The organism is Paenibacillus sp. J22R3, assembly GCF_056269305.1.
Map to the genome: position 1 here is coordinate 173,014 of NZ_JBWDNS010000005.1, position 230,686 is coordinate 403,699.

Below are 230,686 nucleotides of genomic sequence, written 5' to 3' on the forward strand. Positions count from 1 at the left end.
TCCAGCGTCCGGTTGCTGACACGGTCCAGGAAATACCGATCATGCGTAATCATAAGCAGCGCGCCTTTGCGCTTCTGCAGCATGCCTTCCAACCACGCGACAGACTCGTTGTCGATGTGGTTGGTAGGCTCATCGAGCAGCAGCACGTCGGCCGGCTGAATCAGCGCCGCAGCCATCGCGACACGCTTGCGCTGACCGCCCGAGAGCGTGCCCAGCTTGGCGCCATAGCTTGCGATGCCGAGCTTCGAGAGCGCGATCTTCGCTTCGCTCTCGATGCCCCAAGCATCCAGCTCCGCCATCCGCTGATTGGCGCGAACCAGCCGCTCCTGCAGCGCAGCGTCGCCGGGCAGCAGCTCCAGTGCTTGCAGCGCCTCTTCATAGGCGCGCACGGCAACCATCTGCGGCGAATCGCCGCCAAGCACATGCTCGAGCACAGTCTGCTCGGGATCGAACTGCGGATCCTGCGAGAGCATCCGCACCGTTACGCCCCCGGCAATAAGAATAGAGCCCGAATCAGGGGGCTCTATTCCTGCAACAACTTGAAGAAACGTCGATTTACCGGTGCCGTTGACGCCGATAATTCCGATTTTGTCGCCCGTTTCCACGCCGAACGACACGTCTTGAAACAATATTTTTTCACCGTAGGTCTTTGAAATATGATCAACCGTTAATACGTGCATCTTATTATTCCCGCCCAACGTTAGTAAATCGCCAAACGCACTGCGCTACGCGTGAATGGTTCGAACATAGCGACAGCCGTTAATCCGTATCTACTCACTTTAAACGATCTACTAAGCTTCAATCAAATCTTTCTTCGCAAAATCGCCTGCCGCTTGCTCCGCCTTGATCGCAATAGCTACCATCGTACGAACCGCTTCAACCGGATAGTTACCCGAAGCTGTCTCGCCGGAGAGCATAACTGCATCTGTGCCATCCCATACCGCATTGGCAACATCGCATGCTTCTGCGCGCGTCGGACGCGGATTGCTTTGCATCGAATCCAGCATTTGCGTAGCGGTAATAACGAATTTGCCTGCGCGGTTGCATGCTGCAATCATGCGCTTCTGTGCCATTGGCACGTCTTCAATCGGAATTTCCACACCAAGATCGCCGCGAGCAACCATGATGCCTTCAGACGCTTCCACGATTGCAGCAAGCTCATCCAGACCTTCTTGGTTTTCGATTTTCGAAATAATTTGGATATGGCTTGCGCCCTTCTCTGCCAGCAGACGCTTCACTTCAAGGACATCCTCTGCGCGGCGGACGAACGACATTGCGATCATATCCACGCCTGTTTCGATACCGAAGGCGATATGCAGCTTGTCTTTTTCCGTTACGCCCGGAAGGCTTGTTTGAATACCCGGCAAGTTAACGCCTTTGCGAGATTTAATGATGCCGCCGTTTAGAATCACGCAAACGACATCGCTGCCTTCAATGCGCACAACTTGCAGTTCGATCAAACCGTCATCGATCATAATGCGCGAGCCGACCGTAACATCTTTGGCCAAGTCATAGGAGACCGAAATGCGCGTAGCCGTACCAGCGATCTGCTCGGTTGTCAGCGTTAGGAACTCTCCGCTTCTAAGCATATAAGAAGATTCTTGAAGGACCCCCGTCCGAATTTCCGGTCCTTTAATATCAAGCATAATGGAAACAGGTACGTTCAATTTGCTTGCTGCTGCCCGAACCGATAGAATCCGTCCGCGGTGGTCATCCAGCTCGCCATGTGCCAAATTCAGTCTTGCTATATTCATGCCTGCTTTCAGCATTTCTTCCAACATGTCAGCCGACATACAAGCAGGTCCCATAGTACATACAATCGCCGTCTTCTTCATGTCGATCACTCCCAAGTCTAATTTCGTTCTGTTGCCTTTATTGTAAAAGAACAATTGCACGAGTAGATAGGACTATAGTACAGTGGTTGTAAAATAGTACGATCATTGTCTGAAAGTGAGCGTTGCCCCATGTTTCATATCTTCGATATCCGGCAAGAGTGCGGCATTCTGCAAGGGGAGCGGCGCGCCCTCGGTATGGACAGCTATACGCTGGTCTGGGTCCGTTTCGGCCAAACGAGCTACACCTACTCCGGGCAAACCATCAGCTGTCGCAAAAACGAGCTGCTGCTTATCCCCGCCGGCGTTCCCGCTGCGGAGCTGCATGGCGCCGGGAGCATCCGCGAGAGCGTCACGGTACGCTTCAGCCCGGCCGATATTTCGGCGATGCAGCTGCTGCCTATTCTGGCGAGAAGAACACCGCTGCGCTGGGTTACTCATATGCCTGAGCTGCTGCTAGAGAAGCTGCTCTATATCGTGGAGCAATGGAGCGCCCGCGACCGTTACTTCTCCGTCATGTGTTCGGCACTGCTGACCGAGCTGATCGTGACGATCAGCCGGGAGTACGACGAAGGCGAGAAGGCCCCGTCCTCCATCCAGCACATTGAGCGGATGAAGCGCTACGTCGAAGACAATTACCGCAGCAAAATCACGAAGCTCGAGCTCGGCACCTGCATCAACGTCAGTCCGAACTACGCGGCATCGCTTTTTCGCAAAGTAACCGGCCTCACCATCAGTGAATACGTGCACCGCAGACGGATGAAGACGGCCCACTATATGCTGCGCCACTCCCAACTAACTGCGCAGGATATCTCCGAGCATCTCGGTTATAGCGATCCCTCGTATTTCAATCGTATCTTCAAACGCATCATCGGCAAGCTGCCCTCGGATTTGATCGCAGAGCGCACGGCGCGGGAGTGAGGTCGGCTCAGGCGAGAGAGAGTAATCGGTGACGCGGTGCGGGATGGTGCAGGATTGCGGGGGATGGCGCAGGATTGCGGGGGATGGCGCAGGAATGGCGCGGCAGGCGCGGAAATGGCGCGGGAGATATTGCTCCCTTTTTTGGGTCGTATCGTTCTTGTTCGATGAGAGCGGATATGCCTCTTATAGCATGCAAATGTGGCAGTTCGGCGCGGGATTGGCTCCGAAAAAAATCTAACGAACCGTGGAGGTCTTATTTGGCGGTGGATGGGCATTTGGGGGCGATTAACACCATAATAGCGCCTCTACGATCCGTTAGAAGTTCAAACCGTGGGAAATCGCACCAATAAGGCCTCTACGATCCGTTAGATTTTCAAACCGCAGAAAATCGCTCCAAAAACGCTTCTACGATCTGTTAGATTTAAAATTCACTCCAATCACTAGTCTCCATAGGTCGCCAGAACCACCAACCACCTCAATTTACTAGATGTTTTGGTAAATATGCCAATAAAAAAGTAAACGTAATGGATATTCATCCAACTAATAATGAGGTCACAGCACCGAATTACAGCACAAATCCACCAGTCTTGACCGGATCGCATCATGCAAGCGTCATACAACGCGCGCTAGGAGCCTCGCGCGTTGCGAAAACATACTCTTCTCCCCCACAAACCAACAAAAAAAGCCGCCAACATAACCTTGGCGGCCTTGCAAAACGTCAACCCATTCCTCTACCCCACTCCGTGCGCGGTGACTCGAAATCAACCATATCGTCGATGCTCGGAGACAGCGGAATGGCAACCATACGCAGCGCATCCATCGGGCGAAGCATCGAACGCAATTCGTACGGCGTCCGCTGCCCGCGTATCAGCCAATCGCTGATGTCCTCTTGCTCTAGGATCGCCGGCATCAGCGGCTGATACGGAGACACATGCGAGTTAGCCGGTGTCATCAACATTGTGCAAGTGCGCATCTCTTCCCCGGAAGCCGGACGAAACACATCATACAGCCCAGCAATAGCAAATGTCCCGCTTCGCATCGTAAGCTTCATCCGATGCACTTCCTTGCCAATCGTGCGCGTCACATAGAACCCCGTGCACGGAATGATGCAGCGCTGCTTATTCGCGATACGCTCATAAATGGGTTTATCAAACAATTCCGAGCTGTCCATCCGCACCGAATCGCGTGCCCAGTAAGGCACCATTCCCCACCTGAACTCATCCAATATCCTTCCGTTCTTCGTCTCAATAATCGCCGAAACCGAATCCGTTGGATTCACTTCATACCGGTTAGAAATATAGAACAGTACATTGTCGAGCTCGAACCGCTCCGTCAGCTCAGAAGCTTGAGCCGTTATCGATATTGACTGACACATGGTAAACACCTCCATCTATTTCGGCTATTATTTCCGGTTTAGCCAAAATCATGTGCGCCCATGGACAGTTCCGCTATAATATTACTCATCACACTCAACGAGAGGAGGGTATACGCGGCTAATGACCGATAACTCCATTCCACATTTCTCCAAAGGAGAACGGTTGCTGCCGTACGCCTCCCTATTCGAGACGGATCACGAATCGCAGCAGCTGCCTATTTTCGTCAACCGCGTCCAGGAGTCTTTCGACCTCGTCATGCATGCGCATGATTTTATCGAAATCTGCATGGTGACCGAAGGCGCCGGCTTCCACTATATCGGTGAAGACCAAATGCCTGTTTCTCGCGGCGATCTGTTCTTCATTCCGGTCGGCATCTCGCATGTATTCCGTCCCAGCTCCACGGCCAAAGGCCGCTCGCTCATTATGTACAACTGCATCTTCACCACGGAGCAGCTGGACAAGCTATTGCAAGCCGTCTACGCAGAACCCCAAATAACGAAATCGCTGAGCGAGCTGAATCATGCCGGGCAATGGCTACATGTCCGAGATCGCAACGAAGAAGGTCAGCAGCTCTTTCATAAGCTGCATGACGAGTTTACGTCTCGCAAACCAGGGTTCACCGCCAATCTATGCGCCGCAACCATCGAGCTGCTCATCATGGTCTATCGCAGATGGCTCGAGCAGTCGCAGCCACATACCACGCAGCAACAGCAGCCCAAGACCACAACCTCCGCTTCCATGCAGCAGATCGTGGAGCAGATTGACGCTAACTGCACCTCAGAGCTGCATGTCGCCGATATGGCGGCGCAGCTTGGAATCAGCGAGCGGCATTTTCAGCGCGGCTTTAAGAAAGCGACAGGCATGACGTTTCTGGACTATGTACAGAGTGCGCGAATTGATCTCAGCTGCAAGCTGCTGCTGCGAACAGATGCCAGGATCAGCGAAATTGCCGCCCAAGCCGGCTACCAGGACATGAAGTTTTTTAACGAGCTGTTTAAGAAGAAAACAGGCGTAACGCCGCGCCAATACCGACTCGCTCCCAAGTAACTGCGGGTAGCAGTTTCAAACTAAACCTGGGAGTCCGCCGACCGGGCGAACTCCCTCTTCCTCTACTAGCTCGTCAATATAAAAGCTTCTCCGTCCGTAATCGCCACCGTATGCTCATATTGCGCGCCAATTGACCCATCGAAGGTCCGAGCTGTCCAGCCGTCCTGATCAATAGAAATGTACGGCTTCCCCGTAACAAAGATCGGCTCGATGGTGATGACCATACCTTTGGCGAGTTTTTTGCCTGTCCCCGCTTTCCCCTTGTGATGGACCTGCGGCTCCTCATGGATGCTGCGCCCGATGCCGTGTCCAATGAACGCATCGACGATGGAATACCCCTCCGATTCTGCCACACGCTGCACCGCATGCCCGATATCACCCAAACGTTTGCCCACAATCGCCTGAGCAATCCCTTGATAGAGCGCATGTTTCGTCACATTCATCAGTCGCTGCAGATCCGGACTTACTTGGCCAACCGCATACGTCCATGCCGAATCCGCCATCCAGCCATCAAGCTCCGCGACCATATCGATGGTCACGATCTCCCCTTCGCGAAGCGGCACATCCTTCGGAAAACCATGGCAAACGACCTCACCGACAGAAGCACATGTCGCGTACGGATAACCTTTGTAGCCCTTCTGAGCAGGACGTGCACCATTTTGGCGCATATAGGCATCGACGAACCGGTCGATTTCAAGCGTGGTGACACCGGGCCGAAGCCGCTTGGCAATTTCGGCGTGACAGCCCGAAACAATTCGGCCTGCTTTGCGAATCAGGAGCAGCTGTTCATCAGTCTTGTAATGAATCATACGGCATCCCTCCAGAAGCATTAGCTGAGGTGCAGGAAGCAGAACACGACGTATAACAAAAAAACCTTGTCCCTATCGTGCCGGGCAAGGTTAATGGTTCAACGTATTTAGCTTACTGATGACCGAAGTCGTCCCATCTCATGTTCAACGAGCATCGTCAATTCTTCCTCATACCCGCCCATAATCCGATATTTGCGGATATAATCTCGGACAAACTTCCGTGAATCCTTCGGCTGAAAAATCCTTGTTAGTTCCTTGAGGCTTTCTTTGACTTCATTATGGCTGCGTTTCGCCATGAAATCCCCTCCTAGCATCGGCTTAGTGGTCCTAACAATAACTGCACGAGAACGCACACGGCGGAACTTGAACCGCGGCTGGTACTCCTCATAGGTGTCGAACGATCGGCTTAAATGAAGGTGGGTTAGGAGTTTAGGGAAATTGTTTCATTTATCAATCAATTATAACATTTTAAACTTAGATATAAAAGCGAACAGAATTAATTTTACAATTCCTTCAGATTTTGTCGTCTTCTATGGGTTCATCTCTGGTCGCAGCTGACTCTTCCGCGGACGGAATGAGATTGTCGCTTGGTTGATCGGTTCGGCGAGAGTTTGACGATGATGCGGCTGACCAGGCACTATTCTTATAGACCCGCAAATAGGCCACTACACCTACGATTGCGACAATGATGCCAAACAAGATAACTACGTTCGTCATCCATGGACTAACCACGATCATTCTCCCCTCTCCCCAGTTTGTTTTCCAGATATGCTAATTATAGGGGAAAGGGATAACGCTTTCAATGTCACGAACAACCCTCTGCGAAAATGTAACATGTTACAATTAAGTTACTCTGCGAAACGTTCCGCTCCCCCATGCAAGCAGCTCTTCATTATTATCGACAATACGCCCTTGCATTGTGAGTGTTCGTCGTGATTTATGAATAAGCAAAGCCTCACAACGGATAATCCCAATGCCTGCGCTCTGCAAATAATGGACATTCAGCTGCGTCGTCACCGTCTTCTCGCCCGGACACTCCAAGATCACGACAAGCCCCATTGCGTTATCCAGCAAGGAAGCCAGCACGCCGCCATGCACGATGCGGGCGAGATTGAGATGCTCCGGGCGCACATTCAGCGACACGACCGCCTTCCCTGGTTCTGCATGATCCAGCTCACAGCCAAGGTGTCCCCAGAAAGTCGGTTTGGCCGCCTCTGCCAACGCATCAAGCGAAGCTCTTGCATCATGGGGGCGTATCTGCTCCGATCCCTTTTCCTTCTCGCTCATTCGCTTCCTCCTCCTGCAGCTTGCGCCGCAGCACCTTCCCAATCATCGTCATGGGAAGCTCGGTTCGAAATTCATACAGATGCGGCACCTTAAACACAGCCAACCGGTCTCGGCACCACCGATCAAGCTGCATCGATGAGATGTTCACATCTTTGCGCAGTACGATAAACGCCTTCACCGTCTCCCCCCGATAAGGGTCCTTTACACCAATAACGGCAGCATCACGAACGCCCGGATGCTCGTAGAGCACTTCTTCCACCTCGCGCGGGTAGATATTAAAACCGCCTGCGATAATGATATCTTTGATCCGGTCCACGATAGCAAAGAAACCGTCACTGTCCATTTGGGCCAAGTCTCCGGTACGCAGCCAGCCGTCCTTGAATGTCGCAGCGGTAGCCTCCGGCCTCCCCCAATAACCGAGCATAACCTGGGGTCCACGTACGAGCAGCTCGCCTACTTCACCTTGCGGGAGATCTTCGCCTGTCGTCATATCGACGATTTTGGCATCTGTATTGGGGAAGGGCAGGCCGACAGTACCGATTTTGCGCTTCGTCCAGATTGGATTGACATGCGTCACCGGCGACGCTTCCGTGAGTCCGTAACCTTCGATAATTTTGCCGCCGGTCAGCGCTTCGAACTGCGTCTGTACCTCCAGCGGCAACGGCGACGACCCGCTGACACATACTCGAATAGAGGATAAATCATACTTCTTCACATCGGGATGGTTTAAGAGGGCGATGTACATCGTAGGGGCACCCGGAAAAAGCGTTGGTTTCAGCTTCTTAATCGTCTCCAGTACCACACCAACCTCGAAGCGGGGAAGCAATATAATAGTGCCGCCGATCATCACGGACAAATTCATAATGACCGTCAATCCAAAAACATGAAAGAGCGGCAGCGCTGCAAGTAAACGTTCCTTGCCCTCCTCCATCCGGTAAAACCACGCCACGGACTGCTTGGCATTCGCGATTAAGTTTCGGTTTGTGAGCATGACGCCTTTCGCAATTCCCGTTGTACCGCCGGTGTATTGAATCAGCGCAACATCGTTGGCGGGATCAACGGCTACCTCAGACGGCAATTTAGGTGCCTTTGACATAAAGGAGGTATATCGTTTGACGCCGTGCTTCCCATACGTGACTTGTGGATTATTTCCGGAGCGTCTTTGTTTGATGGGGAAGAGCAGGTTCTTCGGAAAAGGGAGCGCGTCTTGGATGGAGGTGACAATTACAGTGTGCAGCTGAGGTACGGGGCCATCCTCAGGCGTCTTGCCCCGCACCCGCTCCAGACGGGGATACAACAAATCCAAGGTCACAATCGCTACCGCGCCGCTATCCTTGAGTTGGTGCTCAAGCTCCCGCTCTACATAGAGCGGGTTCGTCATGACGACAACAGCACCGGCAAGCATCACGCCGAAGTATGCAATGATCGTCTGCGGGCAGTTCGGCAGCATAATGGCGACACGGTCGCCTCTGACGATGCCGGCAGCCTGCAGCCCTGCAGCCATCCGCTGGGAAGCGGACAGCAGCTCGCGGTAGGTTGTTTTCTTGCCGTAGAAATGCAGCGCTTCATGGGTGGGGTATTTGGCGGTTGTTTGAAGCAGCATATCGCTTATGCTTATATTCGGAATTTCCACATCAGGCGCAATTTCACCGGGATAGCAGCGAAGCCAGGGCCTCTCTTGCGGTTCTTCCATCTCCAAAAGCCTCCCCCTACAACGTGTATTGCTGGCTGCGGATGACGCGCGCGGCTATGCCGCGTTTAAGCGAGATTGTATCGACAAGCGGGGAGCGAGTGAGCTTCTTCATGACGGCCAGCTGGGTTTGGAGCGCATCCCCTTCTTCCAGCGCGGCGAGCGTTGTTTTGGCGTACCGCTCGATCCGCTCCATCGCCTCTTGAACGAAGACGACGGTCATGTCGATTGCATTTTGCGTGGCTGCAGCTGATGCGCTGTCGCCGCGAAGCAGCATTTTGCGTGTACGCAGATTGGCGCTTTCCATGGCGAACACTTGAATCATCATGTCAGCCAACAGGCATAACACCTCTTGCTGCTGCTCCAGTGCAAGTCCGTACTTCTGTACCGCCATGCCGCCGACCGCGAGGAAGATTTTCTTCCCCTGCTGAATGCGGAACGTTTCCTTGCTAAGCGGCTCATCGAATGGTGGAAGCGGCATGGGCTGCAGCAGCTCCGCCTGCAAAGCGCGCGCTTTACGAAGGAGAGGCAGCTCGCCCTTGAGCGCTTTCTTCATCAAGGTGCCGGGGATGAGCATCCGATTGATCTCGTTCGTACCTTCGAAAATACGGTTGATTCGAGAATCGCGGTAGATTCGCTCTACCTTGTAATCCTTGATATAGCCGTAGCCCCCGTGGATTTGGACGCCTTCGTCCGCCACATAATCGAGCACTTCCGTTGCAAAAACCTTGTTAATGGAGCATTCCAGCGCATACTCGGAAATGGCTTTTGCCGCAATCGCCCCGGCGTCTGCACTATTATCTGAGCCTGCGGCTTCGCTCTCCTTGAGCATTTCGTCGATCCAGCCTGCTGTCCGGTAGACCATGCTCTCCAGCACATAGGTGGCAATGTTCATATCCGCCAGCTTCGCGCCAATCAGAGGGAACGACGCAATTGCCCGGCCGAACTGTTTGCGCGTATTCGCGTATTTGACGGCAAGCCCGATCGTTTCCTTCGCCCCTCCGACGCAGGCTGCCGCCAGCTTGAAGCGACCGATGTTCAGGATGTTAAAGGCGATGATATGTCCTTTGCCGACCTCGCCGAGCACATTTCCGGCCGGAACCGGCGTATCGTCGAAGAAGATTGGGCAGGTCGAGGAGCCTTTAATGCCCATCTTGTGCTCCTCCGGTCCAATGCTGAAGCCAGGCAAGCCGCGCTCCACGATAAAGGCGGTGAAGTGGTCCCCGTTCACCTTCGCGTATACGATGAATAAATCCGCAAAACCGGAGTTCGTAATATATAATTTCGATCCGTTTAGAATGTAGTGCTTCCCATCCGGCGTCAGCCTCGCCGTTGTGCGCGCACCAAGCGCGTCGGAACCTGAAGCAGGCTCTGTCAGGCAGTAAGCGGCAATTTTCTTGCCTATGGCCAGGTCAGGCAGATACTTTTCCTTCTGCGCCTGCGAGCCGAAGAAGACAATCGGCAATGTGCCGATGCCGACATGTGCCCCGACGGAGAGCGCGAAGGACGAAGCTTCGGCGAGCGTTTCGGCGAGAAGCGTCGAGCTCACCTTGTCGAGCCCGAGTCCGCCGTATGCCTCGGGTACGTCAGCGCCGAGCAAGCCGAGCTCGCCCGCCTTCTGCATCAGCTCCACCGTCAGCTTATAGTCGAGCGCCTCGATTTGGGCATCGCGGGGGCGAATTTCGCCCACCAGAAAAGCGCGCGCCGCATCAGCAATCATCCGCTGCTCATCGGTAAAATCCTCCGGGGTGACGATTGCGCTCGGCGACATATCCTCCACGACAAACCGGCCGCCCCATCGATTGTTTTGCGCCATCTGACGTTCACTCCTTTCTATCTGCTTGCGATCAAGACGCAGCCTGCTTGCTGCGATCGACTTGAGATCAAGCAACGTGCGCCTTAGCGGCGCATTGTGCTCGAATTCGTGGTGCGATTTCGCGCGGGGAGAGGGAGAGAAGGAAGAGGGAGGAAATTTTGCAAATACTGCAGCATTTCTCGTCTCCCGGTGAGAAAACGAGGGAAATGTTGCTGTTTATGCAACATTTTTGCCCGTTTTCAGCTAGATAGGCCTCTTGGCGGATCAAATGTTGCATTCCATGCAACATTCGATCATACCCGGCGGTAATTCAGCGGAAATGTTGTATTTTCAGCAACATTTCTAAAGAAAGACTCGGTTAGTTAGGCAGCTGGGAAGAGCATGGCGGATTTTAGTGCGTGTTGGTGAGTTTGGTTAGTATGGTGTGGTGTGTGTGGTGTGTGTGATGTGTGTGATGTGTGGTGTGTGTGTGTGTGTGGTGTGTGTGATGTGTGTGGTGTGTGAAAGTTGAAATCTTTAAGGTGACACCTCGAGCACGCCTGCTGCACCCATGCCGCCGCCGATGCACATCGAGACGACACCGATTCCGCCGCCGCGGCGCCGCAGCTCGTGGATGAGCGAGACGGTCAGCTTCGTTCCCGTACAGCCAAGCGGGTGACCAAGCGCGATGGCGCCGCCGTTTACATTGACGCGTTCCGGATCCAGGCCGAGCTGCTCAATAATAGGCAAGCACTGCGCGGCAAACGCCTCATTCAGCTCGAACACATCCACCTGCTCTTTCGTAATACCGGCGCGGTCCAGCACCTTCGGAATGGCTTCAATCGGGCCGATCCCCATCACCTCAGGAGCGACGCCCGCTACACTGTAGGCGCGGAAGACGGCAAGCGGCTTCGTAATCCCCAGTTTCTCGGCGCGCGCGCGGCTCATCACGATAACGGCCGCGGCACCGTCACTCATCTGCGAGGTATTGCCCGCCGTGACCGTCCCTTCGCGCGCGAAGGAAGGCTTCAGCTTCGCCAGCACCTCTGGGGTCGTATCTGCCCTGACCCCTTCATCTCGATCAAAGAGCAAGCTGCGCGCCCATGGCCGGCCGTTATCGTCTACCCCTTCCCGCTGCACTTGAAGGGGGACGATCTCGTCACTGAACCGGCCTTCCACTTGCGCCCTCGCCGCCTTGCGGTGGCTCTCCGCAGCGAAAGCATCCTGCGCCTCGCGGCTAACGCCATAGCGCCGGGCCACCTCCTCGGCGGTATGGCCCATGCCCATGTACACCTCCGGCATCGCATCGGCAATGCCGGGATGCGGCGAAAGCTTGAAGCCGGTCATCGGGACATGGCTCATGCTTTCAACCCCTCCGGCGAGCACGACCTCTGCCTCGCCGAGACGAATTCGCTCCGCCGCGTAAGCAATCGCCTGCAAGCCGGAGGCGCAGAAGCGATTCACGGTAACAGCCGGCGTCGTGACCGGATAGCCCGCATACAACGTCATAATGCGGGCGAAGTTCAGCCCCTGCTCGCCCTCGGGCATGGCGCACCCGATAATAACATCCTGCACATCGCCGTACGTCAGTCCGGGCACGCGATCAACCGCAGCACGGAGCACCGCACGCCCCAGATCCTCGGCTCTCGTATCCGCCAGACTGCCTTTCTTCGCTTTGCCTACAGCCGTCCGTACCGCCGACACAATGACAGCGTCGAGCGGATGGTTTGCTTTCAACATTGGCGGTCACCTCCTTGAGCTTATCGCTTCATGCTTTTTGCTAATCGCTCGCTAATTCCGCAGCGGCTTACCCGTTGCAAGCATATGCCGCATCCTCGCCTGCGTCAGCGGCTCGCCGCACAAGCTGAGGAACGCTTCGCGTTCCAAATCGAGCAAATACTGCTCGCTCACTTCCGCGCCAGGCGCGGCATCGCCTCCGGCGAGCACATGCGCGAGCTTGCGGCCGATGCGCACGTCATGCTCGCTCACTTGCCCGCCAAGGCGCATCGCGTCGACGGCCAGCTGCAGCACGGCACGGCCTTCGCGCCCCGCTACGCGGATGCGGCCTCCCGCAGGCTGCGGCGTGTAGCCCGCTTGATCAAGCTCAAGCACGCGCCGCTTCGCCTCGGCCACGCGACTCTCGCCGCGGATAATGACGCGATCCTGCGGCCGCATCAGGCCGATGCGCTGCACGTCATAGCCGCTGCCGGATGTCTTCGCCATCGCGATCGTCTCGAACAGCGCATTCACATGCGGCTGCAGATCGCCTCCCGCTCCGGCGCGCGAAGCCGCCATAGCCGCCGCTTCCTTACAGCCGCCTCCGGCAGGAATAAGCCCTACGCCGGTCTCGACGAGACCATAATACGTCTCTGCGGAGTAGATGATTTCATCTGCCGGCAAGCAGGCTTCCACGCCCCCGCCAAGCGTCATCCGATGAGGCGCAGCAACGACAGGACGATCAAGCCGTTTGAGCAGCAGCATGCTGTCCTGGAATAAGCGGATGATATCGTCCACCTCGTCGAAGTCACCGTTCTGCGCTTCCATCAGCAGCATCATCAGGTTAGCACCGACACAGAAGTGACGACCCTCATTCGCGACGACAAGTCCGCGCCAATTGCGGCTGACCTCGTCTGCGCTCTGGCGAATCGCCGTCAGAATATCTCCGCCAATCGCATTGTTCGGCGAGTGGAACGCCAAGCAAGCGACTTCATCGCCCAGATCGAGCAGCGATGCGCCGGAATTGCCCATGATCACTTTGCCCGCCCGTTTAAGGCCGGCCAGCGAAATAACATCCGTTTCTTCCGGCTGCAGCCGATATTCCTCGCGATTCACATAGAACCTTCGCTGTCCCTCTTCCTTGTAAAAGCTCGTGTTCCCCGAAGCCAGCCACTCGGAGAGCCACGTCGGAATATCATCGCCCTCGGCGCGCATCCGCTGTACCGACCGTTCGAGCCCAATGGCATCCCACAACTCAAAAGGTCCAAGTTCCCAGTTGAATCCCCAAACGAGCGCGCGATCCACATCATGAACCGTATCCGCCACAACGCCGATCTGCCTTGCCGCATAGAGCAGCACCGTCTTGATCGACTGCCAAGCAAACTGCGCGTAGCGGTCATTCGTATCCGTGAAGAGCAGCGCTTTCACCTTACCGGCTGCGCCTTTGGCCGACTTCGACGCTTCAATAATCGGCGAATTCACGCTCTTCTTCGGGGCGTACGTCATCGTATCCAGCTGCAAGGTTTCAATATCGCTGCCTCCGCCGGGCCGTTTGATTTTGCGATAGAATCCGGCTCCCGCCTTCTCCCCAATCCATCCGCGCGCAACCAGCGCTTCAAGCTCCGCAGGCCTCGTGAACGCTTCTTGATCAATCGCATCCTCACTGCGCTCCCGCACATTATCGACAACATGGAGCAGCGTATCGAGTCCGACCAAATCAAGCATGCGGAACGTCGCCGTCTTCGGCCTCCCCATAGCAGGACCTGTCAGGGCATCCACCTCATCGACGCTCAGGCCGAATTGCTTCATGGCCGCAATCGTAGTCAGCATGCCATACGTTCCGATCCGATTGGCGATGAAGTTCGGCGTGTCCTTCGCGATCACGACACCTTTGCCAAGCTGTAGTTCGCAGATGCGGGTCAGCCGACTCATCACAACAGCATCCGTATCCGGTCCCGCCACAAGCTCAACCAACTTCATATGCCGAGGTGGATTGAAGAAATGTGCTGCTGCAAAATAATTCCGAAACGCTTCGCTCCGCCCCTCCGACATCGCGGCAACCGACAGCCCGGAGGTGTTCGTCGTAATGAGCGTCCCCGGCTTCAGCACCTTTTCCACTCGGGCAAACACATTGCGTTTCACGTCGAGCCGCTCCACTACAGCTTCAACAATCCACTCCACGCCGGCCAGCTTGGCGAGATCATCCTCCAGATTGCCTGCCGTAATCCGCTGTGCGAATGCCAAATCATACAGAGCAGGCGGCTGCTGGCCCGCCAGCTTTGCAATGCTTGCCGCCGCCAGCCTATTGCGGACACTTCGATCCTCCAGCGTCAATCCGGCACGGCTTTCCTGTTCGGTCAACGCGGCAGGCGGCACGTCGAGCAGCAGCACGCTAATGCCAGCATTGGCAAGATGAGCGGCGATGCCGGCTCCCATAACCCCCGACCCAATTACAGCCGCGCGGCGAATTGGTGTCGACCGTGAAGCTCGTACTCCCACATAGCTCCCCCCTTTTAAGTAACAGTGCTTGCTTGCGATTTGCCGAAAACACTCTCGGCGAGCAGTTCCGCGACATCCCTTGCTCGTACCTTCTCCTCCACGCCAAGCTGCTTGATGCCATCCTCCATCATCGTGAGACAATACGGGCAAGCCGAACCGATGACCGTTGGCGAGGTTTCCAGTGCCTGTGAGGTTCTGGCCTCGTTAACCCGCAGACCGGTGCGTTCTTCCATCCACATCAGGCCTCCGCCGGCTCCGCAGCACATCCCGTTCTGCCGGCTTCGCTCCATCTCCACCAGGTTGACGCCGGGTATCGCGCTGAGCACCTGACGCGGCGCATCGTAGATGCCGTTATACCGACCCAAATAACAAGAATCGTGATACACAATCCGTTCCTTCACTTGATGTAGAGGCCGCAGCTTACCTTGTGCAACAAGCCGGGCAAGCATCGTAGTATGATGCTCGACGACGACCGAAGTGCTTAGGCCAAAGTCGGTATACTCATTTTTCAGAGAGTTAAAGGTATGCGGGCAAATCGTCACGATCCGCCGAATGCCATATCGCTGCAGCGTCTCGACATTATCGCGGCAAAGCGTCTGGAACAGCAGCTCGTTGCCCATCCGCCGCGCAGTATCCCCGGAATTTTTCTCTTCGCCGCCTAGCACGGCGAACGGGATACCAGCCTCCTGCAACAGACGGACGAAAGCAAAAAGCACCTTACGGCTTCGCTGATCATAAGCCCCCATCGTGCCGGCCCACAGCAACAGCTCCGGCTGCTCGCCCTGCCGAACGGCTTCCTGCATCGTGCGTACGGGCTTTGCCGTTTGACTGCCATTCCCGCCGGCACCTCCACCGCTTAGAACAGCTGCTTCTGCGTCGTATGCCTTCAGCCATGCTGAGCGTTCGCCGCGCGGAAGCCCCCACGGATTGCCCTGCCGCTCGATATTGTTCATCGCGCGCTGGCCTTCTGCCGGAATGCGGCCTTCCATGAGGACGAGGTAGCGCCGCATGTCGATGATTTTGTCCACGTGCTCATTGCCTACGGGGCACTGTTCCTCGCAGCTGCGACACGTGGTGCAGGCCCACAGCTCCGACTCCGTCATCACCTCGCCGATCAGCGCCACTTCCGAAACCGTTGTGTCCTCGTGCACGTTCCATGCTTGCTGCTGCACGGTCATCGTGGGCTCGATCGTAGTCATCGTTGCCGCCGAATGGTGGACGTTGCTGCTGCGCTGCACCCATATCGGCGTTGCGCTTGTCATCACATGCGCACTCGTTTGCAGCTTATTCACTTGCCCGCCGAATGAAGGTACCCAAGGGGACTTGGAAGTAATCGCCGCCCCTTTCTCGGTCAAGTGGTCACGCAGCTTCACGATGAGATGCATCGGTGACAGCAGCTTGCCGGTGTTTGAAGCGGGACAAACGTTGGTACAGCGCCCGCATTCGACGCATGCGTAGAGATCCAGCAGCTGTTTGGACGTGAATTGCTCCACCGTGCCGACGCCGAAGGACTCCGCTTCCTCATCCTCCAGATCGAGCGGCACCAGTTTGCCTGGGGGCGTTTTGCGGTGAAGCCACAGATTAATTGGCGCTGTCATGATGTGAAAATGCTTCGACTGCGGCACATACACCAGAAATGCCAGGAGCACCGCATAGTGCAGCCACCAGAACAGCTCATAGAAAACCCTTCCCACAGCAGCCGTCATGCCGATATCTCGCAGCGCTTCCGCTATGGTGGAGGAAACGGGAGCATGGCTCGTGTAAAGGGAATTCGCTTGGAGCTGCAGTTGCCCCGCCGCATGCAGTCTGTCAAACGATTGCGTGAGGAGAACCGTAACCATCAGTCCGCCAATAAACCAAAGCACGAGGGAAGGTTTCCAGCCCCTCTTGAGACGTCTAATCCGCTCCACGTAACGTCGAAAACCGCCGTACAGAATAGCCAGAAGGACGAGCAGCACGGTTATTTCCTGAGACTGGACAAAAGCATCATAAGCCGGCAGCGGCAGCGGTTTCCCGCTAATTCCTTTCCAGATAATATCGATCGCACCGAATTGCAGCATGATAAACCCGTAGAAGATGACGACATGCATAAGTCCGCTGCGAATATCCTTCAGCAGCTTCCGATGGCCGAACACCTGAAGCACCCAATCCCAGCCTCTGCGCGTACTTTCGTTTCCCGTTGCCGCCGATGCGAGCGCTGCGTTCGCCGCGAAGGAAGAGGTATGCAGCATCTCCTCGCGGTTATCATTTTCGGGATCGGACGTATCGTGGGAGGTAGTGGACGGCCGATTGGGACCGCCGCTGCGGCCCATCCTAATGTAGCCGATCCGCCGCATCACAACGGTGTAGAAGCACCAGAGCGCCGTTCCCGTCATCCCTGCAAAAAGCAGCCATCGCAACAACGCCGCAAGCAGATGCGTACTTAAAAACCCCACAAGGATCCCTCCTTTTCTGGAATCGCGGAGTGATTCAGTATATGTCCTCTTAAGCGGTAACATGCGGAAAGGGCTCCATTGAAGGCGCCCGCTGCGGTCTATTTTAAGGGCCAAGTTCATAAGGTAACACTGGGCGAAGCATGTATAGATGGCTTAGTTTAACGTATTCGGACACGGCGCGGCCGTATGACTGATACGAACGATCGGGAGGTGTTTGGTACCGATGCAAGTAGTGGTTTTGATAAAGCAAACCTTTGATACGGAGGAAAAAATCGAGCTCGTTGGCGGGGCTGTATCCGAGCATAGCGTGAAATACATCATTAATCCGTATGACGAATACGCGCTGGAGGAAGCGCTTCGGCTGCGCGAAACCCATGGCGGCAGCGTCACTGTCGTCAGCTGCGGACCGGAGCGCACCATTGAAGCGCTTCGCACCGGCCTTGCGATGGGCGCCGATGAAGCGGTGCATGTGAGCGAAGAGGGGCTGCAAGGAAACGACCGCGCCATTGCGGCGGCACTAGCCGCAGCCGTGAAGTCGCTGCAGCCAGACCTGCTGCTGGCCGGGCTGTTTGCCGTTGACCGCGGAGCGGGAAGCATCGCCCTGCAGGCCGCGGAGCTGCTGGGTCTGCCGCATGCGTCTGCGGCGCTGAAGATCGAGGTGCGGGACGGCGGCGGTGGCGGTGGTGGACTGACTGCAGTAGTAGAAAGGGATACTGAGTGGGGCTTGGAAACGGTGGAAATCCCCCTCCCCGCGCTCATTACAGCGCAACAAGGGCTGAACGAGCCGCGCTACCCTTCGCTGCCGGGCATCATGAAAGCGAAGCGCAAGCCGCTTCGGCAAGTGACCGCAGCGGAGCTCGGACTCACCGCCGATGACCTGGCGCCGCGGACGGAGCGGGTCGCGCTGCTCGCGCCGCCGGTGCGCGCCGCAGGTCGCAAGCTCGCCGGCACGCCTGGCGAGCAAGCAGCCTCTCTAGCTGATTTGCTGCAGCGTGAAGCGAAGCTGTTCTGAGCACCACTATTTATTCTGTGGAGGTATACGAGCGATGAGCGATCAATTGAAACGAACGGCACTCGTGTATGCCGAGTGCGCGGAGGGCAAGCTGCGGCGCGTGGCGCTTGAAGCGCTTGGCGCCGCCAGGCTGCTGGCCGGAGACGGCGGCAGCGTGCATGCCGTCTTGGCCGGCGGCGGTTCGGCGGCAAGCTCGGCGGCGCTCGCTGCAGCTGCCGCCGAGCTTGCCGCCCGGGGGGCAGAGGTCGTCCATGTCGTTGACGACCCCGCCCTGGCGGGCTTTGCGCCCGAGGCGTTCGCCGCCGCCATCGGCGCAGCCGTTGCTGCGGTGCAGCCGAGCATCATTCTGCTCGGCCACACCGCGGCGGGGCGCGAGCTCGCGCCCCGCGTGGCCGCCGCCGTGCAAGGCGGCCACATCGCGGATGTGACTGCCGTCACCGTGCCGGAGGACGGCGATGTCGCAGACGCGATCTTCACTCGTCCGCTCTACGCCGGCAAGGCGTTCGAGCAGCGGCGAATCGAGCGAGGCGCACCGTGCGTCATCACGGTGCGTCCGAACAACCTGCCCGTCGCGGAGCCGGTCGACGCCGGCAGCGAGGGCACAATAGCGGCGCTGCCTTACACCGCGCCACCTTTATGGACCATTGTCCGCGACGTCGTTCGCAAAGCCAGCGGACGGGTCGATCTTGCCGAGGCGGATATCATCATCGCCGGCGGCAGAGGTGTGCGCAGCGCGGACGGCTTCGCGCCTCTCGAAGCGCTGGCACAGGTGCTCGGCGGCGCAGTCGGCGCCTCGCGCGGTGCCTGCGATGCCGGCTACTGTGATTACGCGCTGCAGATCGGCCAGACCGGCAAAACGGTCACGCCAAAGCTCTACATCGCCTGCGGAATAAGCGGTGCCATTCAGCATCTCGCCGGCATGAGCCAATCCCGCGTCATCGTTGCGATCAACAAAGACCCCGACGCCCCCATCTTCGGCGTAGCCGATTACGGCATCGTCGGCGACTTGTTCGAGGTCGTACCGCTCCTCACCGCGGAGTTCGAGCGGATCCTATCGAATTCGAGCAACTAAATATGTGTAGCACCCAGAACCACACATCCACTCAAATCCGACGAATCTAGCCCATGTGTAACACCCAGAAGCACACATCCACTCAAATCCAACGAATCTAGCCCATGTGTAACACCCAGAACCACACTTCCACTCAAATCCAACGAATCTAGCCCATGTGTAGCACCCAGAACCACACATCCCCCGATGAGCTCAATAAATAAGCTAATAGCTGCTCAAGTCCATCAGCCTGAACGGTACCCATTACCGCACGTTGGTCAGAAATGAGCATTTCTGCTCAAAGAGCGGTCCACCATACCGCTCACACAGCGAAAACAACATTTTTAGCTTAAGAAAGGTACCTGTTACCTCTCTTATACAAATCAAAGGGGTTGCCCTCCATCCGCGAAACCCGGATGACGTGGCAACCCCTTTATCAACATACTAACCAAGCAACTTCCTCATCACATACCAGCTGTCCGTGCCCTCTGAGTAGAAGAGATGCTCCCTCACCTCATACTGCAATCCCGCGTAGAAGTTTACGTTCCCCGGAATCGAAAGCCTAACACCAACTTCGGTTTCCGAGTAGCCGCGTTCGCCTGCAAAAGCCTCCAAGTACGACATGATCTCGCGCCCAATGCCTTTGCCGCGCCAAGCCGGCTTCACGGAAACTCTGCCGATGTACATGTATGTATCCTTGAACGAGTAGACCGCCGTCCCAATCGGTTCAGCACCTTCCCAGACGATTACCGCGCCGCCGCCTGCCTCGATTTCACGGCGAATGCTCTCTTCCGTCTCCCTTAGCGCACCTGATTGCGGTAACAGCTTTCCTTCATACTCCATAAAAGATTCCCGTATCGTACGATGCACGATGCCAAGCTCATGCGGTTCAGCTTGTTTGATTATACGAGTCAATAGCACCACCGCTCCCACAGCCTTGTATCTGGTTCGAAAACCGATGTACAATCTCGTACTCCGCTCTGCCTCGAATGCTGCCTCGAATGCTGCCTCGCATTGCTACTTGAACAGCTTCCTCACGAACCAATATCCCCAGACAACGATCGTAAACAGAAGCATCGCAAGCACCGCACAAGCCAGATAGCCGCCCCATCCCACATGCATCACCAGAAAATAGCTGTCATGGTAGGCAAAGTCCTGTTCAGCCCTATTTTTCAACGCAACAATAGCATACAGGATGACATATACAAGGCCCGGGAAAACCAATGATAGGATGGCGCCAACAGCCTGTCTCCTTGTCATTCCAGTATCCCCTTCCTCCCAATGCGGCTATAACCTATAGTTTCTTAAAATCAATCTCCAGGAATCGGTCAACCTCCGGAATCCATCTGTTCTCTACAAAATCAACATGGACCGGATGCGCGTTATACGTCTCGTAATCCTCCTGGCTGCTGAACACCATGGAGAAGCCATAGTCGTAGTCGTTCTTGACGCTGACTTGCTTAAACACGCTGAACTCCTGCACAACCGGAATCGAGTTCAAGAGACGCTCCCCATCCTTCAAGAACTGCTCCGCCGCAGCCGATCCTTGCTCGTGCTTCAAATTAAAAATAACCATGTGCTGAATGCTTGTTTGATTCATATTGTTGTGCCTCCCAATGTTTAGTGTGATTTATATTGGCCTTGCTTCAAACTACACTCGCCAATGCCGCCCCTAAGTATCCATCGAAAACAACGCAATACCCGATCGTCTAGTCCAGCCCGATCGCGCCCAGAAGCGATTGCCAATCTCGTTGTTCTCCTGGACGAACAGATGACATTTCTGAATACCGGCTTCACGCAGCTTGTCCAGACTCCGCTTCACCAGCTGCCCGCCAATTCCCTTACCACGTTGATCCCGCGACACGGCCACATGATAGATAAAGCCGCGCCTGCCATCATGCCCACCTAATATTGTACCAACCAATTGCCCGCCGCTATCCTCACAGACGAAGCTGCAGCCCTGATTACGCGCTAAGTAGCCTTCGATTTCTTCGCAGGAATCGGCTTCGCTCAGCACCATTCCTTCTGTCTTCAGCCACAATGCGTGAGATTCATCGTAGTCGGCTATTAACATTTCTCTGTAAGTCAGCTCCATAAACGCTCCACTCCAATCAGCTCATCCAGTCGAAACTCCAGTCGGTACACGTCCGGCATCGAGGTACTCTTCCAGAACTCCCAACCATAACGAGCATCAAACGCATGTAAAATCATACTCATCACATTGCCATGCGTACCGACAGCAATGGATCGACCTTGATAATCACGAAGCAGCTTTTTAATAACCGGCACCGCCCGTTGCTGCGCCTGCCTGAAGGATTCCCCGCCGGGAAGCACCGCGTCATGATCTGCGAAGGATCGCTTAATCGCCGCCTGAAACTCGCCCTCTGATAGTGGATAGTCGATGCCATGAAGCTGCCGTTCTCGCAGCTCTTCAAACGAAACAATCGGCAAGCCGCGCTGCTCGGCGATACCCTGCACGGTTAGTGATGCTCTGGCATACGGACTGGAAACGACTGCATCGATAGGTAGGTCTCGCAGAAGCGCCGTTACTCGGTGAACATCCTCTTGGCCTCGTGCGGACAAGCCCCTCGTACGATCTTCCCTGAGCGAATAGGAGGATTCCGCATGTCTAACCATATAAAGCCGCGTATGCAACACGCACCACTTCCCATCTGCTTCTCATACCCATGTCATCCATTATAATCCAAGCTGCCTGCCGGAAACACCCTCTTTTGCATACAAAAATAAGGCGCCACGCTCTCACTAGCCGGACACCGCTCTCGCCGATTCTATAGACAGAACTGTAGTTTCACTCTCATAAACATAGACAATAATAAAAATACGTCTATTATATTCTAAATACCCTCGTGTTTGTACCTATAAATCCACACCCAAAGCATCGTAATTATCGCGCCGTAAAGTGTAACCTCCATATCGTGCTGAGCATCCCACTTGTCCCCCTGGGCACCAAGAAATAAGTTCCCTTTCTCCGGAGGCGCCACAAATACGACCCACATCTCACCAATTTCGTAAATCGCAGCAAAACCAAGAAGCAGCCACGGAACGAGCAGGTAGGACCAGCCTCTGCGCAAACCCGTGACGCCGGTTAATAACTCGACTGCCGGATAAGCAAGCAATAAGCCAAAAGCAAAATGAACTACACGGTCATACTGGTTCCGCTTGAAATCAAACACCTTATGCATGAAGCGATCCAAAGGAGTTACCCCGTATGCGTAATGCGCACCAACTGTATGCAGCAATAGGAAGACCATGATCAGCGTATAGGCGATGTTGTTGAATTTGAAATAGCGATATCCGATTACTAGTGTGATTACCGTCAGGAAGTTCAAAATATTTTCCATCCACCAATCAAAAATATTAACGGGGTAGAGCGCCAGCAGCCCCCACAGAATGACAAACACGATGATGTCGACTTGGAGCCACCGATTGCTTCGAAAAGGCATGTTCATTCCCTCCTCACTGGCATGTTCCCTCATCATTACCGAGCTGCTGGCGAAATATCCTAGGCAAATGCCCGTTGACAATTACCCGGCTTGGGAGTATAACAAGGATAATCGAAATGTTCAAATTCGTTGATGGGAACACGCACATCGCTATGGACAATCCTCAGAGAGTCGGCGCATCGCTGAAAGCCGACGTTTGCCGAGCTATGCTGCATCCTCCCGAAGAAGCCCTGCAGAACACGCCCGCTTCAAGCACGCTTGAAGTTTGGCAAGTAAGCATGGACGGTATCCGCCGTTACACGGAGCGCGTATGGTAGTACGTGACAAAGAGCCGTTTCAGCCTTCGATGATGAAGGTTTTAGCGGAAGTAGGGTGGTAACGCGAGATCAATCTCGTCCCTTGTGGGACGGGATTTTTTTGTTGTTTATACGTATCCGGGGAGGAATGGGCTGTCATGGGAAATGAATGGAATGTTAGCGCGACGATCTCAGTTGGCTTGACCGAAATTGCACAAGCGCAAATGCACGTAAAGGAAGTGGCGGCACGTACACCGCTGCAGCATAACCGAGTGCTGTCCGAGCGCTACGGCTGCAATGTTTATCTGAAACGGGAGGATCTGCAGGTCGTCCGTTCGTTCAAGCTGCGAGGCGCGTATCACTTGATCAAGTCGCTTCCCGAAGAGCGTGTAATGCGCGGCGTCGTATGCGCCAGTGCCGGCAATCACGCCCAAGGCGTCGCTTATTCCTGCCATACGCTCGGTATCCCCGGCAAAATCTATATGCCAAGCACAACGCCTAGGCAGAAGGTCAATCAAGTCGCTTTCTTCGGCGGCGCCGATGTCGAAATTATTCTAACCGGCGATACGTTCGACGATGCATTCAACGAGGCAATCGCAGCGAGCCGCAAGGACGATCTCGCCTTCATTCATCCCTTCGACGATCCGAAGATCATTGCAGGCAACGGAACGATTGGCAAAGAGATCATGGAAGCCATCGAATCTGCACCTGACTTCGTGTTCGTTACGATCGGCGGCGGCGGCCTCGCTGCGGGCGTTGGCGCTTATGTCAAAGCCGTCTCGCCTAGTACGAAGCTGATCGGGATTGAGCCGGAAGGCGCCGCATCCATGCGCGCCTCGCTCGATGCGGGCGAAGTACAGACGATGGATACGATCGATAAATTCGTCGACGGCGCTGCCGTTAAACGCGTAGGCGAACTCACCTTCCGCATGTGCCGGGATATGATCGACGATATTATTCTCGTACCGGAAGGCAAAGCTTGCACAGCGATGCTGGATCTGTACAACGAGAATGCCATCGTCGTCGAGCCGGCAGGTTCACTGCCGATTGCGGCACTCGATCTGTACCGGGATCAAATCGCCGGCAAAACAGTCGTTTGCGTCGTCAGCGGCGGCAATAACGATGTCGACCGTATGCAGGAAATCAAGGAGCGCTCGCTCGTATTTGAAGGGCTGAAGCATTACTTCATGGTTAACTTCCCGCAGCGGGCAGGCGCTTTGCGCGAATTCCTCGATGAGGTGCTCGGACCCGATGATGATATCACTCGGTTTGAATACACGAAGAAGCATAACAAAGACAACGGTCCTGCGCTTGTCGGCATCGAGCTCAAGAACCGTAACGATTATGAACCGCTCGTTGCGCGCATGCACAAGAAGGGACTTAATTTCCTGGAACTGAACAAGGACCCGGTGTTGTTCAATCTCCTAATTTAATGTTTTTGTAAAGCCTGGCCAGCTCCTCCCTTGGAGCGGTCAGGCTTTTTTACTATCTCCCGTTACAACAAGCAATGATCCGCAATTTTCTGGGGAATCCTATAGCGTACCTGCTGTGGGGGCGTCACTTGGATTTTTGTTCCAGCTTGCATATAATGAAGAAGACGTCTGCCCACCGGTGATTGAACTTATGATTAATCTGCCTAAAGGGGATGTGACCTCATGACTACTCGTCTATTCGGCCGTGAAATTGTATTGTTCTCGGTCATTTTATTTCTGGTTGAATTTATCCGCGGCGCTGCTTTAATCAGCTTCCTTCCGATCTTCGGCGAGAAGACGCTCGGCTTGTCTCTGGACATTATTGGCATTGCCATTACCGCTCACTACTTAACCGACACCGCACTCAAAATGGCCATCGGCTATTTGCTCGATCGCTTCTCCATCCGGTTTGTCGTACATACCGGCCTGTTTGCTTCGCTCGTCGGCATTTTCCTCCTGCAATTCGCTCAGCAGCCATGGCTGTTTATTACTGCTGCCGCCTTATATGGCGTTGGCATATCGCCGATTTGGATCGTTTGTCTGACGAAGGTTTCCGAGGATCGCCGCGCCATGCAGATGGGCTTTCTCTACACGATCTGGTTCATCGGCATCGGCTCCGGACCGATCGTGACGAATATTTTGCTCGATCACAGCACGGCTTGGACCTATTATTTGCTGCTTGGGCTGGCGCTTCTCTGTTGGCTGCTCTCCTTGTTCATCAGCAACCGGAAGTCATCCGGCGCAACTTCTTCGCTACCATTACGCGAACAGCTCGTAATACTAAAGGAACGTCTTCGGCATATGCGTCTGCTGCTGCCCGGAATGGTGCTTCAAACGATGGGCGCGGGCATGCTTGTGCCTATTCTGCCGAGCTTTGCCGAGAACAAACTCGGAATGAACGGCGCGCAATATTCTCTGCTCCTACTTGCAGGCGGCGCTTGCACCGTTGCAGGCCTCATCCCCCTTGGGCGTTTATCGGACATCCTCGGCGGGAAGAAATGGTTCCTTGTCTTCGGCTTCGTTATGATCGGTGCAGCCCTTTACTTCCTATCGCTTGCTCCTCCAATGTGGCAATGCATCGTGCTGACTGCCGTTCTTGGCTTGTCGTACGCCACACTGCTGCCTGCTTGGAATGCGCTACTGGCCAATTATGTGCCGCCTAAGCAGCAGGGGCTCGGATGGGGAATCTTCTCTACCGTCGAGGGCATTGGCGGGATGATCGGTCCTGTTGTCGGCGGCACATTGGCTACATGGCAGGGACAATCCGCCGTACTTTGGTACAGCGGAATCATGTATGCATTAATCGGTTTTTTCTACATTTGGTTCCCATTCCGTGCGTTTAAAGACAGCAGCCACGGCAAAACGTGATGAAGCAAGGAGAGAACACGGAATGAATGTTTTGCAAGAATTGATTGACTCCTTTAAGAAAATGGACCTTGAACACCTGCAGCGAACGCTGGAAAGCTACAAAGCATACGGACCGCTGCCGGGTATTCTGCTGCCCTTGGCAGAATCGTTTCTGCCGATTCTGCCGCTGCTCGTATTTGTTGCCGCGAATGCGAATATTTACGGGCTGTGGCTCGGTTCCTTCTATTCCTGGCTTGGCGTTTCCGTCGGATCGATTCTTGTGTTCTGGCTCGCTCGCAAGCTAGGCGGTCATTTCAGCGGCTGGCTTCGCCGCCGTTTCCCAAGAGCCTCGAAGCTGCTCACGTTCATTGAACGCCGCGGCTTTACACCGATCTTTCTATTCGCGTGTTTTCCATTCTCGCCTTCTGCCATCATTAACATCGTATCCGGTCTTAGCGGGATTTCCTTCGGTTCCTTCGTGCTTGCCATCTTGCTCGGTAAAGCGGTTATGATTTTCAGCGTATCGCTGCTGAGCTTCAATATCGGCGATCTGCTCGAAGAACCGTGGCGCATCATCATCACTCTTGTGCTGCTTGTCGTAATGTGGTTTGGCGGCAAGAAACTGGAGTCACGTTATCATCTGAAATAATCCTGGGGAGGGTCCGCTTATGATGAATGTATTTGCGACCAGCATTGTATTGCTGATAGCAGGCGGACTTGTCGCAGCCATGGTTTTCATGATTCGTTTGTCGACGGATGATTCGGACAAACATCCGGAAATCAAACAATTCGTGACAGCCTTGTTCGGGGGTACCGCTTCCCCTGTTCAAGCTGATCCTGCCACCAGCGGGCAACAAGAGAGTGCTGCAGCTCGGGATGCCTTATCTGAAGAATCCTTCACCGAGCCTTGCCCGGCTTGCGGTGATCCCGTCACTCATCAGCATGTGGAGTGCCCTTCTTGCGGGCTTCGACTGATATAACCGCTATTCGCAAACGTTCTTCACAGTCCGATTCGCACATAGTTTCCCTCTCCCTGTGGCAAACTGTTAAGGATGCCATTCATCAGGAGGAGAGCGTTATGAGCGAAGAAAAAGGCCATTTTGAAATGGATCCCATGTCCGGTGAACCGGTTGAAGTAGACGGCGTATATAAGAATGAGTGGGGCCGGGAGGAGAAGCTGAAACGCGGCGATGTGTTCCCGGCTGATCCTGCGCTTGGCGCCACCGAATGGGAGCTCACGCAGCTCGATATCAACACGCATGAGACCGGCGAGACCGATCCCCGTCTCTACCCGCAGAAGGATGCCACCGCGCACGAGGCGCATCTTCAGCATCCGAAGCGACATCCTGCTCAACCGAATAAGCTGCAGTAATGAATAACGCCCCTGTATCCGGCGCCAAGCGCCGGTACAAGGGCGTTAAATCGTTATAGACTATCGCTGCGCTGCTGGACTTGGTCCGACACACGTTCTAATCGGCGCAAATGGTAAGCGTACTCCAGCATGGCCGATGCGACGAAGACAAGCCGCTTATGCTCGTCCGGGTCCTCGCGCATGTAATCGTTCAGCTGCTTAATGAGCCTCGCTTCACGTTCTTCCTCGGGCTCGATTGCAGCGCTCGGCTTCATTTTTCCCTCAATCTTCAGCAAGATCTGCTCGTGGTACTTGGTCAGCTCTTCAATCTGGCGATCGAATTGCTTCGCCCACGCTTCTGCTCCTGCAGCTGCAAAATAATGCTCTTCCACCACTTCCAGCAAATCGACGCCTTGATGCAGCGCCTTGATGAGATGCTTGGACAGAATCAATTGCCGTGCACGAATCTGCCTGCGCTGCGGCCTCAGTGAGCGCTCTTCTTCAAATAGCAGGTAAGCCTCATCGAGCTTGCGAAGCGTTCCTTGCAGCTTCTCTTTCTCCTTGCGATGCACGTCCTCGCGCATCTCGTTCGAAATCGCCATGCGCAGCAGCAATGATAATTGCGTATAGGCTTCCTGTACCTGGACGGTGAACAGCTTTCGCGGACGCGGGGGAATGACGAGAATGTTGACCGCGAAGGCGGCACCCATTCCTGTCAGTACCATGAGGAAACGTTCAACGGCAAACAGCCAGCCTCCCTGATTCGCTTCCATCACCGCTACTACAGTTACGAGCGTCAGCCCGATCGTATTCTCCATCCGGAGCTTAATACTGATCAGGATGACGATAATACAAACCAAGCCAACCGCAATCGGGGTATGCCCGAATAACCTGACGGCTGCGAGTGCCACTATGGCCCCCAGCACATTCGTTTGCAGCTGATCCACAATCTGCTGCCAAGAGCGTGAGATGGAGGGCTGAATCGTAAATATGGAAGCAACCGCCGCAATGATCGGGGAAGGGAACTCCAGCAGGCTGCTCAGATAGACCGCCAGCGCTACCGCGAGGCCTGTTTTCAACACGCGTGCGCCAATGGTCATTCCACTCTGCTCCCCTTCTTGAGCTCATCAACCGAACCATAGATCATGACTGCTGTTTCAGCAACGGGTTCGCCATTCACGACAAGCTCAAGCCTGTGCAGTCCCGGATAATGCTTACGTGTCGTTAAGTCTCTGAAGTCCAGCTTCTTCCCGCCGGCCAATCTTGTTCCAGGCGCTGTACGCTTGTCGCTCAGCAGGAACCGTTTCTGCGATACCTTGCCTCCAGCCTTCACATAGCAAACACCAAGCTCGATACGAAGCTTGATCGGTTCGTTTGTCGAATCGCTCAGTCGCATCGCGTAATTGACCTGAACGATACCGCCGATCTCGACATTATCCGGCATAACCTCGATTTCAGCGGCATCCACGCAGCTTTGCGCAGCCCCTTCCTCATAACCGAACAACGCCATAATCTCCGGATCGGCAGCTTTAATCAGCGTACGACAGCCATGACGAACAATCCAGTCTGTGAGTGTATGCTGTCCCTTCCAGCGCGCAGCGATTGCTTTTACCACACCAGGGTGATCTTTGGCGATATCGTTCAGATTGTTCGCGACACTCTTGCGTACATAGAGCGATGGATCGCATTTGAGCAGCTCCAGCAGCGGGAGGATCGGAGACGGATCACGCTTGAACATCGTGAGTGCCTGTCCCCACGGCAATCGCGGTCTGCAGCCTTCGCTGGCCAGACGTCGTAAATGCTCGTTATCGCTCTGTGCCCATTCCATCATTCGGGCCATCGTCCGCTCCGTCTCTTGTATTAGAAATTGCCGAATCGCAAATTCCGCCGACGATTGAATCGTAAACTTCTCCAGTGCACGCATGGAACGTTCCCAATCGGAAAGCCCATATCGCTCTACAAAATCGGGGAAGAATAAATAAGGAAATCCGGCACACCGCTCATGAATCGCAAGCAGCACATCCAGTGCCTCCGGGTAAGTTGCGGGCAATACAGCCCCTAATGATTCCGTAATGCGGCGAATTCGGCCCTTGAGCTCTAGCGCCTCCCAGCCTTCGCCTGTGACCAATGCAATGAAGCGTTCGCGCTCGAAGGCCGGCCACTCGGATGCGGTTAGCTCCGCAAATTGCCGCAGGAACGGCATGTCATACATCAATTTCAACGGTTCTGCCATCTCTCTGTTCTCGCCTCCTTTCGCTATTATACTTGAGTCTTCCGATTTTTTTGCAACACTCAAGTATTATACTTGAGTCTTCCGATTTTTTTGCAACACTCAAGTATTATAGCCGATTCTTCAGCAAAAAGAAGTTTTCAACCTGCTGATCCACCTTTATAATGAGCACATCAGAGGAGGCGTCAAGCACATGTGGATTTTTGCCGTAAATGACAAGTCCGGCGGCGGCCGGGGCAAGAAAGTATGGACGCTCGTGGAGGCTGAGCTGCAACGCCGCAAGCTCCCCTACCGAGCGATCATGGCACAAACGCCGGAAGAAGCATGCACGGAAATCCGCAAGCAGCTTGCCATATACACGGGCAGCACTACGGACTTGCCGGCCGATGTGCCTGCTTCCGCGAATAGCAACGATTCGTACGGCAGCCCCGCAGCGCGGTCGTCCGTTCAGGCCGTCATAGTGATCGGCGGAGACGGTACGATCCACAGCATATTGCCTGCTTTATATGAGAGCGGCGTGCCGCTTGGCATCATCCCTTCCGGTTCAGGCAATGACACTGCGCGCGCCTTCGAGATTCCTGCGGAGCCGATCGAAGCGCTCAATCGCATCCTCCGTTGCGAAAGCGCTTTACCGGTAGATCTCATCCTGCTGCGCAGCAGTGCTCCGGGCGAACAATCGACGATGCGCCCTGTTCTCACCGCTCTTGCCGTCGGCTTCGATGCCGCAATTGCCGCAGCCGTTAACCGTTCCGCCTATAAGAAAATATGCAACCTGTTCGGGGCCGGCTCCTTCGCCTATGTCATCGGTCTCTTTCAAATGCTAATGTCCTATCGCCCACGGCCGATTATTGTGACGGTAGACGGTGCGGCACACGAATTCGAACGCGGTTGGATGGCAGCCGTATGCAGCGTTCCGGCTTATGGCGGAGGCTTGCGCATTTGCCCGGATGCTTCGCCGACTGACGGCCTGCTGGACGTGTGCGTGATCCATACCTGCACCGCGCTGCAGATGCTGCGCGTCTTCCCTACGCTCCTAAGCGGCAAACACGTTCACCTTCCCTACGTGAAGATGCTGCGGGGCAAGGTTGTGAACGTCGCAGCCCAGCAGAGGACCGGCGAAGAGCCGATTGGGATATATGGTGACGGCGAACCTGCCGGTGCCACCCCCTTATACGCAGAAGCAGCCGGCAACCGCATTCGCTTACTGCGGTAACCGGCTGCCATTTTGCAGCTTATAGCTGGCGCATCATGACAAGTTCATGATGCGCTTTCGTCTTCTTGGCGCAGCCGGTGGATCGGCGTGACCTTATTCCAAACCTCAACGTCCGTAACCTCTGCCGGAATCTGATAAGGCAATATAATATCAAACGTTGTTCCATCACCCACAGAGCTTTTCACTTCGATGCTGCCTTGATGATTGTCTACGATTTTGTAAGTCACCATCAGCCCGAGACCCGTGCCCTTCTCCTTCGTCGTATAGAAAGGTTGACCAATCTTCGCGAGCTGATCCTGCGGAATACCGGGACCCCGATCCGCGATGCGCGCGATAATACGATTGCCTTCGCGCAAGCATGTCACTGTGATATGGCCGCCGTCCATCATGACCTCGATCGCGTTCTTGAGCACATTGATAAACACTTGCTTGAGCTGATTCTCAACGCCTCTTACCCACAGCGCTTCCTCGCCCATATTGGATTCAATCTCTATATTGTGCAGGATCGCCTGTGCTTCCAGCAGCGTAATCGTATCCGCCATAATGGAGCGGATATCCTTGTAAGCCAGTTCGTAAATCTGAGGCTTGGACAGCATCAGCAGCTCGCTCACGATCGATTCGATCCGATTCAATTCCGATTTCATAATGTCGTAGTAGTTCTTACTGTTGTTGCGCCCGGATGCGATGAGCTGCAGGAATCCCTTCAAGGAGGTGAGCGGGTTGCGGATTTCATGCGCGATCCCTGCCGCCAGCTGACCGGCTACATAGAGCTTCTCGGAATTAATGAGCAGCTCTTCGTTCTTCTTGCGCTCCGAGATGTCGCGGATAATGATTTGAAACACCGGTTTACCCGACAGCTTCGTACTCGTCTCAATGACTTCCGTATGCAGCGGTTTACCTTGCACCGTATACCAATCCAACTCTATCGGGCTCTGTCGAACCCGCTGCTTCGTCACTTGAAGCATTCTCTTCAGCACCGTATGAAACTTGGGCTGCAGAAATTGGTAGACCGGCTTGCCGAGCATATCGGCTTCGCTGTCCGCCGCGAACATTTGGAGTCCGGAACGATTAATATATTCCCATTTCTCATCATGAATGATGGCGATCATATCAATGGACGTTTCAACCAGCAGCTTATACCGTTCATTCATCGAGGTATAACGGCGGTCTACATAACGGGCTACCAAGCTGAACACAAAGATGACCAGCGTAGCCAGACCAAGTACAACAGAGAGCAACTGCATGTAATCATTCAGTCGATCTGCGGTAAGCACAACCGAATAGATCACGGTAACCGTTTCAAGCCCTAACAGCTGCATAATAATGCCGACGAATCCGAGCATCAGGCCCGCAATCAGCATGGAGCCGTTCTTCCGCTCGAAGATATAGAACGAACACGCCGTCCCGAAGAAGCTAAACAGAAACGAGAAGCATGCTAAATTGTAATGAATGCTGTAGCCTTCCACCTGCATGCTAAGCAGCGTGGAATAAATCAAAGAGCTCGTTCCGAGTGCCATCAGCAAGCTGCAGCCCAGTAAACGGACCGTATGCGGTAATCTGGAACCTAGCAGCCGGAAGGACCCGTAAGCGCTTGCCATTATGCTGAATAGTTTAACAATGATCGTCCAGTCAATGAGAATCATGGTGTCTGATGTCAATAATATGATGAAATGGCTCACCCACAACCCGAGACCATAAACAAGCGCACCGCTAAGCAGCCAATATTGCCGCATGACACGGAGCATTTGGAGGTGACCAATCATGCTGTACATCGTGATGGAGGCAAATAAATTGATTGTGAGTGCCAGCATCAACAGCATCCACTTATCGCCAATCATAAGTTCACTCATTACGATTCTCCGATAACGATAGATTTTGGGAAGTCTACTCGCTGTGGAATTCGACATTTTCCCAAATTATCCTTTTTTCTTCGCCAGGAAAGTGTAGGAATATCCTTCCTATGACATCTGGACTGTTCCTAAACTGGGAGGTGCGCTATAATATTGCAAGTAAAGGAGTGAACTTATGGTTAAAATTTTAAAAGAGTTTAGAGAGTTTGCCGTCCGCGGCAACGTGCTGGATTTAGCAGTCGGTGTTATCATCGGCGGCGCCTTCGGTAAAATCGTAACCTCACTGGTCAATGACATTATTATGCCTCCGATCAGTAAGCTGCTTGGCAATGTAAATTTGGTCGATCAGTTTTTGATCTTATCCAAGATTAAAGAGAATCAAGAGACGCCAACAACATTGGCCAACGCGCAAAAAGCATCCATTTCCGTCATTGCATACGGTAATTTCCTCAACGTAGTGCTCGACTTTACCATCGTCGCATTCTGTATCTTCCTAATGGTTAAAGGCGCTAATACCTTGCGACGAATCGGGCAGCCCGAGCCTGTAGTGGCGCCTGCTGAACCGACGGATAAGACTTGCCCTTACTGCTTGTCCAAGATCCCTATCAAAGCTACTCGCTGCGGCCATTGCACGTCTCATCTGACTGATGAGCCTGCTGAGCTGCAAGAAGGCTTGTCCTAATCCGATGACCACTCTTGGGCACTTATCTGGCTCTGAAGAGGAGCACTTCGACATTTACGACGAAGCCGGCATATGGCTCGGAACGGCGCCTCGCAGCGAAGTGCATGCGCGAGGTCTGTGGCATCACTCCATTCACTGCTGGCTGGTGCGGCGCGAAGGCACGCGCAAGCTGGTCCTGTTTCAGCAGCGGAGCTCGGACAAGGATACCTATCCGGGTTACTACGATATTACGGCGGCCGGTCATCTGGCGGCCGGCGAGTCGATGCGCGATGCTGCTCGCGAAATTGAAGAGGAGCTCGGCGCATCTATCCCGTTCGAGGCGCTAATTCCGCTTTGCGAAGCCCGTAAAGAAGCTTCGGGCTTCGCCAAGGGTGCAGCGTTTATCGACCGCGAGGTCAGCGAGGTGTTCGGTTTCGTTTATGACGCGCCGCTCGGGTCGCTGACCCTGCAAGCCGAAGAAGTGGCCGGGGTGTACGAAGCCGACCTCGAAGAGATGATTGCCCTGTTTGAAGGATCGCGGGATCTTGCAGAGGCGGCCGGTTTCCGGCTTGGCCCCGATCACCAGCAGCTCCCTTCGACGGTACAAGTGAAGGCGGCCGACTTTGTAACACGGCCTTCAAGCTATTATTCAGGCGTATTCCGCGCTTTGCTGCTCCATTTGTGAGCAGCAGGGCGGAACTGCGCCTTTTTTTGCCTCTTCTGGACGGACTCATTGTTGAGCTGACCTGCCCTCGGTTCCCTGTAGAAGCCGACTTCCGGGTCTGACTCGCCCCTCTGCCGCCTCCTACGTTCTGCCCCGCCAACTGTTCCCACCTCTTATAAAACTGATCAAGCATGCCATGTATTTGATAGAAATACGTGCTCTGAGGTGCCAGATCGAAATCATTCAGAAAGTCTTCGCCAAAAATTCTAGACGCCTCTTGATGAATGCATCCATGCAAATTCGAGCCCTCGATAAACAACCCGAGCTGATCCAGCGTGCTGAACGACTGCAAGTTATTCATAAGGCGCGCTTCGGCGTTTCTGTTGTAACAGCTGGTGTTGCGGATCGCCTCAGGCACACTTTGCCACGGCGCGACCAGCTGCGGGTCATACCCTTGTTGATAATACCACTGCAGCGCTTTATTGATAAAATAACGATGGAATTGCATAAACTTTGCACCATATCCCGCCGGCAGCTGCGAAGGATCATCGTGATGATTGGCATGGTGCCATTGCACATGCTCCTGCAGAAGTGCTGACGGAAAATTCTGAATAAACGGCATACCTGTCCCCTCCTATGCCAAACGTCCATTTCCAGTTAGTCTATGCCGGTGTCCCGGGAGGGGTTCATCACAAATAAGGGCTGCCTCACCGAAGTGAAGACAGCCCTTACAGAGGAAGACGGTTCGCCAATCAAATTTAGAAGTTGTTACAATTTCCCATCGATACGCAAATGTCGAATGTAATGCGGACGTCGCAGCAATTACCAAACACACATGAAATGCGTACACAAGCCATACGGCCTTGGTGGAAGAAACAGACAACGTTACAGTTGGAGCCGATCAACTCTTCAATGACTTTACGATTTCTGCAGCGGATAGCACGCACAAGCTTAGCAGCTGCTACCGGCGAACGAAGCTGACAGAACAAATCGGATAGATCCGCACCTGCCTCTTGGATACCTTCAACAGCGCCATCACGTTGATTACAACAATGGCTGCCGCTTCTGTTTCCCATCACTTGCTCGTTGGAAACACGCGCACCGCGAGATTTGCGGGATTTTGAAGCCACCTTTTGAACACTCTTCACTTTCAATTTAATTGACACCTGATTTCCTCCTTTCAAACGAACTACAATACACTATGAAAGGAGCGGTGTTCTAGTATAAGACAAGATTCCCGCAGCAAACGCATAACCTGAAAGCCGCTGTTTCTGCGTAGTCGATCGCCTTCCCCTCTATCAGCCTACCTCTTATAGCCGATTTGGTGTCATGACGGTATAATGGCCTGCTATTCCAAGCGATTGGATGCCTATATGAACAGCAATTCTATGACTATCCGAACATCAAAATAAGCGCAGCCTCCGAAACCTCGGAAACCACGCCCTTATTGGATTGTTATGGTGCTGGTGAAGGGAATTGAACCCCCGGCCTACGCATTACGAGTGCGTTGCTCTGCCCCTGAGCTACACCAGCTTGACCTTACTTTTGCTGCACATAACGGCTACTTTTTTCAATATACTGCAACGCTTTCTCAGCGTCAATCCTCTTAATAGCATCTATCTAGGACTGCTGCGAGTCTCCTATTGAGCAAGAATCCCCCGTGATTAATCACGGGGGATTCGCCTAATTCGCATCCACCCGTCTATTAGCTACCTAACCCCACAGCCTACTGCGACGTCAGAGGCAACTGGTTGTGAGGTTAGAGGCGGCCACCTGCGAGGTCAGAGTTAGTTTGGTCCGAGGCCAGAGGCCGCTCGCGCCACTCGTCAGGAACACGCCATCACATCACAGCGCAACGTCTACTCCTGCGCCACCGTCGGCACGCCATACGGCATAACCGGCAGCCGCAGCGTGAACTTGCTGCCCTCGCCCTTTCGACTCTCGAGCGACAACGTGCCGCCAAGCAGCCGGGCTAGCTGCAGGCTGATCGACAGGCCAAGCCCTGTCCCGCCATAATTGCGGTTAATGGAGCCGTCTTCCTGCTGGAACGCCTCAAAGATTAACTGCTGCTTCTCCGCCTCGATGCCGATGCCGGAATCGATGATGGAGAACAAAATTCGCTGCGGCGACACCATTCGCACGGCCGGGCGGCCCCACGACACCGGATTCCAGTTCCGAAGCGTCCGTTTCTTCAGCGCTGACGGCTCGATCGGCACGCCTCCCTCAACTTTGACAACGAGCTTAACAGAGCCCGATTCAGTAAATTTGAAGGCATTGACCAGCAAGTTTCGCAAGATCTGATTGACCCGCAGCGCATCGGATTGCATAGCCTCCGGTACAGCCGGGGAAATTTCGGTTTCAAAGAGCAGCTTCTTCTGTCCTGCGACTGGGAGAAACTGCTGATGCAGCGTTTGGACAAGCTCCTCGATCGACAGCGGCTCGATGTTGACGTCCATCTTCCCGGCTTCCACCTTGGAGAGATCGAGAATGTCATTGATCAGCTGCAGCAGATCGTTTCCTGCCCCGTTAATCAGCTCCGCATATCGGACATCCTCAGCACTATACCGACCCGTATCCTCTTCCTGCATTAACTGAGACAGCAGAATAATACTGTTCAGCGGCGTCTTCAACTCATGCGACATGTTTGCAAGAAACTCGGATTTGTATTTGCTCGCCAGCATCAGCTCGCGAGCCTTCTCTTCCACATCACGCTTAGCCTCCCGCAGCTCACGCGTCTGTCTGCGCAGCAGCATATTCATGGTTCGCAGCTCGTCAACGCGCTGCTGCTCCTTCTGGAAATCACGAATGATAAAGATTAGCAGCGCACATAACAAGAGCCGCAGCGGCAGCGCGTAGATGCCAAACTCCTGCCAATACGTACGCACACTCATAAGATCCAGATGGAGCAAGGTCAGGGTCACAATTAAAGCATACACGACATTTACTACAAGTAAGGTGGCTGTACTTTTCCAGATGAATCGCCACGGCTTCCATTTCAACCAATTGCTTAGCCAAGCACTGACGAGACCCACGATAACCATGTTTAAGAATCCTGCTATGGCCGCTTCATCGAAGTCGAGAAATAGCCGTCCGAAGCCGATACCCACGCCGATCAGAGCGATGACATAAGGGGATGGAAAGACGAGCACAGCAATAATGAGCGGCGCTATGCGCAGATCAAGCAGGTGCAAATCGCCCATCCGCGGCCCGAATGCCATCGCACACCAACCGCCGACTATGAACATCGCTATAGTCAGACCGTATTTGACACGATTCGACGCATATTGAAAAAGGTATCTGTACCCCAAATCAAACAAATAAGCAAGAGCGATGAGCAAACTGATATTGGCGAACAATGCTTTTGCATTAGTCAAAACGTGATCCCCCTGCCTTCCGATTGTTGGTTATTACCCTATATTTGGTGGAATGACACACGGGTGGATTAATATTGTACCACTTCGCAAATAATACCATTACCCCCCTGCTCAAATTGCCGAATTTTGTTGTAATTTGTTAGAAAAGGTTAAGTAAATCAAACAAAAGTCTCATTTCGATTTTATAAGTGACTAAAAGATTTTGTATACAATGTGGTTATTAAAGTAAACGGAGGCGCATTCCCAATGACAAAGGTCATTACCTTCAAAAATCGTTCCGTACCAGTCCACTACCCATCCGAGCAACTATCCTACATGGAGCTCCTGCACAATAAATTGTTGGAAATGGAATTCAACTTTGATTTCCGTAAGAAGTGGAAACGTATCAAGTCCGTTGAAATGATTCGTGACGTCGCTATTTTACAATACAGTGACGGTACAAAGCTATATCTGGAAGTGTGCTAACGGAATCCCCCTCCGCCTTGCATACACCGCAACGAAAAAGGCAGTCCGCAAGTTGGCGTACATTCGATGTGTCGAATGTGCGCTCGTGCAGACTGCCCTTTTATTTGATTACACGGACTGAAGCTGAAGGAGATGCGTACCGATGGCTTCTTCTTGCATCGGCATGCCGAGCAGGTACCCTTGATAGAAGTCGCAGCCCCATTGCTTCAACAGCTCCAGCTGTCCCTCGTACTCTACGCCTTCTGCGACCACCTCAAGACCAAGCTCATGCATAAGTGCGATTAATGCCTTCACAATCGCACTATCCGCGTCCTGGTCGCAAATATGCCTGATATACGAGGTTTCCAGCTTCAGCGTATGGAGCGGCAGAATCCTTAAATAAGTCAATGACGCATAACCGATACCGAAGTCATCCAGTGAAATGCGAATGCCTAAATCACTTAGCTGCTTCAGAACCGCGCACGCCTTCTCACCACAATCGATCATGCTTTTCTCGGTAATTTCGATTTCCAAGCCTTCTGCCGACGTCGCTGTTTCTTCCAGTATGCGCTGCAAAGATTGGACGAACTCCGGCAGAACAAGCTGGTTCGGCGATAGATTAACAGATATGATCATGTTCGCCAGCCCTCTGGCGCCGGTCCTGTTCAGCATCCCGCAAGCTTCACGGATGACCCACTCGCCGATTTCCACAATTTGACCGCTCTGCTCAGCAAGCGGAACAAATTCCTCCGGCAAGAGTAAGCCGAGCTGTGGGTGCTGCCAGCGCAGAAGCGCCTCAAAGCCTCTCAACCGCCCATTCACCTCGTATAGAGGTTGATAATAGAGCGACAGCTCCTCGCTCTGCAGAACGTTGCGCAGCGCGATTCTGATGGCTTCTGTCCGAAGAATCTGTGCAGCACCGTCTTCCGCATATACAACAACCTGGTTGCCGCCTGCTGCCTTCGCTTGCTGAAGTGCAGTTTCAGCATGACGAACGATCCGCTCTGCCGTCTCACCGTCTGCTGGATAGCTGCTTACACCGATACTGCATAAAGGCTGCAAATTCTGTCCGCGGACCTCCAGCCAATCCTCTGCGGTCTTCTTCAGCTCTTCGATGAGCTTGTTCGATTCTATAGGCGCATCGTCCATTTTCACAAGTCGGAATAAGAGGAATGTATTGCCGCTAAACCGGAATACCGAACCTGACCAATGCGTAAGCTCGCACAGTCGATTGGCCATCTGACGAAGTGCCTCGTCGCCGAATGCAGTTCCTCTGGTTTCATTGATGAGATAAAAGCGATCCATATCTACTAGCGCTGTAAGCACGCCTCTATTGCAGCTTCTTGCCAAGGAAACCGCTCTTGCAAGCATCGCAAACGCAGCCTTCCGCCCCGGCAAGCCTGTTAGTGAATCATATACCTGATCAGCAGGCACATTCCCACGACGCTGCGAAGCAGCCCGCTGAGAGAATGGATCCCTGACTTCCATCACCAATCACCGATCCTTTCGACCTAACCCCAACATAGCTACACTAGGTCAATTATCACATAAAAGCAGTAGGAATAAAGTAGGTATGTAAGGTTCCTGCATTAATTTTAGCTAAAAAAATGCGTAAAAAAGCTCTCTGCCGCATAAGTTTCGTGCCCCGGCACAGAGCTTCTGTTATTTCTGTCATTTTATGGTTTGTTTCATGAAAAAAGCAGCGCTTCAAAGATGCGCTGCTTTCGATCCGCTTTCATGCAAAGCAGCGCAATACTATCGCGCCGCATTTGCATGATCAATATACCGATTCCACCTCAGTAACATACTTATACCCGACTCCCCAGACGGTGCGGATATAGTGCGGCTCCTTCGGGTTCTTCTCTAGTTTGCGTCGTAGATTCACGATATGTACATCGATTGCTCGATCCGTAACAAAGGAGTCAAACCCTCGAATCGCATTAATTAGGTCTTCTCGGCTGAATACTTTACCGGGATGTGTAAGAAACAGCTTCATCAGTTCAAACTCGGAGAAGGTCGTTTCGACAAGCGTTCCGCGCACAAGCAGCAATCGCCGCTCCGAATCCAGCCTGATTGTCGTCTCGGCTTTCTCGTTGTCGTTCTCTGCTTGAAGGGCGCCTTCAGCGACCGACGTTTGCATCAGCTTCGCTCTGCGAATAAGCGCTTCTACACGGGCACTCAGCTCGTGCATGGAGAAGGGTTTGCATAAGTAATCGTCCGCGCCCGCACGCAGAGCTTGGACACGCTCAGATACTTCAGACTTCATAGATACAATCATAATGGGAACCGAGGAGTGCTGGCGTATTTGGAGGCACAGCTCTGTACCATCCCAGTCAGGTAGCATGAGATCGAGTAGAACGACATCCGGTTCGAACTGTTCCAGCAGCTTCAATCCTTGCCCGCCGGTAGCAGCCTGTTTAATTTCGTAGCCCTCTTCAGACATGTACATGGACAGCATATCGCTCATCATCACATCATCTTCGATAACCAGTATTTTGTACATGTTTCTCACCTCATGAAGGGATTCATGAATCGACTAATCTTCTTACTACTAATATACAATAGGAAGATCAACCCAACAATAGATTGTTAGAAATTTGTTAGGATATATTGTCGAATTCTGTCAACTCTGACAAATGAGAAATAAGTTCTTTCAGAACCTCATTCACTTCCGCTGCGGCTGTATACACCGCGTCAATTTCCAGCCATTCTTCCGACGCCTTTAGCAGTTGCTCCAGATCCTGCGCGGTTCTGGCCAGCTTGACTGCAGACAAATTACCCGCAACCCCTTTGAGCGTATGTGCCATCCGGCGAGCCAGTGCAAAATCCCCGTTCGTCAGCGCTTCATGCAGCCGCTCATCAAAACTTACGTAATCCTTCACAAACAGCTTTAACATATGGTTCAAAATATCTCGCTTCCCATTCACCCGCTGCAGCGCCGCTTCCAGTTGCAAGCCGGGTATCCCCTTGTGCAGCCATTCGTCATCCAGCGATTGAACAGGCACATAGACAGCGCCTACGGCATCACGTTCTCTGGACTTCGTCTTGGCCGGCTCGACACGCAGTTCCCCTCCGTAACGAATCCACTTCGATATGATCTGCAGCAGTGTACTCGGAGAAATCGGCTTCGTCAGTACATCATTCATGCCCAGCTGCATATACCGATCATGGTCCTCCTGCATAATATTCGCCGTAAGTGCCACGATAGGCAGCCGATCATACTTCGAGTCTAGGCGAATAATTCGCGCTGCCTCATCGCCGTCCATCTCCGGCATATGGATGTCCATAAGAATGAGATCATAACGTCGTGTGGTTAGTTTCCGAAGTACTTCGGTGCCGGTCTCCGCCACATCCACGGTAAAACCCCATTCGCGCAGATGTTCCACGGCAACCAATTGATTGATATCGTTATCCTCAGCAAGCAGAATAGCGCCGCTTGGCCGTTTCGGCTTCTCTATAGCGGCAACAGCCACTTCGGCATTAGCCTCCGTCACAACCCGCTCCGTACGCTCACACAACGTCAATAACGATTGATAGAGACTGACCCGAGTGGCCGGCTTCACCAGAATCGCATCCGGACGTTTCTCCTCCGGCAGCTTCAGCAGCTCCTCGCGTCCGTAGGCTGTCGTCAGCGCAATCGTTTTAACCCCGGCATCCCTCGCCGTTTCATGCATATCATGCCAGGTCTCTTCCCCGTACATATCAGACATTTCAAAGTCGAGCAGCAGCGCGAATGGCCGTACACCTATGCCAGACCGAAGCAGCCTCTCTTGGGCTGTTTTCCATGAAGTGAGCGCAATTGGCGTCAATCCACTATCTTCGAGTCCAATGCAAAGCCGCTGACTAAGCAGCTCGTAATCCTCGACGACCCAGACGGAGTACTCTTCGCCTTGTCCCAGCACGAATCGGCCCTGCTGCCGTTCCTCCGCTATTGGAAGCTCAATCGTAAAGGTAAACTGACTGCCTTTGCCGATCTCGCTCTTCACTTGAATGGTGCCGCCCATCAGTTCGACTAGTCGCTTCACAATGACCAGCCCAAGACCTGTTCCGCCGTATTTACGATTCGTGGCAGCATCCGCTTGGACAAACGGCTTAAACAGCTTGGACAGCTGCTCTTCCGTCATGCCGATTCCGGTGTCCTCCACAAGGAAAGCAAGCCGCACATTCTTCTCTAAGCGCCCTCGCGATTGCAATTGGACCTGCAGCTTGACATGCCCGTGCTCCGTAAACTTAATCGCATTCACACATAGATTCAGCAGTACCTGCTCAATTCGCAGCCAGTCTCCGATCAATTGCTCCGGCAAATCATTCGGTGTATCAATAATAAATTGGAAGCGTTCCTTGCCGCCTACGAACATACTGAGCAGCTCGGTCAGCTTATGGATCATACTGTAAGGATCAAACGGCATTTCGTTCAGCTCGATTTTACCGGCCTCGACTTTAGCAAAGTCCAAAATATCGTTAATAATCGAGAGCAGCGCTTCGGAGGAATCTCGCGTCTTATGGAGATAATCCAGCTGCAGCGAAGTCAGCTCCGTCTTCTGCATCAGCCCGGTCAGACCGATGATACCGGCCAGCGGAGTTCTGATCTCATGGCTGATTTGCGCCAAGAAGTGGCTCTTGGCCAAGTTGGCACTTTCCGCCTCGCGCCTTGCATGCTCAAGCTCGAACTGCACCCGTTTATGCTCCGAGATATCACGGGCAATACAGGAATAGAAGGTTTCGCCAGTCTCATCATCACGGTGAACGACAAGGATCTTGGAAACCGGAATAAACTCCCCTTGAACCGTCCGCAGCAGCACCTCGTCCTCTTGGTAGCCGTAGGCTTGGGCATCCTCGATTCCTTGCAGCAGCTCGCCGATGGTGCGCATCGGCATTTCATCATTGTCATTATAGGATTTATGTATGCCAAGAAGCGCTCGACCCGCCGCATTAATGTAGAGCAGACGGCCTTGATCATCGAACATCGCGATAAGGTCCTTCGCAGCCCCCATAACCTTGAACTGTCTGTTGCGCGCCTTCTCTGCTTGCTTCTGCATCGTAATATCACGGGCAATCGCAGCTACACCGATAAAACGGCCCTCTCGGTCCCTCATCCCGTTCGAGCTGTGCGCAACCGGGAAGCTCGTCCCATCCTTACGAAGATAGTTCCACTCCCGTTCATAGGAGAACCGTTCCGATCGAAGCATTTCGAATACCGTAAGATCTGCAGGAACCGGGTAGCCATGACGTATAGAAAGCCGTTCAGACTCCCGCTGAATATCCGACGGATCAATAAACAGCAGTCCCGTTGCTTTATTGATGACCTCTTCTGCTTTGTACCCCAGCATCAGCTCTGCCGCTTTACTGAAGTAAGTGACGCGATATTGATCATCCAGCACTATGAAGGCGAATTGATTCTGGTTGATCATCGCATCCATGCGGCCGAACATGCCGCTCAGCTGCACCTTCATTTCATTGACCGAATGCGACAGCTGCGAGATCTCATCGCCGCTGTCATCCAGTACGTTATTCACGTCAAATCGACCTGCAGCGGCCGCTTCCGTTACATTGATTACGCGTTTAATCCGTCTGATGATATGATCGGAGAACAAGAAGAACAGAATCGTCAGCATAGCCTCCGCAATAACAATAGAGAAAACAGAACGCCACTTAATCGCTTCCAGCGGCTGCCTAATTTCAGATAGGGATACGTTTAATCCAATATGCCAGGACGTACCTTTTACAGCGGAGAAGAACAAGATGGAGGAGCCGGATTGCCCATCCAGCTCAAAATAACCCTTATCATTAACGAGCATATCCAGCGCGGCCGGCTGGAATGGCAGCTCTTCGGACAGTATCGATTTCGAGGACAAGTCAAGCAGCCCGCTATCCTTGGGCGCTTCGATAATTTCTGCCTTATCGTTATACATGAATAATCTGTCGGTTGTCCCCACCCGAATATTCAAATGTTCGCTGTACATACGCTCGGCGAGCAAGGAGGCATAGATAATGCCGATGACCTCGTTGGTCGTGCCGTATACCGGAACTTGGATCACAATGATTTTGCTCTTCGTGCTGCCATTTGTCATCGGATCTGTCACGACGACCCGACCGCTCATAGCTATGGGAAAGGAGGGGTCATTAGCTAATTCGATGATTCTTCCGTCGCTGAGCAGCGCTTTGCCGCTTGGATCGGCATAACCGATCGTCTCAAACGGCGAACCCGTTCTGCGCGTCTCATTCCAGAAATAAGCTTCTCGCTCAAAATTCGCACCGAAACGGACTTGATCGGTTCGGCTCATCACTTCTACCTCTGCTCGGCGGGTATCGATCCATGACGACAAATTGTTTGCTGTATTTTGAACCTTCGTATTCGCCTTCTCGATTAGCGCTTCCATTATGGTATGCTGGGCTGCTGAGTAATTGCCGTAGCCGACTATCGTCAGCGCTCCTGAGGTCACAACGAGGATAAGGACAAGAACTTTGGTTCGCAATGAGAAACTTCCCAATCTAAGCCCTCCAGTAAGAAACAATGGTAGTAATTCCCCTATTATACCTTGAGAGGAAATAGCTTCATAGATCATGCTGGAGTTTCACGTTCGATATCGCCCTAGGAATTTGTTTGCATTTGCTCAACCTGCAAGCGATGAATGTAATAATGTTTGGAGCAATAGCCTTTACTGATCGACGATTTCTGGCATTTCACCCACTTGCACAGCGTGGGCTCTGCGGATTGACGGACCTTGGTCACGACCGGATCCCCGTGTCTGCGCCAGCGCTGATGATGCATGGAGCACATGCTCTTCGCCTTCACCGGTTTGTCACATTCATTAACGGTACAATTTTGCATACAAATTCGCCCTCTCGATGTAAATACAATGATGCAGCTCTATGTATTATTATGAGTGAAAATGCTTCATTTGGAAAGTTGCCAATCTTGCATTTTTGCTGGCAAATGTAGCATTGCACGATCCGCTTGGATGATAATCGGAAGACCGAATAATAAAAATATTCATAAATAATCATAATTACTTATAAATAATCAGTTGATAATTCAGTTTTGCGCTCTTATACTGTTCTATAAACGACGAATGGATTGCGTTTACATTCGATAGATTGTACATGCACTCAACAGCCAAAGCCGATTGCGAGGGATAGCCAAAGTGACACTATTGACCGCTATATTTCATACCATACGAACGCCATTAGCTGTTGTTGTAGGACGGGGTGACGACATACGGTTTAACAGAGCAAACAAGGCCTTCTCCAATCTTGTGGGCTGCTCTGAAGCAGAACTGGCAGGCTTGCCGCCAAGCAGACTGTTCTCAGCCTGGAACAATAACAATCTGCTCACCTCCATTAGTTCTGAAACTGTGCTGTTAGATCGGCCGAAACCCGATGAGCCGCAGCGACTGCTCCTCACCTGGGAAGCCGTGAAGGATACGGAAGAGCCAGCCTATCTGCTCACAGCCGAAGATATTACAGCCAAGACCTGGATCGACACGATGAGCAGCTCGAAGAAAGTGATGTTCTCCGGCATATTAAACGATCGTTATGTCATAGAGCGGTATTATCAACATGATTCTGCACCTCTGTTTGGCCGCCTCTTCCGTATTCAGCAAGAGTCTCTACATGTGTTCTTCAATAACCATGATCGCGACCGTCTGATCTATGCGCTTGAGCAAGCCTCTCTTCACAATCGAATGGACCGCATTGTCGTTCAAACCAAGCTGGCCGCCAATACCGCCCAGCTGGAGCTGCATATCACCTTCCGTCCATTCTACAGCGGCGATGGTGTACTGAAGCACTTCGGTTTCGTTGTGACCGATGTCCAGACGATTTCGGAGGCCGTCGACCCGTCGGTTACGTTAAAAGTGCTGATGGCGCGCAGTTATATGTCAGCTCAGCAGCTATCCATCGAAACCGGAATATCGCTGCAGACGATTTCGAAGCTTCGCAATGGCAAGATCGGCAAGCCGCAACGGCAGACCGCGATGCTCATTGCATCCAAGCTGAACGTGACGCCTCAAGATATTTGGCCGTAACCAAGATGCAGTTATCCTTATAATCACACAAAAGCGGAGATCCCAAGGATATCCGCTTTTCTATGTTTTGAGCTTCCGTCGTGGCACTTTAATTCCCCGATAATAGTAGGCTGAGTCGCTTCCCAACTCTAACGGTTGTGACAGTGGTTATTTGGCTTATATAGACCCATTTCATTTTCTAAGGGTTGCCAACGAGCTTATTTGAACATTTCCCACTGGGAATCGACCAATCTGGTGCAAATAACGTCTGTCACAACCGTTAGCTTTTTACAAAGGCATATTTCCACGTAATAGCCACGCTGACAACCGTTAAAGTTTTGTTCATCAAGTATAGACTACAATGAAGCAGCAGCCGAGACTTTCACGGGCAACATGAAAGAGGAGATCCCTCCTAGGATCTCCTCTTATTCGCATTATTGCGCTGCTTTATGTACGAGCTTCAAGCTGCGACTGTTCGCCGCGATCTCTTCGAAAAATTCCGCATCCGCAGCAGCCAAACGTCGCCAAGCTTTGACACAGGTAGGATCAAAGTGAGCTCCGCTGCCTTGAATGATAATATCCATCGCTTCCTCATGCGTCATCGCCTGGCGGTAAGAACGCGAAGAGGTTAGCGCATCATAGACGTCCGCGATCGCCGTTATACGAGCCAGCAGCGGAATACTCTCGCCGATCAGCCGATCCGGATACCCGGTTCCATCCCATTTCTCATGATGGGAACGGATAACCGACAGCTCGTCTTTCAGGAACCCGAGCCTCTTGCACATATCATAGCCGGAAACCGGATGACGTTCGATGACTAGCCGTTCTTCCGGCGTAAGCTTCCCTGCCTTGTTCAAGATCGCATCCGGCACCCTCAGCTTCCCGACGTCATGCACAACGCCGCCCTGCGCAATAGCGCGCAGCTGATGCTTGTTGAGTTCCATCTCCTCGCCAAGTCGAAGCGCATACAGCGCTACGCGATTGTTATGGCCTGCTGTATAGGCGTCGCGCGCCTCCGTTGCCATAATAAGCGCCTGAACGCTTGGCGTCTTGCAGGCTTCAAGCCAAGCACGCGGATCGGATTGAAACAATACTTTCAGCGAATTGCTGAAGGAGCCTTGCGAGAAGTACTGCCGAAGCAGTCCAACTAACATGATGACCATAGAGAACAATAACAATAGGTGATAGAGCCACCAGCTTAATTTCCAGGCCGTGCCCATGACGATGATATATTGAGCCGCGATAATGAGTCCGACACTATGAACAATCGCGCGCTGCAGCGGGAACCCGGCACTTCGGTACGATTGCCAATACCGATACATCGTCCACACACAGGTTATACAGGTGATCGACGCGGCGATCCATTTGTATGGGTCAATATTAAGCGGTATATTGTCTATGAGATGCGGCTGCTGCAGGGCGAGCAAGAAGACGAAGCCGAGCAGCACCAGCCAAGCCGGGATGAGCCACGTTCGCATTTTGGAAAGCTGCCTAATAATGAATCGATCGGTCGATACGGAAGACAAGAAAAGCCACACGGAGGTAACCAATACGCTAAGCTGTGCCAACACACTCGGCAAATGCCCGGCATGAATGATGAATCCGGGCGTAGTCAGTCCATGCAACACGAATATACCGGCTAGCGACACATACGCAAGCGACATGAATCCAACCTTAATATTCCGCAGACGATGTCCGGCAATACCAACAGCGATGGCAGCCACAATTGCCAGCGCAGCCACAAGCGTTACAATTTGAAAATGCCGCTCCGGCGCTTCTACAGAAATATCGAGTGTCTTCAAGGAGCGCAGCCCTTCAAACAATAAAATCGGCAGGAAGACGCCCAGAATCGGTCCGATGGCGGATTTTTCTTTCATCTGCATGGGTTTAAGCTCCTTCTCATAGTTCTGCCTCTCCAAGTAACGCAAACGCCAAATTCAGTCGCCGACTTGAATGGTCGTAAACATCCCGCCGGCAGGCAGCGTGAAATTATTCGAGGCATGATGCGGGATATGGCAATGAAACGGCCAGCGGCCCGGGTTCCATGCATCGAATTGAATATCACGTGTCTCACCCGGTGCCACGAATACGGTGCTCTTCCGAAGTCGGTTCCAAGGCGGTACCTCATTGCCGTCATAAGCGGTTTCCAGCATCTGCACGCCATGCAGATGCATGGGATGCCCTTGCATCCCCAAATTAGCCAGCCGGATTCGAACGCAGTCCCTCACCCGCACATGAAGCGGCGACGTATTCGGGAAGCAGCGTCCATTCATGGTAAAGAAATTGAATCCATCCGATAAGGGGTCAACGTGATAGATCCCCGGGTGGAGTTCACCTTTCGGAAGGCCGTTCAAATGAAACTCCTGAAGCATATAGGCAAAGTCTCTGGTGACTAATTTCTCCTGTCGATTCGCAATGATTAGCAACCCGCCAAGCCCCATCATTTCCTGCCGTATGGATTCATAATGGCTGTGATACATATGTGTGCCGGGCGGATTCACAATCTGAAATCGGTAATCTAACCCGTACCCCGGCTGAATGAGAGGTGAAGGCTCAAACGGCGGCACACCATCCATCGTATTAGGCACGTCAAGCCCATGCCAATGAACACTCGTCGGCTCCGGCAAGTTGTTGATGACTCGAATTTGAACGAAATCCCCCGGCTCCACTACGATGGTCGGCCCGGGAATCGAACCGTTATATCCATAGCCTTGCATAAATACTCCTGGCAGAAGCTCCTGCTGAACCACACCGGCGAACAATTCAAAGCATTTCACCCCACCAATCACACGATAGGGCAGCAGCGGCAAATCCGGCGATTCTACCAAACACATCTCCCCCTATTCATAAACAACGAAGTTTATGCCGGGAAGTGCTAGAATATGACTTCTTCCTGATAGGTCTAATATCCTTCTTTCAGAATATCGGTATTTCGACAATAAAATTGTAGTTTCGCAGATAATTCCCAGAGATTTCGCAGACATAAAGAAAATAGGGCTCCGCTTGCTTGAATAAGCAATAGGAACCCTATAATTGTTCTACTTGGGGCCAACCGATAAATCGCCGGATCCTGTATGAATATGCACTGGAATGGATCCATTGCCGAAGAGCAGAACGTCGCGATCATCCTTGTCCGTCGACTGCTCACCGCCATCCCAATCATTATCGAGGCTGCCAGAGCCGTGACTAAACGTTATGCGTGCCGATGTCGGCTGCTCATCTGTCTGAATCGAAACATCACCGCTGCCGGTCTCCAGATCCACAGGCTGTTCGAGTTCTTTCTGAATCAGATCGATATCGCCGCTGTTCGTTTCGATTTGAAGCTCTGCAGCACTATCCGTTAGTTCGACATCACCGCTGCCGACGTCAACCGTGAACTTCTTCGCCTTCAGGCCTTCCGTGGAAACATTACCTGAGCCTGCGTTCACCGCAATAAGATCCGTTGCCGTAACATCAGCGAAGCTTATGTTCCCGCTGCCGATCTCGGCTTCAATGGATTGCGCGTTCAACTGCTGGAGTGTCATATCCCCTGAACCGGTTTGCAGATTAATGCGGTCCACTTTCAACTGCGCCATATCAATATCTCCGCTGCCTCCATCAAACATCAGCTTCCGATACTGCTGCTCCGGCAGCTCTAACCGCAAATCCAGATTAAGAATGTTAATGCCAATCGTAAAGCCGACTCCATCCTGGACGGAAACCCGAAGGACATTGCCTTCTCTCTGAAGCTCCAGTTTTAATTTATCCCGATACTTCTTGCTGGCGCGGCCTGTCAGCTCTGCCTTCACTTCATTATTGGAGCTCGGGACGATGGTGATATCTAAGCTGCCGGTATCGATCTCAACCTCTTCAATGCCGTCACCGGCCACCGATTGCTCCTGAGTCACCTTCTCCGTTCCAAGGGAGAGCGCTCCGTCTTTGCGGAATGTGCCGAAGGCGCCGATCAAACCGACAACGAGCAGTATCAATGCGACAACGATCCAATTTCTCATCCTTTTTTCACCCTTATCACTCTGGAATTAAATTTCAAATAACTCAAGGTCATCTTGGCAAAAGCTCGTGTCAACCAATGCGCGCCTGCACCTATCAGCATCCCGAGCGCAATTAGCACCATGGAGAGGAAGGTTCCTTGCAGAAGCGTAATTCCGCCTCCAAATGCGCCTTCATAGATCGCCATTATGGAGGAGAGTCCGACTGCAATAGCTGTCGCCCATATCGCAACCAGTACGCCAAGCAGTCCGACGTAAGGGCCCAGCACGAAAACGAGATTGAAGAAACCTAAGCTGACTGCGGCGAGTACAGCTCGTGATACGAGCGTGATGCTTCCGCTCTTAATCGAAGCTTGATCGACGCGATAATTGAGCATCAGCTCCTTCGCAATCAGACGCGGATCGCCAAGCTCGTCGGCTGCTTCCGCTTCCGATCGACCATGCTCGGCTGCCATGCGAAAATGTTCTTCATAATCGTACATCCACTCCCTGCGAAGCGACTCCGGCACAGGTGACAGCAGCTCCCACAGCTGTCCCAAATACTGCTCTCTGATCATCGTTCGACACCCTCCTTAATCAATTCATCCACTGCGACGGAGAATGTCCGCCATTCACTGATTAGCCCCATGAGATGCGTATGCCCTTTAGGCGTGAGTTTGTAATATTTGCGCGGAGGACCTTCAGATGATTCTTTAAGATAGGTTGAAAAATAACCCTCCTGCGTCAAGCGGCTAAGCAGTGGATAAACACTGCCGACAGCGACCTCGAACTTCGCGGACATGGTGACCGCAAGCTCGTAACCATATCGGTCCTCCCAAGCGGTCAACGCAAGAACGCACAAATCGAGCACGCCTTTCTTAAACTGTACATTCATAGTCAACGCTCCTATACCATATCGTTAGGTATTCATTAATGTAGAATAGCTGATCAAAAAAAATGTTCCTGCTGCTATAGTATATCGTTGAGTATTCATTTATGCAATATAGCGTTTGAAAAATAGTTGTTTGCCCATGGAGAAGCTCTGTCGTTTTAGTACACCGCTGCAATATGGTATGCTTGTTCGCAAATAACCATACTTAGGAGGCTTCCACAATGAGTCAGAACCGCTATGAAGTACAATCACAACACGATGGAACATATACAATATACACGTTGACGGATTCCGTCACGAATTCTTCGGTTACGATCTGTCCTGAGCGAGGTGCGATTGCAACCAGCTGCATGCTGGGCGGCGAGGAGCTGTTCTATCTTGATAAAGCGACCTACCTTGATCCGGAGGCGAATATCCGCGGCGGTAATCCGATTCTTTTCCCGATCTGCGGTCAGCTGCCCGGCGGGCAATATGAATGGAATGGCACGGTTTATTCGATGCGTAATCACGGTGTTGCGCGGAATCGTGCTTGGGAAGTTGTTAGCGACTCCGATGCGGGCGAAGCCGCAGTGACGGTACGTTTGCGCAGCAGCGAGGCAACACTGACCGAGTATCCTTGGCAGTTTGAGCTGTTGTTCACTTATGCGCTCGTTGAAGGCGAGCTGCAAATCCGCCAGACGTACAGCAACCTGTCGGACTCTCCGATGCCGTTCTATGCGGGATTCCATCCGTACTTCCGTTCGGAGTCGAAGGATCTGGTGTATGGCACGGATGCGACGCGTTATTTGGATTATAACGACAATGAGGTTAAATCCATCGACGGCGTGATCTCACTTGATGGCTTGAAAGAATCCGTCGCTTTGCTTGATGCTGATGCGCGTTCCATTACCTTCCCCGGCCCCGATGGCCGTGGAACCGTTTCGTTAGCTTACAGTGATGCGTTCAAATACGTGGTGCTGTGGCAGGTGAACGGCTCCCCGTTCGTCTGCGTCGAGCCATGGATGGCACTGAACGGCGAGCTGGTGAGCAGAGATGAACTCCCGATGCTGGAGGCCGGCGGGAAGATGGAGCTGTTCGTGAAGATCGGGTACAGCGGGTAGGAAGCTGCTGATCTAAATCGGGTACAGCGATTAGGAACGTCATTAGCGAAGAAGGGCCAGACATCCTGCGGATGTCCGGCCCTTCTTCTTATTATTGGCTCGCCGACTGAGTGGCCCTTGCGCTGTCGGGCCATTTGGCGTAGGTGAGGCGCATGTATGAGCGGTACTGTGTACCTCTCTTCAGCCGATATCCACCATTCCCGGCGCATGAGAGGTACCACGTACCTCACTTGCCCGCAATAACCTCGATAGCTGCTCATGAGCGGTAACCGTTACCTCTCACACCCACCAAAAGTTACTCCAAACCGATCTTCAACTAATTATGCCGTATCTGCTTCATTCGTCGCTTTCCCACCATAGTGCTGCTATGAAAACAACTCTCCGGGCAGACTTCTGCACGAAAATTCGCTGCTTCCGCTTCCATGTAGACCTCTGGGTAGGCTTCTTCCTCGAAATTAGATGCTTTGGCTTCCATGTAGACCTCTGGGTATGCTTCTTATACTTAGGAGCTACTCTTGTGTTGTCCTGGGTTCTACTCTTTCGCCGAACTCACCATTTCACCACCAATGTGTTGTCCTGGGAGCCACTCTGAAAGTTAACTTCCACCACTCCGCATTATCTACTTTGCTCGACACCTCCAACCTTTGCACCGCCTGAGCTATTGCACGCGGCAGGCTATGACTTGCCGCTCGAACTTGCCCTTGCGGACGATGCAGCGGTCGGTGATGGTGAAGCCGACTTCCGCAATATCTTCGTCGATGTGCTCCGTCGTGACGATGATGACGCGCTTCGCCAAGCGGCCCGCGCTGCGGAGCATAGCCACCCGCTCCGCAGACGGCAGCTTCGAGCACAGATTGTAAGGCAGATCGATGATCGCCGAATCGAAGGCGCGTCGATTGCCGCCAGACCCTGTGCCACCTGACGCTGCGTCGCCAGCCCCCCGTGAGAGTAAATCACTCGGTTCTAGCGTCGTCATATCCGCGAGCTTGACCACGTCCGGCATGCCGAAGTGAGCCAGATTAATACGGGCTCCCTTCAACGCCAGCGGGTTATTGTCGAAGCCAACGATGGAGATGCCCATCGACAATGCCTCGATAATGACCGTGCCGATGCCGCAGCATGGGTCGACCACCTGCTCATCCGTCGTCGGCGCGGCAATATTCACGACTGCCCGTGCCACACGCGTACTAAGCGCAGTGGAATACGGCTGCGGTTTATCGTTGTACTTTAGCCACAGCGCCTCGCTTTTCTCATACTCCCCGAATAGGTAGCGTCCATCCGCGTAGGCTACGCCAAATAACCGATCGGGCCGCCGCATCTCCGCTTTGCCAACGATCTGCCAGCCGATCTCCTTCTCGATCGCCCGCTGGCGGTCGAAATCAAACGACACACGCTCATCGCCGCCCCCGACAAACACGACTTTGAACGTTCTTCCCTCAAGCCGAACGGCATCCGCAACCTGTGCTGCAATACCGGCAGAGTCGTCTGCTTCGAGCCCAATACTGAGTTTCCCGCGGATAAACGGACTTCTCCCCGGTTCTATGTTTTTATCGCTTATCACACAACCATTATCTGGATCGAAGCCGAATAACGAGCGAATTTCCATATCACATAAGTCCGACTCATCCTCATGAGACGTGACCGGATAATAAAACCGATCTCCGGGTAGCTCTTCAACCGCCCCTAAACCTTTTACCACTTTTTGCACATTTTCACCCTCATCACCTAGCTGCTAAACACCTTAATATTACTGTCCCAAACTGCGGTAGGTTCGAAATACGATCGATTGATTGTAGTTGCCGAAGCCTTCACCGTAGATGGTCAATCCGCCGACGTGCTCGGCACCTTCCGGTACAGCCAGTCGGAGCAGCCAATCATTACGCGTCATCACAATATCCTGCAGCGACACATTCGACAAGCGCTGACCATCGATGAACGTCCCGTGGTTCGTAACCCGAATCACTTTAAGCCAGCCATATTGATTGACACTCCACCAAGAAGGGGTCAAGCGGCCGCGCCCTTCGCCGGAATCGCCGGGACTGGTCCAGACGCCAAGCAGCGTATCGTTTAAATGAAAATGAATGTCTGATGGCCAGTCCACGCGGACACCCGGGTATTCCGAGCCGATCTCAACCGAGATCTCAATTTCCTCGAGTGCTTGCCCCTGCAGCACATAATTGGGGATGCGGTATTCCACATACCCTTTGCCAAACCACAAAATTTGCGCGTGCATCCGTTCCGGTTCCATGAAATAACGCGGATCATCGAATTGGCCGATGATGTGCTCGGAGGTTGCAAGACCACAGGTAGGATGCACCTCGAAAGCGGTATAGTGGCCTACCGGAATCGACACCTCATGATACTCCCGTTTCGGCTCAACAGTCTGCGGAATGGTAATTTCCACGTGGCCGGCAGCAAGCGAACAGATTTTGTGCGTACCGCCTCCTCGCCGAACAAGCTTGGTCTCGATGAGACCGCCTTTCTCCAGCTTCTTGGCGTGCATGGTCAAGATCGCGCTGCTTAAGCCGAGTGCAGCTGCAAGCTCCTTAATATTCATAGGCTGCACCGTAAGAAGCTCCAGGATGCGCAGTCGCACATCACTTGCAAGCGCTTCGTAAAGAGGGAGCCATTTGCGGTCCAGGTTCGCTTTGATCATCGTGTACGGTCCTTCCGTCTCGCTTTAGTTAACAGATATATTAATTCAATTCCTGCAAAAAGAAAAGCTTGCACGTGCCACCCGAATTGCGGTTTAATTAGCGGTAGATGGATCTATTATATATTAATTAATTAATTATTTCATTAATCCAATGCAATCCAATCCAATTCAATGATGAAGAGGTGAATCCCCGCATGTCACTGAAAGCGAAAATGATAGTCGATAAGGATTTTACGATTGGCGAGGTCGATCCACGGATATTCGGTTCGTTCGTCGAGCATCTGGGGCGCGCGGTATACGGGGGAATTTATGAGCCGGGTCATGCGACTGCGGATGAGCAAGGCTTTCGCGGCGATGTGCTGGAGCTGATCAAAGGCATCGATGTACCGGTCGTTCGGTACCCGGGAGGAAACTTCGTCTCCGGCTATAACTGGGAGGATGGCGTTGGACCGATCGAGCTGCGCCCAAGGCGCCTTGAACTCGCATGGCGGACCATTGAACCGAATTTGTTCGGGCTCAATGAGTTTGTGGACTGGTGCCGCAAAGCGAACACTGCGCCGATGATGGCCGTCAATCTGGGAACGCGCGGTCCCGATGAAGCACGTCAACTTGTCGAATATGCCAACCATCCCTCCGGTTCGCAATTAAGCGACCTGCGCATTGCACATGGTTATAAACAGCCGCACGGCATCAAAACCTGGTGTCTGGGCAACGAGATGGACGGACCTTGGCAAATCGGGGCCAAAACCGCCACAGAGTATGGCCGAATCGCCGCCGAGAGCGCGAAGGTAATGAAATGGGTGGACCCTTCCATAGAAGTGGTTGCCTGCGGCAGCTCCAACCTCGGCATGGCTACGTTCCCAGAGTGGGAGCGCACGGTGCTGGACCTTTGCTACAATGAGGTCGACTACATCTCCCTGCACCAATACTACGGCAACAGGGACAAAGATACGTCGAACTTCTTGGCCCAATCCATGGGTATGGATTCCTTCATCAATACCGTCATCTCCACCTGCGACTACGTACAAGCGACGAAACGAAGCAAGAAACGGATGAATCTCTCCTTCGATGAGTGGAACGTGTGGTATCACTCCAACGAGGCCGACTCCCGTATCGAGCCATGGTCCATTGCACCGCCGCAGCTCGAAGATGTTTATAATCACGAGGATGCGCTGCTTGTCGGAAGCATGCTGATCAGTATGTTAAAGCGAGCCGATCGCGTCAAAATGGCCTGCCTCGCGCAGCTCGTTAACGTTATCGCGCCAATTATGACGGCAAACGGCGGCGGAGCTTGGAAGCAGACCATCTATTATCCTTATATGCACGCTAGTATTTTCGGACGCGGTACGGTCCTTGTGCCCCTTACTTCTTCGCCGAAATATGATGCAAAAGATTACACCGACGTCCCGTACCTTGACGCGGTTGCCGTACACAATACGGAGGCCGGCGAAGTAACGGTGTTTGCCGTTAACCGCCACTTAAGCGAATCGCTGCCGCTCGAAATCGATCTGCGCAGCTTCGGCGAAGCTCGTATCCTTGAGCATATCGTGCTGGAAAGCGATGACTTGAAAGCCGCTAATACACTGGAAGCGCCAAACCGTGTCGCTCCTCATACCGGCGGCAATGCAGTTATTGAAGGCAGCGGCGTGGCAGCATCCCTCGGCAAAGCGTCATGGAATGTGATTCGACTTAAGCTGGCGTAAAGCGCAGCAGCAATAAACAAGAGCAGGCGGATACTTCTGACTACGAAGTACCCGTCTGCTCTTTCTTTTTCCTATAATCGACCGTCTGCAAAAGCTAAAATATACGTCCAATCCACCTCGGTCAAATCATGCTTGCCCGCGCGAATATGATAGCCGCAGCGCTCGGTATACAGCGGTGTATCCAGCTCCGGAAACGGCTCTGCCGCCAGTCCGTCAGCCTCGAACAACCGGTACGCGGGCTCTGCTTGCTGCAAGGATAGATACTCGGATGCCGGATCAGCCCACTCATCTTCCGCCGCGCTCGAAACATAGAGCAGCCGCGGTGCAATCAGCGCTAGCAGCATATGCTGATCAACCGGCAGCTCATCCTCGCGTTCATTGTAGCTTTTATAGTTCTCCGAGAACCAATGCGGGAAGTACGAGTTAATCTGATGAACGCGCTCCCCGACTTTCCCCCGCGAAATCGCCGCGCCGGTGCAGCCGGACTCATTGCTGACGACCATTGCAAAACGTTCGTCGAGCGCGCCGGCCCAGAGCGCGGTTTTGCCCCCGCGAGAATGGCCGATGACGGCAACCCGGGCCGAATCGACGTCCGGATCCGTCTCCAAATAGTCCATGGCGCGGCTAAGCCCCCACGCCCATGCGGAGATCGTGCCCCATGAATCCCCGGCGCGAGGGCGATCCTTCGGATCAAACAACCCGTGCACCCCGTTACGGAAGCCATCATGCTCGTCGGGATCGATGTCCTCGGCGGCAATCATCGCCGTGCCATACCCGCTGTCGATAATTTGCTCCACCGGCCAGAAAGGCGTGGAAGGCGATTCTCCTTCCCGCACCGCAGACAGCCTGCCGTGATCGAGCAGCAGAAACACGGGCCACCGCTTCTTCTCGGCTCCGCCAGAATCGGCAGGAACATACAAGGTTAAGCGAATGCGGCCTTGGCCGCCGCTTTCTCCTTCGCCATCCCCTACGAAATGTATATCGATGTTCTTGCGGACGGCCTTGCCATCTAAGCACGGCTCTTGCGCAGCAACGGCGAAGATCATCCATTGCGGCCGACTCACCGGCTGCCTGCCGTAAACATGCTCAGCGAATAGCTCAAGCAGCTCGGGCCTGCGCCGCTCCTTCCATTCCCCTGCCGAATCGATTTCTTTGCCATCAAGACTGACCAGAAGCTGCGGTATCGAACGTTCCACGGATTGTTCCTCCTTTGATAGCTGCATATGCCGTAATACATTCGACCCGGTGCATATTTTTCCTCCGCTTGGAAAAAAATACTTCGAGAGGTGTAGCTATGGAAGCCTATGTCGAAACGCTGCAAAAGCAAACAAAAACCCAGCACGACTTAAGAATCGATCAGCTCCAAGTGGGATCGATCACACTGTGGATGGCCGGCTACGAATCCCTTGTGAACTGGGAGGAAACCATTTCGTTTATCTCGAACTGCGGCATCGGCACGGATTCCGGCTTCGAGGAAATCTGCGCGCGCTTATTAGGGCAAGCTTGGACACCTGCTACTATGGATCTTTTGCTGCAGGGGAAGGTCGTCTTGATCGACGCGACGGCAAATCGCGCATTCAGTTTTCAAGGCAAGCTCAAGCAGCTCGAACGTGCCATTGATAAAGCGGAAAACGAGTTCCTCCCCTTCTCGTCAGCGATCGCCTTCATGGAGCCCTTAACCACCAACATGGGCATTCTGCGCAGAACGATTGATTCAACCGAGCTCCAGATCGAGATTCTTCACTTCCAAGGTGTTGCTCAGAAGCAAGCTGCCTTGGTGTATCTATCGGAAGACGTGGATCGAGATTTGCTCGAAACCGCCAAGAATGCCTTGAAGAAGGCTTCGAAGCAAGACGTCCGGAACGGACAGGACCTCATCCGCATCTTCGGCCAAAGCCGCTATCATTTGTTGTCTCCTTATCATAAAACGGAGCTGCCCGGACAAGCCGTCGCTTCCATGATGCAAGGCAGAGTCCTTCTGCTGATCGACGGCGAGCCGACCGCGTACGTGCTTCCATTGGTATTCAGTGATTTCATTGCATTGGAATGGGACAGACAATTCCCTATACCCATCATGCTGCTCCTGCGCGGCTTGCGCTTGCTCAGCATTCTGGTCGCACTGCTGATACCAGGGCTATATGTAGCTCTTGTATCCGTTAATCCCGAGACGCTGCGGATCGAGCTCGCCCTTTCAATCGCCGAAAGCCGGATCGGCATACCGCTGCCGACGTTTCTCGAGATGCTGCTGCTTCTAATAATCAGCGAAATCATCATCGAAGCGACGCAGCGTCTGCCCAAAACCATCGCATCGACGAACTGCTTGATCGGCGGCATTATTCTCGGCCAGGCCATCGTTGACGCCAAGCTCGTAAGCAACCTCGTCATCATCGTGCTTGCAGCCTCGGTGACGGCTCATTTTGCTTTTCCAAACTACTTGAATACGCTGATCGTGCGGATGCTGCGGTCAGGGGTCGTTATCCTTTCGGGCGTATTCGGGATCTTCGGCTTATTCGTCGCCTTTATCGCCATCTGCTACTACGTGTGCAGCCTGGAGCGGTTTGGCGTTCCGTTCATGGATTTTCTCTCTGCGAAAGAAGCAAGAACAATGACTCCAAGAAAGAAGTGTCGCAATTGATGCATCGATGGGTCGCCACTATGACTGCTCCTATATTCTTTATAGCCGCCCACTGCAGCATCCTGTTTGCCGCCTTTACGCGTTCGATGCTGGAAACGACCGAATACGGCCATTGGGAGCCTGTATGCTTGAGTATGGGGATCGAACTGTTACTCCTTCTGCTGCTGCTGCTGGGGTTCCGCAAAGCCGGGAACAAAGATTACGCCGACCTGTTTCTGCCCCTTGGCAAATGGATTAGCGCCGCGTTGATCGTGCCGCTGACCGGGTTCATCATGCTTATTCCGATTTTGGCGCTGCGTTATTTTGCCGAACTGATGATTATCGTTTTTATCTCGAGCTCACCGCTTCACGTCATCTTGGCTGTGCTCTGCCTGCTTATGTTCTTCGGAGCATCAATCGGACCGCAGGGCATTATGAGAGGCAGCACCCTACTCACGTTAATTAACTTTCCTGTGCTGTTATTCGCCATATTCGCATGCTTTCAAAATGCCAAATTCGTGCGCGTTTACCCGCTTATCAATCCGAGTATGGACTTTTTGTCGAATAGCACCTTTTTAATAACGCTGTTCTCGATCTGTCCGTTCCTGCTTCTAGGCATGCTGCCTCCCGTGTGCAAGGTGAAGATACGGCCAATCTTAATCAGCTTCGTCTTAATATCGTTGCTGCACGTTGTCGTCCTGTATATTCCAATCGTCATTTATGGCCTCAATGCGGCGAAGATTATGAATTTCCCGCTCATGACCAGCTTCGACTCCGTTAATATTACATGGACGGTGTTCAACCGGATTTCGCTGTTTTATGCCGTTGCGCTGCTTGCATTCGTCATGACGCTCAGTTCGTTCTCTCTGTGGTCTTCCGCGCTCCTGATTCGCAAGATGATTCCGGCTTGGCGCGAGACCTACATCCGGATTTCTCTTAGCCTCGTTGTCTTCATAATCAGCTTCGTCATTCCAAGCTGGAACGATTACATCCGGGTCTTTGCCGCCGATACGTGGTTCCGCCTGTTGATTTACGCGGTCATTCCGATCGCCGTCTTCTTACGGGGAAGATCGATTGCCGCTCAGGAGGGAAAGCGGGTTTTGACTGAATGATGCGCCGGGCACGTACAGCTGTGTTGTTGCTCCTCTGCATGCTCTCCTTAACCGCCTGCTGGGACATCAAAGATGTAAACCATCGCATGCTTCCTATCGTGATGGGCATCTCTTACGGGGAGGCAAAGAAATATCGGGTTTTTATTCAAGTTCCGCTTCCGTATGGCCGAAAGCTCATATCCAAGGTGCATTACGAGGAGGCCGACACGATCAGCAAAGCGCTGACCCAAATCGATACCAACATCGAAGCCGGCATCGACTTCATGCATCTGCAGCTGGTTTTGTTCGACCGCAAAGTCGCCGTAGACGGCATCCGGGACGAAATGGCTTATATGATACGAAGCCAGCATATGCCGACGAAAGCGCTTGTGGCCATCACCTCGCAAAATATAGAGCAATTTCTCAATCATACCGGAAAATCCATCCAGACTGACGGAAGCGCATTAATGAATTTTTTCAATAAGAACGCCGGCTGGAGCCCCGAAATCAATCTTGCCTACCTCTGGGAAACCTTCGGCGCCATCCACTCGGATACGCAGGATGTCACGATTCCGATTCTGCAATCGGGCAAATCGACCATGATGGAATTCGTTGGTTCGGCCATCATGTCGAAGGAAAAAATGGTGGGCGAAATTTCGCAGGAGCAATCGCTGCTGGTGAACTTATACGACGAGCTGTTCCAAGGCTCCGTAGTCGAAACCGCCCATCAAGCCAGCGTGTCCATCGTCAATTGCGATAATCGTCTTCGCACGTCTTGGCGGGACGGAAAGCCCGTGCTGAATATGCGCTTGAAGCTGTCGCTGCATCTGCTCGAGAACAACGGCAACATGTCCGAGCAGCAAATCGAAAGCGCGTTATCGGAGGCGATGGAGAAACGGTACAAGCAATTATTCAAGAAGCTGCAAGCCAGCAAATCGGATTCGCTGGGGACGGGCGAAATTTTCCGGAACAAGTTGGCCTTCTCCAAGCTCAAGCTATGGCGCGAAACGTATTACCCCCGGCTCATACCGGAAATCAAGGTAAAATGTGTCATTACGAATACGGGCGACATCCAGGAAAATTAGCCGCTTTATGATCGGCTCTCTTAAGTAGAAAAAATGACGGCGCTAATATCTCTGCGCCGTCATTTTTTTTATTTGGATACCGCTACTTGTTGTTAGTTCGCTGCTTTCCCGCCAATGTGGGGTACCTGGTACCCAGCCTACAGCTGATAGCCGACGGCTCTCTTCCAGCCCCCGTATACTTCACCGCGCCACGCTTCATCAAGCTCCGGTTCGAAGGTGCGATCGAGCGCCCATAATCCGCGCAGCTCATCCATGCCGCTCCAGAACCCTACGCCGAGCCCGGCCAGATATGCGGCGCCAAGCGCAGTCGTTTCAAGCAGAACCGGCCTAATGACAGATACGCCGAGCAAATCGGCTTGGAATTGCATGAGCAGCCCATTCGCAACTGCCCCACCGTCTACCCGCAGCTCCGTCAGCGGCAATCCGGACTCCTCGGTCATCGTGTTCAGCACGTCCGCCGTCTGATACGCAATTGACTCGAGCGCCGCGCGCACCAGATGAGCCGAAGTCGCGCCGCGGGTAAGACCTGTGATCATGCCGCGCGCATCCGCGTTCCAATACGGCGTGCCAAGCCCGGTAAACGCGGGCACGAAGTAGACGCCAAGCGTATCCGCGACCGACGCGGCCAGCGCTTCGCTGTCTGATGCATGCGCAATCAGACCGAGCCCGTCGCGCAGCCACTGCATGACGGAGCCTGCCGTGAACACGCTGCCTTCGAGCGCGTAGGTAGTCCGGCCGTCAATCTGCCACGCAATCGTCGTGAGCAGCCCTTTCGCCGATGCAACCGGCGCGTCGCCGGTGTTCTTGAGCAGGAAGCAGCCCGTCCCGTACGTATTCTTCGCCATGCCGGTATCGAAGCAGCCCTGCCCGAACAGCGCGGCTTGCTGATCGCCTGCCACGCCTGCGATCGGAATCCCCGCTGCTTGCGAGCTCGAACCTGCTGCATCGCCGCCTGCTCCATCGCCAAGCGAACGCGTATACCCGAATATGCCGCTGGACGGCTTCACCTCCGGCAGCATGGCAGCCGGAATACCGAGCTTCGCCAAGATGTCGGCATCCCATTCCAGCGTATGAATGTTATACAGCATCGTCCGCGACGCATTGGAAACATCCGTAGCATGCACGGCACCTTCCGTCAGCTTCCAGATCAGCCAGCTGTCTATCGTTCCGGCCAGCGCTTGCCCCTGCTCCGCTTGCTCGCGAAGCCCCGGCACGGTATCCAGCAGCCACTTCAGCTTCGTGCCGGAGAAATACGGATCGAGCAGCAGGCCGGTTCGCGCGCGCACCTCATCCTCCCAGCCATCGGCTTTCAGCGCTTCGCATAGCGCGCTCGTCCGGCGGCACTGCCATACGATCGCAGGATGAAGCGGCTCGCCGGTTTGGGCGTCCCAGACCACAAGCGTTTCACGCTGATTCGTAATCCCGATCGCGCGAATCTGCTCCACGCCAACGCCGGCCGCCGCATCCCGCATCACTTGCAGCTGCTTCTGCCAAATCTCATTTGCATCCTGTTCCACCCAACCAGCCTGCGGGAATACAGAGGCAAACTCGTGCTGCGCGGATCCGGCAGCACGCCCTTGCTCATCAAACAGGATCGCCCGGCAGGAGGTCGTTCCCTCGTCCAAAGCTAATATATAGCGCTCCATTGTCTTCGCTCCCCGTTACAAGCCTTCACCTTCAACCTATTCTTGCACCAATTCGGGAAATTCCGTAACCGCCTTGAATTCCGCCTGCACGCGGGCCAATTCCGCCTTGCCCTGTGCATCATTCCAGCCAAAGCGCTGCCCCATCAATCGAAGGACAGGCTGTACCAGCGTTTCTGCCCGTTTGCGGTCAAACAATATCATACTCGTCCGCCGCAGCAGGAAATCAACCGCGCTGCAGGTCATCTCTTCCTCAATCGCGTAATCGAGCTCCGCTCGCAAGGTGCGATCCCAATTAATAGATGCTCCTCCGAACCCGGAGGAAGCCTGCCCCGCAGCCGCAGATCCAGCCGCTCCAGTCGCGCCAACCGCCACCGTAATACGTCCAGCCACCGCTTTGGTCGCTGCCGGAGCCGGCCCTTTTGCCGAAGCTCCCGCTCCTGCGCCAGCCGAGCCGCCGGCTCCGGTCGATCCTGCCATCGCCACAACGCCGGCAGCTCCCGCAGCAACACCGGAGTCCCCGCTGTCCGCTTCCCGAAGCGCGGAATAACGCGCCAATAAATGCGCGGCATTGCTGCCATATCGCGCAATCCAGATCTTCAAATCCTCCTGCGGCACACCTAGCTTCAATCCTTGGTTCAGCAATTCCGCACGAAGCTCGTCGAACGAACGATACCCGCCATAATCGCCGCCGGAGAGCATTTCATCCCCTGTCGTGCAGCGGCCGAACTTCCGTCCGGTACCGCGTTTAATCTCATCTGCGACGAGATCCACGACCTTCTCGGCCATTTTGCGGAAGCCTGTCAGCTTGCCGCCTGCGATTGTAATAAGCCCTTTCTCCGAAATGAACATTTCGTCCTTCCGGGAAATTTCCGAGGGGCTCTTTCCATCTTCGTGAATGAGCGGCCGAACTCCTGCCCAGCATGACTCTACATCCGCTTCCGTAAGCTTCGCCGTAGGAAAAGCGGCATTCGCCGCATGTAACAGATAACCGCGGTCCGCGCGCGTCGTCACAACGGAACCGGGTTCGCCGTGATAGAACGTATCCGTCGTCCCGATATAGGTTTTGCCGTCCCGCGGAATGATGAAGATCATCCGGCCATCCGGCACATCGATATAAACCGCCTGCTGCACCGGCAGTCGCTCACCGCCTACAACCAAATGCACGCCCTTGGTCAACAGCAGCCTTTTGCCCGTCACTTCGCCGTCCAGTCTGCGCACATGATCGACCCAAGGACCTGCCGCATTCACGATCTTCCGCGCATAGACGTCATAATGCTTGCCGCTGCGCACATCCGCAATTCGAGCGCCGCACACGACGCCGTCTCGATACAGCATCTCTTCCACTTTGGCATAGTTCACGATCTCCGCGCCATGCCGATGAGCGGTCTTCATCACCTCAAGCGTCAGCCTCGCATCGTCGGTCCGGTACTCATAATAGTAGCCCGAACCGCGCAGTCCCTCCCGCTTCAGCAGCGGCTCCAGCGCTTCCGTTTGCTCACGCCGATACATTTTACGCCGCTCCGCACGCTTAACGCCTGCAAGTCTGTCATAAATATACAAGCCAATGGAAGAAGCCAAATACCCGTAGGTGCCGCCTTTATAAACCGGCATCAGCATCGGTGTCGGCGTCACGACATGCGGCGCATGCTTGTGCAGCAGCGCCCGTTCGCGACCTACCTCGGCAACCAGCTTAACTTCACCTTGCTTCAAATATCGCAGTCCGCCATGCACCAGCTTGGTCGAGCGGCTGCTCGTACCTTGCGCAAAATCGCCCATCTCCACAAGACCTGTCCGAAGACCGCGCCGCGATGCATCCCACGCGATGCCGGCCCCCGTAATGCCGCCCCCGATGATAAGCACATCGAGCAGCTCCGATGACATTCGCTCTAGACGCGCCGCCCGGTGCTCCACCGAGAAAGATTCGCCCATGCCGTTCATTCCCCCTTTACCGTACATCCGAAATAAATGGAATCATTACCCCTTAACCGCCGAACCGACCGTAAGCGCATTTTCCACTTGCTCGCTAAAGAGCATATACATCAGCAATGTCGGCAAGCTGGCAATCGTCATCGCCGCGCCCATCGCACCCCAGTCCGTCGTGAATTGACCTTGGAAGAAGAGTAAGCCAAGCGGCAATGTTTTCAAAGACTCTTTAGTTATCAGTATAAGCGCAATAGGAAATTCATTCCACGCAGCCAGAAATACGAAAATGATCATCGTCGCAACCGCAGGTCGTATAATCGGCAACATAATGCTGAAGAACGCCCGATAGATCGATGCCCCGTCGATGCAAGCCGATTCTTCGAGTTCAACCGGAATACTGCGGAAGAAACCGTAGAACACCAAGGTGGCAAAAGAAAGATTGAACGCAATATAAGGAACAATCAGCGTGGCATAGGAATTCGCCAGATGAAAGTCGCGCATCAGAATCGCGAGCGGAATCATAATGACCTGCACCGGTACAAACATCCCGATCGTCATATAGACTCTGGCTGCTCCGCTAAGCCGCCATTTCATACGAGCGACCGCATACGCGAACAGCACCGCAAGCGATAGACTTCCGACAACCGTAGCTATCGATACAATAACGCTATTCGTAAAGTACTGCGGCACATTAAAGCTTCGCCAAGCGGTCACATAATTCTCGAAACGGAAATGCGTCGGCAATCCAAACGGATTGGTGACGAAGATCTCATTATTGTCTTTGAGCGAGTACGCGATCATCCAGAACAAAGGATAAATAGAGAGCAAGGCGTACAACCAAATCATCAGATTGGACACGGGGTGCTTCAGTTTGAACATTCTCATAGGTGACATCTCCTTCCTAGTATACGATGGGATCGCGCGCGATAAGCCGGTTAATCAGCAGCGTAATCACCAAACATTCAATAACGAGAAATGCTGCCGAGGCGCTGCCATAACCAAACTCGCCTACCCGGAACGCCGAACGATACATCATGTAAGTGAGCGTATACGTTGTTGTGCCCGGACCGCCGCCAGTCATAATGAACATGTTGGCAAAAGCATTCAAGCCGCCCGTAAGCGCCAGCACCAAGCAGAACTTATAGGTTTCAGAGAGCAGAGGAATCGTAATGCGGGCATGGGCCTGCAGCTTGTTGGCTCCATCGATCCGTGCCGCTTCCATGTAATGCTCCGGCACTGATTTGACTGCCGCGAGCAGCAGCGCGAAGTGATACCCCATGTACTGCCAGGCATTAACGGCTGCAAGTGCAAAGATCGCTGTCTTCTCATTCGTCAGCCAATCCTGCCGATACGAGAGGCCAAGCGCCTCGAACAGCTTGTTCAGCAAACCATACTCACCGTTGTACATCGCAAGCCACAGCTGACACACGACCGTGATCGACAGCACGACGGGAATAAATACGCTGATCCGCACGAATTTACGGCCGCGCATCGCAATTTCCGCTACGGCGAAGGCAAGCAGCGTGCCGATAATAATCTGCACAACCGCAATAACTACCGCAAACATCGCACCGTTATACACGGATGTTCGGAATATGCGGTCATGGAACAATCGCTTATAGTTGTCGAGGAAGATGAACTTCCCTTGGGTCAAACCGTCCCAATCCAGCAAGCTTCGGTAGAAGACCTGCACGACAGGATAGAACACAACAACGGTATATAGTAAAAGGGCCGGTAAAATAAACAGTAGAATTGCCGTCTTGTTGCCCAGGTATTTTCTCATGCCGCCACTTCCTTTGTTATGAAATCATCCGTTTAGAGAAGAAAAACCCATACCGGGAAGCCGGCATGGGTTTTTCCGGTTAAAGCTTACGCGCCGCACCGCTATCGGACGGCGCTTCAAACCTCATGTTTCAAGCCGCTTCCTTACTTCGAAGCTTCAATTGCACTGTCAACGTCTTGCACGAACTGATCTGCCGTATAGTTGCCTGTCATCAAATTCTGCGAAGCATCCTCAATCGCCGCTTTAAACTTCGGATTGCTCAGACCCCATGCGAACGAGGTTGTTTTCATGTTCGGAATATCTGTAGCCAGCTGCTCCATGATCGTCGGGAATTTGTTGATGATCGCTTTATCGACCTTCGTTGCCACGAACGGCGTACCGCGCTCGGTGTATTTGTACTCCGCATACTTCTCTGCGATGAACGCTGCTACTTTCGCCGCAAGCTCTGGGTCTTTCGTTGCCGAGCTGACCGCGTAGCCGCCAGGACCGCCGCCGCCGCTGAAGTTCAATTTGGCACCATCATACGCCGCTGCATCCGCTGCCGGGATGTACATGTAGCCCAATTTGTCGCCAAGCGCTTTGGTCGAGGCATCGATTTCCCACTGACCGTTGACGAACATCGCCGCTTTTCCTTCATGGAACAGCGCTGCCGCTTGGTCGTAGTTGAGGTTCGTTGCGCCTTTCGGCAGCAAGCCTGCACGTACAAGCGTTACGATTTGCTCCGCTGCTTGCTTGAACGCCGGATCGCTTGCTTTTGCCTCGCCTTTGTCCAGCTTCGTAATGCCCGCCGGCTCCGTGCGAGTCGCGAACATATCGAACAGGGCAACGGTCGGCCATTTCTCTTTCGCAAATAGGGAGAGCGGTGTAATACCTTTCTCATTGAATGCTTTAACGGCCGTCATCAGCTCATCGTAGGTTGTCGGCACCTTCACGTTATTGGTCTCGAAGAGCTCCTTGTTGTAGAACATCAGCGCCAGCTCATTGCCGGCATACGGGAAGGCGTAGATATGGCCGTCTTCCGTGACGAGCGTATTCATGGCACTCGGCTGCATTTTGTCCTTGAAACCGAATTTGTCGGCATATTGGTCAAGCTCCAGAATGTTGCCTGATTTCTTCATCGTATTGATAATATCAAGACCCGCTTGGAAAATATCCGGCAAATTGCCTGTCGCTGCATACGTTTTGAGCTTCTGTCCATCATCTTGCGCCTGCACGTCAAGCTCCAGCTCCACATTCGGCATTTCCTTCTTCAGCTCAGCGACTGCATAATCGTAAGGCTTCTTCGTATCGTCATCCGCATATTGCGCGTAAATCCGCAGCTTAACCGGCTCTGTATTCTCGGCTGGCGCGTTTGTGCCTTCTTCTGCCGGCTTGTTGTTGCTGCCCGTATTCGTCGCATTCTTGTCTGTGTCGTTATTCGAGCCGCAGGCCGCCAAACTTGTTACCATCACAGCTGAAATAAGCATTAGTGTCCATTTTTTCATCTTTAATACCCTCCCCTAATACTGTGTGCATCCCTTACGTTTCTCATTATAAAATGCCCTTTCACCCCCGATAATGGAAAAAACGATGGCGTTTTGTATTATCCGCGCATCGTTTCATTCCCTTTTATCCGATTCTCGTATTCGCTCGGCGACCAACCGAAGAACTTCTTGAAGCTTTTGCTGAAGTAGCTGCCGTCGCTGTATCCGATACTCTCCGCGATATCCGACAGCTTGCGGTTGCCTGCTCCGAGCAGCTCCTTCGCTTTATTCATCCGAATATGCGTAATGTAATCCGTGACGGTCATCCCGTTCTCTTTCTTAAACACGGCGCGCAAGTAGCTGGCGTTGATGAACACATGCTGGGCAACCTTCTCTACGCCAAGCTCGGCATCGCCGTATTGCTCTTCGATGAAGGTTTTGGCCGCCTGGGCTATAATAGACGACCGTGTCTTCTTGTAACGCCTCGTATAGTGAACGGCCTTGGTGAACAGCTCCTTCATCCACCGCTCGGCTTCGTCTATGGAGGCCAGCTCGCGGATTTCGTGATACGGGAAGAAATGCTCACCGAAGCAATCCTCAATCGGCTGACCCGCTTCGCTGACATAACCGAGACAGACCGATACGAGGCTCATGCAGATTACGTAGGTATAGTCGATCGACAGCTTCTTCTCCCGGATCAGCCGGAACAGCTCGCTTAGCTTAGCCTCAATTCTCACATCATCTTGTGCACGCAGCAGCAGCTGCAGCTCATCGCCAAGCTCCGGCGGATATTGCACGCCTGTTCCTTCCTTCGAGATATGCTGCCCGAAGGCGATGACGCGGTCATTACCCAGCACAAACTTGTTCTGCAGCGCCGTTAGCGCCTCTTCGTAAGAGCAGCGTATGCCGCTAATTCCGCTATAGATTTGGCCAACGCCGATCGTAATCGTGAGTTTCAAATATCGCTTAATCAGCATGCACAGCTTCTCGAACGGCTCCAGCTTCGGAAGCTCCGGCTGCGGCGATTGCGAAGTAACTGCAGCAGCCCCAGCACCGTGCGCCAAGCCATACAGACAGATAATTCGCCCTTCCGGTCCATTGAAGATAACAGGCTTCCCGCCGGAATCCTCCATCGCTTCGGCAAGAATGTTGGTCACGGCATATTTCCATAGCAGCCGTTCGCTGACCTCGCCCCACTTGCGATCAATCTCATCGATCTCGATACAAGCGACCGCATAAGCTTTGGCATCCAGCCGCAGCTGATAGGAGCTGAGCTGCTGCAGAAGCACATCCTCATGTTCGGCTAATTCTCCGCTGACCAGCCGGTTCAGCACGCTCTCCTTCATCAGCTGCAAATTCTTCAGATGCGTCGACTGCTCTTCCCTCTGTTTGCGGTGATGCTCCTGCAGCTTCAGCAGCGTAAGCGTCAGCTCATCCTTGGAGAATGGCTTTAAGATATAGTCCTCGACACCGAGCTTCAGCGCACGCCTCGCATAGTCGAATTCATTATGTCCCGTGATCAGCACGATGCTGATGCCGGGGTAATCTTCCTTCAAACGCTGAGCCAGCTCCAGCCCATCCATGAATGGCATCGTAATATCGACAAGCGCGATATCCGGCGTTATCTTCCGGGCGATTTCGAGCGCTTCAAGCCCGTTCTTCGCTTCACCAATGATTCGATAGCCATATAACTCCCAGTCCAGCACCGTGCGCAAATACTCGCGGAAGATCGACTCATCATCTGCGATCAGTAAATTCAACATGTTTGCCGCCTCCCGTCTCTTCCTGCTGCTCCATTGGCAATCGTACTTGTATCTCTGTTCCCACGCCGGGTTCACTGATCAGCGTCAGTCCATACCCCTCGCCAAAATACAACTTAATCCGGCTGTCCACGCTGCGCATCCCGAACGAGCTCCCCGTATTTCCGGCAGCGGACAACGGCGCGACTGCCGATGTCTTGGCGGTATCCGCGCTTGGCTGCAGCAAGGTCTCCAGGCGGTGCTGCGGAATTCCGACTCCGTCGTCCTTCACGGTGAGCAGCAAATCCTGCCCTTCGATGCCGCCTGTCACGATGAGGTGGCCAAACTCCCCCTTCGTCTTCAGGCCATGATAGATGGCATTCTCCACGAGCGGCTGCAGCGTCAGTTTCAGCACCGTGCAGGAGAGCACTTCCGGCTGCACGTCGATTTGGTAATCAAACACATCGGCATACCGAATTCGCTGAATGGCCAAATAATCGCGCAGTCCCTGCAGCTCATCCTGAAGGGGAATCGCCTCTTTCCCCTGGCTTAAGACGATCCGGTAATAGTCGGCGAGCGATTTGGTTGTGCGCTGCACATCCTTGACCCGCCCGATCTCCGAGAGGGTATAAATGACATCGAGCGTATTGTATAAGAAATGAGGCTTTATTTGAGATTGAATCAGAGCAAGCTCATACTCCCGTTTCTTCTTCTGCTCGAACCGCACATTATCCAGTAACTGATTAATGCGAGTAAGCATCGTATTAAAGCCGGATGCGAGCAGCCCCAGCTCGTCATTCGATTTGACCGGCAGTTGGATGGTAAAATTCCCTTCTTTCACCAGCTTCATATACTTGGTCAGCAGCACGATAGGCCTGGCAATGAGTCGATTCAGAATGCCGGCACCCATCAGCGCGAACAAGAAGCAGAAGAAGCCGATCGTCATAATGAGCGCCGTGATTTTGCGATTATCTGCTGTCAACGCGTTAAACGGCTCCATGGAGATCAGCTTCCAGCCGAACTTCGGCATCTCCGAGCTGATCACAAGCAGCTTGTCCCCTTGGAACCGATCGATTGTCGAGCCGCTGTTCGTCTCATTGATCCACTGCCGCAGCGCCTGATCTTCAACGGGCTTCAGCAGCTGTTCCTTGTCTGTCGAGGAGACGATCGTTCCGGCTTGATCGGTCAGCATGTAGCTGCCGCTCTGGTCCGTACCGATGTTATTGTAAATCGCCGAGAGCGATTGTTCCTTCACATTAAGCACCAACAGACCGAGCTCCTGGCCGGTGTAGATGTTGTTGATTTTCTTACCCACCGTAAGCACCGGCTCATCTGCCCCGAGTGTAAGAAAGTTTCTCTTATCCATCGGAAACCAGATGTTCTGACCAGTCGTTTCCCGAATGCGCTTCAGCATTGCGGTTTGCAGAAGTGTCTCCGGCTGCGGCTCACCCGCGTTCTCAATCGCAGCCGAGGTGCCATAGATCGTGCCATAGGTATCAATGAATGCAGCGCTCTCGACATCCGGGAAGACGAGCAGCGCAAAACTAAGCTGATTGGTAATCAAGGTCGACAGCAGCAGCGAGCGCTCCCGGCTGATTTCCCCTTTGTTATGGTCTTGAATGACGCGGTTTAAGTTAATCGTCAAGATATTCGCGCAGCTCTCCGCATTCGTCATGATCCCATTCATTCGCGTGATGATCAGCGAGGAGTTGTCGCTCACGTTACTGATCGTCTTATCGACGATCGCATTCGTATAAATGCTGTTGGACGCAAAACCCAGCACAAGCAGCGGCACAATGATAAGCGGAATATAAATGGCGATGATTTTGTTGCGAATCACTTGATTCCGCAGCCAATTGGGATAGAACCAGTTTATCAGCACAGTTGCTTTGCTCCTTTCGCATGTTCCCAATATCCAGCAACATTATAGCACAGCCCTGTTCAAAGACACCTCTGCATGCTACACTCTAGGAAAATAACGCTGCATGCAACTGGCGAAATCAGTGGAATGAACCACGAGGGAGCATGCGGATCGAAATACACCGTTCGCCTGGGGAGAAGTATTTGCGGCTGGCTATGTCTTGCGACGAGCCTGCCCGCGAATGCTTTTTTTCGTACATGCAGGTCACTCAATTCCAATTTGAGGGAGAAGATCTCTATGGCCATTGTCTTGAAAGCGAAAGAAGCGGCAGAGCTTATGTATTCGGAAATAGCGGCCCGCGTAGAGGAATGGAAGAAGAATGGAAACCAGCCTTCTCTGGCGACACTACTAGTCGAAGGAGATCCTGCTTCAGCTTATTATGCACGCTCCAAGCAGAAGATTGCCGAGAAGCTGGGCATATCGTTTCAGCTCCATACTTTCGGAACCGATGTCTCGGAAGAGGAATTGAAGCGCGTCATCACAGCGCTGAATGCGGATGAAGACATTCACGGCATCATGCTTGAGCTCCCTCTGCCCGCGCATCTATCGGCAGCTGCCATTGAGGCTTGCATTGCCCCTGCCAAGGATATCGACGGTGTTACACCGTCGAATAAGCTGGCGGTTTACACCGGTAGTGATAAAGGGTTGCAGCCCGCAACGCCGCAGGCTTGCATCGGACTTCTTAAGCATTACGGGTACCAGTTAGAAGGACGCAACGTGGCTTTAGTAGGCAGAGGGCAGACGGTCGGGCTGCCGTTGTTCCATCTCCTTCAACGCGAGAATGCTACCGTGACCGTTTGTCATTCCAGGACGCCTGATCTAGGCGCTCATTTGAAGCATGCGGAAATCGCCATCGTTGCGGTTGGCAAGCCGGAGGTGATTACGAAGGACATGGCGCATCCGGGCTTAACGGTCATCGACGCAGGTATTAACGAGCTTGCCGATGGTACGATCACCGGTGATGCAGCTGCAGATCTGGGAGATGCGGCAGCGGCTGTCTCGCCGGTTCCCGGTGGCGTTGGCACCTTAACGACGGCGATCCTGTATCGCAATCTGATGAGAGCTATCGATATCCAGATGTCTCTGAAAGGGGATGCGTAACGATGTCTACTGTAACGTGGGATGATTCCATTCGCCGCTTCCTAGAGAAGGCGGCCAGCTCCGACCCGACGCCGGGCGGCGGAAGCGCAGCCGCACTTGCCGCAGCGCTCGGCACAGCCATGACGGCAATGGCGGCACATCTCTCGCAAGGGGAGAAATACGCGGATGCTCGTCTCGAAATCAATGCGACCTTGAACGAGATGAGCCGACTATCCACTTCATGTGAAGCTATGCTCGCCTCCGACATGGCAGCCTTTGACGGTTATATGCTTGCACTGAAGCTGCCCAAGCAAAGCGAGGCTGAGAAATCGCTTCGTCAAGAGGCGCTCCATGACGCAACCATTGCCGCCATCGAAGCCCCGCTCCGACTGATGGAGGTATGCAGCGCGGCGCTGCAGTCGACGCTAAGCATTGCTTCCTGCACGAATGCGCATGTCATCTCAGACCTGGGAATCGGTGCTGTGCTGCTTGAAGCCGCCGCGCAAGCTGCGCTCTTAACGGTAGAGATCAATTTAGCGGCGCTGAAGGATGAAGGGATTAAGGCTCATTATGCAGCGAAACGGTCCGCCCTTATCGCTGAAATTGAACAACTCAAAAACCGGACATTAGCTGTCGTTCGCGACAGAATCTAATGTCCGGTTCCTGCTTCCCTTTACACCCTCAAGCCGCTCCCTGCACCCTTACGCTGAAGCGCACTCCTTCGGCCGTATTGGCAATGCTATATTCAGCGCCATGAGCATCCAGTACTTTGCTGACAATATAGAGACCAAGTCCGCTGCCGCCGGTTGAGCGGCTGCGTGACTGCTCTGCCCGGTAGAAAGGCTCGAACAATCGAGGCAGCTTCGATTCCTCTACCTGCACACCGGTGTTCAGCACTTCAAGTCTATACCAGGTACAAGGATCACGCTGCTCATTGGCAGCAGGCACCTCTTCCGATAGTCGAACAACGACCCGCTCCGCATCCCCGGAATATTGAACGGCATTCGTAATAATGTTCGATACCGCCTTCGACATGAGCCGCTCATCGGCCGTAATCATCGCTTCCTCCGGCAGCTCAACCTCCAGCTGCATATGTTTGACATCTGCCAAGTAGCTCATACTATTCATCGATTCCCGCACCAATTCAGTTAGATCCACCTTGCGCATCAGCGGACGGAAATCCCGGCTTTCCAGCTTGGACAGCTCCAGAATCTCGTGCACAAGCTTATCCATATCCTGCATGATCGTATACGATTGGCGCAAATATCTGTCCCGATCGCGGTAGGAGCCCACATTAGCAATCATCGCCTCCAATTGACCGCTGACCGCCGTTATCGGCGTCTTGAGTTCATGGGAAATCGTCGCCACGAATTCCCGCCGTTTCGCTTCCTGCTCACGTTCCTGCTCGATATCGCTCTTGAGCTGGGCGTTCGCATCCTGCAGCTCCCCCATCGTCAGCTGCAAATTAACCGCTAATTTGCTGAGGCTAAACGACAGCTCACCCAGCTCGTCCTTCGTGTTCAGCGCAGGCTTCGTAACGGAGAAGTCGAGTTTGGCCAACCGTTTGGCCACTCGATTAAGCGAGAGAAGCGGCCGTGCGATTAGCCGGGAATAGATAAGCGCTCCGCCAACCGCAATCAATAGAATCGGGATCAGCATATACGGCAGGAATAGCAATATCACATCGGCCGCTTCCCCGATTGGCTGCAGCGGGGCATCCACTGACAGGGTGTAAGGATCGTCGCTTTCTGCGAATTTAATCGTCTTATCGACGCTCAGCATTTGCATGTTCGGGCCGCCGCCATTACCGTCGCCGGGCCCTTTCGTAATCTCACGGCCATCGATCACCCGACCCGCTTCAAGCTGCTTTCGCATACCAAGGTAACTCGCATTACGGGACAGCCAGCCGTTCATTCCCCGATAACTCGGCGGGATATAATACCCCTGCCCCTCCTTATCACGAATCATGAGCGCCGCATTATGCTCTTGACCAAACTTCGCCATCAGCGGAATGGCATCAGCCGCACTCACGCCGTCGATCTGTTTCACCAGTTCGCTGAAGCTGCTCTCCAGACGGGATTGCTTGATGTTCTTGTAATAACCCGGCAGCATGAAGTAGAGGGTTAAATAGATAAGTAAGGCCGATACGACCAGCAGCGCCGCCGTAACCATGAAGATCTTAAACCGTATTCCCTTGCGCCGGATCATCCTTCCACCAACGCCAGCTCAGACTCCAGCGAGTAGCCGACCCCTTTTACCGTACGAATGACGGAGATGCCGAGCTTCTTGCGGATATTCTTAATATGAGCATCGACGATACGGGAATCGCCGTAGAAGTCGTAGCCCCATACTTTGTCCAGCAGCATGTCACGTGTCATAATCCGTCCGGCGTTATGTACGAGCGTATGCAGAATATCGAATTCCTTCGTCGTCGTGTCTATGAGCTTGCCGTCGACGTAGATTTTGTAAGCATCGGCATCCAGCCTCAGTCTACCGTCGAACAGCTGCTCCCCGGAAAGCCCGCTGCGCGTGCGCCTAAGGACGGCCTCCACCCGTTTCATCAATACATGGAACGAGAATGGTTTCGTCACATAATCATCCGCTTCTTCCTCGAACGCGCGCAGCTGATCCTTCTCCTCGCCCAGTGCCGTCAGTACGATGACCGGCGTATCGGAACGCTCGCGAATGCTGCGGCATATCTCGTAGCCATGCATGGAAGGCAGCATCAAATCTAAGATGACGAGGTCGTACGACGATTGCTGAAATTTCTCCCAGCCTTCCAATCCGTCCCCTGCTACATCCACCTCATATTGTTGTGCCCGAAGAAACTCAGCAATGAGCTCTTGTATATAATAATCGTCTTCGATAACCAATATCGCGGCAGGCATCGTCCAATCCCCCATCCTACTTAAGCATGTTACCTCCAGCTTAACCGATGAAGATGAAAACAGTATGAATCGTTTCTGAAAAAATACTGAAAACCGTTAGTGACATGCAAAAAACCACCAGCTTCCTGCTGATGGTTTCGTTAAGCACGTTTATCATTGATGGCCTTCATTAATGTTCCGTGTTCTGGCGTGCCAGCTTCTCCTGCGCCATCCGCACCAGCTCTTTGACCATCGCTCCGCCGATCTGACCGCCGATTTGACCTGCTGATTCCGTCGATAACTGGCCGTTGTAACCGTGCTCCAGCGGAATGCCGAGCGATTTCGCCACTTCATATTTCACATCATCAGGCCTGCTCGCATTTACGACATAGCCTTCACGGCGCATCACTTCCGCCTTAAATGCACTCATCTGAGCTTCTGCGCCCGGTACCAGGTGCTTCCTCCGACTTCTTCTTGCCATTATTTCTGCCGCCTCCTTAAGGGTGAGTCGTATAACTTACCGTTCCCTAAGGATAATTTCTCTATTCAATTTCAATCATCATTGATCTATTCAATCATCATTGATCTATTCAAACCAACCCTTGAACTTAAACCAAGCAAACATGCCCAACGCAAGCAGCACCATAAACACAAGCACGATATAGTAGCCTGCATGCCAGCCGAGCTCGGGCATATTGGAGAAATTCATGCCATAAATACCGGCAATAAACGTCAGCGGCATGAAGATGACGGTAATGACCGTCAATGTTTTCATGATGGTATTCATCCGATTGGAATTAAGCGACATATAGTGATCCCGCAGATCCGAGGTCATATCGCGATTGGAATCGACCATCTCCGCCAGCTTCAGCAGATGATCGTAGATATCGGTGAAGAAGTGATGATAATGCTTTAAAGCCTCGATTCTTTGCGTATTGAGGATCCGATACAGTAAGTCTCGCATAGGGACGATTGTTTTGCGCAGCCGGAGCAGCTTGTTTCGAATTTCGAACACATGGCTGAGGTCCGTTCGGAATCCTTGATCGGAGCCGCCTAATTCCAGCAGCTGATCCTCGATTGCCTGCAGCGCCGGAAAATATTGATCCACCAGCTCATCCATCACGGTATAAGCGGCATGCAGACTGCCATGGGCTTCCGTGTGCGGTTTGCGGATGATTTTCTCCCAGGCCCGGTCGACCTCCTGTAGCTGCAGTTGATGGTAAGTCACCAAGAAATTCGGACCGACAAACAGATCCACTTCAGACGCCTCCAGCGTCTGCTCGTGAATCGCATGAAGCACGAAGAAATGTACATCGTCGTAATGGTCCATTTTGGGACGCTGCAAGTAAAGCAGACAATCCTCTATAGCCAGCGGGTGAAAATGAAAATAATCCTCCAACAGCTTCGCTTCTTCTCCTGTTGGCTCGCAGAAATCGACCCAGTACCATCTAAGATGCGTTACGCTGCTTAAGTCTTCCAGTTTGTTCAACTGCCGGATATGGTGATCGTTCGTAATGGCAAGAATTCGAATCATGGATCAAGAGACTCCGTCCGTTTTTTTGTCCTTATTGTATCATTAACGGTACTTAAACTTGAAGCTCACAACACCGCTATTATCCATCGTGTAGGAATAAGATGCGAGAACTTCGCCATAGTTCTTCAGCAGAGCTTCCCAGCCGCTTGGCCCTTGCTCGTCCTTATAGGTGCGTTTGATGGTGATGGACGACAAACGCGCTTCAACAGCGCTGCTGATTCTCGCTTCGAACTCTGCTTGATTGTTCACGGTGAGGCCGTTGATTACGTAGTAATTGAACGTATTGGCGGCAGCTTCCGGAAGATTGTCCTTCCAAGCATGATCCTCTCGAAGCGCTTCATCTGTCACGTTGAAATAGCCGTAGTTCAATCTCCCCGCCACATCCGGAACAGGATCGTCCCACGTGACATCGAGGTTGTAATACGCTCCATCAATCTTCACTTTGTTCCACGCATGGCTGCCGCCGTCTGCCGTGCCGATTACGATATGAGATTCAATTCCCGCCATGCTTAGCAGTAGATCAGCGGTTCCCGCATAACCTTGGCATACCGCGACGCCATTCACCAGCACCCCGTACACGGAGTACGATTCCGGCGGAACGGTGTCATTCTTGTAATTCTCGTAATCATAGGCGGTATGCTGCAAAATATAATCATGAATAGCCAGCTCGCGTTCATATTCGGTCATACCCGGTCGGATGATCTCTGCAAGCACCGCTCTCGCTCGGGTGTCGATTTCTTGGAGCTGCTCATCCTTGATGACGACGGGAAGCGATTGTTTGGCCGCCCCCAGCAGATCTTCCTCATCGTTCACAAAATAAGTCCCGAACCGCGAGAAAATCCGGTACACCAGCACGATGGCCTGCTCCCGTGTCGTCGTCACGCGCGGCTGAAATCGCAGCTGGTTGCCGCTCACATTGCCTTTCATGATGCCGTTACCGGACAGCATGCTGATCGCATCGCGCGACCACTTGGCGAGCTGCTTGTCGTCCGCGAACTTCGCCGGCGTTCCTTTGCCCTCTTGGAGCTTCGTTTGGAAGCCCGCTTTGGTCAGCGTGTTATAGAGCATCAGCGCGAGCTGCTCACGCGTCACATTCGCCTTGGGCGAGAAGGTGTTCGGGCTTGTCCCTTTAATAATGCCGAGCTCGTAAGCTTGGCCGATTCGATAATTCGTCGTATCCCGGAACGGATTCTGCTTCGGCTCCGCCGGTTTCGTATTCGTCAGCACTTCGTAGAGCTGAACGGCCATCTCGCAAAACTCCTGACGCGTCAATGCCAATCGATAGCTATTCGTTAACCCATAGGGGATAAGTCCGCTCGTAATCGCGTCTTGAATTTCTTGCTTCGCCCACTCGCTCGGTGATCCGGTTACTGCTGCTACTGCTGCATTCGCTCGTTTCGGCGCCGTCTCCAGCTGACTCGCTGCTGTTAGGCCGACGGCGGCAATGAGTGCGATTTTGATCCACTTCGTTCTCATGTTTCTCGTGATCCCCCTGCTATTGGCAAATCTATCCACGTAGTTCCTACTAGCTTAGCATAAAATTTGTCTATCATTTACAATTATTTGGATATTAGTCGTTTTTACTATATTAATAACCTCTGAGCGAGAGTTGTGAAACTTGGGGGGATGCTGAGTGGTGGGTGCTGAGAGTCGGGTTTTCCGTCTCTCAGGCGCTGGGGCAGCAGGTTTCCCGAGTGTGGAGTATAAGCGGATATTCCGCTTATCGAGTCGGTCTCCGATCCGAAATGAGCTCATTAGACGATATTCACGAGAAACTAAGAAAACACCTTCGGAAAGCAGCCGCAGCCGCTTTCCGAAGGTGTTTCCCCCACTATTCGTTCAAATAAATCGTTGCCCGATTCTGCAGCTGCTTCGCCGCTTCGTCCGCCGACTTTCGGCCCTCGAAGAACGCCGCTGCCTCTTCCTTCACCATATCCATTATGGCGCTGTCGTCGCCGCTGAACCGCTTGATCCGAGGAATCGTATCGACGATCGCTTTGACATCTTCCTCCGTCACCGTCGGCGGCGTAATTTCCCCCTCCGGTCCCGCTATCTTGATATTGCCGCTCTCCAGCATGTTCATCGACTCTTCCACCTGTTTCGCCGTCATATCCTTGCGCACGGAGAAGCCCATAATGCCAGGCGTTCCCTGAGCCTCGGCGGACAACAAGTATTTCATGAATGACCATGCTTCCTTCTTGGCGCCTGACTTCTCATTCAGTGCAAGCATCAGATCGCTGTCGTAGGTCATGCCTTTCGCCTCGCCGCCGGACGGCGTCTGGAATACCTGACCTTTGCCCTGGAACATCATCTCCGGAAGCATAACCAGATCCATCGGCATCATCAGATTCATATGACCGAACGACTGTTGACCGGGACCCGGCATCCCATCGCTGACCAAGCCATCGTCGTAGAGTCCCTTCAAGTTTTCCAGCATCGCCGCGAAATCACCTTGGTCAAAGCTCGCCTTCTTCGCCGCCGCATCCACATAGTGCTCATAGCTGGACTCCACCATCAACCGCAGCATCTGATCCTTCGACATCCCGCTCATCGTATACTTGTCCGGCTTGCCGTCGCCATCCTCGTCCTTCATAAGCTTATGGGCAATATCCGTAAAATCCTTCCATGTCCATTTGCCATCGTCGACAGTAACACCTGCCCCAGCCAGCTCCTCCGTATTAGCGAGCATCACATCAAGCGAGAATCGAAGCGGCAGCGCTGCCTGCTTGCCTTCGACCGTCACCCCATCCATAATGCCCTCATAGTAATCTTGAATGTTAAAATCTTTATCGTCCTTCATCAGCGACCGAAGATCCGTAAGCAGTCCTTTCTCCGCATACTTGTTGAACGGCAGATCCTGCACCGCTATAAGATCCGCGCCTTTGCCCGACATCAGCTCCGTGTTGACGGTACTCAGAAACTTCTCCTTGTCCGCCGAATTCTCGTCCCCGCCGCCCGCTCTTCTGGTCACCTTCTTGCCCATTTCCGGCGTTGCAATCGCAGCAGTGATCTGGATATCGATGTCCGGATGCGCCTTCTCGAAATTCGCTTCCGCCGTTTGCAAGAAACGGTCATTCTCCAGAACGGATACGGTGACTACCGTCTTGCCATCCTTCGTTTTGGCCGGCGGCTGCTCTCCCGTATTTGCGTTCCCGCCGTTGCCGCCTCCACTTGAGCACGCTGTTATCGCCGTCATGAGCGCCAGGCTGACACAACCGGTTGTAATCGCAGTTTTCGCTTTCTTCTTCATTCTGAACACACTCCCTGGGATCATCTAAACTATTATTTCAAACGCACGCGCTGGTCCTCGCTTAGCGGCTCGCTCATCTCATCAACGACCTTCTCATCCGGCATAATCCCGTCCACAATCTCCGTATTCGTCGCATCCGAATCACCGATCGTAACCGCTGCTTTCACTGCCGTATAGATATTGCCGAGCGGTCCTTTCTTCTCCTTCACAACCCAAACGTAGTACCCTTCGGTACCTTGCTGTACCGTATCGCTGGCTAGAATGATACCGCCGATCCGCCCGGTCTTCTTCACGGAAAGCTTCACTTGGTCGCCAAGCTGCAGCTCCTGACCGGTGAGCTTCACTGTAATTTTCTTCTGTTCGTCATCGGCATCGCCCGAGCCGCCACCGCCGAGTGCTCCGCTGTCTTCTACGTCCTCGATATCGTCGACCGCGCCTTTCACCATCTTCCGCTTATCGCCGATATAGGCCGACAACGACACCGTTTCACCGATGCGCAGCTTATCCGCATCGTCTGCGTCGTCGGTAAAGCTGAAGATAAGTCCCTCGCTTACATCCGCCAGTTCAGCCACAGCCTGCCCACGCGAGGAAGGCAGCCCCTCCGTCGCTTGCAGCTTGGTTACGATGCCGTCGAACGGCGCACGAACAGCGCTGCTGCTCACAATGTCTTCGCGCATCGTTTCGAGCTTTCGGCGCTGAATGTCCAGATCGTACTCGGCAATTTTCAAGTCACGTTTAAGATCACGCACCGACGACTCGTTGCCCTGCCGCAGCGCATCGATGATCTGTTCCCGCTGCTTCTCCATCCGCAGCTTCGCCTGCGCATATCGCGTCTCTTCATCCGTGAGATCCCGCTTGGCGTCCGTTGTATCATAGGAAATCAACGTCTGCCCTTTCTTGACGGCGTCGCCTTCTTCTACATGGATCTTCGTCACATCACCGTCGCCTTCGGCGTACAGCTCCTCCGATTTCTCCGCCTCCAGCTCGCCTTCACCGGAAACGGTACGTTCCAGCTGTCCGAAATCAGGCTTCGTCACCGTCACTTTCGGCAGCGCCATGCCCGCAATCGTGTTCGAGAAGAACGTGAGCACGGCAAGCGCGCCGAAGAAAAAAATCAGCACTGTGCCCATGAGCCGTTTGCGTCGCTTCAAGCGATTATCGTCCAGCATCGTGGACATTCTCTTCACTCCTAAACTGTTGTGTACTTTTGTTTGCCACCAACCTAGCCCCGGCTACCCCTTCAGCCCGGACAGCTGAATGCCGGCTATGAGATCGTTCTCGCCATAGAGAAAAATAAACAACATCGGCGCCATATAGAGCACCGAAACGGCAAAAGCGATGCCCTGCTCCCCTTCCCGAATCCGGGACAAATAGACCGACAGCGGCTGCTTCACCGCATCGGTCAGCATGATGAGCGGCTGCTCGACCATGTTCCAGTTGTCGATGAAGAGCAGAATCACCAGCGCGGCAAGTCCCGGCCTGCACATCGGCAGTACAATGCGCAGGAACAGCTGCGTATGGCCTGCACCGTCCATTTTGCCTGCTTCCACGTAAGCCGTTGGAATCTGCAGCATAAACTGTCGCAATAAGAAGACGCCGAATGCCGCGAAGATGCCGGGCCATATGATTGCACCGAAGCTATTCAGCAATCCAAGCCGGTCAGCCATGATGTAATTCGGCACAAGCGTGACTTGGAACGGCATGAGCATTGTAATGAGGTACAGGAAGAACAGCTTGTCTCGTCCCGCAAATTGCAGCTTGCCAAGCGCATAAGCCGCCAGTGCCGCAACGAGGGTCTGCCCGGCAATAATCGGCACCGTCATCACAACCGCATTCCGAAACATCGCCAGAAACTGCGGTTTTCGGAAGAGCGCCTCCCCGTACTGCTCGAGCGTCACCTTGTCCGGAATCAGCTTGAGCACGGCGAACTGATCTGCTTTTGAATCGGATGAGCTCCCGGAATCCCCTTCCGCACTAGGCGACAAAATACCATAGGCTGCCGTAATTTCATCCTCCGACATGAAGGAATTGCTGATCGTGAATACAAGTGGAAACAGCATACCTGCAGCGAATAGGGCGAGCATGAAAGTAAGCATGATTTTGGCAAAAGTTCGCGGCTTTTCCCTCATTCCATCCGCCTCCTCAGCGCCCGCTCCAGCCTGAACACCACGGCAACAAACAACGTAATGACAAGCGCCATCACATACGCGGCCGAGGTCAGCTTCTGGTAATCCAAGGACAGAAACATATTGTTCATATAATGCTGCAGCATGTAGATGCTCTCATCGGGATATTCCCCTGCAATCAGATACGTCTCGCGGAACACTTTGAACGAACCGATAACCGACATGACGAAGACGAAGAACGCCGTCGGTGTCAAGTAAACAAGCGTAATATGGCGCAGCTTCCACCACCAGCCTGCACCTTCCACAGATGCGGCTTCGTAATAGTCCTCCGGGATATTTTGCAAACCTGCCAGATAAAGCACCATGTTATAGCCCGTGTTCTTCCACAGAAAGACCAGCAATACAACGGTTCTTGCCGTTCCCGAGCCCATCCAGTCCTTCGTTGCCAGCCCATGCTCTTGCAGGAAAGCATTCAGAAAACCGTTGCCGTCGAATAATATCTGCCACAGCATCACGATCGAAGCGACCGGAACGACCAGCGGCATGACATAGAACGTGCGCAGCCAGTTTCGGGCATACACATCACGCGTGAGCAGAAGCGCCAGTAGTAACGAAATGACCATCAGCAGCGGAACGCTTACGGCCGTGAACAATGCGGTGTTCGATGCCGCCTTGCGAAATGAGCTGCTCTCCAGCAGCTCCACATAATTGGAGAGGCCGACGAAGCTGCCGTTCACCGGACTGTCCACCAGCGAATAGTAGCATCCTGCCGCAAACGGAATCAGGAAGAACAGCCCGAAGCCGATCAGACTCGGCAGAAGGAACACGACCGCCGCACTGCTGTCTCGCTGCAGCAAGCGATTGAATTTCATAACAACCTCCTATACGATAGTGAGAGCGAATGCTTTTGCTTCGGGCGTGCAGCAAATCGATTTTGGGGATCCTTCTCTGCAACGCGCCCAGCTAAAGAACGGCATGAACCGTTTCTTCTCACTTGTAACTGTAAAAGCGCGATGTGACAGCTGTGTGACAATGAAGGAGGAAACGGTATTGTGAGCGGACATGTACTACTTGTCGAGGATGAGCCCCTTATGCGGCAGCTCATTGTCGATTACTTGCATGGGGAAAATATTACGGTTATCGAGGCAGCCAACGGCGAAGAAGCGCTGCTCCGGTTCGCGGCAGAACCGGTCGCACTCGTCATCTTGGATATTATGATGCCGAAGCTGGACGGCTACAGCGTCTGCCGTTCGATTCGAGAACGGTCCGATGTGATGATTATTATGCTGACGGCTCGGTCAGCCGAGGACGACAAGCTTCTTGGCTATGATCTCGGCGCGGATGATTACATGACGAAGCCGTTCAGCCCGAAGGAGCTGACCGCGAAGGTGAAGGCGCTGTTGAAACGAGTAGAACTCTTGGCCGCAGCTGCTGCTTCGACCTCGGTTTCTAAGGCCGGAGACGACCAAGACGGCAGCTTGATCACGCTCGATGGGCTGACGATCAAAGAGGCTTCGCACGAGGTGAAGGTCGATGGCGAGGAGCTGACGCTGTCGCCGAAGGAATATGATTTGCTGCTGTATATGTACCGCAACCGGAATATCGTATTAACGCGGGACATGCTGCTCAATCATGTATGGGGCTTCGATTATTTCGGCGATGCGCGAACGGTCGATACCCATATTAAGCGTCTGCGGCAGAAGCTCGGCAGCAAGGCGGAGCTGATCTGCACCGTGCGCGGCAACGGCTATCAGCTCAAGGTGAAACGATGAAGCGCGGGCGGAGCGTTGCGTTTAAGCTGTTTACCGTCACGACCATCGTGTTCATCGTGTTTATCACCCTCATTATGGTGCTGCAGCTGTTCTTCTTCGAGAGCTATTATGAACGGCAGAAAATCAAGGCCATCAAGCGTGAATTTACGGAACTTCGGAACAAGTATGTCGTGGTGGGCGACACGCCTCCCTCGGGAACCGACGCGGGGACGCCGGGGACGAATACAGCAGTGCCTGCCCCTGACTCGGAGACGGGGACCGATGGAGATGCGGGAGATCCGGGGACAAGTACAAATGCAAGACGTACCACTGCCCCTGCAAGCGGGCTAACAAGTCCCGGTGTAAGCTTCAAAGTCAAATCAGAGTCAAGGGCCGAGTCGGACTCAGCGTCTGAGTCCGCTCCTGCCGAAGGTGGTAACGGATCGACTTTCGAGCGGTTTTTCGGGGATTTCCGCATGCCGCTCCCTGCAGGATTATCGGGAGAAATGACCTCCGGGGGAACGGGATTACCGCTGTACTTCTCCCCCTTCGAGAACAGATACTTCGCGCTGACGGCCAAGTTTGAATTTGATGAAGAGGGAATTAAGGCCATTGCGATCGGTGCGGGTCAGCAGCAAAGACGTATCTTTATTAGCATTGATCAGCTAAACGGCGATGTGATGCGGATGATTCAAAATCCGGTCTCGCAGGAGCAAGTAGACAATTTGATGACAGGTGTCGTCCAATGGCTGCAAGATCCGGAGAAGGTGAACCGGGTGTTCGACCGAGGCGAAACCGTCGTGTATCGCAGTAAAGGCTTTGGCCCGATGAATATTGGCAACAACCAGCTCATTGCAGCCGCTGCGTTGCCTCCTGTAGACGGCACTCGCCAAGTGCTGTTTGCAGTCTCATCGCTGCAGCCGGTCAGCGATGCGGGGACGGTTATCAAAGACTTCTATCTGTATTTCTATGGACTCGCCATCGTGCTCATCCTGCTGCTGTCCTTCCTCTACTCCGGCATGATTACGAAGCCGCTGCGCAAGCTGAATCAGGTTGCGCTTCGTCTCTCGAAGCTGGATTTCTCGGTGAAGAGCGGCATCAAGCGTAATGATGAGATTGGGAGTCTGTCGCAGACGTTTGATTTTCTGTCGGATAATCTTCAGCATGCGCTTGGCGAGCTACAGGCAGCGAATGTACAGCTCAAGGAAGAATTCGAGAAAGAAAAGCAGCTGGAAGCGATGCGGCGTGAATTCGTTGCAGGTGTTTCGCATGAGCTCAAGACGCCGATCAGTCTCATTAGCGGGTATGCCGAAGGCTTGCGCGATGGGATCGGAGGCGCCGAGAAACGCGAGCAGTATCTCGGTGTTATCATGGACGAGACCAGCCGAATGTCGGGTCTCGTTAACGATATGCTGGATTTGGCGCAGCTGGAATCCGGCAAATATCGGCTCGTCAGCGGCAGCTTCGATCTGCGCGCATGTGCGAATGCTTTCTTGCAGCGTCACGCGGAGCCGCTGGAGCGCAAGGCGATCGCATTGAACGCAATACTTCCGGAGGAGAAGGCCGAGATGCCGGCGTACGGTGACCGTTTCCGGCTGGAGCAGGTGCTGGCGAACCTCATGAGCAACGCCATCCGCCACACCGTACAAGCCGGAGCCATCGAGCTGCGAATTGCCGAGGAGCCCGATCAGTGGCTGCTCTCACTCTGGAATGAAGGCGAAGCGATTCCGGAAGCCGAGCTAAAGCGCATCTGGGAGCAATTCTACCGCACCGACCATTCCCGCAGCCGCGAGCTGGGCGGAACCGGCATCGGGCTCGCCATCGTGAAGCATATTCTGCTGCTGCACGGCAGCACCTTCGGCGTGCGCAACCACGGCAGCGGCGTGGAATTCTACTTTACCGTCGCGAAAGCGGAGCATGACATAATCGAAGCCTAGAAAGACCGGAGTAACGATACACAGATGATGTTACTGAGGGGTTGTTTTTGTCATCGCTAAGATGATGGGGGCAGCCTTTTTAATATTTGGTCAATGTGGGGTACTGGGTACCTCTCTTCAGCGTGCAATGTTAGTTTTTAGACAATGTGGGGTACTGAGTACCTCTCTTCAGCGCGAAACGGTGGTTTCTGGTCAATGTGGGGTACTGGGTACCTCTCAGCGAGTAAAGTAGCATACGTAGAGAGATCCACATCGATGGATCTTCGGGGAATAGGAGATTGTAGATCACGCAGGGAACTAAGTTAGAAGGAATTCAAGGATAATAAAACAGTAGATTACCTAGGGATCTACTTTAACGGGAAATCGGGGTAATGGGTGATCTAAACCTAGATCCACCCATTCTTCTCCGCGATCCCAATCGCGTCGATACGGTTCTTCGCCTCCAGCTTCTGGATCGCTTCGGACAAGTAATTGCGGACCGTCCCCGCTGAGAGGAATAACCGCCCCGCGATGTCGCTTGCGGTCAGACCCGCAGCCGCGAGCCGGAGCACTTCCTGCTCCCGTTCGGTGAGCGGATTCTCCGCTTCCCAGAACGATAGCGCCAGCTCCGGACTAACCGCGCGGCCGCCTTGCGACACGGTGCGAAGTGCTGCGCCAAGCTCGTCGATCGGCGAATCTTTGAGCAGGAATCCGCGCGCGCCAGCCTTCATCGCCCGCTGGAAATACCCCGAGCGAGAGAAGGTCGTCAGGATGACCACCCGGCACGGATGGGCCAGCTCCTTCAGCTTCTCCGCTACATCGAGGCCGCTCATCTCCGGCATCTCAATGTCCATGACGCAGAGATCGGGAGACAGCTCGCGGATCATATCCAGCGCTTGTTTGCCATTCTCCGCTTGACCGATCACTTCGATGTCATCCTCCATGTCCAGCAACGCACTCAGCGCGCCGCGCAGCATGCCTTGATCTTCAGCTACCACAATTTTCACCGCTCATCCTCCTCCCTTGCCGCCCGATTTCTCCACCAGTGGAACCGTAAACGTCAGCACAGTGCCTCTTCCTACTGACTCCAAGACAAGATCGCCATCGATTAATTTAAGACGCTCTCTCATGCCCCGCAAACCATTGCCGCCAAGTAATCCACCGCCTATATCGAGCGGCCGCTGACCTGCAGCCTCACTGCTCTTGCTCACTCCGATTCCGTCATCCGCCACGATCAGCTTCAGCTTGCCCGGTTCCCATTCCAGTCGAAGCGTACATACCCGCGCACGACTGTGCTTGACGATGTTTGTCACGGATTCCCGCAGGCACATCCCCAGAATATTATCAAGCAGCGGCGATGGCAGCTCCCGTTCAAAGTCGCTCTCCCCGCGCTCCAATACGATACCCGCAGCAGCCAAGATGCGCTTCGCCTGATCGACCTCGTCACGCAGCTTCACCGCGTTCATCCCGGACACCAGCTCCCGTACCTGACGAAGCGCAGCACGCGAGGTCGCCTGAATATCGCGCACCTCCTGCACGGCCCGCTCAGGCTGCTTAAGAATAAGCTTCTCCGCGAGCTCACTCTTCAGCGTTATAAGCGACAACGTATGACCGAGCGTATCATGCAAATCCCTTGAGATACGCTGCCGCTCCTCATTCTTGGACAATCGCGAAATTTCTTCGTTTGCCAGGCCCAGCTTCTTCCGAAGCTCCTTCGACCTCCGGCCTAACACCAGAGCGAAGGGAACAACGATGATGACAATCATCGCCGGAACAAACTGCAACAGCGCATCTGTGTGGTTATACATCTTCCAATACCACATCGTCGACGCAAACAGAGCCACAAGCCCGCCCATAGCAAGGGTAAGTTGCTTGCGATTGGTCAGCATTCCAATAACCGGCGCTGGGTAGAAAGCCATATACAAAGCACCTTCACTGCTGAAACAGAACGCTCCGACGATCAAGAGCATCCCGAGTATGCACAAGAGACGCCCCCGTTCAAAACAGTAGCTATAAATGTACATCGCTATAAAAATAACGACTGCCGTCAACCCCAACGCAACCCTGACTGGCGGCTGATTGAATAAATGATAAAGCGGGAACACAAGATAGACTAACCATATCATTGCAAATAACACAGGTGGTCCGACTTGTGGCCGCTTCATCATGTTCCGCATTCCGTTACACCGCTTCCTGCTTTTTCATTATCCATGATGATACCACCATCAGAACGACTACGTAAATTGCCAGAATGCCGATTCCCGACCAATCCAAGGAATGGCCGCCGATAATGTTCCAAGCCCCTTGCCCGAGTCGGTACGTGGGTGTTACCTCGGCTACCTTCTGCATGGTGGAGGACATCGTTTCAACCGGCATCCACAGACCGCCCACAACAGACAGACCCATATAAGCGACCGTACTCAATACCTGTACGGCATCCGGATTGCGCATTGTGCCGAACAAGGTGCCAAGCGTCATAAACGACAACCCGCCGAGCCAAATCCATGCTCCGCTTGCAATCCAGGTCGAAGCAGGCAAGTCGATACCCTTAGCGATACCGCCAATCAGGAACATCATAACAACGATGAAGAGATTGATGATGGCTTGTGATGCGATTTTCGATACGATATAAGCCCATGATGGAAGCGGGGTAATGCGCAGCATGCGAATCCATCCTTGCGAGCGTTCACGTGCTAAGCGGATACTGTAGGTCGAGAAGCTGGCTCCGATAATGCCATAGCAAGTCATCGACATGAGGTAATAAGCCGACCAGTCCACGCCACCGACAACCTTATTGTCGCCAACGATATTGGAGAACAGGAAGTAGAAAATAATCGGCATGACAATAGAGAAGATAAAGAATCGTTTATTGCGGACCGTACGCAGCAGCTCCGCCTTGCACTGGGCGAGAGTCGCCCTAACCATAGTTCCATTCATTATTTTCACTCCCACTAGTTTATCCCGATCACTCAGGGGTTATTTGACTAATTCGTTGACTGCTGCACGAGCGCTTGGAACGCATCCTCTAGCCCGCCGGTTTGAATTTCGATGTCGCGCATATCAAAGCGTTTCTCAACTAACGCGATAATGAGTCGGTCCGTGTCAGAGCTGTACAGCTTCACTTTGCGACCGCTCCATTCCACATCCGTCACATCCGGCAGTGCAAGCAGCGATTCGGTCGTTACACTGTCACCTGCGATGAACGAGATTACGCGTCCTGTCGTCTCGGCTTTAATCTCGCTTGGCGTGCCATCGGCGATCAGCTTACCGTTATTGATTACGATAATGCGGTCAGCAACGCTGTCGGCTTCGTCTAGATAATGCGTCGTCAACACAATCGTTTTGCCCTTGCCTGCCATCGCTTTGACCGTATCCCAGAACAGCTGGCGCGAAGTGACGTCCATCCCCACAGTCGGTTCATCGAGAAAAATAACATCCGGATCGCCGGCAAGCGCCAGCGCAAAACCAAGCCTTCTCTGCTGCCCGCCCGACAACGCGGTTGCGAACTTGTTCTTCTCTTCTGTCAGGTTGGAAACCTTCAATAGGTATTCGAGCGGCAGCGGCTTCTTGTAGTAGCTGCGGAACAATTCGATGCTCTCGCCTACCTTCAGTCCATCAATTACGCTGACATCCTGGAGCATCGCACCGATTCGATCACGCACTTGCTGATCACGGGGATCGCCGCCAAGCAGCTTCACTGTCCCTTTCGTCGGCTTGTGCATGCCAAGGATCATGGATACGGTTGTTGTTTTGCCGGCACCGTTCGGACCGAGCAGTGCCACAACGGTTCCCTCCGCAATGGATAACGTCAAATCGCTTACGGCCGTTTTGTCTTTATACACCTTGCTGACACCGGTTAGCTGTATTGCAGCTTTCATGATCGTTCACTCCTCATATCGCTTTCTCTGATGTCCTTAGTGTACCGAATGGAGTACCTGCCTGACATCCATGAATGTAATCTGTTTCGCATGACAAATGTCATATCGCTGTAGTTTCCAAAGAAAAGAAATGAATGGAACTTGATTTCCAGCCTAGTTGTGTGTATAATTAGGAGTTGTATCAAGTGTAACCTCTGGTTTTTTCCTCGTATTCGTTGTGATTACCCTTCAAATCACCACACATTCAAATTCCTTTTATTCACGGCTGCTTTAAGGAACACGGATTCACACTGGCGCGGTCGAGGAACCGCAAGGACGTTAGAGAGGTTAGGGCTTTCGTTGCTTTCGTGCACGTTTTTTATTGAAAGTAGGAAGACATTGGCGGTTACGCTTATCATATATTGCGGCGCAAGTTACGACGCCTGCACATAGTGAACATACAAGAAGGAACGAATGACGACGCATTTGGCGCGTTGTACGTCTCTTCAAACCACAAGACCCTCGCTTCTATATGAAGCGAGGGTCGTCCAATTTCTACGGGCTATCTTAATTTATCGGGACCGTATTCCCTTTCTTCTCCAAGCTAATCCACACCAGTCCGGCAATCATGAACACCGTACCGCCCAGCTGCCAGCCGCTGATTTGCTCATTGAAGAAGAAGTAACCTACCGCAACCGCCGAAGCCGGGACGACATAACGGAAGAAATTCGCCCGTGTGGCGCCGATTTTGAACATGCTCGCATTCCACACCATGAACGAGAATATCGTGCAAATCAGCACGTTAAACGCGATAGCCGTATACGAGCTGGACGTTAGCGAGCCCCATTCTACCTTACTCCACGAGCCTAACGTGAACGGGAACATAAACAGCATGCCGAAGGTGATGTACCAGGTGCTGACACGCAAGGCCGAATACGTCTTCATCAGCGGCATACACGCGAGGTTATACAAAGCACCGATGACGCTAACCCCAAGAGCCAGCATATTGCCTACCATATTATCCGAGGAGAGATCAAAGCCCTCCGATCCGCCCAGAATAACTAAGCAAACCCCCGCCATAGCCGCCACACCGCCAACAATCAGACGAGCCGACATCCGCTCCCGCATAAATAACGGTCCAAGCAATGCTGCGAAAATCGGCCACGGTGCCACATTCAACAGCGATGCGTTAGCGAGCGTCGTTAATTTAATCGAGTACATCACCGCGATTTCCAGCCCCGTTACGCCTACCAAGCCGATTGCCGCCAGCTGTAACGCTGCCTTGATCGGTACTCGAACGCTGCCTTCCTTCAGGTAGAGCAAGAGGAAGAAGAATGGCGTAGCGATGGAGAAACGCAGAAAAGCGAACAGAATCGGATCAAAGGTCTCCATCGCTTTACGTGATACGCCGAAATTAGCTCCCCAAATCGCCGAAACCAACACCAAACCAAAGTAATACATCCATTTGCGATCTTGCTTCATTTGGTTATTCGAGCCCCATTCCCGTAAGTTTCCATTGCCAACAGTTTGACGGATTTATGGTTGAAATACAACAAAAAAAATAATCGGCGCTCCGCGTTTGGAGCACCGATCAGGATACCATAAGGTGAGCCGTCCGCCGCCGTCCTCTTCCGAAAGCCGCTCGTAGGCGCAGCTTTAATAAAACGGCTTCAGCACCATGAAAATGAAAAGCAGGGTCCCCATCGCCGTAGCTCCGTAATAGAGCTTGTTAGCTTTGTTCAGCAATCGAACCTGACTGTCGGGAACCACTTGATCTGCGCTTAGCGACTTCGAATTCTCGATCTCCACGCCGAGCTGCTTCGTCACCGGCGCGGCAAAGCCGATTACCAGCACTTGAATCGCGATATAGAGCGCAAGCGAGGCCAGAATCCAGAAGCTGACGAACTCCCATCCGTCCGCGAAAACGAGAATTAGGCCCGTAATGACGGCGAGCGAGCCGCCAATCTTCGGAAACAACTCCAGTTTACTGCCGAGTTTAAACGCTGAGCGCAATTCCCCGACACTGTCTTTCTTGCCAAACAGCGTGTGGATGAAGAACGTTGGGCCTACCCCAATGATGGCTGACATGACGTGGATGAGTACAAGCCATTTCAATTTAACTCACCTCTTCGTGTAATTATTTGGAAAAACCGTCCTATGTATGGAACAAGATGTATATTACCACGTGTTCACTTACAGCTATCTTACGTGCAACTTACACTAAATAATTCCAAATTTACTGACTGCCTTTGTCAGTCATGTAACGTATACTAGAGACTGTGACAACGGCATTATGAGAAGAGCGGGAGGAACGCGAATTGGATAAACTCGACTTAACGAAAGCAGACAAAACCTATTACGGCGCCCGTAAGAAGCCTGAGCTGATTACTTTGCCTAACTTGCCTTATTTGCAAATTACAGGCTCCGGCGCTCCTGAAAGCGAGTCTTTTAAGGCAGCGATCGAGGCGATGTATACAGCGGCTTACAGCATTAAAGCGCTGTGCAAGCAAGCCGAGCAGGACTTCACCGTTGCTAAGCTGGAAGGACAATGGTGGGTAGAGGACATGAGTCTGGATCCGCTCGAAACGCCGCGCGAGCTGTGGCAGTGGACGCTGCTTATCCGTCAGCCGGACTATGTAACCGCCGCTATTGCGGAAGAGGGCTTGCAGATTGCCGTGAAGAAGAAGCCGCTTATACCGGTGAGCAGCGTCAGCTTCGGCCAGCTCTCAGAAGGAACATGCGTGCAAATGCTGCATGTCGGCCCGTTCAGCACGGAGCCGGAAACACTGGCAATCATGTATGCGTACATAGAGCAGCAAGGACTCGCAATTAGCGGGAAGCATCATGAGATTTATTTGTCTGACTTCCGGAAGACGGCGGCGGAGTCGCTTCGGACGATTTTGCGATATCCGGTTGCTAAATGATGAAACAAAAAAACGTTCCTCAGCCGCGCATGTACGGTGAAGAAACGTTTTTGATAGGGGCTGCATTCGTTTTCGTTTAGGAGACTTTCATAATGCTGCTTAGGGGTGAATCACTACTTGATTCGAGATTGCGGGAGGCAATTTGGAACAGCATATCCTGTGCCATCGTCTCCAGCGTGTAGCGTGGCTTGAAGCCCCACTCGTTCCGGGCTGCAGACGTATCGAGGGAGTTCGGCCAGCTCTGGGCGATTCCCTCTCTTATCGGATCAATCTGATAAGTAAGCTTGAACGAGGGCAGCAGCTTTCTGATTTCGGCAGCCAACTGCTCCGGATCTATGCTCATCGCGGAAACATTGTAGGCGTTACGGTGGATCAGCTTAGCGGAATCGGCCTCCATCAGTTGGATGATGGCGTCGATGGCATCAGGCATGTACATCATATCCATGAATGTTCCCTTATTAATATATGAGCTATATTCGCCGCCGCGGATCGCTTCGAAGAACATCGCTACTGCATAATCGGTCGTCCCTCCGCCAGGAGGCGTGAGGTACGAAATCAGACCAGGGAAACGCAAGCCTCGCGTATCAACGCCGAACTTACGATAATAATAGTCGCACAGCAGCTCGCCCGCTACTTTGTTAATGCCATACATGGTGATCGGACGCTGAATGGTCACTTGCGGCGTGAGATCCTTTGGCGAATCCGGCCCGAACACGCCGATCGAGCTCGGAGTAAAGAACTGACATTTCAGTTCTCTGGCTACTTCAAGCGCATTCAAGAGTCCACCCATGTTCAGCTCCCAGGCGAACAGCGGGTTTGCTTCGGCAGTCGCTGACAGAAGTGCGGCGAGGTGGATCACGGTATCTATGTTATATTTGCGCGCGATATCAAGGAAGGCTTGCCGATTGTTCACATCAAGCAGTTCGAAAGGTCCGGCTGCCGCTGCAGGTGCATGGCTTGGTTTAATATCGGTCGCAATGACTTGATCTTCTCCATAACGGGCGCGCAGCGCGGTGACAAGCTCACTGCCGATTTGGCCCGATGAACCGGTTACTAGTATCTTCTTCATATCCGTTTCGCCTCCGAATCCTAAGGTGAGCTTTCCCTACACGCCGATTTGCTTCTTCACATTCTCATAGATGGCGAGCGCCTGATCGAGCATCTCAGTCGTATGTGCTGCCGTTGGCATGTTGCGTACACGGCCTGCGCCCTTCGCAACGGTCGGGAATACGATCGCTTTGGCATATACACCTGCTTCGAACAGTGCCTTGCTGAACTGCTGAGTTTTCACTTCGTCTCCAATAATACACGGAATGATCGGCGTTTCGGTGTGTCCGGTATCGAAGCCGAGCTGCTGCAAGCCATTGCGGAAATACGCGGCATTGCTCCATAGCTTCTCCTGTAGTTCTGCGCTATCGGACAAAATATCCAGTGCAGCGCTGCATGCGGCGGCAATTGCCGGCGGTGTTGCCGTCGAGAATAAGAACGGACGGCTTCTTACTTTCAGCCATTCGATCAGCTCGCGTTTGCCGGCCACATATCCGCCAACGACGCCGATCGCTTTGGACAACGTACCGATTTGAAAATCAACCCGATCGGACAACCCGAAATGTTTAACCGTGCCTGCCCCTTTGCCAAGTACGCCTGAGCCGTGCGCATCATCGACATAGGTGATGAGGTCATAGCGTTCCGCAATCTCCACGATTTCCGGTAGCTTCGCAATGTCTCCATCCATCGAGAACACGCCATCCGTGATGACCATGATTTTGTTATATTGACCGGACGCTCTCGCTTCCTTCGCCTGCTTCTCCAGGTCTTCCATATCCGAATGCTTAAAACGAATGACCTTCGCTTTGGTCAACCGGCAGCCGTCAATAATAGAAGCATGGTTAAGCTCATCAGAGAGAATCGCATCCCCTGCCTCCATTACCGCTGAAATCGCTGCCATATTACAGTTGAAACCGGATTGGTACGCTATAGCGGCCTCCGTTTGCTTGAAATGCGCTAATTTCGTCTCTAATTCCTCGTGAATGTCCATCGTTCCGTTGATCGTACGTACGGCACCGGCACCTACTCCATATTTGCGAAGAGCACGCTCTGCGGCTTGAATGAGTCTTTCATCGCCTGCCAAACCTAAGTAGTTATTGGAGGAAAGATTGATCAGTTCTCGGTTGTTAATATGAATAAGCGGACCGTTGCCGCCTTGCAGGACGTTAATCTCGTTAAATAACCCGTTCTTCTTCATTTCTTCCAAGTTACGCTGCAGATAAGCGGTCAATGATGAACTAGACATAGTCGGCATCCCCATCTCAATTGGTTTAAACATCCATTGGCTTATATTATACATATGTATGTTATGACGCACAATAGTTTTGTATGCTATAACGCACGCAGTGTCTTCGACTTTTGTTCGCGCTTGGGCTACAATAGGTTAAATAGGAGAGCGAAGCAGGAGGCTTTATATGGAGCAGATTCACATCAAACTGGGGCGGAATTTGAAGATGATCCGTCAAACGAGAGGACTCAGCCTGGACAAGGTTGCCGAGCTGACCGGCGTCAGCAAAGCGATGCTCGGTCAGATTGAACGCGGTGAGACAAGCCCGACGATCTCGATTATTTGGAAGATTGCCAATGGGCTTCGGCTTTCTTTTACCACGTTAATTGAGGAGCCTCCTTCTGAGGTTGCGGTTATTACGAAGGAAGATTTGGAACCGCTGCTCGAAGCAGACGGACACTATCGCGTCTATCCGATGTTTCCGTTCGAGCCCACGAAGAAATTCGAGGTCTATTCGGTCGAAATGGATGCCGGATGTACGCATGAATCCGAGGCGCACAGCCCCGGCGTGGAAGAATATATTCTCGTCTCTTCAGGGACGCTCATCGTCGAGATCCAGAACACTTCCTATACAGTAGGAGCAGGCAGCGCCGTTCGCTACGCGGCGGATCAGCCGCATTTGTACCATAATCCCGGTGAAGAGATCGTGCGTTATGATGCGATTATCTACTATCCTTAAATGCTAAGAAATAAATGAAGGAAGGACGATTCATGTTATGAATAATCGTATCGAGCAGCTGGTTGCCTATATGGAGCAGCATGCCATTGACGCCGTACTTATCACCATGCCGAAGCATGTCTATTACTTGACCGGTTTTGCGACCGACCCGCATGAGCGGTTTCTCGGACTGTTGATTCCTCGTCAGGCGGAGCCGCTGTTGATCGTGCCGGCTCTTGATCTGGAAGCCGCGCAGGCTGCATCCTCAGTCACAACCATCCATACGCATACAGACACCGACAATCCATATGAGGTGTTAACTAAGCTTATGCCCGCAGGCGTTCAGTCGCTTGGGCTGGAGAAGGACTATATGACGGTCAGTCGTTTCGAGGCGATCAGCCGTGCCGTTGGTGCGAGCGTCTACGCGGATATCGACGAGCCGCTCCGCGAAATGCGCGTCATTAAGACGCCGGACGAAGTCGTGCGCATGAAGCATGCCGTCCTCATTATCGAGGACGTGCTGCGTGCCGGTATCGCGCAAGTGAAGCCGGGCGTCAGCGAAATCGAGCTCGTCGCCGAGCTGGAGTACCAGATGAAGAAGCTCGGTGCGAGCGGTCCTTCCTTCTCGACGATGGTGCTGGCCGGCGAGAATTCTGCTCTGCCGCATGGCGTGCCGGGTTCGCGGGTGGTGCGCGAAGGTGAGCTGCTGTTGTTTGATCTTGGCGTCTATGCGGATGGGTATGCATCCGATATAACGCGGACTTTCGCGGTTGGCGACATCTCGGAGGAGCAAACGAAGATCTATAACACGGTGCTGGCGGCGAACCTGCGCGGGATCGAAGCCACGCGCCCCGGCGCTACGCTTGCGAGTCTCGACCGCGCGGCCCGCGAGCATATTGAGTCGGCCGGCTACGGCCCGTACTTCATGCACCGGCTCGGCCATGGCCTTGGGATGGACGTGCACGAGTACCCATCCGTGCATGGTCAGAACCAGGACGTGCTGCGCAGCGGCATGGTCTTCACGATCGAGCCGGGCATCTACGTGCCAGGCATCGGCGGGGTGCGGATTGAGGACGACGTCCTCGTCACGGATGGCGGCGCCCTGGTGCTGACGACGTTCCCGAAGGAACTTACGGTGATCGGGTAGGGTCGGCAGCGGACGGGTTGGTTCGGTCAAGGGCTGAGAGTCGGGTTTTCCTACTCTCAGCTTCTCGTGTGGGTTCGGATTGGTTAGTTTAAAGGCTGAGAGTCGGATTTCTCGACTCTCAGCCTTTTTTCGAGGTGGTTTTGGCGGTGAAAGTCGGGTTTTCCTACTCTCACTTTCTCGGGAAGGTCTGGATTGGCTACTTTGGAGACTGAAAGTCGGATTTCTCGACTCTCAGTCTTTATTAGAGTGGTTTTGGCGGTGAGAGCCCCTGAAGGACAGATTGGTTAGTTGTGAGAGCCCTGTATCTGTTATTTCGGCAGTTTCGACACTCTTTTAGCGGATATGCCGCTTACGCTTCCCTTTTCGCCTCCGATTTGCATCTGTAAGCGAAATATCCGCTTACACCTTCCGCGGCGAGCCCTTGTCCGCTTACAGCAAGGCTCCACCGCGAGCCCTATCCCTGCTCACCTTCCGCATTCACGTTAATTAGAGGAATCACCCATTCAATCCAGGACAATTCTTCTTTCAATAAGCCTACCTTGCGCCGGTACAGCAGGTAACGGCCGAATTGCTTGGAGGTTGGATCCTTCACAATTGCGGGGTCGGCCTCCATGATCTCGAGTTCCGCCTCCACTCGCTGCAATCGCTCCATGAGCGCCGCCGTCCGTTCTTTAAACAACCGGAGCGCAATAGCAGGTTCCACCAGTCCGATCGCATACACTTTGAGCAGAAATTCATCGCGCTCGATGCTCTCCCCGGCCGGTGCGTCGTCGATCCAGTTTCGCAGCACTGCAGCGCCATCCTCGGTGATGGTGTACAGCTTCTTGTCCGGCTTCCCCGTCTGCCCGATCAATTCGCAGGTTACCATCTTCTCTTGCTCCAGCATCGCGAGCAGCGGATAGATCTGGCTATGCTTGGCCTGCCAGAACAATTTGAGCATTTTTGTCAACTCATACCCCGTGCACGACTTGCGTGCCAGCATGCCGAGCAGTCCGTATGATAATGTATTCATGAAACCTTTTCCCCCTTAGTGCGCTCTATATGAGAAAAGAGTACCATAACTGCCGCCGAAACGCATGCAAAGCCACAACGTCATTGCCATGAGTGCGCTTTCTTGCTAAGATGATAGCAGAAGCAACAGCCGTTTCACCTTGTTCCGCTCGGTACGGAGCAGCGATCCTGCCACCGATTTTGCGGGTAAAAGAGGGGTAAGTAACTATGAATCAAACGGAAGCGGAATTCAGCAATTTGGTCAAAGCGTTCCGCAAACGGCATATGGGCAAAGGCCCCGGCCGCATTTCGACGACTTTCTGCAAGCACTGGGCCATTTGCGAAATGGAAGGCAATCTATCGCCGGTCGAGAAGTTTATTGCCACCGCGAGCGACGGCAAACAGATGCTGCGCGAAGCGCGAACACAGTGGGTAAAGGACATTTACCGCAACCATCCCCCAACGGAGATGGAGCAGCTGCTAGGCGCACGATTCCTGGAGTTATATGTAGATATCGATATTGACAAAGATTTCGGCATGTCCGTGTTCGTGTTCGATCAAGACATTGAACGCAAATTCGGCAGCAGCCGTTAACGATACGTGTTGGCGCTTGGCAGCGAACCTGCAAGAGACTAACCGCGAAGAGACGATTTTTCTTGGAAAAGAAAATGTCGGACTCGGCGCGGTTTTTTTATTTCGAAGGAGGCACCACTAATGGGTAATACCAAACACACCGGGCCAATCAAACTCCCCGGCAAACCCGATCCGAAGCTATGGGTAAGCAAAGTCCCCTTCGGGCTCGGCAAAGTAAAACCGAAGCATATTCGAGACACGATCAAAGTAATGGCCGATAACCGGGACAATCTGCCGTATGCGATGCGGATCTTGACGCAGGGCGTGTGCGATGGCTGCGCGCTTGGCGTTTCCGGTCTCTACGATCAGACGCTCGCAGGTCCGCATGTGTGCACCACCAGACTCAATCTTCTGCGGCTCAACACCATGCCGGCGATCAAGCCTAATGTGCTGCATGCCGACATCGACGAGCTGCGCAAAATGGACAGCACCGAGCTGCGCAAGCTAGGTCGGCTGCCTTATCCGCTCATCAGGCGTAAAGGCGAGCGCAAGTTCAGCCGTTTATCCTGGGATGCGGCACTCGATATGATCGCGGCGCGAATCCGCCAAATCGATCCGAAGCAATTGGCGTTCTACTTAACGGCGCGCGGCATTACGAACGAGTCTTACTATGCTGCAGCCAAGGTCGCTCGCTTCCTCGGAACGAATAACATCGACAATGCCTCGCGCATCTGCCACTCCCCTTCCAAGACGGCGCTTAAGCGTTCCGTCGGCATAGGCGCATCGAGCTGCAACTACAAGGATTGGATCGGCACCGATGTGCTCGTCTTCTGGGGCAGCGTTGCCGCTAATAATCAACCGGTATCGACCAAATATATGTATGCGGCCAAACGCAAAGGGACGAAAATTATCGTCATTAATCCTTATCGCGAGCCGGCCATGGACGGGTACTGGGTCCCTTCCATCGCAGAGTCTGCGCTGTTTGGCACCAAGCTCGCCGACGACTTCTATCAAGTGAACATTGGCGGCGATATCGCCTTCATGCACGGCATCATGAAGCATTGGTTCGCTATGGAAATGGAGAAGCCCGGCTCAGCCATCGACCGCAAATTCGTCCGTGAGCATGTGAACGGCTACGAGGAGCTGCGGCTGCATGTCAAGAGCCAAGACTGGGCGCAGTTGGAGCGTTCCTCCGGTATCTCGCGTCAGCGGATGGAGGAATTCGCGGAGCTGCTCGCTGCTTCGAAGTCCGGCGTATTCGTCTGGAGCATGGGACTCACGCAGCACCGCTTCGGCACCGACAACATTTCGCAGGTAGCCAATCTTGCGCTGCTGCGCGGTTTTCTGGGCCGCGAATATTGCGGCCTGATGCCGATTCGCGGGCATAGCGGCGTACAGGGCTCCGGCGAAATGGGGGCCGATCCCTTCAGCTTGCCGGGCGGCGAATTCAAGGGCGACGACATCCCTCGTGTCGAGAATGTATGGGGCTTTAAGCTGCCAACGTGGCAAGGCGACATCGTCGGTGTTACGCTGGAGAACGCGCTGCTTCCCGAGGATCATGAGCGGAAGCTGAAGCTGTTCTATACGTCCGGCGGCAACTTCCTGGAAACGATGCCGGAGCCGGATTTTGTCCGTGAATGTTTGGAGTCCATTCAGATCCGCGTCCATCAGGATATCGTGCTCAACACCTCCACGCTGGCTGATGCGAAGGAAGCCGTCATCGTGCTTCCGGCGATGACACGCTATGAGCAGCCTGGCGGCGGCACCTCCACCTCGACCGAGCGTATGGTGTATTTCTCGCCGGAGATCGCCGGTCCTCGCATCGAGGAAGCGCGCACGGAATGGCAGATCTATTGCGATCTCGCTGCGCGCGTAGATCCGGAGCGCGCTGCGCTTGTGCAATTCAAGGACGCGCATGCCCTGCGCGCCGAAATCGCCAAAGCTTCCCCCAATTACGACGGCGTCCAGCATCTGAAGAACAAGGGCGACGTGTTCCAATGGGGCGGCGCTTGGCTGTGCGAGGACGGTGTCTGCCCGACCAAGGACGGACGCGGACGACTCATCCCGGTTGAACTGCCGGAGCTGCGCAGGCCGGAAGGACATTTCTATATCACGTCGCGCCGCGGCAAGCAGTTCAACTCCATGATCTACAGCAACAAAGACCCGTTCAATGCTGCAGATCGGTATGATGTACTTCTGAGCAAGAACGATGCGGCGAAGCACGGAATTACGGAAGGCGAGGCCGTTGTCCTCTACAACAGCAGCGGCAGCTTCCATGGCAGAGCCAAATTCGCCGACATCGCCTCCGGCAATCTGGAGTTGTACTGGCCGGAGTGCAATGCGCTGCTGCCGAAGAAAGTATATGAACCTTATGCCGGGATACCGGAGTACAATACAGCAGTCGTGATGGAGCGAGCGGAAACGTATCATGCGCTGAAGGATACGAGATACGTGGAGAAACGCATCGCGGAGCTGGATCAGGAAATTGCGGACGAGGAGTAACATCGGTTCGAAGAAGTCTCTTACGATAGGGAGGAACCATACATGCTGCCAAGCATCACAGCCAAGTGGCGCATTCGCAAATACAGCGGCGGCGCAGTCTCCCTGCAGGAGGACGACATCGCGACGGAGTATCCGCTGACGGTGCGGCTGGATGGCGAGGAATTTGCCACCATCGTCTGTTCACCAACCGATCTGGAGGAAATGATCATCGGCTTCTTGGCCTCCGAAGGGGTCATCAGACAAGCGGCCGAGATTGAATCGCTTCGTATCGACGAGGAGCGAGGCTTCGTCTACGTCGAGCTCTTTAACAAACACTCGACTAGCAAAGACGAGGTTTCCAAACGATTCATCGGCTCCTGCTGCGGGAAGAGCCGCCAGTTTTATTTTCACAACGATGCCCGTACCGCACGTACGTCGATGAGCCGAATGACGATCTCGCCGGCCCAGTGCAGCGCACTTATTCGATTACTACAAAATAGCTCCGGAGAATTCAAGCTGACCGGCGGCGTACACAATGCAGCCCTCTGCAACGCTACGGAGCTGCTTGCCGTACGAACCGACATCGGCCGCCACAATGCGCTCGATAAGCTGTTCGGCTATTCGCTTCAGCAGCGCGTTGCGATAAGCGATAAAATCATCGCCTTCAGCGGTCGACTCTCTTCCGAGGTCGTACTGAAGGCGGCCAAAATCGGCGTCGGCATTCTGCTCTCGAAGTCCGCACCGACGGACCTCGCGCTCAAGCTCGCCGAGGATCTGGGCATCACATGCGTCGGGTTTATCCGAGGCCATGAAATGAATGTGTATACACATGGTCATCGAATCGTGGATGAACAAAACGAAAGCGAGGGGCGCTAGTGCGCCCCTCGCTTTTTTTGCAGCATGATTAGTGATGAACCGGAGTCTTCGCCTTCTCCAGCAGCTTCTTAATATTCGCCTCAAACTTCAGCGGTTTGGTCGTCGGCGAGTAACGCTTCACGACGCGCCCTTGCGCATCCACCAGAAACTTCGTGAAATTCCACTTGATCCCCGAACCGAACAATCCGGATGCTTCACTCTTCAGATACTTATATAACGGGTCGGCGTTTGGCCCGTTCACGTCGATTTTGCCAAGCAGCGGGAACGTGACGCCAAAATTAATTTGGCAGGTCTCTTCCATGTCGTCATTCTTTACAGGCTCTTGATTCTGGAATTGATTACACGGGAAACCCAGCACGGTCAGTCCCGTATCCTTATACGTTTCGTGCAGTCGCTGCAGCTCTTTGAACTGAGGCGCCAGTCCGCATTTGGTCGCTGTATTTACGATAAGCAGCACTTGGCCGCGGTAATCGGACAATGATTTCTCCTCGCCCTTAACCGTTTGCACCTTAAAGTCGTACACGTTCATGCCACGTCACCTCGTTTATATTTTATACAATATTATTGTAAACAATTTATTAGGGTTTGAAAAGCATGTTTTTCCATCATTATTAATATTGCACAAATCGTTCTTAATTCTGCATATCCTCAGCACACTTTCTAATCCATACAATGAAAACAGAGCACGAACCCATTGAAGGAGGCGTCACACTTGGTTGCCATGAGACAGCAAATCTTGTTTCTGAATTTGACTACACCTGATTTAAAATCCCCCACGATTGCCTGGTCCCTGTACGACGGCGCTGCGCCTGAAGATGCACTGCCCATGAATACCGGAGACTCCAACGAGCCGCCATACAAATCGGTTCTTCATGCCATGCGAGATGGCTGGAATGTCATTCAGGTCCCTTCGCTGCCGCACTATCCCGCAGGTCAGGAGCATGATACCGGCCATCTGCCTTACGAATATGTACTTGAGAGGAAGGTGCCTCTACATGAGTAGCTTGAACATGACACCCGCAGATCCGAAACATCTGCTCACTTCTGCGCAAATGGCGAAGTTCGTCACCGACGGATTCCTGCTGCTGGATGCCTTCATCCCCCAGCATCTGAATGAGTTGGTTTATAAAGAGCAAATTCAGCACAGCCAGGGCCATAAGTTCTGGAATGAATCCGAGCATATCCGCAGCGTGTTCGAATTACCCGAGGTGCAAGGAATCATTCAGAGCTTGGTCGGTCTCGAGCCCGTGTACGACCATTCATTTCAGCATATCGTTCCTGCAAACTACCTGATCTCGCAGGATTGGCATGGCGATTCCATTATCGATGTTCGCCCGCACGCCTTCGATATCCAGCTGTTCTACTTCTCCCACGACGCTCCGCCGGAGATGGGGCCGACCCTCATTCTGCCAGGCTCCCATTTGCGCAAGATTAATACCTTCAGTCTCGCAAGGTACAAAAATATTACCGGTCAACGGCAGCTCGCAGGCAAAGCCGGTTCGCTCGCCATTCTTCATCACGGCATCTGGCACTGTGCGCAGCCGAACTATACGGACAAGACCCGCTACGTCTTCAAGCTCCGCTTGCGTCCGGGCCAGGAGCAGCGCGGTCTGTTCAATCTCGAAGGCTATCGCGAGCCGGAAGTCGCCCGTATTATCCAGCAGGGCTACCAACGCTGGCAGGGCAACGAAGACCGCCTCGATCATATGCAGCGGGCCAAATTGTGGCGTTATGTAACCGGAGACGACACTGTCGATGTATCCTTCGAAGGTGCGCTGACTCGGATGGGCATCTAGCTCGCATCTGGCATCCAACTGCCAGCTAAGCAGTTCTCCAACAACGAATAGAGCCCTCTGCTTCCGCTATCGGCGGATGAGAGGGCTTTTTATCATACCATCGATTCTTGCGTGACCAGGCTCTTGGTCCGCCTCCGATATACGACTGGCTGCACGCCTGTCAGCTCCCTGAACAGTCTGCTAAACTGCGACGTTGTAGAGAAGCCGCAGTCCATCGCAACCACGGCCAGCTTCTTGTCCGTGTTGGCGAGCTCCAGCTTCGCTTGATTGACACGCCGCTGTATCAAATATTGCACCGGCGAGAGACCCGTGCTGCGCTTGAACAGATGCCGGAAATAATCATAGCTGTAGCCGGAGATTTGCGCCAATTGCGGCATATTCAGCTTCTGGCTGTAATTCTCGTCGATGTACAGCCTTGAATGCAGCAGCTTCTCGCTGTCCGGCAGTGCAGATACTCTTTTGCCCGTACGCTCTAATTCGATAATGACAAGCTGCGTGAGGACATCCAGTTTGACGCTGAACAGCGGCTTCTTCTCCATCATTTCATGTTTCATCTGAAGCAGCAGCGTTAATAGCGTCTTGTGTTCATCATCCATATAAATACCGTTGGCAAGCGGAACCGGATAGTCGTCATACGTGAATCCGATAAAAATCACTTCCGTCTCCGTATCATGCCGCTCATCATGCAGATGATCCGGTCTCGTTAACGTAATCGTGTTGGCGCTGTACGGGTACCATTCGCCGTTCAAATTCATCATTCCGGAGCCGCTTACATAATAAACGAGCTCATAGCAATTATGCTTATGCAAGTCCACGTAAGTGCCCTGCTTATGTGTGGAATAGAACAAAAAGTCGAATTGACAATGCATGCTCGGCCCACCTCTCCAAATAACCATTTCGTGCTAGAAAAGAACCGTTTGATTATCGCTGTGGTTGCGTATTCCGTTTACATTTAATGTATTCGAAGCTCATTATACATCCACATAATAGTATTGAGAAGGAGTGCAGCGGACATGAGTGCTTGGCGTGACGGACTTACTGAAGATGAGGTTCAGCGATATTGGGAAGATGGGTTTCTCGTGTATGACGATGCGCTTACAGCAGAAGAGGTCGAGCTCTACCGGACGATTTGTGCAAGTGAAACCGTGATATCCAATCGCTCGCAAGCGATGTATAAGCAAGAAACGGTTCATCTGCTCGGCTTAACGACGATGCATCCGGTGCTGCTGGATTTGGCGAGACACCCTGCCATCGTATCCAAAATCATCCCATTGCTCGGACCGGACATTCAAATTCAGCATTCGAAGCTGGCTACGAAGCCGCCGTCCAAGGGGCTCGGCGAATTCCCGTGGCATCAGGATTTCGCTTTCTACCCGCATACCAACACGGATCTGCTGTCGGTCATGATCATGCTGGATGATGCGACGCCGGAGAACGGATGCATGCAAATGGTCAAAGGAAGCCATAAGCTCGGGCTGCTCGATCATTCGATGGATGGTTATTTTGTCGCTGGCTGCCAGGAACCGCAATATTGGGAGAATGCAGAGGAGCAGACCGTGCAGATTACGCCGAAGGCGGGAGGCATCAGCATTCATCATTGCCTGACGCTGCACGGATCCCCTGTGAATCTGTCCGGTAAGGAGCGAAGAGGCATCGTGATTTCATACCGGGCCGATGATGCTTATCAGCTGGCGGATAACTTGTTCAACGACACGGGCCTCATGGTATGCGGCGAGCGCAAGGAGTTGGTACGGTGCGAGCCTGCGACTTATCGTTTGCCGAAGCGCCATCAGCCGCTCTCGAAGTCCGGAACGTATAGACCTTTCGGAACGGCGTGGAATCAAGTTGGCAGTGAAGTGACCGATTATTCATAGGAACAATAAGCCCTCCACATTCGCCAACCCGGCGATCGTAGAGGGCTTTTATACTCGATTACTGTTGCTGAGGTGATTGCTCGCGCATCACTTTGCGGTAGTCGCTGGGGCTGACGCCGGTGTGCTGCTTGAACATTTTGGAGAATTGATATAACGAGCTGCCAATCCGCTCTGCCGCTTCGGAGACGGACATGTCCGTCGACTGCATCCACTGCTTCGCCTTCTCCATCCGCCGCTGGTTCAAATACTGAATCGGCGAGCAGCCGGTTACCGACTTAAACACGCGAATGAAGTAATTCGGGTGAAAATGGACAAGCTCCGCCAGCTGATCCAGCCTCACGTCATCGGCCAAATGATGATCCAAATAAGCGAGCACCTGACTAACCTTATCCAGAGACCCGCCAGCCTCGGATTGCCGCAGACGCGCTTCGCCTCCCTGCTCCAGAAACTCACACAGTATCTCCTGCAGCAGTAGCTTGGCCCGAAGCATCGAGGTCAGTCCATTCTCCCGATAGTGGCGCACAAGCTCGCCGAACCGCTCCGACGTCGCCGCTTGATCTGGAACATCGACGCAGCTTGGTGCCTCCAGTAGTTGAAAGAGCTCCTGATCGCCGACCTTGGCATTGAAATGGCAGAAGAACTTGCTGAACACCCGATCCTCCAATGTTCGTACCGACAGCATAGTTCCGGCAGGTAAAATGACCAGCTGCCCGCGCTTCGGGTACAACTCCTCATCCCCAATTCGAACATGTCCCCCATCCCCCAGAAAATAATAGAGTCGATTGAAATCCGATAACACATCCATATGGTACCAGCTTGAGGTGCAAGTGAAGAATGCCGCCTCTGATATATGCATGTGCAGGTTCGATATATAGCTGCCCAGCGCTTCTCTTTGCAAGCTCAACAAACCCCGTTCCCATTCATTCGTGTATTTAGCTCATTCTCCTAATCTACTACAATTTAGTAAAAATTGAATAGGCAACCTGCTAGAGTCATGCTAGAATTTTATACGTTACAGTTTGTATATATATGTTTGCGAAGGAGAGACGCTATTTGTCATTAAAGAGACTGATCAAAACGACCTCAGTCAGCTTATGTTCAACACTTCTCGCCACTCTACTCTTACAACAGGTCGCATCTGCACAATCGGTAACGCCCTCATCCATCAACCCTAATCTCATCCACTTCAACAGCCAGTCAAGCATCCTGCCCGCCTCCCTCTCACCTAAGTCAACTGCCCGCAAACCTGCCTTTATCTCACCTCATTTGCATACCGAATCATCCGCAGTCACTCGCGTCATCGTTCAACTTAGCAGCCAACCCATAGCTGCAGGTCAATTTGCTGCAAAATCAGGCATCAGCTCGCTTGCAGCCGAATCGTCGGAGAGCTCGCTTCGTACGGAACAAACCGGTTTTATCAACACAGCGCTTACGAAAGGCATCAATCTCAAGGTTAACTACCGCTTCAATACGGTATTGAACGGTCTCGAGGTATCCGTGCCTGCTAATCAAATTCCACAGCTAGCCAAGCTGCCGGGCGTGCTTTCCATTTACGAGAACCGTACGTATACAAGCATTCCGGTGATGGAGCCTACAGTGAATGAAGACGAAATCCCTTATGACATCGACCCGATTCATCAGATCGGCGCTGATGCCGCTTGGGCGAAAGAGCTTACCGGTGAAGGTCTCAAAGTCGGCGTCATCGACACCGGCGTTGACTATTTACATCCGGATTTAGCCGGAGCTTATAAAGGCGGGTATGACTCCGCCAATGGGGACGATGATCCTTATGAGGACTATGGTCCAGGACTAGCCGTATCGGCGCATGGGACGCATGTGTCCGGTACAATTGTTGGCAGAGCCGAGAATACAACCTCCAGCGTAGTTCAGAAAGGTATTGCATACAAATCTGATTTGTATGTCTATAAAGTACTGTCTGCCGATGCTAACGGCGACGCCACGGGAACCACTGCTACTGTCATCGATGGTATTGAAAGAGCTGTTAAGGACGGCATGGATGTCATTAACTTGTCACTAGGGTCTAGTGGCGATTTGGATCCGAACTCGCCGGATGCCATCGCGGTTAACAATGCCGTACTAGCCGGTACTGTTGTTGTTATTGCAAACGGCAACGAGGGTGAATATGGCTATTACACGATGGGAACGCCGGCCAGTTCACAGCTCGGTATCTCTGTCGGTGCGGCGGACAGTCCGGGAAGCCGTTTTGCTGCAGACGCTGTAAGCTCGCTAAGCAGTACATCCTATGAGCTGCATGCCATGGGCTGGAGAACTGCCGAAGAGAATTTTGAAGAGACCCTTGGCGCGGCGCCGCTGGATGCGGTGTATGTCGGCCTTGGTGCTGAAGCTGATTATGAAGGTATTGATGCAGCTGGCAAAGTAGTCGTTATCTCCCGAGGCACGCTGTTTTTAGTGGACAAAATCGCAATTGCCAAGAGTCACGGCGCCAAAGCGGCTGTCATATTCAATGGCGATGCCACAGAAGTTCTCGGCACTGTGGCAGACCTCTCGGCATCTATTACTGACAGCGATGGCAATAATCGTGATGGCTATATCGGAGAAGATGCCTTCCTTGGTGACAGTTTCGACTTCATCCCGACCTACGACATGTCCGGGGCAGAGGGACGCGCACTCGCCCGTGCCATTGTCGCCGATAACGGCGATACGCCGCTCACACTGACATTCAGCGGATTTGAAAGTGCAATGGCCAGCGGTGATCACATGGTGTATTTTAGCTCCAGAGGCCCGAACTCGGACGGCATGTATGGTATCAAACCGGATTTTGCCGCACCGGGCTACAGCATCATGTCTACATGGCCGGAATATGCTAAATATGAACCAAATGCATCCTATGAGGAAGCGTACACCCGCATTTCCGGAACAAGCATGGCAACCCCGCATGTCGCGGGCCTCGCGCTTCTGTTGCTGCAGGAACATCCGGATTGGAGTCCATTCGACGTGCGCGCCGCATTAGCTAATACGGCGGTTACGCTCTCCGATCAGGACGGCAATCAGTATGACGTTTACACGCAAGGCTCGGGCCGCGTTAATATGGCGGATGCGATCAAAACGCCTGCCTTGCTGCAGACGATCGATGAACTGACGATCTATGACAAGAACCTGCAGCCGGTACAAGTGACAAACTACGGCGATTCTGCGAGCTTCGGCTTGATGCATGAAGGTGCCGAAGCTGCAACTAAAGAGCTGCAGCTGAAGAACACCTCCGCAACTGATGTGTCTTACCACGTTTCATATAAGATGCACGAAGTGGACTCGTATCTCAATACGCCGGATCCAAATGCCATCGACGTTCAGTTGACAGGATTGACGGACGAAATGGTAACGGCCTCCGCTCACTCTGCGACACCATTTACGCTCACGATTAAACCTCATGCGGATGCTGTTGAGGGGATTTATGAAGGTGAAGTGGTGCTTGAGAGCGCCGGACTACCTACCTTGCATCTTCCTTTTGTGGTACATGTGGGAGAGCAAACACCTGATAACTGGTATGGTGTGCAAGATCTCGAGCTTTCTTCTAAGGTGATTTCACCTCCCTTTGAGGGCATTGACGGTGTGCCAGAGTCAATGAAGTTAAGCTTTGATTTACGAGCTCCAGATACTTATCAAGTGGATGTAAATGTCTATAATCTTCATGATCAATTTATTGGAATTTTGGGTAGGTACACCAATTCAGATGAAGAAGAGAACTTGTTTCCTATCGATCCGGATATCTATGAATTCACACCGGCGCTGACCACCACTTACAAGACTCTGGATGACAAGGGTGGCAATATCCTATTGGATGAGAACGACAAGCCAATCACTGGCGAGCTTGCTGACGGAACTTACCGTTTGGAAGTATCCGCACTCGTGCTCGGTGATGATGGACAGCCGCTTCTGGATAAGAACGGTAACCATTATGCCTACACCTCTGTCACGACCTTCGCCGTTCACTCCTACGGAGCTCTCGTGCAAGCGGCTGCGGAGGATTTTGCAGCTACGATCTCTAACAAAACCGTACTTGATCAAGCGGTACTGACGTTTCCGGTAACGGAAGGCATTACTTACCATGTTACGAAGAGCAGTGTGCCTTCGCTAATTGATGATGCCGGTGTTCTTAAAGCGCAACCTAGCTCTACGACGACAGTAGATCTGACTGTCACGATTGCCTCTGAGATCATGCCCGATGTGAAGACTAGCAGAACGGTAACTGTTAATCTTGCGGGAACCGGCGGAGGTGGCAATGGCGGCGGGTATTTTATTCCTAGCACCCCGACTATTCCAAATAATAGTCCAACGATCACGAAACTGCTTGAACAAGGTCAACATGCCTCCTTCCTCAATACTTCTACTACTCAAACGGGATCATCCGTGAAAGTAACCATTACGGAAGATGAGCTGAAGAAAGCGTTGCAAGAAGCTTCTCCTGCACCTGCCGCACTCATCCTGAAAGTGAATGTGGATGAGAAGCAGCAGGCGGTATTGGAGCTGACACCTGCACAATTGAAGCTGCTAGCCGGCGCAGCTACCGGTAGCACGGTTATTCTGACAACAGGGTCATCGTCGATTTCACTTCCTACATCCCTGTTCGCGAATCTCCCTGCGGATGAATCTGTTCGCGTGACTATCGCAGCCGACGGAACTGCTGCAGATGCCTTCAAGGCGGAGAATTCTGGTGCCGTTGTGGTAGGAACGCCGATTTCCTTCGAAGTGGATACCGTGACGGATAAAGGAGCAACACCGCTATCGGTACCGATTACGACGATAATTAAACGCAGCTTTACCGTGACCGGCAGCAGTGCCGTCAATCGACTCGGCGTATTATTCGAAGAGAATGGCAGTTTCTTCCCTGCTCCGGCCGCCTCTGAAACTCATACAGACGGCACGGTTACGGTTGTAGTAAGCCGCCCTGGTCTTTCCACTTACGCTGCGGCTTACCGGAACACAGCCTTTGCAGATATTAAGTTCTCATGGGCCCAATCCGCCATTCAAGCACTTGCGGATACGTTCTTGCTCAACGGTACATCGCCTACAACCTTCGCGCCGAAGCAGCAAGTGACGCGAGCCGAATTTGCCGTCATGCTCGCTCGTGCGCTTGGCTTGCAATCTTCTGACGCGAAGGCTGCTTTTGCCGATGTGGCTCAGAATACTTGGTATGCCAATGGAGTAGCCGCCGCCGTTGAGGCTGGACTGGTTAAAGGCGACAGTCAAGGACTGTTCAAGCCGAATGCTCCAATAAGCAGACAGGATTTATCGGTCATCTTGGCTCGCGCGTTGAAGCTGCTGCAAGTATCTGCGCCAACACTTCCACCGCATGTTGCGTATCACGATGAAGCCGATATCGCTCCGTATGCAACGGATAGCATTGAACTCGTGACCAACAGCGGCCTGATGAAGGGCATCGACCTGAATGGCGCGGCTAACTTCCAGCCAACTGTTTCTGTCACTCGCGAAACCGCGGCAAGCGTTATTTACAACCTGCTGCGTGAGGCAAAGCTGATCAACTAATGGAATGGTAAAGAAGCCGTAATCCCCGCAGAGCTGTTGAACTACGCGGGGGTTGCGGCTTTTTTATATGCGCTGATATGGGTGGCAACAATAAGCAGGTATAGAGCGTCAAAGGGATAGAGGTGAGTGTGATGAAGAAAACGCGGGGCTTGCTCGTCGTTTGCCTGCTGATTATGTCCATGTTTAGTATCGGCTGCTCAACAGGATGTGGAGCATCGATTTCGGAAGAGAACTCGACTGAACCGCCTAATGCTGTCATGGTTGTTGATCGAATGGAGATTCCACTTATTAAGGGCTCCTACCAATGGAAGAATGCCATCGCAGACGCTCCAGCTCCCGACATGCTGGTGCGGGATTCGAAGGTTTATACCGTTAAATCTCGTGCAGCGTTAACGATTTCTTTTCTAAGTGGACCAGAGCCTACCGAAACATGGGGCGGTCTTTGGGTCAATCAGAATTTCACGCCATTAACGAAACAAGATGGCAAGATAATCCTTCCATCTGAACCGGGCCAATACATTCTCGTCGCAGGCGGAAAATGGTCGGAAGGCGATTGCAGCTACGCCGCGATTATTGATGTCGTTGAATAGTTCCATATGGGTTGAGTAGCAGTGGTGTGCGACCAACAACAACAAAACTCCGGGCCACCATGCACAACCACGCATGGTAACCCGGAGTCCTATTCTACTTCGCAGCTGCAGCTGCAGCTGCGACAGCCTGCGACAGCTTCTCTACCGCTCTGGCTGTGCCGCTCTTCTGCTCTTCCAGACCTTCGTACTCGACGCTCATCCAGCCGTCGTAGCCTACGCCAGCAAGATTGCCGACGATTGAGGCAACTCCTACGTCGCCTTCGGTCGGCACGGAGCCGACAAACGGCAGACCGCTAAGCGCGCGATACACGCCATCCTTCTGATCTTCGCCCACGCGCGCGAAGTCTTTGGCATGCACGTGACGGATCAACGGATGCAGCGCTTCGAATGCTTGCGCAGGCACATCGTCTACGAGCAAGAAATTGCCCATGTCGAAGGTGCTGCGCAGTGCCGGCGAACCGACCAGGGTGATGATATCCTGCACCTGCTCCGATTTACCAGCGAAGATGCCGTGGTTCTCCAAGCAGAGCACAACGCCTTTGCTCTCTGCATAAGCAGCTCCTTGCGCCAGCCCTTCCACGATCCAGCCTTTCGCCTGCTCGTAGCTGATGCCTTCTTTGCGATCGCCCGCGAACACGCGAACAACCTCAGCGCCGAACTCGACTGCCATATCAACAGCCAAGATAATATCCTGCAGTTGCACTTCACGCTCTTCAGCCGTCGTTTTCACAAAATCATTGCAAGCCCCGAAACACGCCAGCTTAATGCCCGTACGAGCCAAAGCCTCGTGAACCGCAGGCACGTCGCTCTCCTTATTCCAGAACACGCTGAGCAGCTCGACTCCTTGCGCGCCTACCGAAGCAGCGTAATCGATAAAGTCCGCATTTTGCCAAGATCCATCGTACAAATATTTATGGCAGCTCCATACACTAATCGCGATTTTCATCCTAAAATATCCTCCAATCAGCACCCTATCGGTACTGTTTAATAAACTCCACCGCTCTGCGAATATCCAGCTCCGGCTTCGCGCCGACCTCACGTTCGATCGTTAGATAACCTGTATAGCCAATGGACTGCAGGGCAGCGAAATAAGCGTCAAAATCAACAGCTCCCTCACCAAGCGGAACTTCTTCAAAATCCAATCCGCCGGCAGCCATCTCTGCAATATGCTCATGCGTCATTTTCTGATAACCAAGGAACCCGTAGACCTGGCGCGGATCAACGACACGCAGTCTCCGGCCATCCTTCACATGGGTATGCACGATGTAATCCTTCAGCGTAATCACGCCTTGTACCGGATCATCACCTGTTACCATGACCATATTGGCCGGGTCGAAGTTGACGGAAACGCCGTTCGTGCTCAGCGTATCGAGGAAGCTCTTCAAATGCGCAGCCGGTTCCGGACCTGTCTCAATCGCAAAATAAGCATTCAAACTCTTCGCATACTGGCCAAGCTCTTCGCACGCCTGCTGCATCGCCGCATAGATCGCACCGTTCTTATCGTCAGGCACAATACCGATATGAGTCGTCACGATGTTGGTGCCGAGCTCGACAGCCAGATCAAGAATCCGCTTGGACTGCTCGACCTTCTCCGCATTGGCAGCCCCATCCTGGAAGCCATGTCCACCCAAATCGCCGCATAGCGCAGAGATATCCAGCCCTAGTCCGTCGATATACGAACGCATTTCACGTCTTGCAGATGCATCCATATTCGCAGGGTCCATTTCACCGGATACCGCATAGATTTGTACGCCTTCTGCGCCGACTTCTTTGGCCTTCAACAATCCTTCGCGGACGCCAATACCGAAGCTGTCCACAATAACGCCTATTTTATTGGATAAATGAATCGTCATCGTATGTGTCAACCCTTCTGATTAAAAATGAATTTCGGTTCCTTTTGCAGCCGACTCATAGATTGCGCACAGCATGCGTGTCACTTCTACGCCATCTTGCACAGGGCTCAGCGTCTCTGTACGACCGAGGCAGCTGTTGATGAAATGTCCGATTTCACGCCCGAACGCATCGTTGAAATCAAACGTAGTGTGATCCACCTGCGGCGTCGTATTCACGATCGTGTTGTGTTTCTCACCCATGATAACAAGCGCCGGCTCCACTTCTGCTCCGCCTTGGTCGCCATATAACTTCACAGACAGCTCATCCTTCTGCGCATGCAGCGTGAAGCTGACATCCACCATCAAGGAAGCGCCGTTCTCGAAGCGGATAATTGCATTTGCCAAATCCTCTACATCGTTCTTCTCTGCATCATAATCCGCGGCTTGATAGAAGCCCAGATTCTTAATATGCGAACGGTTGCCAAGCTTACGGTACGTATTGCCGCTTACGGACTTCACCTTCGGTTTGCCCATGAGGTACCAGCAAATATCAATAATATGAACGCCAAGATCGATCAGCGGACCGCCGCCGGAGCGTTCAATATCGGAGAACCAGCCGCCCGGATTGCCGAGCCTGCGCAGGCATGTTGCTTTTGCATAATAGATTTCGCCAAGATCGCCGGCATCGATAAATCGTTTCAGAACCTCAATGCTCGAAGCATATCGACGTACAAAACCAACCTGCAGCAATTTACCTGTTGCTTCGACTGCCGCTTGAACACGTTCTGCTTCCGCGACTGTTTTGCAAAGGGGCTTCTCGCACAACACATGCTTGCCCGCTTCCAGCGCAGCAATCGTAATTTCAGCATGCGTGTTATTCCATGTACAGATACTTACCGCATCAATGCCGGGATCAGCAAGCAGCTCATGATAATCCGTGTAAATTTTGGAAGCCCCATACTTATCTGCCGCCGCTTGAGCGCGCGCTTCGTTCTTATCGCAAATCGCTACAAGGACAGCATCGCTATTGGAAGCGTAAGCCCCCAGATGGGCACCGGAAATCGAACCCGCACCAATTACTCCTATGTTTAACTTCTTCGCCGTCGTTGTCATGATTTGATCAACCTTTCGCTTCTGTAATCGTTTCCGTTTATAATGAGTTTACCTTGTGATGAAGGATGGGAGAATGCACACCATGCCAACCTACATGGACAATATGATCAGTCCGCTACCAATGCGCCTGTTCGACTGCATGGTTGATGTGAAGAAGCTGCGGGTAAAATCGCTGATGATCACGAATGCCGGTCATTTGCCCGGACGCACTTCCAGGCGGGAAAACGCTGAATTTGATCGTTGGTCATTCGTATATATCGGAGCAGGTCGAGGATACTACCAAACCGACGCTGAGGATCGGCAAGTTGTCGAGGCCGGATCGCTCTTCTGCTTGTACCCCGGCGCCGTGTTTCAATACGGACCGGAGACGGATGGCTGCTGGGACGAGTATTATTTTGCACTCGAGGGCGAACGTGTCGAAGAATGGCTTGCGAACTGGTACGAGCATCCCGAGCTCGTGAAATTCGTCGGTACGGACGAGAGCTTCCTAAGTAAAATCGAGCTCATCTTCCAGCTCATGGACAGCGCCGTTCCCGCCAATCAAGATCGTGCCGCACTCGCGCTGGAATCGCTGCTCTTCGATATGTCGCTGCGCTTCAATCAGACGCAGACGAGCAGCCGTGCCTTATTCGTGCATAACCTGCTGGACGACTTGGCCGGCACGGTCTACCAGCCGCTCGACAGCACGGCACTCGCTGCACGACATCATATCTCGATTCCGACGTTAAGACGAATCGTGCACGACTATACGGGTTATCCGCTTGGCGAATTTGTTCACCGGCTCAAAGTAGCGGAGGCCAAGAAGCTGCTCCTGAACACCGACAAAACCGTCATGGAAATCTCGTCGCTCCTGGGCTATACCGATACGTTCTACTTTTCTCGCCTGTTCAAGAAACTTACGGATACGGCGCCAACGACTTATCGCTCCCGGATGGGGTAACGAAACGAACGAAAACCCGCCCTTTCAAGGGGCGGGTTTATTTAGGTATCATCCTTAGTCGCGCTCTTCCAAATTCCGCTCCAGATAACTCTCGAGCGCATTGGAGATTTCAAATACGGTATGCGCGAGGTCATAATTCTCGAAAGCGTGCTCGCACCGTGATTGATAGCGGATAGCCGTTTCATATTGATCCAAATTAGATTTTATAATATCGGGGTCTATTCCCTCTTGGGTTTGCCTTTCCTGAACGGTACGCCGATCTGCATAAATGAACAGCCGCACTACCTGTTCCCCGTACATATCCTTCAGCGCATGAGCACCTTCATGATTCAGAATCAGATAGATGCTGCCGCCTTTCTTCAAACTATACGCAATGTCTTTGCCCCGTAACCCGTAGCGATTCCCATTGACGGTAACGCTTTCAATAAAATCGCCGTCGGCATCGAACTGATCATACAGCTCAGGGGTGATGAAGTGGTAATCCTGACCGTTCACTTCACCCGGACGCGGTCTGCGTGTCGCATACGAGATTACTTTGGTAATACCGAGCGTTGTGCCTACACTATCTGCTACTGTCTTGCGTCCGGAGCCATCCGGTCCCGTAAATACGAAAATCAGCTCACGATCCTTCTGTTCACTCATCGTCACAGCCTCCTGAACTCATGGATTGGTCTATCCGTTCGGGTCTAGCAGGGCGAAAACTTCAGGCTTTGAATCTGTTATTCCATTATAGCTTAAACCAGTAAAATCCAGCAATCGTCGACTGTACAATCCCATTGACTTTTTTTGGCGGATAGGATACATTTTACAAAATAAACAAAATAAGTTCTCTTACGTTGGAAGCACCCGTAAGCAAAGGCAATCTTGCCTTTCTTGCGGGTGTTTTTGCGTTTACAAGGGGAACCCGTCCAAGGAGGAGCTTATCACTATGCTACATTCTATGATGAGAAAGCCGATTTCAGCCGTATTACTTGCTCTGCTCGCACTATTGATCTCCATGCCTTCCGCCGTCTCCGCGTCATCCGTGAAGCTGACCGAATCTGCCCAAACCAAGCTATCCAAGCAAATATCCACCGCCAATTATGCCATGAAGCAGAATCTCACCGCTCAATTGCTGAGCCTAACGACTCTCCAGCAGAGGGAGGACACACTCGATACAGCAATCGCTTCCCTTCACTATTACAATGGCAATGCAATGACCGCCCTGCGCGCGCGAATCACCCAGATCGATGCAGCGAAGATCACCAAGCTTACGCAGGACGTAGCTCAGACCAAAGAACGATATAAACCGCTCTTCGCAATGTACACGTCGTTAAATACGCAAATTAAAGACGCCAAATTCCTCAAACTGAAGAATTTGGCTGCCTTACTCCAAATTCAAGCGGATCTGCTGAAGCCCTCCACCCAACTGGCCCGCACTGAAATTCGTATCAAAGAAGAACTGCTTAAGAATGCAAAGGCTGCCACTTCTGCCACGATCAAGCATTTGCGTGCGAAACTCGCCGAAACAGACCCGCTGCGCAGCCAGATTACATCGGTCCAATCGGTTATTTCCGGCATGAAGAAGAACATATCACCCGTCGTCAAAACCATGAACGAGACGATAAAAGCAAACTCCTATGAAGGTACGCTGCAATCGCTGACCACGCTCGTATCCATTTCTCGCACCATTGTGGAGCAGAAACAGCGAGTCAGTACTTTTGAAAATCGCATTTCCGAAATCATCCGCGCAACGAACACCGAAATTCCGGCCAAATAACGACTGCACTCCTGACATGCGCGGCATTAGAATGGAATAGCATTGTAAGAGGAGAGTTCCGGCATCTGCTTTCTTAGCGTTGAACTTGAGGAGGGGAAACAATGCAAATTCATGTCGTGCAGGCGGGACAAACACTTTACAGACTGTCACAGGCGTACGGGATACCCGTTTCTGATATCACTTCCGCTAATGAGATTTCGCCTAACGATACGCTGGTTATCGGACAGGCACTTGTCATTCCGATTGTCGGGCAATATTATTGGGTGATTCCGGGGGACACACTAACTACAATCGCGAGTAAATTCGGTACTACGGCGGCCACGCTCGCTTCAATTAACGATATCGGGATCAATAGTCCATTAAAGGTAGGCCATCGCCTCTATATCCCGCCAATTCCAAGACGCAACGCCGTTATCAACGCTTACATTGATCCACGAGGGACCACGGTCTCCCCTGCATTGACAGAGGCAGCCAGAAGTGCGTCTCCGCATCTTACCTATCTGGCACCATCAAGCTTCCGCATCCAACGTGACGGTACACTCGCCCTGCCTCCGCTCGGTGATCTCGAATCCATTGCCCGGCGTCATCGAACAGCGATGATGATGACGATCACCAACTTGGAAGGCGATCAGTTCAGCGCTGAGCTCGGCGAGCTCATTCTAAACGATAAAGCGCTGCAGGATAAACTGATTGCCAACATTTTGGACACAGCGAAACGCCTGAATTTCAAGGACATCCACTTCGATCTGGAGCATCTCCGCCCGGAAGATAAGGAAGCCTATAACCGATTTCTGCGCAAAGCTGTCGTCCCGATCCACAAGGCAGGACTCACCATGTCCACGGCGCTCGCTCCCAAAACAAGCGCTACCCAGCAAGGCGCATGGTATTCCGCCCATGATTATAAAGCTCACGGGGAGATCGCCGATTTTGTCATTATCATGACCTATGAGTGGGGCTACAGCGGTGGACCGCCAATGCCCGTCTCACCGATCGGCCCGGTTCGAACGGTGCTGGAGTACGCCCTCACGGAAATTCCGGCGAACAAAATCGTCATGGGGCAAAATTTGTACGGCTATGACTGGACACTGCCTTATGTGGCAGGCGGCGCCTATGCCAGGGCCATCAGTCCGCAAGCGGCTATCGCTCTCGCGCGACAATACAATGCTGAAATCTTATACGACAACACCGCTCAGGCGCCGAATTTCTCTTATTGGGATGCGAATGGCAAGGAGCATAAGGTATGGTTTGAGGATGCCCGTTCTATTCAAGCGAAATTCAACCTGCTGAAACAACTTAATCTGCGCGGCATTAGTTATTGGAAGCTCGGTCTTAGCTTCCCGCAGAACTGGTTGTTAATCGAAGATAATTTTAATGTCGTTAAACTGCTGCCTTAGCATCGCCGATGCTGTAATGGCGGCATTAAGATGATGATTAGCACTCTGATTGCAGTTTCGGCCTTGCGCCGAGCTGGATGAGGAGTGCTTATTTGTCGTCTCAGCCGTCTAAGGTCGGAGGCGTCCCCCGCCTTAAGGCCAGCATCAAGAACAGCCGCCAGACGGTTTCGAGGAAGGCCGTCCTCTTTTAAACTAAGGATATCAGTTAAACGACATCACCACACGCCAGCACAACACATCACTTCACAATAGACGGCAATCACTTCACCACTATAACAAACACAAACCTAAAGGAGATGTTTCGCATGAAGAAGCTTTACCGTTCCACTTTGAACCGCAAATTAACGGGGCTATCCGGTGGGATTGGCGACTGGCTCGGCGTTGACCCGACCATCATCCGACTTGTTCTGATCGTATCCGGCGTGTTTAGCCTCGGTACCACACTGCTCGTGTACATTATCGCAAGTTTGCTTGTACCGAAAGCGCCATTCGAGGTATTGTCCCCGGACAGCCACTTCCGTTTTCACGCCTAATTCATAAAAAACCAAAACTAGGAGATGTTCAACAATGGGATTGTTAAACCGAATTTTCAACATTACACAGGCAGCTGCCAACGAATTGCTCGACAAGCTGGAAGATCCGTCCATGATGCTCAACCAATATGTACGCGGCATGCAGGATGAGATCGCCAATGCACAGCAAGAGTTGTTTAAACAAGAAGCCATGATTAAAGGGCTGCAGCAGCAAGCGAGCGAAGCTGCTGTAATGGCAGAACACAGCGAAACCAAAGCGCTGGATGCCATGAGAGCCGGCAATGAAGCAACGGCGCGCGAGGCACTAACCGCGAAGCTGCATTACACCGATAAGGTACAGGAATATTCGCAGTGGATCGAGAAGGCGAAGCTAACAATCGCTGAGCTGACACAGCGGCTGGAGAAAGCCCGTGCAGAGCTCCCTCTGCTGCTCAAGAAACGTGAAGAGCTGCTTGCACGCATTCAACAAACAGCAGCGAAGTCCCGCTCCGGTATGCCGAGCTTCAGCGTTGGCCGTGCCAGCCTGGAAGGCGGATCCGCTTCACGCGGCTTCCAACGGATCGAAGAGAAAATCGCGCAATGGGAAGCCCATGTGGCCATGTCCCGCCAACCATACGGCGCGGGCTACAGCGATTCTTACGGTGCATCACCTGCTGCGGGTACAACAGGCATACCTGCTAAGGATGCGCTGATCAATGAGCAAATGGAACAGCTGCGCAGAAAGCTGCCAACGGAATAAGCTGCACTTAAACGAAATAAACAACCTGATTTCGGCACATGCCGTGATCAGGTTGTTTGCATTTATACCTATTCAGGCTTCTCTACCAGCCGTATTTAGCTGGACCCCATTCTTTGCGCACGAGGTCCTGCTTCACATAGAGCAAGCTGCGATTCGGCACATCTTCCTCTAGAATGACGCCTGATCCGACAACGCTATAGATCCCGACCTTCACACCCGGCATCAGAATCGCATTCACGCCGGTGCGGACAAAGTCGCCTAAATAAATCGCATTGCTGTGCTCGCGAGGTGTTTCTCTGCGACCTTTGATACGATGCGAGGTGTTCCCATCGTCGAAACGCAGCGTGCCGCAGACGGTAGCCGCACCAAGATCAGTAGAGGTGCCGATTACACCGTAGAACTCCATGTAATGATACAAGTACACCGTATCGAAGATAACGCCGTCGAGCTCTGCGCAATGATTAACCACGCAGTGATTGCCCACTGTCGTACCCTCGGAGAGAAAGCAATAATTGCCGATGTACGTATCATTACCGATCATATGGCTGCCTTTCAGTATCGCGCCATTCTCGATTGTCGTATGATCCCCGACAATCACGCTGCCTTCGATAATGACATTACGGCCGATTTTGCTGCCTACGCCAAGCTTTACGAAACCTTCGATCGAAGCGCTCGGATCAATCGAAGCGCCTTCGGCGAGCACATGGCCGGTCAGCTTCGCACACTCACGGCGAGCCACGATTTCATTGGCAAGCAGAATATGCCATGGTTTGTCCAGATCGACGAATTCACCGATTGTCTCCACCGCACGAACCGCATAACCGTCATTCATGCAATCCAGCAACGACATTTCCAAATGTCCCTCAAGCGGCGGCATCATGCCGACCTGTACGCTTGTAAACAAACCGGAGCTGGCGCTGGCATAAGCCCAGAAATCCTTGCTGAATGCAAATGCACAGAAGCGGTGGCTGTAGTCGTCGCGCGGATGCCCCATAATATGGTCAACGCTTTCGTTCTTCAGTCTGCAGCAGATCCAGTCCGAGGAAGGCTGTTGCCCCAGCGGATGCACCAGCGCAGCGGCTATCTCGTTTCCGGATCGCTGTTCGAACGAGGCGGCAAGTCGGCCAAGATCCGCTTGATCCACCAGTGTATCACCGTACATGACGAGGATATCCTCATCCCCGCATGCGCTGCGAGCAGCACATAGTGAGAACGCCGTTCCTTGCGCCTTCTCATCGTTAACGACGATAATGTCCATTCCTTCGTTTGCACACGAGCTGGGACCATGCTCCCGGAAGTAGTTGCGGATCTGGCCGTGCAGCTTGCCTCCGACGATGATGACTTTGCTATAACCAAGCGCCTTGAGTGACTCCACTTGATGCGCGATGAGCGGCTTCGTTGCAACCGGGATCATCGCCTTTGGCCGAATTTCGGCGTAGGGCCACATTTTCGTACCCGCTCCGGCGGCCAGAATTATCGCTGTTCTCATGCAGGCTTTGTTCCCTTCACTCTTATAGATTGTCAATCCAGCGATCTCTAACGGCAATCGCCGCTCCGACGAGCGTACTCTTCTCCTCATAATTCGAGAAAGTCAATTTCAAATTATCGTATATGTCTTTATGCAGCCGATCCTTAAGCCGCTCCGAGATTAACGCAATAAACGGTTCGCCGAACGCATTGTACTGTCCTGCGATAATAATCATATGTGGATCGAACAGCCATGCGATATTGTTGAAAGCTGTAGCCAAGCAGTCTGCAACACGGATTAATTCCTTGGCAACAATGGGATCCCCCCCTTGAAACCGCTCCACATAGCTCTTCGAACGTGAAGCGCCCGCAAGCTCATCCTGCTCTTCAACCCGGCGAACAAATTCATTCCACGAAATCATTTGCTCCAAGTTCTGTCCGCTTCCATGCGCAATGACGATCTGTCCGATTTCACCGGCAAGGTGGTTGGCACCCTCCGAGATTTCGTTCCAAGCCGCACTCGCCCCACCGACGCCTTCACCCAAATAAATAAAGAAAATCGATTTAGAAGCAGGGTCTGGCACTCGCTGCAGCTCGGCCATCGCGGCCAGCTTCACATCGTGGTCGATCATAATCGGAAACTCCGGCAGAAATTTCGTGAGCACGTGATGCAGGTTCACTTCTCCAAATGCCGGGATGAGACAGTTCACAACCAAATCCTTCTCTTGGTTGTACGGTCCGGGAGTGGAGACTCCTATGCCAATCAGCTCATTCTCCTTCTGCAGCTGCTCAATCGTGCCAAGTATGTCTTTGCAAAACTGCTCAATATTTTGAATATACGTCAGCTCATTCTGATACGTGTACGAATAAGAGCTTAAGGTAACAAGCGATAAATCCTTAATCACATAATGAAAATGAATCGATGTGAAGTCGATGACGAGCATCTGCTTCTGACCGGGCAAGAACCGAAGCAGGTTCGGTTTCCTGCCGACTGTGCTTTTCTCATCCTTCGTTTCATCGGTTATACCGACGTTCACGAAATCCTCCACAATCGAAGAAACCGTAGCGGCGCTTAGGTTTGTTTTACGAGCAAGCTCCAGACGAGTTGTAAGATCGCTATGAATTAATTCCTCGAATACCAGCTTACGGTTCTGAATTTTGACCGAGTTAATATTAACCAACTGCTTCTTCAATAGGACCACACTCTCTATCGGTTAAATAATCAATGTTTATACTCCTATATTCTACCACTACATTCTACTTGAGTGAACCTTCCGTTAAACCGCTTACGATGTGACGGTGGAACAGCACATAGACCAGAATCATCGGGATCGTCACGATCGAAAGCGCGGAGAACAGCAAGTGATAGTTCGTAATGTAACGGCTGGAGAAGGCGAGCAAGCCTGTCGGGATGGTCTTCAGTTTATCGTTCTGAATATACAAGAGCGCAAGCAGAAACTCGTTCCAGGAATTGAGCGCCGAGAAGATCGCTACGCTGGACAAGCCCGGCATCATGAGCGGTACCATGACACGCGAGAAGATCGTAAAATCGGTTGCGCCATCCATGCGCGAGGACTCTAACAGCTCTTTCGGAAGCGAGTCGTTGTGCGCCTTGAGCAGAAATACCGCAAGCGGCAAGCCCATCGCAATGTATGGAATAATGAGGGCAAAGCGGGTATCCTTCAGGTTCAAATATTCGAAAATATAGTTTTGCGCGATAAAATAGGATTGCAGCGGCATGAACAACCCGAGTACGAACATCGCCAATAACAATTTGCTGCCCTTAAACTCCAGCTTGCTGAATGCGAAAGCAGCCAGCGCGGCGAGGACAAGAATGAAGACGACGGTTACGGATGTCGTAATCAGGCTGTTGAGCGCGTACACGTTCATCTTGCCGACCTTCCAAGCTTGCACCCAGTTGTTCAAATCAATCTTCTCCGGGAACGAGAATGGTGAGGAGAAAATCTGTCTGTTGGACTTGAAGGACGAAATAATCATCCAGTACATCGGATAGAAGAATAGCAGCGACAACAAGGACATGCCGATATAATAGCCGGCGGATGATAGTTTATTCACAAAGCTTGGTTTGCTTTTGTATACGGTAGCACTCATGGGACAATCTCCTTTTCACGCCTAATATTCCAGCTTCCCTGCATCCTTCGGCTTTAGTTTGTTGAACAGAATCCCAATCAGTGTAATGACAATCGTCATCAGGACAGCAAGCGCGGAGCCATAACCAACATCGCCGTTCTTGAACACCACTTTGACTAGGTAGGTCGTTACGATTTCGGTTTTGTTGTTTGGTCCGCCGTTTGTCATGACGTAGAACAAGTCAAAGGCTTGGAAGCCGCCTAAGATACAAAGCAGGAGACCTACTTCAATCAGATCCATGATCATTGGAATCTTGATACGGAAGAAGACCTGCCATTCCGTTGCTCCATCCAAATGCGCAGCCTCGTACACTTCCTTCGGAATACGCTGGATCCCGGCATAGAAGATCGTCATGTAGAAGCCTGCGGAGACCCATCCGGAGACGACTGATACCGCGATCATAGCCGTCTTGCTCTCGCCCAGCCACACATGCTGCAGGCTGTCCAGCCCCAGGGAGTGAAGCAGCGAGTTGATCAATCCGAAATCGGCGTTATACACGAACGCCCAGAGGTACGAAACGATAACCATCGGGAGCATCATCGGCGTGAAGAAAGCAACGCGGAACAATCCGGTACCGCGGAAATTCATCGTAATCAGCCCGGCCAGCGCCAGTCCAACCACAATTTCCAGCACAATGGTCAATAAGATATATTCGAAAATGTGCACGTACGACATCACGTAGATCTGATCTTTAATAGCACGAATGTAGTTATCAAAGCCGGCAAAGCTCATCTCGCCGTATCCCTTCCACTTGAAGAAGCTGAAGGAGAAGGTCATGACGATCGGGATCAGCACCGCAAAGGCGAACATCAGAACAGCCGGGGCGACAAACAAATACGGGGCAATACGCCATTTCTTATTCAAGTTCCGCGACCTCATTTCGAGTTTCGTTTGTTTAAAGGGATGCACCGAGCATCGCTTAACGCGAATTCCGAGTGCATCCCACATTTTGGCGAAGTGTATTAAAGTTACTTCTTGTCCGTCTTTAAATGTGCAATTTTCTTATCCACTTCCGCCAGCGCGGCTTCAGGTGTATTGTCTCCACCCAGCACTTGGGAGGTCGCGGAGTTCAGTGCATCCGCGATTTCCAGGTTGTAGCCCGTATCCGGCGGCGATACAAGCGCGCTCGCGTTCTTCAGCATGTCGTTCAGCTTTACAGTAAGCGCATCGGTCTTCGAAGGATCTACTGAGCCTTTCGCCATCGGCGTAATGCCGTTCTCAAGCAGCTTCGCAGATGCTTCAGGGGATACATAGAGCTTCATGAAATCAATCGCAGCTTGCAGATGCTCGGTTTTCTTGTTGATCATGTAGCCTGTTGCTACGCCCAGCACGCTGGACTGATCCCCTGCGCCGCCCGGCATGGAAGGCAGATTGAAGAAGTCATATTCGAAATCCGGCGCCTCTTCCATCGCAGTCGATACAAACCAGCTGCCGATCGGGTGCATAGCAGCTTGTCCGTTCATAAACAGCGTATCCGCTTCGTTATCCGCAATCGCGTTCGCGCTCTTGTTCACAAGCTCGTTATCACGCAGTTCCTTAATATAGGTAAGCGCCTTAACGAATTCAGGCGAATTGAATGGCTTGTTCAGTGTCAGTGCGTCCGCATATGCCTGCTCGCCTACTACACGGGAGATCATATGCGCCATCCAGTTGCCGCCTGCCCACAGATCTTTGTTGCCTACGGCAATTGGCGTAATGTCGGCTGCTTTGATTTTCTTCGACACGTCGATAAACTCGTCCCATGTTTTCGGCGGGGTTAGCTTCAAGTTGTTGAAGATTTCTTTGTTATACCAAACGACGTTCGTCACGTCTGCATTGCTTGGAATCATGTATACCTTGTCATCGATCTTCATGCCGTTGTAATCCGAATCCACGAAACGATCCTTCAAGCCTTCTTGCTGAACCGCTTCCGTCAAATCTGCCGCGTAGCCTTCGTCATTGCGCATCTTCAGACGCTGACCGGCCCATTCAAAATAAATATCCGGCGCATTATCGCTGTTCAGCAGGTTCGGAAGTCCAATCGTTTGGTACATATCATCGTCTTGGAAGTTCAGATCAACCGTGACATTCGGATGCGCCGCCTCATACTCGTCTTTAAGCTCGTTCCAGACCGCAATCAGCTTCTCGCCCGGAGAACCCATTGCAATGCGAAGCGTAAACTCTTCCGTACTTGTTGCTTGATTGCCTTCATTGCCATTGGCAGCCTTGTTATCCGCATTCCCGCAGCCTGCCGCACCGGATAGAACCAGCATTGCCGCACTTAACGTCATCATCATTTTTTTCATCGTAAGAGACCCCCTATATGATAGTTAAACACGGACTTCTTCAAACACTTTGTTAGCAAAAATATCAATGATATCGCCGAATACATACGTCCGATCCGCCTTGAATGCAGCGTACTGACTTTTAAACGATGACATGCAAACCTGGTTCGGCGTCTTCAAACAATCAAGACCCAGTTGCAGCATTTGGCTGCCATTTGCAAATTTCAGAATCCAACGATCCATCTCATCGTGGGCCGCCTCGTTATCCATGCCGCGCAGCAGATGCGCCGCAGCCTCTCCCAGCTCCGCAACAAAGGCATCTATTTGCTCAAACGCCTCTTCGCGACTGCCAAAATCATGCGTGAATAAAAACTGCTCGATTGCTTCGTTCAGCCTCGGCGCATTTCGCAAGTTCAAGCAGGAGTAGAGCACATTGTCGGCAAATACGAGAAAAGGCTTATAATCCTTCTCGCCCACAATCTGCAGTACCGCACGCTTCCAACTACTCTCCGGGTCGTAACTCACAGGATTCCACAGATAATCCGCGATCGTTGCAATTGCAAATTTACTGCTTTCGGCATACTCCATGCAGTTAGCGATAATCCCTCTTGTAAAACGATACAAATGCGGATCGCGCTCACGGTAAGGTCCGATGTGCATTTCATTGGTCATTTCGACATCGTTGACCGGATAGTTGTCCCAGTAGAGCGGCTTATGGTAGGTGTTCTGCACGAACGTCGCAGCTTCAAGCAGCGTTATTTCCCGGGAGCAAATGTACCGTCCGGTCCAGAACATATCGATGCCCGGATCCAAATTCCGGCCAAGCTTCGATACGTAATACTCATTGCCTTTGCCGTGATACTGAGTCGGGCAGACGACCAGTTGGATCGAAGGATCGAAAGCTTTGAGTTCCGCGTACACCTGCTGCGTCACCTCAATATGCGCAGCTACGAGATCCTCGTAGACTTCCCGATCCTCCGCGTGCTGCAGCTCGCTTGGAATATCATCGAAGAGCAGGCCGAACTTCCGGATACCGATACCGTGAATATGTTTGATTTTGGAGATGAGCTGCGCACGGTCTTCACTGCTGGAATACCGCATCGACAAGCCGGGTCCAATGCAATAATAGAAATCAAGATATAGCGAACTCGCTTCCGCGAATATCAGTTTCAGCCGCTCGTAGGATGCTGCGTCATACATCTCCCGCCACTTAGCACGATGATAGATATCATCCTTCGGTCCGTAGAAATAAGTATTCATGCCGGATAATGAGATAAACCGCAGCATTCGGCGCTGCTCCTCTTGCCCCCATGGCTCGCCATAGAAACCTTCAATAATGCCGCGCAGCGGGAACAAGGGATACTCATAGATAACGCCGTTTGTCAACGTATCGCCCTGCATGAGCACACGCAGTTTGTTGAGCGCAAACCATAGGGAGCGTTCCCCCGAATGGGTAATGACGACATTCTTTCCATCGCCGTCGCCCTCAGAGCGAATGTCCAGCTGAAAAATTTCATCCGACAACGTGCTCGTCTCTCGGATATAAGTGAACCGTTCGTTATGCACAGAGATGGTCGCGATACGGAGCTCTCCTGCCGCAGCCGGCTCTTCGGTGACCCGGCATTCGCTCTCATGCAGCTCGCACCACTTCTGGATCACACGGCCTGCCGTACTAACCGCAGTCGCTTCTTGTATCGTGATGGTCCTTGGCAGAGTCCGTTTCATAACGCTCGAATCACCCCTCTGTACTTGTGCACTAGGCTTTGATTGATGCTGTCTCCGCCATCCGCGTTGCTGCTCGCAAACACCTCGGGCATCGAGCCACCCTCCACCATAAGCTCAACCGTCTCAGCCACGATCGCATTGACAATCGCAGCGCCAATTGCTGTCGACGTTGGCGCAACCCTGCGCGGGAAGCCGTCGATCGCAACGCTTGCATCACCGATTGAGCCGTGATTATCAATGACGGTATCGCATACTTGGTAAAGCAGTTTACCGCTGCTGTGTCTGGACGTTGCCGATTCGGAGTGCTTCAGACTAGTCAAAGCCACAACATGCAGCCCCCGTTCACGGGCAATCAGAGCCATTTCGATATTGACCGCATTGCGTCCCGAATTGGATGCAATAAGCAGTACATCGCCATCGCAGGTTTGCTGTTGGTCGAATATGATTTGCGCAAGTCCCGGCAGTCGTTCAAGCTCCGTACTCTGCAGTGCATTGGAGTGAAGCATGAGCCCCTCCAGAAAGATCGGGTTCACGTTGGCCAAACCGCCGGCACGGTAAAACATCTCCTCCGCCATCATATGCGAATGCCCCGTACCGAATAGATGCAGCCGGCCCCCGTTCGTGAAGGCATGAGCGATTTTCCCGGCCGCCTCACGTATCGCATGGATTTCTTTATCCATGACCGAAGCAAGGAGCTCTTCTAGCTGTGCTAAATATCGTAATGCTGCCGACACCGTAATTCCCCTCTCTCTGATTTATGCCGATTCGGTAGAACGCCGCGGATAAGTAGTGCCTAATTGCTGTAAAATATCTTCCGTGAGCATCGTTCCCGTTCGCTGAAAGCAGCAGATAATCGCTCCAATCTCCGGCGGGAAGCCTAGCAGTTCAACCTTCACATGGCTATGCTTCAACTCGATTTTGCCTTTAAGCTGTTCATATATATAGCGGTTGTGTTGAAAAACGCCACCGTACACACCGATCTTGACACCTTCGAAGTTACCGAGCTTTTTCACCAACATGTCCGCGTGCTTCTCTAAGTCATAAACGGCTTGATCAATCACTTGCCTCGCAACCTTATCGCCTTGCTCCGCGCATTTGGCCACTTCTGTTGCAAACCCTGCTATCAGATGGCGTTCCATGCGGGGATTATAATACACGTCGATTAATTCGCGCATATGCGCGATTGAAAAATAATCCAATACTTGTTGAGATAAGTATGTCTCTTCGCCGAGTTGCTCATAACTCGCAATGGCTGCTTTAATGCCGTTCATGGCAATATCATGGGCGCTGCCTTCATCGCCAAGTCGATAACCCCAGCCTCCGACAATGCTTAACTCGCCGCTTGACAGCATCGCAACTGCCATTGAGCCGGTGCCGCTGATAATCAGCCCTCCCGGGTTGCCGAGTGTTAACGCCATAAGTGCGATATACGAATCGCTGTGCATGTATATCGATTGTGCTTGAATAATCGGTGATGCAAATGCTAACGTCGCTTCCTCGCTTGCTTCTTGATCGAGTGCCGACATGCCTATAAAAGCAGTATCGTATTCCGCAAATCCATACTCAGCTTGCAATTGCTTCATGATTGCCGCACAGTTCGTACGGGCTTGTTCCATACCAACCGAATAATAATTGATGGAATGTCCGGTAGCGCCAGCCAGAATCCGGCCCGAATCATCGGACACGATCGCCGTCGTACGCGTTCCGCCACCATCAATGCCCAGAAATAGCTTCCGATTCTCCATCCCATTTCTCTCCTGCCATAGCCATGGAGAAGGGGATCAAGTTGATCCCCTTCTATGGCCGGTCATTCTAGCTTGTCTTAGTTTTGAGCTTCTTTGATCATGCCGTAGTAGCGGCCGAGCCAGTATGGAAGGGTGAACGGTGTACCGTCTTCCATGTTATTCTTCTTGTAATTGAAGTTTTCATTAGCTGCATAAGGTGTTTCAACAAAGAATGGGTTGCTGTTGTCCTTCGTAATTCTGCGCTCATCCGTAGGAAGTGCATAGTTCGTCTGATTGTTCGCTTTCGTTTCACGATTACCAGGTTCAATGAAGAACACATCCTGACGGTCATACCGCGCGGTAAACACGAATCGGTATTCCGGCATACGGTAGAGGAATCTAACCGCAGAGTCCAGATCCACGTCCGATTTCTCCGGATGCGCAAGCTGATACAAGAATGTGTAGAATGGATTCTCTTCACGCTTCTCGTTCTCGAACCATTGATCGAAGGCAGCTACGATTAGGTCATATCTGGTTTTATCTTTCTCAAGAACAACCAGCTGATAAACCGGGAACCAGCCAAGCTCCTCGTCGGAATAGTTGATGTATTGCGTCCAGTCATTGTGAATAGTCGCATTGATATTGGAGTATTCATCTGAGCTTTCAGCATCACCGTAACCATCTTCTGGGGCTACTTGTTCTCTTGTTGCCACCTTCTGACCAAGAATGTCATAAGCGGTGGTCGCTTGACGTACAACGCGACGCTTGATGTAATCCAATGCCATAGCGATATAGCCTTTACCGTTCTCAAATTCATCTTCTTTGCTGTAATCGCCATCAAAGGCTTTCTCGTATGCGGCTTCGAATTTCGCTGCATCTTCCGGGTAGTTCTCTTTTGTAACGTATGCAGCGGTTTTGAAGGCAGCCATAACTTCAAGCGCGTTCAACGGACCATCTTCATAGCCGTACGAAAGTGCATCGTTACCTTTGTCGTCTACGCCTACGTTTGCGTTCCATAGCTGCTGACCTTCCATAACCGAAAGGCTGTCATTAAAGTATTTGGACGACCATCTCGACCATTGCGTCGATTTGCCTGTTGCATCTTTAATGTAGTAGTTTTCGTTCTCGATGATTAGGTTCGTCATACGGTCCGTAGCTTCGGCAATATAATCTTTCAATTCAGCCAGGTCCGCATCGCTCTCATCGTCACACAAATATTTGTATGCGGTCATAAACAGAGCATAGTGACCGTCTACTTCATCGGAAGAAGTATCAGCTTTATACACGATCTGGTTCTGATCGATATAGCCGTCTTTGATTACTGATTCCGGGAATAGGTCGTTAAAGAATTGCGGGATTTTCTCATAAATCGGTACTGTCAATTGGAACAACGGTTTATCAGCTGCAGATGTGCTTTGATCCCCATCCTTATACTTCTTGTCTACCGTGTTGCCGAGATCAGTTTCCTCTTTTATCTTTTGTGTGATAACGGGCATGACTTGATACACCGGTGCTTCGTAATCGCCATCTTCAAAGGTATCAACGAGAGTTTTCAGATCTGTACCGAGCTTCGGAAGACCTGTTCTGCCTGCGTTTAACGCTTGGATAGAATCCGGGCTCAAACCGACACCATTATAATTGAGTACGCCATGACCACCAGATGGGAATAATGTGTCGCCCTTCTTGACCATCGCATCCTTCGTCACGCGAACGATGGAATAGCCAATTGGCTCTTTACCTTCTTGAATCATACTAGGAACAATGGCATTCGGATTCGGGGAGCCATCCATAATGGAATGGAACCAGAAGCCATTCGTGTTTTGGAAGCCATAATCTGTATTGTCAGAAGTCTTCGCGCCTGCTTCGCTTGTCAGCATGTACGAACGAGCAGGGAATCCATTGCCGCGTCCCGATACATAATCCAGCAGAAGTACGGCTTTCGTAGCTTTCAGCGCTGCCGCTTTAGCGACATCGATTTCCGCTTGCTGCTCTAAAGTCGGATTCGCATATTCCGTTTTCAACGTTTGATAACGGAATATTTCACCCATGGCATACATAGCTGTCCACAGGCCGTCATTGTCGCTAGTTGACGGTGTGGAAGTAAACTTACCTGTCGGGGAGTTATAGTCCACATAGTTCTTTCCTTCATCCGTGAACGTAACCGTTGTGCCAGTGACCATGCCGCGTCTGGTATGAACGTCACTGGTAATTTTCTCGTAAATCGCCGATTTCTCTTGCAGCGTCTTCTTCGGCATTGTGATATGGGTAGCACCAATAGCATTTCGCACCCAAACTCCGCCTGCGCCATCGCTTGCAAGACCCGTAACGTTATCGTCTGCGCCGTAGAGGTAACGAGCGCCCGCCATGTATTGCACAACGTCACGTGCATCTTTTTCAGTGAAATCAACACGCTGAAGACCATTTTGCGTACCGATCCAGAATACGCCGTCTGCATCCTTGATCGCGACATTGACATCAGCCTGATTGCCGGAAGGAATGAACACCAGATCTGTTTTGGTAGTTACCCAAGTAAGGCCGCTAGGAATATTGGCAGTTGTGTAGTACACCACTTGTTTAGTCGGATAAGCTTGCAGCTGAACCGGTGAATAGTTAACTGCCGATGCAGGAGCATCTGCTGCGAAGACATTGGTAACCGGCAGCGATAACAACATCGATGCGGCGAGTACGCCGGAAAGAACTTTAGAACGTTTCTTAAGTTTGGACATGTCTAATTTCCCCCTCTTCTATTCCATGATGTGTGATACGCCGTCTACCGTAACTGCATAAACACCTGTTTTGCCATCGTCAACCAATAGCAGTACTTTGTTATCCGCCAGATCACCGCTGTCCTTCGTGTAGGTAACCATTTCATTGGTCGCCAGGTCCACACGGGTAACACCGGAATCCGTTCCGAGCCACAAGTAATCTCTTGCTTCTTTCAGAACCGAAGTATTAACACCGCGAAGCGCCGCAAAAATCGATGGCTTAATATCCAGATCCGCGTTTACGTAGTTACCGGCATTCACTAAGTTCGGAAGCGCATTGGCTGCCGGATTGGCCGTTTTATCATACGTCGGGTCCTGCATTAGCTGAAGATAAAGCTTCACATATCCGCGTGCTCCGTTATCAGCGAAATTCGTTGTCACGTAGTCGTAGGTAAATTGCTTTACGTCCGCGTCGTTAGTGCCGCCTCCGCCGCCAATTACGCCACCTCCGCCTTCAATTGGCGCCGTGCCGCCTTTAACTTCTTTACCGCCAATTGTAGCGCTGTCCGCTTTAACCGCAACTTTCTCCGGAGCAGTCTCAAGCTTTACGCCGTTTGCGTTAATCGTTGCGTCAGCAATCTTACCTGTACCCTTCACTTCGGCAGCACCGTCAACGCTCAGCTTCTCAACCTTCGTGCCGGCATCGAGTGTTACTGTGCTCCCTGCCGCCGTGTTCGCGATGGAGAAGTTGGTTACCGTTGCCGATTCCATACCCACATTGGTATCCGAAATGACCGTTACATCGCCAAATTTACCAACCAGTGTAACGTTGTTGTTTGTGCCTGCGGCAACCGTAACATTAGCTGCTGTGCCCGTTGTATTCTCAACACGACCATCGGAGAGAATACTAATGCCATTAGTCGATGATGAAGTACCGTTCAATACGACGCGAACCGCTGCGTCTTCTTTATTAATCACAATGCTTCCCGCCTGCGTGTTGTTAAGCTCGACGCTATGCACGCCGCCGCCAAGTACGTAAATCGTGCCCGTTATCTTGGCATTCTCGATGGTGAGGTTACCTTCGCCAACGCCTGGCGTGATGTACAAATTGCCGGATAGCGTAACTCCTGACAAGGTGCCGCCAGCTGTGTTTACAACAAGGTTCTTCCCTGTAATGTCCGAATGCTTGTCCGCATCCGCTACCAATGTACCCATGATATTGTTAATCATCTTAATCGCTTCTGCGCGTGTAAGCTGTTTAGTCGGTTGGAAGAGTCCTTCCGGAGTACCTGCAATGTAGCCTGCGGCTTTCATTGCATGGACAGCATCCTTCGCCCATTGCGATACTTGATTGTCATCTTTAAACCCGGCAGCGCCGGCTGTAGCCGAAACCTCGAATAAGCGGCTTAGAATAAGTGCTGCTTTCTCTCTGGAGAGATTCTCTAGCGGAGCCATCTTGCCGCTTGGATCACCGGTAATGATGCCCGCTGCGTGAGCTTTGGCAATTTCGGATGCGTACCAAGCAGAAGCAGGAACATCACTGAATGTTTGGTTGCTTTGTTTGGAGAAGTTGAACACCCGGTTCAGCATGGTAACGAACTCCGATTTCGTAACTGCACGGTTAGGACTAATTGTGCCGTCATCATTCCCTTTGATCAGCCCAAGCGTCTTCCATGTGCTAATTTCAGATGATGCCCATGCCGGGATCGCTTCTGTAGAAGACTTGTCCGCTGATGCAAATTGCGCGCATGCAATTGTCGTCGCGATTGAAAGTGATACAACCAAGCCTTGCTTCAACTTTCTTTTCATATTGTTACCCCCCTGTGTGATGTCTGCTGCTTGAAACCAAATGGCCCCATGTGATCATCAATTCTTGTTAGAAAGCGCTATCAACTTCTTCATTATAGATTGGGTTATTACATATTTCAATAATTATTTTAATACATATTTTAATTGTTATATAATATGCATTCTCGCTGGTTTTAAAGAGAAAATAAAAAAGCCTTCCCTGATTGGGAAGGCTCTGTTTCAATCTTGTGCATTTATTCAGTTTGCTGCTGCTTGGAGCTGTGCCAGAAGGCCCGCCAATGTCTCATTCTCATAGCCTGTAATCTGAATATCCGCCTGGGATAAATCCATGTGCGAGGTGATCGGATTCGGAACCGCGATGGCCTTCAGCCCTGCAGCTTTTGCTGCCTTCAGTCCGTTCAGGGAATCCTCCACCGCTACAGCTTCAAACGGCTGTACGCCAAGCGCCACAACGGCCAACCGGTAAAGCGCCGGATCAGGCTTCACAAGCTCGACATCGTCTCTTGTATAAATCGCCTCGAAATAATCAGCGATGCCCTGCTCCCTCAGATGCCTGTCGATCCATCTCCGATCGGAGCTCGAAGCAAGACCGATCCGCAGCCCGAGCTGCTTCGCTTCCTCCAGGAGCTCCAGAACACCTTGGCGGAGTTTCACTTCGCGAAGCGATTCGTCATGCAGAACTTTGAAGCGCTCCTTAAGCGCAGTCTTATCAAGCGCCTTCCCCGTAAGCTCCTGCAAATCATCATACGGATTGTATGGTCCACCTATTGTTCCTACGCAGAGTGCCCATTTCTCCAGCTCCAGCACCTGCCCGTGCTCCTCATAAATCTTGCAAAACGCGTCATACTCGCAGGATTCCGTATCCACCAGCGTACCGTCGAAATCAAATACAATTGCACGTATTGTCGATGACGACATAGAATCTCCCCCATTCCCATTACCCTGATCGTAGTCGAATGGCTTCCGTTATGTAAATAGCGAAGGACCACTTCACAAAAATAAAACGATCGCACGCCGCTACCTCGCACGCCAAATTCTGCATCGCCATCCGGTTGCTCATGCCCCCAATACGCCTCCCCTTCGGATCAGGCGTATCGCCGAAATTCCGGATTCCGGATTCCGCATGCCGCGCCGCGAGCTGCGTCGCTCATAGTCAGCGCGCAATAAAAATTAAAAACCGTCAGCCTCCACAGCTGACGGTTCTCATTGCGACAATTATAGCAGGAAGAAGCCTTCTTCCTGTAGATATTGTTCAGCCTCTTCATAGGTTTCGAGCACCATTTCGAGGTTCGGTCCGGCATACACGTACCACAGGTCATCCTCATGCTTCAGAATCAGCGACTGTTTCTCGGGTCCGAACCACGTCGAGGCATGTACCTCACCGCGCGGGGCAGCAGCTGCCTTAGCGCTCTTCGATGTCGGCTCCGGCGCACGGTAGGATAGAGAGCGAATCGACTCCTCTACCAACTGACGGAACGCATCGGCTTCATAGCCGCGGACGTTCACAAACCCCTTCTCATCCGTATCATAGCCACGCAAATGTCCGGCATACACGAACCCATTTCCATTCGGGTGCAGGTGGAACGCCACATTTTTCTTATCGAACAGGCTTTCATCATACTGATAATTCACACGGCCGAGTGACACGTCCTTCCGCTTGAGCTCAGGAAAGGACTCCAAAATCGAAAGCTTCTGGTCAAAACTGAGCATAATCGCCTCCGGGGAACGGTAATATTTGCTGTGATTATACCACAGCAGCTACGCAAGACAAAACTTACATCACGGACTGATACGACATTTTATGTCGTAACAGCTATTTTATACTTAATCCTGTATTCACTTCAGCTTTCGAAAGAGGGTCATTACCAATGGCAAAAACGAAACGCGGGCGTGCACTGTGGAGCCTTCCATCTCGCGGCCGCGGCACTTGTCCGGTCTGCAGCAGAACACGTACCAAACTGCTCTATCCTCGGGCTAAAACAGACGGATCTACGGTCAAAGTATGTAAACGATGCATCCACTCTCCGCAGGATTCCGTAGATCGCATTACCGGTTAGACAGCTGCCCGTTCTCCATCAGGGGGGCGGGCGCCTATTTCGGACTCAAACTTTGCTTGTCAGTCGAAGGCTTCGGATGATGTAATACATACAGATGCATCATGCAAACGTTTGATTAAAGGAGGGTACGACTTGAGCAACATGCACCGAATCAGGTGGTTCGATAGTCAGATCAGAGAAGGCAAGTACCCGAGCAGCACGCAGCTGGCTCAGCAATTCGAAATCTCGAAGCGCCAGGCGCAGCGCGATATCGAGTATTTGACCTACTCGCTCTCAGCCCCCTTGCTTTATGTCGCTAAATACCGCGGATATTGCTACGAGAATAAAACATACGCGCTTCCCTTGCTCTATATGACCGACGAGGAGAAGAAGGTGTTAAAATATTTAGCCTACCGCTACCGACAGTACAATTATGATAATGCGGCATCGGTCAACCGTGTCGCGCATTTGCTTGAACGCTTCTCGGAAGAGGAGACCGAAGAGCTGGAGCAGCGACTGCCCATCTTTGAAACGAATCCGCAGCTCATTCACATCTTTGAGCGGCTTTCTTATGCGATTTCGCAGCATTTGGTCGTAAGGATCACCTATCGGGATGAATCGGGGCTGCTGCAGTTATCCATACGCCCGCTCAAGCTGATGAGTCAATACAACAGCGATTATGTCATTGCCTATTGCGAAGAAGCTGACAAGCAGCGCTTATTGCGACTGGATGGCATCAGCAGTGTGGATGTGACGACTGCGAGGTTCGAGCCCATGGATGCAGAGTCGCTGGAATGGGGCGCAGGCGGTACTTCTGCGGGATCACCGCAGCGCAAGCCTTACACCGCCCAAGTAAAGCTGGCTCAGCCAATCGCCTCGGATTCTTGGCACGGGTATCGGATAAGAGCCTCTACGCCTGAACAGGCCTTATATACTGTTGAATTTCATGAAATTGAATCTTTCCTCCATCATTTGATGGTGTCCGCTTGGGAGGCGCTGCTGGCACCAAGGTGGCTTCGAGAACAGCTCGATGCTCTGTGCAGACGTACGCTGGAACGATTAGGAGAAGGAGGCGCAGCGAAAACATGACACGTGTATTGCTGGAAACTATCAACATGAAACGGCAATCCAAGTCGTACATCGACAGCCTGCATGCGATATTATCGGCAGCGAGGTTGTTCGAAGGCCCTAAATATATGCTTGCCGGCCTCACCGGAATGGCCTTCAAATTTACGGTCCATGAGCGGCTGCTGCCATTATCGGTATCCGCATATGGACAATGGGGCGACGAGCATTCCCCGGCTATTCGCAATCTAGGTCTCTATACCGTTTGGGATGCAGGTCGCACTCGCCACCCCACCTTCGCTTATTATCAGCAGGATGCTGTCAAATGGATCAAACAATCGCTTGATGATGGGCTTGGGGTCATCTACTGGATTCCGGAGTTTGGCGTCATCTGCGGTTACGATGATGAGGATGCCGTATTCTATATCCAAGACGGACACTCCTCCGACTATACAATCGTGCTATACGATAATCTCGGCTTAAACTTCACCGGCTTCTGGTACTGTCAGATTTTCGGTGAGCGGCTTGAGCCTCCGATTCCGGATATGGTGCTGGAATCGCTTCGGCTCGCCATTCACGACTGGGATACCCCTTATAAGACCTTACCGAATACCGATATCGCTTCCGGTAAATTCGCTTACACCTTCTTGCGGAATGGACTGCAAAGCGGAGATTACGATGAAGGCGGCGCCGTCTATATCATGGATGACTATATGTACACGCGCGAAGAAATCGCCTCTTATCTGCGTGATGTCTCGGGGGAGTTTAGCGGGCTGGAGGAGGCTTCCGCCGCTTACGAGGCGTTACTCCTGCTGGTTCCCGGCATGAAGTCCTGCATCATGGAGAATGGCATCAAAGGCAGACATATTGATCCTTTGAGCCGTGATGTCTTATGCGATCTGCTGCATCAAGCTGAGGAGCTTGAGGAGCGTGCAATTACAGTATTCCGAGCCATCTCCGAGCGCTATCCGGATTTGAGCCGTTCAACGATTCGCAGGTGGGGCGTTGCCACGCCGCGCTAATTAAGGGAGGAGGTGTCGCCGCACATGACGCCGACAAGACAACTTGCACATTTACAGCTCACTAGGCAGTCGCTTTCCTATATGGATGCGATGCACGCTGTACTCGTCCATCAAGGTTTTTTTGCACAATCCAAGTCGATGCTGGCAGGAATGACCTCGATGGGATTTCGGTTTACGGTCCATCGCAGGCTGGCCGCTCCATCCACTTCCGCTTACAACTGGCTCGCGGAGCATTTTCTCGCTGCCGATTTCATTGGCATGACCAGCTCCCAGCACGCGGGCTTCAACTTTGACCATGCCTTCCCTCTCTATCAGAAGCATACACTCCGGGCTATTAAAGAGAGCATTAACCGCGGCGCAGGTGTGATCTTCTGGAAGGATGCCTTCGTCATCGCCGCCGGGTACGATGATGATGCCCAGGTTCTGCTGTATGCCGATGGATCAGAAGCAGACGGGGAGCTTAGTCGGCTGCCTTATGCGGATTTCGGTCGCAGCGGTCACTCCCCTTACTGGTACTATCAACTCATCGAAAATCACATCGCGCTCGATTCGCATGAGGTGTACCGGGAGTCGCTCATGCAAGCGATACACTACTGGGAGTCGCATGATGCCCTGCTTCCGGCAAGCGAATACGCCTGCGGTGAGCAGGCTTACCTCGCGCTGATCGAAGTGCTGGGGCATGGTGAATACGACTCGGCCGAAGCAGTGGCGGTGATCCGCACGTATGCCGCAGCCAAGCAAGATATCGCTGCGTATACGGACGCGCTCGGACTAATCTGGCCCGGCTGTCAGCCGATCGCCGCTTGTTATGGTATGGTGAGAGAAATTTTCGGGCAGCTGTCGGAGGCGTTGGCAGGTACAATCGACGGGGATGATGGCGGCGTGAACAGTGATGAAGCTCGTGCTGATGGTGAGGTAGGCGGTGATGTTACTGATGCTGGCGGTGACGCCAGCCCCGGTGCAGACGCCGCCTTACATGCGAACCGTCTAGTTTCTCTGCTTCGGGATGCACGAGACCACGAACAAGAAGCGATAACGCTCATCAAGCAGTTCATGCGGGAAACGGTCCATAACCGATTTCATGACATTGCTCTGCGGTAATTGGAACTTGTTTCTTATTTTGGTTGTATCCAGGAATCGCGGGGCACAATAGGAGTGATTTGTGACATGTATACTCCAAGCAAAGGTGGGCCTAAGCAATGCGTAACCGGGAGCAGTACCAAGACAGAGAAGCATACAACGAAACCTCTAACACGGCGGCAGGCATCAATACGCCGTTAGACCATCAAGACACCAGTCCTCTGGACATGATCAGCCATGCCATTGAAGAAATCGTCGACAAAGTCCAGCATGCCTTCGATGGCGCGGATAATGACGATGAGCAGCGTTATTCCAGTCATTCAGACGGACATTCGTTCTAACCTGAGATTTGGCAAGCTGCTGCTGCAGGTGCAGTTGCAGTTGCAGTTGCAGTTGCAGTTGCAGTTGCAGTTGGCAGATTGTTGAAATGCTGCATTTTCTGCAACATTTCTTTGGGAAAAGAGCCTTCGCCGAGGAAATGTTGCTGTTAATGCAACAATCTCTGCTCCAATTGCGAATCAGCGGCCATTCCTCGAGCAAATGTTGCCTACTATGCAACAACTGGTCACATCCACACCTCTTAGTGGGGTAAATGCTGCATTTGCTGCAACATTTCTAACGGCGGCGGCCCCTATTGGAACGCTCACTCAACATGCCAGACAAATAGACAAAGGGGCATCCGCCAACCAAACGGATGCCCCTCTATTGTTTACAGCGGCAGTACGCGTACCGCAGCTTGTTTGCCACTCAGCTGAATGCCCGTTTCCTTCTTCCCGCTTCCGGAAAGGTCCTTTAGCAGCTGCTCAAGCAGCTCCTTCGCCTTGGGTCCTTCCTTCCCTTGAATGCGGACTACAAGCTCAACCGCATTACCGGAAGCGAGCAGCTTCTCGCACTGGCGCAGCTTCGTGTCGTAATCATGTTCTTCAATATGCGGCGTCAGCCGGATTTCCTTCGCTTTAAGCGGCTGATCCTTCTTCCGCTCTTCACGTTTCGCCGCAGCCGCGGATTCCTTGGCTGCGCCGCGACTAATCAGCGTGCAAGGCGGAGGGCTGCTCATCAGCGATGTGCAGACCAAATCAACCTTATACTCTCTTGCAAGCGCCAGCGCCTCCTCGCGAGAGACAACGCCCAGCGACTCGCCGTTTAACCCCGTTAACAGAACCTCGGATGCTTTAATTTGCTCATTTACGATCATAACCGATGACCATTCCTCTCTATCAGAACTAGTATAGTACAAATTCTGTTCTATTGAATAATCACTATATGTTTCAAACCAGTAACTAACTCTTCAACAAATAATCACACCGCTCTGATGAGCGTGTGCTTATTGACATGCCAACGCTAACGGTTGTGACAGTGGTTATTTGGCCTAAAAAAGCCCTATGTATTTTCTAACGGTTGCCAGCGAGCTTATTTGCACGTTTTCCACTAGGAATCGACCCATTTGCTGCCAATAACGTCTGTCACAACCGTTAGCGTTTCAAACAGGCTAATTTACATGAAATAGCCACTCTGACAACCGTTACACCTATTATTCATGGTTTATAGACAATAAAATTGGCTGTCGAGATGACTTTCTCGGGCAGCCTGAACACCCTATACAGGTGTTCCCCGTTAAACATAGTATTATTCAAGATCAGGCTTCCTCAACCGACAATGTCGCCTTCTCCTCACTGCGGAACGTCCAGTAATAATTCAGGACAAAGTTAAACAGAGGGATGACAACCGTGACCAGCAGCTGGCCGACGGTATAGCGGAAGTGCAATGCCTCAACCGAGACATACATGATGCCGGTATTTAACATTAATCCGCTTACGGACACGACCGTATACTTGACGATCGAGCGTAATCCGGTAGTCCGGGCGGAGGAGAACGTCCAAGTTCGATTCAAATAATAAGATACTACTAATACCGCAATAAAGCCGATTGCCGATGCCAGCGCCGGATGGAGTTGAAAACGTTCGACCAATGCAATAAGCAGCATAAAGTGAAGCGCCGTTCCGATAACGCCGACAACACCATACTTGATCATGATCTTAAGTTTCATGTTTCCTCAATGCTCGCGGCCACTTCCGCACGATAGTCTAACGACTCTTTCGAGGAGGCCGCTCCATATGCTGCTTCACGGATGAAATAGCGAGGCCTTCCCTTGACTTCCATATAGATCGACGCCATGTACTCTCCTATTATACCAAGCGAGATTAAGATGAGACTACCCGTAAAGAGAAGGAGCAGAATAACGGTCGTAAATCCGCTTACGGCGGTACCCGTGAAATAACGAACCAACGTTTGAATACCCAAGAGGGCGGAACCGATCAAGAAAATAACACCGAATAAGTTTACGATTCGCAGCGGGATGGAGGAGAAAGCAACGATTGCTTGCACTCCAAGTTTAATGAGGCTAAATAGGCTCCACTGGCTGTTGCCCCCGACCCGCTCCGGCACCTCGAAAGGAATTTGCGCGCGTTCGAAACCGACCCATGCGGTCATCCCTCGGAAGAACGTGTTTCGTTCGGGCATCAGCCTCCACGCATCTACGATCCTGCGATCCAATAGTTTAAAATCGGAGGCGCCGCGCAGGTCGAGTCCGGATAATCGATTCAATAAACGGTAAAAGATAGAGGCGCCAAGCGCTTTGTCGAATCGTTCTTTGCCGCGATTTACTTTGACGCACTCCACGATTTGTTTGCCCTCATGCCTCCAAAGATGGATCATCTGGGCTAGCAGGCTCGGGGGATGCTGCATGTCAGAGTCCATAATAATGACGGCTCTTCCTCTCGCTTGATCCAAGCCGGCACAAAGCGCGTATTCTTTGCCAAAGTTGCGGCTTAGCCGGTAGGAGTACAACTCGGGCAATTGCTGACTAAGCGCCGACAGCTCGTGCCAAGTCCCGTCCCGGGAGCCATCATCAATGACGATGATTTCGAATGAGGATGTCGTTTTCTGCAATTGTTCCGTTACGGTTCGGAGCGAATCGGCAATATGAACCGCTTCGTTATAGACGGGGATCACGACTGAGATTTCAATGTTCTTCAATTGGTTGTTCCCCCTTTACCACCTTGTATAATCGCCATTCATAACGATGCATCGGATCTTCAAAACTTTTGTAGAACGTGGCAAACTCGCTGCCATGCTCGAATAAATTCGGATAGGTTTTATTAATCGTACTATACACGGGCAACCGAGGAATTAAGATATAATCGACCCCATTTCCCTTCGGATCCGTAACGGCATCTCGAAAATCATAATCGCTCGTAATCATGAACCGTTTCGGATATTTGCTGTTCACGATGATCATGAACGATGCGGCGCTGTCGGTTAGGATCGTATCGTTCTTCAGGTTCTCGTCCAGCCATTTGGCTACCGAACGATCCAATTGAATGCTCTTGATATGCCTGCCCTGCTTATACGTGAGGAACGTATTCTCATCCGGCGCAATGAGCGGATTCGTCAAGGCATAGGTGAGCAGCCCTACCGTCACGACAAGGCTGGTCAGCACAACGGCGCAATTCCGGAAGTTGATCTTCACTTTGCTTAATTCATAAGGCAACCAGGCTACCGTTATCGGATACACGTACATGAAGTAACGGAACCAGGCAAAGGAAGAAGAGTTTAGCAGCAGCAAAAACTGCAAAGCAGGGATCGAGCAAAAGACGAGAACAAGAACCACGATGTCCCACTTGAAGAGTCGCTTGTTCATCAATCTAAGTAAGATTACACCAATAAGCGGGGCAGAGAACCACGCTGTTTTCTTGATGCAGAGCCATAGCGCTAGGATTGGGCTATTGAATATTTTCTCGAAGTTAGCGTCTGCCTTGAGTGAATCGGATTGCGCGACATTCGAATATTCCGAGTTCAAGAAATAGAGCGGATTGTGCATGATCGTATAGTTAAAGAAAATCCAAATGAGTCCCGAGAATACGGCTGGAAGCAGCAGGAGAATCCACGTCGCTTCGATATGATGATACTTCTGCTTATATCGAAGTTTCCTCGATTCCTCCGGATGGGCATGACCGAAAATAAACCAGATGACCACGAATACCGCGCACGCCATCGCGAACCCGACCGGTACCGCTTCATATCTCGTCCAGAATGCGAGCGCTAAAGCAAAACCCGCTTTCACCAACCCGGTCGAGTCCCGCCGCTCCATCCAATCCGTAAACTGAATCATGGCATACAGCAGGAACAATAAATAAGGAGAATCGCTTAAGCCATTGACGCCGAATAAGAAGATAAACGGGTTCAGGGAATACAGGATCACGATGCTCAGCGTTAACCAACGTGGCAAACCGAACCGAATTCCCGTCTTGTAGATCAACATGGCAGCGAGTCCCGAGAAGATGCTGCTGACAACGACGGCAGCAAGCGCGTGAGACGCAAGAGCCGGAAACAAGGGATAGAGCAGCAGAACGACAAGATCCAACAAGCTTGGCAGCGGCGTCCAGACGAAGCCGATCGCGCCAAGATGGGGATCCCGACTATAGAGAACATAGAAAGCATTAGCGACCCGACTGACAGAATCGGAATGCATGTACCCCTGCGTATAGCTGATATAGAATCCTACCGCGAACGCGGTCAGGCTTATGAATACGAACAACATCCAAGCTAGCAGCTTGTCCGACTTACTTTGCTGATGCGGAGGAGATTGACTAATCATTATCCTTTGCGAGCCTCCATTAATAAGGTAAGCAGCGACTATGCACCGATCTTCTCACTTGCGCTCGCAGGTGCGTGTCCATGCGTGGTTTTCTCCCAATAGAAGGGGTTCGTAATAAGCTGAATGCCCGCTTTGACGGCTGCTATACTAATTAGAATCCAATAGATCGGCGTAAGCAGCGTGTATTTGATGTTGCCAAACGAGAATACCGATTTGTTCTTGTTGTGCAGCTGTTCGGTAATGCGATAGACGCCCATCGTGTTGCTGTAAACGAACAGGAAGTTCCCGCAGAATAGCTCAATTGCGGCCAGGTAATAAATCGGACCCGGGAAGAACAACGAAATCGCGTCTACTTTACCCAAGTACCACACCACAAGCATCAGCCAGAAAATAGGATTCAATAACGGAAGCAGCGGTGTCGCCAAGATCATGACTTGGAATCCGATGAATCCTTTCGTACCGATTTCTCTCCATAACTTGATCGGGTTTCGCATATGAACAAGCCAGGTTTGCATATAGCCCTTAATCCATCTGGAGCGTTGACGAATCCAGTTGCCTAAACGGCTGTTGGCTTCTTCCCACGTGTGGGAATCAACGATAGCCGTCTTATAGCCTTCCTTGTACAGCCGTACTCCCAAATCCGCGTCCTCGGTAACGTTGTACGGATCCCAAGCATTTAACTTCTTAAGTACACTCATCTTAAAATGATTCGAGGTTCCACCAAGCGGAATCGGAATGTCCAATTGCATAACGCCCGGCAGCAATAATTCGAACCACATGCTGTATTCATGGGTAAACCATCTGGTCAAAATGTTCTGTTCACTGTTGAAATAGTTCAGCTTCGCCTGAATACAGCAGCAGTTCTCGGACTCTTGCTGGAAAGCCAGATGGACTTTCTTGAGCTGGTCGGGATCGGGTCGATCTTCCGCATCGTAGATGACTACATATTCTCCGTATGCCCGAATCAGTCCGTAGTTGCAGGCCTTCGGTTTGGTTTTGGGAAGGCTGTGCGGCACGACAAGAACCGTATAATAAGCCGGTAAATTCATCGCTTTAAGCATGTCCTGCGCTTCCGTATCGTCTTCCTCGATCAGAAGCCTCACGTCGAGCTTGGATTTCGGATAATCCAAGCCCTCTATATTGTTCAGCAATTGCGGGATAACGGCGCTCTCCTTGTACATCGGAACTAATATCGTATAGACGGGAAGCGTTCGTTCATCGATCTCAGCGATCTGCTGCGGAGTAAAGCGAAGCTGAGAGGACTCCTTCATGCCGAATAAGATAATGGTGTATTTGAAGACGGACATCCCGATATAAGCAATCTGAATGATGATATTCGCAATGATCAGCGTCCAAAGCCAATTCCATACCAACCCGCCGACCAGAATCGCCGCGGCAAGTCCGATCATCAACCATTGAGATAACATAATCGTAATATGGGCTGAATTCTCGGGCTGCGCGAGCATAAGCTTCGTGGTGCTTTCATCCATAAGCTCCTGCTCGTAAGCCGCCTTGTAGAAAAACTCCATTTCTTCGCGGGTAGCCAGCACTTGCTCAACCGCTTGTCCGAGATGCTGTTCGAGCTCGGCTAACTGTTCTGCCGTCAGAATCGAACCTACGGCTACTAACAGACGTTTCTTATCGCTATTTATAATAATGGCGTTATAGGCTCTGGCCGTCGCCTCGGGAAGCTTCAACTCTTGCTCGATGGAAAACTCGCTCCCGATGCGCCCTACTTGGTTCTGCGTCGCGATGGCTCTGTACAGCCGATCCGGCTCAATAAACCGCAAAGACAACAGAATATCGCCCAGAACACCGCCGCTTTTCTGCTGGAAAGCAAGAGCCTCGCGCAACTGCTCCTGCGTAATTTCACCAGTCTGCACGAGCATCTCCCCGAGACGCCCTTTGGAAGCGACCTTCTTGGTTGCCCATTGAATAAGCTCGCGATCAAGATGGAATAACTCCGCAATAATATCGCCGATCCGACCACCGAATTTAGCTTGGTAGTCTACGGCTTCCTTTAATTCGGCTTCTGTAATTAAGCCTTCCTTCAGGAGGGCATCCCCAATCCTTATCACCTGCATGCTTGCGGTCATCCTCCTTTCCTTGCCTACTTCCGTTCTTCCCAATCGTATTCGCAGCGACGTATATCGGAATCGCTTATAGGGTCTCCGATTTGAACCTCGATGAGGTTAATGGGATCTATCGCTTTGATCGCATGTTTGGTACCGGAAGGAATGTGGATCACATCTCCGGCCTTCGCATGGAATCTCCGTTCGTTTACCAGAACCTCCGCCGTCCCGCTGATGAACGTCCATATTTCATCCCGGAACTCGTGATCATGATAAGGAATCGCTTTGCCTGCCCAAATATGAACGCGTTTCGTCACGACCTGGCGGCTCGCGGACGGATTCTCCTCGTCGATGATGCGATACCAGCCATATTCGGTTTCTTCGTACATGGGGCGTGTCGTAATGGACTGTACGAGATCCTTCAGCCTTGGACTGGCTTCCCGGTCAATGACCAGGATTCCGTCCGGACTTGCGGCAACGATTGCGTCCGTTATCCCCATCACGACGACCGGGATTTGCAGCTCGTTAATAATGTAGGTGTTTACGCTATCGTCACTGATGATGCCTTTCCCATTGAGATGACGGGGCATCGTTTCGGTCCACTCATCCCATGTCCCCAAGTCGTTCCATCGCCCGGCATACGGATACACGAGAATGCTGCGTTCCCGTTCTACAACCTGATAATCGAAGCTAATGGAGGGCAGGCTAGCATAGTGAAGCTGAAGACGCTCGTAATCGACCGGCCACGATCCCTCCTGAAGCAAATCCAACATATACTGCAACCGGAAAGCAAATACGCCGCAATTCCAAAGCGCTCCTTGATTAATTAAAGCGGAAGCCTCTTCGATGGATGGTTTTTCTACAAATCTATCAATCTGAAGCAGCTTGGATTGTTCGTGCACAGCGCCAGCGAGAATATAACCGAATTTCTCGGAGGGATGCGTTGGTTTTAACCCCATTAATCCAAGATTACCCACTGTATCGTTAAATTGAATAGCTAATTGCTTAATGGAGGAGAAGAAGCTGTCATCCGCATCAACATCGACAGGCATCACGACAACGACTTCGTCGGCATTGACCTTTAATTCGCTGCTAAGAAAGCTGGATGCCAAGCAAATAGCAGGAAATGTATCCTTTCGGCTAGGCTCAAGAACAAGCGGGACCTCGTTCCCGATTTGAGCTTGTATGATTTCCTGTTGATCTTTACTGGCAGCTATGACTGAATATGCCGCAAGGCCATGTTCCTCCAGCTTCGCCCAAACACGCTGTATCATCGAGGTTTGAACATCTTCCGAGGGATCCTGGGCAGCCATGACCCGCATAAATTGTTTCGAGCGGTAATCATTAGACAGGGGCCACAATCTTTTCCCTGACCCCCCGGATAAAAGGATGATTCGCATATTGTTCTCCTCTATCGTTAAAAAATCGAATGAAATTATAGGACTTAAGTAACACAACTTTTACATACACACTACTACTATAATCGTAGATACCCGAAAATCATTCATTTAGTTTCTTCCAGTTTCTATTTAAATTATGGGAGGAATGTTATTTATTTTACGTAAAGGAAGAAGTACGTAAACTAAGTTTGCACATACGAAATAGCCTCAAAGTCAAAAACATTGATTTCGGGGCTATCTCGCTTGCATTGCATTACACTATTTACCACTAAATTTCAGCACTGAATTCCAATTCCATTGTTCATAGTAATTAGTACCGATATCGATGTTCGCGATCCATTGCACCGCCTTGTTCTCACCTTGACCGAGAGGTGCAACGAGTACATTGGCCATGCTCCGATTCGATCTCACCCAGGCAAGCCCATCTGCTCCAAGCGATACCGGGCCATAATCCCCGTATCCGCCTGCGCTCTTCGTGATTCGTTTCTGCTGTCCCCCATCCAAACTCACGCTCGCCAGATACGGGTAAGGTCGATTTCCCGAGCTGCCTGCTCCTTCGCTCGCCTTTGCCCGTGATACGACGATATTCACCGGACTCCGCCAAGCGAAATCTTGATCGACAAAGCCTGCCGGCGTCAGGTCATTCCTCGGCTGAATATCCGGAACGCCTGTCACGCGCAGCTGTTTATTAGACGTCGCTTCTCTGCCAATCCCACCGATATAAGCCAGCTCGTCGCGTTGCGGTGACCATTGTATCCAACCGGCATGGTTCACCATCTGATCAACCGACTTGAATACGGAGCCGTCGGCCGCCAGCACGCATAACGTGTTGCTGTCTGCTGAGAGGGAAGCCGTCGGAATCGCGAGGAACGCCATCCATTTGCCGTTTACCGACCACTTGAACACGCTTGTTCCAACGACAGGCAATTCATTCAGCTGCGAAGGCAGCACGTACAGCTGCTTCGCTTGAACGGAGCCTGCCCCAGTCATATCCGGCTGCATCGCAAGCTGCATGATGCGAACAGGCGTCTGACCGTTAAATGTCCCTTGCGTCGAAACCACGAACCCGGCACCGTCCGGCAGCCAGCCATAATTGCTGATATTTCCAATCGCCGAGCTCACCTCCACCGGCTTCGTCGCTTCCTGCGTGTCAACAACATAGAGCCGCTGCTCCTCATCGAAAGCGAGCAGCAGTCGATTCGGCGACCATTTATAATTGCGGCCGCCGTTCACGGCAACCAGATGTTTCGCTCCTGTCGATACATCCAGCATCCATAGCTCATTGGATTGTTCCCCGGCTGCATAGGCAAGCCATTGTCCGTCGTTAGACCACTTCGGCGAAAGGACGTGCTCCGCTTGCGTGAGCTGTTTCTCATCGCCGCCCACCTTCACCCACAGAGCACCGCCTCGCACAAACGCAGCCGTTAGAGGTTTCTTCTGTTCTTGCGCCGACGGCGCTGGTACCTGCATTTGCTCCTGCTCCTGCACCTGTGCCTGCGATGGCTCCTGCGCCTCTACCTGCTCCTGCACCTGTGCCTGCGATGGCTCCTGCGCCTCTACCTGCTCCTGCTCCTGCATGGGTTCAGCCGCCCGCACGATCGTCCCATTCATCCCGATTAGTGAAGCACCAATAACAATTGTGAACAGAGCTGCGAGCAGCCGGCTCCCGGTATGTGTCATTCGACTCTTTTTCATATACCCTCCATCTATTCCTTCGTGTTCCGAAGTAGTATGGGCGGTTTTCCCAATTAATATGAGCGGCTAATCCCCTACATAAAGAGAAAAGCTGCCGAGCATCGCAATTTCGCGACAACCGGCAGCTATTCCAGCTTACTTCTTCTCTTGTACGATACGCTCAATCAGCGGCAGCATCCAATCATTCAGCTCGCGGAACTCGTAGCCGGCTGCTTCAGCTTTGGCCGTATCCATGTACCACGGCTCCGGCACGCCAAACGGCGAGCTGTGCTGCTCATCGGTTTCAATCGCCACGTAGGCTTGCTTCCCCGTCGCCTTCTCAATCCATGCTACAATGCCGCCCGGCGAAATCTCCCCGCGTGAGCAGGCATTGAACGGACCGGTCTCCGCGTTGCGACCCAGCCAGTCCAGGAACGCTGCCGCTTCATCCGCATCGATGAAGGACATCACCGCATCGGCATTCGGAATGCCCAGCGGCAGCCCTTGCTGCACATGCTCCACATGGAAGTGCAGCCGCCTTGTGTAATCATCGTCTCCGAGCACAATGGGGAAACGGACTGCCGCAACGGGGAACGAAGCCTTTTGGAAGAAAACCGCTTCTACTAATCGCTTGCCTTCTCCATAGTTGATTTCCGCCGGATAAGGCTGCGGAATGGGGTACGTCACCGCATCAAAGAACGACTCCGACTTACGCGGCTCCCCGAATGGATACACGCTTAGCGTCGAGGTCACGATATATTTGCCTGTGCGGCCGGCGAACAGCTTAACCGCCTCTTCGGCCTCCTTCGGGTTATAGCAGATGTTATCGTAAACGACATCATAACGGCCCTCGCCAATCGTGGACTCCAACGCCTCCGCATCCGTCCGATCTAGCTGCAAATGCTGCACGCGATCACCGAATGGATGCTCCTGCGCTCCCCTGGTTACGATCGTCACCTGATCTCCCGCTTCCAACAGACGTTCCACCAGCTTCTTGCCAAAAAAACGCGTACCGCCCAACACTAGCACATGACGCATATCTTCCACTCCTTCTATTGCCGTATGTTTCTATCTTGCCATATTTGGCAGTTCCTTCGCAAAAGCCGCCCTCTCAAACAAAAAAACCACCCGCTCTTGACGAACGGATGGCTGCATGCTCATTAATGATGCGGTTTTAACTCAATTACCTTGACAGCCTCCGTGATCTCGCGCAATACATCGGACTGCTGCTGCGGGTTCAAATAATGAGCTTTAATATAAGCCTCACCTTGTTGAGAAGAAGTGTAATGAGTGGGAAGATGGTTAAGTGTTAAGAGCAGAATATCCAGCTTGCATCGGTCACAGCCGCACTTGAGGATACCTGTCTTGACATAATGCTCCTCCATTACAGCCGCCACAATAGGTTCCATGACATTCAATACAGGCAAACTCCCGGAATAATTCATGCGCACGCTCCCATGCAAGTCTTTGAAGTCCATTATACTGGATTTCGTTTCCTAGCACAGCGGTACTTTGGACCTATAGCAAGCTTCCTATATAGCCTTGTTGATTACAGCCTCACTTATGCCTGTTTGCTCCAAGACAGCCAACTGCTCCAAGAGCATGATTCCGCTAAGCTGCGTACTCAGCGTAACGCGTTCCACGGGCTTCGAGCTCCAGTCCGTATTGAACACGCAGCGCCTCTCATCTCGGCCATGCGCCCAGAGCGATGCAGCGTTGTGCAGCAGCAGTGGCAAGGCGGCACTAAACGATGAAGGAACTTCCTGCGCAAGCTCGCCTAAGTAGCGTACGAGAATGCCTTTGAACAACCCGCCATCTCCATCTTGCTCATCCGGAAGAAGCCCGCTGCTCGGATGAATCAGTTCCTTCTCAGAAGCAATCGCAGTACGCATCGCATCCTCTAGGTAAGCTTGCTCTCCCGTGATCCGGAACAGCTCCACGGCTGCGCCGATAAACACGCCTTGGCAGTACGTAAACTTCCATTCCTTATCGATCGCACCGTCGCCCTCCCGATTCATCCCATCCCACACGAAGCCGTTGTCCGGGTTTACGAGCTTGTGTTTTAGCCAGCCGTAAATCTTCTCAGCCCACTGCAGATCCTCCGCGCGTCCGAATTGCTTATACAAGCGTGCCGCAAGGATTGCCGCAGGCCCATTCGCAGGCGTATTCTTGTAATCGAGCTGCGACTTCTGCCAGGCGATTCCGCCGCCCATATGGTCGTTCCAGCCGGTCTGAATATCCTCCCATAGCAGCAGTGCCGCCGCTTTGTACTTCTCCACACCAAGCGCCTTATACGCGCGCAGCCATGCGATCGCCATCCACTCCATGTCGTCGTACAGCTCATTCGGGAATGCACCGCCATTGCGCGTCAGCAGCCCCTCATAGATTTCCTCGAGCAGCAGCGCATACTTCGCATCCTTCGTCCGCTCATAGCCGTCTACCAGCGCATCGACCGCATGCGCCATCCACCAGTAATGAAAGATTGTATTACAAGCCCCATCGGGGCAAGGAATTTCAATATCGAACAACCGAATAGCAGGGTTCCAAAATAATTCTGACAGCGCCTGCTGCGCCTCTTCCGCACGACTATCCCATGTCATGGCCATCACTCTCCCACTAATCCGAAGTTATTGTCTCTCTATCTGCGCCGCCTGCTCGAGCAGCATGACCGCACTCAACTGTGTACTGAGCTGAACGACCGTGTCCGGCGTTTGAGCCCAGGAGTTGCTGAACAGTGCGTTGTCTTTCCCTTTGCCGTATTCCCATAAGCTGTCTGCATTCGTGAGCAGCATGTCGCTGAGTTCCTTCTTCGAAGGGTCCAGCTTGATTAGTTCACCGATGTATCGGACGAGCACGCCTTTGAATAACCCGCCATCCCCATCGCCCTCAGAGGGCAGCATCCCGGTTGCCGAAGACAAGAAGTCCTGCTTCAAATTAGCTGCCGTCTGACGCGCATCGTCTAAGTACGACTTCTCCTTCGTCACGCGATACAACTCAACCCCTGCGCCAATATAGACACCTTGGCCGTAAGTGAATTTCCAATCCTTATCCACGGCGCCGTCGCCTTGACGGTTAATGCCATCCCAGACCAGCCCTGTTGCCGGATCAACAAGCGTCTGCTTCTGCCAGTCGTACAATTTCTTCGCCCAAGCCAGATCAGCCGCATCTTGCGTATGTTCGTATATACGTGCCGCCAATATGACTGCAGGTGCATTCGCCGGCGTGTTCTTATAATCCAGCTGCTCCTTGCGCCAAGCAATCCCGCCGCCCATTTCATCATTCCAGCCGGTCTGAATTTCCTGCCACAGTGCGAGCGCTGCCTGTTTGTATCGTTCGTCCTCTGTCGCATCGAAGGCTCGCAGCCAAGCGAGTGCCATCCATTCCATGTCGTCATAATAATCGTTAACGAATACTCCGGCATTGCGATCAAGAATACCCTGGTACAGCTTGCCCAGCTGCTCCGCATATTTCTTGTCCTCCGTCCGTTCATATCCATCCACCAGAACATCCACGGCATGCGCAAGCCACCAATAGTTAAACGGATCCGAGCATAGCTGTGCGATGCATGGGGACGCATTATTGAACAAGCCCCGTTTCTCATCCCAGAAGGATTCCTCCAGCTCTTGCTGAGCTAAGTCAGCCCGCTCGCTCCATACGGAAGCAGAGCTGCCTCCCGCTCCCGTCAAAGCGGTTCCTGCTCCGAGCCGCCACGCTATCGCCAGGCCGACAATGACAAGGATCGCTGCTGTGATGATAAGGAGTGCGCTAGGTTTCATACGATTCATTCGGTTCACTCCCCTAACCTTTAACGCCGCTAAAGGCAATCCCTTGGACAAAATATTTCTGCAGCAGCAAGAACAGCACCAGAATCGGCAGCACCGCAATGAGCGCACCGGCCATCATCGGCCCGAAATCGGTCTGATGGTTGTAAGAGAACGCTTGAAGCCCCATCTGCACCGTCGCTTTCTCCGGATCATTCAGAATGATCATCGGCCACAAGAAGCTGTTCCAGCCGGCTTGGAAGGTGAAGATCGACAGCGTCGCGAGCGCCGGCTTCGTCAGCGGCAGATAGATGTTCCAGAAGATGCGGAACTCCTTGCAGCCCTCAATCCGCGCCATCTCCATCATGTCCGAAGGCAAGGTAAGGAAGAACTGCCGCATGAAGAATACCGCAAACGACCCCGAAGCGCCCGGCAAAATAATGCCCCAAAACGAGTTCAGAAACCCGTTGCCGCCTCCTCCGAGCAGGTCATTGCCGCCCATGAGCGGAAAATGCTTCAGCACGTAGAAGCTTGGAATCATCGTGACAATGCCCGGAATCATCATCGCTGCCAGCAATACTCGGAAGAGCGGCTTGCTTAGCTTGAAGTTCAGCTTCGCAAAGGCGTATCCGCTGATGGAGCCGAAGAACAAGTTGGCCAGCACTCCGGCAGCGGCCAGAAGAAACGAATTCCAGAAATACAATCCGAACGGAACGGTCGTAAACGCGCTCCTGTAATGTTCCAGCGTAAGCGTGGATGGAATCCACTTGATCGGCATGGAGAAGATCTCGTCGCTCGGTTTAAACGAGGTGATGAGACTCCAGAAAAATGGCAGAAACATCATGACAGAGATCGTAATGGTCACGATGTAGAACAACACCGTCCCTACCGCTTTGCGAACGGAATAGGAGTTGAATGTGCCCGTCCCATGATTCGGGGCGAGGCGATTGATTACTTGCTGCTGCGCCATACGTGCGCCCCTCCTTACACGATCGACTCTTCGGATTTGTTAACACGCATATTGATGAACGAGAAGATAAGAATGGCGATTGCCAGAATGAAGGCTTGCGCGGAGGCATAGCCCATTTGCAATTGGTTAAAGCCCTGCTGATAGATCAGGTAAACCGGTGTCTTGGTCACGTTGCCCGGACCGCCTTGCGTAAGCACGAAAGCTTGATCGAACAGCTGCAGCGCCCCGATGATGGACATGGTGCTGACGAGGAACGTGGTCGGACGCAGCTGAGGCCATGTGATATAGCGGAAGCGGTCAAACGCCGTTGCGCCGTCCAGCTTCGCCGATTCATACAAGTAATCCGGCACGCCTTGCAGACCCGCGATATAGATGACCATATTGGAGCCGACGCTCTGCCACAGCGTAACCATGATGATCGAGAACATCGCCGTCTCAGTCTGCGCCAGCCAAGCCGGTCCAAGGATGCCGAAGTAGCTGAGAATATTGTTAATGAGGCCGAACTCCGGGTGGAGCAGCCAGATCCAGACCGTAGCCGCAGCCACTGCGGACGTTAAGGTTGGCAAATAGTTCATCGTACGGAACAGCTTCACGCCAAGTCGTTTGAAGTTCAGAAGCAGCGCGAGCAGCAAGGAAATCATAATATTTAAGGGGATAAAAATAACGGCGTAATAGCACACGTTCTTGAACGTCTGCCAGAACAGCACATCGTCCACAAGACGCTTATAATTGTCGATGCCGACAAAGTCCATCCGGCTGACAACGTCATAGTTCGTAAAGCTCAAATAAAGGGCCATTACGACCGGAATGACCGTAAATGCCAGAAACAACAGCATCGTGGGGGTAATGAAGAGGTAAGCCGTTCTCGCCTGATGCCGATTTAATTTGCCTATGGAAGCCATGATTGCCGGTTCCTCCTTCCGCTTGCAGCGCTTAATGACAGCTTAAGGTACAGAGAAGGGAGGTATCTCCCCTCCCTTCTCGTATGACCTATAGGCGTGCTTATTTTACAACAGCATTATCCGTTAGCAGTTGGTCACCGCGCTGCTGTGCTTTCTTGAGCGTATCCTCGAGACTTTGCTTCGATTGTTGGAACAGCTGCAGGTTCGGTGTCAGTGCATCGCCTTCCATGACCGAGTAGCCTGGGTGTGTCGGACGAATCTTCGCGAATTCAAGCGTATCCAGGAACGGCTTCCAGAACGGATCGTCCTTGAAGAACGGATCTTCGAGCGCCGGCTTGAAGCCCGGAATGTTCAAACTTGTTTTGGCCCACAGCAGTGCGTTGTCTTTGTTTGCCGTCCACCATTTAATGAATTCCCATGCTTCTGCTTGATGCTTCGAGCCCTCCGGAATGACAAGGCCGAAACCGCCCATTACGCTGCCTTTGTCCCCATTAGGTCCTGTCGGCGGAGGCGCGATACCGAAGTCGAGGTCTTTGCCGTATTTCTTATACGTGCTCAGCATCCATGGACCTGTATATTGCATCGCCAGCTTGCCTGTTACGAATGCGTCTGTCCCTTCGCCAAGACCTTGCTCGAAGCCGACTTTATATACTTTATCCGTGTTTAGCAGGCGATCCCAATATTGCAGAACGGCTTTGCCTTGATCGTTATTGAAGTTTGTTTTCGTACCGTCTTCGCTCAGCATCTGTCCGCCTGCTTGCTGCAGGTACATGTTGAACAATCCGTTGTCGCCAAGGGAGAAGCCCGCTACTTCCAGCTTATTGCCGTTCCACTTGGTTGTTTTAATCGCAGCCTGCTCCAGCTCATCCCATGTGGTCGGCGGTTGGTTGATTCCCGCATCGGTAAGCAGCTTCTTGTTATAGAAGAGTGCGCGTGCATCTACAGTGAGCGGCAGTCCGTATAATTTATCTTGGTAGGAGAGCTCATTCAGTGCTTCACCGTAGAAATCATCCTTGCTAAGGCCATCCTTCGCCATAAACTCATCAACCGGGTGAAGGACGTTCTTCGGTGCATATAGGGAGGTTCTCCATCTGTCCCAGAACAGAATATCCGGTGATCCGCCAGAAGTGGCTGCCGTGAGGAATTTCGTAATCATATCTTGCTGCAGGACGTACTTGACGCGAATCTTGTCTTGCGCTTTGTTGAAGGCATCTACCATGGTTTCAAACTGCTTCTGACCTTCGCCGCCCCAATCGCCCCAAAATGTAAGTTCAACCGGTTCCGAAGATGTAGAATTCGAGCTGTTGTTAATCGATGCGTTGTTATTGGCTGTCTTATTGTCGTTGCCATTGCTTCCGCATCCGGTTGCCGCCACGACAACTACCGCTGCAAGTGCTGTTAAAGAGATCCACTTTTTCACTATAACTGCCTCCCTTTATGTATTTGTTATTGCTTCCCGCAGGCCTCTGCGCTCGAAACCGCGGTTGGTATTCCGTTTGTTAACCGCTTACATTTTTCATTATATTGGCATGTAACTAGTATGTCAATATAAATATGTATAACATTTAATTAATATTGTTATACTATATAATTTAGTTGATATATTAATAGAGAAAATTACAAACCGCGAGACTCTCATGTCCTCCTATGCCCCGTTTTCGGGCCATGAGCGGTACCTTGTACCTCTCTTACTCTCAAAACCGTCGCTTTCAGGCCATGAGCGGTACCCAGTACCTCTCTCTTGTAACAAAACAAGTCCATGAACGGCACTGCCGCTCATGGACTTGCTCTCTTCATGATGAAGCTGGTATATTATCTCAATCGCATCGGACCTGTCGAATTCCCCAGAATTAGCGTGGCCTCCAGCAATGTTCGGTTAGGAGTCGTGTGGCCCTCGCGCAGCTTAAGCACATTCTCGTAGGCGGTTTTCCCCATCCCGAACTGATTCTGCTGCAGATGGGTCAACGGGAAGCCGCCGTTGATCTCAGGGCTGTCGAAGCAAATGACCGAGATATCGCCGGGGACGGACAGTCCCATCTCACTGGCAGCACGAAGCGCTAGTTGTGCGATGTTATACTCGGTTGCGAAGATCGCCGTAATTTGCGGGTATTCGCGCAGGCGAGCAATGATTTTCTCAATATCCCGAATGCGGTTCTCTTCTGCGTTGCCCTGTGGCAGCGCCGACATAATATCATCGATCCATAGCTCGCGGTCAACCATAATGCCCTTCTCCGCATGCGCTTGAATGAAGCCCTCAATCCGATCCTCAATTGCCGTCGTATCCCTCGGCGGAGGCGTCAGGAACGCAATGGATTTGTGGCCGAGCTCGAAGAGATAATTCGTGCCTGTGATGGCTGCCTTCACGTTATCGGTGCTGATCGAGCCGGCAGATATTCCTTTCAAATGACGGTCTATGAGCACGAACGGAAACTTCATAATAGCAAGCTTCAGTATCTCCGCATTGAAATATTCCCCTTGCGCCGGGAAAATAATAAGCCCGTCTACGCCAAGCTCCAGCAAGCCTTGAATGGCTTCTTCTTCATAGGAAGGGATACCGAAGGAACGGCGCAGCACCAAGTAGCTGTCGTTCTCGCGGGATGCTTCTTCCATTCCATAGATAAGCCCCGTTCCGTAGCTGTCTGCAAAGTCTGTAATAACAAGCCCGATAAGCAGCTTGCCCCCCGCATTGCGCGGCGCCTGCTGTTGATGGGAAGCGCCAATTGCCGGCTTAACGGCCGCCTTCTCCTGCGCCTCCGCTACGAAGGAGCCGCGCCCGGGCTGGCGAATAATATAGCCTTCGTTAGCCAGCAGCTCCAGCGCCTTCTTGCTTGTGATGCGGCTGACGCCGTGTTCATCGCCAAGCTCCTTCTCCGAAGGCACCCGGTCGCCAACCTCGTACTTCCGTTCTATAATTTGATCGCGAAGTGCTTCGAATATCTTTTCGTACATAGGTTTGGATGCAGACTCGTTAGACATAGTTGAACCTCCATGAGATCGCAATTGCTCCACCGTCTCAGCTGACGGCTCGTTCCGAGCTTATTTTATACCAATATATCATGATATATGCGATTTGCCAAGATGAATTGATATATCGGCCTTGCGGAAATGTGAGCAGACACAAAGAACTCCCTGCCAGTAGATGACGCTCTACTTAACAGGGAGACTGTTTATCTATTATCTATGCGATCGATTAGGTTGCAGCAACCACTAATTCTTGTTTGAGGAAAGCGATAAACCGTTTGGATTCTTCCAGCGACAATTGTTGACCACACTGCGTGAATTGAAATTTCTCTGCGATTTCATTGTCTGACAGATGAAGTTGATTAACAAGTGACTGTACTTCCTTACTGATTGGTGTCATCTAATCCTCTCCCTCTATGAATACCTAACCCCATCATAGCAGTAGAGTTTCAGATAACTATTAGAATTGTATAAGCCAATTATTAGATTCGGAGCTCGAATTGCACGTCAGGTCTTTCAGGTCATCTTTCTGAATAGGGGGATGCCAACTGATCTTCTTGCACTTCGCGCACGCTAACGAATCCTAGACGCAAAACGGTGGCAACAACATCACTTCCTTCTCCACCGAACAAACGGCAGATACATCAGCGTGAAAATAAGCAGCGCGATGACTTCTTCTACGATTAAGTAGTACGGATAGGGCCCTAGCAAGTCGAGTAAAGAAGCGCCTTCCGGCTTGTGCCTGAGGAACATATAGTTGGCATCTAACAAGAGGTCTGTCCCTCCCACAACGACGAGGAGGACATTCAGGAAGATCATCGTAAGTCCTATTGATCTCCAAGTAGGTCGGTAGTTTTCGATCCAGGTCATGTACAGCGCTGCGAGAATAATCGCGATATGTACGATGAAGAAGTGAAAATAACGGAAATGCGGGAACGGATAATTCAGGTCCGGTGTCAGCATCGCCTGCAGCGCTCCGCCAATTCCGGCGAAGAAGACGATTTGATACAAGAGTCGGTTTCGAGTGAGCAGCATGATTACAGCGAGCAATTGCGATATACTGCATAGTTCGAGCGGCAGCGTATATTGGATATCCCACAGCCCCTGGTCCGCATACCAGTAATAGAGGACAACCTGAGGGACAAGCAGTCCCAGCAGAATAACATATCGGATAATCGTTCTGGAAGATTCATGCAGCCTGATACTGAATTTATACCCATACATCAGAAGAGCCAACACTACCATTACAGCGAGCACCGCTATGTGCGAGTTAGAGTACGCGATGAAATGCTCTGTCGTATGACGCGAGAAAAATGAAGGTATATCGCCCATCCCCCTTTGATGTTAACTGTTATGTCGCTCTACTAAGGCAGCCTGTAATCACTCTATATAGCTTGCGGCGATGATTACTAACGAAACCAGAAAGACTCCAATGTAGAACAATAGAGTCGGTGTGCGTGAGCCGACTTCGAATTCGTTTTGCGAGTTTATGCTCGGATTACCTGGTAGGTACTCAAGTATCGTATTATACTCTTCGTCATAAGAGACATTTGCCCTCTCGAGCCCATCCGTACTTGTAGAAAGTACACTTGCCTCTTTCTTCTTCCGCCTCATATCCACGTAGCTGTAGCACAGGAAAACTAAAGTACCGTTATTATAGATCATAAATGAATTCTTCCATTCTTTGAACGTACCTATTGCTTGATGCCCGCTCTCAAGGAGTTTGATTTTTCTACTAGCCCTTACTTGGCTGACACAAACAAGTACGCAGCCCAAGAAAAGCAGTGCTGCGGATAACGCTACACCCTCCGGATTCCCGGGGATATTATACACGATGAGATAGATGCCCAGAAGACACATGATGAAACTGCTCTTCATCATTTTCGCTCCAAAACGTACAGTAAACTTCAAAGAATCCGGTATGTTTCTCATGCTTGCCGCTCCCGCTACAGTGTCAAATACACGCTCAAACTCTAGCATAATATGGAAGTTGGTTTTTCACAATCATACATGTGTCTATCGGGAGTGTGGCTCAGCGGCATAATAAAAAGACGATCTCAAAAGTAGCTCTGCACACTTTTGAGACCGCCCCACAATTATTCCTTCACGCTTCCAAGCACAATCCCTTTCATGAAGAACCGTTGCAGAAACGGATACACCATCAAGATCGGCAGCGCGCCGAGGAAGATCTGCGCCGCCTTCGCGGTGCGGTCGTTCACCTCGGTGAGCGACTTCATGTCCGCCGAGGACATCAGCGTCAAATCCCGGTTGATGACCACCGTCTGCAGGTAACTTTGCAGCGGATAGTGATCCGGCGAGTTCATGAAGATCAGCCCGTCAAACCAGGAGTTCCAATGGTTAACCGTAGCGAATAAGGTGATCGTTGCCAGCGCCGGCAGCGACAGCGGAAGGAAGATCCGCCACAGCGTCGTCCAATGTCCCGCGCCATCCATGAACGCGGCTTCCTCCAGCTCCTTCGGCAGCCCGCGGAAGAAGTTCAGCAGCAGAATAACGTTGAACACCGGTACTGCACCTGGAAGCACCATCGCCCAGATACTATCCATAATGCCGGTGTATTTGATTGTCATATAGAGCGGAATCAATCCGCCGCTGAATAGAATCGTAATGACGAACACCCAGGCATAGAACGTCCGCATCGGAAATTTCTTGGCTTCTTTAGCAAGCGGATATGCAATTAGCACGGTAAGCAGCATGTTGACCGGAATACCGAGGGCGACCCTCTTCAAGGTTACGAGAATGGATTTGAAGAAGGCCGGTTTATGTAATACATATTCATAGGAGCTCAGTGAGAATTGCACCGGCCAAAGCTTGACGTAACCGGCCTGAGCGGCCGCGCTTGAGCTGAACGATATGGCAAGGACGTGTATGATCGGCAAAATACATAGCAGACCGAGACAGGCAAGAAAAACGTAGTTAAAGGATAGAAACAATCTGCGACCAACCGTGTAATACTCCAGCACTCCCGCCCTCTCCTCTCATCAGAAAATACGATAATTGGCGAATCGATAAGCCAAATAATAGGACAATGATATGCTGAACAGCGAGACAACGGATCTAAAAATACCTACTGCCGTTGCCACCCCATACTGCGCATCAATCAGACCGATTCGATAGACGAAGGTATCAATGATATCGCCTGTCTCGTACACCTGCGGACTATATAAATTAAACACCTGGTCAAACCCGGCGTTCAGCACATTTCCTAAGCTTAAGGTCATTAACAAGATAATAATCGGCATCATTCCCGGCAGCGTCACATGCAGCGTCTGTTTCCATCGGCCTGCTCCATCGACGATAGCCGCTTCGTACAGTGTCGGATTAATGCTCGTTAATGCCGCTAAATAAACGATCGTATTGAAACCAAACTCCTTCCACGTGTCCGTGATTACCAGCACATAGCGGAACCAGTTATTATCCCCCAGAAAATAAATCGGCTCAATGCCGACCCACCCCAGCACTTGATTGACAATCCCGCTCGTCGGCGACAAAATATCGATCAGAATGCCCCCGAGAATGATCCACGACAGAAAGTGAGGCAAATATACAACCGTCTGAACACCGCGTTTGAAAACTTCCTTCCGCACCTCGTTCAGCAGCAGTGCAGTGACGATCGGCGCCACCAGGCCGGCAACGATTTTCATAATGGCGATCAAGATCGTATTCCATACGATCTGCCTGGACTCCGGCATTTCCATCACGTAACGAAAATTATCGAGCCCCACCCATTTGGATTCAAACACGCCTATTGCGGGTTTAAACTTCTCGAAAGCAATGATAAAGCCTAACATTGGACCGTAGCTGTAAATCAGAATGAGGATGAGACCCGGCAAAATCATCAAGTGCAGCGGAAGCGTTCCGCTCCAATTTCTCCGTAACAAAGCGTTCCCTCCCTGCCCTGTTTAGTCAAAAGACGGGGGAAGACGTCGCTTCCCCCGCCTGCATCGTACTACGCATGCACTGCATGATCGAGCTTACTTGCTCTTCGCCCAATCATTCACTTCTTGCGTAATTTCATCGCCGCCAAGTTTCTTCCACTCTTCAACGAATTTATCGAACGTATCCAGCGAGTCGCCCATAATGATCTTCGTGAACGTCTCAAGCTCTCTCTTCTGCAGGTTCGATTCTTTCTCGACCATGGCAGGCGTCGGAGCACCGTAGAACTCAGTCAGCTTGAGCGCTTTGCCGCTGACATATTGATCGATGACTTTGAACGAGCCTTCTTTGCCGAAGATGCGCTCATACGCCCAGTTCAGCGGTTCTTTGCTGCTGCCATCCATCCAGGAAAGGGTTTTGTCGTACATATCCTTTTCTTCCGGATTGAGTGCCGACAAGTCTTTGCTGTCTAGTGCTGACGTGACGTGAAGGTAGATATCTAGGTTTTTGCGTGCCGGCCATGCTTGGAACGGCATGTTCTTGAACTTCTCGAACCCTTCGCTCGTGAAGTATTTCGCATAGTTCTCAGAAGTTGTTGTTTCGCCCCAGCCGGTTTCCACGAACAGGTTGATCATCTTCAGCAGCGCTTCAGGATGTTCAGCACCCTTCTTCACGACAAAATATTGTCCGACCGAGAAGCCGACCTGCGGCGTAACCGGTTGATCGTCTGCCGAAACGAGCGGGTACGACTGCCACTGCGCGTTCGGGTCGTTCTTCTTGTTATCTACGAGCGGCCACAGCGGATTCCACATCTGGCCGAACTGCATGCCGATTTTGTTCGAAGTGGTCAGTTCCGCTTCTTTACCGCCATCTTTGACGCCGAACTCTTTGTCGATTTGACCTTTCTTGTACAGCTCTTGCAGAACGCCGAGCGCAGTCTTCATCTCAGGCTGAATGCTGCCGTAGACAATATTGCCGCTTGCGTCTTTGATCCATGATTTCGGATAAGCGTGGTAGCTGTTCATAAGTCCCGTAATATCGGCGAAGCCGCCGTACAAGTCCTTGTTCATTGCAATCCCGTAGGAGTTGGGCTTGCCGTCGCCGTCCGGGTCCTGCTTCGTGAATGCATCCGAGATGGCAAGCACGTCAGCCATCGATTGCGGCGGCTGCAGGCCAAGCTTATCGAGCCAATCCTTACGAATCCAGATCATCCCCGCTCCATCCATGGAGGAGCCGGTGTTCGGGATCGCCATCAGCTTACCGCCGAACGTAGCCGAGGATAGCGCTGCCGGACCGTCTTGATTGAGAATTTCTTTCAGGAACGGAGAAGCGTATTTCTCATAAACAGCGGTCAAATCTTCAAGCTCATCCGCTTCCTGCAGCTGCTTGAGCTGCTTCGCGTTAACCGGGATGAATGCCGGCAAATCGCCCGAGGCGATGGAAACGTTCATCTTCTGCTCACCTTGGCCGCCCGGCTGATCGCCGCTGACAACCCAGTCATACTTCACTGTAATGCCAAGCTTCTCTTGGAGCTGCTGCGTCCACATGTTATTGTCGATCGTCTGACCTTCCATGAACTTGAACGTATCGTTGATGATTCGCACACTCGTGATGTTGATCGGCGGATCATACTTGCCGAAGTACGGATCAGGCTCTGCCGCAGGTGCAGGCTCGTTCGTATTCGCATTGGTGCTGTTACCGGTATCTGCCGTATTCGTCGATGTATTGGTTTTGTCATTCCCTGTGGAATTGGAAGTATTCTTGTTGTTGTTATTCCCCGAGCTGCAAGCGGTTACAAAAACAAAAATAAAAGTCATAAGCAGAACCGCAGTCCATTTGTATGGCTTTCGCATTCCCCTAACCTCCCTTTTATTTTGCAAGCTTCCTACTCCTCCAGTATAGAATGATGGCACTTTGCTCCACTATGGAACAATCTATAGATTCGTGGTCTCCTGTATAGGTATTCTCGCAGACAACTATTCCCTTGCCCGATATTCCTGCGGAGTCAGCTGAATCCGTTTCTTGAAGAAGCGGATAAAATAACCCGAGGTCTCAAACCCGACCTTGTCGGCGATCTCATGGATTTTGAGCGGCGTGGCTGTAAGCAGCTCTTTCGCTTTCTCCAGGCGCAGCTCGGCGATGTATTCCGATAAATTCATGCCTGTCTGCTGTTTATAGAGAACGGACAAGTACGCAGGATTTAAGTAGACGATCTCGGATAAGCTCGTGAGCGACAGATCGCCGCCCAGATTGTTCCGTATATACTGATGCAGCCGTGCAATCAGCTGATGCGTCCGTTCATGCTGAATCGATTTGCGCCTTGCATAGATCGTGGACGTCGTCTGAAGCAGATAGTTAAGCGCAGCCTCGCTCGATGGATGGGCGGAGAGGTTCATCAATCCATCCCTGACAGCGGCATCGCCTTCGCCGGCGCGTCCCTCCCCTCCCTGCGTCAGTTGACTGAGCAGGAGATTGGCAATGGCATAGTAGACAAGCGTATATTCGGCATATTGAGTAGGCAGCGAGGTATAGCTCTTAATCGCCCCAGCGAACGCCTCCTCGGTACCATCCTCCAGCAAATGCTCCAGCTGCAGCATCAGTGTTCGCAGTGGCGGCAGGGCAGCCTCAGGAGCGACTCCCTCTTCACGCCGGTCTAAGATCAGCAGCATGCAATCCCGCGTCCCCAGTCCGACGATCAACCTTTTCTTCATCTGCTCGTATACGCGAGGCAGCTGCTCCCACTCCGTAGGTTGTGCACCGCAAATCAGCGAGACAGGCAGCTTCAGCAGCTTGCCACAGGTTTGCTGAATCGATTCCATCGTACCCTGTACGAAGCTGACGGTGTCCCGCCATGTATCACTTCGCTCGCTAGCTTGCGCTGCCGGCTGCAGGAGGCAAATAAAATGGTGCATATCCAAACTCGCAGTAAACACGACTAACGGCGCATAGTATTCTGAGGCAATATTTTGGACGGCATAGAGCATCAGTGCTCTGTCGTGATAGCTTCCTTCTCCCCAGCGGTCGATGCGTCCGATGAGCGGAATAACCGGCGCATCACTGCGCAGCGGAATGTGCAGCTCCTGCAGCTTCTCTTCCGTCGCAACGGAATGAGCCTCGCTCGACTCCAACACCGCCATTAACCAGTCCCGGTGCAGCAAGGGCAGCGCACGGCTCAATCGGTCCTTGGCCTGCAGCATAAATTGCTGGCTCTGCGACTCCGCAGCCAGACTATCAATCGCTTTGCGAATGCTGCGAATGATCGCTTCGTCGCCTTCGGTTTTGAGAATATAGTCAATGGAGCCTGTCCGAATGGCAAGCTGCGCGGTTTCCAGGTTATGAATGCCGGTGAGAAAAATAATCTTGCAGCGCGGCCACTGCGCCACAATCCGCTGCTGGAGCTCAAGTCCGGTCATGCCCGGCATACGTACATCGCTAAGCACAATGTCAATCTTCGTCCGCGTCAGCCACTCGAGCGCTTCCTCCGGGGAGTAGGCCCGATAGATGTCCAGCTCCAAACCCGGAGTATCCTCGATCATTTCATACAGGCCGTCTACCGTGAATCTCTCGTCATCCACAATCAATAAGCGGTTCATCCTCCGTACCCGCCTCCCTCGGAATCGTCATCGTCACTTTGAGGCCTCGTTCCTCGCCCAAGCTGAGCGTCAGACCGCCGCCCCCGTACTTGATAATAATGCGCCGGTGTACGTTAAGCAGACCGGTATGCTCTGTCGGCTGCGCTTTGTCGAGTAAACTCAACTGCAGCTCGCGCAGTTTCTCCTCATCCATGTTCTCCCCGTTGTCGGTAATGGAAATCTCGATCGCCCCGGGTTTCGTGCGGAATGCGACTGTAATTAAACCATTCCTTCGCTTATGCTCCAGGCCATGGTTGTAGGCGTTCTCGATAATCGGCTGGACGATGAGACGAGGAACCGGGAAGGCGCGCAGTTCCTCAGGTACCTCCTCGAACTCCACCATGATCCGCTCGGAGAATCGGATCGATTGGATTTCCGCATACGTGCGGGCATGGTGAATCTCGTTTGCCAGCGGTACTTCATCCGAGCCGTCGCGTGTGATGTATTGGAAATATTCCCCCAAATGCTTCGTGAAATAAATAACATTATCATGGTCCCTCTGCTGAGCCATTCGGTACAGAATAAAGTAGCTGTTGTACAGAAAGTGCGGATTGATCTGCGACTGCAGATGGCGCAGCTCGGCCAGTCGGGCAAGATACTGCTGCTCATATACTTCATGGACAAGCACATCAAGCCGCTTCACCATGCCGTTAAACTGTCCGTACAAATATCCGAATTCATCCTGCAGCGGGTAATGGACCTCCAGATTGAACTGTCCCTGCTCGATGCGCCGAAAGGAGCGAACGAGCCGTTTGAGCGGTTGATGAATAATGAGATAAATACTGTAGGAGAACAATAGAACCAGGAAGACGGACATCGCAGACAGCACATAGAACCAGAACCGATAGACTTGCAGCGACGCGTTAACTTTGTTCGCGGGGACATACATAAGCAAGGTCATGTCGAGCCGCGAAGAATGGTTGGAGACCACCAGATAAGACTGGTCTTGCCATTCCACCGACTGCAGCTTGCCTTCCTCCGTCGCATCTTCTTCGTGCTGAAAATCATGAATGAGCTCCTCATCCACCGCGTCCGAACCGCCGCTAATGAGAAAAGGCTGTTTGTTTCCGATCAGCGCCGTATGTCCGCCTTCATTCGTAAACTCCTGCAGCACTTTGCTTAATTCAGAACGCGAAATCTCAATGGCAAGAAGGAAGACAGGACTTCTTCGGCTAGAGATCGCAGGGTCGGGATATGGAATACTAATGAAGAGCCGTTCTTTCCACAATAGAAAGGGAGACTCAAACCGATTCGTCGACTTGCTCAGCGCGTGGAATTGCTCTTCATCAAAGTTACCGATGACGTTGGCATTGGCAGACACGGTTCGGTTCATGGCAGGGATAAAGGCAATGGCATTATCCACGAATTTGCTGGATTTCTGAAGGGCATCGAGGCGGCTCTTTAGTCGAAGCTGCGCCTGCATCTTCTCGATTTCCGTCATTACCTCAGAGGAGGAGGACAGTTTAAGCAAATCGTCATCATTGACATATTCCTGGAGCTGACGAATGGCACTGTCGATATCGAATTCCAGCATGTTCATATAGAGAGAGGTCCGCGATACAAGGGAGTCTGTGATTTCTTTCTGGACGTGGGAGGAGCCGGTTTCGTTCATTTTCCAGCTGATGATGTAAAGCGGTGCGAGTGTAACAAGGAAGGTGAGGACAAGCTTGGGCAATATAGATACAGAAGCGATGCGTTTCAGGATATTCAGCAGCATTTGCCACCCCCGGCATAGTAGTTGCTTCTATCACGCAGGAAACGCTCCACCTGTGATGGGAAAGCACAGATGCACGGATGCACGAGCCAGGAGGAGTATCCTACATAATTCTCCACATATCGCCAATTCCCTCCCCGGCCCATTAATGTATAATGGTTATTTACTTGTAATTAGTTAGCAGCTTGAAATAACTCTGAGGGTGTTCCATAATAAAGATATCAATGGCGCACTACCGCATACCAACTACCAAAGATACAGGAGGTCATGTTAACAATGACTGATTCCATAAAAGTACCGCTGTCCGTATTAGACTTAGCATCCGTTATCGATGTCGGGACGCCGGCGGACGCATTCCGTAATACACTGGACCTCGCGCGCCACGCTGAGCGGCTTGGCTATAACCGCTACTGGCTCGCCGAGCATCATAACATGGCAGGCATCGCAAGCTCGGCTACCTCAGTCGTCATCGGCTATGTAGCCGGCGGCACGAAACGCATTCGCGTCGGCTCCGGCGGCATTATGCTGCCGAACCATTCTCCGCTTGTCATTGCCGAGCAGTTTGGCACGCTGGAGTCGATGTACCCGGGCCGAATCGATCTTGGCCTTGGCCGCGCACCGGGCTCTGACCAGACGACGGCTCGCGCGCTTCGCCGCGATCTGGCTTCGAACGGGCAGGAGTTCCCGGAGCTGCTGTCCGAGCTGCGCGCTTACTTCCATCCGCCGGCGGATTCCGTTAGGCCGGTGCGCGCCACACCCGGCGAAGGCTTGGATGTGCCGATCTGGCTGCTCGGCTCAAGCGGCTTCAGCGCGAAGCTGGCTGGCGAGCTAGGCTTGCCATTCTCGTTCGCGAGCCACTTTGCTCCGGAGTATCTCATGCCGGCGATCCATCTCTACCGCAGCAGCTTCCGCCCGTCCGAAGCACTCGCGAAGCCTTATGTCATGATCGGCATCAATATTGTCGCCGCGGACACCGATGAGGAAGCAAGCTTCCTCGCGACTTCGCAGCAGCAGCAATTCCTCAGCCTCATCCGCGGCCGTCCGGGCAAGCTGAAGCCGCCGATCGACGACATGGATGAGCTGTGGATGGCGCATGAGCGCGATGCGCTGCAGTCCAAATTCAAGTATGCGATCACCGGAAACAAGGCAACCGTAGCTGCTCGCCTGCGTGAAATTCTAAGTGAGACGATGGTCGACGAACTAATCGTCACCTCCCAGATTTACGATCATACCGCGCGTCTGCGGTCTTATGAGATCGTGGCTGAAGCAGCCGGGCTGGAAAGCTCTGCGGCGGACTAATTAAGCATGGTATCAAGAAACGCCCTTTACTCGGCCCGCTTCATAGCGGAACCTCGTAAAGGGCGTTTCTTTATTGTTCATCCATCGCCAGAACCTTGCTCATGTTCACCTGCTCCAGCATATGCCCGATGTTGCCTTCACCGGCATAGAGCGACATGTCGAAGAAATCATGATGCAGCTCCGACCAATAGAGCTCGTTCTCATCACCAGCTACCTCCACATCGCGTTTCAACTTACCGGCGTAAACCTCCACATAACAGTCCTGCAGATAATAGGTGAAGTCCATGACATGATGCAAAGTGACATCCACTTGCGAAATGCCGGTTTCTTCCGCCAGCTCACGATAAGCTGCATCGATCCCTGACTCGCCGGGTTCGATTTTGCCGCCAACCAAATTGCTTAATCCTTTATACGGCTCCTTCAGTCGCGTGCACATGAGCAGCCTTTCCTCGTTCTTGCTGTAAATCATCAGCACATTATATCCCTGCAAGTTCAGGCGCCCTCCCGCGAGTTATTAATAAGAAACCTTCTTCGTCGCTATAGCCTTACCATCCTGACCGACAGCTTCCATTGTAAGTTCTCGATCCGTAATCCGCTCATCCGCCAGTACATACCAGAGTCTTATTGGCTTGGTGTCTACGAGGGTCGCCTTCGTCCGGACCTGTTTATCTCCATCTTGGAACATCACGTTTATGGAACGAATGTGATCATCGCTTATAACCCCGTAGAGCATAGTCGGTACCAGTGCGATTTCGCCGGCAAACCCGTCATCCGCGAGATAAGCCTTGATGCTGCCATATTCCGCCGACTGCTTCGTTACCCATTTGCCGAAAATATTCTTTTTCAATAATCCATAGCCCAGATCCGTTACCGCAAGGTCCTTGGCTGCACTTACCGCCTGTTCCTCCGGTACGCTCAAGTAGAACGCTAGCGTATCTCCCTGATCCACTTTCGTTTGATACAGGAGCTGCACCTTCTTCATATGGCCTTTATTGAGCACTTCCTCCACGGTGGAGCTGTTCCGCGTGCCCATGAAAGTATTGAGCAGCAGCAGCACGAGCACTGCGCCCAGCACATAGTAGATTCTCTTGCCTTTAAGTATCACTGCCTATCCCTACCTTCCGAAGCTCCTAACACCGAATGTTCGGTAGCTTCCCCACTGCTCAGCCTGCTATACAAAAGATTGCTTAACCGTCCCTTTGCCCGCTTCCACTTCAATCTCCGCATAAGCTCCATTAATCAAAGTGATCTGCGGCGGAACATGTCCGCAATCGACATCCACGACAATAGGCAGCCCAAGCTCTGCAGCCAAATCGGTGTACACATCTTCAATGGTGTAATTCTCAACCGGTCTGTCAGCGGGACTGCGGCCGAACAAAATGCCGGAGCAGTTCTCGAACCAGCCTGCCAGCTTCATCTGAACCAGCGATCGGCGTACATCCGCCGTGTTCAACTCGCAATTCTCGAGCACCCATACTACCGGTTCCCCGGGAATGTATTGCTCTCTGAACCGCCGAACATCGCCGTACGGCGTGCCGATTAAATGCCGAACGACATCGATGCAGCCCGCGAGCAATCTTCCTTTCATTATTGTTTTGCCGCTGAACCGCTCATCGTTCTCTCCGCTGGGTGATTCAATCTCGCCGCTAGGCAGCACTTTGCGCCAATAGGTGGGTTCCGTCAGGTTGAACACGTTCGGATTGTCGCTCACCCAGTCCTTCTGATAATGAAGCGAGGACCGCTGCTCGCAGGATTCGCCGGCTTGGGTCGAGAGAACGGTCTGCCACATGGCAGTCGTCTCATCAGGCACTTCTCCTCTGAGGTCCACAATATTCGTACCATGCGCCGTGGCGATTCCCGTCCTGAGTGTGATGGCAAGCAGCAGTACGCTTAGATCGGAATACCCGAGCACCCATTTGGCTGGCAGATGAGCATAGTCTACCTGATCCACCATCTCAATTAACAATTCGCCGCCCCAAGGGGGAATGATCAGATCGACTCCGGCATCCTGCATCATCGCATTAAACTCTTGTGCGCGCACTGCAGCGGGAGCGGATTTCGCTTTATTTTGCGTATAGGTTGTAGCTCCATATTTAATGGCAAACCCTCTCGTTCCTAGTCGCTCACTAACCTGTTCCAGCAGTCCGTGCGCCACCGGATCTACTCCGGACGAAGGTGCAGTAACCCCAATTGTCGCTCCCTCAGTCATCCAAGGGTATTGAATCGTTCCCATCTTCGCGCTCCCCTTTTGTTAAATGGAATAGGTGAACCTCGTCGCTTGCTCGCTCCACGCCCAGAATCGGTTAGCCTCTTCCGCGGATGCCGCCAGCTTCGAAACCGCAAGTGGCTTCAGCTTGTAGAAATAATCGCCGGACTTGCCGCCAATCTTAGACTCGGCCGCACTCGCCAGAAACACAGCTGTCGCCGAGCCCTGCTCCGCCGTCTGGAAGAATGGACGCATCAGCTTATGGACGAGCGCACCGAACCCCGTGTTCCGATTCACCCCGATGTCGGTCGACACTACGCCGGGATGCAGCGCATAGACCGGGATGCCGGCTCCACTTAATTTGCGTGCAAGCTCCTTCGTGAACCAAATATTTGCGATCTTCGAGCGGCTGTAAGCGCGCCAGACCGTGAAGCTCTTGGACATTCCCGGATCTGCGTAGTCCATTGTGCCAATCTTATGTGCACCGGAGGATACGTTTACAATCCGCGCCGATTGACTCTGACGCAGAAGCGGCAGCAGCAAACCCGTCAGCAGATAATGCCCCAGATGGTTCACGCCAAGCTGACGCTCGAACCCATCCGCCGTTTCTTCCCGCTTCAGCGTAATAACGCCCGCATTGTTGACCAGCACATCGAGATGGCTTGTCCGGCTAGCCAGCTCCGTCGCAGCTTCTCGGATGCTCGCGAAGGAAGCGAGGTCGCAGAGCAGCAGCTCTGCATCTCCGCGACCGGACTTGCGGTTCGCGTAGTCTACAGCCGCCTGCCCCTTCTCCCGATTTCGCGCAAGCATGAATACCTTCATACCGTGCTCCGCTGCAAGCATCGCGGCCGTTGCCCGTCCCATACCACCGCTTGCTCCGGTTACTAGGGCGATTCGCTGTGAATGATCACTGTTCGTCATTGACGAGTCACTCCTTTAGAGGGATTATGATTGCGCGGATAACCTGGCGACACATTGCTCGAGGTTGTCCAGCGTTTCCTTCAACTGCTCCTGCAGCTGCTTTATGGACCACTTGCCGTCAACTCCGTTGAGACGCCGCAGATCACCTGCGATTAGAAGCACCATCCATAACGAGAACAGCGCGGTGAATAAGTAATAGCCCTGCTTGAATGCGTTCGCTTCGAGTTTGATCCCGTGGCTGGCACTTTGAAGGATGTATCGATTCAGCAGTTCTTCGCGGAGCTCAGGCGTCATCGCCTTCGGGAACACGGGATGCGTCGAATCGATCAAGTGATACAGATCCCAGTAGCGGCTGTTCAGATGTGCATGCTCCCAATCGAGCACGCTGACGGCGCCCTTCACCCGCGCGTAGTTGCCGAGGTGCAGGTCACCATGCGAGATCACGTTTCTCTGCCACTGCTGGGTGGAGGCTGCTGATTGCATCATTAGTGACTCCAGATGCCGGAGGACTGACTCTGCATTCGTGAACCTTGTCGCGAGCGGTTCCAGCAGCTCATTACGGCGACGGAGATCCATCACCTGCTTCGCAATATCCTCGATGAACGGCTTCGGCCCAAGCAGCTGTTGCTGCTGCAAGTGTTCCACAGGCAAGGCATGCCACCACGCCACATGCGCGATGAGTTCAAGCGCAGCGTTCTCTTCGAATTTGTGTTCAAGAGGTCCCAAGTCCTCGAACAGCTGCCAGCTGTTCTCGCTGGTCGCAACCTCCGAGCCAGCCAGCAGCTGCGGATAAACGGCGGGAAAAGACATCCCCTTCAATATATGCTCATACACCCAGGCCTCTTGCCCAAGCTGACTCTCATTCGTTAACGGCTTGAATATGTAACTTTCCTCGGGCGACACATAGACGCGCTCCACACACTTCCCGTTCGTACCCGTGTAGAGAATATCTCTTCTCCAGATTCGACGATCATCCAGCGTCCCATCCGGCCGTACGATTTCCTTCAACGCGCGTCACCTCCTACTCCACTGAAAACATTCCCATATAACGCCTATTGTACATGTAAAATGAGGCAGATGAAACGGCCATCCGCACGATATCGCGGGAATCCCGCTGCCACGCCGAAGGGTGGGAGGTGATTGGTTGGTGGCAATATAGTTGGTAGGTGGTCGATGTGCTCGTTTGGTGGCAGTCGGCGCATCACTTCCCCCTCCTAAGTAGTATGGCCACCGGAAATGTTTCGCTTTCTGCAACATTTCAAGGCAATATCGAGCCTTTTCTAATAGATATTGCACAACATGCAACATTTTCGGCTCAAAACGCTCTTTAGGCGCTCATCTGCTCAGAAATGTTGCATTTTCTGCATAATTAGCGACTGAGGCACCCTTAAGACAGCCGATTTGTTGCACTTTATGCAACAATCGCTCACTCCTCTCACTATCGGACACCACTGCCACGTACACCCCCCCGCTCCTCTCTCCCATCCCGCTCAACAAAAAAAGAACTGTTCCAAAAGTCACCTAGCACACTTTTGAAACAGTCCTTCACTATTACAAACCCTTGCTCGACGCAGCTGCCGCGGCAGCATCCATTCCGGCTGGAGCATCAGCCGAAGCGGTCGCCTGCTCGCCCGTTTGCAGCTGATACATCTTGAAGTACCGGCCCTGCAGCGCCATCAGCTCGCGGTGATTGCCTCGCTCCACGATCTCGCCGCGATGCAGCACGAGGATCTGATCCGCCTCGCGGATCGTCGAGAGACGGTGCGCGATGACTAGCGTCGTGCGTCCTTCGCTGACGACCTTCAGCGCCTGCTGGATCAAGCCTTCCGTTTCACTGTCGATGCTGGCCGTCGCCTCGTCCAGGATGAGAATGGAAGGGTCGAACGCCAGCGCCCGAGCAAACGAGATCAACTGTCGCTGCCCGGAAGACAGCGTGCTCCCGCGTTCCACTACCTGCTCATCATAGCCGCCGGGCAGCTGCTCGATGAACGGTGCGGCACCAACTTCACGCAGCGCATTCTTCACGCGGTCAATGCTAATGTCCTTGTTGTACAAGCTGACATTGAACTTGATATCGCCTGCGAACAAGAACGGATCCTGCAGCACGATGCCCATATGCTTGCGCAAAGCCTGCTTCGAGAAGCTGCTAATATCGCGCCCATCGATGGTGATGACACCTTCCTGCGGCTCATAGAAGCCGAGCAGCAGGTTCATGATGGAGCTTTTGCCAGAGCCGGTATGGCCGACAAGCGCAACCGTCTCGCCTCTATGCGCCTCAAACGAGATGCCTTTCAGCACATTCTCGCCTTCCTTATAAGCGAAGGTCACGTTGTCGAATTTCACAACGCCTTCTGGGCGGTTAACGCCTGCAGTATCTTCAACTTCCTTGCCTTCGATGTCCATAATCGCGAACACCTTCTCAGCCGAAACGAAAGCCCGCTGTGCATTGGTCAACTGATCGAATATCCCGATAATCGGCTGGAAGATCCGGCCCATATAATCGATAAACGCATAAAACACCCCGAAGGAAATGGCCGTCTGCAGCGACTCTCTTCCGAAATACCACACCACATAAGCTGTAACCAAACTGCCGATGGTGCCTACGATATTACGCGAGGACAGAGAGAACACCCGGAACTGCTTTACTTGATTCACATAACGATCCTCGTTCAGCACCTCGAACTCCTCGATCGTTACTTTTTCCCTGCGAAAAGCTTGAATGATCGGCATGACGACTATCGATTCATTGATCATCGCGTTCATGTCGCTTAACCGAGCGCGCATGATGGTGATGAAGACCTTTGAGTATTTTAAATGCACATACATGATGATCACGAACAGCGGCGGCAGCAGCAGCGCGTACAGCGCAAGCCGTGCATCCAAGATAAACAGCGCCGTGTAAATCCCCGCCAGCTGTACAAGACTGACCACGAAGGTCGCCATGAAGCTCATAAACAGATCACGCACAGCTTCCGTATCGTTCGCGATACGCGAGACGACCTGTCCAATCGGAGTGTTGTCAAAATACTTCAGCGGAATTCGCCCGATATGCCGCATCAAGTCGATCCGCATGTTCTTAATGATGCGAAGTGCCGTGGCTTGCAGCAGGTACGATTGTGAAAAGTTACATATGCTGGCTGTGAGCAGCAGCCCCATGTAGAGGCCCAGTAGCTTAAGCACTGCGCCGATGTCTCGTTCATCGATCGATAGATGCTTGTCGATGATGGTTTTGGTAATATACGGTCCGCCGAGCTCAGCGCCGACCGCAATGCAAAGGATGAGCAGCGCCGCGATAATACGGTATTTGTAGACGAGTGCATAGCCGAGAAGCCTTCTCGTCGTCGATGGATTCATAGCTACCTCCTGAATTCGGATGCCCGTAAGCGGGCTAATTTGTTGGCTTGCGCCTATTTCCGATATACCTAGCTCACTAACGCCGCTAATCGCGCCTAGTTTAGACAGACCTATCTCACTAAGGCCGCTAATCGAGCCTAGTGTAGCTAGTCTTCCAAACTAGCTTCCATCTGCTGGCGGTCCCATTGCTGCCTGTACCAGCCGCCGAAATGCATCAGCTCTTCGTGTGTGCCTTCTTCAACAATGCGCCCATCATCGAGCACCAGAATCCAATCCGCGTGGCTGACGGCAGATAAGCGGTGCGTGGCGATGAAGGTCGTCTTGCCTGCCCGCTCCAGGCGGATATGATGCAGGATGCGGCTTTCCGTTCTGGCATCCACCGCCGACAAAGCGTCATCCAGCAGCAGAATCTCTGAATCGATAAGCAGCGCCCTCGCGATGGCAAGCCGCTGCTTCTGACCGCCGGAGAGCATGACGCCGTTCTCGCCGACGATCGTGCCAAGCCCTTCCGGCATCGCGGCGATATCCGAGGTGAAGGAAGCCATCTCGACTGCTTTTGCAATCTCGGCTTCCGTAGCCTGAGGTTTGCCGAGCGCGATATTGTCGCTGATGGACTTCGAGAGCAGCAGATGCTCCTGCGGCACATAGGCGATCCAGCGTTTCACTTGGTCGATGGCGATCTGTTCAACAGGCACCCCCGAGATAAACAGCTTGTCCGAATCAACGGGGTATTGTCTTAGAAGCTGCTTCAGCAGCGTACTCTTCCCGCTTCCCGTACGGCCAACGATGCCAAGCGTCTGCCCACGCTCAAGCGTGAACGATACCTCGCGCAAACTAGGCTGATTGGCTGTTGGGTAGGTGAACGTCAGCTCCTTCATCTCAATCGTCGTCGGAGTGGCCACCTCTACCGGTGATGCTATATCCGCAAGATCCGGCTCTTGCTTGAACGCTTGCTCCAACCGATCCGCAGAGGCACTACCCCGCTGCAGGACGTTGATAAACTCACCGAAAGAAATCATCGGCCAAATTAACATCCCTAAATAAATATTAAAGGAGATTAACTGTCCCAGCGTAATCTCATCGTGAAATACCAGATAACTGCCATAGCCGATGCCGATGGAGTAGCTGACACCCACAATAAGCGAGATAAGCGGCTGAAACAGTGCATTAAGAATAGAAACTTCACGGTTGCGATCCATAACCTCCGTCGTCACCCGGTCAAATGCAGTCAGATCATGCTCTTCCTGCACGTAGGAACGAACAACTCGTATACCCGAGATGGACTCCAGTGCATGGTTGTTCATTTTGCCAAAAGCATCCTGAGCCGCCATGAACCGAACCCGGACTCGTTTCCCCAGCTTGTTGATGACGATGGCCAGCAGCGGCAGCGGAATTAATGCGGCGATCATAAGCTTGTAGTCGATCAGCGAAATCATCGTGATGATGACGACCGATGCGCCCACGAGCGTATTCACAAGCGTCATCACCCCGTACCCCGCCGTATTGCCTATGGCCAGAATATCGTTGGTAGCCAGCGCCATCAGCTGACCGGTATTGTTCCGTTGGAAGAACGAAGGCGTCATACGAGTCATATGAGCCAGAAACCGTCCGCGCAGCAGCTTCTCGATCAGCACCGAGTTGCCGAACAGCGTTGTAATCCAAATATATACGAGCACATATAAGAGCAAAGAGAGACTAACCAGCAGCAGCACGGTGCTGCTCAGCTGAGAAGCCGTCAGCGTGTGCTCGCGAATGCGGTCAATGGTGTTCCCGATCATTTTCGGCGGAACCGTCGTTAACAGGCTCACCACCGTCATCAAGCTGATGGCAAGCGTGTAATGCATCCATCTGAGTTTAAAGAACCACTGAAGCCGTGTCACGAAAGACAAGATATTGCCCCCTTTATTCATTCTGCCAAAAGTTACTACCTTAATTGTACCTCTTGCTGCAATGTACCAACATCTCACCTTGTATCCTTATAGTAATTTGCCCAAAACTGGATATTTCCTCCTACCTGCTGTAAACGAACATCGCTTTACTGCCGCAAGCAAACCCGCCTTCGAGCTGCATGCAAAATGACAGCCAAAAACGGGTCCATCGTTTGAACATATCTTCGCGATACTTCTTGTTCAATGAACGCTTCGCGGCTTCAACGCTGCCTCTCGTCTTGGCTTCCGGCTTGCCAGGAAGACGCCGAAGAGGATAATAACGAGCCCTGCGAGCATGTTCCATTTGATCGCTTCGTCTAGAAGAACCGAGCCCCAAATCAGCGCGGTAGAAGGCACCAAATACGTGACCATGGAGGCGAATTCTGCGCTGCCCTTCTCGACCATATAGTAGAACAAGATATAGGCGAAGCCCGAGCCGAAAATCCCAAGCCCGATAATATGCGGCACATTGCTCATATCGCTCACATGCCCCCACGTTATCGACTCCGTAGAAAATGCCAGCGTGCCGCTGACGATCGCACTGCTAAGCAGCGTGCCGTATGTAATTTGGTACATGGAGCAGCCTCGCACGGACAGCCTTTTGGACAATTGCGAGCCCACAGCATAACAGAACGTAGCCGTCAGCATGCCGATTAGTCCAATGCCGTTGACCGACAGCAGCGCGCCGGGACGAATGCCGAGCAGAATCACCAGGCCGATTGTCGCTACACCGATGCCTACCCACTGCATGTAATGCGACTTGCTCTTGAAGAACAGAATGCCCACGATGATCGTCCACACCGGTGTCATCGCATTCAAGATCGAAGCCATGCTGCTCGTCAGATGCTGCTCGCTGAATCCGATCAAGGTCCAAGGCAGCGCCGTATTGATCAGTGCCATGATAAACATCGCCGGCCAGGGCAGGCTGCGGAAAGCAAAAGGCTTCTTGAAGATCAGCATAATGAACAGCACAACAACCAGTCCGCAGAATGATCGCAGAAACGCAATCGACCACGGGCCAAAGTCATGCAGCAATAGTTTGATAAAATAAAACGAACCGCCCCAAATGAGGCTTAACAGCAGAAGTGCAGCATAGATGAGTCTGGGCAACCTGTAATCCTTCTTTCTATTCCTTAATAATTCGGTTCAGGCTCGTAGCGGAATTCCCCCAAATCGATCGTGCCGGCGGGACTCACGTAGACTCCTTCACCCTCAAGCAACACACGCTGCATGTAGCGCCCGTCACCGTCGCCGATGGCGATCTCGCCTTTTCCGTTAATGACGCGGTGCCATGGCAGTCCATGCTTCTCGCTCATGGAATGAAGAATACGCACCACCTGCCGCGCCCCTCTTGGGCTGCCGGCCTGTGCCGCGATCTGACCGTACGTCATGACCGTGCCTGATGGGATTTTCGCGATAACTGCTATTACTTGTTGCGTAAATGGCGTCATGACGCACCTCCTATAATCTCTATTAGTATACACCCTATACTGCCTGCCCCTGCAACCAAAGTTGAATGATCGACCCCTGCTGCCCTCCGAGAAATTCCCCCCTTAGGGAAAAAGTAGGGTTATATGTTAGAATAAATTTATTCTGCCTTGTAGGAGTGAGTCCATTGCCTAATTTTCAAGAAAAACTCGAGCGTTACGCAGCTCTTGCCGTTGAGGTCGGCGTAAATGTTCAGCCTGGCCAAACCTTAGTGATTTCTACATCCCTGTCATGCGCGCCTTTCGTGCGTCTTGTCGTGAAGAAAGCTTATGAAGTCGGCGCCAAAAACGTTCATGTAGAGTGGAATGACGATGTCGTCACTCGCACCAAATACGAGCTTGCCCCAGATGAAGCTTTCACAGAATATCCGGAATGGCGTGCAAAAGGCTGGGAGCAGATGGCTGCTGATAACGCGGCATTCCTCAGCATCATCGCACCTAACCCGGATCTGCTGAAAGGCACGAAGCCTGAGCGCATCGCCAATGCGAACAAAGCGGCAGGCATCGCGCTGAAGACATGGAGAAGCTACACCATGTCCGACAAAGTCAGCTGGTCCATCGTCGCCGTTCCATCCCCGGATTGGGCGGCTAAAGTGTTCCCGGATGTGGAGCCAAGCGGTCAAGAGGATGCGCTATGGGATGCCATCTTCGCAGCAACTCGCATGAACGAAGAAGATCCTGTCGCTGCTTGGAAGTCGCACATTGAAGTGCTGGATACGAAAGCTTCGCACTTGAACGAGAAGAAATTCCGCAAGCTGCACTATACAGCGCCGGGAACCGATCTCACGATTGAGCTGGCACCGGGCCATATCTGGATCAGCGCAGGCAGCGAGAACGCGAAGGGCGATATCTTCGTCGCGAACATGCCGACAGAGGAAGTGTTCACTGCCCCGCTTAGAGGCGGCGTGAATGGAACTGTGTCCAGCACGAAACCGCTTAGCTACGGCGGCAACCTGATCAAGGATTTCTCGCTGACGTTTAAGGACGGTCAAATCATTGACGTGCAAGCCGAAGAAGGACTTGAAGTCCTTAAGAACCTTGTCGCCACAGACGAAGGCGCCGCTTACCTCGGCGAAGTCGCGCTTGTTCCCCATCGTTCCCCAATCTCGGATACGAACCTCGTGTTCTACAACACGCTGTTTGACGAGAATGCTTCCTGTCACTTGGCAATCGGCAAAGCCTATGCTTTCTGTATTGAAGGCGGCAAAACGATGAACGAGGAAGAACAAGTCGCGAACGGCCTCAACAACAGCCTCGTGCACGTGGACTTCATGATCGGCTCCGCAGAGCTGAACATCGAAGGCGAGCGCGTCGACGGCACGACGGAAACGATCTTCCGCAACGGCAACTGGGCGTTCTAGAAAGCTAGACGTACGAAAACACCAATCTGAACAGCCTTATTGGCTGCAGATTGGTGTTTTTCAGTGTGTCGAGAAATTCACGTTGATAATACGTCGGTTGAATACCTTCCGGCACGGCAAGAAGGCAATCTTCTTTATGTCCTGTCCTACGCGATGAGCGCATGCTTCTTCGCATTCCAACTTTAACGGTTGTGACAGTGGTTATTCGGTATAAATCCAGCATTTTTAAATGCTAACGGTTGCCAGTAAGCTTATTTGAACGTTCTCCTCTGGAATTCGACCCATTTATTGCAAATAAGTTCTCTCACAACCTTTAGATTGTCAAAAAGGCTTATTTACATAAAATAGCCACTCTGACAACCGTTAAAGTTTGTTCAATCATATATAGACCAAAAAGTGCTGCCGAGACTTCCTCTGGCAAACTGAAAAGCACCAATCCAATGCCGCATATGGCATTGAGATTGGTGCTTTTTCTAGTTAAGTTCCTTAAAGCACCTTCGACAAGAACGCCTTCGTCCGCTCCTGCTGCGGATGCTCGAAGATCTGTGCCGGCGTGCCTTGCTCGACGATGTAGCCCTGCTCCATGAAGATGACGCGGTCGCCTACTTCGCGGGCGAAGCCCATTTCATGCGTGACGACAACCATCGTCATGCCTTCCTTCGCGAGCTGCTTCATAACCGCAAGCACCTCGCCTACCATCTCCGGATCGAGCGCCGATGTCGGCTCGTCGAAGAGCATGATCTTCGGCTCCATCGCAAGCGCACGCGCAATCGCGACGCGCTGGGATTGACCGCCGGACAGCGAAGCCGGATAAGCATTCGCTTTGTCGGACAAGCCTACCTTCTCGAGCAGCTCCAACGCTTTGGCGCGTGCTTTCTGAGCCGGCCATTTGCGAATTTGAATCGGACCAATCGTAATATTGTCCAGCACCTTCAGATGCGGGAACAAATTAAACTGCTGAAACACCATACCCACTTCGGTACGGATGCTTGTGATGCTCGTATTCTTATCCATCAGCGACTGGCCTTCGATCACAATGTTGCCGCCTGTCGGTTCTTCCAATAGGTTAAGGCAGCGCAGAAACGTCGATTTGCCTGATCCGGAAGGACCGATGACAACGACAACTTCTTGGTTGCTGATATCTACGTTAATATCTTTAAGTACGACATTCGTGCCGAACGCTTTGGACAACCCGGTTACTTGAATGATTGGACTCATGTGCATTACACTTTCCTTTCCAACGCATTGAGCAGCTTACTTAATGAGTAAGTAAGAATGAAGTAAATGAGCGCAGCTGTCAGGTACGGCTCCCATACACGAATGTACTGCCCCTTCATGACGTTGCTCCAATACATAATCTCAGGCGCCGTAATAAGCGCAACCAGCGAGGAGTCCTTCACAAGGACGATAAATTCGTTACCGAAAGCCGGAATCATCCGTTTGATCGCCTGCGGGAGCACGATGAAACGCATCGTTTGAGCATGCGTCATACCAAGCGATTTCGCCGCTTCTGTCTGACCTTTGTCGATGGACTGAATACCAGCCCTGTATATTTCAGCCGTGTAGGCTGCAGCATTCAAAGATAAAGCGGTGATAGCCGCAACAATCGCATTCGTTTTACCGTAAACGAACGGAATAAGACCGAAGTGCACGATATAAATCTGCACAAGCAGCGGAGTTCCGCGGAAGAAATTGATGTAAGACTGCATCGGCCACCGAAGAAACCAGCGAGTCGACATTTTGCCGAAGCTAACGAGTAATCCCAAGATCGAACCGATCAAAATCCCCGATAAGGAAATCCCGATGGTATACAGCGTCCCCTTCAGTAGAAGCGGCGCATAATCCATAATGATATCAAATCTAAATCTTAAATCCATCCCAATTCGCCCTTTCGTCTTCTTTACATCGATGATAGGCTAAGCGAACAAAAGGGCATGCGCAATCACGCATGCCCTTGGCGCTTTCTTACTTCAACAGATTAGCCGTATTCGGCTCTTCGCCAAACCATTTCTTATACAGTTCTGCATATTTGCCGTTCTCGATGATTGTCTTAATCGCCGGGTCCAGCTTCGCTTTCAATTCGCTGCCTTTCGGATACAGAATGCCGTAATACTCCGGCGTGAAGTTTGTTGTATCCGAAATTTCTTGGTATTTCTTATCCGGGTTATTCTTGATGTAATCACGAACGATCGCAATATCGGCCACAACCGCATCTGCGCCGCCTTGATCCAGCTCAAGCAAAGCAACGGCATTGCTGTCGAATTTCTTCAAATCCGTGTTGCTGTTACCCATGATCTCCGTCATCAAGATGTCAGCTGTAGTACCGGTTTGAACAGCAACCTTCTTATCTTTCAAGTCAAGCGCACTCTTAATGTCGCTGCCTTCTTTAACCATAATGACGTTAATGGATTCAAAATACGGCATAGAGTAGTCGTAAGTTTGTTTGCGCTCGTCTGTGATCGAGATACTCGAGATTCCTGCTTGGAACTCTGTAGCTTTCTCTACGCCAACCAGCATGCCATCCCAGCCCGTGTTCTTCACTTCATGCTTTAGGCCGGCTTCATCCATAACGGCGTCAAGGAATTCGATGTCGAAGCCCGTGATTTTGTCTTTGTCCATATATTCCATTGGAGCATAAGCCGCATCTGTTGCAAACATGTACGTTGTATCATCACTGCTGTTGCCTGCTTCGCTGCCTGTGTTGTTATTGTTACTGTTCTTCGCACCACAACCAGAGAGAATTACCGCTGTCACTAATGTAAGAATAGCTATAATATACCACTTTTTCATTCTGTTTCCCCCTAAAGTCATCTTTAATACACTAAAGATTCTATCAAGAAAAAAGTCTTGTTTCAATTTAAATTTTTAAATTGTCAGGTAATCTCACATATTACCAAGTTTAATGGATATCCATGCTTGTGAATAAATGTGTACCTAAACCCCAGTATCTATTCTTCTCCAATTTCGATGTTTGGATTAAAATCCGCTACAACAAGCACATCCATATGCCGTCCATCACGCAGAATGGTGTCGACCACGCATTTATTCCGCAGCTTGCTCCAGAAGCCTTGACCGGATTGACCGAGCACCATTTGGGAGCTCTTCAACACGTTCGCCTTCGCCAGCAAAGCAGCAGGTACATCGTTACGCGAGACATTGTGCTCGACCTCGAACGTACCGCCAAGTCGCGCCGTCAACTCTTGCAGCTCTGCAATCCGATCCTCTTCACCAGGCACCGCATCCGTCTGCACGTAATGAACATGCCAATCCGCTTTGAGCCTATGCGCAATTCGGAAGCCGCGGCGAATGAGTCGCTCCGCTTTCTTGTTCACCGTTACCGCAACGAAGATTGATTCGTGACGACGCCATGGACCGCGAAGCGAACCGTTGCGTTCCCATGATTCCAGTCGCTCATCGACATCGTCCGCGATTTCCCGCAAAGCAAGCTCGCGCAGCGCAATTAGATTACCTGTCTTGAAGAAGCCGCAGAGCGCGTCCTCAACGTCGCACATTTTATAAATATGACCTTCCCGCATCCGTTGCTGCAGCGTGTCAGGCGCCACATCGATCAGCTCAACCTCATCGGCAACGCGCAGCATCAGGTCCGGAACCGTCTCTTTTACAGCAGTCCCTGTAATTTGCTCTACCGCATCCTTCAAGCTTTCCAGATGGTGAATGTTCATTGTCGCAATAACGGATATGCCGGCGTCCAGGATCTCCTGAACATCCTCGTACCTCCGTTTGTTGCGGCAGCTCGGTGCGTTGTTATAGGCCAGCTCATCAATCAGCACAACCTCCGGATTGCGCGCAATAATCGCGTCCACATCCATCTCCGAGTAAACCTGGCCATCGAATTCAACTGTCCGACGAGGCACAACCTCAAGCCGCCCGGCCTGATCCTGCGTTTCCGCGCGGTCATGCGTCTCCATAAGTCCAACTACAACATCGATTTCTTTGCGCAGCAAATCATTGCCCTCGCGAAGCATCATATAGGACTTGCCCACTCCCGGTGCTGCGCCGACATAGACCTTGAATTTACCGCGGCGAATCCGCTCGATCTTCTTCTCTACCTCTTGCGCACTCAGCCTCCGGTACGGCTCGGCTGTCATCTTCGGGGTTGCCCGTTTCGTCGGCAGTACTCGCTCCCCCTCATGATCGGCTCTGTCCGCCATGAAGAAAACGTCAATGTTGCGCATTTGTTTCAGCACGCTTCCCGCGATAGAACCCTGTGCAATCTCCTGTGCACGCGTCTGCTTGGAATGCCCCATAACAATACGGGTGGCATTAATCAGCATCGCGTATTTAATGAGTGCACGCGGGATTTGTCTTCTATTATTAACCAGAATCTCTCTAAAGCCGGCATCCACCTTCTCGGTCAGCTTCAGAATGGAGCGCTTGAAGTCATCTCTCTCCTTCGTGGGCTCCTGGCTGGAATCGACGAAGACTACAACCTCCAAGTCGCCGCCAAGACGTTTGGCGATTTGTTGCCCGCGCCGGATATAGATCGAACCATTCCAGTGATACTGCGCCGCTACCAAGATGCGCTCCGTCGCGCCGGACGGCCCGATGAAGCCCTGCTCCTCGCGGTATTTCTCCAGCGACTCGTTCACGCCCTCCGCCATCAGCCGAAGCGCAATCTCTCTGAGCTTGCCGAGGTTCCCACGCTTGAGCAGCCCGGGATCTTTAATATTATTTAAACGCCCTTCATTTAGGCGTGACAGAATCGTTTCCGGTGAAGCATCGATTAACCGCACCTCATCTGCCAATTCCAGCAGATCCGCGGACACCGTACATTCCGCTGTGATGCCTGTCAATTTCTGCGCAAGCTCGGTTACTCCTTCGAGTTCGTATACATTCACGGTCGTGATGATGCTGATACCATGACTCAGAAGAAATTGGATGTCCTCCAAACGGTTCGGGAATTTCGCTTCCGGACGGTTCTCGTGCGCCAGCCCGTCAACGAGCAGCACCTCCGGATTCCGTTCCAGAATGGCATCCAAATTAAGATCCTTCTTCTCCACGTCCCCCTTGTACCAATGAATACTCGGAATCCGCTCCAAATCAGCAAGCTGCTCCACCGTTTCAGGTCGGCGCATCGTCGATACTGCGCAAATCACAACCTCAATGCCTTGCTGCATAAGCGCTTGGCCTTCGCGCAGCATATGATAGGTTTTGCCTGAGCCGCTCACGGCACCAACATAAATTTTAAGACGGCCGCGATGAATTTTGGAGATGGATAAGAGCATTTCTTCAGGGGTTTTGCGGCGGTAACCAGCCATGACAACTTCGCCTTCCTTTCTACACCTTTAAACTTACATAATCTTCGCAAACTTATTCTTCTTTGTGACCATCCTTACCTTATAAAACGCACAAAAAAGAAGCCTGCAGGGGGATTGCCTCTTTAACACAGAGGAACGCCTCTCGCGGCTTCTAGGCACAAGTTATCATCAAAGTGTCTATTGCACGAACATTCGTTGCCTCTCTTATACGCTTTCGAGGTTAGCTGACGGATTCGGGCGTGAGAGTCGCCCTACTTGAAGCGTCGACCATGCGGTCTGTTCTTCAAGATTCACCCCAGATGAGTGGTTCCCCCGATTTCTATTCAGAAATTCAGCGCTATAGCAGAAGATTAAGCATGAATCGTATGTTACGCCTGCGCATGTCTTTTGTAAAGGAATGCCGCAAACGGTTTCGTTCTCATTTCCAGCCAACTGACGCGAATATAACGCTTACAATGGAGTAGATCGCAAGCACTCTCCTTCTACCTCACTAATTTGCCGTTTCTCACAAATAAGGCGAAATAGAAGAGACAGCCTGCTGCTTCGCGCTAGTTATAACCGAAGCCCATTTCAATTAACCGGAGCAGCAGACCAATCAGGAAGCCGCAGACGGCACCATTCACCCGAATCCATTGCAGGTCCTGCCCCACTTTATCTTCAATTAACTCCACCAGCTGATCATTGTCGAGACGATCGAGGTTCTCCTTGACGAACGAGCCGATCTTCGCGTGATTGCGTTCAATGAGTCCGGCGATCTGCCCTTTCAACCAATGCTCGGCATCCTGAACCAAGCCGTGGTTCTCCTCCAGGCGATCAAGCAGCCCCTCCAGCATCGGCCAAACCTTAGCTGCAAAATCCTCCGAATGAAGGAACGTAATGCCCCTCTCGCGCAGCGATTCGAACAACCGTGTCATCTCGCCATCCAGATCGAAGGAAGCAAGCAATTCATCGCGCAGCGCGTTCAACTGTCCGGTCTCGGCCAAACGTGAGATTAACATCTCCAGCCCTTGATGCAGATGCTTCATAATAACAGCACGACGATCCGTGCCTTGAACCTTCAGTTCATTAATCTTCGTTAGGATAAAGGATTGCAGCATCGTGCCCAGCCGATCCTCATCCAGATAGCCGATAAACGCGTTGACCGCAAATTGCATCAGGCCGCCCAGATTCAGCCCTTTCACGAGCTGCATCGCCGCATTGCCCAGCTCGCGGCGCATCCCTTCGGTGCTCGCCCATTCTTCCGCACGCTCCAGCAGCAGATCGAGCAGACGCTCGTCTACGCCATTCTCCACGGCGTTGCGCAAGAAGCCGCGCAGCGCTGCTTCCAAATCAATTCGCTCCACCGCGGAGCGAATTTCCCCCGAGAGAATAGGGACTAGCTTCTCCATCTCGATCGTACGCAGCGCTCCCTCAAGCAGATGAGGCAGACGCTCGCTGTGTACCGCCGAATGAGCCGCCTGGCGAAGAGCAGGCAACAGCTGCTTCGCCAGCTCAATCTGCCGCAGCTTCTCGATCATGCTCTCCTTCGCAAGCAGCCGATCCTCGAGCACGCGCACGATACCGTCCGACATCTTCTTGCGATTGCGCGGCAGCAGCGCCGTATGCGGAATCGGAATTCTCAACGGATGGCGAAACAGCGCCGTAACGGCAAACCAGTCCGCGAGCCCCCCGATGACACCGGCCTCGAAGCCGACATGCAGCAAGCTAAGCCCCGTGCCGCCGAAAGGCAGCGTAGCCGCGAAACCCGTTGCCATAATACCAAGCGATATATTAGCAATATGTTTGTTTTTTCTCGAATCGTTCGCCATGTTCTTCCTCCTACTAGTGCTTCTTTACACCATACCACTTCATACGAATCAGTTGCAAAAACAGCCCTAAAAGCAAGAAAAAAGAGACAAGACCCGGGGTCTGTCTCTTCCTCCGCCTTCAGTCGCCATTGCGCTCGTCAGCTCTTCCGGCGCTCCAGCTTATGAATACGGGTAATTTTGGATTTATTATATGCTTTTTGCGATAGCTTGTATAGGAAGGACAGAAATTATGCTTGATAAACAGAGAGGCCTCCACTACAATAAGGAAAGAAACAAAAGTTAAAGCACTTTAACTTTGAATTCGAACAAGTTAATTATCATCGGGATTAGATCCTATATTTTTTTGAATTAAAGTATAACCGCTTTAACTTTACTCGCCGGAGGAGAATGCATACGCATGAAGGTTAGTATTTTCGATGTCGCCAAGAAGTCGGGCCTCTCTGTTGTCACGGTATCCCGCGTGCTTAACGGTGCAGGTTCTGTGCGCGAGAAGAATCGACAGAAGGTGCTTGAGGTGATGAAGGAGCTCGATTATCGCCCAAGTGCGGCCGCTCGCAGCCTCGCAAGGGGCAAGACCGGTATTATCGGCCTCATCATGACCACCATGCAGGATTCTTTCTTCGATGAAATCGTCAATGAGATTAACGGTATTCTGGCTGAGCAGGGATACTTCCTCGCTGTAGCTGTGACGAAGAGCATCAGCCGGGAGGACAGTCACTATCTGATCCAAGAGGACCGCGTGGATGGTATTATTCTGCTCTCACCGATTGAAGAAGACCATTATATTATTGAAATGAAACGACGGAATATTCCTTACGTCCTGATCGATAATCAGAAACCGGAGAATGATGTCTACTCCATTACCGTGAACAATTTCAAAGGTGGTTATACCGCGGCGCAACATCTGATTGAGCTTGGACATACATCCATTGCGCATCTTAGCGGCAGTGAAATGTTTAGAAGTACTCGGGAACGCCGCAATGGCTTCCTGGAGGCGCTTCAGGAAGCCGGCATCCAGCCGTTCGAGCTCGTTTCCGGCGAATATTCGGCTGAGTTCGGCTATCAATCGGCTAGGCGATGGATCGAAGCGCAGCAGCTTCCGGGCGCGGTTTTCGCCGGCGATGATTATATCGCGATCGGCGTTATTAATGCCTTTATGGAGGCCGGCATTCGCGTTCCGGATGAAGTTGCCGTAATCGGCTATGACGATCAGCAGGTCGCTACGCTGCTGCGCCCCCTCTTGACGACGATACGGCAGCCGGCTGACCGCATCGGAGCGGCCGCTACAGAAGTGCTGCTTAAGCGAATCGACGGATCGATGAAACGTGCAGCCAATCTGCGGATTGACCCTGAGCTCGTGCTCCGCCAATCAACAGGAACTGTCATGAAGCACAATCAGCTGGAAAACACTTAATGGATCGACCTTTTGGAAACAAGCATTACTAGGGGTAGCCTACGGAGACAGGAGTGGCAATAATGGCTTATTATTTGGGCATAGACGGCGGCGGCACGAAAACGCACGCCCTGCTCACAGACGAACACGGCAATGTGCTTGGCAAAGGACACAGCGGGAACGGCAATCATCAGCTTGATGCAGAAGGCGCTGCTCGGCACTTGGCCGAAGCCGTATCCGCGGCACTGACACAAGCGGGAATCAACCACGAGGATGTACAGCATGCCTATTTCGGTCTGGCAGGTGCTGACCGGGAAGCGGATTATCGGATCCTGCATCCCATCGTGAGCGCGATCGGCCTACCTCGCTACTCGATTACTTGCGACACCATGATCGGACTGCGCGCCGGAACAGATCGTTCCTATGGAATTTCGGTCATTTGCGGTACCGGCACCAACTGCGCCGGCCGCAACAGGGAAGGCGTCCATATCCAATGCGGCGGCTTCGAATATATGCATGGCGATTTCGGCGGAGGCGCTTCGCTGAACATTGAGGCATTCCGTACCGTAATTCGCGCCTGGGATGGTCGAGAGAAGCCAACGCTGCTCACTGATTTGCTGCTTCGTTTCCTGGGATATCCCGATGTTGAAACGATGTTTCACGATTTCCTCGATCATGACAAGAAGGTGCCGGTAGACGTCACGAAGCTGCTGTTTGAAGCAGCGGCGCTTGGCGATGAAGCCGCGATTGCTATCCTTCACCATCAAGGGACGGAGCTCGGCAAGTCAGTGGCCGCCGTTGCGCGGCGCCTAGGGATGGCCGGCGAGACTTTCGATGTTGTGCTGGCAGGCAGCCTTCTGACACGCGGTGACCGCGGCGGCTGGATTCGCGGGCCGGTTGAAGAGCTTGTATCGGCCGCCGCACCATCGGCAACACTTGTCACATTGACGGTCGATCCGGTCTTCGGCGCTGTCTGGTCTGCTATGGAAGCAGATGGCTTAACGATTGAGCAAGATGTTTATACCCGTATGCGAGCACTTGGCGAATTCGATGATATCAAACTATAACGCATAACTAACGATATGGAATGGGATGTGACTGGGATGGCAGACGGATTGAAGGTTGTTGTTATTGGGGGAGGTTCCTCCTATACCCCGGAGCTGGTTGAAGGATTTATTCGATTTCATCATGAGCTTCCGGTACGCGAGCTATGGCTCGTCGATATTGAGGCAGGTCTTCATAAGCTGAACATTGTCGGTAATTTAGCCAAACGTATGGTGGAACGCTCCGGCCTTCCGATCGAAGTGCACCTGACGACAGACCGCCGAACGGCGATCAAAGGCGCTGATTTCATCAGCACCCAGATGCGTGTCGGCATGCTCGAAGCGCGCGGCAGAGACGAGTCCATTCCGCTGAAATACGGCGTAATCGGGCAGGAAACGACCGGCCCAGGCGGCATGATGAAAGCATTGCGGACGATTCCGGTATTGCTGGACATCTGCCGAGATATCGAGGAGCTGGCGCCTCAAGCATGGCTGCTTAACTTCACGAACCCGGCAGGTATCGTTACCGAGGCCATCCACACCCATTCCAACGTACGCAGCGTCGGTCTGTGCAATGCTCCGATCGGACTGACCAAATGGCTGACTACCACATACGAAACAGCGCCGGAGCATATCTACACCGAGTTCGTTGGCTTGAATCACCTGCACTGGGTGACACGCGTAGACGTTAACGGCGTAGATAAGCTTCCTGAGCTGCTAAACAATACGGAAGGCTTCAGCGGCAAGAACGTGCCGCAGACAGGCTGGAATCCGGATTTCCTCCGCTCGCTCGGTGCACTGCCTTCTTATTATCTGAAGTATTTCTATATGACCGATGAGATGCTGGCCGAACAGCAGGAATCCTTCAAGCGAGACGGCAACCGCGCAGCAGTCGTGAAACGTGTAGAAGATGAATTGTTCCAGCTGTACGCTGACCCTGATCTGAGCGAGAAACCCAAGCAGCTTGAGCAGCGCGGCGGGGCTTACTATTCCGAAGCTGCCGTTAATCTCATGAAGTCGCTTTACAACGGCAAGAACGACATCCAAACGCTTAATGTCGCTAATAATGGCACGATTGACTTCTTGCCCGACAACGCGTCAATTGAAGTGAACTGTGTCGTGACGAAGACCGGCCCGCTGCCCCTTCCTCTGACGAATGTGCCTCTGCATGTCAAAGGTTTAATTCATGCCGTTAAAACCTACGAGCAGCTCACAATAGAAGCAGCCGTCTCCGGCAGTCGTGATATCGCGCTCCAAGCGATGGTTCACCATCCGTTGGTACCGAGCGTAGAAATCGCGATTAAACTGCTGGATGAGATGCTGGAAGCGAACAGAGACTATTTGCCGCAGTTCTTCCCACAATCGTAATTGCAACAGTATAGACCGAGCAGAGAGTCATGGGACTCACTGCTCGGTCTTTTGTATTTATAAATTAACATTTTGTTCATTTTCTTTCTCCTACTTTCGTTGTATGATGATTATTGTGATAATGATTCTCAGTATCAGCGAATTTATTTCATGGGCTTTCATTTATATGAACCATTAATCATTACGTTTCGAGCAGCGGCGGAAACCAACTTAAATAGAGTAGAAGAAAGTAGGCACATACGTGAACAATCAACTGGAATTATTCGATGTTACCATAATCGGGGGCGGCCCGGCCGGCCTCTACTCCGCTTTCTATAGCGGCATGCGGGAGATGAAGACGAAGCTGATCGAAGCACGCGAAGAGCTAGGCGGACGCATTCTCATCTACCCGGAGAAAATGATATGGGATGTTGGCGGCCTCACCCCTACGCTTGGCGCCAAGTTAATCGAGCAGCTAGTGACGCAAGCGATGACGTTCGAGCCGACTGTCGTGCTCGGTCAGCATATTATCGGCCTCGAGCGGCAAGCAGACGATACGATAATACTTACTGCTGCATCCGGAGAGAAGCACTGGACGCGCTCGGTCGTGCTCGCGATCGGCTACGGCATTCTGGAGCTGGCAAAGCTTGAGATCGAAGGTGCGGATCGTTTCGAGGTGACGAACCTGCATTATACCGTGCAGTCGCTGGAGGAGTTCCGAGGCAAACATGTGCTCATCTCCGGCGGCGGGGACTCCGCGGTCGACTGGGCCAATATGATCGAGCCGATTGCGGCAAGCCTGACCGTCGTGCATCGACGGGATAAGTTCGGCGGCCATGAGCGCAACGTGACGCAGATGAGGCAATCGTCCGCATCCGTTCGTACGCCGTACGCTGTGCAAGCGCTGCACAGCAGCAACGGGAGCGCCATCGACCGCGTGTCGATTACCCATATGGAAACCGGCGAAGTAGAGCAGCTTAGTGTGGATGCGGTCATAGTCAACCATGGGCTGCGGTACAACTTCGGCGCGATTCGCGATTGGGGCGTCGAGATGGGAGAATGGAACGCCCATGTCAGCAGCAAAATGGAGACGAACCTCCCGGGCGTCTTCGCAGCAGGCGATTTCGTCGTGCACGATAGCAAGGTGCATCTGATCGCAGGCACGTTCACCGATGCCGTGAACGCGACGAACAGCGTCAAAACCTATCTTGACCCTGCCGCCGACAAGACGGCCTATGTCTCCTCGCACAACTCGCGCTTCAAGGAGAAGAATCGCCAGCTTGGCGTTGCCGTGGACGATGAGGAGGAGCATTAAGGGGGGCCGCCTCCTTCGGCGACTCTCGTCGGTGAAATGTTGATTATTGAGCAACATATCACCGACTAGAGGCACCGAAATCACCAAATATTGCGATAAATGCAATATTCCAGGTCTATCCGGGCCAGATATGGCGAAAATCAATACGAATGTTGCATTTTGAGCAGCATATTCGATATAAAGGCTGCTGCTAGGAGAGAATGCTGCATGTTGCGCAACATATTCACTGCGAGTTTAACTCCGAGATGCAAAAAGGGCTGAGAGATCGCCTACGATCACTCAGCCCTGAACTGTTACTACTTTTCACCGGGAATGTAGGACACCTGGAGGTCTAGATGAGAGAAACTTCAGCGAATTGAGCCCATGTAGCGAACCAGGAGGTCTACATGGGAGCAACTTCGGCGAAATCAGACCATGTAGCGCACCAGGAGGTCTACTTGGAAGCAACTTCAGCGAATTGAGCCCATGTAGCGCACCAGGAGGTCTACTTGGGAGCAACTTCGGTGATTTGAGCCCATGTAGACCTCCAGGAAATCTACTTATGAGCAACTGCGGCTAGCTCAGCCACGCTACCTCTCCGCCAGAAGCTGCTGGCGGTATTCCGTCGGCGTTACGTTCATCTTCCTGCGGAACACCTGCGTGAAATGGCGTACATCCGAGTAGCCGATTCGCTCGGCGATTTCGGCCAGCTTGAGGCCCGGCTGCAGCAACAGCTCCCTTGCCTGCTCGATGCGCAGACTGATGACGTAGTCTTTGTACCCTTGCCCTGTCTTCTGCTTGAACAACTGGCTGAAATAGATCGGATTCAAGAACACGACCGACGCCACCTTCTCGAGCGACAGCTCCTCGTTATAATGCGCCTTCAAATATTGCAAAGCCACCTCGATTGCCTTGTCCCCGCCCTCTTGGCGATCGCCTGCAGTCGTCACCGACGACTGGCGCAAACGCCTTACCTCGTCCGGAATGTGAGTAAACTCACGAATCATATCCGAAGATGTAATATGAAACGGCACCTTGAGATAGTGGCTGAGATGCGTGCGCAGCTCCTGCAGCAGTTCGCCCTCGGTCCGATTATCCTCCAGTTGAACAAGCCCAAGCAAGCTCTGGCGGTCGAAGTTGACGACAACCCCTTGTCCATGCCGATCAATCAGCTCAGACATTACATTTTCGATAATAAAATGCTCCAGCTGTACGTTCTTAACCGCCTCTTCTATCCGCACCATGATCAAACGGAATTCCGGGTATCGGTCGATCAGCTCGCCGATGTCCAAGTTGCCGATATCGAGTCCCGACGCCAGCCGCTGGAAGACGGCTTCCCGCAAGTACTTCAGGTTCGTCTTCAGCAGCTCGCTTTCCCTCGTAATCGCGGACTCCTGCTTCGCTTCATCGGCCAGCTGCGCCATCAGCTCGACAAGACGTGTTTTGCCAATCGGCTTAAGCAGGTAGTCGCGCGCACCTAGCCGCACTGCCTTCTGAGCGTACGAGAACTCGGAATGCGCGGAGATGACGACCCATTTGGCATGGGGATACTTACGGCGGGACATCTTCATAAACTCCAAGCCATCGATGCCGGGCATCAATATATCCGTCAACACAATATCAATCGGCTGACTGTCCATCAGTTTAACCGCTTCCTCCGCCGAAGCTGCCAAATGAATGGAATAGTCGGGAAAAGCCCGCTTGATCGTCCGTTTCACACCTTCACGAATGACGCCTTCATCATCCGCGATGAGAATATTCACTGCCATGGACAGTCGCTCCTTCCTTGGTCGGCGGCAGAAGAAGCGGCACCGTAATGATTGCGGTTGTCCCTTCGTTCAGCACACTCCTAAGTTCCACACCGTATGCATCGCCATACATATGCCGAATCCGCCGCTGCAGGTTCACCAGACCGATGCCGCCTTCATGCCGGACTGCCTCATGCTCCTCCAGTTCAGCCTCATCCTCCGGATTCAGCAGCGATGCATTCAACTTTGCCAGCGCAGCCTCATCCATCCCCGCACCGTTATCCTGCACGATGATTCGCAATTGACGTTCATCCGCTTCCGTGTAGACGCGCAGCGAGCCGCACCGATCAACGAGCGGCTCCAAGCCGTATTTCACCGCGTTTTCGATAATGGGCTGCAGGGTCATTTTGGGCAATGGGATGTTCAGCCACGGTTCTCCTACATCTATGTCCACGGTTAGGCGTCCTTCCAAGCGTGTCACAATAATCGTCAGATAATGCTCGGTCTGTTCGATTTCCTCCCGCATACTGACCGCATGATCTTCCCAATAACTGCTGTAACGGAACAGCCGCGATAGAGACAGCACCACTTCGCCCAGCCGGTCATGGCCTTTCTCATCGAGCATCCAGTAGATCATATCAAGCGTGTTATAGAGAAAATGGGGATTCACCTGCGACTGCAGCGCCTTCAGCTCCGCATTCTTCTCACTGACAGAGGAGATCTTCACCCGTTCAATAAGCTCTGCGATCTGATTCACCATCTGATTAAACGAAGCGACCAATATGTTGATTTCCTGATAAGAGGTGACATTCAGCGAGCCGCGGAAATTACCGATTTCGACCTGCTTCATCTCGGAGATCAACCGCTTAAGCGGCGAAGATATCGTCCGCGAGAAAATCGTCGCAATGAGCGTGGCAACCAGAACGAGCGCTGAGCCTACCAGAAGCAGAAACCGCTGCGTCTCCGCCAGCTCTACATTCAGATCCTTATCCGGCGTCACGCTGAGCACCGTCCAATCTGCATAAGGAAGCTTCGAAGATACGATTAACTGATCATCTTTCTCCATCACAACCGGAATCCCATCAATCGGGCGCTCTAAGCTCGCAAGCCAGGGTTCATCCCAAGTAATAGAGGTTGTGGAGACGACTTTTCCCTCACCGGACATCAAAAAAACCTGGCTATGCGCGCCAAGCTTCAAATTCTCCATAGCCGCAATAATCGCCCTCGGACTTGTTTCGAACAGCTCGATACCAACCTGCTTATGATTGTTCAGATCATAGATCGGCCGGCCAAAAGCAAACACAGAGCGGTTCTCCACCTGATCGATAATGGAGCGTTCAAACACACCGAGCCATACCATACTGCCGGTAGATGCTTTGATTTGCTTATACCAATCGGTTTTCGCATAGTCCGGGTCCACTACATTGGCGTAGTTTCCGTAGTTATACACTTTCCCTTTGTCCGTTAATACATGAATCCCGATGATATCCTCCTGCGACAGGAAGGCTGCGCCAAGGATATTCGTAATGTTCCGCTCATTAAAATAATCGACAGCAGGGCTGTCGACTACAGGATTGCTCAGAATCCGAGCTAAATCGTTATTGCCGATGACGGACTTGGACAGACTGTCATAGCTTTTCAGAAGAAGGTCAAACAAACCTACCGTCTGCGATACGTTCTGCTTGGATAAGCCGCTGACCTTCTCATGAAATTGCACCGTCGTTCGGTTATAGTACAGAATGCTGACGATCAGTAAGATTGCAGCCATACTGATGAGGAACAGCACGAATAATCGGTATTGAATGGAGTGAAATCCGCGTGCCACTGGCCTTTCCGCCTCTCATGAACCCATTCCTTACCCTTTCACCGCTCCGGCTACCATACCCTTCGTGATTTTCTCGGAGAGTACGAAGTAAACGAGCATAACAGGCAAGGCGCCAAGTACAAGGTATGCACCGATTGCACCAAAATTGGCGTTGTACTGACTAACGAAATTATATATGCCGAAAGGAAGAGTTTTCAACTTCTCTGCAGAGATAAATGTCGCAGCCATGATGTACTCGTTCCAAATCGTGATGAACGTCAGGATTACTACTGTCATAATCGGCGGTACCGATATCGGCAGGATGATGCTGCGGAAGATCCGATATACGCTAGCTCCGTCCATAAAGGCCGACTCTTCGATCTCGGCTGGGATGCCGCGCATAAATCCGCTGAGGATAAAGACGGCAATCGGCGTCGAGAACGCGATATACGGCAGAATGAGCGACAAACGAGTATTCAGAATATCCAAGTTACTGAAAATAACCATAAGCGGCAGAAGCGTTGCTTGCATCGGAATCATCATCCCAAGCAGGAAGATCAATGTTACAAGCGGTCCATACTTCCATTTGAATCGCGAAATCGCATATGCCACCATGGAGCTCAGCACGATAACGCAAACCAATGTAATCGAGGTAACAATCAAGCTGTTGCTCAAGTATTTCAAGTAATGACCGCTCGTATAAGCGGCTTTATAGTTACCCCATTGCGGCGAGGTCGGCAGAGAAAAGAAATGACCGCCGAGAATTTGCTCGTTTGTTTTGAGCGAGTACATCACAAGCCAGAGCAATGGGTAAATTTGCGTGACGACAAGGATCGAGAGAAGTAGATACACGAGCCCTTTTTTAATACCTGCCATGTTCTTTGTTCTCCCTTCTTAGCTGTATTTCGCTTCGACTTTTTTGAAGACGAAATTGATGACGACTGTAAAAATCAAGCAAATCATGACAAGGATTGTAGCGAGCGCACTTCCGTATCCGTATTTAAGCGATAGGAACGACATGTTGTACATATGCATCGAAATGGTATCCGTCGCATGTGCAGGACCGCCGCCTGTCATTACCCAAACAAGGTCGAAGGCTTGCAAGGAGCCGATAAACGCAAGAATGATTGAGATTTTGAAGATCGGAATCGCCATCGGATACGTAATGTACCAGTCGGATTTGAAGCCTTCCGCGCCGTCGATTTTGGCCGCTTCATAAATTTCACTCGAAATGTTCTGCACACCTGTGTATTGAATGAGCAGATGGTAACCGAAGTATTGCCATAGCGATACAAAATACAAACAGTACATGGCAACTTTCGGCTCTGTCAGCCAGCTGCGTGTCCAGCTTTCCAGTCCAATCGCGTTCAGAACGCCATTGAGCATACCGCCCATTTCAGTTGGGTTGTAGATCGTTTTCCAAAGTTGACCAATAATAACGACTGACAAGATAACAGGTACAAAATAGAGCGAAACCAGCGTGTTTGCTTTACGTACGTAACGATTCATCAGTGCTGCGATAAATAGACAGATCGGAATTTCCGCCATGGAAAATACCGAGTACATTAACGTGCGGCGAACGGATGGCCAGAAGTTTGTATCTTCAGTCAGGATCGTTTTAAAGTTATCGAGCCCGATAAATTTCGCCTTGTTGATGCTGTCCCAATCCAGCAAGCTGTCGTATACCGAAACGACGATCGGAACGAACACGAGGCAGATATAGAGAAGCAGACACGGCAGGACGAAAACTGCAATAGTGCGGGCCGGGACTTTTAAAACATTCACTGGGGTTGCCTCCTGATCGTAATAGATTGAAAATAAAGCCGTAAACGGATGGAAGCCGCTAAGTATGCCTCCACCCGCAAACGACTAGCTATTTAGTACTTCTTATTTATTCGCGTCAAATGCTGCTTGGTGCTCCTGAGCTACTGCTGCAGGGTCAACCTTTTGAACGAACATGTTTTGGATGCTGCTAAGGTGAGCTTGTGCGATAGCTGGTTTCATTGTGTTATCGAACGCCAGGTCTCCGCCTTTAACGCCTTTGAACAGATCAAGTACGCTGATTGCAAGATCGGAGTAGCCAGCTGCTTTGAAGTCACCTTCAATGATTTGACCGCTGCCTACTGCGTTTTTCAGCTCGAACTGTTTCTTAGGCATGTTCAGCATGAAGTAGTTCAGGAAATCTTTTGTAGCTTGCAGATGTTTGCTGTTAGCCGAGATTGCGAATGCGGAACCCGGAGCAAGCATGAATTGGTCTGGATCGCCTTTGCCGCCTACAGTAGGGAATTTGAATGCGCCCACTTTGCCGCCAACGGAGGAAGCATCGATTGCGCCTGTTTCCCAAGTACCCATGATCATCATAGCTGCTTTACCTGTTTTGAATAGGTTGCCGCCTGTGTTGTAGTCAACGGATGTTGCGCCTTCGTTGAATGCTTTGGCTTGAATCAGATCTTGCATTTTGGACACTGCGTCTACGAATGCAGGATCGTTAAATGTTTTCTTGCCGTCTTGCACGTCTTGCAGGAAGCCAGGGCCGCCGTTTGTGCGAAGCAATACGTTCATGAACAAGAACGAACCTGTCCAGGAATCCTTCTCACCGATTGCGATTGGCGTGATGTTTTTGGCTTTCAATTTCTTCACGTCATCGATGAACTGCTCGTAAGTCGTAGGTACTTCAGTGATACCTGCTTGTGCGAACAGATCTTTGTTGTAGTAAACAACTTCGATATTGTTGCCGTCTGGCAATGCGTATACGTTGTTGTCGAAGCTGTAGTAGTCGAGAAGACCTTTTTGGAATGTATCTTTCAGGCCGTTCTGATCCAGCATATCGTTCAATGGAGCGAAGAGGCCAGCGTCTACGAAAGGCTTCATTTGTGCGGATGGGTTCACGATCGTGATGTCCGGCACTTCTTTGGAAGCGGCTTGCGTTTTAAGCTTCAGCTTCTGTTGGTCTGTGTTAAGCGTATCCAGCTCGATCGTTACGTTCGGGTGATCCTTCGTGTATTGATCTACGATCGAGTGAAGCATTTTGTACGAAGGCGTTTCAGGATCCGGGTAGATGTTCTGGAACGTGATCGTTACTTTCTCGTCGCTTGCGTTGCCGCCTGCATTTGTGCCTGCGTTTGTACCTGTATTCGTATTATCTGCTGTGTTATTGTCTTTGTTACCACATGCTGTTGCTCCAAGCAGCAATGCTGCTGCCGTCAACGCAACTGCAGTTGTTTTCATCGTTTTGCTTGCCATGTTCTCTATTCCCCCTCGGGTTGATATACGCTTATTATCATGCACAGAGGCATCAGCAACAATGCGCGAAATCAAGGAGTGAGGTTTGCTTTTTCAAGGTTGTGTGAAGAAAACAGACTTCTTCTGCACCAATAAGAAGAGCGGAATGCGCGCCTGCGGTGGCTGAATTCAAACAAATATGTAAAGGATTACAAGCATATGCCGGTGAGTTATGTGCGGGGAGGCGAGCGGTTTGCAACTTTCGAAACAACTTTCGTAACAGCTTTCGAAACAATTCGAAACTTAAATAATGCACCTCCGTCGTGCTATGATGGTAGAAGCGTTAGAACATTGATGTACTCACTAACCCCCATAAGCGAAAGGACGTTTATTCATGGAATCAATCCGTAATATTTATTGCGTTGGACGCAATTATGCGCTGCATGCCAAAGAGCTCGGCAACGATGTGCCGGAGGAGCCGATGATCTTCTCCAAGCCTACGCATGCGCTTCATCCCGCAGTGGGCAAGCTTGAACTTCCCGGCACCATCGGCGAAATTCATTATGAACTGGAGGTTGTGGTGCGCATCGGAGCGAGTTATCTGCCGGGCATGAAGGCTGAAGAACTCGTGGACGGCATTGCGCTCGGCATCGACCTGACGGCGCGCGATGTACAGTCGAAGCTGAAGGAGAAGCGCCATCCTTGGCTGCTGGCGAAAGGCTTCGTCGGCTCTGCGGTGCTGAGTCCGTTCACACCGTTTACAAGCGTGGAGGATTTCACGCAATTAACGTTTAGCCTGCTTAAGAACGAGGAGACGGTGCAAACCGGCTGTCCGCAGGACATGATCTTCCCGCTGCAGCAGTTGGTCGACTTCATCGGCACCAACATGGGACTCGGCGCAGGCGATGTCATCTACACCGGCACACCGGCCGGCGTTGGTCCTCTGGCCGATGGGGACATGCTGGAGATGAAGCTGATCGCCGGCGGCAAGGAAGAGACGTATGGTCCACTTTATGTGGACATGATTTGATTGATGGGCCGCCCCGGGTTATGTGGGGCGGTTTTTTTGTGTTGGCCGCGGGGGCGCCGGGGTTGGCCGTGGGGCGAGGGCATTCCCGTGGCGTGGCCTATGGCCCTAGGGGAGGCGCGGGTGACTGCGCGGTAGACCTCTAGGTAAGCTTCTTGGCATCACATTCGCTGCTATCGCCACCATGTAGACCTCTAGGTAAGCTTCTTGGTACCAGATTCACTGCTTTCTCCATCATGTAGACTTCCTGATTAGCTTCTTTGCACCAAATTCGCTTCCATCGCCATCATGTAGACTTCCTGGTAAGCTTCATGGCACCAAATTCACTGCTTTCTCCATCATGTAGACTTCCTGATTAGCTTCTTTGCACGTTATTCGCTGCTTTCTCCATCATGTAGACTTCCTGATTAGCTTCTTGGCACAAATTCGTTGATTCCTCCACCATGTAGACCTCCTAGCCAGCTTCTTACTCCAGATTCGCTCGCTCCCGCTACAGCCGTGCCTCTTGTGTAACAACTATTGTAATTGGAGCTGAGAGTCCGTTTTGGGGACTTTCAGCGTTATTCCGGCATGGTTTTCGCGCTGAGAGTTCAATTTTTGCACTCTCAGCCAACTTTCATCACTCTCAGCCATCTTTCGCGGGGAGACTTAGCGGCGCGCCAACGAACAACAAAGGACAGCTCCACAAACCCGAGCTGTCCTTCCCGTTACTCATACATCGCAAGTGCCGACACCGAGATTGCTGCGATTCGGTCGTCCTTTAACTCGAACTCCAGCGCCAACCGATTCTCTTTGTCGATGTAGCCAAATGCATTTCCACGCGTATAGTAGTTTTCCCCGTACAGCTTCTGCGCGCTTTCCCGGGTATCGCCCAGTTTCACGCCCTTCGCGGTAGCGACCTTGGGGCTGAGCGAGTAGGCCAGCACGACATTACTGAGCGAGGTGTACTGATATTCCTCGTACATGAATAAAAAAGTTCTGCCGTTATTAAGCGTACGCTGCGGCTTACCTAACTTGGTAACGAGCTCCTGCTCGGTAAGGCCCAGCTTCACGTTATCCCCGCTTTTCTCGGTACTCAAGTCAGTCGAGCCAATTTTGTCGATGAACGTTAGCGGCGTTTCACTCTTGCCACCGCATGCTGCAAGCAGTATAGCTAAGCCACTTAATAAGATGATGAATTGCATGATGCGTTTCACTGCAAACCTTCACTCCCTCATACACTTAAACGGCGCGAAACGCCGACTTCCGGCTTTCGCATCCCGTTTTCCAATCTCAAGCATTTAGCTTCTCAGGTTCCAACGTCATTCCAGCCATTCAGGCCTCTGCTATCCTGACTACTCCGATTTCTGACTTTCACTTACAGCTTACAGCATCCCGCGAAGCCTGTCCGCAAGCACCTGCATCATGCTGCGCAATACGCCAATGTTCTGGAAGCATAGCATGAACACTTGGTCGCGGTGCAATTGAAGCAGTACAGTCGGGCTCGCTGCTGTGCAATCTGCGGAACGAAGTCCGCTGTCGATGACGGCCATTTCGCCGAAGCATTCGCCTTCCCCGAGCGTCGCGAATGTTTGGCTGCCCTTATGTACGCGAACGCTTCCCTCTATAATACCGTACAACGTATCGCCGTAATCATCAACCCGGCAGATCGATTCACCCGCCGCGTACTCCACTTCCTCAACAAGCTGCGCGAGAGCGATGACATCCTCCTGGGATAAACGGGCAAACAGATCGATCTTTTGCAGAATGAGCACCCGCCGCAAAATAATATCGTTCGCCATGCCGTGCCCCACTTGCGAAGATTCCATGACCGCCCCTCCCGCATCAGCAGCCGATGCAGCCGCAACCTCCGCTTGATACTCCTCCGCAGGAATCGAACGAACCGTCGATTGCTGTGCCAGCTTCGAGCGCAGACGCCTCGAGAGCAGCTTCATCATTTCAAGCGCAATGCCGGTACGGTCAAAGATCACATCATAGAAGCCCGACGAATCGAGCCGCCACAATACAAGATCCTCTTCGGCCATAACCGTAGCTGTCCGCAATCGACGCGTCAAAATCGCGGTCTGTCCGAAGCACTCTCCGGCATTGCGTTCATTGATTTTCTCAGCGCCACGATAAATACCGGTTCGCCCGCTTTGAATGAGATAGAGCGCATCTCCGGGATCATTCACCTGAAACACGGTAGCCCCTTTCGAATAGGTCACCCGCTCCATGCGCATCGCAATCATCGAAAGCTCCCGTGCCGACAACCCATCAAACAAGGAGACCTTCTTCAACATGGCAATCCGTTCCATCTGTTCGCTTAGCCATGTCTCATCTACGGAATGTCGGCCAGGTACCGCCTCTTCCGCCTTGCTCCTTGAAGCAAACTGAATAGCTTGGCAGAGCCACTCATCGCCTTGATCATTCATCCAGTCTAATTCAAGCGACGCCTCGTTCTTCACGACATTCGCTGTCACCGTACGGGAAGCCGACATCAGCTTCGCCAGCTCCATTCGCAGGTTCCCCTGCACCAGCTGGTCGATAATTTCTGCCGCATTCGCTTGTTGGCGTGCCGCGCCTTCGGTCCAGTTCACGTACACCGCTTGAATGGTTTTGGCTTCATAGATAAAACCGAGCAGCAGGAATATCCGCTTAATCATCGCAGAACGAACCTGCTCGACCGCTTCCGCCACTTCCTCATAGCCTTCAACTGCAATGAGATCACCTTGGTACGAAGTAAACCGTCCGTACAGCTCCAGCTCGAGCAATATATTCGCCTCGAACCCTTTGGCATCCACCTGCTGGATGCCTTTACGCATCCGGGTCATCGCTTCCAACAGCTTATCTCGCATTTCGAAATTCGCCGGTTCATATCGCTGGAACAACAAGTCGAAAGCCTGCTGCCCGCCGATTCGCTCAAACACTTTCGGCAAATGTAAAGTTACCGATTCCACATCAAAATAGGCTGCGAGCAGCTTCAGAATCTCCCGCTCATCATAAGCAGCCAGCGTTTCGACAGCCGCCTCCCGTGTCTCGTTATGCTGCAGCATCGGCACAATATGCGGCACAAGCTCCGGCACTTGCAGCACAGCAGCGGACTGCACAGCGAATTTACGAACTTGCGGCGCCTCATCCCGAAGCAGCGGAATCAGCGGTTTGTAGAACTCCCGAATGCCGATCTGACCGAATAGAATTGCCATTGAAGTACGCTCATCCTCACGAGAGCTCTCCATGAGTTCCTTCAACGTGCCCACGGCGCGGAACATTCCCTCGATGCCGTAATATTTGATCAAACCCGCAATGGCAGCCGACTTCACGTCCATGTCCTCTTCGCTAAGCCGCGCCGTAATATCATCCAAATGCTCATCCTTCGCATACGCCGCCAAAGCAAGGATGGCAGCAGCCCGAACTCGGCTATGCCCTTCCCCAATAAGCGCCAGCAGCGATTCTTCTTGACCTGCAGGCTGCTTCCGTTCCATGTAACGAAGCGCCTCTACGCAAACCTCTTGCGAGGGGTGACGAAGCAATCCTTCCAGATGCGGCATAAGGTCAAATCCATCAATATCCTGCAAAATCTTCAGCGCATACAGCACCTGCACCTTATCGGGCTGCACAAGTGTATCCGTCAGCACCCGCAAGCTGGCAGGGTCCATCAGATCGAGCTGACCCTCATGCAGGTCATGTCCCCTGGTTTTCAAAGTAGACAGAAGCGCCTCCAGGTAAGCCCCTTTCACCTTCACGGCTGCTACGATACAGACGCAAAGCAGCGTCAAAATCACATAGCTAAACTGCTGCGTCGTCAACAGCTGAGACAGCAGAATTAAACTGACAGCGGCAATCCCTTTGGCACCGTTACGAACGATACCGTCAAGGAAGCTCTTCGCCGAATTACGCCACTCCGGCGGAATCGGGAACATGACGAGCTGGCTGACCGATGAATAAATCGTATCGCCAAGCACCTTGTCGCTCCCTTTTACAATCACAACCATCGCCAGCACAGGCATCATCAATACGCCGAGGCTTCCGGTGAACAGGGCAATCGGGAATACCAAGATCGCAGTCATGACACCGAACCTTGTAAGCAGCTTACCCGCGACGAATAGCTGAATAAACAACGCCAGCAACCCGGAGAATCCATAGAAGCTCCCCATAAATCCGGCCAATGCCTCATCCTGAAGCGTCCCCCGCAAAATAACCTTAAACTGATAGTCGATCAACGTCAGGGTAATAACGAGCGCCGCTGACATGATTGCAATATATTTGAGATGGGGGACATTGCGGAATAAGCCGCCGCTTTCCTTCTTCTTCGCACCGCTGCCGCCAGCCTGTTTACGTTGAGGCTTAACGGAGGTGAACAGGTCTGACCCTTTCCCTGCGAGCTTCAATAACCGAATAACCGCTACAAGCGCAAGCAGTTGAAGCGCGGCATAGAAGCAAATCAGGTTCGCTGTCCCTACTAGAGGAACAACAAGCTTCAGACCGAAACCACTTATTATTCCGCCCATAAGTCCGCCGCTGCCGACAAGTCCGATGGTCCGTTTGACCTTGCGCTGATCCAGAATGGACGCTGCAAACTGCCAGAAACAGACGATCATAAGGAAATTGAACACATCATAACCAACGTAGATTACCGGATATACCCAGCTGAAATCCATGCCCACGCCAAGCCGCGAGATCAACACCAGCGCAGAAATAAGCGGAATGAGCAGCTTCAGCAAATGATCCATCCGAAACCGCGGACTGAATCGTTGGAACAGCAGCCCGATTAACAGAAGCGCTGCCGACTGCGGCACATACATAAAGGAAAGCTGCGAGGCGCCGAAACGGGACAGAAACAGCGCATCCGCCGCAGTTCTGCCAACCGTCGAAGCCGATGAAACCGCAAACAAATAAATAAAGAGGAAAAGCACCTTCGTATACTCTTCCTTGTCTTCGCCAAATTTGCGAAAGGTTTGCCCAAACGCGTTTCCCGAAATTAATTTCATTACCGGCCGCTCCTACCCGAACACTTTAGTGACATCTTTTAGTAATTTTCGACAGAGGGAATCCGATGTCCTCCAAAAGTCGCAATCATTTTACAGGAAAAAAGTCCCATACAGGTGAGGAGTGGAGAACAACGCAAAAAGAGCACAGACCAGATGGGTCCGTGCTCTTTGCTCTCAGGCTACTCGAGAAAGACTGGGGCAGCCACTTTCATGTTTAACGGTTGCCAGCGTGGCTATTTCATGGAAATATGCCTGTTTGAAACTCTAGCGGTTGTGACAGGCGTTATTTGCAGCAAATGGGGCGATTTCCAGTGGAAAACACTCAAATAAGCTCGTTGGCAACCGTTAGAAAATAAAAAGGGCCAATTTAGGCCAAATAACCACTCTCACAACCGTTAGCGTTGGCATGCGAAAAAACATACGCTCATCGCAAATTTTGCGGAGCCATTAATGGGCAGATAAGCGCTCAGCCGCCCAACCCAGCAAGCCCCTTCGGAGCTGCTCAGACTATCGAGACTTTCACGGAGACAACGAGAGCACAGACCCGGGTGGGCCTGTGCTCTCCTCACTTGCTTCAATCGCTTACTTCCCGCCTGCTGCCGCTCCGTTATCCGCTTCCTCGCCGGTAGTTTGATAGGCGATTAATACGATATTGCTGGCTGTTTGCTTACGCAAATCCGATTCGAATTGCTGCAGCTGCGCCAATAGCTGTCCGTCTAGTTGAGCCGGTTTATAATTCACGAGAGTCCCTCCATTGCTAGATTTCAGGTTTACTCTCATTGTTAACTGCAATAGCCCTGCTTATGCGTCGACCGGACAGATTTATGGCAAATCAATCAGCATGAATTGCCCGCCATTCTTGCTGGCAATAACGAGCTCCTCCAGATCGGTAATTCGCGCGGAATCGCTTCGGCTCAACTGATGCTCACCGTTTAACGTGACTTCACCTTCCATGACGAACAGGAAGATTTTGCGTGCGGCATCCTGCTCGAACGAAACGCTGTTACCTGCTTCAAGGCGAGAAAGGTAAATGGTAAGATCCTGATGAATCGATGTGATCGTTTCGCTTTGAAGACGCTGCGACACAATGGGAAGCAGTGCATTCTTCATCGCAGCAGAATCGAACGCCTTTTGCTCGTAAGACGGTGTTAGCCCCTTCGCCTCTGGGAGGAACCACATCTGCAGCAGGTTAGCTACTTCGGTGTCTGACGAATTGACTTCGGAATGCAAAATCCCCGTTCCCGCTGTCATGCGCTGAACCTCGCCTGCTCTTAAAACCTCTTTGCCGCCCGTGTTGTCCTCATGCGCGAGCTCGCCCCGCATCACGACCGTAACAATCTCCATATCCCGGTGCGGATGCGTGCCGAATCCTTTGCTTGGTTGAATATAATCCTCATTAAATACGCGCAGCGGACCAAAATTCAAGTTGTCCGGATCGTAATAATCTGCAAACGAAAAACTAAAATTAAACTGTAGCCATCCCAAGTCCCCAGAATGTCTCGATGCTGCCGGATATATTGCGATCATGGTCCAGAACACTCCTCATGATTTCATTTTTACTCACTTACTTTATGTAAGTATGTGTGCTATAGTTAGCTTTGTCAAGGAGGGATTCCATTGGATCATTTGTACATTCGCCACACCGTTGGCGGCCGATTATTTCTCGATTCGAAGAAGCATGAGCTAACGTTCTCCATCGCACCCGCAGAGGGCCGAGAAGGCTGGAAGCTCTGTATTGATGCCGTGGAAGAGTCCATCGGCGCACCGATTTGCCGGCATCATGACGAGCTGAATATCTTTGTCGTCGCCGATGGCGCTGTTGATCAGAAGACTTGGTATTATTCTACACATGGCCTCGTCGAATATGACGCAGCAGCCAATCAGCTCATCATCTGGGCCGATGGCAGAATCGACTACACCGTCTAGCTTGTGTAAGCTCGCTTCACCTTTATACCCAACCCCAGAAAAACCCGTCCCGCTCCCAAGCTGCGCGCCCGCCGTGCAGCTTTTTGAATGCTTTCTTGACTTCCTTGTCGATGGACTCGTTGCCATTCTCATTGACATAAATAAACTGCTCCCCGAAATGCGCCTTGATATGCGCAACCGCCTGCTCCTGACGCAGCATGCCTGCCGACTTCAGCTCCTGTACCATCCACTCTGCTGCTTCTTGCGCTGTATGTTCCATTTTACCCATCGCCTCTTCCCGCTTGCATTTGTTGAACCATTTGTTCGCCAACTCCGTATGTATCGATTAAGTACGCATACCTATTTATTAGGAGGGGTTGCCATTATGCATGTTGTGGAACCGAATACGAAGAAGGTCAATTTGAAGCCCTATATTCTGTATGCCCTATTGATCGTGGTCGGTGTCATCGTCGCCTTTAACGGGTTCCAGACCGTCCAGTACGGCAATGTCGGTTTGTACAAAACGTTCGGTAAATTGAATGATAACATACTGTCGCCCGGCATTCATATGAAAATCCCATTCGTGCAGAGCATCATTCAGGTGAATGTGCAGGTGACCAAGGCGGAGACCGATACGAGTGCGTCCTCTATGGACTTGCAGCCTGTTTCCACGCATGTGGCCGTCAACTACTCCGTCGACAAAGCGGCCGCGTATAAGCTTATGAACAACGTCGGCGGCTCGTTCGACAACGTGATCGTGAACCCGGCTATTCAGGAAATCGTAAAAGAAGTGACTGCCCGCTACCCGGCGGAGGACTTGATTGCGAAGCGCGATGTCGTTGCCGCCGAAATCCGGGAGCACCTGACGACGCGGCTCGCCAAGTATAATTTGATCGTGGCAGACATTAACATCGTGAACTTCAAGTTTTCGGATGCGTTCAACGCGTCGATCGAAGCGAAGCAGGTTGCGCAGCAGCAGGCGTTGAAGGCCGAGAACGACCTCAAACGGGTACAAATCGAGGCGAAGCAGAAGATCGCTCAGGCACAGGCGGAAGCGGAATCGCTGAAGCTGAAGAAGCAAGAGGTAACGCCGGAGCTAATCCAGCTGAAGCAAATCGAGGTGCAGGAGATGGCCGTGGAGAAATGGAACGGCAGCCTGCCTAACGTGACCGGCGGAGCGACACCGTTTATCGATGTGAGCAGCTTTGGGAGCGGCGGGAAGTAGGTCGAGTGGTTGAGAGTTGGTTGAACGGTTGATAAAGGGCAAGTTAGAAGGCTGGAGCCGGGGGTTGAGGCTCTCGGCCTTTTGTGTTTTATAGCCGGTTGGTCAAAGGGGCGCGCTTTCTAAAGTGGTTTCGCACGGGGATCTTCTTTCGCCTAAAACTCGCACTTGTGCGGTACCTGCTACCTCTCTTTTACTCTTCTTACTGAAATACCACCAATGTGCGGTGCCTGCTACCTCTCTTTCATTCTTATCTTGCGCTCGTTTCACCGCTATCTGGCCAATCTGAGTCTCTTTTCGTCGAATTTAAATTTATGTAGTTTCGGGATCCTCTTTAATGGGGTTCGTTAATTTGCTGAGAGTTCGTTTTTCGCACTCTCAGCACCTTTTGCAGGGAGAGGGGGGTAGTTTATTTACTGAGAGTTCGCTCCTCGCATTCTCAGCTTCGGCGCTGCGTGGTTTCGCCGCCGGGCTCCATCTTCAAAGCTTCGCATCCGGTTTGAATCGGCCGAAAGCAACGAGAAACTTGACGAACAGCACCTGCCGCGAGAGCGCGAGATGCGCGTAAAACCACTTTGTTTAGCGAATGAGCACTTCCTTTGTCACCCTTGCAGGGAGTGGTTGCGAGAGCGCGAATTACCTATGCATTCCACCCGAACGGAGTGATAGGATTGGAACTTGTCAAAAGCAAGGATGCAGCTGAGTCGTTGAACGTCAGCCAAACCACGGTCAAACGCTGGGCTTCCCACTTCCCTCATTATTTTCAAAAGGATCGATTCGGCCATTATGTATTCTCGCGCAGTGACCTGTCGATGCTCGCTTATATCAAAGATTCGCTCGAACGCGGAGAAACGATGGATATGATCGTGTTACCTGAGCCCGAGCAGCAGCCGGAACACCATGCCGACGAACGGGCAAACCATTCCGATTCGCATCCCCTGCTGTCCGGCTACAACGAGCAGGTGGCCGCCGCATCAGAATCGCACGACTCCGAGCTTCACTGCCGCTTGGTGCTGGTTGAGCGCAGACTCGAACAGAAGGCCGACGAGGTTGTCGCCGCGCAAATATTGCAGCATCGCTCCGAGCTGGAGGAGCTGCGCAAGATGATTGATCACCTAAGCGCAGCCATCGAATATGCCAAGCAGCCTATTCCGCCCTTGAGCATACCCCCATACGCCGCCGAGACCGCGGCAGCCTTAGAATCGCCTGTTTCCGTCCCATCGCCCGCACGCAAACGCGGCTTGTTTCGCTCCTTATTTGTCTGGTTTTGATTTCCCCGGAAATAGGATTGCAAAGGGGAGAATAATGACCGTCACGACAGCGAGTGCTCCGATGGCCAGAACGCGTTCATCCAGCAGCAGCTGTACGAGCAGTGACAGCACAATGCCGCCTAAATTGCCGAACAAGAGCAGCAGCCCCGTAACAGCTCCGGCAGTGCGCGGCTCCGCTTTGGCCTCGGCAAACGAAAGCACTATAGGCAAGTCGGCGAGCAGCAGCAGTCCGGCCAAAGCCAGCAATGTCATAAACAGCCAGGTAGGCATCCCTGCCGCAAGGAACACAAGCAATACCGCGCTAACCGCGAGTGACAGCACAAGCACGTTTCGTGCACGATTCCCGCGCATTGCGAAGTCCGGCAGCACCGCCGCCCCGATAATACCAGCCGCCGTCATGAGTCCAAGGCCAGTTCCGACCTGCACCGAATCATAGCCGATGGCATCTGCCAATACTTCGAGCCATGTCGCCAGCGTAATGAAAATACCGAAGCCCGCAAACAGGAGCAAACTGAACAAACGAACCCACTGCTGCGACCAAAGTGCCCGCAAGGCGCGAAGCGCCGGCGCAGGCTCTGCATCAGTCGCCCCTTCATACAAGGGAGGCTTGCGAAGATTAACCAGCAGCGCAAGGCAAGCAGCTGCACTAATAATGGCCTGCGTCCACAGAACGGCAGGCATTCCGCCCCATTCCAGCAAGAATGGCACCGTCACATTGGATATCATGATGCCGACAAACAAGCTGGCCGTACCGGCTGCAATGGCAATTGGACGTTTGGGCGGTGCTGCATAGAGCACCGCCATTTTGTTCACCGCATTGAGCACAAGCGGCTGACCGACGGCGATGATGAACTGTCCGGCAAGCGCATACTCATATCCGGGCACAACCCGGATCAATGCGCCGGCGACAGTAAGTCCCGCTCCCCATGTGAGCGCGCCACGGAAACTGCGATCGGATGCAAAGCCAAACGGGATAGACAGCAGCACATAGACAAGCGGGAAAACGAGCGACAGCCACCCGACAGCATCGACAGATACGCCCCACTGCTCGGAGGCATCCGTCGTAATCGGCGTAAAAGTCACCCATAGCAGCTGAGTGACAGCCACCAATCCTGCATAAGCAGCGATAACGGACCAGCGCGAAGCTCCTTGCTTTTGCTCTTGCTCTTGATTCAAGCGATTATTATCCCCCATCATAGCGACAACTCCGGAACCCCGAACAGCTTCTCCAAGTAAGGGTTCAACAGAACGCGATCCGGATCATACTGTTCCCGCAGATTGACGAATGAGTTCCACATCGGATACAGCTCCTGCAGCTGCGATGCGCGAAGAGAGTGCATTTTGCCCCAATGCGGCCGCCCTCCATAACGCAGGAAGATCTTCTCCATCGCCGCAAAATAAGCCCCGTACGGCATCCCTTTATACATATGTACGGCAATATAAGCAGAATCCCGGCCATAGGCAGGGCTCAGCCAGATGTCATCGCCCTTGGCATAACGGCACTCAATCGGAAAATGAACCGCAAATTGCTCTTCTTCCATTACCGCACGCATCTCTGCGATGACAGCGGGCATCGCCTCCGCGGGCAGATTGTATTCCATCTCATTGAAACGCACGAGCCGCTTCGTCGCGAACAGACGATGGCTGTACGACACCTTGCTAAACAGAGGGAACTGCGCCGCAGAGAATCGGCTTACGGGCCTGCACAGCTTCGGAACCTGTCGGCACATTCCGGATAACAAACCGAATACGCCATTCTCCAGCACCACGTCGCTGATATAATCGCCTACCCGCCTCGGAGTGACGGGCTCGGTCGTTTCATTCATGATTTTGAGCTGACACGATTCCGCGTAGGGAAACCAATACATCTCGAAGTGACGGTGCGAGTCCGCAAGCGTTGTCAGCTGCGTCAAACTTTCCGTGAGCTTCGTCCGCTTGCTCTCGTAGCGCATTCTGAATGCAGATCGGAGTCTCAGCTTCACCTGTACCAATACGCCGAGTGCGCCTAGCGATACTTGCATGCCTCGAAACGTCTCCGGATGAGAATCCAACGAGCACTCGACTACCTCACCGCTCCCGGTTACAAACGTCAGTCCAATCACCTGTGTCGCAATATTGCCGAACTCCCGGCCTGTGCCATGCGTGCCGGTGCTTATTGCACCCGCAATGGACTGGACGTCAATATCACCGAGATTCTCCTGCGCTAACCCTTGCTGAAACAGCAACTCCCCTAGCAGCTTCAGCTTCGTACCGGCCCAGACCGTGGCGGTTTCTGCTTCGGCATCGACTTCAACCAAACCTTGCATGCGGTCAAGGGAGACAAGCACATCACCGGAAGCCGCGATTGGCGTAAACGAATGCCCCGTTCCGACAACCCGGAGTTTCCTCCCCTCTCGCCTGCACATCCGTACAATTTCGACGACTTCTTCTATGGATTCGGGATATAGAACCATACTCGGTGTGGCCTGTACGGAGCCTGACCAATTCGACCACGCTACCCGCATTGCCGCATGTCCATTCATACAAAACAAGCCCCCATTCCGCGATAGGTTGCATATTCACCGATGATTTGCCCATTGGATACGGCAACCAGCTGCAAGAAGCGCTCGCACAGTTCTCCTGCTTTGGCGTGGCGGAAGAAGACAGGATCGCCTAGCGACAGCGTCAGCCCCCTCTTCACGCGCAGAGGTGTCTGCACCTCGCCTGCCCCCTCCAGCGGTAACAGCTCCAGCCCTTCCGGGAGATACACCTGCGCTTGTTTCTCGATCCCTACCGCCCCGGAGGCTGTATAACCGCCGCCCATACAGGTGACGATATCCGGCCTTGGGCAGCGGACAATCTCCACCGCATACCCTGCCGCAGGCTCATAGCGAAACCCGCTGTACGCGTCAAACAAGCCCGGCGCATAGAACCCGGAGCCTGCCGTTATCTCCGTCACGCAAGCTTCCAGACGCGAGCTGTCCATGCTGCCCGTGCCCCCGGCATTCACGAAACGAAGCCCCGCAACGCCGATCGCTTCGAGGCCCTCCACGACTTCGCGTCGCCGTTTCGCCACTTCGGCGATCGAGCGTTTCTTCAGCCAGCGGATCACGCTGTTCTTCAGAGGCTTGCCTGGCACATTATCGCCAAGACCGGCAACCTGCGCCTCGTAGCCCATAATGCCGTCCAGCTTAAGCCACGGTGATGCGACGATAAGCTCCGCAACGGGGCGCACTTGCTCCCAGCTCGATAATGGCGAACGCCAGACGCCAAAATGCAATCCCGGATAATCGGCCGACATATCGATATCCACGCATAACGGCACGACAATTGCCTGTTCTGCGGCAATGCTCTCCAAGTGCTGCACATGTTCGGCACAGTCGACCATGAATGTAATGGAGCGCCCTTCCCCGATGGACCTAACCAGCTCGGCAATCCGATCCGGCTGCCACTGCGGGTAGCCAAGCAGCAGATCATCGAATCCTTCGCGAATGAGCATCGCTGCTTCGTCGGCGGTATAACACATGATCCCTTGATATACCGGACTGCTGGCCAGAATGCGCCGCATGACCTCCGGGCAGCGGATCGATTTGCTCGCGATCCGTACCTTCTTGCTTCCCGCAGCCTGCGCAATAGCCGCGATGTTGCGGTCCAGCCTATCCAAATCCACGAATGCAAACGGCATCGGCAGACCCTCAAAAACCGTTTTGTAATACGCATAGGTATCCATCATAGTCGTCTGCACATCCTCTTTCGGCTACGGCTTCATTAGCATGCGAATAAACTTGAGTCCATTCTTGGCAGACGGGTAACGGAATGGAAAATCAAACAACGTGGTCTGCTTCAGCACACTCTTCTTATGGGAGAACGTGAGGAAGCTTTGTTCGCCGTGATAGCTGCCCGTTCCACTGTGACCTACCCCGCCAAACGGCAAATACGGAGTTCCGATATGCAGCAGCGTATCGTTAATACAGCCGCCCCCGAAGGAGACAGTTTCCGTAAACAGCTGCTGCACCGCTTGATCCTTGCTGAAAATATACAAGGCCAGCGGCTTGGGCCGCGCATTCACAATCGCTATCACCTCGCGCGGGTCCTCATAAGTGAACACCGGCAGAATCGGACCGAAGATCTCTTCCTGCATAATAGGGGAGTCCCACGACACGTCTTCAAGCACAGTCGGTGCGATGCGCAGCTTCTCGTCGTCCGCTCCTCCACCGATGGCAGCCGTGCCATCTTTCAGGAACCCGCGAAGACGATCATAGTGGCGGCGAGAGACGATCGCGCCATAGTCCGGGTGCTCCAAAGGCGTCTCGCCATAGAATGCCGTCACCGATTGGTGGATGGCGGCAAGCAGCTCATCTTTGACGCTGTGATGCACAAGCAGATAATCAGGCGCGAGGCAGGTTTGCCCGCTATTGAGAAATTTGCCGAAGGCAATCCGTCTGGCCGCAAGCGCAATTGACGCATCATGATGGACGATGCACGGCGACTTGCCTCCGAGCTCTAACGTGACGGCAGTCAGATGCTTCGCTGCCGCAGCCATCACGGACTTGCCAACCTCTACCCCGCCGGTGAAGAAGATATGATCGAAAGGCAGCTCCAGCAATGCCTGACTCGTCTCTACCCCGCCTTGGATGACGGCAATATACTCGGGCCGGAAGCTGCCTTCGATAATAGCTGCGATTACTTCCGTCGTTGCGAGCGATAGCTCGGATGGTTTCAGTACAGCGGTATTGCCCGCGGCGATGGCACCGATTAGCGGAACTAAGGTGAGATTAAAAGGATAATTCCAAGGGGCAATGATGAGCGATCCACCGAGCGGCTCCGGCATCACGTAACCTCGGCTGCCAAGATGCGTAGACGGCGTCTTGACCCGCTTCGGCTTCATCCATTTCTTCAGATGTTTAATCGCGAAGTTGATCTCGGTGTAGAAGGGGCCGATCTCCAGTGTGTACGCTTCATGCTCGCTCTTATTTAGATCCGTGTGGAGCGCCGCGATAATCGCGGCCTCACGCTCCACCACGGCTTGTTTCAATTTCCGCAGCTGCTCTATTCGAAACGCATAACCTCGGCTTTCGCCCGTCTGAAACCAGACTTGCTGCCGTTTCAACAATTCCTCGAAGGAAGCCATGATATCCCTGCTCTCCCGGTGAGCCGGACGAAGCCGGCCCTCCGAATGTAAGTGCTTACACAAATTCGTAACAAAGAAGCCTATGCCTCCGATTAGCGTACCTGGGCAATGACCGCATTGTGCGCCTTGATATAGCCATGGCGAATGATGTCGAAGCCATTTTCGTAAATATATAAGCCCATCTGCTCCACCGTCATCAGCTCGCGATACGTGTGATTCATGATATCGGCCATAATGACGTAGAACAGCCTGCTCTTCCACTGATTGCGTGGTGTCGTGAAGATCGCATAGCCGCCGTCCTTGAGGAATCTGCGATGCCAATCGACAACCTCCGGTTTGTAGGTGTCCGGGAAATGCTCCAGCAAGCCGACCGAGAGCACAATATCAAACGTCTTGCCAAACGATAGATGACGAACATCATCGACCACGTATTCGATATTGAAGTCGGGCTTATAATACACCTTCGGCCCGCCTGTAGATGAGCTTGAGCCCAGAAACGGATACGAATCGGGAAACTCTCCGTGACGTACGGTTTTGCAATACGCGTCATAGTCGACCAGCACAACCTCGGCACCCGGATACAGCGCCGCAAGCTGCATCGCCTCATAGCCTTCCGCAGCACCAAGAAACAGAATGCGCGGACGCACCACATTCAGACCTTCAAACAAGGATCGTTTACCGCGCGGGTCCCATACACCGTCTTGCACACGGTGCACATAATTCCAAAAATGAATGCGGGCCACATCGCCAAGCGCAGCACGAATTTCGGAGGGCTTGAACGTTGCGAGACTCTTCATGAACGCAGACTGCTCGCTGCTGATTTCCTTCGGGATGTCCTTGTCGAACCACTCATGAAAGGCTTTGTTAAAATAGGTCCACGATGTCTTCGCATCCATCGCCTTCTCATGCTCCTGCTCCCACTGCTTACGGGTTTCCGACATTGTCCGCACCTCGTAAGGCTTGCCTACCCGCTCCCAGGTCAGCTGCGACCAATCCTGCACCGTATTCACTCGAATAAACTTCTCGTATGCCTTGTCTTTGTGCGGACGAAGGTCAACCCGGTAGGAAGGCGTAAGCTCCGTCAAGCCAAGCTGCTGCTCCGAGTAGGGCTGCGCTAAGCGGGAAGCATTCTTTGCTACATTCATTCCTTACTCACCTCGCTCCGTGTAATGACCAGCTATACAACAAATTATATCATCCGCAACCAATCTGTAGTGGTAAATTATTCCCGGTTTCCGCACCCTGCTAGGCTATTCTCTGCAAAGATTGCAGCAGCACCGTGTAAATCAGAGCCGGATCAAACGGTTTGGTCAAATAATAGTCCATACCCGCTTCGAGTACTTCTTCCTGCACACCTTTCATCGCATCCGCGGTCATCGCAATAATTGGCGTTTGCTTCGCATGCTCGATCTGGCGGATCAGTTTGGTTGCCTCGTACCCATCCATAATCGGCATCTGCAAATCCATCAGAATAACGTCGTATCGCTTGCCGTGTACGCTGTTCACCGCTTCCTCACCGTTATCTACAACATCGATGAGCATGCCCATTCCCTTGAGCAGCTCCATCGCTACAAGCTGATTAATCGCATTATCCTCCACAAGCAGCACGGAAGCACCGCGAAGCAGCGCGTATTTCTCAGCATTCTCCGCATTATCCGTCTCGAGGGGCTTAACGCCGGCTTGCGGCTTCATCAGCGAAATGACTTCATCGAACAGATGCGACTGGCTAATCGGATAGAAGAACACCTTCTCGATTGCCGGAGAAGGTACGCCTCTTTGCAGCTCCATTTCGTGATAGGCGCTCGTAAGCACAATAGACTGCGATTTGTCCGGCAGATCTCGTTTGATCCGCTCCGCAAGCTGCACCGCATCTCCGGCCTGCAGCTTCCAATCCACCATAATTAAGTCATACCGGTTATGCATCGAGATGTTATAGATCGCTTCTTGCTCCGATGCCGCCAAGCTGACAATAAACTTAAACTGCTCCAGCTGATTGCGCAGCACCTGCTGCATCTCCGGATTATCGCAAATGAGCAGCACGCGCAGAAACTTCATGTCCAGCTCCATTCCTTGCCGCATGACCGGTGCATCCGTGCTTCTGAATTCCGCCATGAAGGAGAGGCAGCTGCCTACGCCGGGCGTGCTTTCCACCTCAAGCTTACCGTTCATTAACTCCACGAATTTCTGACTGATAACGAGCCCTAATCCTGTCCCGCCGTATCGCCGCGTCGTCGACATGTCTGCCTGCGTGAAGTTATGGAACAGCTTCTTCTGCTCCTCGGCGCTGATGCCGATGCCGGTATCTCTCACTGCAAAATGAAGCGTGACATCGTGCTCATCGCTCTTCACATAATCGATGGCAATCGCAATTTCCCCTTGATGCGTGAATTTCACCGCATTGTTAACGAGGTTAAGCAGGACCTGCTTGAGGCGCAGCGGATCGCCGCTCAGCATTTGCGGTACACGGTGATCAATCGCGAAATGCAGCTTGAGCTCCTTCTCGTACGCTTTAACCGCCACAATATTGGAGAGATCATGAATGACCTCGTACAGGTCAAAAGCAATCTGCTCGAGCATAATTTTGTTCGCTTCGATTTTCGAGAAATCCAGAATGTCGTCAATGATATTGAGCAAGCTTCTCGTCGATAGAATCGATTTGTTGACATAGTCCTTCTGTCTGTCCGAGAGCTCCGTCTTCTGCAGTAAATAATTAAGTCCCAGAATCGCATTGATCGGCGTTCGTATCTCATGGCTCATCTGCGCCAGGAACTGGCTCTTCGCTTTGTTCGCCCCATCGGCTTCGCGTTTGAGCTTCCAGTCGGTCAAGTCATGGAAGGTGACCTTGATCCGCAGCTTCCCTTTCACAGTCATAGGCAGAATCGTGACGGAGAAGCTTCTGGGGGATTGGCCCTCGAAGTAAAGATCCAGCTCGAAGCGGTGCATCTCTTTCGTTTCTACGCCTTCACGGAAATACCGCTCCCACTCTTCCTCTTTGCCGATGCGCACCAAATCCGTCAGCCGTTTGCCCTCGATTCCTTCCATATTCAGATCCAGCATCTGTGCCAGCTTCGCGTTAACCGACAGAATCGTCCCATCGCTATTGAACGCAATGAAGATATCGTTCGAATTCTCTACGATGGTCCGGTATCGTTCCTCGCTCTCGAGCAGATCATCTTCCGCTTGCTTCCAATTCGTAATATCAGTGCTGGAGAGAATGATCTCCGTGACTTGTCCATCCTTAAAGATCGGCTGCACGATGTTAAACGTCCGAAACTCGTTAAAGCCGGACTCATATCTGACTTCCTCGCCTCTAAACGCACGATCGTAAATGGCTGAGACCAGTTCAACATGCTCTTGGGTCAACCCTTCCAAATCATTTGGCCGTTTGCCCGTTATCTCGCTGCTATTCCAGCCTTGTTTGAGCAGCAGCTGTCCTTCAATTAAGGAATAGCGGTAATCGCCGTGACTGTCCCGAATGATCTTCGCCGTCATCCCGGATTGGAGGTGCAGCAGCCGATGCAGCTCTTCGCTTGCGCGGAGATTCTTCTGCTCGAGCTCACTCGCACGGATGATGTAGGATCGGAAATAAATCATCGCGTAACAGCCCAGTGTATTCGTCGTGCTGAGAATCAACAGGATCTTAACCGGAATTTGAATCATCTGCGTTCCGATGATCAGGAAAGCAATTCCGCTGAACAGCGTGACATACACCCACTGACGGAAGTGGCCTTTGACGCGCAGCATGATGAATCCGGCCCCGCCTACATAAACCAGCATCGTCACGATTGCCGTAATGGTGCCGATCCCGAACGGTGATACCGTCATCCGATATAACATGACTAATGCTCCCGCTATCGCCGCAGCCCAGAACCCTCCGAAATATGTCGCCATCAACACCGGAACATAACGTAAATCGATGACAATGCTATCGCTTAGCCGGACGCCGTAGTAGACCAGAATACAGCCAAGAACCCCTTGCACGAGGCCTAATTTAAGGATTTCTTTCCACTTGCTATATTTTCTGTTAGTTGCAAACAGCCTGCTGGAGAAGAAAGTGATCATGGTCATGAATGCTGCGTTAACAACCAAATCTTTTATCATTAATGCTCACCTTCCCGCTGTGAATGTCATAGGTATCGTTATCCATTATTCGACATAATTCGCCAATTTCCTCTGCTTGTCGACAAATAAAAGAGAGATGCCGGATCAGCACCTCTCTTCATATTCGCCTCTTGTATACAGTTAATAAGTCTTGGTTTCCAGCTCATTAAGCGGTTTAAAGGTGTAGCCTTGCTGCCTTGCCGCATCGATGATTTGAGGGAGCGCCTCAGTATTGTCTTTGGACACGCTGTGCAGCAGGATGACCGCTCCCGGGTGAAGCTGCTTCATTACATTGTCGTAGGCGTAACGCCAGCCGCGCTGAGCATTAGGCTCCCAATCCCTGTAGGCGACCGACCAGAACACACTCGTATACCCTTGCTCCTTGCTGACGGCAAGTACCCGACTATTGAAAATCCCCCGAGGCGGTCGAAGGAACTGCATCTCCTGCTGTCCGGTCAGCTCCGTTACGGCCGTCTTCACTTTCGCGAGCTCCGTTTGAATCTGCGTGCTTGGAATGACACTCATATCCGGGTGGCTCCAGGAGTGGTTGCCAATCAGATGGCCCTCTGCGGCCATCCGTTTTACCAGTTCGGGCTTGTCCTTGACGTAATGACCGGTTACGAAAAAGATGGCCGGTACGCCCTTCTCCTTCAACACATCCAGAATGCGGCTTGTGAAGCCATTCTCGTAGCCGTTATCGAAGGTCAGATACAGCTCTCTTTGTTTCGTATCGCCAAGGAAGATCGCTCCATGCTGCTCCAGAATCTGCTGAAAGCCTTCTTCTCTGATCGAGGGCAGCGTGCCGCCGACGCTCTTCTTAAATCCAAAATGATAGGGCCCTCCCGGCGCACCAATCGTTTCCGATGCCATCGCTGTTCCTGCAACGGATAACATAAGGACAAGCGACGCCAACAGAGAAAGCCAAGCTTGTGGGCGAAGACGGTTTGGTTTGTACATGATGTTCGATGCTCACCACTTTCTTCTCGCATGTTGCCTGCTGCATGTTGGAATTGGAACCATACAGAAGTTACTGTATCCTGTAATGCTGGAAGTTATGTGAATTTTTCGGACAAGCTGCAAGGTCTTGGTCATATCTATGCTAAAATAAGCGGAGTAAATGCCGACTGTGAGGAGAAATCGACAATGACTGCTGCAATTGTGAAAATAAGAGGAAGTGTATTTATCGGCGGCTTGCAGTGGCTCCCTGCCATGACCGACCCCGAAACCGGGCTGATCCATGAATATGCTGGCGATGCGCGGGAATTCACGCCTCATGCTGTGAATACAGGGCGATCTCGCGTGGAGCAAGAGGTGGTCGTTGATTTCGTGAAGCGCAAGCTGTTCACGTTCGCGAATACGGGCTCGACTACGCTGCGAGTGACTAAGCCGGGCGGGATATCGGAGTTTAAGCAAGGCAAGGCATCTGCCGATGGCGTAATCGTTTCGAATGAAACATGGGACGCTTCCTCGGTTTCCTTCATCATGAGCGCGACTGCCGCCAATCCGCTGCGTCCAGCTGCTCCGGCTGTAGATTATGAGCTCCAAGTGACCGTTCATGAAGAATCCGGTCACGTCGAAGTGAAGGGCAGACATGACGGTTTCCCTTGCTTCGAGTTTTATAAGCAGGTTGATTTTGGCGATTTCGAGCTGCTCTACAGCCACGATTTCCGCGTTACGGGCGATACCCCTGCCGCAATGGCCGGAGACATGGAATATCAGTTCGAGCGCATGCTCACTAGCACGGAAAGCTAAGGAAGGAAGGAGGGACTTTCATGGCCTTGTACCGCCGTCTCCAGACGGATGCCGATTTCACTGAGGCGATGGAGCGCCAGTTCAAGCTTCGCGTCTATAAGGACGACCATATCGTCGACTCCGGCGGCATCATTATCCGCTTCGATGACACGATCGTCGTCAGTCAATCCAGCGTCAGCGACGTCGCTTACCACGACCGCAACGCATGTGAGTTCTTCGAAATTCGCAGAAGGTAGCCCAGTCGTCGCTAGTAGGAGTGCGTACGCTCACACGGGAAGAAAAGCTTCATTGCCTTGTTGGCAGTACTCGAATCGGTCGGGTTCGACCTGTTGAGTTGAAATGTTGCCTTTTGTGAGCAACATTCGGTTAGGTACGACCTCTTGAGTTGAAATGTTGCCTTTCGTGCAACACTTCTTCTGTAAATGAGCTCGATCAGCGGAATTGTTGACTTTATTGCAACATTTTCTTCGCTTTGCGCCGCTTGACCGCCAATTAGCTTTGAAATGCTGCCTTTTGTGCAACATTTGATCGTTTTCGACCATTCACGGGTTGAAATGTTGCCTTTCGTGCAACACTTCTTCTGTAAATGAGCTCGATTAGCGGAATAGGTTCGACCTCTGGAGGCTTCACACACAAAGAGCTGTCCCCTAAGTGACAAGTTGCACTTTGGGGACAGCTCTTCTTTGCCCTATTCGAATCGAATCGTTTGGATCTCGTATGGCTTAAACGACAATGTCAGTACGCCGTCTGCACCGATGCTGCATGGTTCCAGCTCATCCTCAAGCAAATTCACGATGCTCGCCCGCTTCGTACCTGCCGGCAGCTGCACCTTCACTTGATCACGGCTTCCCGTCGATTCATAGAAGCGGAGAATGGTTCCTTCGCCGCGTTCTGTCGGTTTGACGGTATCCAGCAAGACCGTGCGGCTGTCCAGCTTCAGCATCGAGTGGGATGCCGGCAAGGCATTTGCCGATGCGTTGCTATCCGGAAGACGGAGGGCAATCGCCGGATGGTTCAATTCCGCTGCCCTGCGCACAACCTCAGCCTGACGCCAGTCCTGCTCGTGCGGGAACAAGGAATACGTGAACTCATGCTCGCCCAGATCAGCCGTATTATCCGGCCATTTCGGAGCGCGCAGCAAGGATAGACGCAGCACACCGTCTTTCACGTCGTAGCCGTATTTGCAATCGTTCAGCAGGCTGACGCCGTAGCCGCCTTCCGATAAATCCGCCCAGCGATGGCCGCAGACTTCGAATTGCGCCTGCTCCCAGCTCGTATTGCGGTGTGTCGGACGCTCCATAGCGCCAAACGGAATTTCATAAGTTGCCTTCGTGCTCAAGACATCCACCGGGAATGCAACCTTCAGCAATTTATGGCTCTCATTCCACCGCACGCGCGTCTTGAAATCAACACGCTTCTGATGATGGTACAGCATGAGATCCTGCTCAATCACCGATTCGCCCAATCGCCACTCGAAACGAATGACGTCAAGCGCTTCGCCGGAGAGCACAAGCCGCTTCGAAATCAGCTCCGCTTCGCCCGCTCTGTATTGCTCAAACTTTGGATCGATGTCCCACGCGTCCCAGTATAACGGTCTGTCGTGGAAGAACTGCAGCTCATTCGCTTTCGCACCTTTTGGCAATAGCTCACGATTCGCCGCTTTGTCGAGCCAGCGGACGATTTCCCCGCGCTCATTAAATGCCAGCTTATAGTGAACGGTTTCCCACTCGTCCAGGGAACCGCCTTCGGCAGCTGCGGCTCGGCTCACCTGACGCCGCTTCGCCTCATCCCCTTTGGGCTCCCGCAGCCAGATCGTTGTGTAGCCGAAAGCCGGGATAGCGGAGACGGCAATCGACAACGCAAATTTGCCGCACTCCAGCTCAATCCGATCGCACGGCAGGCGATTGCCTTCACCATCAAATGCACAAACGCCTACTTGATGAGCGCCGACTTCAAGAACGACCGTTTCATCGCGCTCCCAACCAAGACTATTAAACACGGCGTATGGCGAGCCTTCGCCGACAGCGCCAATCTCTCCGGCGACGGTAAGCATCGCTTGCGAGAGCCCTTGGTTGCCCAGCTCAAAGATTCGCTCGTATTCCGCAGCTGACGTGACATACGTTTCCGTAATCGCGGTACCCGGAATAATGTCATGGAACTGGTTAAGCATCATCAGTTTCCAGCCTTCGGCAAGCGCCTCCGTATCACCGCCGACACCCGTATATGCACGAGCCAGCGAGCTCCAAATCTCCGCTTCGCGGTACAGCACTTCCGCTTTACGGTTGCTTCTCTTATTGCGGCCATGCGTCGTCAAGGTGCCGCGATGCAGCTCCAGATACAAGTCCCCATGCCACTCCGGCAAGGTGTGCGAGACTTGCTCCACGGATTCGAAGAAGGCAGCCGCCGTGCTGAAGCTGCTTGTCGGAAGACCCGGCATCAGCGAGCCGCGCTTTGCGAACTCAATCATTTCGCGCGTTACCCCGCCGCCTCCGTCACCATGTCCGTACAGCAGCATCAGCTCGTTCAGCTTGTCCTTCTGACGATACTCTCTCCAGTGTTCCTCAACGTCTTTGGGTCTCGTGTGCTCATTAATGCCATGGTTCAAGTAAGAGACAATGGCAGTCCCGTCGATGCCGACCCATTGGAACAGCTCATGCGGGAACTTATTCGTATCGTTCCAATTCAGCTTCGTCGTCATGAAATAATCGACGCCTGCCAGCTTCAGCAGCTGAGGCAGCGACGCGCAATAACCGAACGTGTCCGGCAGCCATTCAATCGCCGAGCTCTTGTTAAACTCATCGCGGTAGAAGAGCTGACCATACAGCATTTGGCGAACGAGCGACTCCCCGCTTGGGATGTTAAGATCCGGTTCGACCCACATACCCCCGACGAGCTCCCAGCGGTCGTCTGCTATGGCTTGTTTGATTTTGGCATAGAGGGCCGGATCATGCTCCTTCACAAACGCATACAGGAGCGGCTGGCTCTGGGAGTAGATGAACTCCGGGTATTCCTCCATCAGCGACGTCATTGTCGAGAACGTACGGCTCGCTTTGCGCACCGTCTCCCGAACAGGCCACAGCCACGCGATATCGATATGGGATTGTCCGACCAGATGCATCTTGCCCTGCGACGCGTTCGCCGGGAATTGCTCACCGATAAGGTCGCGAAGTCCCTTCTCAATGGCAGCAAGCAGCTCCGGGCTATGCCAGCTATCCTCCGGCAATTGCTCCGCTTCTTTCATGGTCCCATACAGCGCGTCAAGCATCTGCTGGCGGCTGTAGTCCTGCTCCGGCAGCATGCGCATCGTCTCGTAGACGGCTTGAACACTGTAGAGCAAGCTCTGCGCCGCCTTATTCACGCGAACCAGCTTCACCTCATAATTCGTTACCGGCGATACCACAGGAGCTTGGTTGTTCAGTGGATCAACCGGCTCCGGAATGGGATCAAACAATTCAATCTCAAGGAGCGGCTCACGGCCCGCACCTTTGAGGTAGAGTGGAACGAAATCATGATTGCGATCCAGACCCTGATAAGACGCACCGTTCACGCGCAGCAGTCCCTCGCCGCCACCGCTCATCGTCAAACCGGCCGTTCCATTCTCCCAATGATCAGGAATCGAGATCTGCTTCTTCAGAAAATAAGTAATGCCATGCTTCCCGTCCAGACGTGTGTCCTTCAGGATACTTGGCTCCCCGCCGGGAAGCGTCTCATATTCGCCCGGCAAGCCGTAGCGAACCTTTCTGATCTCCCAATCCAGCAAAGTCGTCGCCTCTGCCCATTGACGCTCCGACAGGTTACGAATAAAACGATGAATGCGATACATTCCCTACACCTCACTTCGCACATGCAAAGATGTGCTGATTACGTCTTCTGCGTGTCTTCCGATCATCATCAGGAATTCCCCTGCTTCTACAAACGGCTTCAGGTTGACATCCAGCATTTGCAGATGCTCCTTACTTACGATGAAGCTGACGGTCTTGGTTTCTCCCGGCTCAAGCGCCACACGCTCGAAGCCTTTCAGTTCTTTCCCCGGACGGGTAATGGAGCTCACTTTATCGGAGATATAGAATTGAACGACCTCTGTACCTGCAACCTTACCGGTATTGGATACCTTTACGGAAACGACGGCCTTCCCATCCGGTGCGATCACTTCCGGGAATACAGCAAGCTCGCTGTATTCGAACCTAGTATAGCTCAGTCCGAAGCCAAACGGATAACGCGGCTTGGCATCCATTTCCAAATACCGCTTGCCTCGGGAGCGTTTGCCGTTATAGTAGACCGGAAGCTGGCCGACATGCTTCGGAACCGATATCGTCAGTCTGCCTGACGGATTGACGTCGCCGAACAGAATATCGGCAAGCGCGGCACCGCCTTCTTGCCCCGGATACCAGGCCTCAAGAATGGCATCGGCATGCTCGTCGATCCATGGCTCTACGATCGGGCGCCCGTTAATATAGACTACGATGAGCTTCTTGCCTAATTTATGAATTTCCTGCGCCAGCATAAGCTGTACGCCCATCAAATGAAGTCCGGTGCGGTCGATCCCTTCACCGCATTCCATATCGCTCCAAGCAAGCTCCGATACGACGGATGCGCCTGTGCGCAAATCGATCGTGCCTTCGCCAAAGTCTCGCGCGCTCGAACCGCCAAGCGCCAGTATGACCACATCGGCCTGCTCCGCGCAAGCCAAAGCGGAAGCGAAACCTTCCTTGGAATCGCCTTGAATTCTGCAGCCCGGGGCGTAGAGCACACGGTCCTGCGCTTGCTTGCCAAGCGCTGCCTTAATGCCGTCAAGCAGCGTAACGATTTGCTCGCGCGGCTGCGGCGACGTGTAATCGCCAAGCTGGTTGTAGATGTTATCGGCATTGGGACCGATCACGGCGATTCGGCCACTGCCGGCCGCTTTGGACAGAGGCAGTGCCGCGCTTTCGTTCTTCAGCATGATAATGCCTTGACGAGCGACCTCGCGCGCCAGCTCAGCATGCTCCCGGCAGCCGATAATCTTCCCGGCCGCAGTCGGATCAACATACGCACGATCGAACAATCCGAGCTCGAACTTGGCTCTAAGAATCCGCTCGACGGCCACATCGAGATCCGCATCCTCAATCAAGCCGTTACGCAGCGCATCATGTAGATGTCCGGCGAACATCGCCCCCGACATCTCCATATCGATGCCTGCCTTGAGCGAGATCGCCGAGGCTTCTTCGCCATCCTTGGCGACATCATGTCCCCAAGCCAGCATGTTAATCGCTCCGCAATCGGTAATGACGAACCCGTCAAAACCCCAATCTTCGCGAAGCACTTGCTCCAGCAGCTCGGCATTCGACGTGCAAGGAACGCCGTCGATCTCGTTATAGGCCGGCATGATCGACTTTGCACCCGCCTCGACGCCTTTACGAAACGGAAGCAGGTCGACTTCATGCAGCTCCCGTTTGCCCATATGGGCAGGACCGGCATTGCGTCCTCCCTCTGAGGCGCCATAGCCGACAAAATGCTTCAGCGTAGCAATCACGCTTCCTTCTCCATCAAGCCGTTCCCCTTGCAATCCCTGTACGGCAGCAACCGCCAGCTCCCCGATCATGAACGGGTCTTCCCCGAAGCACTCCTCGGTTCTGCCCCAGCGCGGATCCCGTACGACGTCAAGCACCGGCGAATAAGTAGCGGCCCCGCCTTGGCTGCGGGTTTCGAGCGCAACAGCACGGCACATCTCGCGGTATAGATCCACATTCCATGCGCTTCCGATCAGAAGCGGAACCGGAAATACGGTAGCGCCAATCGCCATATGACCATGCGAGCACTCTTCACCAAACAGAATCGGAATACCGAGTCTGGACTGTTCCATGGCGAAACGCTGAATTTCATTCACCGCGCGTGCGCCTTCCTCTGGCGATAGCCCGTTCTCCAGCGTCACTTCTGTCCACGGATCGGCACGAAGCGTGCCATAGAGTGAACCGATGCCGCCTTTCTTCATCTGCTCTTGAAAGTCAGCGTCCAGCTCGATCGTACCATCAGCCCTCTTATGATACATTTTCCACCCGAATGGCTGGGTCATCTGACCGATCTTCTCTTCGACTGTCATGTGTGCCAGCAAATCACTTACCCGTTCAGAGATTGTAAGCGAAGCGTCTTTGTAACGCATAATACCTTCCTCCTTCATTCCTAACAAGAAAACACAAGGAAGTATGCCCGAAGGAATACTTCCTTGTTGTTTGATTTATTTCTTCTCAATTGCGGATTGATAAATTTGGATGTATTGCGGCAGGTTCAAACCATCGAACCCTTTCACGTAACCATCCCAATCTTTTTCAATGTCCTTGTCGCCGATGATGAACTGAGCCATGTTCGAATTGACATAATCCTTGATGGAAGTCGCCAATTGAGCGATTGTATCCGTATCTTCTGCTTTCACATAAGCGCCGGATGGGTAAGTTTCCTTCGGTGCATAGGCATCATATGCTGCTGTTGCATCTGCAAGGCGTTTCTCGTAACCCGCAGCTGTCAGCGGATCTTGAGCTGTCGCGAACAAATCGCGGAATTCCTTGGACAAGTCTTTAGGTCCAAGAAGCGACCAGCTATCATTGCGCACAACATTTTCGTCTAGCGGCTGCAGTCCGGAGAAGCTGTACTTCGCAGGTTGTCCGGAAATGTTAAGCTCGCCTGCTTCTGCTTTCTTCCAGCCAATGCCTTCTTTGACGCCATATTCGCTGAACAACGAGCCTTCTTCGCTATACGCATAGTCCATGATTTTGATTGCGGCGATTTGCTGCGCTTCAGACGCTTTGTTCGTAATGGCCATCGGGAACTCGCTGATCCCTTGGGATGTGCCTGCAAGTTGAACGCCGCCTGGGCCTTTTACCGGCGGTACGATAACCCAGTGCTTCTGACGCTCATCTTTATCTTCGTAAGCTTTAACCAGGTAGCTGACAAGAGCAGTCGTAATGGAACCTACGATTTCATCGCCCTCACGTTGGCCGAGTTGACCAACCGCTTGGTCGTTCTGTGTAAAGGATGCTTTGTCGATCAAACCTTCGGAGTACAGCTTGTGCATATAGGCCAAGCCTTCTTTCCACTCCGGCTTGTTCGCTGCAAAGTCTACTTTACCATCTGTTACCGTTAAATACTTATCATTATCGTTATAAATAAATGAATTCATTAGATAGGAGTCGATATTACCGTTCCAAACCGATTTGTTCGGAGCACCTGTCAATGGAATTTCATCTGCCTTGCCATTGCCGTTCGGATCTTGCGTTTTGAAAGCTTTCAGAACCGTATACAGCTCGTCAGTCGTTGTAGGAACAGCAAGTCCTACCTTGTCGAGCCATTCTTTGTTCATCCAGAACTTCTGTGCATGTGTACAGTGGTAACATTCATTCGTACGTGCAATGCCGTAAATATTGCCGTCTGGCGCTGTCATCGCTTCTTTCAGATAAGGCTTCTTCTCAAACATCGCTTTCAAGTTCGGCGCATATTTGTCAATGAGATCGTTAAGCGGAATAAGCACGCCTTGCTTGCCGTAAGTCATCAAGTCACCGGTCGTAAATTTCGCTTCCAGGAACACTTCCGGATAGTCGCCGCTTGCAAGCAGCAGCTGTCTACGGTCTACGAGTGCGTCAGTAGGAGCGACATCCCACTTGATTTTAACGTTGAATTTCTCTTCCACGAGTTTCGTGTAATCATTGTCCTCAAGCGGCGCTTTGCCTTGTGGTGCAAAAAATCCGATATCGATAGGACCAGAAGCCTCTTCAGTAGCTGCATTGTTTCCAGTTGTTTCATTGCCTGCACCGGCATTCTCTTTGTTGTTGCTGCCACATGCGGAAAGAACGATACTGCTGATCAATACGATCATGAGTGATACCCAGATGGACTTTTTCAAAACGAACTCCTCCTAGAATGAATAGTTTCGTTGCAGCTGCTCGAACTTCCCGAGCAGTTCCCCCTGATTGCCTGATTGCCGACGCGCTTCTGACTGATCGATGATGTCGTTGCCCCACCTCCACAATTAGTTCACACTATTGTTGAAGTTAGCCCTTTAAGGAACCAACCATAACACCTTTGACGAAATGCTTTTGTACGAAAGGATACATGATGAGAACAGGTACGCAGGCTACGACGATCAGCGCATATTTCAGCACCTGCTCGAAGCCTTTATCACGAAGACTCTGTGCGGTATTCGCCAGCATCGCCGGGTCAGCTGCATTAAGAATCAGCATGTTGCGAAGGACATATTGCAGCGGGAAAAGATGTTCCGATCTCAAGTAGATCAGGGCATCAAAGTAAGCATTCCAATGGCCTACGGCGTACATCAGCGTCATTACGGCCAAGACCGGTTTGGACAATGGCAATACGATGCTGAGCAGATACCGTATATCTCGGCAACCATCCATTTGCGAAGCTTCTTGGAGCTCCTGCGGAATCGAGGATTGGAAGAAGGTTCGGGCGATAATGACTTGAAAAATGGAGAACGCTCCGGGGAGCCACAGCGCCCAGCGTGTATCCAGCATGTGTAAATTTTTTACCAACAAGTACGTTGGTATGAGTCCGCCGCTAAAGAATAATGTCACCATCATGAGAATCATGATGTATTTGCGGCCCGGCATCGTACGCTGCGACAGCGGGAAAGCCATGAGGACCGTAAAAGCGACGTTAATCAGTGTTCCGAAAATCGTATAAATAAAGCTGTTATAATAACCTGTCATGAGCTGCGAGCTCTGGAAGATCGACTTATAAGCTCTAAAGGAGAAGTCGACCGGATAAAGCCACACTTTGCCCGAAACAACGGCATCCGGCGAGCTGAGCGATGAGCTGAAAATATAAAGCAACGGATAAAGTACTGTCAGCGTAATTGCTGCAAGCAAGAGATAAAGACTTATCAGCAAGACACGGTCGCCGAAAGGTTCCCTGATTTTTTGTTTGATTGTCATAGACGGCCGCCTTTCTACCATAAGCTGTTTTGTGAAACTCTGCGTGCAACTGCGTTTACACCGACAAGCAGGATCAAGTTAATGACGGAGTTGAACAGTCCAACCGCAGAAGAGAAGCTGAAGTTCGCTCCAAGCAAACCAACCTTGTACACATAAGTCGAGATAACCTCGGACGTACTCAAGTTCAACGAATTTTGCATCAAGAAGATTTTCTCAAAGCCGACTGCCATGACATTGCCCAGACTTAGAATAAGCAGCGTAATGGTAATCGGGAGCAGGGAAGGCAAATCGATATGAATGATTTTCTTATACCGCGATGCGCCATCCATCCGTGCAGCTTCATAGAGCGAAGGATCGACGCTGGCCAATGCCGCGATATAGATGATGGATGCATAGCCCATTTCCTGCCACACGCCGGACCAGACATAAATGGATTTAAATAGCTTCGGCTCACCCATGAAGTTAACGGACTCCCATCCTAAGAAGGACATGACCCTGTCAATTACCCCGACATGCGGTGAAAGCATCAATATAATAATCGATACCATGATAACCGTCGAAATAAAGTGAGGCGCGTAAGTGATCATTTGAACCGACCGTTTAAAGAAGCCTGTCCGTATTTCGTTTAACGCCAGCGCCAGCAGAATCGGTATCGGGAATCCTGCCAAGAGCGAGTAGAAGCTGATGATCAGCGTATTTTTAATAAGGATTGGGAAGTTCGGCGAGCTAAACAAATTATCAAAGTGTTTAAACCCTACCCATGGGCTGCCCAAGATTCCTTTAATGACATTAAAATCTTTAAACGCGATAATTACTCCAAACATCGGTATATATTTGAAGATGATAAGATAGAGTACCGGTAGAAGGACAAGCAGGTATAGCTCCCAACTCCGCTTCATTTTGCCCCATGTCTGCGCCATCCGCATTACCCCTTTATTCAGTGTCGTATTCGATAGCTCGATTCTAGCCCGCCGAGGACAACACCAGCAATTCGTAAGATTCCGCGATACCACCTTTTTCGCACAGTGCACTGTTGACGGTTAGTAGCACGAGGAAATAAGGGTACTCCTCATTTTTCTACAGATGGACTTTTTCGCCCCCGTAAAGCGCCGAATTTCGTGTAGACACGGCCTTATACCAGGCTCTTAAGCGCAAAAAAACCTTGGTATCCGCCACTGTTGCTGGCATGACCCAAGGTTATAGAATGCCCATCACTTCTGCTGCTTGCGGTAATCACTTGGTGAAAGTCCCGCAACGTTCTTGAAGGCACGATTGAAGGAGTTATAATTAAAATAGCCGACCTGCACGCTTATTTCCTGTAAAGATGTATCGGTAGTGAGCAGCAGCTGTTTGGCTTTATCCATTCGCAGTCCGATTAAGAAATCTACAAAATTCCCGCCGGACTCTTCTTTGAACAGCTTGCTGATGTTCTTCGCATGAATGTTGAATTTGTCGCTAAGATGGTCAAGCGAGAGCTCCGGATTGGCATAATGCTCTTCAATATAGGCCCGAATATCGCCGATTACAGCCCGCGTCCGTTGGGAATCCTTAAGCGCCTGTAAGCGATCTGTAGCCGTTTCGAAGATTTCTGTGCAGCCCTGCTTCAATTCCGCTGCCGTTTCCCAACTTCTCCCAAGCTCAACCAGCTCAGCGCCTGCATCCTTCCACACATTCCGATAATCCTTGGACAGCTCCACAAACACGCGGCTAAGCTGCTGGTGCAGGAACTGCAGGAAGCTCTCGATTTCCTTCCGCGATGAGATGGAATCTTGGATTTGTTCGAACAGCTCGTCCAGATGTTTCTTCCAACCACTTTCAGCAAGCCTGATCGCCTGAGATAGGGAGTGAATGGTGCCAAAATAATCATGCACACGGAACTTAGACGCATCTAGCTCTGATGGCTGAAGCAATCTCCCCGTCCCGAGCACGGCTTTATATTGCAGTAAATTGCCTGCGAGCTCGTAGGAGCTCCGAATTCCTTCGAGACTGTGCGCCACAGCTCCTGAGCCGATCGTAACCGTGAAGCTCAAATTGCTGTGAACCCATTCCACGATTTGTCCGCCGATGTGTACGCTTAGTAGAGCTGCATCCGCTTCATCCGGTACCCATACGACAGCGGCCAGCTTACTATCTACAATCCACTCCGCCCAAACGCTTGCCCCGCTAAGCGCAGACATTTCCTGCGTAACGCTGGATACGACGAATTTGAGAATGGATTGATCCTGATGATGATAGTTCTCGATAAACTGCTGATAACGGTCAATTTCCAGAACAAGCACGAAAGCCTGTAAACCCGCCGGATTAATATGATAAGTAAGCAAATCCGCCTGCCATTCTGTCTCGC

General features: G+C 52.3%; 197 protein-coding genes, 1 tRNA gene, 1 pseudogene and 2 riboswitches (2 of these 201 running past the window's edge). Of the genes and pseudogenes, 57 read left to right on the top strand and 142 right to left on the bottom strand.

All coding sequences use genetic code 11. From position 1 onward, the window contains the following. Both AC0YN4_RS22000 and pyk read right to left on the bottom strand, forming a co-directional pair. A protein-coding gene (locus tag AC0YN4_RS22000) for an ABC-F family ATP-binding cassette domain-containing protein (protein WP_475836794.1) crosses the window boundary here: on the bottom strand, positions 1-680 show its start. 1,267 nt of this gene lie to the left of the window's left edge; the window shows 680 of its 1,947 coding nt (coding positions 1-680); it begins with the start codon at positions 678-680; the stop codon falls past the left edge of the window. 156 nt (positions 681-836) lie between these two features. Continuing rightward, a pseudogene (gene pyk / locus AC0YN4_RS22005) lies at positions 837-1,835 on the bottom strand (pyruvate kinase); the annotation flags it as partial. A gap of 129 nt (positions 1,836-1,964) precedes the next feature. Between pyk and AC0YN4_RS22010 the strand changes: the two are divergent. Then, positions 1,965-2,753: an AraC family transcriptional regulator gene (locus AC0YN4_RS22010; protein WP_475836795.1), complete on the top strand. Its 789-nt coding sequence runs from the start codon at positions 1,965-1,967 to the stop codon at positions 2,751-2,753. Between the two features lie 718 nt (positions 2,754-3,471). Here the strand turns inward: AC0YN4_RS22010 and AC0YN4_RS22015 are convergent. Further along, positions 3,472-4,128, bottom strand: a complete 657-nt coding sequence (locus AC0YN4_RS22015) for an SOS response-associated peptidase (RefSeq protein ID WP_475782624.1) — start codon at positions 4,126-4,128, stop codon at positions 3,472-3,474. 121 nt (positions 4,129-4,249) lie between these two features. Between AC0YN4_RS22015 and AC0YN4_RS22020 the strand changes: the two genes are divergently transcribed. Next, positions 4,250-5,176: a helix-turn-helix domain-containing protein gene (locus AC0YN4_RS22020; protein WP_475836796.1), complete on the top strand. Its 927-nt coding sequence runs from the start codon at positions 4,250-4,252 to the stop codon at positions 5,174-5,176. Positions 5,177-5,241: 65 nt separating this feature from the next. On the opposite strand, the gene map is transcribed toward AC0YN4_RS22020, so the two are convergent. The 9 genes from map to AC0YN4_RS22065 all read right to left on the bottom strand — a co-directional run bounded on the left by map (position 5,242) and on the right by AC0YN4_RS22065 (position 17,347). Continuing rightward, entirely contained in the window at positions 5,242-5,985 is a 744-nt protein-coding gene (gene map, locus AC0YN4_RS22025; RefSeq protein WP_475836797.1) for a type I methionyl aminopeptidase, read from the bottom strand. Between the two features lie 107 nt (positions 5,986-6,092). Continuing rightward, entirely contained in the window at positions 6,093-6,281 is a 189-nt protein-coding gene (locus AC0YN4_RS22030; protein WP_090978737.1) for a hypothetical protein, read from the bottom strand. Between the two features lie 217 nt (positions 6,282-6,498). Next, positions 6,499-6,723, bottom strand: coding sequence for a hypothetical protein (locus tag AC0YN4_RS22035; protein ID WP_475782627.1), 225 nt, complete (start codon positions 6,721-6,723; stop codon positions 6,499-6,501). A 105-nt stretch (positions 6,724-6,828) separates the two neighbouring features. Continuing rightward, complete coding sequence (locus AC0YN4_RS22040) at positions 6,829-7,272, bottom strand: PaaI family thioesterase (protein ID WP_475782628.1); 444 nt, start codon at positions 7,270-7,272, stop codon at positions 6,829-6,831. Then, positions 7,229-8,965: a long-chain-fatty-acid--CoA ligase gene (locus tag AC0YN4_RS22045; protein WP_475782629.1), complete on the bottom strand. Its 1,737-nt coding sequence runs from the start codon at positions 8,963-8,965 to the stop codon at positions 7,229-7,231. Before AC0YN4_RS22045 ends, AC0YN4_RS22040 begins: the two co-directional genes overlap by 44 nt. Positions 8,966-8,981: 16 nt before the next feature. After that, positions 8,982-10,778, bottom strand: a complete 1,797-nt coding sequence (locus tag AC0YN4_RS22050; RefSeq protein WP_475782630.1) for an acyl-CoA dehydrogenase family protein — start codon at positions 10,776-10,778, stop codon at positions 8,982-8,984. A 516-nt stretch (positions 10,779-11,294) separates the two neighbouring features. Next, positions 11,295-12,497, bottom strand: a complete 1,203-nt coding sequence (locus AC0YN4_RS22055) for an acetyl-CoA C-acyltransferase (protein WP_475782631.1) — start codon at positions 12,495-12,497, stop codon at positions 11,295-11,297. Positions 12,498-12,548: 51 nt separating this feature from the next. Next, positions 12,549-14,972 carry a 3-hydroxyacyl-CoA dehydrogenase/enoyl-CoA hydratase family protein gene (locus AC0YN4_RS22060; RefSeq protein WP_475836798.1) on the bottom strand — a complete coding sequence of 808 codons (2,424 nt, stop codon included), beginning with the start codon at positions 14,970-14,972 and terminating at the stop codon, positions 12,549-12,551. 14 nt (positions 14,973-14,986) lie between these two features. Further along, complete coding sequence (locus AC0YN4_RS22065; protein WP_475836933.1) at positions 14,987-17,347, bottom strand: (Fe-S)-binding protein; 2,361 nt, start codon at positions 17,345-17,347, stop codon at positions 14,987-14,989. A 283-nt stretch (positions 17,348-17,630) separates the two neighbouring features. Between AC0YN4_RS22065 and AC0YN4_RS22070 the strand changes: the two genes are divergently transcribed. Both AC0YN4_RS22070 and AC0YN4_RS22075 read left to right on the top strand, forming a co-directional pair. Continuing rightward, positions 17,631-18,419, top strand: coding sequence for an electron transfer flavoprotein subunit beta/FixA family protein (locus AC0YN4_RS22070; protein WP_475836799.1), 789 nt, complete (start codon positions 17,631-17,633; stop codon positions 18,417-18,419). A gap of 46 nt (positions 18,420-18,465) precedes the next feature. Beyond that, complete coding sequence (locus tag AC0YN4_RS22075; RefSeq protein ID WP_475836934.1) at positions 18,466-19,491, top strand: electron transfer flavoprotein subunit alpha/FixB family protein; 1,026 nt, start codon at positions 18,466-18,468, stop codon at positions 19,489-19,491. Positions 19,492-19,914: 423 nt separating this feature from the next. Here the strand turns inward: AC0YN4_RS22075 and AC0YN4_RS22080 are convergent, their stop codons facing one another. The 6 genes from AC0YN4_RS22080 to AC0YN4_RS22105 form a co-directional block, all read right to left on the bottom strand. Next, on the bottom strand, positions 19,915-20,385 hold the full coding sequence (locus AC0YN4_RS22080) for a GNAT family N-acetyltransferase (protein ID WP_475782634.1): 471 nt from the start codon (positions 20,383-20,385) through the stop codon (positions 19,915-19,917). Between the two features lie 102 nt (positions 20,386-20,487). Beyond that, the gene (locus tag AC0YN4_RS22085) at positions 20,488-20,730 is read right to left on the bottom strand and encodes a hypothetical protein (protein WP_475836800.1); all 243 of its coding nucleotides are present in this window, start codon (positions 20,728-20,730) and stop codon (positions 20,488-20,490) included. A gap of 34 nt (positions 20,731-20,764) precedes the next feature. Beyond that, complete coding sequence (locus tag AC0YN4_RS22090; RefSeq protein ID WP_475836801.1) at positions 20,765-21,070, bottom strand: Dabb family protein; 306 nt, start codon at positions 21,068-21,070, stop codon at positions 20,765-20,767. Positions 21,071-21,142: 72 nt separating this feature from the next. Next, positions 21,143-21,565, bottom strand: a complete 423-nt coding sequence (locus AC0YN4_RS22095; protein WP_475836802.1) for a GNAT family N-acetyltransferase — start codon at positions 21,563-21,565, stop codon at positions 21,143-21,145. Further along, entirely contained in the window at positions 21,556-22,107 is a 552-nt protein-coding gene (locus tag AC0YN4_RS22100) for a histidine phosphatase family protein (RefSeq protein WP_475836803.1), read from the bottom strand. Before AC0YN4_RS22100 ends, AC0YN4_RS22095 begins: the two co-directional genes overlap by 10 nt. Positions 22,108-22,325: 218 nt before the next feature. Beyond that, positions 22,326-22,934, bottom strand: coding sequence for a DUF2238 domain-containing protein (locus AC0YN4_RS22105; RefSeq protein ID WP_475782639.1), 609 nt, complete (start codon positions 22,932-22,934; stop codon positions 22,326-22,328). Between the two features lie 116 nt (positions 22,935-23,050). Here AC0YN4_RS22105 and AC0YN4_RS22110 point away from each other — a divergent pair, with 116 nt between their 5' ends. From AC0YN4_RS22110 to AC0YN4_RS22135, 6 genes are all read left to right on the top strand, one after another. Beyond that, a complete protein-coding gene (locus AC0YN4_RS22110) occupies positions 23,051-23,251 on the top strand; it encodes a hypothetical protein (RefSeq protein ID WP_475782640.1) in 201 nt (66 codons plus the stop codon). A gap of 137 nt (positions 23,252-23,388) precedes the next feature. Then, the gene (gene ilvA / locus AC0YN4_RS22115) at positions 23,389-24,663 is read left to right on the top strand and encodes a threonine ammonia-lyase IlvA (RefSeq protein WP_475782641.1); all 1,275 of its coding nucleotides are present in this window, start codon (positions 23,389-23,391) and stop codon (positions 24,661-24,663) included. A 222-nt stretch (positions 24,664-24,885) separates the two neighbouring features. Beyond that, the gene (locus AC0YN4_RS22120; protein WP_475782642.1) at positions 24,886-26,070 is read left to right on the top strand and encodes an MFS transporter; all 1,185 of its coding nucleotides are present in this window, start codon (positions 24,886-24,888) and stop codon (positions 26,068-26,070) included. Between the two features lie 22 nt (positions 26,071-26,092). Continuing rightward, a complete protein-coding gene (locus AC0YN4_RS22125) occupies positions 26,093-26,698 on the top strand; it encodes a TVP38/TMEM64 family protein (protein ID WP_475782643.1) in 606 nt (201 codons plus the stop codon). 19 nt (positions 26,699-26,717) lie between these two features. After that, positions 26,718-27,029, top strand: a complete 312-nt coding sequence (locus AC0YN4_RS22130) for a hypothetical protein (protein ID WP_475782644.1) — start codon at positions 26,718-26,720, stop codon at positions 27,027-27,029. 98 nt (positions 27,030-27,127) lie between these two features. After that, positions 27,128-27,421 carry a transposase gene (locus tag AC0YN4_RS22135; RefSeq protein WP_475782645.1) on the top strand — a complete coding sequence of 98 codons (294 nt, stop codon included), beginning with the start codon at positions 27,128-27,130 and terminating at the stop codon, positions 27,419-27,421. Between the two features lie 53 nt (positions 27,422-27,474). On the opposite strand, the gene AC0YN4_RS22140 is transcribed toward AC0YN4_RS22135, so the two are convergent. Next, positions 27,475-28,500 carry an FUSC family protein gene (locus AC0YN4_RS22140; protein WP_475782646.1) on the bottom strand — a complete coding sequence of 342 codons (1,026 nt, stop codon included), beginning with the start codon at positions 28,498-28,500 and terminating at the stop codon, positions 27,475-27,477. Beyond that, on the bottom strand, positions 28,497-29,633 hold the full coding sequence (locus AC0YN4_RS22145; RefSeq protein ID WP_475782647.1) for a DNA alkylation repair protein: 1,137 nt from the start codon (positions 29,631-29,633) through the stop codon (positions 28,497-28,499). The genes AC0YN4_RS22140 and AC0YN4_RS22145 overlap by 4 nt, the downstream gene beginning before the upstream one ends. Positions 29,634-29,823: 190 nt before the next feature. Here AC0YN4_RS22145 and AC0YN4_RS22150 point away from each other — a divergent pair, with 190 nt between their 5' ends. Next, a complete protein-coding gene (locus tag AC0YN4_RS22150; RefSeq protein ID WP_475836804.1) occupies positions 29,824-30,843 on the top strand; it encodes a diacylglycerol/lipid kinase family protein in 1,020 nt (339 codons plus the stop codon). Positions 30,844-30,887: 44 nt separating this feature from the next. Here the strand turns inward: AC0YN4_RS22150 and AC0YN4_RS22155 are convergent, their stop codons facing one another. Then, a complete protein-coding gene (locus tag AC0YN4_RS22155; protein ID WP_475782649.1) occupies positions 30,888-32,693 on the bottom strand; it encodes an ATP-binding protein in 1,806 nt (601 codons plus the stop codon). A gap of 175 nt (positions 32,694-32,868) precedes the next feature. On the opposite strand from AC0YN4_RS22155, the gene mscL reads away from it, so the two are divergent. From mscL to AC0YN4_RS22170, 3 genes are all read left to right on the top strand, one after another. Further along, on the top strand, positions 32,869-33,375 hold the full coding sequence (mscL, locus tag AC0YN4_RS22160) for a large conductance mechanosensitive channel protein MscL (RefSeq protein WP_475782650.1): 507 nt from the start codon (positions 32,869-32,871) through the stop codon (positions 33,373-33,375). 4 nt (positions 33,376-33,379) lie between these two features. Then, entirely contained in the window at positions 33,380-34,039 is a 660-nt protein-coding gene (locus AC0YN4_RS22165; RefSeq protein WP_475782651.1) for an NUDIX hydrolase, read from the top strand. 259 nt (positions 34,040-34,298) lie between these two features. After that, the gene (locus AC0YN4_RS22170; RefSeq protein WP_475782652.1) at positions 34,299-34,616 is read left to right on the top strand and encodes a hypothetical protein; all 318 of its coding nucleotides are present in this window, start codon (positions 34,299-34,301) and stop codon (positions 34,614-34,616) included. Positions 34,617-34,776: 160 nt separating this feature from the next. Here AC0YN4_RS22170 and AC0YN4_RS22175 read toward each other — a convergent pair whose 3' ends face one another. From AC0YN4_RS22175 to AC0YN4_RS22205, 7 genes are all read right to left on the bottom strand, one after another. After that, positions 34,777-35,184: a hypothetical protein gene (locus tag AC0YN4_RS22175; protein WP_475782653.1), complete on the bottom strand. Its 408-nt coding sequence runs from the start codon at positions 35,182-35,184 to the stop codon at positions 34,777-34,779. 292 nt (positions 35,185-35,476) lie between these two features. Next, positions 35,477-35,551, bottom strand: a tRNA-Thr gene (locus AC0YN4_RS22180). A gap of 326 nt (positions 35,552-35,877) precedes the next feature. Beyond that, positions 35,878-37,392, bottom strand: a complete 1,515-nt coding sequence (locus tag AC0YN4_RS22185; protein WP_475782654.1) for a sensor histidine kinase — start codon at positions 37,390-37,392, stop codon at positions 35,878-35,880. 573 nt (positions 37,393-37,965) lie between these two features. After that, positions 37,966-39,324, bottom strand: a complete 1,359-nt coding sequence (locus AC0YN4_RS22190) for a putative bifunctional diguanylate cyclase/phosphodiesterase (RefSeq protein WP_475782927.1) — start codon at positions 39,322-39,324, stop codon at positions 37,966-37,968. A 289-nt stretch (positions 39,325-39,613) separates the two neighbouring features. Further along, positions 39,614-40,339, bottom strand: coding sequence for a response regulator transcription factor (locus AC0YN4_RS22195; protein ID WP_475782655.1), 726 nt, complete (start codon positions 40,337-40,339; stop codon positions 39,614-39,616). 97 nt (positions 40,340-40,436) lie between these two features. Next, positions 40,437-44,312 (bottom strand): response regulator, encoded by a 3,876-nt coding sequence (locus AC0YN4_RS22200; RefSeq protein WP_475836805.1) that lies wholly within the window; start codon positions 44,310-44,312, stop codon positions 40,437-40,439. A gap of 116 nt (positions 44,313-44,428) precedes the next feature. After that, the gene (locus AC0YN4_RS22205) at positions 44,429-44,668 is read right to left on the bottom strand and encodes a hypothetical protein (protein ID WP_475782657.1); all 240 of its coding nucleotides are present in this window, start codon (positions 44,666-44,668) and stop codon (positions 44,429-44,431) included. Positions 44,669-44,981: 313 nt separating this feature from the next. On the opposite strand from AC0YN4_RS22205, the gene AC0YN4_RS22210 reads away from it, so the two are divergent. Next, a complete protein-coding gene (locus tag AC0YN4_RS22210; protein WP_475782658.1) occupies positions 44,982-45,863 on the top strand; it encodes a helix-turn-helix domain-containing protein in 882 nt (293 codons plus the stop codon). Between the two features lie 413 nt (positions 45,864-46,276). On the opposite strand, the gene AC0YN4_RS22215 is transcribed toward AC0YN4_RS22210, so the two are convergent. The 5 genes from AC0YN4_RS22215 to AC0YN4_RS22235 all read right to left on the bottom strand — a co-directional run bounded on the left by AC0YN4_RS22215 (position 46,277) and on the right by AC0YN4_RS22235 (position 50,705). Beyond that, the gene (locus tag AC0YN4_RS22215) at positions 46,277-47,725 is read right to left on the bottom strand and encodes an HD-GYP domain-containing protein (RefSeq protein WP_475782659.1); all 1,449 of its coding nucleotides are present in this window, start codon (positions 47,723-47,725) and stop codon (positions 46,277-46,279) included. Between the two features lie 54 nt (positions 47,726-47,779). Further along, positions 47,780-48,670, bottom strand: coding sequence for a multicopper oxidase family protein (locus AC0YN4_RS22220; RefSeq protein WP_475836806.1), 891 nt, complete (start codon positions 48,668-48,670; stop codon positions 47,780-47,782). A gap of 210 nt (positions 48,671-48,880) precedes the next feature. Then, the gene (locus AC0YN4_RS22225; RefSeq protein WP_475782661.1) at positions 48,881-49,834 is read right to left on the bottom strand and encodes a DUF4097 family beta strand repeat-containing protein; all 954 of its coding nucleotides are present in this window, start codon (positions 49,832-49,834) and stop codon (positions 48,881-48,883) included. Continuing rightward, entirely contained in the window at positions 49,831-50,388 is a 558-nt protein-coding gene (locus AC0YN4_RS22230; RefSeq protein WP_475782662.1) for an HAAS signaling domain-containing protein, read from the bottom strand. Before AC0YN4_RS22230 ends, AC0YN4_RS22225 begins: the two co-directional genes overlap by 4 nt. Then, positions 50,385-50,705, bottom strand: a complete 321-nt coding sequence (locus AC0YN4_RS22235) for a PadR family transcriptional regulator (protein WP_091224208.1) — start codon at positions 50,703-50,705, stop codon at positions 50,385-50,387. The genes AC0YN4_RS22230 and AC0YN4_RS22235 overlap by 4 nt, the downstream gene beginning before the upstream one ends. 218 nt (positions 50,706-50,923) lie before the next feature. On the opposite strand from AC0YN4_RS22235, the gene AC0YN4_RS22240 reads away from it, so the two are divergent. Next, a complete protein-coding gene (locus AC0YN4_RS22240) occupies positions 50,924-51,802 on the top strand; it encodes an aldose epimerase family protein (RefSeq protein WP_475782663.1) in 879 nt (292 codons plus the stop codon). A gap of 658 nt (positions 51,803-52,460) precedes the next feature. Here the strand turns inward: AC0YN4_RS22240 and AC0YN4_RS22245 are convergent. Together AC0YN4_RS22245 and AC0YN4_RS22250 are read right to left on the bottom strand one after the other, a co-directional pair. Next, positions 52,461-53,510 (bottom strand): TRM11 family SAM-dependent methyltransferase, encoded by a 1,050-nt coding sequence (locus AC0YN4_RS22245; protein WP_475782664.1) that lies wholly within the window; start codon positions 53,508-53,510, stop codon positions 52,461-52,463. A gap of 39 nt (positions 53,511-53,549) precedes the next feature. Then, on the bottom strand, positions 53,550-54,458 hold the full coding sequence (locus AC0YN4_RS22250) for an ArsR/SmtB family transcription factor (RefSeq protein ID WP_475782665.1): 909 nt from the start codon (positions 54,456-54,458) through the stop codon (positions 53,550-53,552). A 194-nt stretch (positions 54,459-54,652) separates the two neighbouring features. On the opposite strand from AC0YN4_RS22250, the gene arfA reads away from it, so the two are divergent. Continuing rightward, positions 54,653-56,161, top strand: a complete 1,509-nt coding sequence (gene arfA / locus AC0YN4_RS22255) for an arabinosylfuranosidase ArfA (protein ID WP_475782666.1) — start codon at positions 54,653-54,655, stop codon at positions 56,159-56,161. Positions 56,162-56,232: 71 nt separating this feature from the next. On the opposite strand, the gene AC0YN4_RS22260 is transcribed toward arfA, so the two are convergent. Continuing rightward, on the bottom strand, positions 56,233-57,357 hold the full coding sequence (locus AC0YN4_RS22260) for an alpha/beta hydrolase family protein (protein WP_475782667.1): 1,125 nt from the start codon (positions 57,355-57,357) through the stop codon (positions 56,233-56,235). Positions 57,358-57,455: 98 nt separating this feature from the next. Between AC0YN4_RS22260 and AC0YN4_RS22265 the strand changes: the two genes are divergently transcribed. From AC0YN4_RS22265 to AC0YN4_RS22275, 3 genes are read left to right on the top strand one after another with little or no spacing between them, the layout of a single operon-like run. Continuing rightward, on the top strand, positions 57,456-58,796 hold the full coding sequence (locus tag AC0YN4_RS22265; RefSeq protein ID WP_475782668.1) for a spore germination protein: 1,341 nt from the start codon (positions 57,456-57,458) through the stop codon (positions 58,794-58,796). Positions 58,797-58,816: 20 nt separating this feature from the next. Further along, entirely contained in the window at positions 58,817-59,887 is a 1,071-nt protein-coding gene (locus AC0YN4_RS22270) for a GerAB/ArcD/ProY family transporter (protein WP_475836807.1), read from the top strand. Continuing rightward, the gene (locus AC0YN4_RS22275) at positions 59,884-60,951 is read left to right on the top strand and encodes a Ger(x)C family spore germination protein (protein WP_475782669.1); all 1,068 of its coding nucleotides are present in this window, start codon (positions 59,884-59,886) and stop codon (positions 60,949-60,951) included. The genes AC0YN4_RS22270 and AC0YN4_RS22275 overlap by 4 nt, the downstream gene beginning before the upstream one ends. A 137-nt stretch (positions 60,952-61,088) precedes the next feature. Here AC0YN4_RS22275 and glpK read toward each other — a convergent pair whose 3' ends face one another. From glpK to AC0YN4_RS22310, 7 genes are all read right to left on the bottom strand, one after another. Next, complete coding sequence (glpK, locus tag AC0YN4_RS22280; protein WP_475782670.1) at positions 61,089-62,597, bottom strand: glycerol kinase GlpK; 1,509 nt, start codon at positions 62,595-62,597, stop codon at positions 61,089-61,091. 36 nt (positions 62,598-62,633) lie between these two features. Further along, positions 62,634-64,526 (bottom strand): glycerol-3-phosphate dehydrogenase/oxidase, encoded by a 1,893-nt coding sequence (locus AC0YN4_RS22285; RefSeq protein ID WP_475782671.1) that lies wholly within the window; start codon positions 64,524-64,526, stop codon positions 62,634-62,636. A gap of 45 nt (positions 64,527-64,571) precedes the next feature. Then, complete coding sequence (locus AC0YN4_RS22290) at positions 64,572-65,405, bottom strand: carbohydrate ABC transporter permease (RefSeq protein WP_475782672.1); 834 nt, start codon at positions 65,403-65,405, stop codon at positions 64,572-64,574. A gap of 16 nt (positions 65,406-65,421) precedes the next feature. After that, entirely contained in the window at positions 65,422-66,303 is an 882-nt protein-coding gene (locus AC0YN4_RS22295) for a carbohydrate ABC transporter permease (RefSeq protein WP_475782673.1), read from the bottom strand. A gap of 143 nt (positions 66,304-66,446) precedes the next feature. After that, positions 66,447-67,787 carry an ABC transporter substrate-binding protein gene (locus AC0YN4_RS22300; protein WP_475782674.1) on the bottom strand — a complete coding sequence of 447 codons (1,341 nt, stop codon included), beginning with the start codon at positions 67,785-67,787 and terminating at the stop codon, positions 66,447-66,449. 98 nt (positions 67,788-67,885) lie between these two features. Further along, positions 67,886-69,529: a response regulator gene (locus AC0YN4_RS22305; RefSeq protein ID WP_475782675.1), complete on the bottom strand. Its 1,644-nt coding sequence runs from the start codon at positions 69,527-69,529 to the stop codon at positions 67,886-67,888. Then, on the bottom strand, positions 69,504-71,387 hold the full coding sequence (locus AC0YN4_RS22310) for a sensor histidine kinase (protein ID WP_475836808.1): 1,884 nt from the start codon (positions 71,385-71,387) through the stop codon (positions 69,504-69,506). Before AC0YN4_RS22310 ends, AC0YN4_RS22305 begins: the two co-directional genes overlap by 26 nt. Before the next feature lie 95 nt (positions 71,388-71,482). Then, a riboswitch (ZMP/ZTP riboswitch) is annotated at positions 71,483-71,568 on the top strand. Between the two features lie 95 nt (positions 71,569-71,663). Here AC0YN4_RS22310 and AC0YN4_RS22315 point away from each other — a divergent pair. Together AC0YN4_RS22315 and AC0YN4_RS22320 are read left to right on the top strand one after the other, a co-directional pair. Further along, entirely contained in the window at positions 71,664-72,527 is an 864-nt protein-coding gene (locus tag AC0YN4_RS22315) for a bifunctional 5,10-methylenetetrahydrofolate dehydrogenase/5,10-methenyltetrahydrofolate cyclohydrolase (protein WP_475782677.1), read from the top strand. A gap of 2 nt (positions 72,528-72,529) precedes the next feature. After that, positions 72,530-73,159 (top strand): cyclodeaminase/cyclohydrolase family protein, encoded by a 630-nt coding sequence (locus tag AC0YN4_RS22320; RefSeq protein WP_475782678.1) that lies wholly within the window; start codon positions 72,530-72,532, stop codon positions 73,157-73,159. 28 nt (positions 73,160-73,187) lie between these two features. Here AC0YN4_RS22320 and AC0YN4_RS22325 read toward each other — a convergent pair whose 3' ends face one another. The 9 genes from AC0YN4_RS22325 to AC0YN4_RS22365 form a co-directional block, all read right to left on the bottom strand. After that, a complete protein-coding gene (locus AC0YN4_RS22325; protein WP_475836809.1) occupies positions 73,188-74,678 on the bottom strand; it encodes a sensor histidine kinase in 1,491 nt (496 codons plus the stop codon). Between the two features lie 32 nt (positions 74,679-74,710). After that, positions 74,711-75,394, bottom strand: coding sequence for a response regulator transcription factor (locus tag AC0YN4_RS22330; RefSeq protein ID WP_090978629.1), 684 nt, complete (start codon positions 75,392-75,394; stop codon positions 74,711-74,713). Between the two features lie 169 nt (positions 75,395-75,563). Continuing rightward, positions 75,564-75,854, bottom strand: coding sequence for a small, acid-soluble spore protein, alpha/beta type (locus AC0YN4_RS22335; protein ID WP_475782680.1), 291 nt, complete (start codon positions 75,852-75,854; stop codon positions 75,564-75,566). Positions 75,855-75,959: 105 nt separating this feature from the next. Beyond that, positions 75,960-76,907 carry a magnesium/cobalt transporter CorA gene (corA, locus tag AC0YN4_RS22340; RefSeq protein ID WP_475782681.1) on the bottom strand — a complete coding sequence of 316 codons (948 nt, stop codon included), beginning with the start codon at positions 76,905-76,907 and terminating at the stop codon, positions 75,960-75,962. 42 nt (positions 76,908-76,949) lie between these two features. Then, positions 76,950-78,383: an S-layer homology domain-containing protein gene (locus AC0YN4_RS22345; protein ID WP_475782682.1), complete on the bottom strand. Its 1,434-nt coding sequence runs from the start codon at positions 78,381-78,383 to the stop codon at positions 76,950-76,952. Positions 78,384-78,738: 355 nt separating this feature from the next. Continuing rightward, complete coding sequence (locus AC0YN4_RS22350; RefSeq protein ID WP_475782683.1) at positions 78,739-80,157, bottom strand: ABC transporter substrate-binding protein; 1,419 nt, start codon at positions 80,155-80,157, stop codon at positions 78,739-78,741. 32 nt (positions 80,158-80,189) lie between these two features. Next, a complete protein-coding gene (locus AC0YN4_RS22355) occupies positions 80,190-81,335 on the bottom strand; it encodes an efflux RND transporter periplasmic adaptor subunit (RefSeq protein ID WP_475782684.1) in 1,146 nt (381 codons plus the stop codon). Positions 81,336-81,389: 54 nt separating this feature from the next. Next, positions 81,390-82,286: a carbohydrate ABC transporter permease gene (locus AC0YN4_RS22360; RefSeq protein WP_475836810.1), complete on the bottom strand. Its 897-nt coding sequence runs from the start codon at positions 82,284-82,286 to the stop codon at positions 81,390-81,392. Further along, positions 82,283-83,155, bottom strand: coding sequence for a carbohydrate ABC transporter permease (locus AC0YN4_RS22365; RefSeq protein ID WP_475836811.1), 873 nt, complete (start codon positions 83,153-83,155; stop codon positions 82,283-82,285). Before AC0YN4_RS22365 ends, AC0YN4_RS22360 begins: the two co-directional genes overlap by 4 nt. A 180-nt stretch (positions 83,156-83,335) precedes the next feature. On the opposite strand from AC0YN4_RS22365, the gene AC0YN4_RS22370 reads away from it, so the two are divergent. Together AC0YN4_RS22370 and AC0YN4_RS22375 are read left to right on the top strand one after the other, a co-directional pair. After that, positions 83,336-84,055 (top strand): response regulator transcription factor, encoded by a 720-nt coding sequence (locus tag AC0YN4_RS22370; protein WP_475782687.1) that lies wholly within the window; start codon positions 83,336-83,338, stop codon positions 84,053-84,055. Next, the gene (locus tag AC0YN4_RS22375) at positions 84,052-85,971 is read left to right on the top strand and encodes a sensor histidine kinase (protein ID WP_475782688.1); all 1,920 of its coding nucleotides are present in this window, start codon (positions 84,052-84,054) and stop codon (positions 85,969-85,971) included. Before AC0YN4_RS22370 ends, AC0YN4_RS22375 begins: the two co-directional genes overlap by 4 nt. 386 nt (positions 85,972-86,357) lie before the next feature. Here the strand turns inward: AC0YN4_RS22375 and AC0YN4_RS22380 are convergent, their stop codons facing one another. The 6 genes from AC0YN4_RS22380 to AC0YN4_RS22405 all read right to left on the bottom strand — a co-directional run bounded on the left by AC0YN4_RS22380 (position 86,358) and on the right by AC0YN4_RS22405 (position 91,922). After that, positions 86,358-86,957, bottom strand: a complete 600-nt coding sequence (locus AC0YN4_RS22380) for a response regulator transcription factor (RefSeq protein WP_475782689.1) — start codon at positions 86,955-86,957, stop codon at positions 86,358-86,360. A gap of 3 nt (positions 86,958-86,960) precedes the next feature. Next, entirely contained in the window at positions 86,961-88,118 is a 1,158-nt protein-coding gene (locus tag AC0YN4_RS22385; protein ID WP_475836812.1) for a sensor histidine kinase, read from the bottom strand. Positions 88,119-88,131: 13 nt separating this feature from the next. Beyond that, positions 88,132-88,887, bottom strand: coding sequence for an ABC transporter permease (locus AC0YN4_RS22390; RefSeq protein ID WP_475782691.1), 756 nt, complete (start codon positions 88,885-88,887; stop codon positions 88,132-88,134). Between the two features lie 47 nt (positions 88,888-88,934). Next, positions 88,935-89,828, bottom strand: a complete 894-nt coding sequence (locus AC0YN4_RS22395) for an ABC transporter ATP-binding protein (RefSeq protein ID WP_475782692.1) — start codon at positions 89,826-89,828, stop codon at positions 88,935-88,937. A gap of 546 nt (positions 89,829-90,374) precedes the next feature. Next, the gene (locus tag AC0YN4_RS22400) at positions 90,375-91,289 is read right to left on the bottom strand and encodes a DMT family transporter (protein WP_475782693.1); all 915 of its coding nucleotides are present in this window, start codon (positions 91,287-91,289) and stop codon (positions 90,375-90,377) included. A gap of 174 nt (positions 91,290-91,463) precedes the next feature. Beyond that, positions 91,464-91,922 (bottom strand): DUF2269 family protein, encoded by a 459-nt coding sequence (locus tag AC0YN4_RS22405; protein ID WP_475782694.1) that lies wholly within the window; start codon positions 91,920-91,922, stop codon positions 91,464-91,466. 203 nt (positions 91,923-92,125) lie between these two features. Here AC0YN4_RS22405 and AC0YN4_RS22410 point away from each other — a divergent pair, with 203 nt between their 5' ends. Further along, positions 92,126-92,731, top strand: coding sequence for a GyrI-like domain-containing protein (locus AC0YN4_RS22410; RefSeq protein WP_475782695.1), 606 nt, complete (start codon positions 92,126-92,128; stop codon positions 92,729-92,731). A gap of 76 nt (positions 92,732-92,807) precedes the next feature. Here the strand turns inward: AC0YN4_RS22410 and AC0YN4_RS22415 are convergent, their stop codons facing one another. Beyond that, positions 92,808-93,800: an L-threonine 3-dehydrogenase gene (locus AC0YN4_RS22415; RefSeq protein ID WP_475782696.1), complete on the bottom strand. Its 993-nt coding sequence runs from the start codon at positions 93,798-93,800 to the stop codon at positions 92,808-92,810. A 36-nt stretch (positions 93,801-93,836) separates the two neighbouring features. Next, positions 93,837-95,024, bottom strand: a complete 1,188-nt coding sequence (locus tag AC0YN4_RS22420) for a glycine C-acetyltransferase (protein WP_475782697.1) — start codon at positions 95,022-95,024, stop codon at positions 93,837-93,839. A gap of 169 nt (positions 95,025-95,193) precedes the next feature. Between AC0YN4_RS22420 and AC0YN4_RS22425 the strand changes: the two genes are divergently transcribed. After that, positions 95,194-95,745, top strand: coding sequence for a helix-turn-helix domain-containing protein (locus AC0YN4_RS22425; RefSeq protein ID WP_475782698.1), 552 nt, complete (start codon positions 95,194-95,196; stop codon positions 95,743-95,745). Positions 95,746-95,782: 37 nt separating this feature from the next. Further along, positions 95,783-96,871: a M24 family metallopeptidase gene (locus tag AC0YN4_RS22430; protein ID WP_475782929.1), complete on the top strand. Its 1,089-nt coding sequence runs from the start codon at positions 95,783-95,785 to the stop codon at positions 96,869-96,871. A gap of 454 nt (positions 96,872-97,325) precedes the next feature. Here the strand turns inward: AC0YN4_RS22430 and AC0YN4_RS22435 are convergent, their stop codons facing one another. Then, entirely contained in the window at positions 97,326-97,883 is a 558-nt protein-coding gene (locus AC0YN4_RS22435) for a PadR family transcriptional regulator (protein WP_475782699.1), read from the bottom strand. A gap of 206 nt (positions 97,884-98,089) precedes the next feature. Here AC0YN4_RS22435 and AC0YN4_RS22440 point away from each other — a divergent pair, with 206 nt between their 5' ends. The 3 genes from AC0YN4_RS22440 (at position 98,090) to fdhD (ending at position 101,791) form a co-directional block, all read left to right on the top strand. Beyond that, on the top strand, positions 98,090-98,455 hold the full coding sequence (locus AC0YN4_RS22440) for a Na-translocating system protein MpsC family protein (protein WP_475782700.1): 366 nt from the start codon (positions 98,090-98,092) through the stop codon (positions 98,453-98,455). 120 nt (positions 98,456-98,575) lie between these two features. Further along, positions 98,576-100,936 carry an FdhF/YdeP family oxidoreductase gene (locus tag AC0YN4_RS22445; protein WP_475836813.1) on the top strand — a complete coding sequence of 787 codons (2,361 nt, stop codon included), beginning with the start codon at positions 98,576-98,578 and terminating at the stop codon, positions 100,934-100,936. 42 nt (positions 100,937-100,978) lie between these two features. Then, on the top strand, positions 100,979-101,791 hold the full coding sequence (fdhD, locus tag AC0YN4_RS22450) for a formate dehydrogenase accessory sulfurtransferase FdhD (RefSeq protein WP_475836814.1): 813 nt from the start codon (positions 100,979-100,981) through the stop codon (positions 101,789-101,791). Between the two features lie 28 nt (positions 101,792-101,819). Here fdhD and AC0YN4_RS22455 read toward each other — a convergent pair whose 3' ends face one another. Beyond that, entirely contained in the window at positions 101,820-102,320 is a 501-nt protein-coding gene (locus tag AC0YN4_RS22455) for a glutathione peroxidase (protein ID WP_475782703.1), read from the bottom strand. Between the two features lie 183 nt (positions 102,321-102,503). On the opposite strand from AC0YN4_RS22455, the gene AC0YN4_RS22460 reads away from it, so the two are divergent. Beyond that, positions 102,504-102,794, top strand: a complete 291-nt coding sequence (locus tag AC0YN4_RS22460; protein WP_475782704.1) for a hypothetical protein — start codon at positions 102,504-102,506, stop codon at positions 102,792-102,794. After that, positions 102,787-103,587: a phytanoyl-CoA dioxygenase family protein gene (locus AC0YN4_RS22465; protein WP_475782705.1), complete on the top strand. Its 801-nt coding sequence runs from the start codon at positions 102,787-102,789 to the stop codon at positions 103,585-103,587. The genes AC0YN4_RS22460 and AC0YN4_RS22465 overlap by 8 nt, the downstream gene beginning before the upstream one ends. A gap of 92 nt (positions 103,588-103,679) precedes the next feature. Here the strand turns inward: AC0YN4_RS22465 and AC0YN4_RS22470 are convergent, their stop codons facing one another. After that, the gene (locus AC0YN4_RS22470; protein WP_475836815.1) at positions 103,680-104,456 is read right to left on the bottom strand and encodes a helix-turn-helix transcriptional regulator; all 777 of its coding nucleotides are present in this window, start codon (positions 104,454-104,456) and stop codon (positions 103,680-103,682) included. Between the two features lie 144 nt (positions 104,457-104,600). On the opposite strand from AC0YN4_RS22470, the gene AC0YN4_RS22475 reads away from it, so the two are divergent. Continuing rightward, positions 104,601-105,461 carry a phytanoyl-CoA dioxygenase family protein gene (locus AC0YN4_RS22475; RefSeq protein ID WP_475836816.1) on the top strand — a complete coding sequence of 287 codons (861 nt, stop codon included), beginning with the start codon at positions 104,601-104,603 and terminating at the stop codon, positions 105,459-105,461. A gap of 58 nt (positions 105,462-105,519) precedes the next feature. Here AC0YN4_RS22475 and AC0YN4_RS22480 read toward each other — a convergent pair whose 3' ends face one another. Beyond that, on the bottom strand, positions 105,520-106,365 hold the full coding sequence (locus AC0YN4_RS22480; protein ID WP_475782708.1) for a helix-turn-helix transcriptional regulator: 846 nt from the start codon (positions 106,363-106,365) through the stop codon (positions 105,520-105,522). A 149-nt stretch (positions 106,366-106,514) separates the two neighbouring features. Here AC0YN4_RS22480 and AC0YN4_RS22485 point away from each other — a divergent pair, with 149 nt between their 5' ends. Then, positions 106,515-110,987: a S8 family serine peptidase gene (locus tag AC0YN4_RS22485; RefSeq protein ID WP_475836817.1), complete on the top strand. Its 4,473-nt coding sequence runs from the start codon at positions 106,515-106,517 to the stop codon at positions 110,985-110,987. Between the two features lie 131 nt (positions 110,988-111,118). Next, positions 111,119-111,577, top strand: coding sequence for a hypothetical protein (locus AC0YN4_RS22490; RefSeq protein ID WP_475836818.1), 459 nt, complete (start codon positions 111,119-111,121; stop codon positions 111,575-111,577). Positions 111,578-111,671: 94 nt separating this feature from the next. Here the strand turns inward: AC0YN4_RS22490 and AC0YN4_RS22495 are convergent, their stop codons facing one another. From AC0YN4_RS22495 to AC0YN4_RS22505, 3 genes are read right to left on the bottom strand one after another with little or no spacing between them, the layout of a single operon-like run. Then, entirely contained in the window at positions 111,672-112,523 is an 852-nt protein-coding gene (locus AC0YN4_RS22495; RefSeq protein WP_475782711.1) for a sugar phosphate isomerase/epimerase family protein, read from the bottom strand. Positions 112,524-112,548: 25 nt separating this feature from the next. Further along, positions 112,549-113,430 carry a sugar phosphate isomerase/epimerase family protein gene (locus AC0YN4_RS22500; RefSeq protein WP_475836819.1) on the bottom strand — a complete coding sequence of 294 codons (882 nt, stop codon included), beginning with the start codon at positions 113,428-113,430 and terminating at the stop codon, positions 112,549-112,551. A 21-nt stretch (positions 113,431-113,451) separates the two neighbouring features. After that, positions 113,452-114,522: a Gfo/Idh/MocA family protein gene (locus tag AC0YN4_RS22505; RefSeq protein ID WP_475782713.1), complete on the bottom strand. Its 1,071-nt coding sequence runs from the start codon at positions 114,520-114,522 to the stop codon at positions 113,452-113,454. 82 nt (positions 114,523-114,604) lie between these two features. Here AC0YN4_RS22505 and AC0YN4_RS22510 point away from each other — a divergent pair, with 82 nt between their 5' ends. Next, on the top strand, positions 114,605-115,462 hold the full coding sequence (locus AC0YN4_RS22510) for a helix-turn-helix domain-containing protein (RefSeq protein ID WP_475782714.1): 858 nt from the start codon (positions 114,605-114,607) through the stop codon (positions 115,460-115,462). 54 nt (positions 115,463-115,516) lie between these two features. Here AC0YN4_RS22510 and AC0YN4_RS22515 read toward each other — a convergent pair whose 3' ends face one another. Continuing rightward, a complete protein-coding gene (locus AC0YN4_RS22515) occupies positions 115,517-116,104 on the bottom strand; it encodes a guanylate kinase (protein WP_475782715.1) in 588 nt (195 codons plus the stop codon). A 286-nt stretch (positions 116,105-116,390) separates the two neighbouring features. Here AC0YN4_RS22515 and AC0YN4_RS22520 point away from each other — a divergent pair, with 286 nt between their 5' ends. The 4 genes from AC0YN4_RS22520 (at position 116,391) to AC0YN4_RS22535 (ending at position 119,887) form a co-directional block, all read left to right on the top strand. Continuing rightward, a complete protein-coding gene (locus tag AC0YN4_RS22520; protein ID WP_475836820.1) occupies positions 116,391-117,221 on the top strand; it encodes a hypothetical protein in 831 nt (276 codons plus the stop codon). A 101-nt stretch (positions 117,222-117,322) separates the two neighbouring features. Then, on the top strand, positions 117,323-118,615 hold the full coding sequence (locus tag AC0YN4_RS22525) for a LysM peptidoglycan-binding domain-containing protein (protein ID WP_475836821.1): 1,293 nt from the start codon (positions 117,323-117,325) through the stop codon (positions 118,613-118,615). A 305-nt stretch (positions 118,616-118,920) separates the two neighbouring features. After that, positions 118,921-119,148 (top strand): PspC domain-containing protein, encoded by a 228-nt coding sequence (locus tag AC0YN4_RS22530; protein ID WP_090978518.1) that lies wholly within the window; start codon positions 118,921-118,923, stop codon positions 119,146-119,148. A 34-nt stretch (positions 119,149-119,182) separates the two neighbouring features. Continuing rightward, entirely contained in the window at positions 119,183-119,887 is a 705-nt protein-coding gene (locus AC0YN4_RS22535; protein ID WP_475782718.1) for a PspA/IM30 family protein, read from the top strand. Between the two features lie 82 nt (positions 119,888-119,969). On the opposite strand, the gene AC0YN4_RS22540 is transcribed toward AC0YN4_RS22535, so the two are convergent. The 13 genes from AC0YN4_RS22540 to AC0YN4_RS22600 form a co-directional block, all read right to left on the bottom strand. Further along, positions 119,970-121,376: an NTP transferase domain-containing protein gene (locus tag AC0YN4_RS22540; RefSeq protein WP_475836822.1), complete on the bottom strand. Its 1,407-nt coding sequence runs from the start codon at positions 121,374-121,376 to the stop codon at positions 119,970-119,972. Between the two features lie 22 nt (positions 121,377-121,398). Continuing rightward, positions 121,399-122,547, bottom strand: a complete 1,149-nt coding sequence (locus AC0YN4_RS22545; RefSeq protein WP_475836823.1) for an ROK family protein — start codon at positions 122,545-122,547, stop codon at positions 121,399-121,401. 64 nt (positions 122,548-122,611) lie between these two features. Continuing rightward, positions 122,612-123,466 carry a carbohydrate ABC transporter permease gene (locus AC0YN4_RS22550; RefSeq protein WP_475782721.1) on the bottom strand — a complete coding sequence of 285 codons (855 nt, stop codon included), beginning with the start codon at positions 123,464-123,466 and terminating at the stop codon, positions 122,612-122,614. A 21-nt stretch (positions 123,467-123,487) separates the two neighbouring features. Further along, a complete protein-coding gene (locus AC0YN4_RS22555) occupies positions 123,488-124,369 on the bottom strand; it encodes a carbohydrate ABC transporter permease (protein WP_475782722.1) in 882 nt (293 codons plus the stop codon). Between the two features lie 104 nt (positions 124,370-124,473). Beyond that, complete coding sequence (locus tag AC0YN4_RS22560) at positions 124,474-125,790, bottom strand: ABC transporter substrate-binding protein (protein WP_475836824.1); 1,317 nt, start codon at positions 125,788-125,790, stop codon at positions 124,474-124,476. 24 nt (positions 125,791-125,814) lie between these two features. Continuing rightward, entirely contained in the window at positions 125,815-127,494 is a 1,680-nt protein-coding gene (locus AC0YN4_RS22565; RefSeq protein WP_475782724.1) for a protein O-GlcNAcase, read from the bottom strand. Next, the gene (locus AC0YN4_RS22570; RefSeq protein WP_475836825.1) at positions 127,491-128,228 is read right to left on the bottom strand and encodes an SIS domain-containing protein; all 738 of its coding nucleotides are present in this window, start codon (positions 128,226-128,228) and stop codon (positions 127,491-127,493) included. The genes AC0YN4_RS22565 and AC0YN4_RS22570 overlap by 4 nt, the downstream gene beginning before the upstream one ends. 21 nt (positions 128,229-128,249) lie before the next feature. After that, positions 128,250-129,239: a BadF/BadG/BcrA/BcrD ATPase family protein gene (locus AC0YN4_RS22575; protein WP_475836826.1), complete on the bottom strand. Its 990-nt coding sequence runs from the start codon at positions 129,237-129,239 to the stop codon at positions 128,250-128,252. Between the two features lie 77 nt (positions 129,240-129,316). Further along, positions 129,317-131,944: a hypothetical protein gene (locus AC0YN4_RS22580; RefSeq protein ID WP_475782727.1), complete on the bottom strand. Its 2,628-nt coding sequence runs from the start codon at positions 131,942-131,944 to the stop codon at positions 129,317-129,319. An 18-nt stretch (positions 131,945-131,962) separates the two neighbouring features. Further along, positions 131,963-133,732, bottom strand: coding sequence for an S-layer homology domain-containing protein (locus tag AC0YN4_RS22585; protein WP_475836827.1), 1,770 nt, complete (start codon positions 133,730-133,732; stop codon positions 131,963-131,965). A 237-nt stretch (positions 133,733-133,969) separates the two neighbouring features. Continuing rightward, positions 133,970-134,650: an HAD-IA family hydrolase gene (locus AC0YN4_RS22590; RefSeq protein ID WP_475836828.1), complete on the bottom strand. Its 681-nt coding sequence runs from the start codon at positions 134,648-134,650 to the stop codon at positions 133,970-133,972. Positions 134,651-134,669: 19 nt separating this feature from the next. Continuing rightward, entirely contained in the window at positions 134,670-134,792 is a 123-nt protein-coding gene (locus tag AC0YN4_RS22595; protein ID WP_475836829.1) for a hypothetical protein, read from the bottom strand. A gap of 155 nt (positions 134,793-134,947) precedes the next feature. Next, positions 134,948-135,442: a hypothetical protein gene (locus tag AC0YN4_RS22600; RefSeq protein WP_475782731.1), complete on the bottom strand. Its 495-nt coding sequence runs from the start codon at positions 135,440-135,442 to the stop codon at positions 134,948-134,950. Positions 135,443-135,600: 158 nt separating this feature from the next. Between AC0YN4_RS22600 and AC0YN4_RS22605 the strand changes: the two genes are divergently transcribed. From AC0YN4_RS22605 to AC0YN4_RS22625, 5 genes are all read left to right on the top strand, one after another. Continuing rightward, positions 135,601-135,789, top strand: coding sequence for a hypothetical protein (locus tag AC0YN4_RS22605; protein ID WP_475782732.1), 189 nt, complete (start codon positions 135,601-135,603; stop codon positions 135,787-135,789). A gap of 141 nt (positions 135,790-135,930) precedes the next feature. Further along, a complete protein-coding gene (locus tag AC0YN4_RS22610) occupies positions 135,931-136,857 on the top strand; it encodes a helix-turn-helix transcriptional regulator (protein WP_475836935.1) in 927 nt (308 codons plus the stop codon). Then, positions 136,854-137,855 carry a hypothetical protein gene (locus AC0YN4_RS22615; RefSeq protein WP_475836830.1) on the top strand — a complete coding sequence of 334 codons (1,002 nt, stop codon included), beginning with the start codon at positions 136,854-136,856 and terminating at the stop codon, positions 137,853-137,855. The genes AC0YN4_RS22610 and AC0YN4_RS22615 overlap by 4 nt, the downstream gene beginning before the upstream one ends. Positions 137,856-137,879: 24 nt before the next feature. Then, positions 137,880-138,956, top strand: coding sequence for a hypothetical protein (locus AC0YN4_RS22620; RefSeq protein WP_475836831.1), 1,077 nt, complete (start codon positions 137,880-137,882; stop codon positions 138,954-138,956). Between the two features lie 98 nt (positions 138,957-139,054). Further along, entirely contained in the window at positions 139,055-139,276 is a 222-nt protein-coding gene (locus AC0YN4_RS22625) for a hypothetical protein (protein ID WP_475782735.1), read from the top strand. Between the two features lie 368 nt (positions 139,277-139,644). Here the strand turns inward: AC0YN4_RS22625 and infC are convergent, their stop codons facing one another. From infC to AC0YN4_RS22740, 23 genes are all read right to left on the bottom strand, one after another. After that, positions 139,645-140,130 carry a translation initiation factor IF-3 gene (gene infC / locus AC0YN4_RS22630; protein ID WP_475836832.1) on the bottom strand — a complete coding sequence of 162 codons (486 nt, stop codon included), beginning with the start codon at positions 140,128-140,130 and terminating at the stop codon, positions 139,645-139,647. Between the two features lie 441 nt (positions 140,131-140,571). Continuing rightward, complete coding sequence (locus tag AC0YN4_RS22635; protein WP_475782737.1) at positions 140,572-140,982, bottom strand: GtrA family protein; 411 nt, start codon at positions 140,980-140,982, stop codon at positions 140,572-140,574. After that, complete coding sequence (locus tag AC0YN4_RS22640) at positions 140,979-141,971, bottom strand: glycosyltransferase family 2 protein (RefSeq protein WP_475782738.1); 993 nt, start codon at positions 141,969-141,971, stop codon at positions 140,979-140,981. The genes AC0YN4_RS22635 and AC0YN4_RS22640 overlap by 4 nt, the downstream gene beginning before the upstream one ends. Beyond that, positions 141,958-143,592, bottom strand: a complete 1,635-nt coding sequence (locus AC0YN4_RS22645; protein WP_475836833.1) for an ArnT family glycosyltransferase — start codon at positions 143,590-143,592, stop codon at positions 141,958-141,960. Before AC0YN4_RS22645 ends, AC0YN4_RS22640 begins: the two co-directional genes overlap by 14 nt. A gap of 38 nt (positions 143,593-143,630) precedes the next feature. Next, positions 143,631-145,676, bottom strand: coding sequence for a glycosyltransferase family 2 protein (locus AC0YN4_RS22650; RefSeq protein ID WP_475782740.1), 2,046 nt, complete (start codon positions 145,674-145,676; stop codon positions 143,631-143,633). A 26-nt stretch (positions 145,677-145,702) separates the two neighbouring features. Next, on the bottom strand, positions 145,703-147,064 hold the full coding sequence (locus tag AC0YN4_RS22655; protein ID WP_475836834.1) for a sugar phosphate nucleotidyltransferase: 1,362 nt from the start codon (positions 147,062-147,064) through the stop codon (positions 145,703-145,705). 258 nt (positions 147,065-147,322) lie between these two features. Beyond that, positions 147,323-148,744, bottom strand: coding sequence for a hypothetical protein (locus AC0YN4_RS22660; RefSeq protein WP_475836835.1), 1,422 nt, complete (start codon positions 148,742-148,744; stop codon positions 147,323-147,325). Positions 148,745-148,894: 150 nt separating this feature from the next. Beyond that, complete coding sequence (locus tag AC0YN4_RS22665; protein ID WP_475836836.1) at positions 148,895-149,776, bottom strand: NAD-dependent epimerase/dehydratase family protein; 882 nt, start codon at positions 149,774-149,776, stop codon at positions 148,895-148,897. Between the two features lie 122 nt (positions 149,777-149,898). Then, positions 149,899-150,183, bottom strand: coding sequence for a late competence development ComFB family protein (locus tag AC0YN4_RS22670; RefSeq protein ID WP_475782744.1), 285 nt, complete (start codon positions 150,181-150,183; stop codon positions 149,899-149,901). An 87-nt stretch (positions 150,184-150,270) separates the two neighbouring features. Next, entirely contained in the window at positions 150,271-151,338 is a 1,068-nt protein-coding gene (locus AC0YN4_RS22675; RefSeq protein ID WP_475836837.1) for a glycoside hydrolase family 76 protein, read from the bottom strand. 27 nt (positions 151,339-151,365) lie between these two features. After that, entirely contained in the window at positions 151,366-152,523 is a 1,158-nt protein-coding gene (locus AC0YN4_RS22680) for a glycoside hydrolase family 76 protein (protein WP_475836838.1), read from the bottom strand. Between the two features lie 13 nt (positions 152,524-152,536). Then, on the bottom strand, positions 152,537-153,469 hold the full coding sequence (locus AC0YN4_RS22685) for a carbohydrate ABC transporter permease (RefSeq protein ID WP_475782747.1): 933 nt from the start codon (positions 153,467-153,469) through the stop codon (positions 152,537-152,539). Positions 153,470-153,483: 14 nt separating this feature from the next. Then, a complete protein-coding gene (locus AC0YN4_RS22690) occupies positions 153,484-154,371 on the bottom strand; it encodes a carbohydrate ABC transporter permease (protein ID WP_475782748.1) in 888 nt (295 codons plus the stop codon). Between the two features lie 100 nt (positions 154,372-154,471). Continuing rightward, on the bottom strand, positions 154,472-155,791 hold the full coding sequence (locus AC0YN4_RS22695; RefSeq protein ID WP_475782749.1) for an ABC transporter substrate-binding protein: 1,320 nt from the start codon (positions 155,789-155,791) through the stop codon (positions 154,472-154,474). A 392-nt stretch (positions 155,792-156,183) separates the two neighbouring features. Next, positions 156,184-157,347, bottom strand: a complete 1,164-nt coding sequence (locus tag AC0YN4_RS22700; RefSeq protein ID WP_475836839.1) for a GntR family transcriptional regulator — start codon at positions 157,345-157,347, stop codon at positions 156,184-156,186. A 214-nt stretch (positions 157,348-157,561) separates the two neighbouring features. Further along, a complete protein-coding gene (locus AC0YN4_RS22705) occupies positions 157,562-157,732 on the bottom strand; it encodes a hypothetical protein (RefSeq protein ID WP_475782751.1) in 171 nt (56 codons plus the stop codon). 209 nt (positions 157,733-157,941) lie between these two features. Continuing rightward, positions 157,942-158,664, bottom strand: a complete 723-nt coding sequence (locus tag AC0YN4_RS22710) for a YwaF family protein (RefSeq protein WP_475836840.1) — start codon at positions 158,662-158,664, stop codon at positions 157,942-157,944. 48 nt (positions 158,665-158,712) lie between these two features. Continuing rightward, positions 158,713-159,264 (bottom strand): hypothetical protein, encoded by a 552-nt coding sequence (locus AC0YN4_RS22715; protein WP_475836841.1) that lies wholly within the window; start codon positions 159,262-159,264, stop codon positions 158,713-158,715. A 164-nt stretch (positions 159,265-159,428) separates the two neighbouring features. Further along, complete coding sequence (locus tag AC0YN4_RS22720) at positions 159,429-160,313, bottom strand: carbohydrate ABC transporter permease (RefSeq protein ID WP_475782759.1); 885 nt, start codon at positions 160,311-160,313, stop codon at positions 159,429-159,431. Between the two features lie 18 nt (positions 160,314-160,331). Next, positions 160,332-161,189: an ABC transporter permease gene (locus AC0YN4_RS22725; protein ID WP_475782931.1), complete on the bottom strand. Its 858-nt coding sequence runs from the start codon at positions 161,187-161,189 to the stop codon at positions 160,332-160,334. A gap of 135 nt (positions 161,190-161,324) precedes the next feature. After that, entirely contained in the window at positions 161,325-163,079 is a 1,755-nt protein-coding gene (locus AC0YN4_RS22730; protein WP_475836842.1) for an extracellular solute-binding protein, read from the bottom strand. Positions 163,080-163,202: 123 nt separating this feature from the next. Next, positions 163,203-164,819, bottom strand: a complete 1,617-nt coding sequence (locus AC0YN4_RS22735; protein ID WP_475836843.1) for a response regulator transcription factor — start codon at positions 164,817-164,819, stop codon at positions 163,203-163,205. Continuing rightward, the gene (locus AC0YN4_RS22740; RefSeq protein ID WP_475836844.1) at positions 164,794-166,575 is read right to left on the bottom strand and encodes a sensor histidine kinase; all 1,782 of its coding nucleotides are present in this window, start codon (positions 166,573-166,575) and stop codon (positions 164,794-164,796) included. The genes AC0YN4_RS22735 and AC0YN4_RS22740 overlap by 26 nt, the downstream gene beginning before the upstream one ends. A 273-nt stretch (positions 166,576-166,848) precedes the next feature. Here AC0YN4_RS22740 and AC0YN4_RS22745 point away from each other — a divergent pair, with 273 nt between their 5' ends. Next, positions 166,849-167,871: an LLM class flavin-dependent oxidoreductase gene (locus tag AC0YN4_RS22745; protein WP_475836845.1), complete on the top strand. Its 1,023-nt coding sequence runs from the start codon at positions 166,849-166,851 to the stop codon at positions 167,869-167,871. 70 nt (positions 167,872-167,941) lie between these two features. On the opposite strand, the gene AC0YN4_RS22750 is transcribed toward AC0YN4_RS22745, so the two are convergent. From AC0YN4_RS22750 to AC0YN4_RS22795, 10 genes are all read right to left on the bottom strand, one after another. Beyond that, on the bottom strand, positions 167,942-168,361 hold the full coding sequence (locus AC0YN4_RS22750) for an NUDIX hydrolase (protein ID WP_475782764.1): 420 nt from the start codon (positions 168,359-168,361) through the stop codon (positions 167,942-167,944). 24 nt (positions 168,362-168,385) lie between these two features. Then, the gene (locus AC0YN4_RS22755) at positions 168,386-168,976 is read right to left on the bottom strand and encodes a hypothetical protein (RefSeq protein WP_475782765.1); all 591 of its coding nucleotides are present in this window, start codon (positions 168,974-168,976) and stop codon (positions 168,386-168,388) included. 66 nt (positions 168,977-169,042) lie between these two features. Then, the gene (locus AC0YN4_RS22760) at positions 169,043-170,104 is read right to left on the bottom strand and encodes a S66 family peptidase (protein ID WP_475782766.1); all 1,062 of its coding nucleotides are present in this window, start codon (positions 170,102-170,104) and stop codon (positions 169,043-169,045) included. 18 nt (positions 170,105-170,122) lie between these two features. Continuing rightward, positions 170,123-170,998 carry an SDR family oxidoreductase gene (locus tag AC0YN4_RS22765; protein WP_475782767.1) on the bottom strand — a complete coding sequence of 292 codons (876 nt, stop codon included), beginning with the start codon at positions 170,996-170,998 and terminating at the stop codon, positions 170,123-170,125. Between the two features lie 24 nt (positions 170,999-171,022). Continuing rightward, on the bottom strand, positions 171,023-172,006 hold the full coding sequence (locus tag AC0YN4_RS22770; protein WP_475782768.1) for a phosphotransferase: 984 nt from the start codon (positions 172,004-172,006) through the stop codon (positions 171,023-171,025). A 543-nt stretch (positions 172,007-172,549) separates the two neighbouring features. Further along, entirely contained in the window at positions 172,550-174,352 is a 1,803-nt protein-coding gene (locus tag AC0YN4_RS22775) for an ABC transporter ATP-binding protein (RefSeq protein ID WP_475782769.1), read from the bottom strand. 146 nt (positions 174,353-174,498) lie between these two features. Beyond that, a complete protein-coding gene (locus AC0YN4_RS22780; protein WP_475782932.1) occupies positions 174,499-176,244 on the bottom strand; it encodes an ABC transporter ATP-binding protein in 1,746 nt (581 codons plus the stop codon). Positions 176,245-176,362: 118 nt separating this feature from the next. Then, complete coding sequence (locus tag AC0YN4_RS22785) at positions 176,363-176,485, bottom strand: hypothetical protein (protein WP_475836846.1); 123 nt, start codon at positions 176,483-176,485, stop codon at positions 176,363-176,365. Then, entirely contained in the window at positions 176,482-177,390 is a 909-nt protein-coding gene (locus AC0YN4_RS22790) for a DMT family transporter (protein WP_475782770.1), read from the bottom strand. Before AC0YN4_RS22790 ends, AC0YN4_RS22785 begins: the two co-directional genes overlap by 4 nt. A gap of 23 nt (positions 177,391-177,413) precedes the next feature. Next, the gene (locus AC0YN4_RS22795) at positions 177,414-177,731 is read right to left on the bottom strand and encodes an MGMT family protein (protein ID WP_475782771.1); all 318 of its coding nucleotides are present in this window, start codon (positions 177,729-177,731) and stop codon (positions 177,414-177,416) included. 164 nt (positions 177,732-177,895) lie between these two features. Here AC0YN4_RS22795 and AC0YN4_RS22800 point away from each other — a divergent pair, with 164 nt between their 5' ends. Continuing rightward, positions 177,896-179,128: an aminopeptidase gene (locus AC0YN4_RS22800; protein WP_475782772.1), complete on the top strand. Its 1,233-nt coding sequence runs from the start codon at positions 177,896-177,898 to the stop codon at positions 179,126-179,128. Between the two features lie 486 nt (positions 179,129-179,614). Here AC0YN4_RS22800 and AC0YN4_RS22805 read toward each other — a convergent pair whose 3' ends face one another. The 5 genes from AC0YN4_RS22805 to AC0YN4_RS22825 all read right to left on the bottom strand — a co-directional run bounded on the left by AC0YN4_RS22805 (position 179,615) and on the right by AC0YN4_RS22825 (position 186,215). Further along, on the bottom strand, positions 179,615-180,337 hold the full coding sequence (locus tag AC0YN4_RS22805) for an amino acid ABC transporter ATP-binding protein (protein WP_475782933.1): 723 nt from the start codon (positions 180,335-180,337) through the stop codon (positions 179,615-179,617). 14 nt (positions 180,338-180,351) lie between these two features. After that, positions 180,352-181,005 carry an amino acid ABC transporter permease gene (locus AC0YN4_RS22810; protein ID WP_475782773.1) on the bottom strand — a complete coding sequence of 218 codons (654 nt, stop codon included), beginning with the start codon at positions 181,003-181,005 and terminating at the stop codon, positions 180,352-180,354. An 88-nt stretch (positions 181,006-181,093) separates the two neighbouring features. Next, positions 181,094-181,918, bottom strand: a complete 825-nt coding sequence (locus AC0YN4_RS22815; RefSeq protein WP_475836847.1) for a basic amino acid ABC transporter substrate-binding protein — start codon at positions 181,916-181,918, stop codon at positions 181,094-181,096. A 158-nt stretch (positions 181,919-182,076) separates the two neighbouring features. Beyond that, complete coding sequence (locus tag AC0YN4_RS22820; protein ID WP_475836848.1) at positions 182,077-184,407, bottom strand: histidine kinase; 2,331 nt, start codon at positions 184,405-184,407, stop codon at positions 182,077-182,079. A gap of 194 nt (positions 184,408-184,601) precedes the next feature. Continuing rightward, a riboswitch (cyclic di-AMP (ydaO/yuaA leader) is annotated at positions 184,602-184,754 on the bottom strand. 201 nt (positions 184,755-184,955) lie between these two features. Beyond that, complete coding sequence (locus AC0YN4_RS22825) at positions 184,956-186,215, bottom strand: DUF445 domain-containing protein (RefSeq protein ID WP_475782776.1); 1,260 nt, start codon at positions 186,213-186,215, stop codon at positions 184,956-184,958. A 397-nt stretch (positions 186,216-186,612) separates the two neighbouring features. Between AC0YN4_RS22825 and AC0YN4_RS22830 the strand changes: the two genes are divergently transcribed. From AC0YN4_RS22830 to AC0YN4_RS22845, 4 genes are all read left to right on the top strand, one after another. Beyond that, positions 186,613-187,629 carry a LacI family DNA-binding transcriptional regulator gene (locus AC0YN4_RS22830; protein WP_475782777.1) on the top strand — a complete coding sequence of 339 codons (1,017 nt, stop codon included), beginning with the start codon at positions 186,613-186,615 and terminating at the stop codon, positions 187,627-187,629. 62 nt (positions 187,630-187,691) lie between these two features. After that, a complete protein-coding gene (locus AC0YN4_RS22835) occupies positions 187,692-188,675 on the top strand; it encodes an N-acetylglucosamine kinase (protein WP_475782778.1) in 984 nt (327 codons plus the stop codon). Positions 188,676-188,711: 36 nt separating this feature from the next. After that, positions 188,712-190,019: a 6-phospho-beta-glucosidase gene (locus tag AC0YN4_RS22840; RefSeq protein WP_475836849.1), complete on the top strand. Its 1,308-nt coding sequence runs from the start codon at positions 188,712-188,714 to the stop codon at positions 190,017-190,019. 241 nt (positions 190,020-190,260) lie between these two features. Continuing rightward, a complete protein-coding gene (locus tag AC0YN4_RS22845; RefSeq protein ID WP_475782780.1) occupies positions 190,261-191,313 on the top strand; it encodes an NAD(P)/FAD-dependent oxidoreductase in 1,053 nt (350 codons plus the stop codon). A gap of 569 nt (positions 191,314-191,882) precedes the next feature. Here the strand turns inward: AC0YN4_RS22845 and AC0YN4_RS22850 are convergent. The 5 genes from AC0YN4_RS22850 to AC0YN4_RS22870 all read right to left on the bottom strand — a co-directional run bounded on the left by AC0YN4_RS22850 (position 191,883) and on the right by AC0YN4_RS22870 (position 198,087). Then, positions 191,883-193,055 carry a response regulator gene (locus tag AC0YN4_RS22850; protein ID WP_475782934.1) on the bottom strand — a complete coding sequence of 391 codons (1,173 nt, stop codon included), beginning with the start codon at positions 193,053-193,055 and terminating at the stop codon, positions 191,883-191,885. Then, complete coding sequence (locus AC0YN4_RS22855) at positions 193,033-194,865, bottom strand: sensor histidine kinase (RefSeq protein ID WP_475782781.1); 1,833 nt, start codon at positions 194,863-194,865, stop codon at positions 193,033-193,035. Before AC0YN4_RS22855 ends, AC0YN4_RS22850 begins: the two co-directional genes overlap by 23 nt. Positions 194,866-194,895: 30 nt before the next feature. After that, positions 194,896-195,720: a carbohydrate ABC transporter permease gene (locus AC0YN4_RS22860; RefSeq protein WP_475782782.1), complete on the bottom strand. Its 825-nt coding sequence runs from the start codon at positions 195,718-195,720 to the stop codon at positions 194,896-194,898. An 18-nt stretch (positions 195,721-195,738) separates the two neighbouring features. After that, on the bottom strand, positions 195,739-196,629 hold the full coding sequence (locus AC0YN4_RS22865) for a carbohydrate ABC transporter permease (protein WP_475782783.1): 891 nt from the start codon (positions 196,627-196,629) through the stop codon (positions 195,739-195,741). A 102-nt stretch (positions 196,630-196,731) separates the two neighbouring features. Beyond that, the gene (locus tag AC0YN4_RS22870) at positions 196,732-198,087 is read right to left on the bottom strand and encodes an extracellular solute-binding protein (RefSeq protein ID WP_090982549.1); all 1,356 of its coding nucleotides are present in this window, start codon (positions 198,085-198,087) and stop codon (positions 196,732-196,734) included. 373 nt (positions 198,088-198,460) lie between these two features. Between AC0YN4_RS22870 and AC0YN4_RS22875 the strand changes: the two genes are divergently transcribed. Beyond that, positions 198,461-199,096, top strand: coding sequence for a fumarylacetoacetate hydrolase family protein (locus AC0YN4_RS22875; RefSeq protein ID WP_475782785.1), 636 nt, complete (start codon positions 198,461-198,463; stop codon positions 199,094-199,096). Between the two features lie 704 nt (positions 199,097-199,800). Here the strand turns inward: AC0YN4_RS22875 and AC0YN4_RS22880 are convergent. The 4 genes from AC0YN4_RS22880 to AC0YN4_RS22895 all read right to left on the bottom strand — a co-directional run bounded on the left by AC0YN4_RS22880 (position 199,801) and on the right by AC0YN4_RS22895 (position 205,587). Further along, on the bottom strand, positions 199,801-200,289 hold the full coding sequence (locus AC0YN4_RS22880) for a hypothetical protein (RefSeq protein WP_475836850.1): 489 nt from the start codon (positions 200,287-200,289) through the stop codon (positions 199,801-199,803). Between the two features lie 168 nt (positions 200,290-200,457). Then, positions 200,458-204,060, bottom strand: a complete 3,603-nt coding sequence (locus AC0YN4_RS22885) for an Npt1/Npt2 family nucleotide transporter (RefSeq protein ID WP_475836851.1) — start codon at positions 204,058-204,060, stop codon at positions 200,458-200,460. A gap of 582 nt (positions 204,061-204,642) precedes the next feature. Beyond that, on the bottom strand, positions 204,643-204,801 hold the full coding sequence (locus AC0YN4_RS22890; protein WP_475836852.1) for a hypothetical protein: 159 nt from the start codon (positions 204,799-204,801) through the stop codon (positions 204,643-204,645). An 81-nt stretch (positions 204,802-204,882) separates the two neighbouring features. Further along, on the bottom strand, positions 204,883-205,587 hold the full coding sequence (locus tag AC0YN4_RS22895; protein WP_475782789.1) for a pirin family protein: 705 nt from the start codon (positions 205,585-205,587) through the stop codon (positions 204,883-204,885). Positions 205,588-205,677: 90 nt separating this feature from the next. On the opposite strand from AC0YN4_RS22895, the gene AC0YN4_RS22900 reads away from it, so the two are divergent. Continuing rightward, complete coding sequence (locus AC0YN4_RS22900; RefSeq protein WP_475782790.1) at positions 205,678-205,986, top strand: hypothetical protein; 309 nt, start codon at positions 205,678-205,680, stop codon at positions 205,984-205,986. Between the two features lie 22 nt (positions 205,987-206,008). On the opposite strand, the gene AC0YN4_RS22905 is transcribed toward AC0YN4_RS22900, so the two are convergent. Then, positions 206,009-206,245, bottom strand: coding sequence for a DUF6953 family protein (locus tag AC0YN4_RS22905; protein WP_210661813.1), 237 nt, complete (start codon positions 206,243-206,245; stop codon positions 206,009-206,011). 105 nt (positions 206,246-206,350) lie between these two features. On the opposite strand from AC0YN4_RS22905, the gene AC0YN4_RS22910 reads away from it, so the two are divergent. Beyond that, positions 206,351-207,190, top strand: a complete 840-nt coding sequence (locus tag AC0YN4_RS22910; protein WP_475782791.1) for a prohibitin family protein — start codon at positions 206,351-206,353, stop codon at positions 207,188-207,190. Positions 207,191-207,858: 668 nt separating this feature from the next. Then, positions 207,859-208,458 (top strand): MerR family transcriptional regulator, encoded by a 600-nt coding sequence (locus AC0YN4_RS22915; protein WP_475836853.1) that lies wholly within the window; start codon positions 207,859-207,861, stop codon positions 208,456-208,458. Here AC0YN4_RS22915 and AC0YN4_RS22920 read toward each other — a convergent pair. The 7 genes from AC0YN4_RS22920 to pdaA form a co-directional block, all read right to left on the bottom strand. Then, positions 208,441-209,655 (bottom strand): MFS transporter, encoded by a 1,215-nt coding sequence (locus AC0YN4_RS22920; protein WP_475836854.1) that lies wholly within the window; start codon positions 209,653-209,655, stop codon positions 208,441-208,443. The genes AC0YN4_RS22915 and AC0YN4_RS22920 overlap by 18 nt on opposite strands. Continuing rightward, the gene (locus AC0YN4_RS22925; protein ID WP_475836855.1) at positions 209,652-210,980 is read right to left on the bottom strand and encodes a D-arabinono-1,4-lactone oxidase; all 1,329 of its coding nucleotides are present in this window, start codon (positions 210,978-210,980) and stop codon (positions 209,652-209,654) included. Before AC0YN4_RS22925 ends, AC0YN4_RS22920 begins: the two co-directional genes overlap by 4 nt. Next, complete coding sequence (locus AC0YN4_RS22930) at positions 210,977-212,167, bottom strand: amino acid deaminase/aldolase (RefSeq protein ID WP_475836936.1); 1,191 nt, start codon at positions 212,165-212,167, stop codon at positions 210,977-210,979. The genes AC0YN4_RS22925 and AC0YN4_RS22930 overlap by 4 nt, the downstream gene beginning before the upstream one ends. 27 nt (positions 212,168-212,194) lie before the next feature. Further along, positions 212,195-213,568 carry an aldehyde dehydrogenase gene (locus AC0YN4_RS22935; protein WP_475836937.1) on the bottom strand — a complete coding sequence of 458 codons (1,374 nt, stop codon included), beginning with the start codon at positions 213,566-213,568 and terminating at the stop codon, positions 212,195-212,197. A 92-nt stretch (positions 213,569-213,660) separates the two neighbouring features. Next, a complete protein-coding gene (locus tag AC0YN4_RS22940; RefSeq protein WP_475836856.1) occupies positions 213,661-214,713 on the bottom strand; it encodes a class I SAM-dependent methyltransferase in 1,053 nt (350 codons plus the stop codon). A 100-nt stretch (positions 214,714-214,813) separates the two neighbouring features. After that, complete coding sequence (locus AC0YN4_RS22945; protein ID WP_475836857.1) at positions 214,814-217,636, bottom strand: response regulator; 2,823 nt, start codon at positions 217,634-217,636, stop codon at positions 214,814-214,816. Between the two features lie 174 nt (positions 217,637-217,810). Next, positions 217,811-218,626 carry a delta-lactam-biosynthetic de-N-acetylase gene (gene pdaA, locus AC0YN4_RS22950; protein ID WP_475782798.1) on the bottom strand — a complete coding sequence of 272 codons (816 nt, stop codon included), beginning with the start codon at positions 218,624-218,626 and terminating at the stop codon, positions 217,811-217,813. Positions 218,627-218,812: 186 nt separating this feature from the next. Between pdaA and AC0YN4_RS22955 the strand changes: the two genes are divergently transcribed. After that, positions 218,813-219,421, top strand: coding sequence for a DUF3238 domain-containing protein (locus AC0YN4_RS22955; RefSeq protein WP_475782799.1), 609 nt, complete (start codon positions 218,813-218,815; stop codon positions 219,419-219,421). Between the two features lie 20 nt (positions 219,422-219,441). Continuing rightward, positions 219,442-219,657 (top strand): hypothetical protein, encoded by a 216-nt coding sequence (locus AC0YN4_RS22960; protein WP_475782800.1) that lies wholly within the window; start codon positions 219,442-219,444, stop codon positions 219,655-219,657. Between the two features lie 452 nt (positions 219,658-220,109). Here AC0YN4_RS22960 and AC0YN4_RS22965 read toward each other — a convergent pair whose 3' ends face one another. The 6 genes from AC0YN4_RS22965 to AC0YN4_RS22990 all read right to left on the bottom strand — a co-directional run. Next, positions 220,110-223,244 carry an alpha-mannosidase gene (locus AC0YN4_RS22965; protein WP_475836858.1) on the bottom strand — a complete coding sequence of 1,045 codons (3,135 nt, stop codon included), beginning with the start codon at positions 223,242-223,244 and terminating at the stop codon, positions 220,110-220,112. Positions 223,245-223,247: 3 nt separating this feature from the next. Continuing rightward, complete coding sequence (locus tag AC0YN4_RS22970; RefSeq protein WP_475836859.1) at positions 223,248-225,560, bottom strand: glycoside hydrolase family 3 N-terminal domain-containing protein; 2,313 nt, start codon at positions 225,558-225,560, stop codon at positions 223,248-223,250. 75 nt (positions 225,561-225,635) lie between these two features. Continuing rightward, on the bottom strand, positions 225,636-227,294 hold the full coding sequence (locus AC0YN4_RS22975) for a type 2 periplasmic-binding domain-containing protein (RefSeq protein WP_475782803.1): 1,659 nt from the start codon (positions 227,292-227,294) through the stop codon (positions 225,636-225,638). Positions 227,295-227,442: 148 nt separating this feature from the next. Next, complete coding sequence (locus AC0YN4_RS22980; RefSeq protein ID WP_475782804.1) at positions 227,443-228,342, bottom strand: carbohydrate ABC transporter permease; 900 nt, start codon at positions 228,340-228,342, stop codon at positions 227,443-227,445. Positions 228,343-228,356: 14 nt separating this feature from the next. Continuing rightward, a complete protein-coding gene (locus AC0YN4_RS22985; protein WP_475782805.1) occupies positions 228,357-229,262 on the bottom strand; it encodes an ABC transporter permease in 906 nt (301 codons plus the stop codon). Positions 229,263-229,553: 291 nt separating this feature from the next. Then, positions 229,554-230,686, bottom strand: partial view of a helix-turn-helix domain-containing protein gene (locus tag AC0YN4_RS22990; protein ID WP_475836860.1) — the 3' portion only. 1,078 nt of this gene lie beyond the right edge of the window; 1,133 of the gene's 2,211 nt are visible here — the last part of the coding sequence; its start codon lies off the right edge, out of view — the gene reads right to left on this strand; the stop codon is at positions 229,554-229,556.

Bases quoted from the DNA above. Each gene is read 5' to 3' on its own strand.
- AC0YN4_RS22010 (WP_475836795.1), top strand. From the start codon at position 1,965: ATGTTTCATATCTTCGATATCCGGCAAGAGTGCGGCATTCTGCAAGGG.
- AC0YN4_RS22015 (WP_475782624.1), bottom strand. From the start codon at position 4,128: ATGTGTCAGTCAATATCGATAACGGCTCAAGCTTCTGAGCTGACGGAG.
- AC0YN4_RS22020 (WP_475836796.1), top strand. From the start codon at position 4,250: ATGACCGATAACTCCATTCCACATTTCTCCAAAGGAGAACGGTTGCTG.
- map (WP_475836797.1), bottom strand. From the start codon at position 5,985: ATGATTCATTACAAGACTGATGAACAGCTGCTCCTGATTCGCAAAGCA.
- AC0YN4_RS22030 (WP_090978737.1), bottom strand. From the start codon at position 6,281: ATGGCGAAACGCAGCCATAATGAAGTCAAAGAAAGCCTCAAGGAACTA.
- AC0YN4_RS22035 (WP_475782627.1), bottom strand. From the start codon at position 6,723: ATGATCGTGGTTAGTCCATGGATGACGAACGTAGTTATCTTGTTTGGC.
- AC0YN4_RS22040 (WP_475782628.1), bottom strand. From the start codon at position 7,272: ATGAGCGAGAAGGAAAAGGGATCGGAGCAGATACGCCCCCATGATGCA.
- AC0YN4_RS22045 (WP_475782629.1), bottom strand. From the start codon at position 8,965: ATGGAAGAACCGCAAGAGAGGCCCTGGCTTCGCTGCTATCCCGGTGAA.
- AC0YN4_RS22050 (WP_475782630.1), bottom strand. From the start codon at position 10,778: ATGGCGCAAAACAATCGATGGGGCGGCCGGTTTGTCGTGGAGGATATG.
- AC0YN4_RS22055 (WP_475782631.1), bottom strand. From the start codon at position 12,497: ATGTTGAAAGCAAACCATCCGCTCGACGCTGTCATTGTGTCGGCGGTA.
- AC0YN4_RS22065 (WP_475836933.1), bottom strand. From the start codon at position 17,347: ATGACGGGAACGGCGCTCTGGTGCTTCTACACCGTTGTGATGCGGCGG.
- AC0YN4_RS22070 (WP_475836799.1), top strand. From the start codon at position 17,631: ATGCAAGTAGTGGTTTTGATAAAGCAAACCTTTGATACGGAGGAAAAA.
- AC0YN4_RS22085 (WP_475836800.1), bottom strand. From the start codon at position 20,730: ATGACAAGGAGACAGGCTGTTGGCGCCATCCTATCATTGGTTTTCCCG.
- AC0YN4_RS22090 (WP_475836801.1), bottom strand. From the start codon at position 21,070: ATGAATCAAACAAGCATTCAGCACATGGTTATTTTTAATTTGAAGCAC.
- AC0YN4_RS22095 (WP_475836802.1), bottom strand. From the start codon at position 21,565: ATGGAGCTGACTTACAGAGAAATGTTAATAGCCGACTACGATGAATCT.
- AC0YN4_RS22100 (WP_475836803.1), bottom strand. From the start codon at position 22,107: ATGGTTAGACATGCGGAATCCTCCTATTCGCTCAGGGAAGATCGTACG.
- AC0YN4_RS22105 (WP_475782639.1), bottom strand. From the start codon at position 22,934: ATGCCTTTTCGAAGCAATCGGTGGCTCCAAGTCGACATCATCGTGTTT.
- AC0YN4_RS22110 (WP_475782640.1), top strand. From the start codon at position 23,051: ATGTTCAAATTCGTTGATGGGAACACGCACATCGCTATGGACAATCCT.
- ilvA (WP_475782641.1), top strand. From the start codon at position 23,389: ATGGGAAATGAATGGAATGTTAGCGCGACGATCTCAGTTGGCTTGACC.
- AC0YN4_RS22120 (WP_475782642.1), top strand. From the start codon at position 24,886: ATGACTACTCGTCTATTCGGCCGTGAAATTGTATTGTTCTCGGTCATT.
- AC0YN4_RS22125 (WP_475782643.1), top strand. From the start codon at position 26,093: ATGAATGTTTTGCAAGAATTGATTGACTCCTTTAAGAAAATGGACCTT.
- AC0YN4_RS22130 (WP_475782644.1), top strand. From the start codon at position 26,718: ATGATGAATGTATTTGCGACCAGCATTGTATTGCTGATAGCAGGCGGA.
- AC0YN4_RS22135 (WP_475782645.1), top strand. From the start codon at position 27,128: ATGAGCGAAGAAAAAGGCCATTTTGAAATGGATCCCATGTCCGGTGAA.
- AC0YN4_RS22140 (WP_475782646.1), bottom strand. From the start codon at position 28,500: ATGACCATTGGCGCACGCGTGTTGAAAACAGGCCTCGCGGTAGCGCTG.
- AC0YN4_RS22145 (WP_475782647.1), bottom strand. From the start codon at position 29,633: ATGGCAGAACCGTTGAAATTGATGTATGACATGCCGTTCCTGCGGCAA.
- AC0YN4_RS22150 (WP_475836804.1), top strand. From the start codon at position 29,824: ATGTGGATTTTTGCCGTAAATGACAAGTCCGGCGGCGGCCGGGGCAAG.
- AC0YN4_RS22155 (WP_475782649.1), bottom strand. From the start codon at position 32,693: ATGAGTGAACTTATGATTGGCGATAAGTGGATGCTGTTGATGCTGGCA.
- mscL (WP_475782650.1), top strand. From the start codon at position 32,869: ATGGTTAAAATTTTAAAAGAGTTTAGAGAGTTTGCCGTCCGCGGCAAC.
- AC0YN4_RS22165 (WP_475782651.1), top strand. From the start codon at position 33,380: ATGACCACTCTTGGGCACTTATCTGGCTCTGAAGAGGAGCACTTCGAC.
- AC0YN4_RS22170 (WP_475782652.1), top strand. From the start codon at position 34,299: ATGAATGCATCCATGCAAATTCGAGCCCTCGATAAACAACCCGAGCTG.
- AC0YN4_RS22190 (WP_475782927.1), bottom strand. From the start codon at position 39,324: ATGGAAGTCAGGGATCCATTCTCTCAGCGGGCTGCTTCGCAGCGTCGT.
- AC0YN4_RS22195 (WP_475782655.1), bottom strand. From the start codon at position 40,339: ATGTACAAAATACTGGTTATCGAAGATGATGTGATGATGAGCGATATG.
- AC0YN4_RS22205 (WP_475782657.1), bottom strand. From the start codon at position 44,668: ATGCAAAATTGTACCGTTAATGAATGTGACAAACCGGTGAAGGCGAAG.
- AC0YN4_RS22215 (WP_475782659.1), bottom strand. From the start codon at position 47,725: ATGCAGATGAAAGAAAAATCCGCCATCGGACCGATTCTGGGCGTCTTC.
- AC0YN4_RS22225 (WP_475782661.1), bottom strand. From the start codon at position 49,834: ATGAGAAATTGGATCGTTGTCGCATTGATACTGCTCGTTGTCGGTTTG.
- AC0YN4_RS22230 (WP_475782662.1), bottom strand. From the start codon at position 50,388: ATGATCAGAGAGCAGTATTTGGGACAGCTGTGGGAGCTGCTGTCACCT.
- AC0YN4_RS22235 (WP_091224208.1), bottom strand. From the start codon at position 50,705: ATGAATGTACAGTTTAAGAAAGGCGTGCTCGATTTGTGCGTTCTTGCG.
- AC0YN4_RS22240 (WP_475782663.1), top strand. From the start codon at position 50,924: ATGAGTCAGAACCGCTATGAAGTACAATCACAACACGATGGAACATAT.
- AC0YN4_RS22250 (WP_475782665.1), bottom strand. From the start codon at position 54,458: ATGATCAAAGCGAACCTGGACCGCAAATGGCTCCCTCTTTACGAAGCG.
- arfA (WP_475782666.1), top strand. From the start codon at position 54,653: ATGTCACTGAAAGCGAAAATGATAGTCGATAAGGATTTTACGATTGGC.
- AC0YN4_RS22265 (WP_475782668.1), top strand. From the start codon at position 57,456: ATGGAAGCCTATGTCGAAACGCTGCAAAAGCAAACAAAAACCCAGCAC.
- AC0YN4_RS22270 (WP_475836807.1), top strand. From the start codon at position 58,817: ATGACTGCTCCTATATTCTTTATAGCCGCCCACTGCAGCATCCTGTTT.
- AC0YN4_RS22275 (WP_475782669.1), top strand. From the start codon at position 59,884: ATGATGCGCCGGGCACGTACAGCTGTGTTGTTGCTCCTCTGCATGCTC.
- glpK (WP_475782670.1), bottom strand. From the start codon at position 62,597: ATGGAGCGCTATATATTAGCTTTGGACGAGGGAACGACCTCCTGCCGG.
- AC0YN4_RS22285 (WP_475782671.1), bottom strand. From the start codon at position 64,526: ATGGGCGAATCTTTCTCGGTGGAGCACCGGGCGGCGCGTCTAGAGCGA.
- AC0YN4_RS22290 (WP_475782672.1), bottom strand. From the start codon at position 65,405: ATGAGAATGTTCAAACTGAAGCACCCCGTGTCCAATCTGATGATTTGG.
- AC0YN4_RS22295 (WP_475782673.1), bottom strand. From the start codon at position 66,303: ATGAGAAAATACCTGGGCAACAAGACGGCAATTCTACTGTTTATTTTA.
- AC0YN4_RS22300 (WP_475782674.1), bottom strand. From the start codon at position 67,787: ATGAAAAAATGGACACTAATGCTTATTTCAGCTGTGATGGTAACAAGT.
- AC0YN4_RS22305 (WP_475782675.1), bottom strand. From the start codon at position 69,529: ATGTTGAATTTACTGATCGCAGATGATGAGTCGATCTTCCGCGAGTAT.
- AC0YN4_RS22315 (WP_475782677.1), top strand. From the start codon at position 71,664: ATGGCCATTGTCTTGAAAGCGAAAGAAGCGGCAGAGCTTATGTATTCG.
- AC0YN4_RS22320 (WP_475782678.1), top strand. From the start codon at position 72,530: ATGTCTACTGTAACGTGGGATGATTCCATTCGCCGCTTCCTAGAGAAG.
- AC0YN4_RS22325 (WP_475836809.1), bottom strand. From the start codon at position 74,678: ATGGTTACGGCGGCGCTGCTGGTCGTATCGGCCTTACTTATCTATTTA.
- AC0YN4_RS22330 (WP_090978629.1), bottom strand. From the start codon at position 75,394: ATGCCTGCCGCGATATTGGTTATCGAAGACGATTATTATATACAAGAG.
- AC0YN4_RS22335 (WP_475782680.1), bottom strand. From the start codon at position 75,854: ATGGCAAGAAGAAGTCGGAGGAAGCACCTGGTACCGGGCGCAGAAGCT.
- corA (WP_475782681.1), bottom strand. From the start codon at position 76,907: ATGATTCGAATTCTTGCCATTACGAACGATCACCATATCCGGCAGTTG.
- AC0YN4_RS22345 (WP_475782682.1), bottom strand. From the start codon at position 78,383: ATGAGAACGAAGTGGATCAAAATCGCACTCATTGCCGCCGTCGGCCTA.
- AC0YN4_RS22350 (WP_475782683.1), bottom strand. From the start codon at position 80,157: ATGAAGAAGAAAGCGAAAACTGCGATTACAACCGGTTGTGTCAGCCTG.
- AC0YN4_RS22355 (WP_475782684.1), bottom strand. From the start codon at position 81,335: ATGTCCACGATGCTGGACGATAATCGCTTGAAGCGACGCAAACGGCTC.
- AC0YN4_RS22360 (WP_475836810.1), bottom strand. From the start codon at position 82,286: ATGAGGGAAAAGCCGCGAACTTTTGCCAAAATCATGCTTACTTTCATG.
- AC0YN4_RS22365 (WP_475836811.1), bottom strand. From the start codon at position 83,155: ATGAAATTCAATCGCTTGCTGCAGCGAGACAGCAGTGCGGCGGTCGTG.
- AC0YN4_RS22375 (WP_475782688.1), top strand. From the start codon at position 84,052: ATGAAGCGCGGGCGGAGCGTTGCGTTTAAGCTGTTTACCGTCACGACC.
- AC0YN4_RS22385 (WP_475836812.1), bottom strand. From the start codon at position 88,118: ATGATGAAGCGGCCACAAGTCGGACCACCTGTGTTATTTGCAATGATA.
- AC0YN4_RS22390 (WP_475782691.1), bottom strand. From the start codon at position 88,887: ATGAATGGAACTATGGTTAGGGCGACTCTCGCCCAGTGCAAGGCGGAG.
- AC0YN4_RS22395 (WP_475782692.1), bottom strand. From the start codon at position 89,828: ATGAAAGCTGCAATACAGCTAACCGGTGTCAGCAAGGTGTATAAAGAC.
- AC0YN4_RS22400 (WP_475782693.1), bottom strand. From the start codon at position 91,289: ATGAAGCAAGATCGCAAATGGATGTATTACTTTGGTTTGGTGTTGGTT.
- AC0YN4_RS22415 (WP_475782696.1), bottom strand. From the start codon at position 93,800: ATGAAGAAGATACTAGTAACCGGTTCATCGGGCCAAATCGGCAGTGAG.
- AC0YN4_RS22420 (WP_475782697.1), bottom strand. From the start codon at position 95,024: ATGTCTAGTTCATCATTGACCGCTTATCTGCAGCGTAACTTGGAAGAA.
- AC0YN4_RS22425 (WP_475782698.1), top strand. From the start codon at position 95,194: ATGGAGCAGATTCACATCAAACTGGGGCGGAATTTGAAGATGATCCGT.
- AC0YN4_RS22430 (WP_475782929.1), top strand. From the start codon at position 95,783: ATGAATAATCGTATCGAGCAGCTGGTTGCCTATATGGAGCAGCATGCC.
- AC0YN4_RS22435 (WP_475782699.1), bottom strand. From the start codon at position 97,883: ATGAATACATTATCATACGGACTGCTCGGCATGCTGGCACGCAAGTCG.
- AC0YN4_RS22440 (WP_475782700.1), top strand. From the start codon at position 98,090: ATGAATCAAACGGAAGCGGAATTCAGCAATTTGGTCAAAGCGTTCCGC.
- AC0YN4_RS22445 (WP_475836813.1), top strand. From the start codon at position 98,576: ATGGGTAATACCAAACACACCGGGCCAATCAAACTCCCCGGCAAACCC.
- fdhD (WP_475836814.1), top strand. From the start codon at position 100,979: ATGCTGCCAAGCATCACAGCCAAGTGGCGCATTCGCAAATACAGCGGC.
- AC0YN4_RS22455 (WP_475782703.1), bottom strand. From the start codon at position 102,320: ATGAACGTGTACGACTTTAAGGTGCAAACGGTTAAGGGCGAGGAGAAA.
- AC0YN4_RS22465 (WP_475782705.1), top strand. From the start codon at position 102,787: ATGAGTAGCTTGAACATGACACCCGCAGATCCGAAACATCTGCTCACT.
- AC0YN4_RS22470 (WP_475836815.1), bottom strand. From the start codon at position 104,456: ATGCATTGTCAATTCGACTTTTTGTTCTATTCCACACATAAGCAGGGC.
- AC0YN4_RS22475 (WP_475836816.1), top strand. From the start codon at position 104,601: ATGAGTGCTTGGCGTGACGGACTTACTGAAGATGAGGTTCAGCGATAT.
- AC0YN4_RS22490 (WP_475836818.1), top strand. From the start codon at position 111,119: ATGAAGAAAACGCGGGGCTTGCTCGTCGTTTGCCTGCTGATTATGTCC.
- AC0YN4_RS22495 (WP_475782711.1), bottom strand. From the start codon at position 112,523: ATGAAAATCGCGATTAGTGTATGGAGCTGCCATAAATATTTGTACGAT.
- AC0YN4_RS22500 (WP_475836819.1), bottom strand. From the start codon at position 113,430: ATGACGATTCATTTATCCAATAAAATAGGCGTTATTGTGGACAGCTTC.
- AC0YN4_RS22505 (WP_475782713.1), bottom strand. From the start codon at position 114,522: ATGACAACGACGGCGAAGAAGTTAAACATAGGAGTAATTGGTGCGGGT.
- AC0YN4_RS22510 (WP_475782714.1), top strand. From the start codon at position 114,605: ATGCCAACCTACATGGACAATATGATCAGTCCGCTACCAATGCGCCTG.
- AC0YN4_RS22515 (WP_475782715.1), bottom strand. From the start codon at position 116,104: ATGAGTGAACAGAAGGATCGTGAGCTGATTTTCGTATTTACGGGACCG.
- AC0YN4_RS22520 (WP_475836820.1), top strand. From the start codon at position 116,391: ATGCTACATTCTATGATGAGAAAGCCGATTTCAGCCGTATTACTTGCT.
- AC0YN4_RS22525 (WP_475836821.1), top strand. From the start codon at position 117,323: ATGCAAATTCATGTCGTGCAGGCGGGACAAACACTTTACAGACTGTCA.
- AC0YN4_RS22530 (WP_090978518.1), top strand. From the start codon at position 118,921: ATGAAGAAGCTTTACCGTTCCACTTTGAACCGCAAATTAACGGGGCTA.
- AC0YN4_RS22535 (WP_475782718.1), top strand. From the start codon at position 119,183: ATGGGATTGTTAAACCGAATTTTCAACATTACACAGGCAGCTGCCAAC.
- AC0YN4_RS22540 (WP_475836822.1), bottom strand. From the start codon at position 121,376: ATGAGAACAGCGATAATTCTGGCCGCCGGAGCGGGTACGAAAATGTGG.
- AC0YN4_RS22550 (WP_475782721.1), bottom strand. From the start codon at position 123,466: ATGAGTGCTACCGTATACAAAAGCAAACCAAGCTTTGTGAATAAACTA.
- AC0YN4_RS22560 (WP_475836824.1), bottom strand. From the start codon at position 125,790: ATGAAAAAAATGATGATGACGTTAAGTGCGGCAATGCTGGTTCTATCC.
- AC0YN4_RS22565 (WP_475782724.1), bottom strand. From the start codon at position 127,494: ATGAAACGGACTCTGCCAAGGACCATCACGATACAAGAAGCGACTGCG.
- AC0YN4_RS22575 (WP_475836826.1), bottom strand. From the start codon at position 129,239: ATGGAGAATCGGAAGCTATTTCTGGGCATTGATGGTGGCGGAACGCGT.
- AC0YN4_RS22580 (WP_475782727.1), bottom strand. From the start codon at position 131,944: ATGTCCAAACTTAAGAAACGTTCTAAAGTTCTTTCCGGCGTACTCGCC.
- AC0YN4_RS22585 (WP_475836827.1), bottom strand. From the start codon at position 133,732: ATGAAAAGAAAGTTGAAGCAAGGCTTGGTTGTATCACTTTCAATCGCG.
- AC0YN4_RS22590 (WP_475836828.1), bottom strand. From the start codon at position 134,650: ATGTCGTCATCGACAATACGTGCAATTGTATTTGATTTCGACGGTACG.
- AC0YN4_RS22595 (WP_475836829.1), bottom strand. From the start codon at position 134,792: ATGAGCAACCGGATGGCGATGCAGAATTTGGCGTGCGAGGTAGCGGCG.
- AC0YN4_RS22600 (WP_475782731.1), bottom strand. From the start codon at position 135,442: ATGCTCAGTTTTGACCAGAAGCTTTCGATTTTGGAGTCCTTTCCTGAG.
- AC0YN4_RS22605 (WP_475782732.1), top strand. From the start codon at position 135,601: ATGGCAAAAACGAAACGCGGGCGTGCACTGTGGAGCCTTCCATCTCGC.
- AC0YN4_RS22610 (WP_475836935.1), top strand. From the start codon at position 135,931: ATGCACCGAATCAGGTGGTTCGATAGTCAGATCAGAGAAGGCAAGTAC.
- AC0YN4_RS22615 (WP_475836830.1), top strand. From the start codon at position 136,854: ATGACACGTGTATTGCTGGAAACTATCAACATGAAACGGCAATCCAAG.
- AC0YN4_RS22620 (WP_475836831.1), top strand. From the start codon at position 137,880: ATGACGCCGACAAGACAACTTGCACATTTACAGCTCACTAGGCAGTCG.
- AC0YN4_RS22625 (WP_475782735.1), top strand. From the start codon at position 139,055: ATGCGTAACCGGGAGCAGTACCAAGACAGAGAAGCATACAACGAAACC.
- infC (WP_475836832.1), bottom strand. From the start codon at position 140,130: ATGATCGTAAATGAGCAAATTAAAGCATCCGAGGTTCTGTTAACGGGG.
- AC0YN4_RS22635 (WP_475782737.1), bottom strand. From the start codon at position 140,982: ATGAAACTTAAGATCATGATCAAGTATGGTGTTGTCGGCGTTATCGGA.
- AC0YN4_RS22645 (WP_475836833.1), bottom strand. From the start codon at position 143,592: ATGATTAGTCAATCTCCTCCGCATCAGCAAAGTAAGTCGGACAAGCTG.
- AC0YN4_RS22650 (WP_475782740.1), bottom strand. From the start codon at position 145,676: ATGCAGGTGATAAGGATTGGGGATGCCCTCCTGAAGGAAGGCTTAATT.
- AC0YN4_RS22655 (WP_475836834.1), bottom strand. From the start codon at position 147,064: ATGCGAATCATCCTTTTATCCGGGGGGTCAGGGAAAAGATTGTGGCCC.
- AC0YN4_RS22660 (WP_475836835.1), bottom strand. From the start codon at position 148,744: ATGACACATACCGGGAGCCGGCTGCTCGCAGCTCTGTTCACAATTGTT.
- AC0YN4_RS22665 (WP_475836836.1), bottom strand. From the start codon at position 149,776: ATGCGTCATGTGCTAGTGTTGGGCGGTACGCGTTTTTTTGGCAAGAAG.
- AC0YN4_RS22670 (WP_475782744.1), bottom strand. From the start codon at position 150,183: ATGAATTATTCCGGGAGTTTGCCTGTATTGAATGTCATGGAACCTATT.
- AC0YN4_RS22675 (WP_475836837.1), bottom strand. From the start codon at position 151,338: ATGACATGGGATAGTCGTGCGGAAGAGGCGCAGCAGGCGCTGTCAGAA.
- AC0YN4_RS22680 (WP_475836838.1), bottom strand. From the start codon at position 152,523: ATGAATCGTATGAAACCTAGCGCACTCCTTATCATCACAGCAGCGATC.
- AC0YN4_RS22685 (WP_475782747.1), bottom strand. From the start codon at position 153,469: ATGGCGCAGCAGCAAGTAATCAATCGCCTCGCCCCGAATCATGGGACG.
- AC0YN4_RS22690 (WP_475782748.1), bottom strand. From the start codon at position 154,371: ATGGCTTCCATAGGCAAATTAAATCGGCATCAGGCGAGAACGGCTTAC.
- AC0YN4_RS22700 (WP_475836839.1), bottom strand. From the start codon at position 157,347: ATGTCTAACGAGTCTGCATCCAAACCTATGTACGAAAAGATATTCGAA.
- AC0YN4_RS22705 (WP_475782751.1), bottom strand. From the start codon at position 157,732: ATGACACCAATCAGTAAGGAAGTACAGTCACTTGTTAATCAACTTCAT.
- AC0YN4_RS22710 (WP_475836840.1), bottom strand. From the start codon at position 158,664: ATGGGCGATATACCTTCATTTTTCTCGCGTCATACGACAGAGCATTTC.
- AC0YN4_RS22715 (WP_475836841.1), bottom strand. From the start codon at position 159,264: ATGAGAAACATACCGGATTCTTTGAAGTTTACTGTACGTTTTGGAGCG.
- AC0YN4_RS22725 (WP_475782931.1), bottom strand. From the start codon at position 161,189: ATGATTTTGCCGGGTCTCATCCTCATTCTGATTTACAGCTACGGTCCA.
- AC0YN4_RS22730 (WP_475836842.1), bottom strand. From the start codon at position 163,079: ATGCGAAAGCCATACAAATGGACTGCGGTTCTGCTTATGACTTTTATT.
- AC0YN4_RS22735 (WP_475836843.1), bottom strand. From the start codon at position 164,819: ATGAACCGCTTATTGATTGTGGATGACGAGAGATTCACGGTAGACGGC.
- AC0YN4_RS22740 (WP_475836844.1), bottom strand. From the start codon at position 166,575: ATGCTGCTGAATATCCTGAAACGCATCGCTTCTGTATCTATATTGCCC.
- AC0YN4_RS22745 (WP_475836845.1), top strand. From the start codon at position 166,849: ATGACTGATTCCATAAAAGTACCGCTGTCCGTATTAGACTTAGCATCC.
- AC0YN4_RS22760 (WP_475782766.1), bottom strand. From the start codon at position 170,104: ATGGGAACGATTCAATACCCTTGGATGACTGAGGGAGCGACAATTGGG.
- AC0YN4_RS22765 (WP_475782767.1), bottom strand. From the start codon at position 170,998: ATGACGAACAGTGATCATTCACAGCGAATCGCCCTAGTAACCGGAGCA.
- AC0YN4_RS22775 (WP_475782769.1), bottom strand. From the start codon at position 174,352: ATGAATCCATCGACGACGAGAAGGCTTCTCGGCTATGCACTCGTCTAC.
- AC0YN4_RS22795 (WP_475782771.1), bottom strand. From the start codon at position 177,731: ATGACGCCATTTACGCAACAAGTAATAGCAGTTATCGCGAAAATCCCA.
- AC0YN4_RS22810 (WP_475782773.1), bottom strand. From the start codon at position 181,005: ATGGATTTAAGATTTAGATTTGATATCATTATGGATTATGCGCCGCTT.
- AC0YN4_RS22815 (WP_475836847.1), bottom strand. From the start codon at position 181,918: ATGAAAAAGTGGTATATTATAGCTATTCTTACATTAGTGACAGCGGTA.
- AC0YN4_RS22820 (WP_475836848.1), bottom strand. From the start codon at position 184,407: ATGGCTGGTTACCGCCGCAAAACCCCTGAAGAAATGCTCTTATCCATC.
- AC0YN4_RS22825 (WP_475782776.1), bottom strand. From the start codon at position 186,215: ATGGCGAACGATTCGAGAAAAAACAAACATATTGCTAATATATCGCTT.
- AC0YN4_RS22830 (WP_475782777.1), top strand. From the start codon at position 186,613: ATGAAGGTTAGTATTTTCGATGTCGCCAAGAAGTCGGGCCTCTCTGTT.
- AC0YN4_RS22835 (WP_475782778.1), top strand. From the start codon at position 187,692: ATGGCTTATTATTTGGGCATAGACGGCGGCGGCACGAAAACGCACGCC.
- AC0YN4_RS22840 (WP_475836849.1), top strand. From the start codon at position 188,712: ATGGCAGACGGATTGAAGGTTGTTGTTATTGGGGGAGGTTCCTCCTAT.
- AC0YN4_RS22860 (WP_475782782.1), bottom strand. From the start codon at position 195,720: ATGGCAGGTATTAAAAAAGGGCTCGTGTATCTACTTCTCTCGATCCTT.
- AC0YN4_RS22870 (WP_090982549.1), bottom strand. From the start codon at position 198,087: ATGGCAAGCAAAACGATGAAAACAACTGCAGTTGCGTTGACGGCAGCA.
- AC0YN4_RS22875 (WP_475782785.1), top strand. From the start codon at position 198,461: ATGGAATCAATCCGTAATATTTATTGCGTTGGACGCAATTATGCGCTG.
- AC0YN4_RS22885 (WP_475836851.1), bottom strand. From the start codon at position 204,060: ATGAAATTAATTTCGGGAAACGCGTTTGGGCAAACCTTTCGCAAATTT.
- AC0YN4_RS22895 (WP_475782789.1), bottom strand. From the start codon at position 205,587: ATGATCGCAATATATCCGGCAGCATCGAGACATTCTGGGGACTTGGGA.
- AC0YN4_RS22905 (WP_210661813.1), bottom strand. From the start codon at position 206,245: ATGGAACATACAGCGCAAGAAGCAGCAGAGTGGATGGTACAGGAGCTG.
- AC0YN4_RS22910 (WP_475782791.1), top strand. From the start codon at position 206,351: ATGCATGTTGTGGAACCGAATACGAAGAAGGTCAATTTGAAGCCCTAT.
- AC0YN4_RS22920 (WP_475836854.1), bottom strand. From the start codon at position 209,655: ATGATGGGGGATAATAATCGCTTGAATCAAGAGCAAGAGCAAAAGCAA.
- AC0YN4_RS22925 (WP_475836855.1), bottom strand. From the start codon at position 210,980: ATGAATGGACATGCGGCAATGCGGGTAGCGTGGTCGAATTGGTCAGGC.
- AC0YN4_RS22930 (WP_475836936.1), bottom strand. From the start codon at position 212,167: ATGGATACCTATGCGTATTACAAAACGGTTTTTGAGGGTCTGCCGATG.
- AC0YN4_RS22935 (WP_475836937.1), bottom strand. From the start codon at position 213,568: ATGGCTTCCTTCGAGGAATTGTTGAAACGGCAGCAAGTCTGGTTTCAG.
- AC0YN4_RS22940 (WP_475836856.1), bottom strand. From the start codon at position 214,713: ATGAATGTAGCAAAGAATGCTTCCCGCTTAGCGCAGCCCTACTCGGAG.
- AC0YN4_RS22945 (WP_475836857.1), bottom strand. From the start codon at position 217,636: ATGACCATGATCACTTTCTTCTCCAGCAGGCTGTTTGCAACTAACAGA.
- pdaA (WP_475782798.1), bottom strand. From the start codon at position 218,626: ATGTACAAACCAAACCGTCTTCGCCCACAAGCTTGGCTTTCTCTGTTG.
- AC0YN4_RS22955 (WP_475782799.1), top strand. From the start codon at position 218,813: ATGACTGCTGCAATTGTGAAAATAAGAGGAAGTGTATTTATCGGCGGC.
- AC0YN4_RS22960 (WP_475782800.1), top strand. From the start codon at position 219,442: ATGGCCTTGTACCGCCGTCTCCAGACGGATGCCGATTTCACTGAGGCG.
- AC0YN4_RS22965 (WP_475836858.1), bottom strand. From the start codon at position 223,244: ATGTATCGCATTCATCGTTTTATTCGTAACCTGTCGGAGCGTCAATGG.
- AC0YN4_RS22970 (WP_475836859.1), bottom strand. From the start codon at position 225,560: ATGCGTTACAAAGACGCTTCGCTTACAATCTCTGAACGGGTAAGTGAT.
- AC0YN4_RS22980 (WP_475782804.1), bottom strand. From the start codon at position 228,342: ATGACAATCAAACAAAAAATCAGGGAACCTTTCGGCGACCGTGTCTTG.
- AC0YN4_RS22985 (WP_475782805.1), bottom strand. From the start codon at position 229,262: ATGGCGCAGACATGGGGCAAAATGAAGCGGAGTTGGGAGCTATACCTG.